Raw genomic sequence first — 224,673 nt, 5'->3', positions numbered from 1 at the left:
GGTCATCCGGCAACAGGCGATAGACCCCGACCACCTGTTCCCGCAGGGTGCCCGTACGGGCCCGGTCGATAAGCAACAGGTGATCATAGAACGGATCGAACCGGTCGCGCTCCAGCTGGGCCTGGTGATCCACCATCTCTCCGTCGCTGCCGAGCTCCTCGACGAAGACCTTGTAGCGCAGGTACTGCGCTGCTTCGAGCTCCTCCGCCGTCTCGGCCAACCGTGTTTCGAAATCTGGTGTGGGAGCAGTCATATCCGTGTCTCGACCCGGGCCTGGGCGTGGCAGTTGCGGGCAGATGGGGCCGGATGGCCGGGGCTGTCCGTCATGGTCCGTGGGTTTTAGGAGAGCGGTTGCACAGGTGCAAGCCCATGCGGGTCCGGCGGAAAGGTTTCTTTACTCGTCAAAGTTGTGTTAACGTTTCATAAACCAATTCCAGCTTTCAGTTGTTGAAGACTGGAATGAGATCAATCCGGTTTCCATCGATAACGACCTTGCCGGCGTCGGGAAAGTTGACTGTGATCCGACCTGCAATGTTAGACTGGACCTGCCCGACGCCCCACTCCGGTTGGGTCGGATGCCTTACCAGCATCCCGGGCTCTAGCAGGTCATTCATGTTACTCATGGAATCTCCGGACGAAACACAGGTTAAAGGGCCAATGATCTTGCAGAATAGCCATTTACTAGCCTCGCTGATAGGATCACGCATCTGCCACGACCTCATATCACCGGTCGGCGCAATACAGAACGGCATAGAGCTTCTTTCCCTCGAAGGCGCGGTGCGCGGCCCGGAAATGCTGCTCATATCGGATTCGGTCAGCGCCGCCTCGGCCAAGATCCGTTTCCTCCGCATCGCCTTCGGCCTCGCGGGACACGGGCAAAAAATAGGCCCGCAGGAGGTTTCAACGATTCTGGACGATCTTAGCCGCTCCGGGCGTGTCACCTATGACTGGACCCCGCAGGGCAGCTTCGATCGCTCGGACATTCAGGAGGTCTTCCTGGCGCTGCTATGCCTGGAGAGCGCCATGCCGGCCGGCGGCACGATTTCCGTGACCCGCCCCGACGACACCAATACCGGCTGGGAGGTTTCGGGGCCCGCCCGCGTTGAACGGCCGGATCCCTCGCTCTGGGAAACGCTCAAGACCGGCGAAGGCGCCGACCTCGTGATGCCCGCGCATGTGCAGTTCGCGTTGCTGCCCTCGCTGGTCAAGGAGCGCTTCGGCGCCCTGTCCGTCAGGCAGGACGAAAGAGGCCTGACCGTCACCTTCTGACGCCCAGGCCCTTCCGTTAAATGTTTGCCAATGGCCTCAGGCACGCACCGTGCCGTCGCCCACCACGAGGTACTTGAAGCTGGTCAGCTGCTCGGCACCGACGGGGCCACGCGCGTGCATCTTTCCCGTGGCGATACCGATCTCAGCGCCCATGCCGAATTCGCCGCCATCGGCGAACTGCGTCGAGGCGTTTCGCATCAGGATCGCACTGTCGAGCCTCTGGAAGAACCGGTTCGCGGCCCCGTCATCCTCGGTCACGATGCAATCGGTATGGTTCGACCCGTAAGTCCGGATATGGGCGATCGCCTCGTCGATATCCTGGACCACCCGCGCCGCGATGATCATGTCGAGGTACTCGTGCCCCCAGTCATCGGCACTCGCCGCGACCACGCCCTTCAGCTCCTGCAGCGTCTCGTCACCACGCACTTCCACCCCTGCCGCCATGAGGGCCTCCAGGATCGTACGGCCGATGGTCTCGACAACATCCCGATGGATCAACAGGCATTCGGCCGCGCCGCAGATACCCGTGCGCCGCGTCTTCGCGTTCAGCACCACGTTCAGCGCCTTCTGCGGGTCCGCTGCCTTGTCCAGGTAGATATGCACGATGCCTTCAAGATGCGCAAAAACCGGCACCCGCGCCTCGCGCTGCACCAGCCCCACGAGGCCCTTGCCGCCGCGTGGCACGATCACGTCGATAAACTCGGTCATCTTCAGCATTTCGCTCACAGCCGCGCGGTCACGCGTCGGTACAAGCTGAATTGCCGTTTCCGGCAGCCCCGCAGCCCTCAGGCCTTCAATCAGGCAGGCATGGATCGCGCCGGAAGAGTGGAAGCTCTCCGAGCCGCCTCTCAGGATCACCGCGTTGCCCGCCTTCAGGCAGAGCGCGCCGGCATCGGCCGTAACGTTGGGCCGGCTCTCGTAGATCACGCCAACAACGCCAAGGGGCGTCCGGACCCGCTGAATATGGAGGCCGGACGGGCGATCCCATTCAGCCATCACTGCCCCCACGGGATCGTCCTGTGCGGCCACGGCCCGCAGCCCCTCTGCAATCCCCCGGATCCGGTCCGCATCAAGCTTCAGCCGATCCATCATTGCCGGCGTCAGACCCTTTTCGGCACCGAACTCTAGATCCTTCGCATTGGCGGCAATGATTGCATCCGACCGCGCGATAACCTGATCCGCTGCAACCTCGAGCGCCTTGCGCTTCGTCTCGGCTGGAGCAAAGGCAAGCTCCGCGGCGGCATCGCGGGCCGACCGGCCCAGGTCCTGCATCATCGCGTGAATGTCGTCGACGTCTTTCATGGCGTCTCTCCTTCTCTTGCCGTCCAGTGTCTCAGTCGACCCGGATCGTCAGTGCCATGTCATCCCGATGCACCAGCGCGGCACGACCGGGATAGCCCAGTAGATCCTCGATTTCCTGGCTGCGGTGCCCGGCCAACGCCTGGGCTTCTTCCATGGTATAGCGCGTCAGGCCCTGGCCCAGCACCTCGCCGTCCGGGCCGACGATCTCGACCGGATCGCCGCGGCCAAACCGCCCCGAAACCCGCGTCACGCCTGCCGGAAGCAGCGACCGCCCGTGTTCGAGCGCCGTTACGGCCCCGGCATCCACCATGATCCGCCCGCGCGGCTTCATGGCCACGATCCATCCCTTGCGCGCAGCCTGCGGATCCCCCTCGGCCGTAAACCAGGTTGCCGCAGCTCCTTCTTTGAGCTTTTTCAGAGGGTTGGTGCGCGACCCTAATGTGATCGCCATGGCGCAACCAGCTGCTGTCGAGGTCTTTGCGGCCATCAGCTTGGTCTTCATTCCACCCTTTGACAGGCCGGATCCGGCATCCCCGGCCATCCCCTCGATCTCGGGCGTGATCCTTTCGATCACGTCGAAACGGCGAGCCCCGGGATCCTGATGCGGATTCGCGGTATAGAGGCCATCAACATCCGAAAGCAGCACGAGCCGGTCCGCGCCCACCGTCACCGCGATCTGAGCGGCAAGACGGTCATTGTCGCCATAGCGGATCTCGTCGGTGGCAATCGTGTCGTTTTCGTTCACGATCGGCACGGTTCCAAGGCTCAGCAGCGTCTCGAGCGTGTTGCGCGAATTCAGGTAGCGGCGGCGGTTTTCGCTGTCTTCCAGCGTCACCAGCACCTGGGCCACGGTAATCCCGTGCCGACCAAGAGCCCGGTCATAGGCTGCCGCCAGGCCAATCTGCCCAACGGCCGCCGCTGCCTGCGCCTGTTCGAGAGCCAACGCCCCGAGGCCCAGCCCCAGCACCCCCCGCCCCAACGCGATGGAGCCCGAGGAAACCAGTACCACCTCGGTGCCACCAGCCCGCAGGTCCGCCACATCATCGGCAAGGCTCTGAAGCCAGTCCTCACGCAGATGCCCCTGATCGACAAGAAGGGCCGACCCGATCTTTACAACAACGCGTTTTGCGCCAGTCAGGGACGCCACGTCTCTTCCTCCTGCTCGTCCTCGCCCTTGCGACGCAGACGGTCATCATCAATGCGTGTACGCAGGGCCCGCAGCACATCGGTCAACCCTTCACCAGAGGCGCCGGACATGAACATGACCGGGCCGCCCGTGACCTCTTCGAGGAATTCGCGTTGCATCTCGCGCAGCTCCTCGTCGAGGGCGTCGACCTTGTTCAGAACGGTGATCCGCGGTTTATCGGCCAGGCCCTCGCCATAGGCCTCGAGTTCGCCGATGATCGTCTCGTAATCTTCGGCCACGTCATCCGCGGTACCATCCACCAGATGCAGCAGAACCGCGCATCGCTCGATATGGCCCAGGAACATGTCACCCAGGCCTCTGCCCTCGCTGGCGCCCTCGATCAGGCCCGGAATGTCCGCCACGACGAATTCCACCCCATCAACGCCCACCACTCCCAGGTTGGGATGCAGGGTTGTAAAAGGATAATCCGCCACCTTGGGGCGCGCGTTCGACGTCGCCGAGAGGAAGGTCGACTTGCCGGCATTGGGCAGGCCGAGCAGGCCCACGTCGGCAATCAGCTTCAGCCGCAGCCAGACCGTACGCTCCACGGCCTCCTGCCCCGGGTTTGCCCGGCGCGGCGCCTGATTGGTAGAGGTCTTGAAGTGTGCGTTGCCGAAGCCGCCGTTGCCGCCCTTGGCGAGCAGCACGCGCTGCCCCACCTCAGTCAGGTCGGCAATCACCGTCTCTTCGTCTTCCTCGAGGATCTCGGTGCCCACCGGCACGCGCAGGATGATGTCGTCGCCATCGGCGCCCGTGCGCAGGTTACCCATGCCGCCCTGGCCGTTTCGGGCAAAGAAATGCTGTTGGTAGCGGAAGTCGATCAGGGTGTTCAGCCCTTCGACCGCCTCGGCGATCACGTCGCCACCGCGTCCGCCGTTGCCACCATTGGGCCCGCCGAACTCGATAAATTTCTCGCGCCGAAACGACACGCAGCCGTTGCCGCCGGCGCCCGAGCGAATATAGACCTTTGCGAGATCGAGGAATTTCATGTTCTTACCCCTGCCGCAAAGGTGCTTAGCCTAAGCCACCCGGCGGCTCAATCGAGTTTTCGGATATATGTCCAGGTGGCCACTGTCGCGCCACGGGCCACGGAATAGGTCTCGGCATCACCCACGTATTCGAAACCGTTCTTGGTCAGAACTCGCGCAGATGCCGGGTTGTCCTGGAAGACGCTGGCAAAGATCGAACGATCCTCCAGCGGGTTAGCCGTCACGAGCGCCGTTACCGCCGCCGACGCGACATTGGCGTTCCACCAGGCCGGTGCCACCCAATAGCCGATCTCGGACTGCTCGTCGTCGATGCGCTTCAGGCTGATGATGCCCTTCAGCTCGGCCCCGCCATAGCGGCTCGCATCCATCGCCCAGATCACTTCGCGTCCATCCGGGACACCTGCCCGCGTGATGAAGGCTTCGGTGGTGCCTGGCGGCAGTGGATGCGGGATCGAGCTGGTCATCTTCGCCACCCGCTCATCCGCGGCGTAAAGGCCGATCAGGCCGGCGTCAGATTGGCGCAGCGGCCGCAGATCGAGCTCCTCCGCTTCGATCACGGGCTGTGCGAATTTCAGATGGTCGTTCATAGGCGGTCCTCCGATGAGACCTTGATATAGGGATCCCAATCGCCTTCCAAAACGGCAAGAGGGACCGGCGGTGCGCCGATCCCCCTTTCTTGTCATCTTGTGATGAAGGTCGGCTTACTCAGCTGCCTCTGCCACTGGCATGACCGAAATGAAGGTACGCCCCTTCAGCCCCTTGCGGAACTCGACGTTGCCTTCGACGGTCGCGAAGATGGTGTGGTCCTTGCCCATGCCAACGCCTTCACCGGGGTACCACTTGGTACCGCGCTGACGTGCGATGATGTTGCCCGGGATCACGACTTCGCCGCCGTATTTCTTGATGCCGAGGCGGCGACCCGCAGAGTCGCGACCGTTGCGGGAGGAACCGCCAGCTTTTTTGTGTGCCATCTCGGTGGTCTCCTATACCTGGATTAAGCGGAGAGCGACTTGGCCTGCTCGACCCAGCCCTCTTTCTCGATCTTGCCCTTCAGAGCCAGCTCTTCGTCGTACTTGGCGACGTCGGCTTCGGTCCAGGCGGCGATCTGCGCGTAGCTGGTGATACCGGCTGCGAGCAGTTTCTTTTCCATTGCCGGACCGACGCCCGACAGCTTCTTCAGATCGTCCGAACCGTAGGCTGCCGGAGCAGCTTCGGCTTTCGAAGCAGTCGCCTTCGGCGCTGCTGCAGCGGCGGGCACGGAACCCGAACCGATGGCAGCCTTGACGCCGGTTGCATCTGCACCGGAGGCCAGGATCTCGGTCACTTTGATCAGCGTCAGCTTCTGACGGTGACCCTTCGTGCGCTTCGACGAATGCTTACGACGACGCTTGACGAAGTTGATGACCTTGTCGCCCTTGATCTGGTCGACGACCTCTGCCTGAACGGCGGCACCAGCCACGAAAGGCGCGCCCACTACGACGTCATCGCCGCCCAGCATCAGGATATCGTTGAATTGCACTTTCTCGCCAGCATCAGCTGCCAGCTTCTCGACGCGCAGCAGGTCGCCGGATTGGACCTTGTACTGCTTACCGCCGGTTTTCAGAACCGCGAACATCTCGTTCATCCTTGTCTTGACGCGTCCTTCGGCCCCCTTGCGGGTGTTGTGACCTGTCCGGAGCCCTCTCCGGTGCGGTCGCCTGGAACAGCGCGCCCCTTTCACGGGGCGTAATTGAAACGCCCGGCAAAGCGGTAGCCTGCCGGGATGGGCGGCTTATCCAGTGTCAGGCATTGCTTGTCAAGCCCCGCCTGCCCGCTTTACGCGAAACTTGCGGCGCATCACGGGCCGGCCAGCGCTCAGATCTCCTCTCCCATCAGGAAGGTCGAGATCGAGGTGCCGAGGGTACGGTAGATGTCGTCATAGACCACCGCGAAAGCCGCGAAAAGAGCCGCGTTCAGCTTCTGTCCGGGTTCGCTCTCCGACAGGTCCACATAGTCGCGCAGCGTCTCGCGATCGAGGTCGCCATAGGCATGGATCAGAAAGGGCATCAGCCAGTCGCGGGTCTCGTCGCGCAGGGCGTCTTCCTGCTGCCATACCTCCTCGACGATCTCGTCATCACGCATCTGGTAGGCTCCGCCCTGCACCAGCCCCAGGAAGAAATGATAATCCGTCGTCAGCGAAGCTCCGACATTCATCTCGATCAGGTCGTTGGCGGCGACATATTCCTCGACCAGAGAGAACAGCTCCGGATCCTGCGCCTCCACCTCGGCCGCATCACGTGCCGCGTCCGCCACCTTGTCTTCGTTCAGGTAGTCCGTCCGTGCCTCGAGTTCCGCCTCGATCAGGGCCTGTCCGCGCGGCTGGTCGAAAAAGCCGATGAGAACGTCGAGTTGCGGCGACGGCACCTCGGCCATCTCGCTCACGAAGGCGTCGTGCATCACGCCATCCATCCTCCGGGAATCGTAGAGCCGGTCGACGATGCTCCGATATCCCCCAGGCGGCGGCCCCGGGAAATAGTCCCGTCCCAGCTGCGCCCCCATCTGGTGTCCTTCTTCGCCAAGAACCCGCATCATGTCGGGCATCTTCATCAGCTCGTAGAGCCGTTCCGCCCGCACCGCCCCGGGCCCAGGGGCATCGCCCTCGGCCAGCGCGCCCCCCGCAGGCAACAGCCAGAGGGCCGCCAGCAGCCCGGCCAGCGGCGCGCGCACATGCGGCCCAGGCAGGATGGCGGCCCTCTTCACCACTTACAGGTCCGTCGAGGGCTGAATGCCCTTCAGACGGCCGGCCACCACCTCGAAGCGGTTGGCCATGATCTCGAACTGCACGGCGTTCATCAGCTCATAGACCCGTTGCATCGCAGGGTCTTCCAGCGCCTCGGCATATTGCTCCAGCTCATCGTTGCTGAAATCCCGATAGGTATAGGCGGCACTGGCGAGCGAAGAGGCCTGGTTGGCTTCCTTCATTTCCTGCGCCTGGCGTTCCAGCGACTCGCGCAGGGTCTGGTCGTCCACCCGAAACTCGATGATTCCCGCGTCGCGCGCGGCCATCAGGAAGCGGTACTGGATGTTTACCATCGCGTTGTCCGAGGTATCCGAGACATCCACGGCCCGGTTCAGCCGGTCCAGGATCTCGATCCGCTCGTTGTCGCCGTCGCTCAGGATCTGGTCGAGGGCCTGCTGCGGCTTGTCGCCACGCTCGTCCCGGGTTTGCAGGTGAGAGGCATTCTCTGCCGCCACCAGACGCGCTCCAAGGTCGGAGCCGTAGAAGTCATTGGCAGCCTTCAGGTCCGACTCGTCGATCGTCTTCTCCAGCATGTCCGCGCCCATGTCCTGCATGGTCTGCACATCAAAGACGTCGCGCGTCAGAATCGACCACGAGGTATCAAAGTCGCTGTCGTCGAGGCCCAGCATCTGCGGGCCGCTCTCGGCAGAGAACTTGATGCTTTCCAGAGCCACGTCGAATCCAGTGACCTTCAGGAAGGTCTCGACGTCCTCGCGGCTGGCAGCCTTGGCCGGCAACGCCAGCGCCAGCATCATCATCAGCGCGGTCAGCGCCGAGAGGCCCATTGCCATGAGCGCCCGCGTCGAGGGTGCAGGCATTGCCTCCGCCCGTGCCACTGCCGCATTTCGTTTCGTCATATTGCGCTCCCGTAGGTTTTTCTGTGAGCTCGCCGGCACCCGCTCGGGGCCTTGCTGCGTGGGGCTTCTGCTCGATGTTTCCGCCCCGCCAAACCGGCCTGAGACAGAATCTAGGCCTTTTCCCGGCATTCGCAATGCAAACCCCTCTTGCGCCTCATGACAATCATGTTTAAACGCCCCCCCACGACCCCCGCGGAGAGGTGCCGGAGTGGTCGAACGGGGCGGTCTCGAAAACCGTTGATCCTTCACGGGATCCCAGGGTTCGAATCCCTGTCTCTCCGCCACTTTCCCCTTTGGGACAGGCCCTTGGCCGCCTCGGGGAAAGATGACGACACTCCACGTTTCAGTGAAATATGGCCAATCAGGCCCACGGCCCGCTGGGCTCTTGGCAAGGCTCCGCCGACGCGCCGTCAGCGCGCCTGCGCCATGGACTCCGCATGTTTCAGGGCCAGGATCATCGAGGCGGGATCCGCGATTCCCTGTCCCGCTATATCAAAGGCCGTCCCGTGGTCCGGCGAGGTCCGCACGAAGGGCAGCCCAAGCGTGATGTTCACCCCCTGCTCCAGCCCGAGGTACTTCACCGGAATCAGTCCCTGGTCGTGGTACTGTGCCACCACGACATCGAACTGTCCCTTTCGTGCCTGCATGAAAACGGTATCGCCCGGCCAGGGCCCGCTCGCGTCGATTCCCTCGGCCCGTGCGGCCTCGATCGCCGGCCGGATGATCTCGATCTCCTCCCGGCCAAAGAGCCCGCCTTCACCCGCATGCGGGTTCAGCCCGGCCACCGCCACCCGCGGCCGCGCCATGCCAAAGGCCCGGCACCCTTCGTGGGCAAGGCGCATCGCGCGCATCTGAGCGTCGAAATCCGCAAGGCGGATCGCATCCTGAAGCGCCACGTGGATGGTCACCAGAACGGTCCGTATCACGTCATTGGCAAGCATCATGGCGACATCCACACCGCCGGCGTAATGGGCCAGCATCTCGGTATGCCCCGGAAACGGCACCCCGGCAGCAGAGAGAGCTTCCTTGTGTATGGGCGCCGTCACGAGTCCCGCGGCCTCGCCGCTCATCGACAGCTCGATCCCCCGCCGGATCGCGGCAAAGGCCGCGGCGCCGGCGGTTTCCGACATCGCCCCATAGGGTTCCGGCTCCGCAGCGGCCGGTCCCGTCTCCAGAAGCCGCACATGCCGCCCGGACAGCGCCGGTTCGGACAGCTCCGTCACGATCTGAAGAACATGATCCGGCGCCACGAGAGCGAGCGCCCTCTCGGCCACGGGCTTCTGGCCCAGCAGCACAGCGGCGGGCGCACCTTCGGCAATCACGGATTTGACGGCGATCTCGGGGCCGATCCCGGCGGGATCTCCCACAGTCACGGCAAAGGGGGTCACGGCAAACGGGGCAAGTGCATCGGTCAGACTCATGCCCGCACAATACGCCGCCCCGCCCGAGCGAAAAGCCCTATTCGTCGGCCTCGGTCCCGTCCTCCGCCCCAGCACCGCGGAACCCGGTTGCCACCACGAATTTCTCGCTGGAATCGGACCGGCTCGACGGCGGCTTGACGTTGGCAACCTTGGTGAACTTCTGCTTCAGCAGCTTCTGCAACTCGCCCTCGGCACCGCCGGCCAGCACCTTCGCCACGAAGGTCCCGCCTTCGTCCAGCACGTCAAAGGCCAGGTAGGCCGCCGCCTCGCAGAGCGCGATGATCCGCAGGTGATCGGTCTGCTTGTGCCCCGAGGAGGCCGCCGCCATGTCGCTCATCACGACATCCGCGCGTCCGCCCAGCCATTCCTTGACCTGCAGATCTGCGTCGTCGCTCATGAAATCGAGCTGATAGACTTCGGCGCCCGGGATCGGGTCCACCTCCTGCAGGTCGATCCCGATGATGCTGCCCACGGCCTTGCCGCTCTTCTCGCCAAGTGCATTGATCCGGGGCACCGCCACCTGGATCCAGCCGCCCGGCGCACAGCCCAGGTCCACCACCCGCGCCCCCGGCACCAGGAAGCGGAACTTGTCGTCCAGCTCCATGATCTTGAAGGCCGCACGTCCGCGATAGCCCTCCGCCTTGGCGCGGGCCACGTAGGGATCGTTCAGCTGACGTTGCAGCCATCGCGTCGACGACAGCCGCCGCCCGCGCGCCGTCTTCACCTTCACGGTCAGATCCCGCTGCCCCCGTCCGGAGGTGTTCTTGCCGGTAGGTTTCTTCGCCACGGCGCGCCTCTTCATCTTTCCAAAAATACGTCCGGGGGAGTCTCCCGCGAGGGAGACGGGGGCAGAGCCCCCTGCCACCCCGGAAAATACCAGACCCGCCTGCTACAGCAAAAGCCCCAGCTCAGAAAGGCCCATCTTCCAGAACGCCATCCGCCGACATCTGTGCATATAGCAGCCCCTCGCGCAGGCCCCGGTCCGCCACGCTCAGCCGATCCGTGGGCCAGCAGCGCAGCAACGCCTGCAAGATGGCCGATCCACTCATGATGAGCGCCTGGCGGTCCTGGCCGATCCGCGGGTCCTTGCGGCGCCCCTCCGGACCAAGGTCCAGGTAGCCACGGATCACCCGGTCGATCTGGTCGCTGGTCATCCTCAGCCCGTCCACCTTGGTCCGGTCATAGCGCTTCAGCCCGAGGTGACTGGCGGCGACGGTGGTCACGGTGCCCGAGGTGCCGACGATCTGGAAACCTTCCCGCGCCTGCTCGTCCTTGTAGGGCGCAAAATCCGCCAGCGCCTCCTCGAAGAACCAGGACATAAGCGCGAAGCGTGCGCTGTCGTCCTCGACGTCGCGAAACTGGTCGCGCAGCGTCGCCACGCCCAGCGGCACGGAAATCCAGTCCACCACCTTGGCGGCCGGGAACGGGCTTTCCGGGGGGTGGAATCCGGCATGCAACCGCATGATCGCCTTAGGCCGGTCGCGATGCGGCACGCTCGTCAGGTCGATCCAGACAAGCTCCGTCGAGCCACCGCCGATATCCACCACCAGCAGCTGGTCCGTCCGTGTGCTGACCAGGGGCGCACAGGATATCACCGCAAGCCGGGCTTCTTCCTCCGGCTCGATGATCTCCAGCTTCAGGCCGGTTTCGCGCCGCACCTGCTGGATGAACCCCCTGGCATTGGTCGCCCGCCTGCAGGCCTCGGTGGCCACCAGGCGCATATGCGTCACCTTGTGACGGCGCAGCTTCTGCTGACAGATCCGCATGGCCTGGATCGTGCGCGCCATGGAAGAGCGCGAAAGACGACCGGACCGTTCCAGCCCGCTGCCGAGCTGGACGGATTTGGAGAATGAATCCACCACATGGAACTGGCTGCCCTTGGGTTGGGCAATCAGCATGCGGCAACTGTTGGTTCCCAGGTCCAGCGCAGCATAAAGCTCCGACGGATCGGGAGGTATCGGCGCGGGGCTTTCAACCGGTTTCGGGAATGCGCCCGCACCTTCGGGACGCCTGGGCGCCATGGTCGCGCCCTCCTTATCGTGTTGTCTCCAAACGTAGTCTCTCACCCGCCGCCGCGCAAGAACCTTGATCCGACATACATCTTGTTTTCCGCATGCCTGGCGCCGACCCGGCGGAATCGCCCGCGATCCCCCCGGCAAATCCTGCTGTCGGTCCGTCTGCGCCTGCGGTATCCCCGGTGGCACAACCGGAAACAACCCGAGGAGCTCCCCAATGCCCGATGTCACAATCGTCTTCTGGCGCGACATTCCCGCCCAGGTCATCGTCGGCAAGGGCCGCCGTGCCACCAAGGCCATCCTGCCCGAGCGTTTCGAACAGGCCATCGACCGCGCGGCGATGAAGGTCGGCGCCTCCGACACCGACGCCTACCTGGCCGAATGGCGCAAGGCCGCCCCCTATAACGTCGAAGGTGACGCACAAGAGGTCGCAGACAGCGAAATTGCCCGTCTCGATGCGGAATATGATCAGGAGAAGATCAAGGCCCTGATCGCCAACGACGGCTGGGCCTGACGGATACCTTCAGCCCGGGCGCATGCCCCTCAGGATACGGAGACGACACCGAATGGCCCTCATCCCCTTTCGTCGCAAGTCCGGCACCGCCGGTACCACCGTCCCCGCTCTTGATGGCATTCTCTCGGGCTACTCCATCGAGGTGATGCCCCGCACCGCTGCCAAGGTAGAGGACTTTCGAGCCCTCCTGCCCCGCGGCACCCGCGTCTACATCGCCCATATCGACGGCACGACGATCGACGAGATGGTCGGCACTGCCGCCCGGATCGCCGGCGAGGGATTCGAGGTCATGCCGCATTTCCCGGCTCGCCTCATCCCGGACGCTGGCACCCTCGAGGACTGGATCGCCCGCTACCAGGGCGAGGCCGGCGTTTCGCAGGCGCTGCTGCTCGGGGGCGGCATTGCCCAGCCGCGCGGTGACTTCCACTGCTCGATGCAACTCATGGAAACCGGCCTCTTCGACCGTGCCGGTTTCACCCGCCTGCACGTCGCCGGCCACCCCGAGGGCAACCGGGACATCGATCCCGACGGCTCGGAAGCCATAGTGATGGAGGCGCTTCGCTGGAAACAGGCCTTTTCCGAGCGCAGCGATGCGCAGATGGCCATGGCAACCCAGTTCGCCTTCGATGCAGCCCCCGTCATCGCCTGGGCCGATCGGCTCCGGGCCGAGGGGATCACCCTGCCCGTCCACCTCGGCATCGCCGGCCCCGCCAAGCTGCAGACGCTGATCAAGTTCGCCGTGGCCTGCGGCGTCGGCCCCTCCCTCAAGGTGCTGCAGAAGCGCGCCCTCGACGTCACCAAGCTGATGCTGCCCTACGAGCCCACCGAGGTTCTGGCGGCGCTTGCGGCTCACAAGGTCGAGCATCCCGACTGCCTGATCGAGCAGATCCATCTCTTCCCTCTGGGCGGCATCAAGACCGCCGCGACCTATGCCATCGAACATGGAGGCCCGGCCACCGCCCCGATGCACGCGCAGGCCTGAGCGCAGGCGCAAACAGCTCCCCTTCGAAAACCACCGGCCCGGATTTTTCGGGCCGATTTCCGCCCCTTCGGCCTGTGCCGCTCCGGGGGCCTGTCGTTGCGACCCGCTTGCACCGACGCGATACCGACGTCATACCGACGTGATACCGACGCAGTTTTTGAAGGATCTTCCATGACCCGCACCGTTCTTGAATCGAAATCCAAGACCGTGACCATCGGCTTCGACGAGCCCTTCTGCGTGATCGGCGAACGCATCAATCCGACCGGTCGCAAGAAGCTCGCCGCAGAGCTCGAGGCCGGCGATTTCTCGACCGTCGAGAAGGATGCTCTCGAGCAGGTGGCCTGCGGCGCGGCTGTCCTCGACGTCAACGCAGGGGTTGTCTACAACTCCAACCCCAACCCCAACGAGACCGAGCCGCCACTGATGCGCTCCGTTATCGAGCTTGTTCAAGGGCTTGTGGACGTTCCGCTCTGCATCGACAGCTCGGTGCCCGCCGCGCTGGAAGCAGGCCTGGCCATCGCCGAGGGCCGCCCTCTGGTCAACTCGGTGACCGGCGAGGAGGAGCGCCTCGAGCTCGTCCTGCCCCTGATCAAGAAGTACAACGTCCCCGTCGTGGCGATTTCCAACGATGATACCGGCATTTCCGAGGATCCCGAGGTGCGTTTCGCCGTCGCCAAGAAGATCGTCGAACGCGCCGCAGACTATGGTATTCCGGCCCATGACATCGTCGTGGACCCTCTTGTGATGCCCGTCGGCGCCATGGCAACCGCTGGCCGCCAGGTGTTTGAACTGGTTGCGAAACTTCGCAACGAACTGGGTGTGAACACCACCTGTGGCGCCTCCAACATCTCCTTCGGCCTGCCGAATCGTCATGGCGTGAACGCGGCCTTCCTGCCCATGGCGATTGCCGCCGGCATGACCTCGGCGATCATGAACCCCGTCCGCCAGGTCGAGATGGAAGCCGTGAAGGCCGCGAACCTGTTGATGAACAATGATCCGAACGGTTCCGACTGGATTCGCTTCTCGCGCGTTCTCGACGCCGTCAAGGAAGGGGCCTCCTTCCCCGAGGCCGCCAAGGCGTCTGCCGCAGGCGGTAGCGGTCGTGGCGGGCGCCGTCGTCGCCGCGGCTAAGTCAGACACGTCTTCGCCCCCCAAAACAACATGCCGTCCCCTTGGGGCGGCATGTCTCTTTATGTCCGGCCCTCTGTCAATGCCGGTGACCTGCCTCGGCATTTCGACACCAGCCTGGTGAATTCTCACCCTATCTCTCTGACTTATAACGCTTTCATTCGAAACTCAGGTGCCACGCGCGCCGCGCCATCGTTGCTATTTAACGCACATGCCCTTTCGGTTGCCCCGCGCCTCTCCCCCCTCTCCGAGACGGTTCATTCAAAAACCACCTAAAGCCTCGGTCAGCGTAACTTCGTCTTAACGGGCCACGCCCTATCACCTCCCTGACGCAATGGAACGATGGGAGTCTGGCATGAACATGCTGCGCCCGCATGCCTTCGGCAGGTGGTTATGACTGAGCCGCTGATCCTACAACCTAAGCTGGATCTGCCGGCGGCGGCCCCCTTGGCCGAAGAACTGAAATCGCGCCTGGGCGGTCCCGTCGTAATCGACGCCGGCCAGGTGACACATATCGGTGCCCTCTGTCTTCAGGTGCTGCTCTCCGCCGCCAAGTCACTAAAGGCCGCCGGCCACGGCATGAGCATCACGAATGCAAGCGACAAGGTTGTCGAGCAGCTGGCCCAGATGGGCTTTTCCCCCGAAACCGTGGCGGAGGGCCAGGTATGAGTATGACTGTGCTGGCGGTTGATGACAGCCGCACCATGCGCGACATGATCCGCATGGCCCTGATGCCTGCCGGTTTCACGGTACACGTCGCTGAAGACGGCATTCATGGCATCGAGGTTCTCGAGAACATCTCTCCTGATGCCATCATCACCGACATCAACATGCCGCGCATGGACGGGTTCGGATTTATCGATGCCGTCCGCGAGCAGGAAGAACACCGCGCAACGCCGATCCTCGTGCTGACCACGGAAAGCGCGCCCGAGCTCAAGACCCGGGCCCGGAATGCCGGAGCAACCGGTTGGATCGTCAAGCCCTTTGACCCCGCAAAACTGGTCAAGGCGCTGCAGATGGTCGCAGGCTAGGAGACTCGATAGATGTCCGATCAGAACGACCCGATGGCGGAAATCCGCGCCTCGTTCTTCATAGAATGCGAGGAATTGCTCGAGGCATTGCAGGATGGCCTGCAGGAACTCGATGAAGGAGCGGACGACCCCGAGACGATCAACGTCGTCTTTCGCGCCGTCCACTCCATCAAGGGGGGCGCCGGCGCCTTCGGACTCGAAGCGCTCGTAAGATTTGCGCACCGCTACGAAACCGTTCTGGATGAAGTTCGCGGCGGGCGCATGTCTCCGGACAGCGAGTCGATGAAGCTCTTCTTCCTGGCGGCCGACCATCTGTCGGATCTGGTCCGCGCATGTCGTGATGATGCTCCCCTGCCCGAGCAAACCAGCGAAGACCTCCTGTCCCGCCTGGACGAGCTGCTGGGCGAAGAAGGTGGAGCTGAGGAGGTCGAGGAGGCCGATTTCCAACCGCTCGGCGTCGCCTTCTCGCTTGACCTGCCTGATGTCCAGCCCGTAGCCAATGTCGTTCAGGTGCGCTTCAAGCCAGAGCAGGAACTTTTTGCGACCGGCAACGAACCGTTGATGCTGTTGCGCAACCTTTGCAATCTCGGCAAGGCAAAGGTTACCTGCAAATTCGACGAGCTACCGGCTCTCGATGATCTGGCCCCCGAGACGCCATACATTGAGTGGATTGTCGAGCTCGAAACAGAGGCCGCCGAAGCAGAAATCCGCGATGTATTCGAGTTCGTCGATGGCCTTTGCGAGCTCGAAATATCAGGCCCTGCCGGTGTGCCCGCCCCCGAACTCCCCCCGCTCGCCCCAGCGGCCGAACTCGTGGACGAGACGCCGGCTCCCGTTGCAAAATTGGTGGCAGATCCGGCTCCCGCAGCAATAGAAACCGCGCCTGCGTCAAAGGCTGCAGAGGACGGCGGAAAAGACGGTGATCCGGACAACAAGAAATCCGGGAACACCGCTGCGAAATCCGTTGTTCGCGTCGATCTCGAAAGAATTGAGCGGCTTGTGAACCTGGTCGGCGAACTCGTGATCAATCAGGCCATGTTGTCTCAGAGTCTGGACGAGGCAGGGCTCTCGCCGCACTCTGATGCAATGAACGGGCTTGAAGAGTTCCAGCGCCTGACACGTGACATCCAAGATAGCGTCATGATGATCCGCGCTCAGCCAGTGAAGTCGCTGTTCCAGCGCATGTCGCGCATCGTACGGGAATCCTCTGCAGCCGTAGAAAAAGAAGTCCGTCTCGTCACTGAGGGAGAAGGCACTGAGGTCGACAAGACGGTCATTGAACGTCTCGCAGACCCGCTGACTCACATGATCCGGAACGCCGTCGACCACGGTCTCGAAAATGCCGCCAAACGGGCAGAACTTGGAAAATCGCGAGCTGGAACAGTCAAGCTGACAGCAGCCCACAGGTCCGGACGCGTGATCATCGAGGTCTCTGATGATGGGGCTGGTATCAACCGTCCCCGCGTTCTTGAAAAGGCTGTGTCGAAGGGCCTAGTCCCGCCCGACGTTCAGATGTCGGATGGAGAAATCGACAACTTGCTCTTCCTCCCTGGCTTCTCGACCGCCGAGAAGGTCTCAAACCTCTCAGGCCGCGGTGTCGGCATGGATGTTGTCAAAACCTCCATCCAATCGCTTGGAGGGCGGATTTCGATCGCCTCCGATCCCGGAAAGGGGACGACCTTCTCAATCAGCCTTCCACTGACACTTGCAGTCCTTGATGGGATGGTCGTGAACGTAGCAGGCGAGACGCTTGTCCTGCCTCTGAATGTCGTCGTGGAGACTCTGTCGCTTGGACCCGATGACGTGCAGATGCTCCGCCCGGGATCTTTTGTGGTTCGCGTGCGCGGTGGCTTCGTCCCGCTATATGACCTGGGCGTCATGTTGGGATACCGTGCTCAGCGAAAAACAGACGAAGGCTCGATCGTCCTCTTGATTTCGCTCGAGGACGGCAGCCGTGCAGCTCTCGTAATCGACGGCATCCAGGACCAGCGCCAGGTGGTCATCAAGGGGCTGGACGACAGCTTCTACCGCGCCCCCGGCATCGCGGCGGCAACAATTCTCGGAGACGGGCAAATTGCCCTTATTCTGGATCCAGCCGACATTATCGCCGGCACTGGCAGCCCGCGATCAGCGGACATCATGCTTTCGGAAAGGAAGATCGCAAATGAGTGATCAGGTACAGACAAACGACCTGGAACTGCTCACGTTCCGTGTAGCAGACCAAGAATATTCGCTCGATATCATGTCCGTCCGGGAAATTCGCGGCTGGACACGCACAACGCCGATGCCTCATGCCCCGGACTTCATGCGTGGGGTAATCAACCTCCGGGGCACCGTCCTGCCTGTCATGGATCTCGCTCGCCGGCTAAACCTGCCGTCACAGGAAACAAATGATCGCAACGTGATCATAGTCGTGAAACTCCACGGCACGCTTACCGGCCTGCTCGTCGACGCCGTTTCTGACATCGTGGCCATAACCAATGATGACCTCCAACCCCCGCCGGACCTCTCGTCCGATCCGCACATGTCCGTGGTCCGAGCTCTGACGGTTATCGACGATCGGATGATCCGTGTCCTTGATCTTGGTGCTGTCGTACCAACTTCCAGCGACGAGGCTGCATGAACTCCTCCATCCCAGATACGGCGGCAATGGCCATGGACAACAAGTCCTTCGCGGCCATTGCAACGCTGGCAAAGGAAGAGGCCGGCCTTGTCTTGCCAGAAGGCAAGATGACCATGGTCCAGTCCAGACTACGCAAGCGATTGCTTGCTAGCGGTCAGCCGACCTACGAAAGCTATTGCCGCTTCGTCTGTTCGCCAGAAGGTGCGGAAGAGCGCAGATACATGATTTCCGCTCTTACCACGAACGTGTCCCACTTTTTCCGGGAATCTCACCATTTCGACATGTTGCGAACGAAAGTTCTGCCTGTCCTTCTCCAGAAGGCAAGGAACGGTCAACGCGTCAGGATCTGGTCCGCAGGCTGCTCCAGTGGTCAGGAGCCCTACTCTATATCGATGTGTCTCCAAGCGGCGGCACCGGAACTCGCAAGTCGGGATATTCTTATTCTCGGAACAGATATCGATCCGGCGATATTGGAGAAGGCCGAAACAGCCATCTACAATGATCAGCAAATCGCAGGCATTCCGGATGAGATGCGTAAATCCTATCTGGAAAGCGATCCCAGGACAGGGCAACACCACGTCAAGGACGAGATCAGGAGGCTGGTTCGGTTCCGTGAGCTGAACTTGCTGCGTGAGTGGCCGATGAAAGGCCAGTTCGACGTGATTTTCTGTCGAAATGTCGTCATCTATTTCGATGCGGAAACTCAAGCATCCCTTTGGCCCAGATTTCGCCAAAGGATCATCGAAGGCGGTTGGATTTTCCTCGGCCATTCTGAACGGATTTCCGACTCTTCTCTCAGCCTCTTCGAACCAAATGGCATGACGGCCTACAAGGCCGCAGGCAAATACGCATCCTCAATCGGGAAGGAATGATCGGATGGCCCTTAGAGACCAGATTAGAATCATGGTTGTGGATGATATGTCCACCAGTCGGGGTCTAATCACCCAGGCGCTGGATGCATTCGGCATCAGGAACGTTGCAACGTCATCCGATGGCCCAACGGCCTTGAAAGCTCTGGAAGCCGCGCCTGTTCATCTTGTGATTTCTGACTACAACATGCCAGGAATGGATGGTTTGCAACTGCTTCACCATCTGCGAAGCGGAGCGCGAACCAAGGGCGTCGGCTTCATCCTCATCACAGGCAAGGCCGACAAGGCGATCATTGATCAAGGGCGCACCCTCGGAATGAATAACTTCCTTAAGAAGCCATTCGAGCCGAACGACCTGCGTGCCTGTATCGAAGCAGTGGTCGGCCGCCTCTGAAATGACAGAGCCTCGGCAACATATGCCAGACGAAACCTCACCGTCTTCATCGACGGTCAGTGCTTCAGACATGGCCATGGTGCTGGCGGGCCAAGTCGCCGGGTTGCGCGGCTTGACGGCTGCGCTCGAGGATGCCTTGTCTTCCAGCCTTTGCTCGTGCAACCCGCTCACCGAAGAAGCTTTCGTCGCCTTTCAAAGGATTGATTTTATGCGACAGTCCCTCAAGGACATCGAAGCTCTTCTGACAAAGTTCGGCCCCAACCTGACGTGGGAGGAAGAGCATGTGGTAACTCAACAGGCATTTTCAACCGTCGTTGACATGGGAGGCAGCATCGACCCGATGTTCAGGGAGACCGAGAAAGACCAGGACGCCACCGACGACTCTGCCGGCGACGCTGACCTTTGGTGAGGTGATGTGGCTTGATCCTGCAAGATAGTGGCTAGTTCTTCTACGACTAGATATCCAATATCTTGCATGGCATGGCAGAAGATCTCTGGGGATGGTGCGCACTCCGGTGTCCGGGTTGCCCCCCATTCGTTCGTTCGCCATCGATCACATTTATGCAAACTGCCCACTGCCGAGGGTAGTGTTTGTACTTTAGCCTTCAGCTTTCTGCCCTCCGGCATAGGCAACAGCTGCTACTCGACAAGAGCGGCCCACTCGGGCTACATCCGGAGGTAGCAGAATGACAGTATTCGTGTTCACCTTGCCCCACCATGCATTTTGGTGCGAAGGCCTTTGCTCTGCTCGGCCAAAAGCGGAGACGCCAGGATGATGCGCCGCGAGTATCTCGAGCAATTGACCAATGCCCAGACCATCGAGGAGCTCTGGACAATCCACTGCGCGAAGATGGAAAGCTATGGCTTCGACCGCCTGCTGTACGGCTTTACCAGGTATCGCACGGCAACCTCTCTTGGCGATCCAGAGGATTTTGTCATTCTCACGAACCATTCCGAAGCCTATCGAGAGGCTTTCCTTGGCAAAGGGCTTTATTTCCATGCGCCAATGGTCCGATGGGCTCTTGAGAACGAAGGAGCCTGTTCGTGGCGCATCCTCGCAGAGATGAGTGCCAATGGCGCCATGACCGCGAGTGAACGACGGGTCCTCGAGTTCAACCGTTCAATGGGAGTGACGGCTGGCTACTCGATTTCCTTCAAGTCGATTTCGCCGAGGACCAAGGGCGCCATCGCCCTGACCGCGCGGCGCGACATGACTCAGGAGGAAGCGGACAACATCTGGGCCAAGAACGGCCGTGATATCGTGATCATGAACAATGTCGCCCACCTGAAGATCCTGACCTTGCCATACTCGGGCCCAACCCGTGAGCTGACAAGACGGCAGCGGGAGGCCCTGCAATGGGTCGGCGACGGCAAGACGACCCAGGATATAGCCTTGCTGATGGGGCTGACGACGGCCACCGTCGAAAAGCACCTGCGACTCGCACGAGAAACACTGAACGTCGAAACGACAGCGCAGGCCGTGCTCAAGGCGGCCTTTCTCAACCAGATGTTCATTTTCGACGCATGACGGGTTGGCGAAAGTCGGCCCAAGGTGCTGTATTTTCCTGCCGGCAGGTATGGAATGCCCCCATTTTTCCCATTCACGCTTTACGTTTCAGGCCCAGGTAAGGATTCCCTTACTTTCGACTGAACGATAAAAAAACGACCCTGAGGTCGTTCCGTGAGTGGTGGCATTTAGGCCATGGGACACGCGGCTCGCCCCCCTGAAATTGCAGGGTTCTGCGGGACCGCCCGGGAAACCGGACGCCGGCTGAAGGATATATTGATCAGCCCTTCATCCGGCACAGAACGAAGGGCGGTTCCATCCCCAACCAGTCGCCCGTTTCGTCGAGGCGGTGCCGGCCTCCCGACCGGCACCGCCTTTTCAATACCTTACACGGCGATCCTGAACCCTTACCTGAATCCTTTCCCAACCGGGCGCCATGCCAGAAGGGTCAACGCGACCGTCCCGGAAGCCGCGCACCAGAAAGGCATTACCAGGGCCTGCTGACGGCCCAACACGGGCTCCGACAAGCGCACCACCCACCCGGAGAGCGCAAGCCCCAGGGGCATCATGCCCCAGGTGAAAAGACGGTAGAGCGAGTTGACACGGCCGAGGACTTCATCGGGGATCATGCGCTGACGGAACGCCACCGAAACGGAATCCCAGATCAACCCGAAAAAGCCGAATGCCGCCAGGATCACGGCGAGGCTCCACGGCCCGGGCATGAGCGGGACAAGGCAGAAGGTCACCGCGCTCAGCAACAGCATCCATTGTGCGGTTCGACCGCGTCCGAAGCGTGCTGCCACGGGCCCACCTGCAAAGCCCCCAAGGATACCTCCGATGGCCCCCACCGCCAGGATCAGGCCGTAAGTTCCTGCTCCGGCTTCCAAATTCTCCTGAACATGCAGGATGAGGGCCATCGTCAGCATCTGGTGAAACATGTTGAACAGACCGGTCAACAGGGCCAGGCCACGCAGCATCGGAGCGTGGATCAGGAAATCGTAGCCCTCGCGCAACTCTGAGCGCCAGTCACGCCTTTCCCGTAGCGGAGACCGCCGCCGCACCTCGAGCCCCGCCACTATGACTGCCGCCAAGGCATAGACCAGAACATTCAGGGCAAAGGGCAATGGCAATGCCATTGCGACCAGGAACGCCCCGACCGCCGGCCCAAGCAATGCATTCATCGTCAGCTCGGCACTCCAGAGCAGCCCGTTGGCGCGCTCCAGGTTATCAGGGGGTACAATCGACGGCAGGATCGTCTGTGCGGCATTGTCGCGAAAAACCTCCGCGGCCCCGATCAGAACGGCGCAGCCGGCCAGAAGTGCGAAGAGCAGCGGCTGCGCCACACCGGCTTCCGTCGCCTGCGGCAAGGGCTGTGCCAGCCAGAGCGCCAGTGCCGCCATTGCGAATGCCACGGCCCTTACGACATCCATCGACAGGATCAGGCGCTTGCGGTTCAGCCTGTCGGCCGCCAGACCGGCCGGCACCGCAAAGAGGAACCAAGGCAGACGCAGCGCAACAGGTATCAGCGCGATCAGCAGCGCGTCGCGGGTCAGCAGGCTCGCCGCCCAGGCCCAGGCGACCACCGCGATACCGTCGCCCAGGTTTGTCGCCGCACTGGCGGCAACAAATCGGGTCAGAACGCCCATACCCTTCAACTTGCGCACGAAATTCCCCTGCGTTGTGGCCTGGCAAACCGACTGCGCCAGCCCCGGCAAGGAAGGTCAAGAGAAGTTCTCGCGTCACCCTGTACCACCCGGCCCCGGTGGCACGAAAAAGGGCCGGGAGAGAACTCCCGGCCCCGACCTGCACCAGAAATGCAGTTGAAAGATCAGCCCTGAGCGGCCTTGGCGACTTCTGCGGCGAAGTCTTCTTCTTTCTTCTCGATGCCATCGCCCACTTCCAGGCGGACGTAGCCGACAACCTCGACACCGGCTTCCTTGGCAGCAGCCTCGACCGTCAGGTCGGGGTTGATGACGAAGGCCTGGCCCAGAAGCGTGACTTCGGACAGGAACTTCTTCATCCGGCCCTTGATCATGTTCTCGATGATGTTCTCGGGCTTGCCGGATTCACGGGCTTGCTCGGTCAGAACGTTGCGCTCACGCTCCACCAGCGCCGGGTCCAGGTCGGCTTCGCCGAGCGAGGCCGGGTTGGAGGCCGCGATGTGCATGGCAACCTGACGGCCGAACTCTTCGTTCTCGCCTTTCAGGGCGACCAGAACGCCGATGTTGCCCATGCCGGGCGCGGCAGCGTTGTGCACGTAGGAGACGACCTGGTCGCCTTCCAGCTTGGCCATGCGACGCAGGGTCATGTGCTCGCCGATGGTGGCCACCTTGTCGGTGATCAGCGCGTCGACGGTCTTGCCGCCCACTTCGGCTGCCTTCAGCGCGTCGAGGCCGTCCACGGTCAGCGCGGCACCGACGATGCTCGACACCATGTCCTGGAAGTCCTTGTTCTTCGCCACGAAGTCGGTTTCCGAGTTCACCTCGATGGCGACACCCTTGCCACCTTCGACAGCAACGGCCACCAGGCCTTCGGCTGCGGTGCGGTCCGCCTTTTTGGCGGCTTTCGCGAGGCCCTTGGTGCGCAGCCAGTCAACGGCCGCTTCCATGTCGCCATCGGTTTCGGTCAGAGCCTTCTTGGCATCCATCATGCCTGCGCCGGTCATTTCGCGCAGTTCTTTCACCTGTGCAGCAGTGATCGCCATGGTGGGATCTCCTTACATCTGGAATTGGGTCCGGCCGCGCATATCACGCGGCCGGTGACGTTTGTGTAACGAAAGACTTACGCTTCGGCGTCTTCTGCGACGGCTTCTTCTTCGATGCCGTCGACCAGTTCGCCAACGTCAACGCCGGCTGCGCCCAGCTGGGCGGTCATGCCGTCGATGGCTGCGCGCGATGCCAGGTCGCAATAGAGCGAGATGGCGCGGGCTGCGTCGTCGTTGCCGGGGATGATGTAATCCACGCCTTCGGGCGAGCAGTTGGTGTCAACCACGGCCACGACCGGGATACCCAGCTTCTTGGCTTCGAGGATCGCCAGCGCTTCTTTCTTGACGTCGATGACGAAGAGCAGGTCAGGCACGCCGCCCATTTCGCGGATGCCGCCGAGCGAGGCTTGCAGTTTGCCCTGCTCACGTTCCATTTGCAGACGCTCTTTCTTGGTCAGGCCTTCGGCGCCGCCTTCCAGGCGTTCGTCGATTTCCTTCAGGCGGTTGATCGACTGGGAAACGGTTTTCCAGTTGGTCAGCGTGCCGCCCAGCCAGCGGTGGTTCATGTAGTACTGGGCGCATTTCTCGGCAGCGTCAGCGACGGGCTGAGACGCCTGGCGCTTGGTGCCCACGAACAGCACGCGGCCGCCCTTGGCGACGGTTTCGCGGATCACGTTCAGGGCAGCGTCCAGCATAGGAACGGTCTGCGTCAGGTCGAGAATGTGGATGCCATTACGCGCGCCATAGATGAACTCGCCCATGCGGGGGTTCCAGCGTTGCGTTTGGTGGCCGAAGTGGACGCCAGCTTCCAGCAGCTGACGCATGGTGAACTCGGGAAGAGCCATGGTCTTTATACCTTTCCGGTTTGCGCCTTGGCGGGGGTGTGAACCTGATCGGTCAACCGGTGGACGTATGGGGATGTCTCCCCCATAGGCCCGACCCCGCCTGCGGGATTAAGTGGCGCTCCTTTACACAGCCAATGCGGGCTTGGCAACCCCCGATTGCCGCCGGCGGCACGGGCATGGCCCCCGCCATGGGACACGAGCGGCCTCAGACCGGAGAGATAAAGGCAATTTCGAAGAACCAGATCAGGCCGATGGCCGCGATCATTGCCGAGGCCGGCACTGCGATCCGGCTCCTGTACCATGGCTTGTGGCGGAACCAATAGCCCACCAGCCCGAAGGCGATCGCCAGGACGGCAAGCTGGCCGAGTTCCACCCCGATGTTGAAGCCGGCAAGCGCCGCGACCATGCGGTCGGGCGGCACGCCGTAGCTCTCGATCACCGCGCCAAAGCCGAGCCCGTGCAAGAGACCGAAGCCGAAGATGACCATGAACCGGAACATGTTCATCTGCGGCACAAGGATGTTCTCGGCCGCGACAAAGACGATGGACAGCGCGATCAGTGGCTCGATGACCGATGCGGGCAGATCGATCACCCCGAAGGTGCTCATGGCCAGCGACATCGAATGCGCCAGGGTAAAGGCCGCAACCTGCCAGGCCAGCACCGAGAGCCGCGCAGACAGGAAGAAGATGCCGAGGATGAACAGCACATGGTCCGGCCCATAGGGGATGATGTGCTCCACGCCGATGGGGATGAAGTCGCCCACCACCTGCAGCGGTGTCGCCTCGGGTGGCGGGCTCCGCACGGGGATCAGCGCGGTCTCGTCGCCGCCTCGCAGAACCGCGGAATAGGCCTTGTCCGCCGCCGGCCCCATCCCCGCCGCAACCGCCACCGATGTGTTCCGGCTCAGGCTCGGGGACAATTGGTAGCCTGCCGGCGTTTCCTTCACGGGCGGCCTGACTTCCAGCAACATCAGCGTGCCCAGGCCCTTGGACCAGGAAATCTGAAACCCTTCGGTCCGCTCGGGAAACTTGCCATGGATCAGCGCCCGTGCAGGCCTCGGGTCGTTCGGGCTTTGGACCTCGGAAATGGCGATCTGGTCCAACCTCAGCGGAACCTCCTTGCCCGAGGCCGTCCGCAGAGGCATGAGCGTCGCGATGTAGCTCCAACGCTCGCGGAAAAGGTCCTCGACATGGTCGGAGGGCATGCCGCGCAGATCCTCGTAGGCCGGCATGTCACGCGCCGCTCCGCCTCCCGTGTCGGCCCCGGCGGCCGCACCCTGCGCGCGCCCGCCCGGCCCGCCCGCCAGCATGGCTTCGGCATCGAAACGCATGATCAGGGTCACCGACTGCGGTGAAATGATCATGTCCACCATCGTGGGGTGTATTTCATGGGCGGCGGCGCGTTCCGGCAATCCACCGGCCACGGTCAAAACCCCAAGACACAGCGCCGCCCCCAGAATGGAATTCACAATACGTTCCCGGCGCCCCTGCCTGCGCCGACGCTCGTGCCTTTTCCGTCCCGGGCTACGCAGGCGGTCCCTCGCCTTCGATCCCCCACTCGCTTCCATACTAACAACCTTGTTTTTATAGGTCTTGCCAGCAGGCAGACCATTAACATTCGCGGTCCGGAATGGTTCTTTTATGTGTTATTGTATTTGAATTATCAATGCACTTTTCCACTTTGAGTTGCGCTGCCTTTTGGTGTGACGCTACGGCTTCACCCCGCTATTCCCATTCCTCCGCCAGGCAGGCCCAATTCCTGCCCGGCCCATACCGCCCATTGCGGCGGAAGAGGAAATGCTGTTGCACGTCCAGAATGCATCCCGCGTGGCGGTGCCGCATCGCAGGACCCTCATGCATGCGCGCGGCCACCTCATTCCGCTTGCGCTTTTTCACGCACCCAGAGACAAGACTTCATGACGAAAAGTTCCGACATCATCTGTATCGGCGCGGTCCTGTGGGACATCATCGGACGCTCCGCCAGCCACATGCGGCAGGGCTCCGACGTGCCCGGCCGTATCACCCGCCTGCCCGGCGGCGTTGCCATGAACATTGCCATGACCCTAGCCCGGTTCGGCATGCGCCCCACGCTTCTCACCGCCGTGGGCCGTGACCCGGAGGGCGACGAACTGGTCGGCGCCTGTGCCGATCTCGGCATGTGCACCGATCACATCTATCGCTCCGAGGATCTGCCCACCGATCGCTACATGGCTATCGAAGGCGCAAACGGCCTGATCGCCGCGATCGCCGATGCCCATTCTCTCGAGGCCGCCGGCGCCAAGATCCTGCGCCCGCTGACCGGCGGTGCCCTGGGCAGTGCCGAGACCCCCTATGCCGGGCCCGTGGCCCTCGACGGCAACCTGACCCTGCACCTGCTGGAGGAGATCGCCGCCTCGCCCGCCTTTGCGCGGGCCGACCTGCGCGTGGCGCCGGCCTCTCCGGGCAAGGCCGAGCGCCTGCGCCCCTTCCTGACCCATCAGCGCGCCCTGCTCTACGTCAACCTCGAAGAGGCCGGCCTGCTCTGCCAGCGCGACTTTGCCTCCTCCGCAGATGCCGCCGCCGGCCTGCTCGACCGCGGCGCGCGCCGCGTTCTGGTCACCGACGGCAGCCGCGCCGCCTCCGAGGGCAGCGAGGCCTCCGACATTCTCACCCTGACGCCGCCGGAAGTGCTCGTGACCCGGGTCACCGGTGCCGGCGATACCTTCATGGCCGCCCACATCGTGGCCGAGGCCGCAGGCGCGCCCCGCGACGAGGCGCTGCAGCGCGCCCTCACTGCCGCCGCCCGGTATGTCTCCGGAGAGACCCCTCTCTAGGACAGATCTTCACACGCCACGTCAGGAACACAGGACAAGCCCATGGAATTGATCACGAAATCCTCCGAACTTCGTCGTGCCCAGGCAGACGGCATGCCCGTCGTCGCGCTCGAGAGCACGATCATCACCCATGGCATGCCCTATCCACAGAACATCGAGACCGCGCGGCGGGTCGAACAGGACATCCGCAACGAGGGTGCCGTGCCCGCCACCATCGCGGTGATCGACGGCACCCTGCATGCGGGGCTCGAACCTGACCAGCTCGAGGCGCTGGCTCAGCGCAGCGACGTGGCCAAGCTCTCGCGGGCGGATATCGCCGCCTGCATCGCCTCGGGCGGCACCGGTGCCACCACCGTGGCCGCCACGATGATCGCCGCCCGGCTGGCCGGCATCTCGGTCTTTGCCACCGGCGGCATCGGCGGTGTCCACCGCGGCGCAGAACAGACCTTCGACATCTCCGCCGACCTGCCGGAACTGGCGCAGACAGCGGTCACCGTCGTCGCCGCCGGCCCCAAGGCGCTGCTCGACATTCCCAAGACGCTGGAGGTGCTGGAAACCCACGGCGTGCCGGTCATCGCCTTCGGCCAGGACGAGCTGCCGGCCTTCTGGTCGCGCAGTTCCGGCCTTGCCGCGCCACTGCGCATGGACACGCCCGAGGCCATCGCCAATGCCCACCGCATGCGCGGCCTCATGGGCCTGCCCGGTGGCCAGCTGGTGGCCAATCCCGTGCCCGCCGAAGACGAGATCCCCCGCGAGAAGATCGAGCCGATCATCACCCGCGCCCTGGCCGAGGCCGAGGCGCAGGGCATCACCGCCAAGGGCGTCACCCCCTTCCTGCTGCAGCGCATCTTCGAGCTGACAGAGGGCCGCTCGCTGGCGACGAATATCGCGCTGGTGCGCAACAATGCCGTGCTGGCCGCGCGCATTGCCCGTCACCTCACCTGACATCACCGGGAAAAGCACGTCAAATCCGCCCTATCCGGACCGCGGGCCATTGCTGCAGGGGGGCCGAGCACATAGGTTCTCCTCTCGACATTCCTGATCCGGACCAATGATGGACGCCCCCAGCAAGCCCCCCTCGCCTCCCAAACCCGCCGAACCGGCAGCTCCCCCGGGGCGCCGCGGCCTCTTCGCCCGGGCACGTTCATCCTTCCTGACAGGGATCGTGGTGATCCTGCCGGTGGGTCTCACCATCTGGCTGCTCTGGACCCTCGCGGGCTGGGTCGACGGCTTCGTCATGCCGCTGGTGCCCGACCGCTTCCATCCCGATCATTACATCGGCGTGAACCTGCGCGGCGCCGGCATCATCATCTTCCTGGTCTTCACGGTGATGGTCGGCTGGATCGCCAAGGGGCTGATCGGCCGCTCGATCATCCGCTCCGGCGAGAGGCTGGTCGACCAGATGCCGATCGTCCGCTCGATTTATTCCGGCGCCAAGCAGATCGCGACCACGGTCTTTGCCGAATCCGAGCGCAAGTTCGAACATGCCTGCCTGGTGCAATATCCGCGCCGCGGGATCTGGGCCATCGGCTTCGTCTCCACCGCCGCCAAGGGCGAGATCGCCGAGCGCCCCGAGACCGGGGGCAACCTGCTCTCGGTCTTCGTGCCGACCACGCCGAACCCCACCTCGGGCTTCCTGCTTTATATCCCCGAGGAAGACGTCGTGCTGCTCGACATGTCGGTCGAGGATGCCGCAAAGCTGGTGATCTCGGCGGGCCTCGTCTACCCGAACCCGAAGGATCCGTCCAAGCCGATCCCCGCCAGCGATCTCTGAGGTCGCCCCCGGGATGCGCCCCGGGACGGCCCTCCGCTCACATGAACATGCCCGCCAGATCCAGCGTACCGTTGTTGTTCAGCGCGCCGCGGTGATCGCGCAGGAACCGGTTCGCGGCCTCATAGCCCGCCTCGCGCAGCATCTTCATCACGAAGACATTCGGGAACATCTTGGTGGTCGAGGACAGCTCGACCATCAGCGCGTTGTCCGAGATCATGTGGATCAGGATGTCCTTCTTCTCGCCGGTCGTCACCCGCCCCTCGGCGATCAGGCGCTTGACGAACTCCACCGCCCGCAACTCCCTCAGCAGAGAGGAATTGAAGCTGATCTCGTTGATCCGGCTCTGGATCTCGTTCGGCAGCATCGGGATCTCGTCGCGCTCCAGCGGATTGATGTTCACGATCACCACGTCGTCGGGCAGGTCGGGGCGGAACAGCGGAAAGAGCGCCGGATTGCCACTGAAGCCGCCATCCCAGAAGGCCTCCTCGCGCCCCGATTGCGGATCAAAGAACTCCACTGCCCGAAACAGCGTCGGCAGGCAGGCCGAGGCCAGGAGCGCATCCGTCGTCACCTCGTCGCGGCCAAAGATGCGGATCTTTCCGTCGCGCACCTTGGTCGCACAGACGAAAAGCTCCGGCCCTGCCTGGTCGCAGACCGCCTCGAAATCGAACTTCTCCACGATCGGCTGCATCGGGTTACGGTAGAAGGGCCCGAGCGCATAGGGCGTCGAGACGACCGAGAGCATGTCGGCCACGCTGCCGGCCATGGAATAGTCGAGCGCCTGGCCGATATCGCCGGCGCCCGGCATCGGCAGCCCGGAAAAGAACCAGGCCCAGATGGAGTTGTCCTTCATCGCGCCCATCTGCTGCCAGAACCAGGCCAGCTCGGCCTTGGCGCCCTCGCGCCCGCCCTTGGCCCAGCCGGCCTTGAGTGCCGCACCGTTCATTGCCCCGGCCGAGGTGCCCGAGATCGCCGCGATCTCCAGGTCCTCGTCCTCAAGCAACCGGTCCAGAACACCCCAGGTATAGGCGCCATGGGCGCCGCCGCCCTGAAGGGCCAGGTTGATCCGCTTGGTCTCTGGCATGGGCGCCTCCGGGCTGCGTCTCTCTCGGTCTACTGGTCACGATACTGCTTAGAAAAGGGTTAACACCCCGGATGCGGACAGCGCGGCGCCTCTCCGCCCTGCCCGCTTCTTCGCGCGCCTACTGAGAGGTCCAGCCGCCATCGACGCTGATCGTCGTGCCGGTGATCTGCTTGGCCGCCGGGCTGCACAGGAACACCGCCGTGCCGCCGATTTCCTCGACCGTGGCAAAGGCTTTGCTCGGCTGCTTGGCCAGGATCACCTTCTCGATCACCTCGTCCTCGGACATGTCGTATTCCTTGGCGGTGTCGGGGATCTGCGCCTCGACCAGCGGCGTCAGCACATAACCGGGGCAGATCGCGTTGCAGGTGATATCCTCTTTCGCGGTCTCGAGCGCCACGGTCTTGGTCATGCCGACCACACCGTGCTTGGCGCTGATATAGGCGCTCTTGTACGGGCTGGCCCGCAGGCCATGGGCGCTGGCGATGTTCACGATCCGGCCCCAGCCCTTTTCGCGCATGCCCGGCAGGGCCGCCGCGATGGTGTGAAAGTTGCTGCTCATGTTGATGGCGATGATCTGGTCCCATTTCGCCACCGGGAACTCGTCGATGGCCGCCACGTACTGGATGCCCGCGTTGTTCACCAGGATGTCGCAGCCGCCGGCCTTCTCGACCAGGGCACGGCAGTCCTCGCCCTTGGACATGTCGGCCTGGATATAGCGCGCGGTGACGCCGAATTCCTTCGCGATCCCCTCCGCGATGGCGTGATCTTCCGCCGTGTCGCTGAAGGAATTGATGACGACATCGGCCCCCTCCGCCGCCAGCGCCTTCGCCACGCCCAGCCCGATGCCCGAGGTGGATCCCGTCACGATCGCCGTCTTGCCGCTCAAACTCATGATTCTCTCCCTTTTCGTCTCCGGATGGGGTCCGGACCCGCAAGAGAGGATAATGCTGCAGATGCGAATTGCGAGTACGAAAGACTACCTATCGGCACGTATCTTCCTCGCGGCGGCACCCTCGCAGGCGCCTTGCGCCATTGGGCTCACGGCCGTTCACGCTTCGGTCATCGGCCTGGCGGGGGCGTTGCGATCCCGGATGACACGCGCAAAAAAAACGCCGGCACGAAGCCGGCGTTAAGTCATTGAGGCAGGTTTCATACAGGCAAGAAACCTATCGAGCAGTACGCTCTTTATAAGCAATCCGGCGCCGTCATGGAAGCTAAAAGTTTGAAAAGACGTGAATCCAAGGTTACGGTCCCTGCCAACAAAACAAGGGCAGTTCAGGGAAAGACGCATCATGCGATCTCATTCACCCCGTGCAGGCGGGTTTTCGACGCGTATTTTCGCCGGACTTTTTGCAGGGGCGATTCTCGGCTCTGCGGCCCTGGCAGATCCTTCGCATGGCATAGCTATGTATGGCGATCCCGCCCTGCCACCGGATTTTGTGTCCCTGCCCTATGCCAACCCGGATGCCCCCCAGGGCGGCACCCTCGTCACCGGCAACACCGGCACCTTCGACAGCCTCAATCCCTTCATCACCAAGGGCACCCCGCCGTGGCAGCTGCGCTTTCTCACCCACGAGAGCCTGATGTACCGCAACTGGGACGAACCCTTCTCCCTCTACGGCCTCCTGGCCGAATCGGTCGACACCGGCCCGGACCGTGACTGGGTCGAATTCACCCTGCGCCCCGAGGCGAAATTCTCCGACGGAAACCCGGTGACGCCCGCGGATGTCATCTGGTCCTTCCGCACCCTCGGCACCGAGGGCAACGTGCGCTACCACGGCTTCTGGAGCCAGGTGGAGAGCATCGAACAGACCGGCCCGCTTTCCGTCAAGCTGACCTTCAAGGGCGACAACCGCGAGCTGCCGCTGATTGCCGGCCTGCAGCCGATCCTGGAAAAGGCCCAGTGGGAGGGCAAGGATTTCACCGAGAGTGGCCTGGACGAGGCGCCCATCGGTTCGGCCCCCTATGTCGTCGACAGTTTCGTCGCCGGCCGCAACGTGGTGCTGAAGAAGAACCCCGACTACTGGGGCCGCGATCTGCCGATCCGCCAGGGCACCGCCAACGCCGATACCATCCGGATCGAGTTCTTCGGCGATCAGAACGTGCTCTTCGAGGCCTTCAAGGCCGGCCAGATCTCCTTCATCCGGGAATTCAACGCCGAGAAATGGGCCCGCGACTACGACTTTCCCGCCGTGGAGCGCGGCGACATCGTGAAGACCGAGATCCCGACACAGAAGCCCTCCGGCATGACCGGCTTCGTCATGAACACCCGCCGCGCGCCCTTCGACGACATCCGCGTGCGCGACGCGCTGATGCATGCCTTCAACTTCGAATACATCAACGATGCCGTCACCGGCGGCCGGCAACAGCGCATCACCTCCTATTTCTCCGGCTCCGAGCTGGGCATGAAGCCCGGCCCCGCGACCGGCCGCGTCAAGGCGCTGCTGGAGCCCTTCGCCGACACGCTGCCAGAGGGCGCCCTCGAGGGCTATACCCTACCCCAAGGCGACGGCTCGGCCCGCAACCGCGCCAATATCCGCACCGCCGCAAAACTGCTGAACGAGGCCGGCTGGACCGTGGGCAGCGACGGCGTACTGCGCAACGCCGAGGGACAGCCCTTCACCTTCGAGATCCTGCTGCGCCAGGGCGACCGGCAGAACCAGTCGATCATCGACCTCTACGTCAAGGCGCTCGAACGCCTGGGCATCCAGCCTCGGCTCAGCCTGGTCGACAGCGCGCAATACCAGATGCGGGTGCTCGATTACGACTTCGACATGACCGATTTCCGCCGCGACCTCTCGCTCTCCCCCGGCAACGAACAGCGCCTCTACTGGGGCTCGGCCGTGGCCGAGGTTCCGGGATCGCGCAACCTGATGGGTGTCGAGAGCCCGGCCGCCGACGCCATGATCGACGCCATGCTCTCCAGCCGCAGCTCCGAGGATTTCACCGCGGCCACCCGTGCCCTCGACCGGGTGCTGACGGCCGGGCGCTACGTCATCCCGATCTTCTCCTTCGACGTCGGACGCATCGCCCATGTGAAGGATTTCACATTCTCGGGAGAGGTCCCGATCTACGGCGACAACGCGGGCTTCCTGCCCGAGGTCTGGTATTTCACCGATGCCGGAGCCGCCTCCGGCGCGGACGCCGGGACCGACAGCCAGTAGCCGGCGGAACAGCGGCGGCCCGCCAGGCGTTGTTCCTCCAAAGCCCCGGGGCCCACTGCCCGGAGCAAAAGGAAAGGACATCCCATGCAATGGCTCGCCATCTCCCGCCGCTGGAGCGCCTATATCCCCGCCATCCTCGACCGCTGGCCCGAGGCCGACGAGGCCGAGCTGACCGGTCTCGACGGCACCCAGACCTCGCTCGCCGCCTATTTGGCAGAGCAGACAGGGCGCGAGATCACCGAGGTGAACGACGAGATCGAGGACTGGCGCGCCGGGGCGACCCCGGCCGACATCCGCATGGACGAGAGCGAGGACATGCGCAACATCACAGCCTCGGGCCGCTATATACAGGAGGGCGAGGACGTCTATGACGACGACGCGCTCTATGGTGACGAGGACAAGACCGAGACTCCGGTCGGCCGGTCCGGCTGAGGAGCAAGCCGCCTCCGGCAGGAGTATTTCGGGAAAGATAAAGCTTCGAACGCACCTGCGGCAGCACCGCAACCGCAGGCTTGCAACAAGGCCCGCCCCGTCATCTGGCCGGAAATATCCCCGCCGGAGGCGTTGAAACGCCCGATGGCGGCGCCCCGCCGGGGCCTGTTTCAAAGACTTGCGAGAGACGGCCTTGCAAGCGGCCTCACGTCAGCGAGGTCACCCAGAGGATGGTCGCATCCTCCTCGCTGACCGAAATCACGTTATGCCCCATCGAGGCATCGTAATAGGCGCTGTCGCCACGGCGCATCTCCACCGGTTCGTAGAACTCGGTGAATAGCCGGATCACCCCGGTCAGCACATAGAGGAATTCCTCGCCGTCGTGGCGCACCCAGCCATCGAATTCCTCCATGTCGCGGGCCCGGATCCGGGCGCGATAGGGCAGCATCTGCTTCTTCACCAGGGCATTCGCCAGCAGCTCGTGCTCGTAGGTCGCGGTGGCATAGGCATTGCCCTCGCCGGATTTCGTCAGCGCCATGCGGCCCATGACCTGCGTTGCCTTGGGCGGGGTGAAGAGCTGCGGCACAGAGATGCCAAGGCCGGTGGCCAGCTTCTTCAGCGCCTCGTAGGTGGGCGACATCTGCCCGTTCTCGATCTTCGACAGCGTCGAACGTGCCAGCCCCGCCTGCGCCGCGGCCTGTTCCAGCGTCCAGTCGCGCGCCTTGCGCAGCTCCCGCACCCGTTCGCCCAGGTCGAGCGGCTCGCCGGAGATCTCTTCTCCGGTCTCACGGGCAATGCGGATCAGTTTGCGGGGATCACTTTCTTTCATGGCCAAGCCTATAGGCCCCGGGCCTTTTCCTTGCAAGGGATCCGGGCAGGGCATCGGTTTGCAAAGCCGGCACCAGCAGTTTGCAACGGGCCCGGGCCGCATGTCCTCACCCGGACGCGCCGCGCCTGCCCATCGAAATCCTTGCCAGAAGCCCCCGTGCCGCCTAGCACTTTCCCATGCAGTCCGTCTTCGACCAGGGCCCCGCCCCCGCCTGTCCCGCTCCCTTCAACATGGCCGCCCATGTGCTGGCCCATGCTCCGCGACAGCCCGACAAGGTGGCGCTGGCGATCCTCGGCCTGTCGCGCGCCGAACGCTGGAGCTATGCCCGGCTCGAGGCGGCCGTGCGCGGCACCGCCACCGGCCTGCTGCAGATGGGGCTGACACCGGGACAGATCGTTCTGATGCGCCTCGGCAATACCGTCGAATTTCCCATCGCCTACCTCGGCGCCATCGCGGCGGGCCTCGTGCCGGTGCCCAGCTCTGCCCAGCTGACCGCGCCCGAGGTCCAGAAGATCCTCGATCAGCTCGCCCCCGCCGTCATCCTGCGCGGCGCCGGCGTGCCCTGCCCGGAAACCGCCATCCCGGTCGTAGACGAGACGGCACTCGCCGCCATGCGCGACCTGCCCCCCGCCGCCTATCACATGGGCGCCCCGGAGCGGCTGGGCTACATCGTCTATACCTCCGGCACCTCGGGCCGGCCCCGTGCCGTGGGCCATGCCCACCGCGCCATCTGGGCCCGGCAGATGATGACCACCGGCTGGTACGGGCTGACCGGGGCCGACCGGCTGATGCATGCGGGCGCCTTCAACTGGACCTTCACGCTCGGGACCGGGCTGATGGATCCCTGGGCCGCCGGTGCCACCGCGCTGATCCCCGCCGAGGGCGTGCCCCCCGCCAGCCTGCCGCTTCTTATGAAACGTCACGAGGCCACGCTCTTTGCCGCAGCCCCCGGCGTCTACCGGAAGATCCTGCAGGACCGCGAGAGCCTCGACCTGCCGCGCCTGCGCCACGGGCTGGCGGCCGGAGAGAAGCTCTCCCGCACCATCCGCACCGACTGGTACCGGCTGACCGGCCTCGAGATCCACGAGGCCTTCGGCATGTCCGAATGCTCCACCTTCATCTCGGCCAGCCCCGATGCCCCCGCCGGCCCCGGCACTTTGGGCCGCCCGCAGAAGGGCCGCCGCGTGGCGATCCTCGGCCCCGACGGCACGCCGGTGCCCCTCGGCGATCCGGGCGTGATCGCCGTGCACTGCTCCGACCCGGGGCTGATGCTCGGCTATCTCGGCGGGCCCGAGGCCGAGGCCGAGACCCGCGCGCGCTTTTCCGGCGACTGGTTCCTGACCGGCGATCAGGGGGCTATGGCGCCCGGCGGACAGATCACCTATCTTGGCCGCGGCGACGACATGATGAATGCCGGCGGCTACCGCGTGTCCCCGATCGAGGTCGAGGGCGCGCTGGCCGATATCCCCGGGATCACCGAGATCGGCGTCACCGATTGCGAGATCAAGGACGACACCCGCCTGATCATCGCCTTCTACACCGGGCCGGCCCCCCTGGACGAGGCCGCCCTGGCCACCACCGCCGCCGAGAGGCTGGCACGATACAAACAGCCGCGCGCTTTCCTCCACGTCCCGGAGCTCCCCCGGAACGCCAACGGCAAGCTGCAGCGCCGCGCCCTGCGCGACATCTGGGAGGCCCGCAATGGCCGTCAAGCTTGATATCCTCTCCGACCCGATCTGCCCCTGGTGCTACATCGGCAAGACCCTTCTCGACCGCGCGCTTGCCGAACGGCCGGCGCATCCGTTCACCATCGAATGGCACCCGTTCCAGCTGAACCCCGAGATGCCCCCCGAGGGCATGGACCGGCGGGCCTATCTCTCCGCGCGCTTCGGCGGCGAGACCGGCTTCGAACAGGCCGAGCAGCAGCTGGCCGAACATGCCGCAGCCGCCGGGGCCGAGATGAACCTCACCGCCCTCACCCGCATTCCCAACACGCTCGACGCCCACCGCCTGATCCACTGGGCCGGTCTCGAGGGCGCCCAGGGCGCCGTGGTGGACGGGCTCTTCCGCGCCAATTTCGTCGAAGGCCGCGACATCGGTCAGCATGACGTGCTCGCCGATATCGCCGATGGCGCCGGCATGGATGCCTCGATCGTGCTGCGCCTGCTCGACAGCCCCTCCGACGTTCAGGCGATCCGCGACCGCGAAGCGCACTCCCGCGAGATGCGGGTTTCCTCGGTGCCCACATTCATCGTCGGCCAGCGCCACGCCGTGCCGGGCGCCCAGCCGGTGGAGCTCTGGCTGAAGGTGATCGACGAGATCACCGGCCAGCTCGCCGCAGAGGAGCAGCCCGCCGGCTCCGCGCCCTGAGGGCACGCCCGGGTCAGGCGGGTCCGCCTTCGTCCGCGCGCCCTTCGGGAGAGCGCAACTGGCGCCACTGAGGCGCCAGGCTGTTCATTTCCGCACAACCGGTTCCGCGGCCCACCGCGGTACCGGCCGCTTCCGCCGCTGCTGAAAACATGCTAGCGGCACGTTTATATCCATTCAGAGGTTTTCATGGACCGCAAGATTCACCCGGCGGAGATCGTCGCGATTCTCGCCATGCTGATGGCGACGGTGGCTTTCGCCATCGACTCGCTGCTGCCCGCGATGTCCGCCATCGCGGCCGAACTCAGCCCCGACAATTTCAGGAACGTCCAGCTCATCCTCTCGGGCATGATGGTCGGCATGGGCCTCGGCACCCTCGTCGTGGGCCCGCTCTCCGATGCCATCGGGCGCAAGCCCGTCGTCGTGGGCTGTGCCGCCGTCTACATCATCGGCGCCCTCGTCGCCTGGCAGGCCCCCAGCCTGGAGATGCTCGTCGCCGGCCGGTTCATCCAGGGCCTCGGCGCCGCAGGCCCGCGGGTGCTGACCCTCTCCATCGTGCGCGACCTCTATTCCGGTCGTCAGATGGCGCGGCTGGTCTCCTTCGTCATGATGGTCTTCACCATCTTCCCGGCCATGGCGCCGATCATCGGCCAATGGATCATCGTGATCGGCGGCTGGCGCTCGATCTTCCTGGCCTTCGTGGTCTTTGCCGTGGTGGCCGCCGGCCTGCTGCTGATCCGCATCCCCGAACCGCTGCCAAGGGAACGCCGTCAGCCCTTCCGCGTCTCGCGCATGCGTCACGCCCTGGGCGAGATGTGGGCCAACCCGATGGTGCGCATGACCACCCTGGTGCAGATGCTGATCGTGTCGTCGATGTTCACCACCATCAGCCTGATCGAACCGGCCTTCCACCAGGTCTTCGGCCTGGGCGACAGCTTCCCCTACTGGTTCGCCGGCATCGGCCTCTTCTGCTCCACCGCCTCCATGCTCAACGCCGCGACGGTGGTGAAATACGGCATGCGCAAGATCATCACCGTGGCGCTCACCGTGTCGGTGATCATCTCGGCCGCCATGCTGGTGGTGCATTTCGCGGGGGTCAGCGGCCTGCCCTATTTCGTCGCCTACCTGATCTGGCAGACCACGATCTACTATCAGATGGGCCTCACCATGGGGAACCTGAACGCCCTCGCGATGGAGCCCCTGGGCCACGTGGCCGGCCTTGCGGCCTCGGTCATCGGTGCGGTCACCACCGTCACCGGCGCCGTGGTCTCGGCCATCGTCACCCGCTTCTACGACGGCTCGATCCTGCCCCAGCTGACGGCCTCCTTCATCTTCTGCGGCCTCGCGCTCATCCTGATGATGCGGGTCCGCAAGCTCGAGCGTCACAGCGACACCGGCCCGACCGACCAGGAGGAGGTGGCCGCCTGAGGCCCCACCCCGACCGCACAACCGAAAGGGCGCCCCGATCTTCGGCGGCGCCCTTTTTCGTTGCGTCCCGGCCCCCAAAGCGCCCAGCCTTTCCTCACATCCCCGCGATCTTTCACGAATTGAACGGTATACATCTGCATACATCTCTTTCCGTCAATCCTCGGTTAGGCTATGCAGGCGCAGTACTCGATTCCAGTCAGGCCGAAGGAGCCAATCCATGACGAAGATCAAGGTAGCCAACCCCGTCGTCGAACTCGATGGTGATGAGATGACCCGCATCATGTGGGATTTCATCAAGAAGAAGCTGATCGAGCCCTATCTGGACATCGACCTGCTCTATTACGATCTGGGCATCGAGGAGCGCGACCGCACCGACGACCAGATCACCATCGACGCCGCCAACAAGATCAAGGAAGTGGGCGTGGGCGTGAAATGCGCGACCATCACCCCCGACGAGGCGCGGGTCGAGGAATTCGGCCTCAAGAAGATGTGGAAATCGCCCAACGGCACCATCCGCAACATCCTCGGCGGCGTGGTCTTCCGCCAGCCGATCATCTGCCGCAACGTGCCGCGCCTGGTTCCTGGCTGGACCTCGCCCATCGTCGTCGGCCGCCATGCCTTCGGCGATCAGTACAAGGCCACCGACTTCCACTTCCCCGGCTCCGGCACCCTGACGATGAAGTTCGTCGGCGACGATGGCACCGTGATCGAGAAGGAGGTCTACCAGGCCCCCTCCGCCGGCGTCTACCAGGCGATGTACAACCTCGATGACAGCATCATCGACTTCGCCCGCGCCTCGCTCAACTATGGCCTCAACCTCGGCTGGCCGGTCTACCTCTCGACCAAGAACACCATCCTCAAAGCCTATGACGGCCGCTTCAAGGACCTCTTCCAGAAGGTCTACGAGGAAGAGTTCGAAGAGGAATTCAAGAAGAAGAAGATCTGGTACGAGCACCGTCTGATCGACGACATGGTCGCCTGCTGCATGAAGTGGAACGGCAAGTTCGTCTGGGCCTGCAAGAACTACGATGGCGACGTGCAATCCGACACCGTGGCCCAGGGCTTCGGCTCGCTCGGCCTGATGACCTCGCAGTTGATGACGCCGGATGGCAAGATCGTCGAGGCCGAGGCCGCCCACGGCACCGTGACGCGCCACTACCGTCAGCACCAGGAGGGCAAGTCCACCTCCACCAACTCGATCGCCTCGATCTATGCCTGGACCGGTGGCCTGAAGCACCGCGCCAAGCTCGACGAGAACACCGCGCTGATGGCCTTTGCCACCACGCTGGAAAAGACCGTCGTGGAAACCGTGGAAAGCGGCTTCATGACCAAGGACCTCGCCCTGCTGGTCGGCCCCGATCAGGGCTGGCTCACCACCATGGGCTTCCTGGAGAAAGTCGACGAGAACCTGAACAAGGCCCTCGTGGGCTGACACGCCCCACCCGGACCGACCGGACTTTCTGACCGCAACGGCCCCGCACTTCGTGCCGGGGCCGTCTTGCCATCTGCGGCCCGCTTGCCTCCCGCAACACAGGTCTTGCCGTTCCGCAACCTATGACTTCTTGCAGGCTGCCATACGGGCCAGAGACCGGCACAGTGATCCCTGCCGGTTCCCAGGCGCCTGTCCTCCGCTGTCCCGACAGCTTTTCTGGCGTCCTTCTGCTGCCGGCCCGTCCGTTCAGGTCCCGCTGGCCGGACGGCACGGCGGAGGCCTTCCCCCGGCCGCCGCACCCCATCCGACCCACCGCATTCCAGGTGGGTCTCCAACGACCGACCCTTCCCGGGATTGGGGACTTTTCAGTTGCCCGGCGGGGGTCGTTGACTTGGGCAGCGCCGGCGTGGCGCTGCCTTTTTTGCCTCTTTTGTTACCGCCCCGCCACCCCCTGTGGAACCGATGGCATACCCTGCCTTCGGCAATCTTTTTTGCCACTTTATTTCAACCACTTAGATGGCGCCTCCCTGTCCATCTATAGCTTTTCATAGGTTGTCGCGGGGCATGGCTTCCGACCAATTTGCAGGCGTCTCAATCCCGCCGCCACAGTCACAGTCACAGTCACGGCGGCACAACCAACAAGGGTAGACCCATGCAATATCTCCTCAAGGCAACCTCTCTCGCCGCCCTCGTGGCCCTCGCCGCCTGCTCCAGCAGCGATGGCGACAGCGAAGAGACCTACATCACGCCCAGCTCGATCGACGCCACCACCGCGCTGGCCGACTACGAGACCCTCCAGGCCGCCATCGACAACGGCGACATCGACCCGATCACCGTCCAGCCCACAGGCAGCGTCGAGATGGCCGGCTATGTCGGGCTCAGCGATGTCGGCGAGAACGAGGACATGACCGCCCTGGGCGCGCTCGCCATGACCGCCGACTTCGACACCGACACCGTCTCCGGCACCGCGTCCGACTTCGGCCTCTTCGACGAGGACACCGAAGCCCTGCAGGCCTCGCTGGCCGGCACGCTCGACGTCGCGGGCACCATCTCGGGCTCTGGCATGACCGCCGACGTCACCGGCACCCTGACCGAGAGCGACGGCTTCGAGAACACCGTCGACCTCGACCTGGCGGGCACCTTCTACGACAACAGCGGCCAGCTCGTTGTCGAGGGCGATGTCACCGGCACCGTCAACGGCGAGGCAGAGGCCGGCGCCTTCTACGCCACCGAGTAATCAGCAAGCGGGCCGGCCGGGGGGTATTTCAGCCCCGGCCGGTTCTCCTGCGGACCGGTCTGTTCCCGGTTCGCCCGCCTTCCATCGTCCGTCCAGGGTGCCGAAATTTCCGCGGCGGGCGGGCGATGGCAGGTCTGGCCACGCCGGCCAGCTTTGCCCGCAGCCTGCTCCTGCGGCACGATCCCGCCCTGCGACCGGCCGTTTCCCGCCCAGCGACCTCCCGTCGCGGCATGTCCCTGCTCAGCAGCGCTTTCCCTGTTTTCCCCGCTGGACCATCGGCCCCGAAGGGGCTAGGCCCTCGGGAAAACCACGGCGCAGGCACGAATCTGCGCTGGCAAGAGAGCAGGAGCACAGAAGCCCCCGTGCCGTCACAGACCGCAAGCGACAGTCGCAGCCGACCTGTCACATCCGTTCAGCCGTTCCAGATCCGGGGGCGCTTCCTGACGGCTGTTGCCCTGCGCGTGGATCAGCTCCCCGACCCCGCCTTCTACGCCGCGCTTGATCAGCAGCTTGCGCAGACGCCGCAGTTCTTTGCCGGCGCGCCGCTGGTGCTCGATCTCGAGCGCGCACCGCAATTCACCGACGGCTCGCTCTTTGCCGGGCTGATCGAGGAGCTGCGCCGCCGCAACCTCGGCATCTTCGCCGTGCAGAACGCCGCGCCCGCCCAGCTGGCCCTTGCTGCCGCTTCCGGCCTGATCGAGGTCTCCGGCGGCCGCGACACGCCGCTGCGCGAACAGCCGCGCCCCAAGGCCAGCGAGCCCGCCCCCGCGCCCCGCACCGAGGTGCGCAGCGCCCCGCCAGAGCGCCGCGCGGCGCCCGCCGCGCTGCAGCCGGAGGCCCCGGCGCCCAAGAACCTGCTGATCACCCGCCCGATCCGCTCGGGCCAGACGGTGGTGGCCGAACACGGCGATCTCACCATCATCGGCCCCGTCAGCTCGGGCGCCGAGCTGATCGCATCGGGCAACATCCACATCTACGGCTCCATGCGCGGCCGGGCCATGGCCGGGGCCCATGGCGACACCTCCGCCCGCATCTTCTGCCAGAGCCTGCACGCAGAGCTCCTGGCCATCGCCGGCCTTTACCGCACCAGCGACAACATGGGCGACGCCGCCCTCGGCACCCAGGTGCAGGTCTTCCTTCGCGACGAGCAGCTGCAGATCGAGCCGCTCGCCTGAACCCTTCCAGAGAGGAGTGCTCCCGTGAGCAAAATCATCGTTGTAACTTCCGGCAAGGGCGGCGTGGGCAAGACCACCTCGGCTGCTGCCATCAGCGCCGGGCTGGCACAGCGTGGCTTCAAGACCGTGGTCATCGACTTCGACGTGGGTCTTCGCAACCTCGATATGATCATGGGTTGCGAACGCCGCGTGGTCTTCGACTTCATCAACGTCATCCAGGGTGACGCCAAGCTGAAGCAGGCGCTGATCAAGGACAAGCGGCTCGACACTCTCTACGTGCTGCCCACCTCCCAGACCCGCGACAAGGACGCCCTGACCCAGGAGGGCGTCGAGAAGGTGCTGAACGAGCTCCGCGAGGAATTCGACTACATCATCTGCGACAGCCCCGCCGGCATCGAACGTGGCGCGCAGATGGCGATGTACTTTGCCGACGAGGCCGTCGTGGTGGCCAACCCCGAGGTCTCCTCGGTGCGCGACAGCGACCGCGTTCTGGGCCTGCTGTCGTCGAAGACCAGGCGCTCCGAGACCAACGATGCCGAGCCGGTCAAGGCGCAGGTCCTGCTGACCCGCTTCGACCAGGGCCGCATCGACAAGGGCGAGATGATGAACGTCGAGGACGTGATGGAGATCCTCGCCGTACCGCTTCTCGGCATCATCCCCGAGAGCCCCGCGGTGCTGCGCGCCTCCAACGTCGGCACGCCCGTCGTCCTCGACGAGCCCTCGGCCGCCGGCAAGGCCTATGCCGCCGCCGTCTCGCGCCTGCTGGGCGAGGACATCGCCATGAAGATCGAGGAAGACCAGAAGCCGGGTCTCTTCTCGCGGCTCTTCGGACGGACCGCCTGACATGTTCGGACTGCTTCGCCCCCGCAAGGCCCGCACGGCCGATACCGCAAAGGAGCGCCTGCAGATCCTGCTGGCGCATGAACGCAGCTCCGGACAGGGCTCGGGCATCGACATGGCCGCCCTGCAAAAGGAGATCATCGAGGTGATCCGCCGCCATGTGGCCGTCGAGGGCGATGCCGTCGACATCCGCATGGAGAGCGAGGACGACCGCTCCGCGCTCGAGATCAACATCGAACTGCCGCAGGACGCCAAGAAGGACGCCAAGACGCGCGCCTGAGCGGATCCCGGATCACTTTCAGGGGCGTCCCGGCTTGCACCGGGGCGCCCTTTTTCCTGTGCCGCGCGTGCTCGACCGCACGTGAGAGGGGGCTCTGCCCCCGTCTCCTTCGGAGACTCCCCCGCCGTATTGGAGGAAAGATGAAGAACACGGCCTGCCCCCCCTCTCGCGCTCCTGCCGCCCTGCTGATGCAGCGAAGCCGCAGTGCCAGTGGTCCCGGGCGATCTCCGGATCATCGTTAACCGGTTCTTAATTCCGCATTGGAACCCTCTGATGGCCCCTTCCCGCGCCCGAATGGCGTTCCGGAGGGGCCTTCAAAGGTCATCCCATGCCCCGCACGCCGCCGAAATCCGCCTCTTCCCGCCCCATCAAGGCCCGCGACCTGATCGAGAAGGGCCGTGCCCTGCTGCAGCCCGGCCGCGGCACCCCCGCTGGGCGCCGGCCGCCCGGCCTGGAAGAGGCCGGCCTGCAGGACCTGCTTGCCCGTTCGGCGCCGCCCGATGCCTATGAGCAGGCCATCGAGCCCGCCGGCACCGCGGCCGGCCAGTCTCGCGCCCGCGGCCGCCTCTCGGCCGGGGAGGCCGCCGGCACCGGGCTGCTGCGCAATGCCGACGGGTCCTATCGGCCACATTACTGGGGCCACCGCGAGCGCCTGCGCCAGCGCTTCCTGACCGGCGGGCACGAGGCGATGCCGGAATACGAGCTGCTGGAGCTGCTGCTCTTCAACGCCATCCCCCGGATCGACGTCAAGCCGCTGGCCAAGCGCTTGCTGGAAACCTTCGGTGACCTGAACCGCGTGGTGGCCGCGCCCGAGGCACGGATCCTCGAGGTCGAGGGGGCCGACAAGTGGGTCTACCTGCAGCTGCGCATGGTCGAGGCCTTTGGCCAGCGCATGGCGCGGGCCCGCGTCATCAACCGCGAGGTGCTCTCCTCCTGGGATGACCTCGTCTCCTATTGCCACACCGCCATGGCGCACCGCGAGACCGAACAGTTCCGCCTGCTCTTTCTCGACACCAGGTACCAGCTGATCGCCGACGAGGCCCAGGGCAACGGCACGATCAACCACGTGCCAGTCTATCCGCGCGAGGTCATTCGCCGGGCGCTCGATCTCTCGGCGGCGGCGATCGTGCTTGTGCACAATCATCCCACCGGCGACCCGACCCCAAGCGAGGCCGACATCGACATGACCCTGCGCATTGCCGATGCCTGCGCCGCGGTCGAGATCAACCTGCTCGATCACATCATCATCGGTCAGGAGCGCGAGACCTCCTTCCGCGCCGAAGGATGGCTGCCGGGCGCCTGAGCCTCTCCCTGAATCCCCTGCTTCACTTCCGGTTTTCGGGGGCTTTCCGCGGCCGTTTCCGGCCCAGGCCCGGCCATTTTCGCACCGACGCAATACCGACGCGATACCGACGTAATACCGACGTTGGAATCCGCCGAATTCAACGGGTTAAAGATATGCATTTTTTGGAATTCAAAGGCCGGTTTTCGTGCGTCCGGGGCGCCCGACGATAAAGGGCCGGCGCCAGGCGCCGGCCCTCCCCGGGGAGACATCCGGGATTTGCGGGCCACCCTTCGCGCTTGGCAGCCCTGTCCGGGGTTCCAACGGCCACTTCCCCTCCCGGAGGGCCGCACCGGACATCCGGCGTTCTGGCCGGTTGCATATACAACATGTGACCCTGCCGCATCGTTCCCGAAAAAATCTCAGATCGGCGGGAACCGGCGCAGGAGTTTGGCAACCAACTGACACCGCTTGATTTTTTCCAGGACACGCCCCCTATGATTTCGCCGCGGCGCAGCGTATAATGGAAGCAATGCTGACCTAAATAGGTTGATCCGCAATGCCCTCTCCACTGACAATTCCCAACGAACTCCGCCAGTCGCACACCCCGCTGGAAGACCTGCAGGGCTTCTCCATCGCGCTGCTCACCGCCTCGGTCGGGCTGGTCTTTCTCTCCTCGCTCGGCTTCATCACCGGGCAGACGGCGGGGCTGGCGCTGATCATCTCCTATGTCACCGGCTGGTCCTTCGGGCCCGTGTTCTTCATCGTCAACCTGCCCTTCTATGCCCTGGCATGGAAGCGCCTTGGCTCGGAATTCACAATCAAGTCAATTATTTGCGTGGCCATCCTCTCGGTTCTGGTCGACTGGTTGCCGCAGGGCATGCAGTTCGCCTACCTCAATCCGATCCTCGGTACCGCAATCTTCGGGGTGCTGACGGGCTATGGGTTGCTGGGGGTCTTCCGGCACAAGGGCAGCCTCGGCGGGCTTGGGGTCATCGCGCTCATGGTGCAGGACCGCACCGGGTTCCGGGCCGGATACGTGCAGCTGATCATCGATGCCGTGCTCTTCGCGGTGGCCTATTTCCTCTTCGACACCCGCGTCGTGGCCTATTCGCTCTTCGGCGCCCTGATCCTCAACGGGGTCATCGCTTTCAACCATCGCCGCGACCGTTACATCGCCGACTGACGGCGCCTCTGGACAGGATCGCGCAGCCCGCCTACCAGTGATGGCAAAAGCTGGGGCCCTTGATGACCGACACGACCGAAAAACCACTGGAAACGCAGAAAAACCACACCCTGCTCGAGGACGCCCAAGGGCTGATTTTCGGGGCAACCATGGCCGCCTTCGGGGTCAGCCTGCTCACCGCCATGGGCCTCGTGACGGGCCAGACGGCCGGCCTGGCGGTGCTGATCTCCTATGTCACCGGGTGGAGTTTCGGCTGGGTCTTCTTCGTGATCAACCTGCCCTTCTACTGGTTCGGCTACCGCCGCCTCGGCCTGCGCTTCACGATCAAGACCTTCCTGTCGGTCAGCCTCCTGTCGCTGCTGTCCAAGCTGCTGCCGGGCCAGTACCAGATCGTCGAATTCACCCCCTGGGTCGGTGCCGTGCTCGTCGGCATGATCACCGGCGCGGGTCTGCTGGCGCTCTTCCGCCACGGCAGCTCGCTGGGCGGGATCGGCATCCTCGGCCTCTACCTGCAGGAAAAGACCGGTTTCCGCGCCGGTTACCTGCAGCTCGCCGTCGATCTCTGCGTCTTCGTCGGTGCGCTTTTCGTCATGCCGTTTCAAATGGTTATCTGGTCCCTGCTCGGCGCCGTCGTGCTCAACCTCGTGATCGCCATCAACCACCGCCGCGACTGGTACGTCGTCGCCTGAGGAGCTGTCGCCCATGCCCGCCTACCTGTCGCTGATCATCGCCGTGATCGCCGAAACGATCGGCACCACGGCCCTGCAGGCCAGCCATCAGTTCACGCGCCCGCTGCCCTCGGTCGTCACGGTCCTGGGCTATGCGCTGGCCTTCTACTTCCTGTCGCTGACCCTGCGCTCCATGCCGGTGGGCGTGGTCTACGCCCTCTGGAGCGGCCTGGGCATCGTCTTCATCTCGATCATCGGCTTCGTCGTCTTCGGCCAGCGCCTCGATCTGCCCGCCGTCCTCGGGATGCTGATGATCGGCGGCGGCATCGCGGTGATCCAGGTCTTCTCCAACACGGCGCCGCATTAGGCCGGCACGCATGAAAAAAGGGGCGCGACCGCCCCTTTTCATCTTTCCCGAAATACGGCCGCCGGAGGCATGGCCTGCCCCGGCAGGCCATCCAATCGCGGAATTATCCCAGAGACTTAACCCAGCATCGACAGGCGCTTGATCAGGCTCGAGGTATCCCAGCGGCCACCGCCCAGCTTCTGCACGTCCTTGTAGAACTGGTCGACCAGCGCCGTCACCGGCAGGCTCGCCCCGATCTCGTCACCGGTGGACAGGCAGATGTTCAGGTCCTTGCGCATCCAGTCGACGGCAAATCCGTGATCGAATTCATCTGCCAGCATCGTCTGATAGCGGTTCGACATCTGCCAGCTGCCGGCGGCGCCGGCGCTGATCACCTCGATCACCTTCTCGCCATCTAGGCCCGCCTTCTGACAGAAATGCAGCGCCTCGCTCAGCCCCTGAACCAGCCCGGCAATGGCGATCTGGTTGCACATCTTGGTCATCTGGCCCGCGCCGCTCTCGCCGATACGGCGACAGATCTTGGCATAGGCATCAATCACCGGCCGGGCGGCGTCGAAATCCGCCTCGTCACCACCGCACATCACCGAGAGCACACCGTTTTCCGCGCCAGCCTGGCCGCCGGAGATCGGCGCATCAACATAGCCCAGCCCCGCCGCCTTTGCACCCTGGTAGAGCTCGGCCGTCACACGCGCCGACACGGTAGTGTGATCCACCAGGATCGCCCCCGCCTTCATCCCGGCAAAGGCCCCGTCACCCCCGGTGCAGACCTGCCGCAGATCATCGTCATTTCCCACGCAGGTCATTACGAAATCGGCATCTTTTGCTGCCTCTGCGGGGGTCTTACCCAGGGCGCCACCATGCTCGGCCACCCAGGCCTCTGCCTTGCTGGTCGTGCGGTTGTAGACGGTCACGTCGTGGCCCTTCGCGGCCAGATGCCCGGCCATCGGATAGCCCATCACGCCCAATCCCAGAAACGCGACTTTCGCCATGGCTCAATCCCCTGTATTGCTGCAGTCCCGTGAAGTAGTGTCCGGCCCGGTACCGGAACGCAAGGGCAAGGGAAAAGAATGAGAAGTGTTTTCCGCTGGCTCCTCCGCATTGCCGGAGGCATGGTCATTCTTGCGGTCATCGTCATCGCCGGGATCTATTATCTCGGGGCCCGGTCTTTGCCGGATTACGACAAGACCCTGGACGTTCAGGGCATCTCGGACAAGGTCGAGATCGTGCGCGACAACGCCAATGTCCCGCACATCTTTGCCAGCGGTGCCGGCGATCAGGACGTGTTCTTCGGCCTGGGCTATGCCCATGCCCAGGACAGGCTCTGGCAGATGATCACCCTGCGGCGCACCGCCCAGGGGCGCCTCAGCGAGATCTTCGGCCCCCGCACGCTTCAGATCGACCGGCTGATGCGCCGCTACGACCTCTATTCCGCCGCCCGTGCCTCGGTCGAGGATCAGGATCCGCGCACCCGCGCCATCCTTCAGGCCTATGCCCACGGCGTGAACGCCCGCCTCGACGAGATCAACAGCGACGCGCTCGGCCGCGGCGCTCCAGAGATGTTCCTCTTCGACGTGCCGGTCGCGCCCTGGACGCCCGCCGATTCCATCGCCATAGGCAAGTTGCTGGCTGTACAGATGTCGGGCAGTCTGGCCAACGAGGTCGAGCGCGCCCGCGTCTCCCTCGCCCTGCCCGACCCCACGATGATCAAGGACATCCTGCCCGATGCGCCCGGTCAGCCCATCATCGCACTGCCGGAATATTCCGCCATGATGCCCGACGGCAGCATGCGCCAGATGGCCGCTGCGGGCGGACTGAACCTGCCCACCGATCCGCTTTCGCCCTTCCCCCAGCTCGACCTGGCCGGCGCCTCCAACGCCTTTGCCGCCGCGCCGTCGCGCTCGGCCACCGGGGGCACGCTGCTGGCCAACGACCCGCACCTGGGCTTCACGGCACCCACCATCTGGTACCTCGCGCGGCTCGAGCTGAAGCAGGGCGGCGTCATCGGGGCCACGATTCCAGGCATGCCGCTGGTGCTCTCCGGCCGGTCCCATTTCCTCGGCTGGGGCGTGACCTCCGCCTATGTCGACGACCTCGACGTGCACATGGAAGAGGTGAACCCCGACAACCCCGAGCAATACCGCACCCCCGACGGCTGGGCGACCTTCGAGACCAAGCGTTCGATCATCGACGTCAAGGATGCGGCCCCGGTCACCCTGACCCTGCGCTGGACGGAGAACGGCCCCGTCCTGCCGGGCAGCCACTATTCCCTCGGCTCCGTCACCCCGGCGGGCCATGTCGCCTCCATCAGCTGGACGGCCCTTTCGCCCGACGACACCACCCTGACCGCCGGCATCAACCTGATGTACGCCCGGAACATCGACGAGGCCATCGACGGCGCTGCGCCGCTGGTCGCCCCGGCGCTGAACCTGATGCTGGCGGATGCCGACACGATCGCCTTCAAGACCATCGGCGCCATCCCCGATCGCGATCCCCGCAACGAGAGCCAGGGCCGCATGCCCTCTCTGGGCTGGAAGTCGATCAACCGCTGGAAGGGCATCCAGCCCTATGCCGACAACCCCGAGGTCATCAACCCGCCCGAGGGGATCCTCGGCAATACCAACAACAAGACCGTCGACCACCCCTTCCCCGATCACGTCACCTTCGACTGGGGCGACACCCAGCGGATCCACCGCCTTCAGCGCCTGATGCAATCGCGCCAGGTGCACACCCGCGACAGCTTCATCGAGGCCCAACTCGACACCGTTTCCTTCACCGCGCGCTCTCTGCTGCCGCTGATCGGCCGCGATCTCTGGTTCACCGGTGATCCCGCGCCAAAGGGCACGCCGGAACGGCTGCGTCAGGATGCGCTGAACCTGCTGGCGTCCTGGAACGGCGAGATGAACGAACACATGCCCGAGCCGCTGATCTATGCCGCCTGGGTCCGCGCCCTGCAGGACAAGCTGATCCGCGACGAGCTCGGCCCGCTTGCCGATGATTTCACCCATCTTGACCCGGTCTTCATCGAACGGGTCTACCGCAACATCGACGGCGCCTCCCGCTGGTGCGACGTCATCCAGTCCACCGCCAAGGAAAGCTGTGACGACATCGCCAGGCAGAGCCTCGATGCCGCCCTGATCTGGATCACCGAGCGCTATGGCTCGAATCTGGAGAGCCTGCGCTGGGGCGACGCGCACCAGGCGGCTCAGGATCACCCGGTGCTGGGCGACATCCCGGTGTTGCGCTACTTCGTGAACATCCGTCAGAGCACCTCCGGCGGCGACAACACGCTGATGCGCGGCCAGACCAAGGGAACCGGTCCCGACCCCTTCCTCAACGTCCATGGCGCGGGCTATCGCGGGGTCTACGATTTCGCCGATCCCGACAGTTCCGTCTTCATCATCTCGACGGGCCAGTCGGGCCATCCGCTCTCCCGCCACTACGACGACCTGGCCCAGCTCTGGCGACGCGGCGAGTACATTCCCATGTCCCTCGACGAGGGGCTGGCGCGCGCCGCGGCCGTGGGGGTGACCGTGCTCGAGCCCGAAGGCCAGGGCACCGCGACCGCCAGCCGCTGACGGCCGGACCGCCCCCCCCCGGACCGCCCCCGGACATGCCCCAGCCAGCGGGGCTCTTTCGCGGGCTCGGATCCGTGGCCGAAACGCGCAGCCTTCCGGGCTCTCCGGGGGCCGCAGGGCTTTTGAATTGACCCCCTGCGCCCTCTCTGCCATGCAGGGCTTTCAGAGACAGCAGGAACCCTGGGTATGAAGGTCATCATCTGCGGCGCCGGTCAGGTCGGGTGGCAAATCGCACGTCATCTTTCGGGCGAAAACAACGATGTCACCGTTGTAGACAACAACCCCGACCTGGTGCGCCGCGCCACCGATACGCTCGATGTCCAGGGCATCGCTGGCTTTGCCTCCTATCCCGACATCCTCGACCGCGCCGGCGCCCGCGACGCCGACATGATCATCGCCGCGACCTTCTCCGACGAGGTCAACATGGTGATCTGCCAGGTCGCGCATTCCGTCTTTTCCGTGCCGCGAAAGATTGCCCGCCTGCGCGCGCGCTCTTATCTCGACGCGATCTACGCCGATCTCTACCGCCGCGACCACATGCCGATCGACGTGGTGATCTCGCCCGAGCTCGAAGTGGCAGAGGCCGCGCTGCAACGCCTTGCCGCGCCCGCCGCCTTCGATGTCGAACAATTCCTCGGCGGCCAGGCCCAGCTTCTCGGCATCATCATCGACGAGGACTGCCCGGTGGTGAACACCCCGCTGCGGCAGCTCACCGATCTCTTTTCCACGCTGCGCGCCATCGTCGTGGGCCTGCGCCGCGATGGCAACCTTTTCGCTCCGGAACCGGGGGATCAGATCTTTGCCGGCGACGAATGCTATGTCTGCGTTCATTCCGATGACGTCACCCGCTGCCTCGAGGTCTTCGGCAAGACCAACCGGCGGCAGGAACGCGTGGTCATCGTGGGTGGCGGCAACGTCGGGCTGACCGTCGCCAAGACACTGGAAGAAAAGCGGAAACTCCGCGCCAAGGTCATCGAGAAGAACCGCGGCATCGCCGAACGCGCTGCCGATGCGCTGGAACGCACCATCGTCCTGAACGGCGATGGCCTCGACAGTGCCCTTCTGGCCGAGGCCGGCATCGGTCGCGCCGACGCCATTCTCTGCGTCACCGACGACGACAAGACCAACATGCTCACCGCCGTGCGCGCCAAGGCGCTCGGCTGCCCCATGGCCATCGCTCTGGTCAACGATCCCACGCTGGTGCCGCTGATGGGCCCGCTGGGCGTCGACGCCTACATCAATCCGCGCGCCACGACGGTCTCCTCGATCCTGCGCCATATCCGCCACGGGCGCGTGCGCGGCGTCTATTCCATCGGCGATGCCGAGGCCGAGGTGATCGAGGCCGAGGTGCTCTCGACCTCGCCCATGACCGGCAAGCCGATCCGGGACATCCAGTTTCCCGAGGGCGTCCTCGTCGGAGCCGTGATGAAGAACGGCGAAGTCGTGAAACCCGGCGCCGACCTGGTGATCGACGAGGGCGATACCATCGTCCTGTTTGCCCTGGCCGCCGACGTCCCCGAGGTGGAGCGCCTGTTGCAGGTCTCCATCGACTACTTCTAGGGCCCGCCGCAGCGCATGCGCAAGCCGCCCGTACATACACGGCTCGAGGGACAATCCCTCTTCCTGCTGATCTCGGTCAGCATCTCCTTGTCCATGCTCCTGCCCGCCGGCGTCGCGCTGGCCCAGGAGAACTTCTTCGTGGCCCGCAATTTCTTCTACATGGCGCTGCTCGGCTCTGCGGCCGCCGGGCTGATCACCCTGGCCCGCGGCAGCCGCCCCGTGCTCTCCACCGGGCGCGCGGATCTCTTCGCGCTTCTGTCGCTCTTCAGCTCCTACGTCTTCCTGCCCTTCTTCATGGCCATTCCCTTCTGGGAGAGCCTGCCCGACACCCGCTTCCTGAACGCCTACGCCGAAATGGTCTCGAGCTTCACCACCACGGGCATGGCCTTCTACGACGATCCCCGCCGGCTCTCGGCACCGCTTCACCTCTGGCGTGCCCAGGTGGGATGGATGGGCGGCTTCATGATCTGGGTGGCCGCAGCGGCGATCATGGCGCCGCTCTCGCTCGGTGGCTTCGAGGTAACCGCCGCCGGCCGCGAACTGCATCAGACCCCCATCGACCGTTTCCAGCGTGCCAGCGTCATCCGCCGCGTGATCCGCGGCGCAACCCAGCTCGGTCCGATCTACGTCGGGCTGACGGCAGTGCTCTGGCTGGCGCTGCTGCTGGCGGGCGACCTGCCGCTGGTGGCACTCACCCATGCCATGTCGACGCTCTCCACCTCGGGCATCTCGCCGATCGGCGGCACCCAGAACGCCGCTTCCGGCATCCCCGGAGAGATCGCCATCGCGCTCTTCATGCTCTTCGCCCTCTCCCGGGTCACCTTCTCCTCCGATACCGTCACCTCGCGCATCGCGATCCACAAGGATCCGGAATTCCGCATGGGCATCGCCCTGGTGATCGTGGTGCCTCTCCTGCTCTTCCTGCGCCACTGGATCGCCGCCTTCGACGTGCAGGCCGGAGAGGATTTCGGCATGGCGCTCGGTGCGCTCTGGGGCTCGGTCTTCACCGTGCTGTCCTTCCTGACCACCACCGGCTGGGAAGGCTCGCACTGGGACACCGCACAGAACTGGTCGGGTCTTTCGACGCCCGGCATGATCCTGATGGGCCTGGCGATGATCGGCGGCGGCGTCGCCACCACGGCCGGCGGCGTCAAGCTCCTGCGGGTCTATGCCCTCTACCTCAACGGACGCCAGGAACTCGACCGCCTCGTACACCCCTCCTCCGTCTCGGGCTCCGGCGTGGCCGGCCGTCGCATCCGGCGCCAGGGCGCCTTCCACGCCTGGGTGTTCTTCATGCTCTTCGCGATGTGCCTGGCGGCGTCGATGGCGATGCTGGCACTTTTCGGGATCGCCTTCGAGGATTCCACCGTGCTCTCGGTGGCGGCACTCTCGAACACCGGCCCCCTGACCCAATACGGCGGTTCCCAGCCGATCGCCCTGGCCCAGCTTGCACCGGGCGCCAAGCTTGTGCTCTGTGCCGTGATGATCCTGGGCCGCCTTGAACTGCTTGCAATCATTGCATTGTTCAACCCGGATCTGTGGCGGGATTGACGCAAGCGCGTTTACCGGTCAACAATCCCTGTCGGGGGGGTGGTAACTTTTCCTGCCGCGTTTCATAATTGTCCCAAATCATCCGAAAAAGCCGCGAATGGCGATAAAAAATCAAAAAAGGCAAAACGAGAATGGCTTCCGATAGACAGAACCTGCAGGACGCATTTCTGAACCACGTCCGCAAGACCAAGGTTCCGGTCACGATCTTCCTGATCAACGGTGTGAAACTGCAGGGTGTGATCACCTGGTTCGACAACTTCTGTGTGCTGCTGCGCCGTGACGGTCAAGCCCAGCTTGTCTACAAACACGCGATCTCGACGATCATGCCGTCGCAGCCGATCTCCCTTTATGAAGGCGAAGACAACAATTGATAGGCCATGAGGCAGCGTCCACGCGCGCCTTCGTGATCCATCCCGACATGCCGCGCGAGCAAGCGCGGCACGCCCCGGACTACGCGCTGGCAGAGGCCGTGAGCCTCGCCCATGCGCTTCCGGGGCTCGACGTCGTCGGATCCAAGGTGGTGCGCCTGGTCAACCCGACCCCAAAGACCCTCTTCGGCTCCGGCAAGGTGCAAGAGCTGAAGGAGATGTTCGCCGAGGCAGAGACAGAGCTCGTCCTGATCGACGGGCCGGTCAGCCCGAAACAGCAACGCAATCTGGAAAAGGCCTGGAACGTCAAGATCCTCGACCGGACCGGCCTGATCCTCGAGATCTTCTCGGATCGCGCCCGGACCCGTGAGGGTGTGCTTCAGGTGGAAATGGCCGCATTGGCCTATCAGCGCACCCGGCTCGTCCGGGCCTGGACCCACCTGGAACGCCAGCGGGGCGGCCTCGGTTTCGTCGGCGGCCCCGGCGAAACCCAGATCGAGGCCGACCGCCGGGCCATCGACGAACAGCTGGGCAGCCTGCGCCGGCAGCTGGCCCGCGTCGTGAAGACCCGCGAGCTGCACCGCGCCGCCCGCGCCAAGGTGCCCTTCCCGATCGTCGCGCTGGTGGGATACACCAACGCCGGCAAGTCGACGCTCTTCAACCGGGTCACCGGGGCCGACGTGCTGGCCAAGGACATGCTCTTCGCCACGCTCGATCCCACCATGCGCCGCGTCAAGCTCGAGACCGGGGCCGAGGTCATCCTCTCAGACACCGTGGGCTTCATCTCCGACTTGCCGACGCAACTGGTCGCGGCCTTCCGCGCGACGCTGGAAGAAGTGCTCGAGGCCGACCTGGTGCTGCATGTGCGCGACATCTCGCACCCAGAGAGCGCCGAGCAGAAGGCCGATGTCGAGGATATCCTCGCCGATCTGGGCCTCGACGAGAGCGTTCCCGTCCTCGAGGTCTGGAACAAGATCGACCTGCTGCCGGAGGACGAGAGCGAACAGTTGATGACCCGCGCTGCCCGTGACCCCGAGATCCTGCCGATCTCGGCGATCACAGGCGCCGGGCTGACAGCGATGCTGGCAGAGGTCACACGCACCCTCGATGCGGAACGCAAGACCGAGACGATCACGCTCGACTTCTCCGACGGCAAGGTGCGCGCCTGGGCCTACAAGGAAGGCATCGTGCAGGGCGAGCGCCAGACCGAGGACGGGCTGGAACTCGACGTGCTCTGGACTGCCCGCCAGTCCGCATCCTTCCGCGCCATGACGAACCGCGCGGCCCCCGAGGCCGACGTCTCCGGAGAGGATGACGACACAGGCGGCAACGGCGAAGGCTGGAGCCCCATCTGATCGTTTCCCTGTTTCAAATATCCTCCGCGAAGCGATGACGCGCAGCGTCATGCCGGCACTTGGTCCGGCTTCGCCGCACCAACCCTTCGGGGAGGATATTTGGGAACAGGGAAACGGAGATAGCGCCTATGTTCCGGCGCTCTCGGCCTTTTTCTCCCAGTGTCCGGATTCTTCCGACCAGTAGACCGACGGACACCCCGCAGCGGTCAGCGCCTTCCACTGCGTCCTGGCATGGGCCACCGCCGGCTCGTCATGGCCGTCGAAGAGGATACAGGCGCGCTTCAGCTCCCCCACCTCGGCCGGCTCCAGGGCCGCGCCATCGATGCTCATCAGGCAGTCGGGCCTGTTCGCCGCCTGGCCCAGGGTCAGCAGGATCGGCTGCAGATCCGCATGGGGGTTCTTGTCCTGGCCATGGGGCAGGAAATCCTCCTCGCGTCCAAGCCAGAGTTTCTGGTCGAGCCAGTCGAGGCGGTCGGCATCACTGCCCCGCACCGCCACCCGCCAGCCGGCTTTCAGCGCCCGTGGCAGAAGGTTCTGCAGCGCGCCGTCCACCGTGGACCGGGTCAGGTGATAAAAGTAGACCTCGCCCATCGGGCTGCCCTTCTCAGCTCTCGAACCCGTCGGCAACAAGCCGGTTCAGCGCCATGACGCCCCAGCCGGTGGCGCCCGCCGGCGCCAGGGCCGTGCCGCCCTTGATGCTGGCCACGCCCGCGATGTCGAGGTGGATCCAGGGCGTTTCGTCCTTGACGAAGCGCTTGAGGTACTGTGCCGCGGTGATCGAGCCTGCAGGGCGTCCGCCCACGTTCTTCATGTCCGCCACCCGGCTCTTCAGCAGGTCGTCATAGGCCTGCCCCAGCGGCATCCGCCAGGCGCCCTCGCCCTCGGCGCCCGCCGCCTTCAGGAAGGCATTGCACAGCGGGTCGCTGTTGGAAAAGACGCCGGCATTCTCGTGCCCGAGCGCCACGATGCAGGCCCCGGTCAGAGTCGCAAGGTCGATCATCGCCTTGGGCTGGAACCTTTCCTGCGCGTACCACATGACATCGCAGAGCACGAGGCGCCCCTCGGCATCGGTATTGATCACCTCGACCGTATCGCCCTTCATGCTGCGCACAACGTCGCCGGGGCGCGTGGCGTTGCCCGAGGGCATGTTCTCGACCAGGCCGACGAGGCCCACGACATTCGCCTTTGCCTTGCGCAGGGCCAGCGTCTTCATGGTGCCGGCCACGGTGCCTGCGCCGCCCATGTCCATGGTCATGTCTTCCATGCCCCCCGCGGGCTTCAGGCTGATGCCCCCGGTGTCAAAGACCACGCCCTTGCCGATCAGCGCCAGCGGCGGCTCGTCCTTCTCGCCGCCGGTCCACTGCATCACCACCACCTTGGAGGGGCTGTCGGACCCCTGGCCCACCGCCAGCAGCGCGCCCATGCCCAGCTCGTCCAGACGGTCCTCCTCGAGCACCTCGACGCTCAGCCCGAGGGGCTCGAGCGCCAGCAGCTCCTCGGCGAAACTGGTGGTCGTCAGCACGTTGGCCGGCGCATTCACCAGGTCCCGCGCAAAGAAGATCCCCTCGGCCACCGCCTCGATAGCCTCCAGCCCCTCGAAGGGCTTGGCTGTCATGACTGTCACCGCGCCCTTCGGCCGCGCCTTCTCTGTCTTCTGCGCGTCATATTCATAGGCCCGCAGCATCAGCCCGAGGGCCAGTTCGCCCGGGGCGTTCAGGCTCGCCGCCAGCAGCAGCATGCCCTCTTCCCCCAGCAGCTTTGCCAGCTTGCCCCCGGTCTTTCGCAGCAGCGCGGCTTCCGCCCGGCGCGGCAGCAGGACGATGTCCAGCGCCTCTGCCGCAAGGCCCTGTGGCCAGGCCAGGGTGATCACCTCGCCCGCCTTGCGGGCGGCAAAGCTCTCCGCCTCTACCAGGCGTGCCACCGCACCGCGGGTCAGCTTGTTCACGCGCCGCGCGACCACCGACAGGCCCCCCTCGGGATCGAGCACAAGCGCCACGCGCCCCGGCTGCGAGGCGATCGCCTCGAGGTCCGTTTCGGCGAATTTCAGGCTGAGAGGGTTCGTCACGGGCTTTCTCCTGCTCTTTTCCGGGGGGGCATCTGCGGGCCTCTGCCCGGCCATTTCGCCAGAGGCTATCGCGGCGGGCGGCCTTTGACCAGAATGCAGTTTTCCCGGCCGGAGAAAGCCGCTAGACTTGGCGTCAAGGACCTGCCGGGGTGCAGGAATAACCCTGTGCACTCGGAGGCTCACCTTGGCGCGATTCGACAGATACCTGCTGTCGCAACTCATGATGCTGTTCGGCTTCTTCGCCCTGGTGCTGGTTGCAATCTACTGGATCAACAGTGCCGTCCGGCTCTTCGATCAGCTGATCGCGGACGGGCAGACCGCTGCCGTCTTCCTGGAATACACCGCGCTGACCCTGCCGAACGTGATCCGCATCGTCCTGCCGATCGCGGCCTTCGCGGCCTCGGTCTATGTCACCAACCGCCTGTCCTCGGACAGCGAGCTGGTGGTGATGCAGGCCACCGGGTTTTCGCCCTGGCGGCTGGCGCGGCCGGTGTTCTTCTTCGGAATCATCGTGGCGCTGATCATGGGCGTTCTCACGAACTACCTCGTGCCGCGCAGCCAGGAGCAGATACTTGTCCGCAACCGGCAGGTGGCCCAGAACGTCACCGCCCGCATGCTGACCGAGGGCAGCTTCCTGCATCCGGTCGACGGCATCACCTTCTACATCCGCGACATTGCCGAGGACGGCACGCTCGTCGACGTCTTCCTGTCCGATCGCCGTGACCCGGAGCAGCCCCAGACCTTCACCGCCGACCGCGCCTATATCATCAACACCGCCGACCCCGACGAGGTGCCGGCGCCGAAGCTGGTGATGATCGACGGGCTGGCGCAGAACCTGCGGCTGCCCTCGAACCGCCTCTTCACCACCCATTTCGAGGATTTCTCCTATGACATCGGCGCGCTGATCGACCGTGGCACCTTCTCCACCGCCTCGATCCGCAACCTGCCCACGCTGATGCTCCTCCTCGATCCCCAGCATGCCGCCGAACTGACATACCAGGACGTCGGCCGGGCCATTCAGGAGGGTCATGGCCGGATCACCCAGGCCCTGCTCTGCATCGCCGCCGCGATGATCGGGTTCTCGGCCCTGCAGGTCGGCAGCTTCAGCCGCTTCGGCGTCTGGCGACAGATCATCTTCGCCATCCTGCTCCTGGTCATGGTCAAGTTCATCGAGGGGCTGGTGACCGATCCGGTCCGCAAGACCCCCGAGCTCTGGCCCATCCTCTACCTGCCGGCCGCCTCGGGCATGCTGGCCTCGGGCCTGCTGCTGTGGTGGGCGGGCCGGCCCCGGCGGGTGCGCAACAGGCCCCTGCCCGCGCCGGAGGCCTCCACATGAGGCTCGACCGCTACTTCGCCATGCGCTTCCTGCGCAGCGTCCTCGGCATGACCGGCGTGTTCTTCCTGCTCACCACCTCGATCGACATGGTCGAGCACATGCGCAAGCTCGCCTCCGACGATGTCAGCCTCGGCCAGATCCTCGGCCTGGTGGTGCTCAATGCGCCCAAGGGGCTCTACGAATTCCTGCCGCTGATCATCATCCTGGCCACGATCAGCATGTTTCTTGCGCTTTCGCGGTCCTCCGAACTGGTGGTCACCCGTGCCGCGGGGCGCTCTGCGCTGCGCACCCTCATGGCACCCCTTGCGGTTGCGCTCGTCATCGGCATTCTTTCCGTCATCATGATGAACCCCATCGTCGCGGCCACGTCGAAACGCTACAGCGAGCTCTACGAGAACTATCGTAGCGGCGGGGCCGACACGCTGTCGGTCTCCTCCGAGGGGCTCTGGCTGCGCCAGGGCGGCGCCGACGGCCAGACGGTGATCCGCGCGGCCAGCGCCAATGCCGAGGCGACCGAGCTCTTCGACGTCACCATGATCACCTATGGCCCCGGTGGCGGCGGACCGACCCAGCGGATCGAGGCCGCCGATGCCCGCCTCGACGATGGCGCCTGGCTGATGCACGACGTCAAGGTCTGGCCCCTCGACAAGGGCATCAACCCGGAGGCCGGCGCCCAGGAATTCGACAGCTACCGCCTGTCCTCGACCCTGACCGAGGAGCGCATCCGCAATTCCTTCGGCGATCCTTCCGCGATTCCCATCTGGGAACTGCCCGCCTACGTGCGCGACCTCGAAGAGGCCGGCTTCTCGGCCCGCCGTCACGAGGTCTGGTACCAGATGGAGCTGGCCCGGCCGCTCTTCCTGGCCGCCATGGTGCTGATCGGCGCTGCCTTCACCATGCGCCCGGCACGCTTCGGCAAGACCGGCATCTCGGTGCTGGCGTCGATCCTGCTGGGCTTCACGCTTTACTACATCCGGAATTTCGCGCAGGTGCTGGGCGAGAATGGCCAGATCCCGATCATGCTCGCCGCATGGGCCCCGCCCGTGGCGACCGTGCTCCTGGCCGTCGGGATCCTGCTTCAGATGGAGGACGGCTGATGACCGCCCCGCGCCCCGCCCCCCTGGCTTCTTCGGCCCGCGCCCGGCTCCCGGCGACGGTCAGCGCCGCCGCGCTGGCGCTGGCGCTGATGGCGCCCGCTGGCGGCGTACAGGCCCAGACCGCCGCAACAACAGCACAGGCCACCACGACCCAGAACGGCACGACCGCGCTGCCCGACACCGCCGGCACCGGCCCCGCCACGCTGATCGCCGACAAGGTCTACATGGACGGCGACCAACGCCTGGTGGCCGATGGCCATGTCGAGGTGCTGCAGGGCGGCGTCCGCCTGACGGCCAGCCGCGTGGTCTTCGACAATGCCAACGACAAGCTCGAGATCAAGGGCCCGATCACCCTGACCCTCGCCGAGGCCAACGAAGAGCAGACCCTCAACCCCACCACCATCGTCGCCGATGCTGCCGATCTCGATCCCGACCTGCGCAACGGCATCATCCGCGGCGCGCGGCTGATGCTCGGCGACCAGGTCCAGATGGCCTCGGAACAGCTCGCCCGCATCGATGGCCGCTACACGCAACTCTACAAGAGTACCGTATCCTCCTGTCACGTCTGCAACGGCCGTCCGCCGCTCTGGCAGATCCGTGCCAAGAAGGTCATTCACGACGAGGTCGGCCAGCAGATCTACCTGCAGGGTGCCTGGATGGACATCTGGGGCGTGCCGGTGCTCTACCTGCCGCGCCTGCGCCTGCCCGATCCGTCGGTACAACGGGCCACCGGCTTCCTCTTTCCCTCGATCAAGCGCAACTCGCAGCTCGGCACCGGGGTCAAGGTGCCCTATTTCATCGCCATGGGCGATCACAAGGACCTGACCCTCACCCCCTATCTCTCGGCCGACACCAAGACCCTTGAATACCGCTACCGCCAGGCCTTCTCGATGGGCGCCCTGGCGATCACCGGCGCCGGGTCCAGCGACGATCTCGATTCCGCCGATTTCCGTGGCTACCTGAATGCCGCGGGCAAGTTCTACCTGCCCCGCGACTTCGTGCTCGATTTCCACATCGAGGCTGTCTCCGACGACAGCTATCTCTCCGACTACGGCTATTCCGACGAGGACAGGATCGAGAGCATCCTGCGGGTCGGCCGGGCGCGCCGCGACCAGTGGATCGGCGGCCAGCTGACCCATTACCACTCGCTGCGCTCGGACGAGGACGATGCCACCATCCCCTCGATCATCGGCGACGCCAGCATCGAGCAGCGCCTCTTTCCGGGCTATCTCGGCGGCGAACTGCGCCTGAACGCGGGCGTGCATGGGCACTTCCGCTATTCCGAGGTCGATACCGACGACAACAGTGACGGCACCGCCGATGGCCGTGACGTGGCACGTGTCAGCGTCTCGGCCAACTGGCTGCGCGACTGGACGCTGCCCTACGGCATCCGCGCCGCGGTGGTCAGCGGCGTCGCCGTCGATGCCTTCCGCACCTGGCAGGATGCCGATCTGCCGTCGCGACAGGCGGGCGTGACACCCTCCACCGGTCTGACCCTGCGCTGGCCCTGGCAGAAGGTCAGCGCGAACGGCACCTTCCAGGTCATCGAACCGCTGGCACAGGTTGCCTGGACCGGCGGCCATAACCTCGATGTCGCCAACGACGAGAGTACCCTGGTCGATTTCGACGAGGGCAACCTGCTCTCCATGACCTATTTCACCGCCCCCGACCGGCGCGAGCGCGGCTGGCGCGGCGCCTACGGCGTTGCCTACAACCGCTATGGCGCCAAGGGCTGGGCCAGCCATTTCGTCGTGGGCCAGGTGGTGCAGGAGAGCGCGGACGAGAACTTCAGCCAGTCCTCGGGCCTGTCCAGCGCCACCTCCGACCTGCTCGTCGCCTCGCAGATCCAGGCGCCGGGCGGCTGGTCCATCACCGCGCGCGGCCTCTTCGACAGCGATCTCGGCGTCACCAAGGCCGAGGCCCGCGGCGCCTGGGTAAACGACCGGGCGCTCTTCTCCGCCTCCTACGTCTGGCTAGATGCCGACGAGGTCGAGGACCGTCCCGACGTGATCTCCGAGTGGAAACTCTCCGGCAGCTACGAAGTGACCGATCACTGGACCACCTCCGCCTCGGTCCGCTACGACATCGTCGCCGACCGCGCCGCCAAGGCCGGCCTCGGCGTCACCTATTCCAACGAATGCGTCGACGTCACCCTTTCGGCCTCGCGCACCTATACCTCCTCCTCGGTTGTGACCCCCTCCACAGATTTCAGCTTGACGGTGGGCTTGCGGGGCTTCTCCGCGCAGACCAGTGGCGGAACGCCCTCCACCTGCAGGAACTGATTGAGGCGGGAGGCCAAAAGGTTATAGAAAGGCCGGGCAAGCGGCAGCGACCGGGCCCCGCAAGGCCCGGCAAAGACAGGACCAGACGTGACCGGCCCGCCCCTCGGGCAGCCCCGGCACGGGCAAGTAAGGACAGCCGCTGCGCGAACAGGCAGAGCGCAGACCGGCAGAGCGAAGACAGGCAGACAAGAACCATGACAGCGATCAAACGCACGCATATCCGCCCGAGCGCAGTCCAGCGCAGCAGCCGGCGCCCCGGCGCCCTGCTCCGTCGCAGCGCCGCGGCCCTCTTCACCGCTGTCCTGCTCGCGGGCGCCACGCTGCAGCCCGCCATGGTCTCTGCCCAGAGCTTCGGCCCGGCGATCCGCGTCAACGACCAGGTCATCACCCAGTACGAGCTGGACCAGCGCACGCTGCTGCTGCAAATGCTCAACGCCCCCGAGGATCCTGCCAAGCTCGCCCGCGAACAGCTCATCGACGAGCGCCTCAAGAGCTCTGCCGCCAAGCGCTTCGGCGTTACCGCCACGCCCGAGCAGATTGATGCTGGCGTGGCCGAATTCGCCTCCCGCGGCGACCTTAGCCCGGAGGAATTCATCGCGGCGCTCGGCCAGGCCGGCGTCTCCGAGGAGAGCTTCCGCGAATTCATCGCCAACGGCGTGATCTGGCGCACCCTGGTACGGGGCATGTTCGGCTCCAAGGTCGAGGTCTCCGAGGATGACGTCGACCGGGCCATCGCCCAGCAGTCGCGCCCGGGCGGCATCTCGGTGCTGCTCTCCGAGATCTTCATTCCGAACCAGCAGAACCCGGCCGCGGCCGAGGCGCTCGCGATGCAGATCTCGCAGATCGACACGATCGATGCCTTCTCGGCTGCGGCACGGCAATATTCCGCCGCCGGCACCGCCTCCAACGGCGGCCAGCTGGAATGGATGGACCTGTCGAACCTGCCGCCGCAGCTGCAGCCGGTGATCGCCGGCCTGTCCCCGGGCCAGGTCACCGAACCGCTGCAGGTCAGCGGCGCCTATGCGCTCTTCCAGATGCGCGGCGTCCGCGAGACCGGCGTGCCCAAGGCCAGCTATTCCGACATCGACTACGCCATCTACTACATCGACGGCGGTCACTCCCCCGAGGCCATGGCAACCGCCAAGCACATCGAGGACTACACCGACACCTGCAACGACCTCTACGGCGTCGCCAAGGGCCAGCCGGAACAGGTGCTCGAACGCAAGAGCCTGCCGCCTTCGCAGATCCCGCAGGACATCGCGCTTGAGCTGGCCAAGCTCAACCCGAACCAGTTCTCGACCGCGCTCACCCGCAACAACGGGCAAACGCTGGCCCTGCTGATGCTCTGCAGCCGCACCCCCGCGATGCCCTCCGGCCAGGAGGTCGACCGCGCCCAGGTCGTGAACCAGCTGCAGACCAACCGCCTCGCTTCCTTTGCCGAGGGCTACCTGGCGCAGCTGCGCTCCGAAGCGCGGATCGTAGAGTAAATGGCCGCCATCGACGGCCTCCCGCCCCTGCGAGAGGTCATCAACTCGCACGGGCTCACGGCGCGCAAGTCGCTGGGCCAGAACTTCCTGCTCGATCTCAACCTGACGGCCAAGATCGCCCGGCAGGCCGGTGACCTCAGCGCCTGCGACGTGCTCGAGATCGGCCCCGGGCCCGGCGGCCTCACCCGCGGGCTGCTGGCCGAGGGCGCGCGCCACGTGCTCGCCATCGAAAAGGACCACCGTTGCCTGCCCGCGCTCTCCGAGATCGCCGCCCATTATCCGGGCCGCCTCGAGGTGATCGAGGGCGACGCGCTCGAGATCGACCCGCTGGCGCATCTGACGCCGCCGATCCGCATTGCCGCCAACCTGCCCTACAACGTCGGCACCGAGCTCCTCGTGCGCTGGCTGACCCCGCCGGAATGGCCGCCCTTCTGGCAGAGCCTGACGCTGATGTTCCAGCGCGAGGTGGCCGAGCGCATCGTCGCCACCCCGGGCTCCAAGGCCTATGGCCGCCTGGCGCTCCTCGCCTCCTGGCGGGCCGAGGCTCGTATCGCGATTTCCCTTCCGCCAGAGGCCTTTACACCTCCGCCAAAGGTTTCCTCCGCGGTGGTCCACCTGACCGCCCTGCCGGAACCGCGCTATCCGGCCGATCCGAAAATCCTGGAAAACGTCGTGGCCCGCGCCTTCAACCAGCGTCGCAAGATGCTGCGTGCGGCGCTCAAGGGCCTGGTGCCGGATCTCGAGGATCGCCTGCTGGCCTCGGGCATTCAGCCCACCGACCGGGCCGAGACCGTGGGCCTGGAGCAGTTCTGCGCCCTCGCGCGCAACGTTGCGGCGTCCTGACCTGCCAGCGCCCTAACCTGCCAGCGCCCGCGGCAACGCCTCCAGCGCCGCAAGCACCTGCGCCAGAAGGCCCTCGCGGGGCGCCGCGCCATCCAGCCTCAGCACCGGCTGGGCCTGCTCGTCCAGCCAGGCCTCGTGGGCCGTGCGGCTCCGGCCCAGAAAGAAGGGCTGATCGTACTGCGAGGCCCAGTGCATGAATTCGCGGTGGATGTTGTGCATGTCGCCGCTCGGCGCGATCCGGTCGCCATAGCGCGCCGCCTCGCGGGTCTCCAGCCGCGCCTGCCGCACCGGCCAGTCTGCCGTCAGAAACACGATCAGGTCCGCCTCCTCGACCAGCGCGTCACCCCAGCCCATCAGCGACCCGGCCAGCACCCAGCCCTGCGCGAACGCCGCGTCCTGCGCCGCACGGATCATGCGCCGCCTCTCGGGAATGGCCCGCTTGCAGGTAAAGGGGGGATCGGTGGGCTGCCAATAGAAGGCGTCGGTATCGAGCCGGGCAATGCCCAGCTGCGCCGACAACGCCTGTCCCAGGGTCGTCACCCCGGTCCCGGCTGCGCCGGTAATGTGGATACGTGGCTGTCCCATGTCCCGGTATCTCGGTCTGTCCCGATACTCGTATGTCAAACATATCAATAGACGTGGCATTTGCCAACGTGACACGGGGACGCGCCCGAATCCCGGCGATATCCCTCCATTTTCGCCCTCCCCGGCAGGCGCGCTCCGTTCCCCCCTCTGCCGGCCCGGCGGCGCCGGAAAGCGCCCCCCCTCATTACAGGGCGCACTGCGGCCCGGGAGCAAGCGCGCAACAAAAAAGGCGGCCCCACGGACCGCCCTTTTCAATCGTTTCAGCCTGCTGCCGGTTACTCGGCGGCGGTCTGCGAGGCATCGCTGCCGCCGGCCTCGGGCTTGGGCTCACCCTCTGCGGGGGCTGCGGCCTTCTTGCGCGGCGCCCGCTTGCGCGGCGCGGGCTTGTCCTTGTTTTCCGGGGTCTCCACCAGCATCGATTCGCCGTCTTCCTCCGAGGAAGTGTCGATCACGTCGTCGCTGGATTGTGCGGGCTTCCTGCGGCGGGGCTTGGCGGCCTCGCCGTCGCCGCTGGCCTCGGGACCACCCTCGCCGGCGTCGGCCGGTTTCTTGCGCGCGCGACTGCTGCGCTTGGGCTTGTCCTCGGTCTGGGCCTGGGCGCTGTCGCCGGGGGCCTCTGCGGGGCTTTCCGCGGGCGCATCCTGGCCGTTGTCGGCCTTGTGCTGGCCGCCATTGCCGCCATTCCCGTTGCCGTTGCCGTTGCCGTTGCCGTTCTGGCCGCCCTGCTGGGCATTCTGGCCACCGTTGCCGTTGCCATTGCCGCCGTCACGGTCCTGGCGCTGCTGAGAGCGCTCGCGGTCCCGATCCCGGTCGGCCTGACGCTGGCGGTTTTCCTGTTCCTGCTGTTCGCGGCGGTTGTCCTGCTCGCGCTGTGCTTCTCCCAGCATCCGCAGATAGTGTTCCGCGTGCTGCTGAAAGTTCTCCGTGGCAACACGGTCGCCGGCAAGCTGGGCATCACGGGCAAGCTGATTGTACTTGTCGATGATCTGCTGCGGCGTGCCCCGTACCTTGCCCTCCGGTCCCGACGAATCGAAGACGCGGTTGACGATATTGCCGACGGACCGGCTGCGGGACTTGTTCCGCGAACGTGATTTCGAAGATCTCATAAGGTCAGCTGTCCAGCCTTGTTATCGTAAGCTGCCGCTCCGCCCCTCTGCGGTGCCTCATTGCACCGTAAGCGGGATCAGCGGCGTCTGTCTGGCTTGGTATCCGGGGGGAGCGCTTGACATAGAGCATCCGCGTCCCGGATAGCTCCGACTAAACATGCCGGAGCGTGAATGACAAGGGGGAAGTGACAGTTTTAAGCAGATTGCACCGAATAATCGATCTTCACGCCCGTCTGGCACTGACCACCCTGTCCCTGCCATCAAGATCGGGATGCACGATGACCTCTTCAAGGCCCGCCCCCCGGAAAATATCGGCCACGGCGGGGCCCTGCCGGTATCCGATCTCGACGATCAGCCGCCCGCCGGGGCGCAGGAACCGCTCCGCCCCCGCCGCGATCGTGCCATAGGGCGACAATCCGTCGCCCCCCGGCGTCAGCGCCATGCGCGGCTCGTGCAGCACCTCCGGGGACAGGGCCACCATCTCGTCCTCGGTGATATAGGGCGGGTTCGACACGATCAGGTCAAAGGTGCCCTCCACCGCGGCGTACCAGTCCGAGTGCAGGAAAGCCGCCCGCTCCGCCACGCCCAGGCGCGCGGCATTCTCCTGCGCAACCCTCAGCGCGGCCGCGGAGAGATCCGCTGCAACGCCCGTCGCCTCGGGCACGTCCGCCAGCAAGGTCAGCAGGATACAGCCCGATCCCGCCCCCAGGTCCAGCACCCGTTCGAAAGGCTTCGACAGTGCTTCGATCACAAGGCTCTCGGTTTCGGGCCGCGGGTCGAGCACATCCGCCGTCACCCGGAAGGACCGCCCGTAAAAGAGCCGCTCGCCGGTGATATGCGACAGCGGTTCGCGCGCCGCCCGCCGCGCCGCCAGCGCCCGGAAACCGGCCTCCTGTTCCGCGTCGAGCGACGATGGCATCTCCACCACCAGTCGCGCCACCTCGATCCCCAGCAGATGTGCCAGCAGCCGCCGGGCATCGCGCAGCGGACCGTCCACCCCTGCCTCCCGCAGCGTCACCGCCGCCTGCCGCAGCACCTCGGCGGTGGCGGTCATCCCTCTGCCTCGGAGAGCAGCTGCGCCTGGTGATCCGCGATCAGCGCGTCGATCACCTCGTCCAGGTCGCCCTGCATCACCTGGTCCAGCTTGTAGAGCGTCAGGTTGATGCGGTGATCGGTCATCCGGCCTTGCGGGAAATTGTACGTCCGGATCCGCTCGCTGCGATCGCCGCTGCCCACCTGGCTCTTGCGATCCGCGGCACGGGCGTCATCAGCCTTCTGCCGCTCCATGTCGAACAGCCGGTTGCGCAGCACCTGCATGGCGATGGCGCGGTTCTGGTGCTGCGATTTCTCCGAGCTCGTCACCACGATCCCGGTCGGCAGGTGGGTGATCCGCACCGCCGAATCCGTCGTGTTCACGTGCTGGCCACCGGCCCCCGAGGCCCGCATGGTATCGATACGCAAGTCATTGGGATCGATGCGGATATCCACTTCTTCCGCCTCCGGCAGCACCGCCACCGTCGCGGCCGAGGTATGGATCCGCCCGCCGCTTTCCGTGGTAGGCACCCGTTGCACCCGGTGCACGCCGCTCTCGAACTTCAGCCGCGCAAAGACGCCCTCGCCCTTCACCGCGGCCGTCACCTCCTTGATCCCGCCAAGCTCGGTCAGCTGCTGCTCGACAATCTCGAACTTCCAGCCCCGCCCCTCGGCATAGCGCTGGTACATCCGCAGCAGGTCACCTGCGAACAGCGCCGCCTCGTCTCCGCCGGTGCCGGGGCGGATCTCGATCATCGCCGGGCGCCCGTCGGCGGCATCGCGCGGCAGCAGCGCCAGCTGCACCTCGTGCTCCATCTCCGGCAGGCGCGCGCGCAGCCCCGGCAGCTCTTCCTCGGCCAGCGCCTTCATCTCGGGATCGGCGAGCATCTCTTCCGCCTCCCGCAGCTCGCCCTGCAGCGCCTGGTAGGCGCGCACGGCCTCCACCACCGGCTTCAGCTCGGCATATTCGCGGGCCAGAGCGGCGAAATCGCCGCCGCCCTCCGCCATCTTGGCTTCCAGAAATTCGTATCGCCCCGTGATGCGGGCCAGCTTGTCTTCGGAGATCATGGGGCGATGCTGTCCCCCATCCCGGGCATCTGGTCAAGAGGGCGCGCATGTCACGCCCCCCTCCGGCCCGCGTCTCAGCCGATGCGCGCCTGTGTCTCGAAGTGATACATGTCGTCAAAGGTGCAGAATTCCACCGGGCCCAGCTCGATCTGCTGCAGCGCCGGCGCATGGCGGGCAAAGACCTCGCGGAACCGCGCCACCGACTGCGCCGCAACCTCCCGCGGCTGCCAGCGGGCGCGATAGGCCAGCGTGATGTGGAACTGATAGCTGTCGTGATCGGCGCGGTGCAGCCCCGTCATCTCCGCCAGCCGGTCGCGCAGCCCCCAGACCGCGTCAAAGCTCTCGCGGTCGCGCGGCTCCACGTTCACCACGTAGCCGCCGCGCAGCCCCTCGGCCCGGATCCCCATGCGCGCGGGCCCCGTCAGCCCCTCGAGGCCCTGCCCGAACTGCGCGTTGAAGGCCTCCAGAGGCGTGCCCTCGGGCGCGCCCTCGGGCCAGCCGTCCTCGCCCAGCGGGTCCCCCGACACGCCGGAGAATACCGTCATGTGAAAACTGTCAGCCGGCAGAAAGGTGTAATATTGCGCCGAAGGCAGCGCCTTCAGCTCGACCTGCATCTCCCTCAGTGCCGCATGGGCATCCGAGGTGCGGTCGATATGGCAGAGGAAGGTATTGCCCGGGAAAGGCTGCACCGCGCCTTCGGGCGTGAACTTGCCGCCCTCGCCGGGCGCAGAAATCCCGCGCGGCAGCGGCGTGTCAAAGCTCTCTTCCATCAGCAGCCGCATCCAGTAGTCGGCGGGCGCTTCGGTGGGTTCGGGGTGAAAACGGCGGGGGCACATCGGCTTGGTCCTTGTGGCAAGCGCCCCGCCGTATCGGACGACCGTATCGGACGAACCGCTTCGGACGACCGTATCGGACGGGGCGCAGGGATGGTGGCCCGGGCTTCGCGCGGCCCGGGCAGTGTCATGGAGGGCGCCTCAGCGCTCCAGGATCACGTTGTCGACAAAGGCTTCCTTCACCGCGTCGCCAAAGGGCTGTGCCGTGGCCGGCACGCTGAAGGCGCGCTGGCTGTTGGGCAGCAGCGCCGCGCTGTCGTCGGAATTGGCGTTCATCGGCGCGGTGCCGAAGGTCTTGTTGAACATCGTCTGGGTCTCCGGCGAGGTCAGCCAGTTGACGAACACGGCCGCAGCCGCCGGATGCGGGGCGTTCAGCGGGATCGCCACGCCGTTGCCGCCACCCTGCATGCCCATCTCGGGGATGTAGAGCTTGATGTCGTCGCGCACCTCGTTGCTCTTCTGCAGGCTGGCCAGGTGATCTTCCCAGGCCGGCGCCATCCACAGCTCGCCATCGCTGATGCGGATGATGTTGTCGGCGTTCGAGGCCGTGATCACATAGTCCTGAGCGTCCTCGTTGAAGAGGTCGAACCCGGGCTTCAGCGCCTCCAGCTTGGCGTCGGTCACTTCACCGTCGTTGAAATCCACGTCGGCTTCATTGCGCAGCATCGCCTGGTAGAAGGCCGGGCCCGAGCCGCCGTTCTCGTAGTTGAAGCCGAACTTGCCGGGGTTGGCCTTCCAGAAGGCGGCAAACTCCTCGGGGGTCTGCGGCAGGTCGTCACCGCTGATCTTGGCCGGATCATAGGCGACGCCGGTCTGGTTGCCCCAGTAGGGCAGCACGTAGCCGTTGAAATCGACGCCGCCGATGTCGGTCTTGCGGCCGTCGTCCTCGGGCAGGATGTCGCCCAGTGCGGCAAAGGTGGCCGGCTGGTCGAGGGTCTGGAACTCGCCCCAGCCCCAGGAGAAGGCATCGATGTCACCGATCTCGCGGTTGCGTTCGGCCAGCATCTTGTCGGAATTGCCGGCGGCCGTCCCCTCGGGGATCGTCACGTCGATTCCGTATTTCTTTTCAAATGCTTCCACAGCATTTCTAAAGTCGTCCTGATAGTACCAGACATACCAGGTCATCTGGCCTTCCTGCTTGGCCTGGGCGACGATCTCGTCCCAGCTCATGCCGCTCAGGTCACTTGCGGTGGCTCCGGTCTGGGCGCTCGCGGCACCGGCGGTCACGGCGATGGCCGCAACGGTGGAAAGGATGGTCTTCAGCATGGAAATCTCCATCAGCTTTGCAATGTAATGAACTGTATTCACGTCGGTTTCTTGCTTTTGCCACCTACCCCTTGCCGGAAGAGAGCGTGGGGTTGGCGGATTTCATCAGCCGTTCCAGGATCAGCATCAGGATCACGTTCGGAACGACCAGGATCAGCGACAGCACCGCGGCATTGGGCCGGACGTAATCCTGCCCCAGCGCCGAGAAGAGCAGCGTCGGGATGGTCACCACGTCGGGGCTGCCGACAATGAAGGCGATGGCGAATTCCTCGATCGACTGGATGAAGACGATCAGCAGCGTGGCGCTTATCCCCGGCTTCAGCGCCGGCAGATAGGCCGCCTGGAAACGCGCCCAGGGGCTGGCGCCCAGGTCCCGCGCGGCCTCGATATGGTCATCGCGCACCTGCTCGAAACTCACCGTCAGGATGCGGATCGCATAGGGCAGCGCCAGCACCGCATGGGCAAAGACGATCCCCGTCACCCGCCAGCTTGCCAGCCCGAGCTGGAAGAGCAGAGAGGTAAAGAAGAGCGCCACCACGAAACCCGGCACCACCAGCGGCAGCAGGCAGAGGATCTTGGCCACCTCCCGCCCCGCGAACTCGATCCGGCCAAGCGCATAGGCCGTGGGCATCGCCAGGCAGAGCGACAGGATCGCCGCCATCGGCGCCAGCCCGTAGGAGGTCAGCAGAGCGCGCTTCAGCGAGGAATGCTGCCACATGTCGGTCCAGCGCGCGAAGGACATCTCCGGCGGCAGCAGGCTGTCCGCGGTCCAGGGCTGCGACGGGTCCACCAGCGACCAGAGGACCGCCATCCCGAAGGGCAGCACCAGCCACAGGATGCACACCCCCAGCAGCAGCACCATCAGCGCGGTGTTCAGGCGTTTCATCGTCATTTCAGCCGCCCCCGCAGGATCCAGCGGCTGCCGAGCGCCAACAGGGCCGCCCCACCGAGCGCCGCCACCATCTGCGCCACCCCGATCACCGCGGCCGAGTTCCAGTCGCCCCGGTCCTTGAAGAACAGCATCAGCTGGCTCAGCGACTGCTTGTTGGTTGGCCCCGCGATCACCTGGAAGGAATAATCCGACAGCGCCCCGATGAAGATGATGATCAGCGCCGCCTGCATCGCGCTCACCGAGAGCGGCGCGATCACCCGCCGGAACCGCGCCCAGCTGCCCGCGCCCAGGTCGCGCGCCGCGTCGAGGATGTCATCGCCGATCCCCTGCACCGCGCCCGTCAGCAGCAGCAGCGCAAAGGGCATCTGCTTCCACACCTGCAGGATCACCACCGCGATCCCGTGGCTGTCGTTCTGCAGCCGCCGCGGCCCGTCCCAGAGGCCAAGCCATTGCATCACCTGGTTCAGCAGCCCGTGGTAGGCGATCAGGTTCACGAAGAGAAAGGCCGCCACCAGCCCGTGCACCAGCAGCGGCGCCTTCAGGATCGCCCCCACCGTCATCGAGCCGCGAAACGGCTTTCTCAGCCACATGGCCAGCGGATAGGCCAGTGCCACGGAGATCACCGCGCTCACCAGCCCGATCGTCAGCGAATAGCGCAGGCTGCGCGCAAAGGCCTTGCGCCCCAGCATGTCGGACCAGAATTCCAGGTCAAAATGGCTCTCGCCGCGCAGGTTGTAGAACCCCATGCTCTGCGCCACGGCCATGAAGACCACCGTGCCGATCAGCCCCAGGATCAGCCCAAGCCCCGGCGTCAGCAGCGCCAGAAGCACCAGACGGTCGCGCCAGCTTCGCCGCACGGCGCTCATGCCCGCCCCTCCAGCAGGATCAGGTCCTCCGGCGCCACCGCCAGATCGAGCCTGTCGCCCACCCGCGCCGCGCTGCGCCCGGGCTGCAACCGATAGGTGATGCCCGCCGTCTCGGCCAGCAGGTCGGTAAAGGCCCCCTGGAAGGCGCGATGCCGCACCACGCCACTGAACCGGTTCAGCATCCCCTCGGCCGCGCCGCCCATGCGCACCGTCTCGGGCCGCCAGCAGAGGCTCACCTCGCGCCCGACAGGCGCCGTCCCCGCGCCGGCCAGCAGCGTGCCCAGCCCGGTTTCCACCCGCCACAGCCCCGCACCGGCGGGTTCCACCACCCGCCCCGTCAGGATGTTCGCGTCCCCGATGAAATCCGCCACGAAGGGCGTGCGGGGCCGGTCATAGAGCTCCTCGGGGCTCGCCGCCTGCTCCACCTGTCCCGCGTTCATGACAAAGATCCGGTCCGACATGGCCAGCGCCTCGCTCTGGTCATGGGTCACGTAGATCGCCGTCAGCCCGTGGTCCTGCTGGATTCGCCGGATCTCGATCCGCACCTGGTCGCGCAGCCGGGCATCCAGGTTCGAAAGCGGCTCGTCGAACAGGATCACCCCCGGCCGCATCACCAGCGCCCGGCCCAGCGACACCCGTTGCTGCTGCCCGCCCGAGAGCTGGTTCGGCAGCTTGTCCATCTGCGCGCCCAGGTCCAGCGTCTCGGCCGCCTGCGCCACCCGCGCCTCGCGCTCCGCCGCCGGCAGGCCCTTCTGGCGCAACCCGAATTCCAGGTTGCCGCGCACGCTCAGGTGCGGAAACAGCGCATAGGACTGAAAGCAGAGCGCCGTGTCGCGCTTCTCCGGCGGCACCCGGGTGATATCGGCCCCGCCGAGCAGGATCCGCCCGCCGCTGGGCACCAGGAAGCCCGAGATCATCTTCAGCAGGGTCGTCTTGCCACAGCCCGAGGGCCCCAGCAGGGTGATGAACTCGCCCTGCTTCACCTCGAAACTGACCTCCTTCACGGCGGTGAAATCGCCAAAGCGCATGGACAGGGTCTCTGCCGTCAATCCGTTCATGGGGCACCTCTTCCGCCGGGCCTCCTGCCCGAGTCGCGCCTTTATTACCCACCTTGAGTGAAATTCTTGTGACAGGGTGGAAAGGTCCGAGACGCGCCCCCTGCCGCGGGCTATGCTCCGCGCAACCACGACGACGGGAGAATGCAGGCCACATGACCTTTCCTCAGGCGGCAGACAGCGACGGCCTCTTTGCCATCGGGGCCAGCGGTGCCCGACTGCTCGATGCGGTGCGGCGCATCGGGCCGGTGGCCCGCTCCGGCCTGCCCGGGCCCACCTATCTCTCGCAGCAGAGCGTGCACCGCCTGGCCGAGGACCTGCTGGCGCGGGGGCTGCTTCAGGCCGAGGCGCCCCGCATCGCCGGCCGCGGCAAGCCCAGCCCGCGCCTCGCGCTCTGCCCGTCTGGCGCCTACGGCCTCGGCCTGGCCCTCGACACCGACGCGGTGCGCATCGCGGTGACCAACCTGACCGGAGAAATCCTCTCCCATGCCACCCTCGCCGCCCCGCCCAATGATCCCGATGCGGTCTGCGCCGAAGCCCGCCGCGCCTTTGCCGGTCAGATAGCCGCGCTCGATCTGCCCCGCGCCCGCATTGCCGGGCTCGGCATTTCCGTCCAGGGCTTTCGCCAGGCGCGTGGCACCGCCTTCATCACGCCCGAGCCGCTCGACCGCTGGACCAATCTCGACATCGGCCGGCTCTTCTCAGGGCTGATCACGGCCGAACGGCATCGTGCGCTGCCCGCCATGGCCGAGAACAACGCCAACCTTGGCGCCGTGGCCGAGCTCTGGGCCGGTGCCGGGCGCGAGCACGACAGCTTTGCCTACCTGTCATTCAACCTGGGCTTCGGCGGCGGCGTGGTGATCGACGGCACGCCCTGGCGCGGGCATCACCTGAACGCGGCCGAGGTCTCCTCGATCTACGCCGAGGCGGAATTTCCGCGCCGTCCCACGCTCGGGTTGCTGCTCGCGATGCTTCAGGAGGACGGGCTGGACATCGCCAGCGTCGGCGCGCTTCGCGCCCGCTACGACCCCGCCTGGCCCACGCTCGACCGCTGGCTGGCCTGCGTCACACCGGCGCTGAACCAGATGGTGCGTGCCCTCACCGGCATCATCGACCCATCGGCCATCGTCTTCGGCGGCGAAGCCCCTCTCGACCTGCGCCAGCGCCTGGTCGCCGCGGTCGATCCCCGCGCGCCCGACCGCATCGGCCGCCCGATCCCGGCGCCGGCGATCCTGGCCAGCGCCATCGAGACGGATCCCTCCGTGCTGGGTGCCGCCCTTCTGCCGATCCGGATGCGCCTCTTCGCCTGAGACCGCCAGCGAAAAGGTGGGGGCTCTGCCCGCGTCTCCCTTCGGGAGCCTCCGGGGGTATTTCCGACAAGAAAATGAGAGCACCTGGCACTCCCATTTTCTTGTCTCGACTATCCCCGCCGGAGGCTTCGCGACGCGCCTGCGCGCCGCGAAATCCCGCAAAACGGCACCGACGCAATACCGACGCGATACCGACGTAATACCGACGTTGGAATCCGGCCTTTTCAGCGGCTTAAAAATATTCCACTTTCGGAATACCGACGTGCATTTCGGGGTGGTTCCGCGGCCCTATTTCCGACGGTTCCAGCACCAGAGGCAGATCAGCTCCATCGCCACATGGGCGCCGGCGATCGCCGTTGCCCCGGTGGTGTCGAAGGGCGGAGAAACCTCAACGATATCACCCCCTTGCATGTTGATCCCCGCAAGGCCCCGCAGGATCGCCGCGGCCTGGGCGCTCGACAGGCCGCCCCAGACCGGGGTGCCGGTGCCGGGCGCAAAGGCAGGGTCCAGGCAATCGATGTCGAAGGTCAGGTAGACCGGCCTGTCACCGACAATCTCGCGCACCTTCTCGGCGGTCTTTTTTGCCCCGATTTCATGCACTTCCGGGGCGTCTATGATGTTCATTCCCCAGCTGTCGTCATTGACCGTGCGGATGCCGATCTGCACGCTGGTGGCCGGGTCGATCAAGCCCAGCTTGATGGCCTTGTAGAACATCGTGCCGTGGTCGATCCGGGACATGTCGTCGTCCTGCCAGGTGTCGGAATGGGCATCGAAATGCACCAGCGACATCGGCCCGAACTTCTCTGCGTAAGCCTTTAGAATCGGGAAAGAAATATAATGATCGCCTCCCAAGGCGATGCTGCCTGCGCCCTGGTCCAGGATGCCCCGGACATGGGCCGTGAGCGTGTCCGGAAACTCGCTGACCTTGGCGTAGTCGAAGGCCAGGTCGCCATAGTCCGCGATGGCGAATTCACCCAGCGGATCGAACCCCCAGCCATAGGGCGGATCATAGGGTTGCAGGGTCGAGGCCTCGCGGATTGCCCGCGGCCCCAGCCGCGTGCCCGTGCGGTTGGTCACCGCCTGGTCAAACGGCACGCCCGTCACCGCAAGGTCATAGCCCGAGAGGTCCTTGGTGTACTTGCGCCGCAGGAAGCTGGGCGCCCCACCAAAGGCATTCTCGAAACTCAGGCCGCGCGAGCTATCCCGCGTAAACGCCTGATCTACCTGCGTCTTTGCATCTTCAAGCGCCATCCGTCACGCCTCCTCGGAAAGTCTGCTGTCATCACCGAGCGGCAGCGCCGTCTCGATCAGCCGGGCAAAGAAGCTGGCGCCGATGGGCGCGATGCGATCGTTGAAATCATAGGTCGTCTGGTGCACCGCGGCGGTATCGCCCTGGCCCAGGAACAGGAAGGCCCCTGGCCGCGCATTCAGCATGAAGGAGAAATCCTCCGCCCCCATCTCGCGGCCCTGATCCCAGAGCACCATCTTGTCGCCAACCAGGTCCCGGGCGATGTCGGCGGCAAAGGCCGCCTTCTCGGCGTTGTTGACAGTCGCAGGGTACCAGCGCTCGTAAATCAGTTTGGCTTCAACACCATAGGCCGCTGCCTGCCCCTTGACGATCTCGTTCAGGCGACGCTCGACCATGTCCTGCACCCGGGGATCATAGGTGCGAACCGTGCCGTTGATATAGGCGGTCTCCGGGATGACGTTCTCTGCGCTGCCGGTATGGATCTGGGTGATCGAGACCACCAGGTCCTCCAGCGGGTTGTGATTGCGCGACAGGATCGTCTGGATCGCGCCCACGATGCCCAGCACGGCCGGGATCGGATCGCGGGTCTCGTGCGGGTTGGCTGCATGCCCGCCCACGCCCTTGATGTGGATATGGATCGTGTCCACCGCCGCCATGAGCGGGCCCGGCGTCGTCATGAAGGCGCCCTCGGTCAGCCCCGGCGCATTGTGCAGCGCGTAGACCTCGGCGATGTCGAAACGGTCCATGATGCCGGCCTCGACCATCCGCCCGCCGCCGCCACCGTCCTCTTCGGCCGGCTGGAAGATCAGCGCGACGCGGCCTGCGAAATTCCGTGTCTCTGCAAGGTACTTGGCCGCCCCGAGCAACATGGAGGTATGGCCATCGTGACCGCAGGCATGCATCTTTCCGGCCACCTTGGAGGCGTATTCCGCACCGGTTTCCTCGTCCATGGGCAGCGCGTCCATATCGGCCCGCAGACCGATGGTGGGGCCTTCGGCCTTGCCGTTGATGATCGCCACGATGCCGGTTTTCGCGATCCCCTCGTGCACGGCATCGACGCCGAATTCACGCAGTCGCTCGGCCACGAAGGCTGCGGTTTCATGACAGTCGAACCCCAGCTCCGGGTTCATGTGGATGTGTTTTCGCCAGCCCTCCATTTCGGGGGCAAGACCGGCGATTCGATTGATGACGGGCATCTGGGCGCTCCGGTAAATTGTCCGGGAGAGACTGGCCTTTCCGCATTCCGGGTGCAAGCGCCGGCGAACCCCGGCGACGCGAGGTCTTGGCATGGTCACTGCGCCGCCACTGCGCTAGTCTGCCGGCGAAGCAGACCCGAGGCCCCCATGTCCGACATTCCCCACGATCACAACCTGCCGCAGATCGACCGCCTGCGCGCCATCATGCGCCGCCTGCGGGATCCCGAAACCGGCTGCCCCTGGGACATAGAACAGGATTTCGCCTCGATCGCTCCCTACACGATCGAGGAAGCCTACGAGGTCGCCGATGCAATCGAGCGCGGCGAGATGGAAGAGCTGAAGAGCGAGTTGGGTGACCTTCTGCTGCAGGTGGTCTTTCACGCTCAAATGGCTGACGAAGCAGGACATTTCAGCTTTGAAGACGTTGCAAAGGCCGTCTCGGACAAGATGGTGTTCCGGCACCCCCACATCTTCGGCGACGAGAGCCGAGACAAGAGCGCGGCACAACAGACCGTCGACTGGGAACGCATCAAGGCCGCGGAACGAGCTGCCAAGCAGGAGACACGCGTGCTTGATGGCGTGGCCATGGGGCTGCCGGCCCTGATGCGCGCAGTCAAGCTGCAGAAGCGTGCGGCGCGTGTGGGCTTTGATTGGCCCGAGATCGGCATGGTCCTCGACAAGATCACGGAGGAAGCGGCCGAGCTGGTCGAGGCCCGGGATCAGATGACACAGGCCGAGGTCGAGGACGAGTTTGGCGACCTGCTCTTTGTCATGGCCAACCTGGCGCGGCACATGGGTGTTGATCCGGAGGTCGCATTGCGCGGTACAAATGCCAAATTCACGCGCCGTTTCAACGCTATAGAAGATGCGCTGGGCGCACGGGGCAAGGCCCCGCAGGACAGTTCACTCGAGGAGATGGATGCCCTCTGGGACGCCGCAAAGGCCTCCGAGCGGGCCGCGGAGTAGCCTGCCGGATTGACCGGCAGCTCGCCGCAAGGTTTAACCGCGGCAAATCGGTTCTGTGACAGGAGGAGTTTCATGTCTGCCCCCCGTTTTGCCCTCGCGACCGCCGCAGCGGCACTTTTCGCCGCGCCGGCCCTGGCCGAGGATGTAAACCTCTATTCCTATCGTCAGCCCGAGTTGCTGGAACCTCTGGTGGATGCCTTCACCGAAAAGACCGGTATCAACGTAAACGTGGCCTTTCTCGACCAGGGCATGGTCGAACGCCTCAAGGCCGAGGGCATGCGTACTCCGGCCGACCTCGTGCTGACGGTCGATATCGCGCGCCTGGCGGCCATCGTGGATGCCGGTGTCACGCAGCCGATCCACGATGCCTACCTCGAAGAGAAGATCCCGGCCGCCTTCCGCGATCCCGAAGGTCACTGGTGGGGCCTGACCTCCCGCGCCCGTATCGTCTATGCCAGCAAGGATCGCGTCGCCGAAGGTGAGGTGACCACCTACGAGGATCTTGCCAATCCGAAATGGGAGGGACGCATCTGCACCCGTTCCGGCATGCATGCCTACAACATCGCGCTCACGGCCGCCTACCTCTATCACCATGGCGAGGATGCCACGAAGGAATGGCTCTCTGCGCTCAAGGGCAACCTGGCGCGCAAGCCACAGGGTAACGACCGGGCACAGGTACGCGCGATTTGGGCCGGTGAATGCGACATTGCCATCGGCAACACCTATTACCTGGGCGAGATGCTGGCCGACCCGGAGCAGCGCGAATGGGCCGAGAGCGTCCGGCCCGTCTTCCCGAACTTCGAAGACGGCGGCGCGCATGTGAACATCTCTGGCATCGCGATGACCAAGGCCGCTCCGAACAAGGAGAACGCGCTGAAATTCATGGAATTTCTCGTTTCGCCCGAGGCACAGCAGATCTATGCTGAGGCGAACTATGAATATCCGATCGTGCCGGGTGTCGAGCCGGCGGAACTGGTCGCGAGCTGGGGGGAATTCACCCCCGATGACGTCAACCTGATCGACCTGGCCCGCCTGCGTCCCGATGCATTGCGCCTTATGGAAGAGGTCGATTTCGACGGCTGACATGCGCTGATTGCAGGGACAACAGGCATCAAAATGCCCTGTCCCTCCAAGGCCATGGCCGTTTCCCGCTCAGCCTGAAGGCACTGCAGGCGGTTTTCCCGCCTGCCACCGCAGCCTACCATGGACATCGCATTGGGCGCGCGCCAAGGTCGCGGCAAAATTTTTCCAAAAGGACAAGATATGGCGCCGCGCAAAATCATCATCGACACGGACCCCGGACAGGACGATGCCGTGGCCATCATGCTGGCCCTGGGCAGCCCCGATGAAATCGAGGTTCTTGGGGTCGTCGCCGTGGCCGGCAACGTGCCACTCGCTCTGACACAGAAGAACGTGCGCATGACCCTCGAGCTGGCCGGACGCACCGATATTCCCGCCTTCGCCGGCTGCGACAAACCGATGAAGCGCCCCCTGAAGACCGCCGAACATGTTCACGGCGCCACCGGCCTCGACGGCCCGGTGCTGCCCGATCCCGAGATGCCGCTGCGGGAACAGCACGGAGTCGACTTCATCATCGAGACCCTGCGCCGCGAACCGGCCGGCACTGTCACGCTCTGCACCCTCGGCCCGCTCACCGACATCGGCACCGTCTTCACCAAGGCCCCCGACGTCGTCGAGAAGGTCCAGGAAGTCGTGATCATGGGCGGCGCCTACTTCGAGGTGGGCAACATCACGCCCGCCGCGGAATTCAATATCTGGGTCGATCCGGAAGCCGCCGAGATCGTGTTCAAATCCGGCGTTCCGCTGACTGTCATGTCGCTGGATGTAACGCACAAGGTGCTCGTCACAGCACCGCGCGTCGCAGCGTTCCGCGACCTGGGAACCCGCGTGGGCATCGCAACCGCCGAGATGCTGGAATTCTTTGAACGTTTCGACGTCGAGAAATACGGCTCCGAAGGCGGGCCACTTCATGACCCGACCGTCACCGCCTACCTGATCAAGCCCGAGCTCTTCGAGGGCCGTCACATCAACGTCGAGATCGAGACCGCCTCGGAACTGACGATGGGCATGACCGTCGCCGACTGGTGGCGTGTGACCGACCGCGCGCCGAACGCAATGTTCATGGGCTCCGTCGATGCAGACGGGTTCTTTGCCCTGCTGGTGGAACGTCTGGGCCGGCTATGACCACTGCCCTGCATCTCGCAAAGGCCGATGACCTGGAGCGCCTGTTGCCGATGGTCACGGCCTGCCACGAGGAGCTCGAGCGCGGATCGACCGATGCCGAAACCTTGCAACTGGCGCTCTCTCCCCTGTTGGAGGGGGCGCCGCACGGTGCGATCTACCTGCTGGGCATGTCCCGCGCGCCTATCGGCTATGCCAGCCTTTCCTTCGGCTGGTCGCTCATGGCGGGTGGTCTTGTCGGCATGATCGACGAAATATGGGTGCGACCCGGGGTGCGGCGTCGCGGCATCGGCACGGAGGTCCTCGGCTCGCTGCCCCGCGCCCTGTCGCAGGCCGGACTGAGCCAGCTGACGATCGAGGTGCCGGCCGACGACGAAAAGACCCGCCGCCTCTACCACCTGGCCGGGTTCCGCGCTCACGGCGGCCGCATGCTGATGTCGCGTCGCTTCTGACCCTCTGGCAATCGGCAGGCAGGGCGACTACCTTCTGGAGCATGGCTCTCGATATCCCCTTCGACAACAGTTTCGCATCCCTTCCACAGGGCTTCTTTGCACGCATGGCACCACGCCAGGCCTCGGCCCCCCGCCTGCTTGCCTTCAATCGTGCACTGGCCGGGGATCTCGGGATCACCGGCACCGAAGACGAGATGACGCTGGCCCAGGCCTTTTCCGGAAACACCCTGCCCGCGGGTGCCGATCCGCTGGCACAGGCCTATGCTGGCCATCAGTTCGGCGGCTTTTCCCCCCAGCTCGGCGACGGTCGCGCACTGCTGATCGGAGAGGTCGTCGACAACAACGGGATCCGACGCGACATCCAGCTCAAGGGATCTGGTCGGACGCCCTTTTCCCGCGGCGGCGATGGCCTTGCAGCCATCGGGCCGGTCCTGCGCGAATACCTCCTTTCCGAGGCCATGCACGCATTCCAGGTGCCCACGACGCGGTCGCTGGCGGCCGTTGCAACGGGCGATGACGTCTATCGCGAAACGCCGCTTCCGGGCGCCGTGCTGACCCGTGTGGCTTCTTCCCACTTGCGCGTGGGCACCTTCGAGTTCTTTGCCGGGCGTCGTGACGAAACCCGCCTGCGGCAATTGCTTGACTATGCCACCGACCGACACTACCCGCGGGCCTCCTCGCCGCTCGACTTCCTCCAACAGGTGATCGCGCGCCAGGCCGATCTCGTCGCGCATTGGCTGTCCCTCGGGTTCATCCACGGCGTGATGAATACCGACAACACTACCATTTCAGGCGAGACCATCGACTATGGCCCCTGCGCCTTCATGGACGCCTACCATCCGCAGACGGTCTATTCCTCCATCGACCGGCAGGGCCGCTATGCCTACGACAATCAACGCCACGTGTTGCCCTGGAACATGGCCCAGCTGGCCTCGGCCGTCCTGCTCCTCGAGAAGGATCCCGAAGCCCACCTGGATGTCTACACTCAGGCCGTGCATGCCATGCCGGGGCTGATAGACGCTGCATGGCTGCGCCACTTCGGCGCCAAGCTGGGCATGGCCGCCCCGACCGAGGCCGATCGGCCGCTGATCGACGAGTTGCTGACCCTGATGACGAACCAGGGTGCGGATTTCACGAATACCTTCCGGGCCCTTTCCACGGGCCATCCAGAGGACGCTACGGCACAGTTCACCGATCCGGCCCCCGTGCGCGACTGGGTGGTGCGCTGGAAGGCGCGCATCGCGCACGAGGATGCACCGGAGGCGCTGATGCAGGACACAAATCCAGCCGTCATTCCGCGCAACCACCAGGTGGAAAGAGCGCTGGCCGCTGCGGCAAATGACGATCTGTACCCCTTCGAGGAGCTGCACCGCGTCCTGGCGACCCCCTTCACACTGGCCGAGGCCGACAAGGCCTATGCCGCCCCTCCGCGCCCTGAGGAAGAAATCACCGCAACCTTCTGCGGAACCTGAGCCTGTTCATTTCTCGCCCTGCTTCAGCCGCTTGAAGCGACTCGGGGTCAGTTTGACGAACTCCGCTATCACCCCGGCACGTCCGCCCGCCCCATAGCGGTTCGCATAGGCAAGCCCGACCGAGGCGCCGGGAAACGCACCCAACCGATCGACGATGTTGTCCGGCATCGTGTCGAACAGGCGGGACTCTTGCATCTTCATGCCAAAAACCTGGTCAATTGCGAAGTCGAAGAGCACCCAAAGGGTGCAGCATTGCGATCGCCCTGGAACATCATGAAGACCAACACAAGGTCGATCATGCCAAAACCGATGGCAGAACCGGCAGGCATCACTCTGGCCCGCCACCAATATCGGTTGTAGACGTCGAAGGCCTCGCCCAGAAACAGGGTGCCCCATATAAAGGCCACGATTGCAGCCAGAAAACCCGGCGGAACCCTGATTTGAATCCAGCGTGCCAGCAAGATCGGAGCCATCGAAAGGACGAGCCTGGCCCGCGCGACATAGGCCAGCAGCGCCCAGCGCATGAGGATCAGGGTTTCCACGATGGAGAACAGCAGCGACAGCCAGATCAGACGTGTCACGATCGTTTGTTCTTTCAGCATGTTGGATTTTCCCAAATTTGAGTGTCACATCGAACCATGAATTCACCGTCGATCCGCATCACCACCTACAACCTGCAAAAATGCGTTGGCATTGACCTGCGCCGCAATCCACGCCGCATCCTCGAGGTGCTCGAGGACACGGAAGCCCAGATTTGCGTTCTGCAAGAGGCGGACAAGCGCATGCCACCGCGCCCAGCGGCCCTTCCCCATGACATGATCAAAGCCGAGAAATGGAAGGTCCTGCCCTTCGGTGCGCCCGGCGGATCGCTCGGATGGCACGGCAATGCGATGCTGGTGCGCGAGGGGATCGAACTCGTGGACACCGACGCCATCGACCTGCCTGGGCTGGAGCCCCGGGGCGCCATCATCGCCGACTTGGATACACCGATCGGGCCACTGCGCGTGATCGGCGTTCATCTCGGGCTGATCGCCCGCTCGCGGCGTCAGCAATGTGCCACGCTGCGTCGCACGATGGAGCGTATGTCGCCCCGCCCCACGGTGGTCGCCGGCGACTTCAACGAATGGGGCAGCGGCGCCGATCTCGACGCGGAACTGACGCACGTGCGCTTTCTGCCCTCTCCGCCGTCCTATCCCTCCGTGCGGCCGGTCGCGCCCCTGGACCGGTTCGGCATCAGCCCGGAGCTGCGCGCCGGCCCCGTGCAGCAACACATGCAGCAACCGGCCCGCATTGCCTCCGACCACATGCCGCTCAAGGTGGACATCTTCCGCGAGGAATGACCGTCACGAACCGCCGGGGAACCGCACGCCGTGGTCCTCGGCAGCCACGCGTGGTAACTCAGGGTCATTCTTCACACGCCGGGCGATTTCATGAGTCTCTTCCAGATTACCTCCCTGCTGATCGTCCTTGCCGCGACCTTCGGCACCATCAACTATTTCTTCCTCAAGCTGCCGTCCTCGATCGGCATCCTTCTGGTAGCGCTCTTTACCTCCGTCACCATGTTGCTGATCGACATGGCCTTTCCCGCCCTTAACCTGGCAGACGAGGTTGGTGGTTTCATCGCCAGCATCGATTTCTCCGACGCCCTGCTCGAGGGGATGCTCGGACTGATGCTCTTTGCGGGCGCCCTGCATGTCAGTCTCTCGGACCTGCGCGCGCAATGGCGCGTCGTCTTGCTCATGGCCACCATAGGCGTTGCGATTTCGACCTTCGTCGTTGGCTTCGGTTTCAGTTATGCCACCGGTATCCCGGTCATAGTCGCCCTCGTCTTCGGCGCCCTGATCTCGCCGACCGACCCGGTGGCCGTCATGGGCGTCCTGAAAGAGACCCACCTTTCCAGGTCCCTCGAAACCCGCATCGCCGGCGAGAGCCTTTTCAATGACGGTGTCGGTTATGTCTTCTTCCTGATCATCGCCGGCATCGCCTTTCCCGAAATGTCCGGAGAAGCAGATCAGAACAGCGGCTTTCTCGGCGCTGCGATGCTCTTCGTCCGAGAGGCCGGCGGCGGGGCTGCTCTTGGCCTGATCCTGGGTTACCTGGTCTTTCGCGTCATGCGCCGGATCGACGATGCCTCGCTCGAGGTCCTGATCACCCTCGCCCTGGCCTTCGGTGGCTATGAACTCGCCGATACTCTAGGCGTTTCCGCGCCGATAATGGCGGTTTGCGCAGGCCTGCTCATCGGCGACATCGGTGCCCGCCACGGCATGACCGAAAACACCCGCACCTATGTCGAACATTTCTGGCACCTCATCGACGAGATCCTGAACGCAATCCTCTTCCTTCTGATCGGCTTCGAGGTCTTCGCCGTGAACTTCAACCAGAGCATCTTTGCGGCTGCCGGGATCGCCATCGTGCTCTCTCTCCTGGCGCGCCTGATCTCTGTCGCTGTGCCCTTTGCCATGCTGCGACAGGTGCGTGACTTCGGCAATGGCACGATCCCGATCATGACTTGGGGCGGCCTCAAGGGTGGCATCTCCGTCGCCCTGGCTCTCAGCCTGCCCGAGAGCGAGTACAAGAACGTGATCCTCGCCGCGACCTATTGTGTCGTCGTCTTCTCGATCCTCGTCCAGGGGCTGACAGTCGGCTGGCTCGCCAAGAAGATCAACCCGCAGCCGGAGCTGATGTGACATGCGCTGGATCGTGCTTCTGCGCGCGGTGAATGTCGGCGGCACGGGCAAGCTTCCGATGGCGGATCTGAGACAGATGCTGAGCATGGCAGGCGCCGGCAACGTCGCGACCTATATCCAGAGTGGCAACATTCTCCTGGATCTCAATGCGACATCCGCCCCGGAAGTAGAGACCTGGTTCGCGGATCAGATCGAAGACAGCTTCGGCTTCCGGCCTGGCGTCATCGCCCTTATGCCGCACCGCCTTGCGCAAACCGTCCGCGCTCAGCCCTTCGGCAACGCTGATCCCAGGCATGTGCACATAGCGTTTCTCTCGGAAGAGGTCCCTGAGGACGCCCCTTCACGGCTGACAGCCTTGTGCACCCAGGGCGAGGTCGTCTGCAGGGGAGATTACTGCCTCTACCTGCACACGCCGCAGGGTATCGGGCGCTCCAAGCTTGCCGGCCGGATCGAACCTGCACTCGGTCATCCCGCAACACTGCGCAACCTGAATTCAGCCACCCGGATCCTCGCCCTCGCCTGATCCGGGTTGCACCTCGGCCTGCACCGTACCAAAACGGGCTGTTGACGATGCAAAGGTCCCCCGAGTGAATTCCAGGTCCGATATCTTCAGAGCCGTGTTTTGGATGAGCGGTGCCATCACCGCCTTCCTGGCAATGGCCCTTGCCGGCCGCGCACTCAGTGCCCAGCTCGATACCTTCGAGATCATGGGATACCGCAGTCTCATCGGGGTCTGCATCATGCTCTGCGTCGTCACCCTGCGCGGCAAGTGGAACGAAATCAGCCTTGATCGGTTCGGCCTTCACATGGTCCGCAACCTGGCGCATTTCACCGGGCAGAACCTCTGGTTCTTCGCCATTACGCTGATCCCCCTGGCCCAGGTCTTCGCTCTGGAATTCACCTCGCCGCTCTGGGTGCTCATCCTCTCGCCGCTCGTGTTGGGCGAACGGCTCACCTCCATGCGAGTTCTCTCGGCGGTGATGGGCTTTGCCGGCATCCTCATGGTCACGCGGCCCGGCGCGGAAACCTTGAACGCAGGTGTCATCGCGGCCGGCATCGCGGCCGTCTTCTTCGCGATCACCACCGTCACTACCAAGCGGCTGACCCGCGACATCACGCCCCTTGGCATCGTCTTCTGGATGACCGCGACGCAGACTGTCTTTGGCGCCGTCTGCGCGGGGTGGGATTTCGACATATCCCTGCCCAGCGCCCAGTCGCTGCCCCTGATGATACTGATCGGCTGCGCCGGCCTCTTCGCGCATTTCTGCGTCACCACGGCGCTATCCTTCGCGCCCGCGACGGTGGTTGTGCCGATCGACTTCACCCGCCTGCCCCTCGCCGCGATCATCGGCGCGCTCTTCCTGAGCGAGCCACTGAACATCTGGGTCTTGCTCGGCGCCGCGGTGATCTTTGCCGGAAACTACCTGAATATCTGGGCGGAAACACGGCCCGGGAACGCCCGCGATTCGCTCGAGACACCACTCTGACACCCCCTCCCGACGGGAACTCTGTGCCGCGAAATCGGCAAGTCTTGCGACCTGCCCGCAACAGTGACGCAGCGGAAATTGCGGTTTACGTAGCCTTATCGCGACGTAAAGCAAAATGGTGGATTGATCAAAGAGGCCGCCTCCCCCTTAGATTGTTTCCTCATATATTGTCACATCTGTAGGGAGGAGATGGACATGAAGGTTATAACAGGCCTCGTGCTCGCAACATGTGGTGCGTCGGCTGCCTATGCAGGCGGTATCGAGCGCACCACCCAATCCGCGATGATCCTCTATGCCGAGGGAGATCGCCTTGAACTCAGCTACGGTTCGGTCATGCCCAGCGTCACCGGGACGGACTTGCTGGGCAACAGCATTCCGAATGTAGCCGGCGACTTTTCCCTGCCGTCCTTCGCGTTGAAGATGGACCTCAGTGATCAGATCGCCGTGGCGCTGATCTACGACAAGCCCTGGGGCGCGGACATCACCTATGCCGGATCCCCGGCATCGACGATGCTCGGTGGAACCATGGCCAAGGCCGAGACGGACACGCTGACTGCCCTGGCCAAGTACCAGTTCAACGAGAACGTCAGCGCCTTTGCAGGTGTCCGCTTCCAGCGCGCCAGCGGCGAGGTTACCCTGGCCGGGCTCGGTTATGGTGCCATCAGCGGTTACAACGTGGTCCTGGGAGAAGCCTCGGGAACCGGCTACGTCATTGGCGCCGCCTACGAGATCCCGGATATCGCCATGCGCGTCGCGCTGACCTACAACTCCGCGATTACCCACGATTTCCCGACGACCGAGAACATCGCGGCAGGCGAATCCACCACCACCAGCAAGACGCCCCCGTCCTGGAACCTGGAGTTCCAGACCGGGATCGCGCCCGACACGCTGCTGATGGGCTCGATCCGCTACGTCAAGCACTCCGAGTTCCAGATCGATCCGGTCGCCTTCACCGCGGCCACCGGCTCCGGGCTCGTGGATCTCGAGGACACCACGACCTACACTCTGGGTGTCGGACGCCGCTTCAATGACAAGCTCTCCGGCTCCATTTCCGTCAGCTACGAGGCCGAGACCGATCCGTTGGTCTCGCCCCTCGCGCCCAGCAACGGCAAGACCGGCATCGCCCTCGGGCTCAGCTACAAGGTCAACGAGCAATTCGAGGTGGCCGGCGGCGTCAGCCAGGTCTGGCTGGGGGATGCAACCCCAGAGACCGCAGACACCGCGCGGGCGACCTTCGATGGCAACACCGCAACGGCGGTCGGACTGAAGTTCACATACCTGTTCTGATCCTCGGGCATGCCCCTGCCGGGCCCGTCGCGGTTATCCGCGGCGGGCCTTCGCTTTTCCGCGGAGGCACCCGATGCGTTAACGTTTTGAATTTGACCCTTCCCGGCACCTCGCCTACCCATGTCCTGATCTGCAATTTCGCCCCGAGGGAAACAGGATGCTCTACAATACCGCGCAGGAATGGCGCGACGCGCCCGAGAAACGCATTCTGCTCTTCGGCATGTCGGGGCTGGGCAAGACCCACGTCTCGAACCTGCTGCGCGATTCCGGTGACTGGTTCCATTTCTCGATCGACTACCGCATCGGCACCCGACACATGGGCGAGCATATTGCCGACAATGCCAAGGCCCACGCCATGAAGGTGCCCTTCCTGCGTGAACTGCTGATGACGGATTCGATCTACATCGGCTCCAACATCACCTTCAACAACCTCAAGCCGCTCTCGACCTACCTGGGCAAGCCCGGCGACCCCGAAAAGGGCGGCCTGCCATTCGAAGAATACATGATCCGTCAGGAGCAGCACCGCCGGGCCGAGATCAACTCGCTTCTGGACACCGAACGTTTCGCGCGCCGGGCCAAGTCTCTCTACGGTTACCCGAACTTCGTCTGCGACAGCGGCGGTTCGATCTGCGAAGTCGTCGATCCCCTGGACCCCGAGGATCCGCTGCTGGAGGCGCTCGACCAGACCGCGCTGATGATCTGGCTCAAGGGCGACGCGCAACATACCGAAGAATTGATACGTCGTTTTGACCGCGCGCCGAAACCGATGTATTACGAACCGGCCTTCCTGCGGCAGGCTTGGGAGGAGTATCTGGCGATGACAGGCGACATGCCCGAAACCGTCGATCCCGATGCCTTCGTGCGCTGGACCTATTCCCGCGCCCTGGCCCACCGTCAGCCGCGGTACGAGGCAATGGCAAGGCGCGGCGTGACCGTGCTCGCGGATGAAATCGCCGCTGTCAGCTCTGCCGAAGAATTCGAAGACCTCATCGCCGCGGCCCTTGCCCGGCGGGAAACAGACCCCACTTAAGCATCCCAGCTTTCAGGACATTCCATGCCTATCAAGATCCCCTCAGACCTGCCTGCCTATGACGTTCTCAGCCGCGAAGGCGTCATGGTCATGTCCGAGGATCAGGCCGCCCGTCAGGATATCCGCCCGCTGCGCATCGGCCTGCTGAACCTGATGCCCAAGAAGATCCAGACCGAGAACCAGTTTGCCCGGCTGATCGGTGCCACGCCACTGCAGATCGAGCTCTCGCTCATCCGCATGACCGAGCATCAGACCAAGAACACCGCCGCCGAACACATGGAGAGCTTCTATCGCCCCTTCGACGAGGTTGCCGCCTCCGGCGAGAAATTCGACGGCTTCATCATCACCGGTGCCCCCATCGAACACCTCGATTTCGAGGACGTGACCTATTGGGACGAGATCTGCCAGGTCTTCGAATGGACCCAGACCAACGTGTTCTCCACCTTCGGCGTCTGCTGGGGCGGCATGGCGATGATCCATTATTTCCACGGTGTTCCGAAGCACCTGCTGCCGGCCAAGTACTTCGGGTGCTACCCGCAGGTGAACCTGGCTCCGGCCTCGCCCTACCTGCGCGGCTTCTCCGATACCTGCACCGTGCCCGTCAGCCGCTGGACCGAGATCCGCCAGGACGACGTGATGATGGCCGCCGGCCTGCACACCCTGCTCGGCAACGAGGACACCGGGCCCTGCCTGATCGAGGACCCGAACCACCGCGCGCTCTATGTCTTCAACCACTTCGAATACGACAGTGACACGCTGAAGCAGGAATACGACCGCGATGTCGCCTCGGGCAAACCGATCGACGTGCCGATCAACTACTTCCCCGACGACGACCCCACCCAGCGGCCCCTGAACCGCTGGCGCAGCCACGCGCACCTGCTCTACGGCAACTGGATCAATTCGATCTACCAGGATACGCCCTACGACATCCGGCAGATAGGTACGCCACAGGCCGAGCTTGCCGCCGGCTGATCCGGCTTTTCCGCCGCGCAACAGCCCGTCCCGTCGGCCTGCCCTCTGGATTGCCCGCGCCAGATGACTTAAGTCATTTGGAACGCGGCAATTTGCGGCACCTTCCGCGGCGCCGACGCACGGCCTGGCCGGGAGCACTTCCCGGAAACAAGGGGAAACGGTATGGATCTGCCCTTCGATGGCGCCATCAGCGCCTATTACCGGAAAGAGGCGCCCGAAGAGGTACGCCAGGCGATCCAGTCCGCCGACAGCCACGACATCCTTGCCGAGGGCTATCCCTATACCGAGAAGATATCTGCCAAGGACTACGTGGAAGAGCTCCTCGAGCTTCAGATCGAGCTGGCCAAGATGCAATCCTGGGTGCGGGATTCCGGTGCGCGGGTGATCTGCATCTTCGAGGGCCGCGACGCCGCCGGCAAGGGCGGCACGATCAAGCGGTTCCGTGAGCACCTCAATCCCCGCGGTGGCCGCCTCGTGGCGCTTGGCACACCGAACGAGCGCGAACGGGGCGAATGGTATTTCCAGCGCTATATCGAGCAGCTTCCGACACGGGGCGAGATCGTCTTCTTCGACCGCTCCTGGTACAACCGCGCCGTGGTCGAACATGTCTTCGGCTTCTGCACCCCGGAGGAGCGCGAGAAATTCTTCGTCCAGGTCCCTGCCTTCGAGAAGGCGCTGGTCGACGAGGGCATCTACTTCTTCAAGTTCTGGCTCAACGTCGGGCGGGCCGAACAGCTGCGCCGTTTCCTCGATCGCGAGCAGAACCCGCTCAAGCAATGGAAGCTCAGCGCCATCGACGTCGAGGGCCTGAAGAAGTGGGATGACTACTCGAACGCCATCCAGGAAATGTTCGCCCGCACCCACAGCACCTTTGCGCCCTGGACGGTGATCCAGTCCGACGACAAGCGCCGCGCCCGTCTTGCGGCGATCCGTCGCGTGCTCAGCGTGATGGACTACGACCTGAAATCGGCCAGGGCCATCGGGCAGAGCGACGGCAAGATCTGCGGCGGTCCTGACATCTGGCATGCATAAGAAACGCGGATATCATCACGGCAACCTGCGCCAGGCGCTGGTCGAGGCCGCTCTCGAGCTGATCGAGGAAAAGGGCCCCACCGGCTTCACCCTCTCCGAGGCGGCCAAGCGCGCGGGCGTGACCCCCGCCGCCGTCTATCGCCACTTCGAGGGCCGAGAGGACCTGATCGCAGAGGCAGCGCGCCAGGGCTACGAGATCTTTGCCGACGTCATCGAATACGCCTACCAGAAGGGGCAGCCCTCGGCCCTGGCCGCCTTCGAGGCCACGGGCCGCGCCTATCTCGCCTTTGCACGGAAGTATCCCGGCCATTACATCGCCATGTTCGAGAGCGGGATCTCGGTGAACCGTACACCGGAACTCGCCGCCGTGGCCCAGAAGGCCTGGCAGGGCCTGGAAAAGGCGGCCGAGGATCTTTCCCGCCACATCCCGCCCGAAAAACGCCCGCCCGCCTCCATGTTCACTGCCCATATCTGGGCGCTCAGCCATGGCGTGGTGGAACTCTTCGCGCGGAATTCCCCTGGCACCAAGAGCCCATACCCCCCCGAGGATCTTCTCGAAAGCGGCATTGGTGTCTACCTGCGCGGCCTCGGCCTGATCGAAGCCGACAATTAGAGACGTTAAGCGGCAGGAAAGGTAGTTCTGTCACTCATGCTCCGGATCCATGTGCTTCCGGGGGCTCCCTTGTCCATTTTCAGGCCATTCCTTTCCGACGGAGTAGACGTGACCGGCGCGTCCCTTGGGCCACGCTTCGAAAGGCACCGCCGATTTGCCGCCGGGGTCGTGACCTGGGTGTGCATCCTCTCGGTGCTTGCGGTCGCGGGCGCCTCCCTGCTGATCGGGAACGGCACCTTCTGGCCCGTCACCGTCGCCAGTGTGATCTTGGCTTGTATAGCCGTCGGCGCCGGGCGTCTGCCCGGCCCCCAGAGCCGTGTGGTGATCTCCCTGGCCCTGATCGGGCAGTGCATCCTGTTGAATGCCGCGATGATCGGCCATCCGATGCAGCCCGACAGCCACATGCTCTATTTCACCGCGCTGACGGCCATCGCGATGCTCAGTTCCCGTCCCGCGCTCATTGCCTCTGTCGGGCTGATCGTGGCACACCATCTCCTCGCGACCCTGTTGCTGCCACAAATCGCCTTCCTCACTTCCGGCATCTCCTTCAATCTCTTCCGCAGCAGCTTCCACGCCGTTGCGGTGCTCCTTGCGGTCGTGAACCTTTACATGATCGTCCAGATCCGCCTGGTTCAGACGATCTACTCCGAACGCCGCGCCCAGAAGCTCGAGGACACCATGGCCGAGGTGCAGGAGGCCCTGAAGGAGGCGCAGCGTCAAAAGGAGGACGCGGAAAAGGCAAGGAAGCGCGCCGAGGAGGCCACCGCCGAGGCCCTCCAGGCCGGCCGCGAAGTCGAGGAGGCCCTGCGCCGCTCCGAGGAAAACGCCGCCGCTGCCCGCAATGCCGAGGAAGAGACCGCGCGCACCCGTCTCAGGCACGAGCAGGAGGTGGAGGAGGTCATCGCCCACCTGCAGGAGAAGCTCGCCAGCGTCGCCCGCGGTGACCTGACCACCCGCATCGACCGCCCTCTGCCCCCCGCCTTCTCCGACCTTTCGCAGAGCTTCAACGTCGGCATCGCACGACTGGAAGAGGCGATCACAGCCGTGCAGGCCGAGGTCGACTCGATCCAGACTCAGTCGCAGGAGATCAATTCCGCCGCAGAGAGCCTCGGCCATCGCACCGAGCAGCAGGTGCACACCCTGACCGAGGCCGCGGCCACCCTCCAGCAGCTGACCACCCTGATCAAGGACGTGGCCGCCGACACCGGCGCCGCCCGGACCGCGACAGAGGAAACCCAGGAAGAGGCCGCCTCCGGCAACGAGGTCATGGAACGCACCGTGTCTGCCATGGACCAGATCGAGGGCTCCTCCTCCGAGATTCGCAAGATCATCACCGTGATCGACGACATCGCCTTCCAGACCAACCTTCTCGCCCTCAATGCAGGTGTCGAGGCCGCGCGGGCCGGCGAGGCCGGGCGTGGCTTCGCCGTCGTCGCCAACGAGGTGCGCGCCCTGGCACAGCGCTCCTCCGAGGCCGCCAAGGAGATCGACGCCCTGATTAACAGCGGCGCGGATCACGTCAATCGCGGAGTCGAGCTGGTCAAGACCACCGGCGCCGCCCTGGCCAGCATCCGCAACGCCGTGGAACAGACCGCAGGGCGGATGCAGGCCGTCGCCGATGCCACCTCTGACCAGTCCAAGGGTCTGAGCGAAGTGAATGCCGCTATTTCCGAGCTGGAAGTCTTTGCCCAGCAGAACGCCGCCATGTTCGAAGAAACCCTCTCGGCCAACACCCTGCTCTTTGAAACCGCACGCGGCCTCTCGGAACGCGTCGGCCAGTTCTGCACCAACCAGAGTGTCGGCGGCCTGACCCGCCGGACCATTTCCAATCGTGGGGGCGCGCCCCGGGCCGACCTCAGGCGCGCCTGATCACGGGCACCGGTGACCAGTCGGGCATTCCCTGCCCAGAGGACGCCCCAAAGCAAAAAGGCCGCTCTGAAGAGAGCGGCCTTTCCGTATGTCGATGTTCCGAAAGCTCAGCGCTTGGAGAACTGGAAGCTGCGGCGAGCCTTGGCCTTACCGTATTTCTTCCGTTCCACGACGCGGCTGTCGCGGGTCAGGAAGCCGGCGGCCTTCAGGGCACCACGCAGCGACGGATCGTACAGCTGCAGGGCTTTGGAGATGCCGTGCTTGACCGCGCCGGCCTGACCGGAGAGGCCACCGCCCTTGACGGTTGCCATTACGTCGAACTCGCCTTCAACGCCAGCGACGGTGAAGGGCTGCGCCAGGATCATTTGCAGCACGGGGCGTGCAAAGTACTCGTTCATCGGCTTGCCGTTCACGACGACCTTGCCCGAACCCGGCTTGATCCAGACGCGTGCGACGGCGTCCTTCCGCTTGCCGGTTGCATAGGCGCGGCCCAGCTCGTCACGAACGGGCTCGCGGGGGGTGTCGAGCTCGACAGCCACGGTGCCCTCTGCAGAGACGGCGTCTTTCAGATCTTCCAGGGAATTCACTTGATCAGCCATCTAATCAGCTCCGGGTGTTCTTGGAGTTCATGGATTTGACGTCCAGCACTTCCGGTGCCTGCGCCTCATGCGGGTGCTCGGCGCCAGCGTAAACGCGCAGGTTGGTCATCTGCTGGCGGCTCAGGCGGTTGCCCGGCAGCATGCGCTTGACGGCCAGGGTCACGACGCGTTCGGGGTGCTGACCTTCCAGGATCTGGCCCGCGGTGCGGTCCTTGATCCCACCCGGGAAACCGGTGTGCCAGTAGTATTTCTTGTCACCACGCTTCTTGCCGGTCAGTTGGACCTTGTCAGCATTGATGACGATGACGTTGTCGCCCATATCCATGTGAGGAGTGAAGGACGGCTTGTGCTTGCCACGCAGGCGCATGGCGACGATCGAAGCGAGACGGCCCAGCACCACGCCCTCGGCGTCGATGATGATCCATTTCTTCTCGATGTCTGCGGGAGTCGCAGAGAAGGTTTTCATGTCGGGTGCCCTTTGGAAATTGGCAGCCTGCCGGCCGTTTCCGACCGACAGGCGAATTGATGGGCGGGTTATACAGGGCCGCCGCGCCCAGTCAAGCACACCAACGCCATATTAAATGAGCGTTTTCAATGGTTTGAAAAATAGGTATCAATATACCCCATTATTTCGCGGCATTTTTCACGGCGGGCGGCAGGGAATAGGTCATCGAGGCCCGCGCAACCGGGGCGGAATCGCCTTCAGAGTGAATCAGCACGTCGCCCACGGCCAGCACACGGCCCAGCTTCAGCAGCCGGCATTCGGCGATCAGGTCCGTCCCGGCGGCCGGCCGGCGCATGAAATCCAGAGAGCAATTCGTCGTCACCGCAAGCGCCTTCGGCCCGATCATCGCCAGCACCGCGAGGTAGACCGCCACGTCGGCCAACGCGAACATCGCCGGCCCCGAGACAGTCCCCCCGGGGCGCAGGTGCCGTTCGTCCACCGCCAGCCGGACCGTGATACCCATGTCGCGCACCGCCTCGATGCGATAGTCGTTCTGCACCTGCGGAAATTCGTCCTCCAGGAAACGCGCAAGCGCCTCCGCATCCATAGCGATCGCCATGGTCCCTCCCTCACCTTTTCTCCTCAGCCCCATCTTTCGGCAAAGCGCGCCGTCAATCAAGCCGCGGATCGGCGCACCTCCGCCCTCTCGGCCCCGTTTTTCGGCGCGATAGGCTTTGCGTTCGGGCCTGTGATCCCCTACATCGCGCGCATGACAGACAAGCTTCATATCATCGGCGGCGGCATGGCCGGATCCGAGGCCGCGTGGCAGGCCGCCCAGGCCGGCTGCCCCGTGGTCATTCACGAGATGCGCCCCCAGGTGGAAACCTTCGCGCATCGCACCGGCAACCTGGCAGAGATGGTCTGCTCCAACTCCTTCCGCTCGGACGACAGCGAACAGAACGCCGTCGGCCTGCTGCACTGGGAGATGCGGGCGGCCAACGGGCTGATCATGCAGACGGCCGACCGGCATCGCCTGCCCGCCGGCGGCGCCCTGGCCGTCGATCGTGATCCCTTCTCCGAGGCCGTCACCAAGACGCTCCGCGCCCATCCCCTTATCGAAGTCGCCGAGGGCGAGATCACCGAGCTGCCCACCGAGGGCCAGTGGATCATCGCCACCGGGCCGCTCACCTCGCAGGGTCTGGGCAAGGCCATTCAGGCCGAGACCGGCGCCGAGGCACTGGCCTTCTTCGACGCAATCGCCCCCATCGTCTATGCCGAGAGCATCAACATGGACGTGGCCTGGATGCAGTCGCGCTATGACAAGGGCGAGACCGAGGAAGAGCAGCGCGCCTATCTCAATTGCCCAATGACGAAGGAGCAGTACGAGGCCTTCATCGACGCGCTTCTGGCCGCCGACAAGACCGAGTTCCACGAGGGCGAGACTGCTGGCTACTTCGACGGCTGCCTGCCGATCGAGGTCATGGCCGAACGCGGCCGCGAGACCCTGCGACACGGCCCGATGAAGCCGGTCGGCCTGACCAACGCGCACAAGCCGGACGAGAAGGCCTGGGCCGTTGTCCAGCTGCGCCGCGACAATGCCCTTGGCACGCTCTACAACATCGTCGGTTTCCAGACCAAGATGAAGTACGGCGCCCAGACAGAGGTGTTCCGGATGATCCCCGGGCTCGAGGATGCCAGCTTTGCCCGTCTCGGCGGCATCCACCGCAACACATTCATCAATTCGCCGACGCTGCTCGATGATCGGATGCGGCTGAAGAGCCGGCCCAACATCCGCTTCGCCGGGCAGATCACCGGGGTCGAGGGCTACGTCGAAAGTGCCGCCATGGGTCTGCTCGCGGGTCGCATGGCCGCAGCCGAGCTCCTTGGCCGCGAGCTTCCGCCGCCGCCGCCGGAAACCGCAATGGGGGCGCTTGTCACCCACATCACCGGTGGTGCCGAGGCCAAGACCTTCCAGCCGATGAACGTCAACTTCGGGCTCTTTCCGCCCGTCGAGGGGCTCAAGGGCGGGCGCCGCGGCCGCAAGGACCGCTACAAGGCCTATACCGACCGTGCCAAGGGCCTCTGGCAAGAGTGGCTCGACACGCAGGGGTGAGTCGTCACATGAAGATCGGCACGCAAACCACTGACAAAAGACAATGTTCGTGACCCGCTTCGCCCCGTCGCCCACCGGCCCGCTGCACCTGGGCCATGCCTATGCGGCGCTGGTGGCGGCGGGGCGCGCGGCCGATCGCTGTGGCACCTTCCTGCTCCGGATCGAGGATATCGACCGCTCCCGGGCCCGCCCGGAATGGGAACAGGCGATCTACGACGAGCTGCACTGGCTGGGCCTCGACTGGCCCGAGCCGGTCATGCGGCAATCGAATCGCATGCCGGCCTACCGCGTCGCCCTGCAACGGCTCTGGGACGCGGGCCTGCTCTATCCCTGCAGCTGCAACCGCCGCGACATTGCCGCCGCCCTCTCGGCCCCGCAGGAGGGTGCAGAGTTGCCCCATGGCCCCGACGGGCTGATCTACCCGGGCACCTGCCGCCCCGATCACCCGCCCGAAGGGCCCCTGCCGCAGGACGCCGTGCTCCGGCTCGACATGCGCCGCGCCGTGGGGGCGCGCAGCTTCACCTTCACCGAGACCGGCGAGGGCCCCGGCGGCGAAACCGGCAGGATCACCGTGACCGCAAGGCACCTGATCGAGGAGGTCGGCGACGTGGTGCTGGCCCGACGCGGCATGGGCACCTCCTACCACCTCTCGGTTGTGGTCGACGATGCCGCCCAAGGGATCACCGAGGTCACCCGCGGCCAGGATCTCTTTGAAACCACGGCCATCCACCTGGTGCTCCAGCACCTTCTCGGCCTGCCGACGCCCGCCTATCACCACCACCGCCTGATCCGCGACGCCGCGGGCAAACGCCTGGCCAAGCGCGACGACGCCCGCGCCATCGCCCGCTACCGCGAGGATGGCGCCACGCCGGCGGACATCCGGAAAATGGTGGGGCTGTCCTAGCCTTCCATCGGCTTCATCAGTTCGACGGTCTCGCCCTCGCGGACGGCTCGATAGAAGCAGCTGCGCCGGTTGGTGTGGCAGGCCGGGCCGGTCTGATCGACCATCACCAGGATGCAATCGCTGTCGCAATCATAGCGGAAATCGACCAGCCGCTGCAGGTGGCCAGAGGTCTCGCCCTTGATCCAGAAGCTCTGCCGGGACCGGGACCAATAGGTCACCTTACCGGTTTCAAGCGTCTTCTCAATGGCTTCCCGGTTCATCCAGGCCATCATCAGCACTTCGCCGGTGTCATGTTGCTGGGCGATCGCGGGGATCAGGCCATTGGCATCATACTTGAGTGTTTCGGCATCAAAGCTCATCGGTAAACCCTTTGCATCCGGCAGTGCCCGGCCTATCTAGGGGAAGAGCGCCTGATTGAACAGACCCCGCCGCGGCCCACCGTGGGGCGGTCCTGCCCCCCCCGGCCGGCGCGGAAAGGACAGCCATGAGCGACAGCGACCTGATCAAGCTTTATTCCAACCGGATCCTCGCGCTCGCGGCCGATATCCCCCGTCAGGCCCGTCTCGAGGCCCCCGATGCCACCATCCGCAAACGCGCGCCGCTCTGCGGCTCGACCATCACCGTCGACGTGCGCGTCGAGGATGGCAAGATCGCCGACTATGGCCAGGAGGTGCGCGCCTGTGCCCTGGGCCAGGCCGCCGCCAGCATCGTCGGCGGCGCCGTCATCGGCCGGACCGAGACAGAGATCCGCGCCGCCCGTGACGCCCTGCGCGCAATGCTGAAAGAGGACGGGCCCACGCCGCCTGCCCCCTTCGACGGGCTCGAGGTGCTGCGCCCCGCGCGCGACTACAAGAACCGCCATGCCTCCATCATGCTCTCCCTCGATGCCCTGACCGAGGCGATGGAGCAGGCCGGCGAGAGCGACTGCGCCTGACCTTCGCCTGACACCTCACTGACGCCCGCCCGGCCTTCACGACTTAACCGGTTATTCTGATTTCGGTCCTATGCCTTGAGAGAAAGGCAGCTACCGGTCAGGCATGGAACACCCAGGCGAATTTCACGATCCCACCCCGGCAGGCGGTTCGCTCGACCGGCTGGCCGAAAGTGCGGCCGAAATCGGCTATGAAATGGTCGACGTCAACGCCTACCTGGAGGAGATGACGGCCCGGACGGAGGTGCTCCTCACCCAGCTGCGCGAGGTCAAGGAAGGCACCGGCAAGGTGCTGCAGATGAATGCCAGCGTCATGACCACCATCCAGGAAGCCTATCGCGAGCTGGAGCAGACCCAGGACCGTTTCCTCGAGGAGCTGGAGACCAGCCAGCGCGCCGGCAGCATCAGCGAAACGGTGCTCGGCTGGGTCAACACGCTCGACACCCGCACCCGCGATGTCGAGACCGTGCTCGAGGATGTTCAGGTCAGCAACAACCAGATCGCGGACATTGCCTCTCAGGTGAACATGCTCGCCATCAACGCCAAGATCGAGGCCGCGCGCGCCGGGGAATCGGGGCGCGGTTTCTCGGTGGTGGCGGATGCGATCAACGATCTCTCGCAACAGACCCGCGGCGCCGCCGAAACCGTCAGCGAGAACATCCAGCGCCTGGTCGACTGGATCACCCGCCTTCAGGGCGAGGCCACCACGATCAACACCTCCTCCCGTGAACTGACCATCCTTACCCGCCAGAGCCAGGAAATGGGCCTGAGCGTGCGAGAGGCCTTTGAGCGCACGATGGAGCGCATGAAGCTGGTGCGGGACGACGCGATCGATGCCGATGCATCCCTGCGCGACTATTCCCCCCAGATCGAGAGCACCTTTTCCATCGTGCACACCTCGGCCGAGGGCGTGCACGACGTACACGAGCGCATCCGCAATCTCGTCGACCTGTCAGAGGCCATGGTGCAGGACAGCGTCAGTGCCGGGGGCGATTCCGGCGATGCCGTCTTCATCGCCGATGTCCGCGCGCGTGCCGCCCGCATGTCCGCCCTGCTGGAAGAGGCCGTCAACCAGGACAGGATTTCGCTTCAGGATCTCTTCGATCAATCCTATCGCCCGGTGCCGCGCTCCGACCCCGAGCAGGTGATGACCCGGTTCACCGCCCTCACTGACAGGCTCTTCCCCGAGCTTCAAGAAGAGGCGCTGGAGCTCGACGAGCGGGTGATCTTCTGCGCCGCGGTGGATCGCAACGGCTATCTGCCCACGCACAACCGCAAGTTCTCGCATCCTCAGGGAGACGACCCGGTGTGGAACATGGCCAATTGCCGCAACCGCCGCATCTTCGACGACCGCGTCGGGCTCAAGGCCGGTCGCAACACCGATCCCTTCCTGCTGCAGGTCTATCGCCGCGACATGGGCGGCGGAGAGTTCGTCATGCTCAAGGATCTCTCGGCGCCGATCTTCGTCAAGGGCCGACACTGGGGCGGCCTGCGCCTGGCCTACCGCTTCTAGCGGCGTCCCTGCCCCTGGAAAAAGAAAGCCGCCACACTCCGGGACGGGAGGCGGCGGCAGTAGTGCATATTCGCCTGGGACAGGTGCGGAACCAGGGGATGAGGCAGACCTGGTGATCGGAACAGGCAATTCGGATCAACCGCGGGCGAATGCGGCCACACCGGGGCGATATGCAGGCAGAAAAGTAAGTCAGGACAGAGGGTTGAAGGCGAGTGCCTCAGGTCAGCGCCGGCAGGTAGAGCGAGCCCACGAGCAGGACGATCAGGGCTGCGGCCCCAAGCATGTCCTGCGCCAGGGTGGCACGAGAGCGGCGAACAACATTCAGCATTTCCGTCAGCATGGTCTCTATCCTCTGCTAGGCGACAAAAGTGTTGCCACTTTGTTCTCATACCGAACGCCATTCGTAAAGAACTTTTTAAGAACATACGCGAACAAAAGGGGTTTCGCCGCGAAACCTATGGGCGAGTAGAGGGTTTAACCCACTGTAATCAGGCGAATTGCCTGGTCCTGTCCCATGAGCCACAAAAGTGTGCGTGCAGCCTCTCCCCGCGGCGTTTCCAGCCCCGGATCCAGCGCCAGAAGCGCCCTTGCATCGCTCTGGGCCACTGCCATCAGGTTGGCCTGCGCCTCCAGATCGCCGATGCGGAATCGCGGCAAACCGCTCTGGGCCGTGCCGATCAGGTCGCCCGCCCCGCGCATCTGCAGATCCGCCTCGGCGATCCGGAACCCATCCTCCGTCTCGCGCAGCAGGGTCAGGCGTTTCAGCCCGCTTTCCGACAGCGGCGGTTGGTACATCAGCAGGCAGGTCGACTGGGCCGCGCCGCGCCCCACCCGGCCCCGCAGCTGGTGCAGCTGCGCCAGGCCAAAGATCTCGGCCCGTTCGATCACCATGATCGAGGCATTGGGCACGTTGACCCCCACCTCGATCACCGTCGTCGCCACGAGCACATCGGTTTCGCCGCGTTGAAAGGCCGCCATGGCGGCGTCCTTCTGCTCGGGCGGCATCTGCCCGTGCACCAGCCCGACCCGCCCCTCGCCCAGAACCGCCCGCAGGTGCCGGAATCGCTCCTCGGCGGCGGTCAGATCGACCGCCTCGCTCTCCTCGACCAGCGGACAGACCCAATAGGCCTGCCGCCCCTCGCGCGTGGCACGGTCCAGGTGCGCGATCACCTCCTCGATCCGGTCGGTCGCCGCCAGCGAGGTCTGTACCGGCTTTCGCCCCGGGGGTTTCTCGTCCAGTACGGATACGTCCATATCGCCATATTGCGCCAGCGAGAGCGACCGCGGGATCGGCGTCGCCGTCATCACCAGCACATCCACCCCGGCGCCCTTCCGCGACAGCTCGAGCCGCTGGCGCACGCCGAAACGGTGCTGCTCGTCGATGATGGCCAGCCGGAGATCGGCATAGATGACGTCTTCCTGGAAGACAGCATGGGTACCAACGAGTATATTGATCTTCCCGGAGAAAAGGTCGGCCAGCTTGGCGCGGCGCTCCGCCCCCTTGTCGCGACCTGTCAACACTTCGAGCCGCACACCACAGGCCTCGGCCAGGGGCGCCAGCCCCTCCATGTGCTGACGGGCCAGGATCTCGGTCGGGGCCATCATCACGCCCTGCCCGCCGGCCTCGACCGCGATCAGCAGCGCGAGAAAGGCCACCAGTGTCTTGCCCGCGCCCACGTCGCCCTGCACCAGGCGCGACATCCGTTCCGGCGCAGCCATGTCGGCGGCCACCTCTGCCACCGCGCGCGTCTGGGCGCCCGTCGGCTCGAAGGGCAGAGCCGCCAGCACCTTCGCCCTCAGATGCCCGTCGCCACGTGTCACCCGGCCACGCGCCTTGCGCTCGCGGCTGCGCGCCAGGGCGAGGGTCAGCTGATGGGCGAGAAATTCGTCATAGGCCAGACGCTCGCGCGCCGGATCGCCGGGGCGCGCCGCGCCGGGCGTGTCGGGCGCATGCACCTGTTCGAGCGCCGCGTGCCAGTCGGGCCAGGCATGCCGGCTCTTCAACGCCGGGTCGATCCACTCGGACAGGAGCGGCGCCTTTGCCACCGCCGAGTGCGCAGCCCGGGCCATGACCTTCTGAGTGACGCCGGCGGTCAGCGGATAGACCGGCTCGAACTCGGGGATCTCGTCGGCCTGATCAAGCGGCAAGATGTGATCCGGGTGCGGCATCTGCGGCCCCCCGTCGTAGATCTCGACCTTGCCGGAGACCAGCCGCCGCTCCCCCTCGGGCAGCACCTTCTCGAGATAACCCGCCCGTCCGTGAAAGAAGATCAGATCGAAGGTCATCTCTGCATCGGCGACCTGCACGCGATATGCCCCTCGACCGCGCGGCGGGATATGGCGCAGCACCTCGACCTCGACGGTGGCCACCGCCGGCAGCGGCAGGCCGCGCAACGTGTCGCGCCGGCGCCGGTCTATGGCGCCATGAGGCAGCGTGAACAGCAGATCGCGCGGCACCTCGACGCGCAGTTGCGCCATGGCCTTGGCCGTTTTCGGCCCGATGCCGTCGAGCGTGTCGAGCCCGGCAAAGAGCGGAAAGAGGGCTTCGGGCCGGCCCGTGCTCATGCGTCACCGATCCGGGCGAGCCATTCGTCTTCGTCGATCGTCTCGATGCCCAGCTCGGCGGCCTTCTTGGCCTTGGAGCCGGCACCGGGGCCGGCGACGAGCAGGTCGGTCTTGGCCGAAACCGAGCCCGAAACCTTGGCCCCGAGCGCCTCGGCGCGCGCCTTGGCCTCGGAGCGGGTCATCTTTTCCAGCGTGCCTGTGAAGACGACCGTCTTGCCGGCCACCGGGCTGTCGCTCTGCTGCGGCGCCTCGACATCCTGGATGTCGAGCTCTGCGGCAAGCCGGTCGATCGAGGCGCGCTCGGCCTCCTGGGCAAAGGCCGCGACCAGCGAGGCCGCCACCTTGGCCCCGATGCCGTCGATGCCGATCAGCTCGTCCCAGGCGGATTTTTCCGCACGTGTCAGGGCCGGTTCCTCGGTCCAAACGGCATCGCGCGCGGCCTTGAGGCTGGCGCGGCGGCCCTCCTCGCGGGCCCTTGTGCGCTCTTCGGTCTCGGCGGCCTCGGCCCGCAGGTAGCGAGCCTGTGGCGCGCGGGCTGCGTCGAGGCAGGTGGTGAGCCGGGCCCAGCTGCCGAAATGGCGGGCCAGATCCATCGCCACCACCTCACCCACATGGCGGATGCCGAGGGCGAAGAGCGCGCGGTTCAGCTCGATCCGACGGCGGGTGTCGATGGCGGCAAAGAGGTTCTCGGCAGATTTCTCGCCCCAGCCCTTTATCTGTGCCAGCGGCTTTTCCGCCAGATGGCGGATCGCCTGAGCGACATGAGCCGGGTCACTGTCATCCACCGGCACGCCGGAGGTGCGCAGCATCTCTGCCAGGCTCTCCAGCAGCTCGGCACGGCGTTCGGGATCATGTTCCGTCTGGGCGATCATCGTTTCCGGTTCCCGCACGAGACGTGCGCCGGCAGCATCGCGGGCCTGAAGGGTGAAGATGTCGGCAGGCTCCGCCAGCCAGCACATGTCATAGAGGAACTCGACCTGTTTCGCCCCCAGCCCCTCGATGTCGAAGGCCGCACGGGAAACGAAATGACGAAGCTTTTCAACCGCCTGCGCCGGGCAAATCAGGCCTCCGGCACAGCGGCGGACGGAATCGCCCTCTTCCCGGATCGCCTCGGAGCCGCACTCCGGGCAGCGCTGCGGGAAGGCATATGGCGCCGCATCCTCGGGGCGCTTGGTCAGGTCGACATCGGCGATCTTGGGGATTACGTCTCCGGCGCGGTAAACCTGCACCCAGTCGCCCACGCGGATGTCGCGGCCGCCGCGAATCTCCTCGCCCTTGCTGTCGCGACCAGCGATGTAATCCTCGTTGTGCAGCGTCGCGTTGGAGACGACGACGCCGCCCACGGTGACGGGCGCCAGCCGCGCGACGGGGCTGAGCGCGCCGGTGCGGCCGACCTGGATGTCGATCGCCTCGAGCCGGGTCCAGGCCAGCTCGGCCGGGAACTTGTGCGCGATGGCCCAGCGGGGCGTGGTGGAGCGGAAGCCGAGGCGCGCCTGCAGCGCGAGGTCGTTGACCTTGTAGACGACGCCGTCGATGTCATAGCCGAGGGTGGCGCGCTGTTGCTCGATCTCGCGGTAATGGGCCAGCATATCGTCGGGCCCGTCGCAGAGGCGGGTCAGCGGGTTGGTCTGAAAGCCCAGGGTTTTCAAGCGCTTGATCGCGTTCATCTGGGTGTCGGCGAGGGGTTCGGAGAGCACGCCCCAAGCATAGGCGAAAAAGCGCAGCGGGCGGGCGCGGGTGATCTCGGCGTCGAGCTGACGCAGGGAGCCGGCGGCGGCATTGCGCGGATTGGCAAAGGTCTTGGCGCCCTGCTCGGCCTGGCGGAGATTCAACGCCTCGAAATCCTCGTGGCTCATGTAGACCTCGCCGCGAACTTCTAGCCGGTCCGGCGCGCCCTCAAGCTGCTCGGGAATATCTGCGATGGTCAGGGCGTTGGCGGTAACATTCTCGCCGGTCTCGCCATCGCCGCGGGTGGCAGCGCGGACGAGCTTGCCGTCCTCGTAGAGCAGCGAAAGCGAGAGGCCGTCGATCTTGGGCTCGGCGGTATAGGCAAGCGCATCGGCGGGCGTGAGATTGAGGTAGCGGCGGATGCGCAGGTCGAACTCGGAGATGTCCGAATCCTCGAAGGCATTGCCCAGCGACATCATCCGCTGGGCATGTTTCACCTTGCCGAAGCCCTCGGCAGGTTCCGCACCGACCTGGTCGCTGGGGCTGTCGGCGCGCTTGAGATCCGGGAAGGCGGCCTCTATCGCGGCGTTGCGCCGCTTGAGGTGATCATAGTCCGCGTCCGAGATCTCGGGCGCATCATCGCGGTGATAGGCCCGGTTCGCGGCCCCGAGGAGATCAGCCAGACGGGCCAGTTCCGCCTCTGCCTGCTCACCGGTCAGTTCCCCGGGCGCGATATCCTGTGCTGCCGCCTGATCCGGGTGCTGCTGTTGTGCCATTTGAAACGCCCTTCGAAATCACTTTCCCCGGCCGCGACGGCGGCCTTTGGGGGCAAGTGATAGGGGGCGTGATCTGCGAGGTCCAGTGCGTGCGTGGTGACCCCGGCGGGAAGGACCTCATCCGGAGCAACTCGCCCCGGCCATGCCGGCCTCAGCCGGTAGCGCCGAGGGCCATCTGCTTCTCGTCGATCCGGCCGCCTTCGGGATCCCGCAGCACGTAGCCACGTCCCCAGACCGTCTCGATGTAATTATCACCTTCGGTGGCGGTGGAGAGCTTCTTGCGAAGCTTGCAGATGAAGACATCGATGATCTTCAGCTCGGGCTCGTCCATGCCGCCGTAGAGATGGTTGAGGAACATCTCCTTGGTAAGCGTGGTACCCTTGCGCAGGCTGAGCAGCTCGAGCATCTGGTATTCCTTGCCGGTCAGATGCACCGGCTTGCCATCGGCTTCGACCGTCTTGGCGTCGAGGTTCACCTCGATCCGGCCGGTGCGGATGACCGACTGCGAATGCCCCTTGGAGCGGCGGATGATGGCGTGAATGCGCGCGACAAGCTCTTCGCGGTGGAAGGGCTTGGTAAGGTAATCATCGGCCCCGAATCCGAAACCCTTGAGCTTGTTCTCGGTGTCGTCGGCCCCGGAGAGGATCAGGATCGGCGTCTCGATACGGGCCAGGCGCAGCTGCCGCAGCACCTCGTGGCCATTCATGTCCGGCAGGCCCAGGTCCAGCAGGATCAGGTCGTAGTCGTAGAGCTTGGCAAGGTCGATGCCCTCTTCGCCAAGATCCGTCGTGTAGACGTTCAGGTTGGCATGGGTCAGCATCAACTCGATGCTCTTCGACGTTGTCGGATCGTCTTCTACCAAAAGCACGCGCATGCCGAGTAATCTCCGTTAATCCCGTTGACGCTGGTTAACGTGACGCCATTTGGTTAATCTAACGTTACCGAGTAATTCCAGATTTTGAAACACCCTATGGTTGTCTGAATTTCTGGAGCGCCGTTGCCTTGAGAGCCTCCTCGCCGTGATTGGCCACGGCACTGACCCATTCAAGGAACTCTTCCGGCGAAATGTTGTATCGTTCTTGTACCTCTTCCTGAGATATAAGACCATGCACAACACCCCGCACAACTGCGGCTTTGCGCGACGCCACCCACCGACGTGTATCCGCAGGCGGCAAATCCGCCCGCGTCATGACCCGTCCATCCGGCAGCGTAACTGCCCTCGGACCCTGCACTTTCTTCAGATACATCGCTCTGACCCTTGTTCAATCCTCCCTATTTTTCCGCCTGCAATTTAACGCGGAGTGAAACAGCGGGTTGAGAGTGCATCGCATTTTCCTATATTCTCTTGGTCTTACGCTCCCAAGGGGAGCAGATCAGGAGCAATCATGGGACTCGACGCCGTCACCGAACTGAATTCTCTGGGTTTTCCGAAGCCTCCTTCGGAGACCCGGGTCGTCGTCGCCATGTCCGGCGGCGTCGACAGCTCGGTCGTGGCCGCCAAGCTGGCCTCGGAGGGATACGACGTCATCGGTGTCACTCTGCAGCTCTACGACCACGGAGCGGCGCTCGCGAAAAAGGGCGCCTGCTGTGCCGGGATCGACATCCACGACGCACGCCGGGTCGCCGAGGAAATGGGATTTCCGCATTATGTTCTTGATTACGAGAACATTTTCCAGGACGCCGTGATCGACGAATTTGCCGACAGTTACCTGGCCGGCGCCACGCCCGTGCCCTGCATCCGCTGCAACGAGCGGGTCAAGTTCAAGGACCTGCTGGAAACCGCCAAGGACCTGGATGCCGACTGCATGGCCACCGGCCATTACATCCAGCGCATGATGGGAGACCACGGCCCGGAGCTGCATTCGGCAGCCGATGCGAATCGCGATCAGAGTTACTTCCTGTTTTCCACGACCCCGGAACAGCTCGAATTTTTGCGATTTCCTCTCGGGCACCTTGCCTCCAAAGCCGAAACCCGGGCGCTAGCGGCAGAATATGGCCTTGCCGTGGCCGACAAACCTGACAGCCAGGACATCTGTTTCGTACCGAACGGTAACTATGCCAGCGTGATCGAGAAGCTGCGCCCCGGCGCCGCCGAACCGGGCGAGATTGTCGACGTGGACGGTCGCGTACTGGGCACCCACGAGGGCGTCATCCATTATACCATTGGCCAGCGCCGCGGCCTTGGCATCGGCGGGCTTGCCGACCCGCTCTACGTCGTCAAGCTCGACGTGGATGCGAAACAGGTGGTCGTCGGCCCGAAGGAAATGCTGGCAACACGGATGATTCCCATCCGCGAGGTGAACTGGATCGGCGACGGCAAGTTCACTGATCGGGACGAATACGAGATCTCGGTCAAGGTCCGCTCGACCCGCCCGCCGCGCGAGGCGATCCTGCGCCCGATCTCGGATACCGAGGCGGTTGTCGAGCTCCTGACGCCGGAAGAAGGCGTGTCGCCGGGCCAGGCCTGCGTGTTCTACGAAACCGAAGGCTCGCGCATCCTGGGCGGTGGCTGGATCTGGCGGGGCGCATAAGCGCCCTGCCCATCAGGCTTTTTCCTGCATACCCTCCAGTATGGCCCGCGCAGCCCTGAGCCCCGGCGCCTCGCCGCCCCGGCCCAGGCGCTCCATCGTCAGCTGCATGGCCTCCTGCTGTGCCTCAGGCGCCTGAAGCGCCTGCATCACCGCGGGAGCGATCAGCTCGGCCCGGCAGTTCTCGGCGATGAACTCCGGGATCGCGCGTGTCTCGGAGACGAGATTTACCAAGGTTACCGTATCGGTCAGCAGCATCCGCCGGATGATCAGCTTGGTCAGCCATTGCATGTCGTAGGCGATGACCATGGGCGTCGAAGAGGCCGCCAGCTCGAGAGAGACCGTGCCCGAGGCTGCGAGCGCCACGTCGGCGGCCCGGAAAGCCGCGCGTTTCTCGGCGGCAAAGGTCGCCGGATCGACACCGTTCGGATCGAGGATCAGCGGCTTGACCGGCCAGCTCTCGACGGCCTCGCGCACCATGGGGGCCACGTGCCCGGCCGCCGGAAGAACCAGACGCGTCTGTGGTGCCTGGGCGCAGATCAGCGCCGCCGTCCGACCGAAGGTTTCGGCCAGACGACCGACCTCTCCGCGACGCGATCCTGGCAGGATCATCATCAGCGGGTCGGAGCCCATGCCGTGGCTATAGCGGAAAGCCAGCGCCTCGGCCTCGCTCGCGACGGGCTCGGTGACCACGGGGTGGCCGACGAAATCGCACTCGGTGCCCGCCCGCTGCAGGTATGGCGGCTCGAAGGGCAGCAATGCCAACACCTGGTCGATGACACCCGCCATCTTGTCCGCCCGCTTGGGCCGCCAGGCCCAGACCGTCGGCGCAACATAGTGCACGGTGCGGATGTCGCTCTTTTCCTTGACGATCTTTGCGACCCGCAGGCAGAAATCCGGGCTGTCGATAGTCAGCAGGAGGTCGGGCGGATCCGCCAAGACCGCCTCTGCGCATTCGCTGATGCGGCGTTTCAGGTGGAAGTACTTGGGCAGGATCTCGGCCAGGCCCATGACCGAGAGCTCCTCCATCGGGAACTGACTGACCAGACCCTCGGCCTGCATTCTCGGCCCGCCGACACCAGCGAAGGAAACCGCCTCGCCCGCAAGCTGCTTCAGCCCGGCCATGACGGCAGCGCCGAGGGAATCGCCCGATGCCTCGCCGGCAATCACGTAGATCCGCATCACATCTCCACCGCATGAAGTGTCAGCCCGAGAGCTTCGGCGCGGGCGATCAGCCCTGCGCGGTCCAGCAGCAGCGTGCCGCCGGCCGCTATCGCGAGGCCTTCGAGGCCGGCCTCGGAGGCCGCCTGAAGCGTCTCGAGACCGATTGTGGGCATGTCGACCCGCAGGTCCTGCCCTTGCTTGGGCAGCTTGCAGAACACGCCCGGGGCACGGCGCAGCCTGCCGGGCGTCTGCGCAACGAAGCGCAGCAGCGCATCGGTGCCCTGCACCGTCTCGATCCCGAGGCAGAGCCCACCCGCCACGACGCAGCCCTGGCCGACATCCACCGGCGCTAGGGCGGCAAGGATTTCGCGCGCACGGGCCAGATCGGCCTGCCCCTGCTTTGACAGACCGGCCCCTGCCAGGACACCGGGCTCTGCCGTCAGCGAAGGCAGAACCTGATGCGCGCCGACGACGGCAAGGCCCTGATCCTCGAAGAGCGAGATGACGAGACGCAGCAGCCCGTCGTCGCGGCCGGAGCCGAGCCCCTTCATGATCTTTGGTGCCAGCGCCAGCATCGTCATGTCGAGCTGCTTCATGTCGAGGTGCGGACGTTCGATGCCGCCTGCCATGACCACGCGGGTCACGCCCGCGGCATGCAGCCCCTTGAAAAAGGCGCCGAGCTTTTCGAAGCGATAGCGGGTGAGGCGCGCCTCCGGCAGGGCGCATTGGGTGCCCTCGAAGGCCACGCAGTAGGCATCGGGCACCGCATCGGCCAGCAGCACCGGCAGGTCACCGCGCCCGGCGATGATCGCCAGGCGTCCGGTTGTGGCGGGTTGCGCGGTGACCGGCGCCGCCGGCCCGCGGCGTTTCAGCCAGGCCATCCGCGCGGCCTATTGCTTGCCGGGCGTGAGGAAGGAGCGATCACTGCCGGCGGTCACGAAGTTCACGATCTCGCGGACATAGTCGCTCTCGGTTTCCTCGCCGAGGCGGCGGGCGCGGTCCTGGAAGGCCCCCTCGCCCTGTGCCAGCATCTGAAAGGCAGCGCGCAGCGCTGTGATGTCTGAGCGCGGCACACCCCGGCGCTTCAGCCCCACCAGGTTCAGCCCGTCGAGTACCCCGCGCGGCGCCTGCACAAGGCCATGGGGGATCACGTCGTGGGTCACCATGGTGACCGCCCCGATGATCGCGCCGCGGCCGACCCGCACCCATTGGTGCACGCCGGAGAGGCCGCCGATGATCACCTCGTCCTCGATCACGCAATGGCCCGCGAGCGCAGCGTTGTTCACGATGATGACGTTGTTGCCGACCCGGCAATCATGCGCCACGTGACAGCCGGCCATGAAGAGCCCGTCGTCGCCCACCGAGGTCAGCCCGCCACCGCCGGCGGTGCCGGTGCTCATGGTGACATGCTCGCGGATGCGATTGCGCTTGCCGATGGTCAGCCGAGTCTTCTCGCCCTTGAATTTCAGGTCCTGGGGAATGCCGCCCAGCACCGCGAAAGGATGCACCAGCGTCTCGTCCCCGATCTCGGTCTGGCCCTGGACCACGACATGGCTCATCAGCTCCACCCCGGCGCCGATCACGGCCTCCGGGCCGATGTGGCAGAAGGGACCGATGCGGGCACCGTCACCAACACTGGCTCCGTCCTCGACGAGCGCCTGCGGGTGGACAAAGGCTTCGTGGCTGATCGCCATAACCGCTTACTCCCCCGCCGCGGACATGTCGATCATGGCCATCAGGTCGGCTTCGCAGGCCAGCTTGCCATCCACGGTGGCAGTGCCCTTCAGCTTCCAGACCTTGCCACCCGGCTTGCCCCGCACGGTTTCGATCTTCATCTTCAGCACGTCGCCCGGCACCACCATGCGGCGGAACTTGCAGTTGTCGATGCCCATGAAATAGACCAGCAGCCCCTTGTCCTCGAAGCCCTGATCGACACCCACCATCACGGCGGCGGTCTGGGCCATGGCCTCGACGATGGTCACGCCTGGCATGATCGGCTTGTCCGGGAAATGGCCGGTGAAATGCGGCTCGTTCACGGTGACGTTCTTGATGCCCAGGGCCGACTTGTGGCCGTCGATCTCTACGACCTTGTCGATCAGAAGAAAGGGATACCGATGCGGGATAATGCGCCGGATTCGTGCGATATCTGCGCTTTCAAGCGTCTCGCTCATTCTGATCTGTCCTTGTTCAGAGTAGTGTCATTCCGGATCTCTCCGGCCCGGAAAAACAGATCCGGGTTTCCAAAGTCCCTAGCAAGTCCACCGCCATGCGGCAAGCGGCTGTGGCACCGGGCCGCGGGCTTTCGCGTGCCTGCCATGGGCCCGAGTGCGGCTACTGGCCCTCGGATCCGTCGGTGCTGGCCCCGTCGGTTGCCGCGCCGTCTGCGGTCGCAGGGGCGGCTTCGTCATCCGCGCCGCTCTCGTCTGCCTGCGCCGCTCCGGCGCCGGCTACTGCGTCGGACGCTCCGTCCGGATCAGTGCCCGTCCCGTCGGGTTGCCCACCGTCATCGACACTGTCGAGCAGCGCCGCATCGATACGGGCCACGGCCTCGTCCGTGATGTCGACCACGTCACGGGCCACGAAGACAGAGCGGCGCTCGAGGATCACCGCCGCGCCCGCCTCGCGCATGATCTGATCAAGCACCGGCTCCGCCGAGATCAGGAACTTGCGGCGCACGTCGTCACTGTCCTGGCCCAGGTCCTTCGCGCGCTCCTCGCGCTCCTTGCGGATGCGGGTGACCTTCTCGTCGAAGGCATCCGCCAGGGCCTTGAAATCATCGGGATTCATCTGCCGGCGCTTCTCGGTCAGCTGGCGCTCTTCCTCGGCAAGCTCGGCCTCGAGCCGGCGGTTCTCGGCCGCGATCTCGGAGGCCTGAGCCTCGATCTGGGCCGCGAGTTTCTCGCCATACTTGCTCTCGGAGAACATCCGCTCGCTGTCCACCGTCAGGATCGGAGAGCGTGGCAGGGTCTGGGCCCCGAACTGGTTCGGTGGCGCGCTCTGGGCCTGCGCCGCGATGGGCGCCCCGGAGAAGGTCAGGCTCAGCAGCAGCGCCGCCAGGCCCGATGTCGCAATTGAGGCCGGGCGCCGGAGAAACTCCGGCGCCCGCTCTAGATCAGAATTCCGTACGGATCGTGAGATCGAAAGTTTGCTCGATGTCATATTCTTCTTTCTGGATCGCCTTGGACCAGTTGAAACGCAGCGGTCCGATCGGGGTATTCCAGAACAGGGACAGGCCCACCACCTGACGCAGCGAGGCGTCGGAGTAGATGATGTTGTCTGCCGAAGTGTCCACGCCCCAGGCCGAACCGAGGTCATAGAAGACGCCGCCGGAGATCCCGTATTCCTCGGGCAGCCCCAGCGGGAATTCGAGGTCGAACTGCGCGGTGGCAAAGGCCGTACCGCCGATGGCATCGTCGTAGCTGCCGGAGAGGTACTGACGCGGGCCGATACCGTTGGGCTGGAAGCCGCGGATATAGGTGCCGCCGATCAGGTAGCGGTCGGTCACCAGGGTCTGGTAATCGCCGTAACCGGCAATCGAACCGGCCCAAAGGGTACCGCGCAGGGTAACCTCCTCGTTGAACAGCTTGGTCTGAGCCGTCGCCCGCGCGGTGGTACGCACGAACTTGGCGTCGCCGCCGAGGCCGGCGAAATCCTGACCGAATTCAAGCAGGTAGCCGGTGTTCGGGTCGAGTCCGGTGATCCGGGTGTCGTAGCTGTACTTGTAGCCTACCGAGCTTGCGATCACGTCCGGGCGCTCGGTTTCGGAGATGATCAGCGGACCGGCATCGGAATCGTCCGGCAGAGACATGTCGCTGCTCTTGAGCTGGTAGCTCAGCGTCAGCGCCGAGGTCTCGCCAGCCGGGAACTTGAAGCCGGTGCCGAAGGTGGTCTGCTTGGTGTAGTATTCGGCGTAGCTGCTCTCGGTCTCGCGGTAGTTTGCGTTGAGGCTGAACTGCAGGTCGCGGCCGAGGAAACTCGGCTCGACGAAGTTCAGGCCATAGACCTGGTCATCGCTGGCACCGGAAGCCGTCACGCCGAGGGTCTGACCGCGGCCCAGGAAGTTGTTTTCCTGGAAGGAGATCGCCAGACCAAAGCCTTCGGTGGTCGAGTAAGTGCCCCCAAGCGACAGGGAGCCGGTGGGCTTCTCGGTGACGTCGACGTCGATGATCACCTGGTCGGGACTGGTCCCCTCGCGGGCCTTGACCTGCGCGTCCTCGAAGAAGCCCAGGGCCCGGATGCGCTCGGCGCTCTCGCGGATTTCACGCGGGTTGAAGGGGTCGCCTTCGACCACCTTGAACTGCTGACGGATCACGCGGTCGAGAGTGGTGGTGTTGCCCTCGATGTCGATACGCTCGACGAAGACGCGCGGCCCACGCTCGAGCTTGAAATCGACATTCAGGGTCTGGTCACGGTCGTTGCGCGTGATCTCGGGCGTAACCCGCAGGAAGTCGAGCCCCTGCTTGACGGCGAGGCGCTCCATGCGCTCGACGGAATTGTCGACCAGCGTCGGCGAATAGACCTCGCCCGGCTTGATCCTGAGCGCGGCCTGATAGGGTGCCGGGTCGACCCCCTCATAGGCGCTGGTGGTGGTGATGTTGCCGAAGCGGAACTGGTCGCCTTCCTGGATGTTGAAGGTCACCACGTAGCCGTTGCGGTTGGGCGCAAGCTCGGCGTTCACCCCGGTGATACGGAAATCGACATAGCCGCGGGACTTGTAGAAGTCGTCGAGCACCTGCTGGTCGAAGTCGAGGCGGTCGGCAACGAAGGTGTCACGCTTGAAGATCGCGCGCAGAAGGCCGGCCTGCTTGCTCTGCAGGACCTGGCGCAGGCGACGGTCGGAGAAATGCGAGTTGCCGACGAAGGAGATGCGCTCGATCTCGGTGTTGCCGCCCTCGAAGATCTCGAAGACCAGGTCGACACGGTTGTCGGAGCGGCGGATGATGCGCGGCGTGACCTTTGCGGCCAGACGCCCTTCCTGGGTGTAAACCTCGGAAATCGTTGCGGCATCTTCCTGGGCCAGCGAGGGGGAATAGACCTGGCGTTCCTTCGACTGAACCACGCCCGAGAGGTTCTCGTCCTTGACGCGGCGGTTGCCTTCGAAGCTGATCCGGTTGATCGTCGGGAATTCCACCACGTCGATCGACAGGGTCGATCCCTGCGGGGTCATGGTGACGGTCTCGAAAAGGCCGGAGTTGACGATGCGCTGGTAGGCCTCGTTCAGCTGGGCCTCGGTGACCGCTTCGCCCCGCGCGATTCCCGCGTAGGAAACGATGGTGCCGGTGGGGATGCGTTCGTTACCGTCGACCACCACGTTGCTGAAGGTATAAGTCTGCGCCTGAGCCTGCCCGGGCACGACCATGCAAACGGTTGCGATCAAAGCGAAAAATGCGGCGATAACCGGCAAGATCAGACGCCGGGTGCGCGGCATCGCGGCAGCTCCGGTCACGAAGTTTTCAGACATTATCCAAGCCCACTCAACTGCCTCTTTTGTGTGTGAGTACCTTGCGAGCGTCCGCATGTCAAAATGTCAGGACACGCAATCCGTAGTGGTTGGCAGATCTGCAACGCCCAGATGTGGCAGAGCCGCAGAATGCAGCAGGAAAGGCGAGTTGCACGACGGCGCGCAGGCCCCGCCGCCCTGCCCCGCGGACCGCGAAAGCCCATGCCCGAACCCGTGCCGGAGCCCGTAAACAAGCCCGTTCGAATTCCACTGTCGGAATATATATAACCCGCTGGAAAGGCCCGTTTCCAACGTCGGTATTACGTCGGTATCGCGTCGGTATTGCGACGGTGCGAAAATCGCTTCGCGATGCCTCCGGCGGGGATACTTTGGGCCAGATGACGGAGCGCGCCGTGGCTCTTTCATCTGGCCGTAAATATCCCCGCCGGAGGCAGCCTGCTCCCGCAAGGGAGCGGGCTATCTCACGGACAGAAGACGTCGTTGGTGAGGGCGAAGATCATGACCGAGCCGACGATCAGCAGGCCGAGGGTCATCAGGATGCGCAGGGCCCGGTCCGAGGGTGGGCGGCCCGTGACCGCTTCCCAAGCATGGAAGACCAGGTGGCCGCCGTCGAGGACCGGCACCGGGAAGAGGTTGAGAAGCCCCACCCCGGTGGAGAGCGCGGCAACGAACCAGATGAAGGTCACCGCCCCCTGGCTGGCCATGGCGCCGGAGGTCTTTGCGATGCCGATGGGGCCGGTCATGTTGCACGAGGAGATCGCACCGGTGACGATGTGCCAGAGGCCGGAGAGGGAGGAGCTGATCACGGTACCCGTCTGGGTGATGCCGCCCCAGAGGCTCTGGAAGAGGCCGGCGCGGTCGGTGGCGGGTTCGAAGGCCATGCCTCCGGCGATGCCGATGCGCCATTCGGTGCGAAAGCCCCCGTCGGGCGCGGGTTCGTCCACCCGGCGCGGCGTCAGGGCGAATTCGATCTCCTGATCCTCGCCTGGCCGCCAGACGGTGAGCAGCAGCGGCGCGCCATTGCCGCCCTCGACCGCCACGCGGAGCTGATCGAAGGTGAAGATCGGGCTGCCGTCGACCGAGGTGATCACGTCGCCCTGCTCCATCCCGATGTCGTAGGCGGCGGAATTGGGCGCCAGCTGTGCCACCAGCGGCGGATAGGGATAGGGCCCGTTCACGTCGAGCGTGGAGCCGTCGCGCTCGACCCGGTAACTGACCTGAGGCTGGCGCGGCAGGGTCTCGTTGAAGAGCGCCATGCCGGCGGCATCGCCATTTTCGGGCAGCACCGCCCCGCCGATCGACACGATGGTGTCACCGTGCTGAAGCCCGCTCTCGCCGTAGATGGCAGCGGGCAGCGGGCGCATCTCGCCAACGGCGATGGGTTCGACGATATCTCCCCGCACGAAGAGCAGGCCGGCAAAGAGCAGGATCGAGAGAATGAAGTTGAAGACCGGCCCCGCCGCCACGGTGCAGGCGCGGGCCCAGAGCGGCGCGCCCTGCATCGTGGCGCGGCGTTCCTCGGCCGTGAGATTGCGGATGCCCTCTTCGTCCGGCACGGCCGAGGCCGCATCCCCGTCGCCGAGGAATTTCACGTAGCCGCCGAGAGGCAGCGCGGCCAGCTGCCACTGGGTGCCGTGCTTGTCGACGCGCGACCAGAGCACCGGGCCGAAGCCAAGCGAGAAGACCTCGGCCTTGATGCCCGACCAGCGGCCGACGATGTAATGGCCGTATTCATGGATGGCGACGATCACGGAGAGAGCGACCACGAAGGCCAGCAGCGTGAAAAGGGTGCTGCCAAACTCGGGCAAGAAATTCATCGGGTCATACCTGCTTTCACCTTTCGGCCGGTCGGGGCCGGTCGGGATCGTCGTTTGCGCCCGCATGGGCGGGTCGGATGCTGTCCAGGCACGGGCCATGGCGGCGGGGCCCGGCGCGGGGCCCGGCGAAGGGTCAGGCGCGGGTCAGGGCCGGCACCAGCGCCCCCGCCAGATCGCGGGCCATGCGATCGACAGCCTGAACGTTATCCAGCGTACACTCCTGCCCGGTCAATGCGTTTTCCCCCTCCATCCGGTCAAGAACACGCGAGACCAGCCGCGCCATGTCCATGAAGCCGATGGTGCGGTCGAGGAAGGCATCGAGGGCCACTTCCTTGGCGGCGTTCATCGCGGCACCGGAGAGGCCGCCCGTCTCCATCACGCGGCGGGCGATCTCGAGCGCGGGATAGCGGCCCGCATCCGGGGCGCGGAAGGTGAGCGCGCCGATCTGCGCCAGGTCGAGCCGCTCGACGGGCAGCGGCGCCCGCTCGGGCCAGTTCAGCGCATAGCCGATGGCATGGCGCATGTCGGGCGCGCCAAGATGGGCAAGCATGCCGCCGTCGACATGGCCGACGATGGCGTGGATCATGCTCTCGGGGTGGACCAGCACCTCGATCTGCTCTGGGCGGAGGTGGAAATACTCCTTGGCTTCAATGACTTCCAGCGCCTTGTTGAACATGGACGCGGAATCGATGGTAATGCGCTGGCCCATGTTCCAGTTGGGGTGCGTGGAGGCCTGTTCCGGCGTGGCGGTGACCAGCTGATCGAGCGGCCAGTCGCGGAAGGCCCCGCCCGAGGCCGTCAGGATCACCCGTTCGACCGAGCCGAGATCCTCGCCTGCGAGCGCTTGGAAGACAGCGGAATGTTCGCTGTCCACCGGCAGCATGGTGGCATTGCAGCGCGCGGCCTCGGCCATCATCAGCGGGCCGGCGCAGACCAGGCTCTCCTTGTTCGCCAGCGCCAGGGTGGCGCCGCGCTGCAGGGCCCGCAGGCCCGGGGCGAGGCCCGCGGCGCCGACGATGGCCGACATCACCCAGTCGGCCGGGCGCTCGGCGGCCTCGATCAGCGCGGCATGGCCGGCGGCACATTCGATGCCGGTGCCCGAGAGCGCCTCCTTCAGGTCGGCGAGGCGGTCGCCATAGGCGGTGACCGCCAGGCGCGCGTTCAGCCGGATGGCATCGCGGGCGAGCTGGTCGATGTTGGCACCGCCGGTCAGTGCCTCGACGGCATAGGATTCGGGGTGACGGGCGATCAGGTCGATGGTGCTTTGCCCGATCGAACCCGTGGCCCCGAGGATCGTGATCCTGCGCATGTTATTGCCTTGGGATAATGTAGAAAAGTCCGGTCCAGGGGCCGGTGAGAAGCAGCATGAGCGAGGCGCCCAGCATGCCGTCGAACCGGTCCATCAGGCCGCCGTGGCCCGGGATCAGGTTCGAGCTGTCCTTGATGCCGACGCGGCGCTTGATCGCGCTCTCGGCGATATCGCCCATCTGCGAGGCCATGGAAATGGCGATGGAGACGCCGACGATGGACCAGCTCTCGCCCTGCCAGAGGACGAAGATGATGCCGACGACGGCGGCGCCCACCCAGCCGGCGATGGTGCCGGACCAGGTTTTCTTGGGGCTGACCTTGGGCCAGAATTTCGGCCCGCCGATCATCCGGCCGGCAAAATAGCCCGCAACGTCGGTGACGACGACCACGGCGATCAGCCAGCCGAGCCAGAGCGCGCCCTGGTCCATGCGCAGGCGCACCATGCCATAGCTGGCGAGCAGGATGGCGGCGCAGTAGAGCAGGAACATCGAGCGGCGCTGCGGGATCAGCGAGAGGCCGATCATCGAGGGGATCAGCAGCAGCGGCAGGGCAAAGCCCCCCGGCAGGAAGATCGCGGCGACGAGGCAGAGCGTGGCGACGCCGCCCATCTCGAGCGCGCGGGTCTTGTTGTAGGGGGCGATCATGGAGCAGAGCTCCCAGACCATGCCGCCGGCAATCAGCGCGATACCGGCCGCGAACCACATGCCGCCCGCCCAGATCAGCAGCAGACCGACCACCACCATGACCACCCCGGAGATCACCCGGGGCATGAGATCGGACCAGTTCGGCTGCGCCATGACGTTCCTTTTCGAGGTGGCCCGGCGCAGGAAAGGCGGCCGGGGGCCGTTCAGGCCTTGGCGCCGCCGAACCGGCGGTCGCGCTGTCCATAGCTGTCGACCACGCCGGCGAAGACGTCGCGCGTGAAGTCGGGCCAGAGCGTATCGATGAATTCGTATTCTGCATAGGCCGATTGCCAGAGCAGGAAGTTGGAGATCCGCGCCTCGCCGCTGGTGCGGATCACCAGGTCGGGATCGGGCAGAACGCAGGTATCAAGGTATTTCGGCAGGGTTTCAACGTCGATCGCGGCGGGATCGAGACGGCCTGCGGCGACATCCTCGGCCAGGCGCTTGGTGGCGCGCGCCACTTCGTCGCGGCCGCCGTAGTTCAGCGCGATGGTCAGATTGGTGCCGGTGCACCCGGCGGTCATTTCCTCGAGCTCGTCCATCAGCGCCTGCAGCTTTGCATCGAGGCCGGGACGGTCGCCGATGAAACGCACGCAGACGTTCTTGTCGCGCAGCGCCCGCGCCTCCTTGCGGATGTAGGAGCGGAACAGGCTCATCAGGCCGGTGACCTCGATCTGGGTGCGCTTCCAGTTCTCGGTCGAGAAGCCGAAGATCGTGAGGTAGTCGACACCCAAGTCCGGACAGGCCTCGACGATCTCGCGCACACGCTTGGCGCCGGCGTGATGCCCGAAGAGGCGCGGGCGCCCGCGCATCTTGGCCCAGCGGCCGTTGCCATCCATGATGATGGCGACGTGACGCGGCCCGCCCGACGATGGGCCGGCCACGCCCCCTGTCGCAGGATCTGCGGCTCCGGTCATGGATTTGTCCTCGGGGGCCAGAGACTGATCCTGCGCCATGGTGTTCCCTCGCGTCGCGCCAGCCGTGATCAGACCTGCATGATCTCGGCTTGTTTCGTTTCGAGAGCCTTATCGACCTTGGAGATGTAGGAATCGGTAAGATCCTGCACTTCCTGCTCCCAGAACTTCTGATCGTCCTCGGACAGTCCGTCCGCCTTTGCCTTCTTGATCTGGTCCATGCCGTCGCGGCGCAGGTTGCGCACGGCAACGCGGGCGTGCTCGGCATATTGCGCGGCCACCTTGGTCAGCTCGCGGCGGCGTTCCTCGTTCAGCTCGGGGATCGGCAGCATGATGATGGTGCCGTTCAGCTGAGGGTTGATGCCAAGGCCGCTCTCGCGGATGGCCTTTTCGACCTTGCCGACCATCGCCTTGTCCCAGACGTTGATGGTGACCATGCGCGGCTCGGGTACGTTGACGGTGCCGACCTGGTTGATCGGCGTGGGCTGGCCATAGGCCTCCACCATCACCGGCTCCAGCATCGAAGACGACGCGCGCCCCGTGCGCAAGGAGGCGAATTCCGTCTTCAGGCTGGCCATGGCGCCATCCATGCGGCGTGCCAGATCATCGGTATCCAGCTCGAAATCTTCAGCCATCTGCTCAATCCCTTCGGGTATCGGTATGCCGTGCACCTATAGCGCTACCGGCATGAGGTTGTATAGAGCGCCGCGCCGCATTTGCGGGCATCTGAGGCCTGCAAACCGCAGGTTTCGCGCCCCGCGGGCGGCGACATACTGCATGAATGGTGGCGGGCGCAACAGGGACCGCCACCGGACCCCGGGCCCCGCCCGCGGCCTGCTGTCCGGCCCGCTTCGATCAGGTCGGCTCCGGCTCGATCCGGGCTCGATCCGGGCTCGATCCGGGCTCGATCCGGGGCCGATCAGGGCTCGATCCGGGCCAGCGCGACGCCGGCCCTGACGCTCCCGGAGCCCAGGCGTGCCGTGTCAGTCGTGGACCATCGTGTAGGTGCCCTTGCCGGAGAGGATCTCCATGAAGCCATTGGGCTGATCCAGCGGGAAGACGATGATCGGCTTGTGGTTGTCGCGGGCCAGGGCAATGGCCGAGGCATCCATGACCTTGAGGTTCTTCTGCAGGACCTCGTCGTAGGAGACCTTGTCGTAGCGCTTGGCGTCGGGGTTCGTCTTGGGGTCCTTGTCATAGACACCGTCGACACCGTTCTTGCCCATCAGGATGGCCTCGCAGGCCATTTCGTTGGCGCGCAGCGTGGCCGCGGTATCGGTGGTGAAATAGGGGTTGCCGGTGCCACCGGCAAAGATGCAGACGCGCTTCTTCTCGAGGTGGCGTACCGCACGGCGGCGGATGTAGGGCTCTGCCACCTCGTTCATGGTGATGGCCGAGATCACCCGGGTGAAGACGCCGAGGCCTTCAAGAGAGCTCTGCATGGCGAGCGCGTTCATCACCGTGGCCAGCATGCCCATGTAGTCTGCGGTGGTGCGTTCCATGCCCTGCGCCGAACCGGCCAGACCGCGGAAGATGTTGCCCCCGCCGATGACCATGCAGATCTCGACCCCGGTGTCGGCCACGGCCTTCACTTCGCGCGCAATGCGCTCGACGGTCGGCGGATGCAGGCCGAATCCCTGCGGGCCCATGAGGGCCTCGCCTGAAATCTTCAACAATACCCGGTTGTAGATAAGCTCCTGAGAGGATTCGGGCATGTTGCACTCCTAATGATCTAACGAATATGATTGGCGGCAAAATGTCCGAAAAGGGCCGCAGGTTCAATCCGTGAAACGGCCCGGACCGGCGGGAAAAGGCGATGTGCAGATGAAGTGGGCAGATGGCCTTTCGGCGGAACGACCGGTGCTGATCGCGGGGCCGACGGCCTCGGGGAAATCGGCGCTGGCCATGGAGATCGCGGCCCGCGACGGCGGCGTGATCGTCAATGCGGACGCCCTGCAAGTCTATGAAAACTGGCGCATCGTCAGCGCCCGCCCCTCGGTCGCGGACGAGGCCGCCCTGCCCCACAGGCTGTTCGGCCACGTCGGGCGCACAACGGCCTACAGCGTCGGTGACTGGCTGCGCGAGGTGGAAGAGATATTGGCGAAAGGCCGCGCACGGCCGATCATCGTCGGCGGCACGGGGCTTTATTTTCGGGCGCTGACCGAGGGCCTGGCAGAGATTCCGGCGGTGCCGCCGGAGGTGCGCGCCGCCGGCGACCGGCTGCGGGCGGCGGGCGAGCTGCCGGCGATGGTGGCCGCGCTCGACCCGGAAAGCGCCGCGCGCATCGACCTGCAGAACCCGGCGCGGGTACAGCGGGCCTGGGAGGTGCTGCAGGCCACCGGGCGCGGCATCGCCGCCTGGCAGGACGACACGCCGCCGCCACTGCTGCCGCTGGACGCGGTCGAGGCGCTGGTGATCGAGGCCCCGAAGGAGTGGCTGACGCCGCGGATCGAGCGGCGCTTCGACATGATGCTGGCGGAGGGGGCGCTGGAGGAAGCCGCCGCGAACCTGCCCGGCTGGGATCCGGCGCTGCCCTCGTCGCGGGCCATCGGAGCGCCGGAGCTGATCGCGCACCTGCAGGGTACGCTCGGCCTGGAGGAGGCGCGGGAGGCCGCGATCGTGGCGACACGGCAGTACGCAAAGCGCCAGCGCACCTGGTTTCGTGCCCGAATGACGGGCTGGAGGCAGCTTTCCGCCGCCTAGAGCCCCGAACCGGCCGGCTCATTCCGGTGTTTGACTTTACATATCCGGACAATCCCGTTCTATTTTTATGCAAAAGCTGCCTGCAATTTTGACATTTGCGGACAGATCGCCTTTCAACCCCTGATTGAAAGGCCTCAACCGGACGCGGCCGGCCTGAACCACGGGCCGACGGGCAACCGTTGAGAGCAACCGTTACTTGAGGGGGGCGCATGACGGACCAGGAAATCTCGCGCGTGCGCAGCATGACGCTGGCACAGCTTGCGCCGAACGAAGGCTGGCGGATCAGCCTGCCCCACACCCGCCCCCGGCACCTGGTGCTGGTGCTGACGCGCGGCCAGGGGCTGGCCGTGGTGGCGGGCCGACGCCGCGGGCTGAGCGCGCAGTCGGTGGTCTTTGTGCCGGCGGGCACGCAGATGATGCTGGAGCTGACGCGGCAGAGCTATGGCCAGGCGGTGCTGATCCCCGCGGATGTGCGGGTGAGCCTGCCGGCGACGCCGGTGCACATGCGGCTGCAGGGGGCGGCCGAGGGAACCGAGCTGATGGGTCTGATCGAGACGATCCAGCGCGAACAGGCAGTGCGGCGGCCGTTCCACGACGAGGCCATGGAGGCCAGCGCCGGGCTGCTCTCGGTCTGGCTGAGGCGGCAGCTGGCGGAGGGGCCGGCCGCCCTGCCCGCCGAAAAGAGCCAGGAGCGGCTGGCGCGGGCCTATTGCGAGCTGATGGAACAGGAATTCCGCTCGGGGCTGAGCATGGCCGACTTCGCCGCCCGGCTGGAGGTCAGCCCGACGCATCTGACGCGCGTCCTGCGCCAGACTTCGGGACAGACCGCGGCGGACCTGCTGACCGGGCGCTGCCTGCACGAGGCGCGGGTGCAGCTGCAGGACGGCAGCGCGCCGATCGGCGCCATCTCGGACGCGCTCGGCTTCTCCAGCGCCGCATATTTCACCAGGTTCATCCAGAAACACACCGGTCACACCCCCTCGGCGTTGCGCCGGCATATTTAGGCCTTGGTTCGCGGCGAAAGCCGGGTTCACTGAAGGCTCCTCCCCCGGACCATACGCGCGAAGGTTGCACAACCGCCCCGAAAGGACCACGCTGACAGGACGCCGCCCCTCGGGCGACGTTTTTGACTTGTCACGGGCGCAATGTCGCTTTTGAAATAGATGCATGTCGTTTTTCGACCATGAAATGACGACGCCGCGAATTGACGCCTTTCCGCCTTCCGTGCGGAGATGTCTGCGAAGCGACACTGCCGCGGCCATGCCGGCCGGGGCGCAAGATTGACGGGGGACACCGCAAGGCGCGCGCCGGACAGACCCGGAGCAACCGGACAGGGCGCCGCTTCCCCGACGGGAACCATGTCACAGGGAGAAGAGCATGACGAAAGACACCACAGCGCAGGGCCGGGTTCATCCCGCGGCGCGGATGTATGCGCAGGAGTTCCAGGCCGGCAAGCTGAGCCGCCGCGAATTCCTGACCCGCGCCTCGGCGCTGGGGGTGGCGACCGGTGCGGCCTATGCCCTGGGCGGGCTGGAGCGCCCGGCCATGGCCCAGGAGACCCCCAAGGCCGGTGGCACGCTGCGCATGCAGATGGAGACCAAGGCGCTGAAGGATCCGCGCAACTACGACTGGTCGCAGATGTCGAACTTCAGCCGCGGCTGGCTGGAATACCTGGTGGAATATCAGCGGGATGGGACCTTCAAGCCGATGCTGCTGGAGAGCTGGGACGTCAATGACGACGCCACCGAGTACATGCTGCACGTGCGCCCCGGCGTGACCTGGACCAACGGCGATCCCTTTACCGCCGAGGACGTCGCCTTCAACATTGCACGCTGGTGCGAGAGCAATGTCGAGGGCAACTCGATGGCCTCGCGCCTGGGCACGCTGATCGACGCGGATACCGGCGTGGCCCGCGAAGGCGCGATTACCGTGGTGGACGATCACACCGTCAAGCTGAGCTGTGCCGCGCCCGACATCACCGTGGTCACCAGCTTTGCCGATTATCCGGCGGCCATCGTGCACCAGAGCTATGACGGCGGCGATCCGTCGGTGAACCCGGTGGGCACCGGCCCCTACCTGCCCGAGACCAACGAGGTGGGCGTGAAACAGGTGCTGGTGAAGAACACCGAGCATGAATGGTGGGGCGAAGGCGCCTATCTGGACCGGATCGAGTTCATCGACTTCGGCACCGACATGGCGAGCTGGGTTGCCGCGGCCGATGCCGACGAGATCGACATGACCTATCAATCCACGGGCGAGTTCATCGAGGTGCTGACCGCGATGGACTGGAAGGAATCCGAGGCCGTGACGGCGGCGACGCTGACCGTGCGCTTCAACCAGACCAACGCGCCGTATGACAATCCCGACGTGCGCCGCGCCCTGGTGATGGCGGTGGACAACAACGTGATCCTTGAGCTGGGCTATGCCGGTTATGGCACGGTGGCCGAAAACCACCACGTCTGCCCGATCCACCCGGAGTACGCCGAGATCCCCGGCATTCCGACCGATCCGGAGATGGCCAGGCAGCTGCTGACCGAGGCCGGCCATGCCGATACCGAGTTCGAGCTGATCTCGATCGACGACCAGTGGCAGAGCGAGACCTGCGACGCGGTGGCGGCCCAGGTGCGCGACGCGGGCATCAACATCAAGCGCTCGATCCTGCCCGGCTCGACCTTCTGGAACGACTGGCTGGCCTATCCCTGGTCGGCGACGGAATGGAACATGCGGCCGCTGGGCGTGCAGGTACTGGCCCTGGCCTACAAGTCCGGCGCGGCCTGGAACGAGAGCGCCATGGCGAACCCTGAGTTCGACGCCCTGCTCGACGAGGCGCTGGCCATCGCCGATGCCGACAAGCGCCGCGAGGTCATGGCCAAGCTGGAGCAGATCATGCTCGACGAAGCGGTGATGGTGCAGCCCTACTGGCGCTCGATCTTCCGTCACATGAAGCCCGAGGTGATGGGGGCCGAGATGCACCCGACCTTCGAGCTGCATCACTACAAGTGGTGGATCGACAGCTGATCCGGTGACCCCGGAGGCGGACGGGGGGCGGATTGGCGCCCTGCCCGCCTCTTCCGCCCGAGGCCGCACAGGCAGGCGCCCGCGCCCGCCGGAGCCACCGACAGCCACTGACCGGGACACCCCATGCTGATACTGCTCCTGAGACGGACGGGGATGATGATCCTGACGGCGCTCTGCCTGAGTTTCATCGTCTTCTACCTGACCAACCTGCCGCCGAACCTGGAAAAGATCGCCAAGTTCGAGGGAAATGCCCGCATGTCCGACGAGGAGGTTGCGCGCTGGCTGGCCAACAACGGCTTTGAGCGGCCGCTCATCGCGCGCTATGGCGAATGGCTTGGCGTGGTGCCCGGCTGGACCTTCGAGCGCGACGGCGTGGTGACGGGGCGCTGTGTCCTGGCGGCCAGGCAGGAGGCCGCGGCGGCAGGCGCCGACCTGCCGCCCGAGGCGGAGATCCCCGCCTATTGCGGCATCCTCGAGGGCTACTGGGGCGAGAGCCGAGTGTTCCGCGAGCCGGTGAGCGAGATCATCAAGGTGCGCCTGACACTGACGGGCAAGCTGATGTTCTGGGTGATCCTGCTGATGGTGCCCTCGGCGCTGATCATCGGGGTGCTGGCGGGGATGCGCGAGGGCAGCAAGCTCGACCGGATCCTGTCGACCTTTTCCATCGCCACGACGGCGACGCCCGAATATGTCTCGGGCGTGATCCTGATCGCGGTCTTTGCCAGCTCGGCGGTGGGGCTGAAATGGTTCAAGGGCACGGCGACGGGCGCCATGGAGAACGCGACCTTCGAGAACTTCTTCCTGCCGGTGCTGACGATCTCTCTCTACGGTATGGGATACGTGGCGCGGATGACGCGGGCCTCGATGGCCGAGGTGATGACGGCGCAATACATCCGTACCGCGCGGCTGAAGGGCGTGAGCTTTCACAACGTGGTGCTGAAACACGCCCTGCGAAATGCGCTGATCGCCCCCTTCACGGTGATCATGCTGCAGTTTCCCTGGCTGCTGAACGGGGTGGTGATCGTCGAGACCCTGTTCAACTACAAGGGCCTGGGCTGGGCGCTGGTGCAGGCGGCGGGCAACAACGACGTTGACCTGCTGCTGGGCATTTCCATCGTCTCGGTCTTCGTGGTGCTGGTGACACAGCTGATCTCCGACATCGGCTATGTCTACCTGAACCCGCGCATTCGCATTTCCTGAGGAGGGCAGAATATGGAACCGCTCTCGGCACTCTCCTGGGGAGGCATCATCTGGCACGTGGCGATCCGGTTCACCCCGGTCTGGATCGCCCTGATCGCGACATTTGCCGTTTCAATCACCTACAAGCGCCGGCTGGGCCTCTACGGCAAGCTGTTCGACAACACGATCGGCATGATCGGCTTTGGCCTGGTGATGTTCTGGATCTACACGGCGCTCTTTGCCGGGCTCTTCGACATGATCATGACGCAGGACCCGCTGACGGCGCTGACCGGCATGAAGAACAAGGCGCCGGGCACGCCGCTGCGCGCGCCCGAGCCGGGCGATTACGAATGGTACCTGCTGGGCGGCGACACGCTGGCGCGCGACGTCTTCAGCCGCATGGTGGCGGGTGCCTGGGTGGTGATCCGCATCGCGCCGCTGGCGACGCTCTTTGCCTTCATGGTGGGGATCACCCTGGGCCTGCCGGCGGGCTATTTCGGCGGCAAGCTCGATGCGGTGCTGAGCTTTCTGGCCAACCTGATCCTGGCCTTCCCGGTGATCCTGCTCTTCTACCTTCTGGTGACGCCGGAGATGGTGCAGACGGGCATCCCGAGCTTCATGGCGGCGGTGCTCTTCCTGCTGCCGATCCTGTTCGTCGCGGTGCTGATCAACGCCCGCTATCACACCCAGGGGGCACGGCGGAACGTGATGTTGATCGTGCTGCTGGTGGTGGCGGGGTGGCTCTATCTGTCGCTGATCTCGGATCCCGGCACGGTGCTGCGCTTCCTGCCGGCGCCGCTCGATCTCTTCGACGTGCCGGGCGGGATCCTGGTGGTCTTCGTCAGCGTGGTCTTCGTCAATGCGCCCACGGTCTTTCGCATCGTGCGGGGGCTGACGCTGGACATCAAGACGCGTGACTACGTGGCCGCCGCCCAGACCCGTGGCGAGGGCCCCTGGTACATAATGCTCTGGGAGATCCTGCCCAATGCCCGCGGGCCGCTGATCGTCGATTTCTGCCTGCGCATCGGATACACGACCATCCTTCTGGGAACGCTTGGCTTTTTCGGGCTGGGCCTGCCGCCTGAGAGCCCGGACTGGGGGACGACGATCAACCAGGGACGCAAGCTGCTGTCGATCTATCCCCATGCGGCCATCGTGCCGGCGGTGGCGCTGCTGAGCCTTGTGCTGGGGCTGAACCTGCTGGCCGACGGGCTGCGCGAGGAGAGCCTGAAGGACTGACGAACCGACCGGCGGGACCGGGGGCCAGCCCCCGGTCCCCCCCCCGGGATATTTGGAACAGGAAAATGGGGAAGGCGATGACAGAGACCGAGGCGACACCGGCCGGGCCCATCCTGGAGATCGAGAACCTGTCGATTTCCTTTTTCACGCGGCTGCGGGAGATCCCGGCGGTGATGGATTTTTCGGTGAAGGTGATGCCGGGCGAGGCGGTGGGCCTTGTCGGGGAGAGCGGCTGCGGCAAGAGCACCGTGGCGCTGGGCGTGATGCAGGACCTGGGCGTGAACGGGCGGATCACGGGCGGCAGCGTGCGCTTTCGCGGGCGCGAGTTGAGCGAGATGAGCCCGGCCGAGCTGCGGCACCTGCGCGGCAACGAGATCGCCATGATCTACCAGGAGCCGATGGCCAGCCTGAACCCGGCCATGCGGATCGGCAAGCAGCTGATGGAAGTGCCGATGATCCACGAGGGAATCGGCGAGAAGGAGGCCCATCAGAGGGCGCTGCAGGTGGTGACCGACGTCAAGCTGCCGGACCCGGAGCGCATCCTGCGGAGCTTTCCGCACCAGCTGTCGGGCGGGCAGCAGCAGCGCATCGTGATCGCCATGGCGCTGATGTCGAAGCCGGCGCTTTTGATCCTGGACGAGCCCACCACGGCGCTGGACGTGACGGTGGAGGCCGCCATCGTCGAGCTGGTGAAGGACCTCGGGCGGAAATACGGCACCTCGATGCTCTTCATCAGCCACAACCTCGGGCTGGTGCTGGAGACCTGCGACCGGATCTGCGTGATGTATTCCGGCGAGGCGGTGGAGCATGGCTCGATCGAGGACGTGTTCGACCAGATGCGGCACCCCTATACCCAGGCGCTGTTCCGCTCGATCCCGCTGCCCGGCGCCGACAAGACCACCCGGCCGCTGAAGGCGATCCCCGGCAACTTCCCCCTGCCCCATGAGCGCCCGCCGGGCTGCAACTTTGGCCCGCGCTGCGACTATTTCGTGGCGGGCCGCTGTGATGCCGCGGACATTCCCATGACGCGGGTCGCGGGCGATGACCGCCATGCCACGCGCTGCCTGCGTTTCGGGGAGATCGACTGGAACGCGCCGATGCCGGTGGAGGCCGAGCGCGAGAAGCCCCCCGTGGGCCGTACGGTCCTGAAGATGGAAAACCTGAAGAAATACTACGAGGTCGCGGCCTCGGCCCTGCTTAACGGCGGCGAGAAGAAGGTGGTGAAGGCCAACGAGACCCTGAGCTTCGAGGCGCACGAGAGCGAGACGCTCGCCATCGTGGGCGAGAGCGGTTGTGGCAAGTCGACATTCGCCAAGGTGCTGATGGGGCTGGAAACCGCGACCGAGGGCCGGATCTTCCTGGACGGCCGCGAGATCCAGGACCTGCCCATCGAGAAGCGCGACGCGCGCACCGTGGCCGATGTACAGATGGTGTTCCAGAACCCCTTCGACACGCTGAACCCGTCGATGACCGTGGGCCGGCAGATCACGCGGGCGCTGGAGGTCTTCAAGGTGGGAGCCAACGAGGCGGAGCGGCGCGCGCGGATGCTGACGCTGCTCGACCTGGTGAAGCTGCCGCGGGAGTTTGCCGAGCGGATGCCGCGGCAGCTCTCCGGCGGGCAGAAGCAGCGGGTGGGCATCGCCCGGGCCTTTGCCGGCGGCGCGCGCATCGTGGTGGCGGACGAGCCGGTGAGCGCGCTCGACGTCAGCGTGCAGGCGGCGGTGACAGACCTGCTGATGGAGATCCAGCGCGAGGAAAAGACCACCCTGCTGTTCATCAGCCACGACCTGTCGATCGTGCGCTATCTGAGCGACAGGGTGATGGTGATGTACCTGGGCCACGTGGTGGAACTGGGCACCACGGACCAGGTCTTTGCGCCGCCCTATCACCCCTATACCGAGGCGCTGCTGAGCGCGGTGCCGATTGCTGATACATCCGTCGAGAAGACCCGCGTGGTGCTGGAGGGCGACATCCCCTCGGCCGTCAACCCGCCGCCCGGCTGCCCGTTCCAGACCCGCTGTCGCTGGAAATCCCGGGTGCCCGGCGACCTCTGCGAGCGCGAGGTGCCGCCGATCCGCGACCTGGGCGGCGACCACCAGGTGAAGTGCCACCTGGGCGCCGAGGCCCTGGCCGAGATGGTGCCGGTGATCCGGGTCACGGCGCAATAGCAGGCAAGGTCGCCCGCCCGCGAAACGCCGGCAGGAGCCGGCCACGGCGCGCGAGAGCGGCCCGGCGGCAGCCGGTCAGAACCAGCTCTTCCTGCCCACCTCGTACTGGTCGTAGAAATCCGCGTCGCTCTTGACCAGGTAGATGATGCCCTCGACGAAGGCGACGATGCCGATGATGAAGGTGGGAATGAAGAGCAGGATCCAGCCCAGCAGGGTGCAGGCCAGCATCACCAGGCCCGCATTGGTGCGGCCGAGGTAGAACTTGTGAATGCCGAAGGTGCCCAGGAAAATGGCGAGCAGCCCGGCGACAAGCTTGGATTTCTCGCCCACCTGGCCCTGCGGCGAGGCGATCTGGAAGATCGAGATGGCCCGGCCGCCGTCGGTTTCGAAATCAACATAGGAGCCGGCACGGATCCTGTCGGCGCCGCTCTGGACGGTCAGGGCGGAAAAGGAATATCGGTTGCCGTCATCGCCGCTGATGACGCCTTCACCGGTTTCGGCATCAAAGCCGAGCACACTGCCACGCATGAATATGTTTCCTCGCTCGTAATTCGTTAACCATGCAAGAACGCCTTGCAAAATCAATGCGCGTGATTGCAGATCCCGGTGGCCTTTCGCCACGTCAGCGGGCAGTTGCCGGTACATGGTGGCCCTGTCACGCAATGATTGCCGAGGGACGGGGATTGGCGCAGTGTCGAGGCGACACTGAAGGAGACCTGCCGTGCTGACCCTGTTCCACGCGCCGCTGTCGCGCTCCACGCGCATGGTCCAGCTGCTTCGCGAAATGGGGATCGAGGACCGGGTCACGGTGCAGCGATGCGATATTCCGCGCCGGGATGGCAGTGGCGGCCGCGATGCCGCGAACCCGCACCCCGAGGGCAAGGTGCCGGTGCTGCTGCACGACGGCGCCCTGGTGACGGAGAGCAATGCGATCATGCTCTACCTCACGGATCTTTTCCCCGAGGCGGGCATGGGCCCCGTCGTGGGAGATCCGGCGCGCGGCAGCTACCTGACCTGGCTGGCCTGGTATGGCAACGTGCTCGAGCCGGTGGTGGCGCTGAGCGTCGCGGGCATCGAGGATCCCTCGCTGAGGCGGAGCTTTCGTGGCATGGAAGAGGCACTGGACAGGCTGGAACAGGCGCTGGCAACTGGCGACTACCTGATGGGAGACAGGTTCACCGCGGTGGATATCCTGGTGTCTTCGGCCTTTACCTGGGCCCCCGACAGCCGCCCCGCCAGCCCGGCAATCAGCGCCTGGATCGACCGCTGCATCGGGCGGCCGGCGATGGCATCCGTCACGCAGGAAGACATGCAGGCCATGGGATACGCGTGAAAATTCCACGCGACTTTCGCCCCTCAAGACGTTGATGAAAATGGAAAAGGCGCGCCCGGAACGGGCACGCCTCGGATCTCTCGGGGTGGTTCCGGCCGAGCGTCTGGCTGGGCTCAGCCGTTGCCGTAGATGACCTTGACGTAGTTGCGGGTCTCTTCATAGGGCGGCACGCCGCCATAGCGCTGCACCGCTTCCGGGCCGGCGTTATAGGCCGCCAGCGCCAGTTCCCAGGACCCGAAGGCGGCATATTGCATGGCGAGATAGCGTGCGCCGCCATCGAGGTTCTCGTAGGGATCCTTGGGGTCGACGCGCAGCAGCCGCGCGGTCTCGGGCATGAGCTGGGCCAGACCGATCGCCCCCTTGTGCGAGAGCGCGTTGCTGTTCCAGCCGCTCTCCTGCTGCACCAGGCGCAGGAACAGCCCCTGTGGGATGCCGTTGCGCAGCGCGGCAGAGCGGGCCATGTCGAGATAAGGGCCGTTGTACTTGCCATTGTAGACGCTGTCCCACTTGGTGGGGGTCTGGATGGCGCGCGGGGTCAGCCGGACCGAGGCGGCATATTGCTTGGAGGCGCGGTTATCCAGAACGCTCGTCTGTTGCCGGAATTGCGCCAGCCGAGATTTCGATGCCAGTACATCGGCCGAAGCCGTTACCGGTGCGGCAAGCGCCACGCAGCCCGCACCAATCAGAAGACGCAGTTTTGCCTGCATTCCCATTCGTCCGTCCCTGTTTTCACTGTCTGCTGTCCCGTATCGCCACGATCCTAAGCACGGGTGGCGGAAAATTGCACCCCCCAAGGGGCCCCGCAGGCAGGACATCGCCCATTTTTGATTGCCAGGGAACCCAAGGAGAGGCTTTAAACTGGGCAGTGACGGCGCCACGGCGTGGGGTCTTCCCCTTTGTGGCCCGCTCTGGTGTAAGGGCCGGACGCGCCGCGCCGGATTCGGGCCAAGCGCCCCGAACTCCCGGGTGCGGCAGAAAGATACGGATTAGAGCGCCCCGGGACAGGGGCTGAATTTTTAGGGGAGATGCGACATGGCCGGATCCGTCAACAAGGTCATTCTGATCGGCAACCTGGGCCGTGACCCGGAAGTGCGGTCGTTCCAGAATGGCGGAAAGGTGTGCAACCTGCGCATCGCCACCTCGGAAACCTGGAAGGATCGCAACAGCGGCGAACGCAAGGAGCGCACGGAATGGCATTCCGTGGCGATCTTCAGCGAGCCCCTAGTGCGCGTGGCCGAGCAATACCTGCGCAAGGGCTCCAAGGTCTACATCGAGGGCCAGCTGGAAACCCGCAAGTGGCAGGACCAGTCGGGCCAGGACCGCTATTCGACCGAGGTCGTGCTGCGGCCGTTCCGGTCCGAGCTGACCATGCTCGACGGTCGCGGTGAAGGCGGCGGCCAGGGCGGTGGCGGCGGCTATGGTGGCGGCAGCTTCGGCGGTGGCGGTGGCGGCGGCTATGACGACCGCGGTGGCTATGACGACCGTGGCGGCAGCTATGGCGGCGGTGGCAGCAGCAGCGGTGGCGGTGCCCCGAGCCGCGACATCGACGACGAGATCCCGTTCTAAACCACGAGATCGATCAGGGTCAGGATCACCCAGACGGGCCCTGCCAGCACGAGAAACACCAGAAGGGCCGCCTGCCATGTCGGGCGGCTCTTTTGCGTTTCGACGCCGGCCACCAGGCGGCGGGATCTGCGGGCTGTGCGTTTCATCGCGGCCATTAACCTGATTTGAGGTTTTGATTGTCTTAACGGTGGCATGACAGAGAGCTTTCCGCCGCCCAGGGACGGCCGGATGCACCGGCACCCCCATTACCTGCGCGCCCTGCGCCATATCGGCGCCGAGGCGGAACGGCTGCCCTGCGGCATAGCGGTGCACCGGCGGATCGGCCCCCTGGCGGTAACCTGGCTGCCGGCGCCACTGCATCTGCCCGACCTTGCCGCCCTGCCCGGGCTGACCCTGATCGGCGCCCCCCATGCGGCGATGGACATGGAACTGTCAGGCAGCGGGGCGATCCCGGTGATGACCCCGCAGTCGCGCGCCGTGCTGGACCTGACGCCGCCGGAGCCCGCCCGCCGGGCGGCCCTGCACCAGAAATGGCGCAACCGTCTGAACAGGGCGGAACAGGCGGGACTGACGGTGCGCCATGGCCCCCTGCCCGCCGATCCCGGCCACTGGCTGTTGCTGCGCGAGGCGGAGCAGCGCCGCCTGCGCGGTTATCGCGCCCTGCCCCCGGCCTTTGCCCTGGCCTGGCCCGAGACGCGGCTGTTCGTCGCCACGCAGGATGATGGGCCACCGCTGGCCGCGATGCTGTTCATGCTGCATGCCCCCGGCGCCAGCTATCATATCGGCTGGAGCGGCGAGACCGGCCGCCGGCTGAACGCCCATACGCTGCTGCTGTGGCGGGCCACGGGCTGGCTGGCCGCGCGCGGCATCGCGCGGCTCGACCTCGGCTGCGTCGAAACCCGCGAGGCGCCGGGGCTTGCGCGGTTCAAGCTTGGCGCCGGCGCACACGTGGAAACCGGCGGTCATAGCTGGCTTCATAGCCGTTGGACGGCCCCCCTGGGCCGTGTGATCGCCTGAAAGGCTCTTTTGTCTGGCTTTTCCCGTCCAGCCGGTATAGGCGCGGGCGCAAGCTATCAAGGGAAGTCCTATGGACCTGCGCAATATCGCCATCATCGCTCACGTGGACCACGGCAAGACCACGCTTGTTGACGAGCTGCTGAAACAATCCGGTGCCTTCCGCGCCAACCAGGCCGTTGCCGAGCGCGCCATGGATTCCAACGACCTGGAACGCGAGCGCGGGATCACCATTCTCGCCAAGGCGACCAGCGTCGAATGGAAGGGCACGCGGATCAACATCGTCGACACCCCCGGCCACGCCGACTTTGGCGGCGAGGTCGAACGCATCCTGTCGATGGTCGACGGCGTTGTCCTGCTGGTGGACGCGGCCGAAGGCCCGATGCCGCAAACCAAGTTCGTGACCTCCAAGGCCCTGGCCCTGGGCCTGCGTCCGATCGTGGTGCTGAACAAGGTCGACAAGCCCGACGCCGAGCCCGACCGGGCGCTGGACGAATGCTTCGACCTCTTCGCCTCGCTGGGCGCGGATGACGATCAGCTCGACTTCCCGCACATGTACGCCTCGGGCCGCAACGGCTGGTGTGACGCCGAGCTCGACGGCCCGCGCAAGGACCTCTCGGCGCTGTTCAACCTGATCGTGAACCACGTGCCGAAGCCCAAGCAGGTCACCAAGATCGACGACGATTTCCGGATGCTGGCCGTGACCCTCGGTGCCGACCCCTTCGTGGGCCGCATCCTGACCGGCCGCGTCGAAAGCGGCCGTCTCAAGGTGGGTGCAACCGTGCAATCCCTGAGCCGCATCGGCCAGAAGATCGAGCAGTTCCGCGTCACCAAGATCCAGGCGTTCCGCGGCCTTGGCCAGCAGGACATCGAGGAAGCCCAGGCGGGTGACATCGTGTCGATCGCCGGCATGACCAAGACCACGGTGGCCGACACCATCTGTGCCCTCGCCGTGACCGAGCCGCTCGACGCACAGCCGATCGATCCGCCGACCATCACCGTGACCTTCGGCATCAACGACAGCCCCCTGGCTGGTCGTGAAGGCAAGAAGGTCCAGTCGCGCGTCATCCGCGAGCGCCTGATGAAAGAGGCCGAATCCAACGTCGCCATCAAGATCCAGGACACCCCCGGCGGCGAGGCCTTCGAGGTTTCCGGCCGTGGCGAACTGCAGATGGGCGTCCTGATCGAGAACATGCGCCGCGAGGGCTTCGAACTGTCGATCTCGCGTCCGCAGGTGATCCTGAAGGAAGGCGAGAACGGCGAGAAGCTGGAGCCGATCGAGGAAGTCACCATCGACGTGGATGACGAATACTCCGGCGCGGTCATCGAGAAGATCACCGGGGCCCGCAAGGGTGACCTGACCGAGATGAAACAGGCCGGTGCAGGCAAGACCCGCATCATCGCGCATGTCCCGTCGCGCGGCCTGATCGGGTATCACGGTGAATTCCTGACCGATACCCGCGGCACCGGCGTTCTGAACCGCGTGTTCCACAGCTGGGCCCCCTACAAGGGTCCGATCCCCGGCCGTCGTGCAGGCGTGCTGATCTCGATGGATGACGGCACCGCGGTGGCCTATGCCCTGTGGAAGCTGGAAGACCGTGGCCGGTTCTTCATCGGGGCGCAGGCGCCGGTGTACCAGGGCATGATCATCGGCGAGCATTCGCGCGAGAACGACCTGGAAGTAAACCCGCTGAAGGGCAAGCAGCTGACCAACGTGCGGGCCTCGGGCACCGATGACGCGGTCCGCCTGACCACGCCGATCACTCTGTCGCTGGAAGAGGCCATTGCCTATATCAACGACGACGAGCTGGTCGAAGTGACGCCGAACTCGGTCCGTCTGCGCAAGCGCTTCCTCGACCCGCACGAGCGCAAGCGGAACGCCCGCAGCGCATGAGGAAATGGCGCCCCGAGGGGCGCCATGCCTCCGGCGGGGATATTTCCGGCCAGATGAAGAGAGCCGCGGCGCACCGGAACGGGCGCCGCGGCTCTTTCATGTTCGGGGGGGTGCGCTCGGGGCAGTTCCTTTGGCGGTCAGTCGACCAGCAGGAAGGGATCGGGGAGCGGCAAGCCGTCCTCGACCAGCTGGAGCTGGCTGTCGCTGACGGCCAGAACCCCCCAGCATCCGCCGCCGCCGGTCCAGGTCTCGCACCATTGATCCCCCTCGATCCGCCAGGTGCCGCGGTTCGCTTCGCTGCCATAGACGCCCACGAAGGTGCCGTGATCCGTGCCGGGGCTGTAGCGCTGGACGATCAGGCGGCCGTCGTGCTTCTGATGAGTCTGCCAGGCATGGCCCGGGATGGTGGCCGCGATCTGGGCGCCGGTCAGCGGCAGAACCGGCGGCGCGGGCGCGGTGCAGGCCGTGAGTGCGACGAGAGCAGCGAGCATCGCGACAGGCCTCATGACGGGCATCGCGACGGGCCTCACGACGGGCATGAGAAAAGGGGACAAGGACGGGAACATAAAAAACCTCTTGCCGGAAACCATCCGGCAAGAGGAGCATGTCTTTGCTGCCCGGGCAAGAGACGCCCGAACGCCATAGCGCAACCGCGACCTATTCGTCGCCTTCGACGATCATCAGGTCCCGCTCGGAGGCGCCGCGGGCATGGCTGAGGGCCTCCTGGTATTCCGGACCGCGATAGCAGGCTTCGGCCTGTTCCAGGCTGGGGAAGACCGCGAGCACGTTGCGGGCGCGTTCATTGCCTTCGAGCCAGACGTAGCGGCCGCCGCGGGCCAGGAAGCGGCCCTCGTACTTGGCGATGGCGGGGCCGGCAAGCTTGGCGTAGCGGCCATAGGCCTCCTCGTCGGTCACGGCGACGTGGGCGATCCAGTATCCCTTGGGCATTCTGCTTATCCTTCGATGAACGTTTTGGCGGCCGCGATGGCGGCCTCGGCACCGGCAAAATCCTTGCCGCCGCCCTGGGCCATGTCGGGGCGGCCACCGCCGCCTTTGCCGCCCACGGCCGGAACGGCCGCGCGCAGCACGTCGACGGCCGAAACCTTGCCGGTCAGGTCGTCGGTGACACCGGCAGCCACGGCCACCTTGCCCTCATCCTCGGCGATCAGCAGGATGACGCCGGAACCGAGCTTCTGCTTGTGGGCATCGATCAGCGCACGCAGGTCCTTGCCGGAAACGCCTTGCAGCGCCTGGCCCAGGAAGGGCAGGCCATTGACGGCTTCCACCGCGGGCCCTGCCCCGTCACCGCCGCCCATGGCGATCTCGCGCTTGAGCTGGGCGACCTCGTTCTCCAGGCGCTTGCGATCCTCCATCAGGCTCTTCACCCGGTCCACGGCCTCGCTGCCATGGGCCTTGAGCAGGCTCTCGATCTCGCTGAGACGCATGTCGCGGCTGCGCAGTTCCGACAGCGCCGCCTGACCGGTGAGCGCCTCGATACGGCGGACGCCGGAGGAGGATGCACTCTCGGAGGTCAGGGCAAAGGCACCGATGTCGCCGGTGCGCGACACATGGGTACCGCCACAGAGTTCAAGCGACCAGGTCTTGCCGTCCTGGCCCTTGCCGGTGTCGGCGCGGCCCATGGAGACCACGCGGACCTCGTCGCCGTATTTCTCGCCGAAGAGCGCCTGGGCGCCGAGGGCGCGGGCGTCGTCGGGGGTCATGATGCGGGTCTCGACCGGCGTGTTCTGACGGATGAAGGCGTTGACCTCGCGTTCGACGCGGGCAAGCTCTTCGGGCGTCATCGCATGGGAATGCGAGAAGTCGAAGCGCAGGCGGTCGGGCGCGTTGAGCGAGCCGCGCTGAGCCACGTGATCGCCGAGCGCCTCGCGCAGGGCCTCGTGCAGCAGGTGCGTGGCCGAGTGGTTGGCGCGGATCATCGAGCGACGCTCATGGTCAACCTCGAGGATCGCCGCCTCGCCCGGCTTGACCGTGCCTTCGGTGACTTCGCCCATGTGCAGGAAGACGCCCGCCACCTTCTTGGTATCGGTTACGGTCACCTTGCCGCTCTCGGTGCGGATCTCGCCGGTGTCCCCCACCTGGCCGCCGCTCTCGCCGTAGAAGGGCGTCTGGTTCAGCACCAGGGTGACGCTCTCGCCCTTGCCGGCCTCGGTGGCGGTGGCGCCATCCTTGACCACGGCAAGGATCTGGCCCTCGGCGGTCTCGGTGTCATAGCCGAGGAACTCGGTGGTGCCGTGCTTGTCGGCCAGGTCGTACCAGATCGTGGCATCGGCGGCCTCGCCCGAACCGGACCAGGCGGCGCGGGCCTTGGCCTTCTGCTCGGCCATGGCGGCATCGAAGCCGTCGGTGTCGACCGCGCGGCCCTTCTCGCGCAGCGCGTCCTGCGTGAGGTCGAGGGGGAAGCCGTAGGTGTCGTAGAGCTTGAAGGCCGCTTCGCCCGGCAGGGCGGCGTCTTCGGGCAGGTTGACCAGCTCGTCGTCAAGCAGCTTCAGGCCACGGTCGAGGGTCTGACGGAAACGGGTTTCCTCCAGCTTGAGGGTTTCCTCGATCAGCGGCTGCGCCTGGCGCAGCTCGGGATAGGCCTCGCCCATCTGGCGCACCAGTTCCGGCACCAGGCGGTACATCAGCGGATCCTGCGCGCCCAGCAGGTGGGCGTGGCGCATGGCGCGGCGCATGATCCGGCGCAGCACGTAGCCGCGACCGTCGTTCGAAGGCATGACGCCATCGGCGATCAGGAAGGAGGTCGAGCGCAGGTGGTCGGCGATCACCCGGTGATGGGTGCGGCCGGGGCCGTCGGGATCGGAGCTGGTGGCATGAGCCGAGGCCTCGATCAGCGCACGCATCAGGTCGGTGGCATAGTTGTCGTTGGTGCCCTGCAGCAGCGCCGCGACCCGTTCGATGCCCATGCCGGTGTCGATCGACTGCATGTCGAGCGCCCGCATCGAGCCGTCCTCGAACTGTTCGTTCTGCATGAAGACGACGTTCCAGATCTCGATGAACCGATCCCCGTCTTCCTCGGGCGATCCCGGAGGGCCGCCCCAGAACTTCTCGCCGTGATCGAAGAAGATCTCGGTGCAGGGGCCGCAGGGGCCGGTCGGGCCCATCTGCCAGAAGTTGTCGGAGGTGGGGATGCGGATGATCCGGTCGTCGGAGAAGCCGGCGACCTTCTTCCAGATCTCGGCGGCCTCGTCATCGGTGTGATAGACCGTGACCAGCAGCTTGTCCTTGGGGATCTCGAGCTCTTTCGTGATCAGTTCCCAGGCGAAGGGGATCGCCTCGGACTTGAAGTAGTCGCCGAAGGAGAAGTTGCCCAGCATCTCGAAGAAGGTGTGGTGCCGGTTGGTATAGCCCACGTTGTCGAGGTCGTTGTGCTTGCCGCCCGCGCGGACGCATTTCTGCGCCGAGGTCGCCCGGGTGTAATCGCGGTGTTCGACACCGGTGAAAAGGTTCTTGAACTGGACCATGCCGGAGTTCGCGAACATCAGGGTCGGGTCGTTGCGCGGAACCAGGGGGCTCGACGGCACAACTTCGTGACCCTGGCGTCGGAAATACTCCAGGAAGGTGGTGCGGATATCGTTCAGCGTCTGCATCGTGGCGGCCTTTTTTCGTTGCCGAAGCGTCCCCGTGATTTAGCGGGGGCCGCGGGGAGTGTCTACCACCCGCGGGGCCCTTGGAAGAGAATAGCTGAAACCGGGGCCGCGGCCGGGGCGGCGGGGGCTCTGCCCCCATCGGCCGGGGGCCGATTCCCCCGGGATATTTCCGGCCAGATGACGGGCGCCACCGCCATGGCCCCTCTGGCAAACGAGAAGAGGCGGCCCGAAGACCGCCCCTGCCCTGATCGTCTCGCCGGGACCGAGGGGACACCGGCGGGAGATACCGTGACGGAGCGCTCAGCTCTCCATGACGTCGCCGTCATCTTCGCTGTATTCGGCGCCGAAATCCAGCCCGTGTGCAGCGCGGATCTTGTCCTCGATCTCGAAGGAGATGTCGGGGTTTTCCTTCAGGAAGGTCTTGGCGTTCTCGCGTCCCTGCCCGATGCGCTCATCGCCGTAGGAATACCACGAGCCGGATTTCTCGACCACGCCGGCCTTGACGCCCATGTCGATCAGCTCGCCGGTCTTGGAGATGCCTTCGCCGTACATGATGTCGAATTCGACCTGCTTGAAGGGCGGTGCGACCTTGTTCTTGACGACCTTGACGCGGGTCGAGTTGCCGACGACCTCGTCGCGGTCCTTGATCGCGCCGATGCGGCGGATGTCGAGGCGCACGGAACTGTAGAATTTCAGCGCGTTGCCGCCGGTGGTGGTTTCGGGCGAGCCGAACATCACGCCGATCTTCATGCGGATCTGGTTGATGAAGATCACCGTGCACTTGGTGCGGCTGATCGAACCGGTCAGCTTGCGCATGGCCTGGGACATCAGGCGGGCATGCACGCCCACCGAGCTGTCGCCCATGTCGCCCTCGAGCTCGGATTTCGGCGTGAGCGCCGCGACCGAGTCGACGATGACCATGGAAACCGCGCCGGACCGCACCAGCGTATCGGTGATTTCGAGCGCCTGTTCACCGGTGTCGGGCTGCGAGATCAGCAGCTCGTCCAGGTCCACGCCCAGCTTGCGCGCATAGCCCGGGTCCAGCGCATGTTCGGCGTCGACGAAGGCGCAGACGCCGCCCTTTTTCTGTTCCTCGGCCACGCAGTGCAGCGTGAGCGTGGTCTTGCCCGAGCTCTCGGGGCCGTAGATCTCGACGATGCGGCCCTTGGGCAGGCCGCCGATGCCGAGGGCGATGTCGAGGCCCAGGGAGCCGGTCGAGGTCGCCTCGATTTCCTGGATGGCGTCCTTGCCCCCCAGCTTCATGATCGAGCCCTTGCCGAACTGACGTTCGATCTGCGCCAGGGCGCTGTCGAGGGCCTTCTGCTTGTTGGGGTCTTTTTTGCTGTCCATGGAAAGAAGATCTGCCGTTGCCATTCTATGCATCCTTATTTCACACCATGAAGGGTGCGGCAATCACTGCCGATGTTCGCCTCTTGTTCCCACATGTATGAGACCAAAAGGAGAACATTTCAACTCATTTCTTCGTAAAGCGACTTTGACCCCGTTCGGTTAAAGAGTAGTTTACAAGAGATTAACCCTCGGGATCCGCAGCATGGGAGGCTGAATGCTGGTCTTTGCCAAGGCGCGCCTGGTCTTCCTGTCGGTGCCCAAGACGGGCTCCACCGCCTATGAAACAGCGCTCGCGCCCCTTGCCTCCATGGTGGTTTCCGACCCGCCGGAGCTGAAACATGCGCCGGTTTTCCGCTACAACCGCTTCTTCCGCCCGATGCTCGAGAAATTCGTCTCGGAAGATCTGGAGGTGATCGCGGTGATGCGCGAGCCGGTGTCCTGGCTCGGGAGCTGGTACCGTTTCCGCCGCCGCCCCTTCCTGAGCGGCAAGCCCAACAGCACCGAGGGGATCAGTTTCGACACCTTCGTCGAGGCCTATTGCAAGGGCCAGCCGCCGGGATTCGCCAATGTCGGCAGCCAGTCGAAATTCCTCGAGCCTGCCGGCAACGGCACGGCAGTGACGCGGCTTTTCCGCTACGAGACGCCACAGCTACTGACTGCGTTCCTCGAGGAACGGCTGGAGACAACGCTCACCACGGCGCGCGAGAACGTCTCGCCGGAGATGCCGCTCGAGCTGTCGCCGGAAACCGAGGGCAAGCTGCGGCGCAGGCACGCGGCGGATTTCGAGCTCTACGCCGCGATCCCCTGACCGCACGGTCCCCGTTCACTCGCCGGCAAGCTGCCGGCGCACGGTTTCGGTCAGTTCGGCCAGCGAGAAGGGCTTGGGCAGGAAGACCGAATTCGGGATGTGGGTGCTCTTCTCGCCGAAGCTGTCCTCGGCATAGCCGGAAACGAAGACCACCTTGGTACCGGGCCGTTTCTCCAGCGCCTTGCGGACCCAGGTCGGGCCATCCATGCCCGGCATGATCACGTCGGTCACGAAGATGTCGATCGGGCTGCGGGCGCTGTCGAGGGTCTCCAGCGCCTGTTCGGCGCTCTCGGCCTCTAGCACCGTGTAGCCGCGCAGGCGCAGCGCCCGCGAGGCAAAGGCCCGCACCGGGGCCTCGTCCTCGACCAGCAGCACGACACCGTCGCCCCGGCTCTCGGTGGTGACCTGTTCCGGCGGCGTGATCGCCATGGGCGCCGCCAGGCTCTCGGCCTGGGCCGGGAAGAGCAGGTAGAAGTTCGTCCCCTCGCCCGGCGTGCTGTCGACGAAGATGAAGCCGCCCGACTGCTTGATGATGCCATAGGCGGTGGACAGGCCGAGCCCGGTGCCCTCGCCCACCCGCTTGGTGGTGAAGAAGGGCTCGAAGACCTTGGGCAGCTTGTCCTGGGGAATACCCATGCCGGTGTCGCTGACCGTGACCTGCACATAGTCGCCCGGGGCGACGGTGGCGCGGTCGCGGTGCATCTCCTCGGCCAGATGCAGCATCTCGGTGACGATGCGGATCTCTCCGCCTTCGGGCATGGCGTCGCGGGCATTCACGACCAGGTTCATCAGCACCTGTTCCAGCTGCCGCTTGTCGGCGCGGATCTGCGGCAGGACCAGATCGTGGCTGAGCGTCAGCTTGACCTTTTCCCCCACCAGCCGGTTCAGCAGATGGGTCAGATCCGACAGCGTGGTGCGCAGATCGAGCGTTTCCGGCCGCAGCGTCTGCTTGCGCGAGAAGGCCAGCAGCTGTCCCACCAGAGAGGCCGCCCGATTGGCGTTCTGGTTGATCTGGATGAGGTCACCGTAATCCGGATCGCCCTGGTCGTGGCGCAGCAGCAGCAGGTCGCAATGGCCCGAGATCGCGGTCAGCAGGTTGTTGAAATCATGGGCCACACCGCCGGCAAGCTGGCCGATGGCCTGCATCTTCTGGCTCTGCACGAACTGTGCCTCGAGGGTCTTAAGCTCGGTGGCATCGCTCAGCACGGCCATCAGCCCGACGCGCCCCTCGATCGACACAGCCTTGATCGCCACCTGCACGAAGACCTCGCGCTCGGACCGCGAAAGGCGCAGGAACTCGGAATGGGTCTTGGCCTCGGCGCCGTCGGCCGCGGCCTCGGCCAGCCACTCGGTCACAGACCGGCCCAGCCCCTCCATCAGGTCCGACAGCGGGATGCCGGGGGCCTCGGAGATGTCCATCAGGTGACGCGCCGGGGCATTGGCCAGCTCGATCGTGCCATCGACCGCCAGCCGCAGGATCGGCACCGGCAGCTCGTCGACCATCTCCCAGATCGCGCCGTCGCCCAGGCGCTGGATGCGGCGCGGGGCCGGCGCCGGGGTCTCGACCGGCGCGATTGCCGGCAGCAACAGGTATTCCCGCCGCTCGGGGCTGTGCAGCACCTCGACGGCGTGGCGCGGGATCGGGCCATCCGGGCCGCGCAGGCTGACCAGGTCGCAGGGGCCCATGGGCTGTTGCGGCACCTCGGTCAGCAGATCCTGGAGCCGTTGCGGCCGCCCACCCACCAGGTCGCGCGCGACCTTGTTCATGTAGAGGATCGACTGCCCCCGCCCCACCGAAATCACCGGCAACCGGGTTTCCAGCGCGTCGCCGCTCTCGCCGCGACCGAATTCCTCGAGCCGCCACAGGAAGTGCCCGCCGTCCAGCGACTGCACGCTCAACCGGGCATGGCCCGACTGGGTCACAACGTCCTCGCGCGCAGAGCCCTCGGCCCGCGTGCGCTCCAGCAGCCGACGCACCAGCGGTGCCGCATTGCCGATGCGAGAGGCCAGGGCCGCCTGCGCGGTGCCATGCTCCTCCGCCCCGAGCAGCGAGGTGGCGGCCCCGTTGCGGAAACTCAGCCGGCCGTCGGAATCCGACACCAGCGACGGCGTCGGATCCCCCTCCAGCAAGGCGTTCAGAAAGGTGCTCTCGCGGTATTCGAGCAGCGGCGCCCGCAGAGGTATCATGCGCACCACCATCAGCACCGCACCGAGGATCAGGCCCGAGAGCACCAGCGCCAGCGACAGGGTACGGTTCGGCACCATCACCGCGGTGGCCAGAAAGACAAGGCTGAGGACCAGCAGAAGATGCGCTCGCGCACCAAGACGCTGCCGGAGCAGCTCCAGCATGTCAGACCGCCCCGTGTCGACGTTTACCAAGCGAGCCCTCCCAAGCCTGCCATGTGTTCCCCAACGTTTTGCCGGGGAAACCGTTAACCGGAGATTAACATTGTACTTTCAATTCGCCATGCTTTTGTAACTGGCGGGCCACCGCCCACCGCCCACCGGCGCGGCGCTTGCCGCCGCTCGGCAGGTCACGACCGGCAGATCACGACCGGGAGAAACAGGCCAGAAAGAAGCCGTCGCCGCCGTCCACCGGGGTCAGCCGGCGACTGAGCACCTGTTGCCACTCAGGGTGACGTTCGAGGAAGGCCGCGGCCTGTCCGCCGTTTTCCTCGTCGAGAAGCGAACAGGTGGCATAGGCGAGCGTGCCGCCGGGAGCGACCAGGGGCACGACCTTGTCGAGGATCTCGGCCTGCACGGCGCGCAGGCGGTCGAGGTCCTCCTCGGTCAGGCGCCACTTGCCCTCGGGCGCGCGCCGCCAGGCGCCGGAGCCGGAACAGGGCACGTCGCAGATCACCAGGTCGAACGGAGCATTTTCGCCGACCCCGGCATCGTCGAGCAGCGTCACCGACAGCCCGGCGCGCCGGGCCCTGACCGGCAGGTCCTTCATCCGGTCCGGCGCGGCATCATGGGCAAAGAGCGCCAGGTCGGCCCGCGCGCCAAGCGCCAGCGTCTTGCCGCCCCCGCCGGCGCAATAATCCAGCACCCGCTGCCCGTCGGCGATCGGCACCGCCTCGCAGATCGCCTGGCTGGAGGCATCCTGCATCTCGAAACGGCCGGCCTCGTAGGCCGCCGTGCCCGACAGGCGCCTTGCGCCCTCGGCCACCTCCAGCGCGCTTGCGGCCAGCGGCCCGGGCAGCGCCAGGATGCCGTCGCGGGCCAGTTCCTCGGTCAGGGCCTCGGGCGTGGTCAGCGCTGTGTTGACGCGAATGTGCACCGGCGCGCGCAGGCGGAGCGCTTCGGCCACCGTGGGGGCATCCTCGCCCAGCGAGGCCACCATGCGCGGCCAGATCCAGTCCGGCAGGTCAAAGCGTTCGGGCTCGTCGCTGGGCGGCGCACCGGAGGCCAGCTCCACCGCCGTCAGCGGGCTCGGGGCATGGCCATCGCCGGTAAACATCGTCTCCGGATCGATGCCCTGGGCGCGCAGCATCCCGATCATCAGCCCCCGTCCGGACATGCCGCCGCCCCGGGCGGCAAAGCTGCGCAGGTTGCGCATCGTGTCGAAGACGTGGTCGCGCACGGCGGCACGGTCCTTGGATCCTGCAAAGCGCGACCGGCGGGCCCAGCCCGTCAGGGCCTTTTCCGCCGGCTTGCCCGCAAGGATGTCGTCCAGCAGTCCGGCTGCCGCGGCAATACGTGCTTGTGGTGTCATGTCAGGTATCGCCGAAGAGCTTGCCGGGATTCAGGATGTTCTTCGGATCCAGCGCCGCCTTGACGGCGCGCATCACCTGCAGGGCGGCACCCGCCTCGACGGCCAGCGCCTCCATCTTGCCCTGCCCCACGCCATGTTCGCCGGTGCAGGTTCCGCCCGCCGCCTGGGCGCGCTCGGTGATGCCATGCAGGAAGTCCTTCACCTTCGGCGCCTCTTCGGCGTCGTCGGGATCGTTCATCAGGATGACGTGGAAATTGCCGTCTCCCACGTGGCCGAGGATCGTGCCGACAAGGCCCTTGGCCTCGAGGTCGGCACCTGCCGCGGCAATGTTCTCTGCCAGCGCCGAAATCGGCACGCAGGCATCGCTGACCAGCCCCTTGCAGCCCGGCCGCAGCGCCAGAGCCGCCCAGTAGGCATCGTGGCGCGCCGCCCAGAGCTTGTGGCGCTTGTCGTGATTGGCGGAATATTCCACCTCGATGGCGCCCTCTTCCTCAGCAATGTCCGAGAAGAGCTGGGCCGCGTCGCGCGCCGAGGTATCGGTGCCCGCGCATTCGAAGAAGAGCGTCGGCACTTCCGGCAGTTCGAGTTTGGAATAGGCGTTGACGGCGCGGATCTGGGTGGGATCAAGCAGCTCGACGCGGCCGATGTCGAGACCGATCTGCACCAGGGTGATCACCGTCTTGCAGGCGCTGGCCAGGTCGTGGAAGGTCGCGACCCCGGCCAGCACCTCTTCCGGCAGGCCGCGCAGGCGCAGGGTGACTTCCGTGATGATGCCCAGGGTGCCCTCGCTGCCGATCATCAGGCGGGTCAGGTCATAACCGGCGGCGGATTTCACCGCCCGCGAGCCGGTGCGCACCACCGTGCCATCGGCCAGAACGACCTCCAGCGCGAGGACGTTTTCCGCCATCGTGCCATAGCGCACCGCGTTGGTGCCGCTGGCGCGGGTGGCGCACATGCCACCGATGCTGGCATCCGCACCGGGATCGATGGGAAAATGCAGCCCCGTGGCGCGCAGGTCGGTGTTCAGGCGCTTGCGGGTGATGCCCGGCTGGACCACCACGAGCAGGTCCTCCTCCCGGGTTTCAAGCACCTTGTCCATGCGGCTCATGTCGATGGAGACGCCGCCGAACGGCGCGTTCAGCTGCCCTTCGAGAGAGGAGCCGGCACCGAAGGGGATCAACGGCACGCCATGTTCATGACAGCTGCGCGCAATGAAGGAGACGTCGTCGGTGCTCTCGGGAAAGGCCACCATGTCGGGGGGCTGGGTGCCCCGGCCCGTCGCGGTGTTGGCGTGCTGTTCGCAAAGCGCCCGAGAGGTTTGCAGCCGGTCGCCCAGGCGCTGTTTCAACGCCTCCCTGACCGCCAGCAGGGCTGCCTCCTCGGGTTTCATCATCGCGTTCATGCCGCCTCCTTTCAGATCGGAATCCATGATCCGGACGCACCGCACACCGGCGCGTCGCGGATGGAGGCCGGCGGGTTCATGTCCGAGACGGGATCCACACCTACTCCTCTCGCCCATGACAGGCAAGTGACAGGCCGATGCATGGCTGCCTTGCGAAGTTGGCGCTTGAAAACGCCTGCCAAGACGGCACCGGCACGGCACGCGCCTGCACCCTCGTGAAAAAATATCCACTGGCGTCCACAGGCAACACACAGGGCGCTCTCGCCCCTCCCGGGCATCCAGGGAACACACGCCTGGGTAGTTTACCCACCAGGCCACCAACCCCCTGACTTGAAAGGGAAAACTCGGTTAATCATCACAACCCATTGAAAACGTTAACTATACGGAGATCGAAATTTATGCGTATCCGTATGACACCCTCCTTGTTTCCGGGCGGTGAAAATATTTCGGCGCAACGGGCCGCTTTCGGGCTTTGCGGCGGTTCTCCCCTGATTCACGGCTTTTGCTCCCCAGAGTTATCCACAGGCCCCGCGGGGACATTTTGCCACGGGGCGCCGCCGGTCGAAGAGCCCCGCACACCGGCCGCCGGCCATGCGCGGATTTCCCGCATCAGGCCCCTTGAAAGCCATTCGCCACACTCGACTTGAGGCCGCAAATCTCCTAGGAATTCCACAGGATAGAGCCGGCGCTCCGTCCACCTCTCCGCGGCGCCCCCAGGCCCCGCCCAAGCCCCTCCGAAAGGACACCGGACATGCTGATCTGCTGCGGCGAAGCCCTCGTGGACATGATCCCCACGCCCACCGTTTCCGGCGGGCCCGACGGCTATGTGCCGCACAACGGCGGCGCCGTCTTCAACACCGCCGTGGCGCTTGGTCGGCTGGGAACCGCCACCGCGATGATCAGCGGGATTTCCACCGATCTCTTCGGTGACCGCCTCGCCCTCGGCCTGCGCGAGGCCGGTGTCTCGACCGACCTGCTGATCCGCGCCGACCGCCCCACCACCATGGCCTTCGTCCAGCTGACCGACGGCAAGGCGAGCTATACCTTCTACGACGAGAACTCGGCCGGTCGCATGATCGACCCCGCCGATCTGCCCGCCCTGCCGGAGGACGCGAGCGCGCTCTATTTCGGTGGCATCAGCCTGGTGGTCGAGCCCGGCGCCGAGACCTATGCCGCGCTCTGCGACCGACACGCCGCCAGCCACGTCATCATGGTCGATCCGAACATCCGCGCCGGCTTCATCCGCGACGAGGCGGCCTATCGCGCGCGCCTCGGCCGGATGCTGGCGCAGGCCGATATCATCAAGATCTCCGACGAGGACCTGGAATGGCTCTCGCCCGAGCGCACCAGCATCGACGCCAAGGCCGCGGGCCTCTGCGATGCCGGGGCCGCCGTGGTCATCCTGACCCGCGGGGCCGAGGGCGCCTCGGCCTATTTCGGCGACGGCGAGAGCCTGCATGTGCCTGCCGTCCCGGCCCAGGTCGTGGATACGGTCGGCGCCGGCGATACCTTCAATGCCGGCGTGCTCTGCAGCCTGTCCGAACAGGGCCTTCTGACCAAGGCAGCCCTGCGCGGGATTGCCCCCGATGCCCTCTCGGAGGCCCTGACCTTCGGCACAAGGGTCGCCTCGGTGACCGTTGCCCGCGCCGGCGCCAACCCGCCCTGGCGAAGCGAGCTTCTGGGCTGACACCCCGCTGACCGCACAGGAAAAAGGGGCGCCCCAACCGGCGCCCCTTTCCCCTTCCCGTTCCCTGCGCGGCGCCCCGATCACCCCAGGTAGGCCCTGAGCGTCGCCTCGACGCCCTCGTCCCAGATCATGCGCAGCCAGGTGCCGAAGGCCCCGGCAAAGGCCGGATCCTGCCCGGTCGCGCCATAGACATCGCGCATCGCCAGCCAGGCGCGCGGATCGTCCCGCGCCGCCGCCGACGCCGCCTGCAGCCGCTCCCAGCCCGGGTCGTTCGGCGCCACCGCGGTGCCGTCCTCCAGGTGCCCCGCGCAGTACCGGCACCAGAGCGCCGAGAGCAGAGCCAGCCCGGTCACCGATCCCCCCGCCGCAAGCCCGTCGCGCACCGAGGGCACGATGAACTTCGGTTGCCGGTTAGAGCCGTCAAGGCAAAGCCGCCGCGTGGTGTCCTCGACCGCCGGGTTGGAAAACCGCGCGTCGATCAGTTCCAGGTAGGCCTCGGGCGTGAATTCCGGCACGGCGTGCACATGCGGCAGGATCTCCTCCTCCTCGACCTTGCGGAAGAAGGCATGCACCAGCGGATGCGCCATGGCTTCATGGGCCAGCTCGCAGCCGAGCAGCGCGCCGGGATAGGCGATCACCGCATGCCCGCCGTTCAGGATGCGGATCTTCATCCGTTCATAGACGTGCACGTCGTCGGTAAAGGTCACCCCCACCTTCTCGAGGCGCGGCCGGCCCAGCGGAAACCTGTCCTCCAGCACCCATTGGCGAAACGGCTCGCAGGTCACCGGCACCGGATCGTCGATGCCGAAGCGCGCGGCCAGCGCCCGTTCCCGCGCGCCGGTGGCCGGCGTGATCCGGTCGACCATAGCATTGGGAAAGGCCACCTGCCCCTCGATCCAGTCGGCCAGGTCCAGGTCCACCAGCTGGGCAAAGCCCACCACCGCGTCCCGCGTCACATCGCCGTTGCCCGGCAGGTTGTCGCAGGACATCACCGTGAACGGCGGCTCACCTGCCGCCCGCCGCGCCTTCAACGCCGCGACGATAGCGCCAAAGACGGTCGCGGGCCTGTCCGCCTGCGCCGCATCCGCCACGATGTCGGGATGCGCCGGGTCGAAGGTTCCGGTATCGGCCGAAACGTAATAGCCCCCCTCCGTCACCGTCAGCGACACGATCCGCGTCGCCCGATCGGCCATCTTGGCGATCAGCGGCGCGTTGTCCGGGCGGACCGGCACGAAATCGATCATCGCGCCGGTGATCCGCGCCCGGGTCCCCTCCGGGTCCAGCTCGATCACCGTCGAGAGGTAGTCCTGCGCCGCCAGCATCTCGCGCATCTCCCCGTCCGGTGCCCGCACGCCGGCGCCCGTGATCGCCCAGTCGTGGTCCACCCCGAGGGCAAAGAGATCGTCGAGATAGACCGCCTGATGCGCCCGGTGAAAATTGCCCAGCCCCACGTGCACGATGCCATGCGACAGCGCCGCGCGATCATAGGCGGGCCGCGCCACATCCGGGTTCACCTGGCCGAGAGTCTCTGCCGCCAACTTCATGACGCTGCCTCCTTATCCAAATTTTACAATGCCCTGCGGGCCGTTCTTCAGGCGATGCGCAAACCTTCTGCGTCAAAGCGATGGATCTTTTCCGGCTCCGGGCTGAGGAAGATCCGGTCACCGTGCTTCAGCGATACCTCGCCGCTGGCCCGCACCGTCACCGTCTCGGCCAGCCCCGTCTGATGGACATGGAAGAAGGTGTCCGAGCCCAGGTGTTCGCCCACGCCCACGGTGCCGCTCCAGGTGCCGCCCTCGGTCGACACGTTCAGGTGCTCCGGACGCACGCCGATGCAGGGGCAGTCGAACTTCGCCGCCTCCGGCCCTTCGATGAAATTCATCTTCGGGCTGCCGATGAACCCCGCGACGAAGCGGTTGCGCGGGGTATGGTACAGCTCCAGCGGGCTGCCCACCTGCTCGATCCGCCCCGCCTGCAGCACCACGATCTTGTCGGCCATGGTCATGGCCTCGACCTGGTCGTGGGTCACGTAGATCATCGTGGTCGCCAGCGTGTTGTGCAGCTCGGAAATCTCCAACCGCATGTTCACCCGCAGCGCCGCGTCGAGGTTCGACAGCGGCTCGTCGAAGAGGAAGGCCGCCGGTTCGCGCACGATGGCCCGCCCGATCGCCACCCGCTGCCGCTGCCCGCCAGAGAGCTGCCCCGGCCGCCGGTCCAGGTAATCGGTCAGGTTCAGCACCTTGGCGGCATTGGCCACGCGCTTCTCCTGCTCCTCCTTCGGCATCTTCGCCATCTTCAGCGGAAAGGCGATGTTCTTCTTCACCGACATGTGCGGATAGAGCGCATAGCTCTGGAAGACCATCGCCAGCCGCCGTTTCGCCGGCGGCAGGTCGGTGGCATCCTCGCGGTCGATGCGGATCTGCCCGGTGGTCACATCCTCCAGCCCCGCGATCAGCCGCAGCAGCGTGGACTTGCCGCAGCCGGAGGGGCCGACGAAAACCACGAATTCACCGTCGTCGATGGTCAGATCCAGCGGCGGGATCACCTCCACGTCGCCGAAACTCTTGGTCACCTGGTCAAGCGTGATACGTCCCATGATAGTCTTCCTTACTTCACCGCGCCGAAGGTCAGGCCGCGCACGAGTTGTTTCTGGCTGAACCAGCCCATGATGAGGATCGGGGCGATGGCCATGGTGCTGGCCGCGCTCAGTTTCGCGTAGAACAGCCCTTCGGGGCTGGAATAGCTGGCGATGAAGGCCGTCAGCGGCGCCGCCTTGGCCGCCGTCAGGTTCAGCGTCCAGAAGGCCTCGTTCCAGGCCAGGATGATGTTCAGCAGCACGGTCGAGGCCATGCCCGGCACCGCCATCGGCAGCAGAACATGCACCACCTCCTCCTTCAGCCCCGCACCGTCCATGCGCGCCGCCTCCAGGATCTCGCCGGGGATCTCCTTGAAGTAGGTGTAGAGCATCCAGATGATGATCGGCAGGTTGATCAGCGTCAGCACGATCACCAGCCCGGTGCGGGTATCGAGCAATCCGAGATTGCGGAAGATCAGGTAGATCGGCACCAGAACCCCCACCGCTGGCAGCATCTTGGTCGAGAGCATCCACATCAGCACGTCGCGGGTGCGCTTGCCCGGCACGAAGGCCATGGACCAGGCCGCCGGCACCGCGATGATCAGCCCGCAGATGGTCGAGCCCACCGAGATCACCACCGAGTTCATGAAATGCCGGAAGTAGTTCGAGCGCTCCTGCACCGTCACGTAATTCTCCAGCGTCCAGTCGAAGCGGAACCAGATCGGCGGGTCGGCAATCGCCTGGGCCTCGGTCTTGAAGCTGGTCAGGATGGTCCAGAGGATCGGAAAGAAGATCGCCAGACCCACCATCCAGGCCAGCGCCGTCATCAGCGCCTTGCGCTGCACGCTCACCTTACGCGCCATGGCCACGCCCTCCCTGCTTCATCTTTCCCGAAATACGGCGGGGTGAATGCGCCGCAGGCGCAGAGGGGCAGCGCCCCTTTTCCCGCCGGACTGCGTTGAAACACGTCATCAAATCCCCCTCACGCATCCAGGTTCTTGCCGATCATCCGCATCAGGAAGATCGCCACGATATTGGCCAGGATGATCGCCACCACGCCGCCTGCGCTGCCCATGCCCACGTCGAACTGCAGCAGCGACTGCGCATAGACGAGGTAGGTCAGGTTGGTGCTCGCCGTGCCGGGGCCGCCATTGGTGGTCACCAGGATCTCGGCAAAGATCGACAACAGGAAGATCGTCTGGATCAGGATCACCACCGTCACCGAGCGCGCCAGGTGCGGAACGATGATGTGGACAAAGCGCGAAAAGGCCCCCGCCCCGTCCATTTCCGCCGCTTCCAGCTGCTCGCGGTCGAGGCTCTGCATCGCCGTCAGCAGGATCAGCGTGGCAAAGGGCAGCCACTGCCAGCTGACGATCCCGATGATCGACAGCAGCGGCGCCTGGCTCAGGAAATCGAAGGGCTGCAGCCCGAGCGCCTTGGCGAGATAGGCAAAGAGCCCGTTCACCGGGTTCATGAACATGTTCTTCCAGACCAGCGCGCTGACCGTCGGCATCACGAAGAAGGGCGCGATCACCAGGATCCGCACGATCCCCTGGCCCCACATCGGCTGATCGAGCAGCAGGCCCAGCAGAACGCCGCCCACCACGGTGATCAGCAGCACGCCGCCCACCAGCATCAGCGTGTTCACCAGCGCCGAGCTGAAGGCCGGATCGGTGAGGAAGTAATAGTAGTTTTCCCAGCCCACGAAGGGATGGTCGCCCGGCATCAGCAGGTTGTACCTGAGCACCGAGAAATAGAGGGTCATCGACAGCGGGACGATCATCCACGCCAGGAGAAGGACGACCGACGGCGAAATCATCAGCCTCGCCGCGCCGCGGGAATGCTGTGTGGCCATGGTTTTACCTGCCTTGTTGGGCCCGCGTTCAGGCCGGGCTCGCTTGGGATCTTCGAGGGGAGCATGACCGGGGGCGGTGAAGGACCCGCCCCCGGCCGTCGCGAAGTGCCGGAGCTCAGATCACTTCTGATAGCCCGCGCGCTTCATCTCGCGGTTGGTCAGCTGCTGGGCATTGGCCAGCGCCTGATCCGCCGTCACCTGCCCCGCCAGTGCGGCAGAGAACTGCTGCCCTACCGCGGTGCCGATGCCCTGGAACTCCGGGATCGCCACGAACTGGCCGCCGGAATAGGGCGTTTCCTGCACCGACTGGTGCTGGGTGTCCGCCGCATTCATCGAGTTCAGCGTCATCTCGGCAAAGGGCGCCGCGGCCTTGTACTCCTCGTTTTCATAGAGCGAGGTGCGGGTGCCCGGAGGCGCCGCGCGCCAGCCTTCCTTGCCGGCCACAAGCGCGGTGTAATCCTTGCTGGTCGCCCAGGCGACAAAGGCCTTGGCCGCGTCCGGCGCATCGGTCGAGGCCGGGATGCCGAGGTTCCAGGCCCAGAGCCAGTTGCCATGGTTGTCCATGTCGCCCTTGGTCGGGAACTGGGCAAAGCCCACCTTGTCGGCCACGGTGGACTCCTTCGGATCGGTCACGAAGCTCGCCGCGACGGTCGCGTCGATCCACATGCCGCACTTGCCCTGCTGGAACAGCGCCAGGTTCTCGTTGAAGCCGTTCGACGAGGCGCCCGGGGGGCCGTACTTGTCCATCATGTCCACGTAATCGGTGGCGGCGGCCGTCCATTCCGGGCTGTCGAACTGCGCCTGCCAGTCCATGTCGAACCAGCGCGCACCATAGGAGTTCGCCATGGCCGTCAGGAAGGCCATGTTCTCGCCCCAGCCCGCCTTGCCGCGCAGGCAGATGCCGTAGATCTCGTTGTCGCGGTCGGTGACCGCCGCGGCAGCCTTCATCACGTCATCCCAGGTGGGCTGATCGGGCATCTCGATGCCGGCCTGCTCCATCAGGTCGGTGCGATACATGATCATCGCGCTCTCGCCGTAGAACGGCGCGGCATAGAGCGACCCGTCGTAGGAGAGCGCCCCGGCCACGGCCGGCAGGATGTCCTCCGCATCCCACTCCTCCGGCAGGTCGTCCAGGCTCATCAGCCAGCCCTGCTTGGCCCAGATCGGCACCTCGTAGGTGCCGATGGTCATCACGTCGAACTGGCCGCCCTTGGTGGCCACGTCCTGGGTCACGCGCTGGCGCAGCACGTTTTCCTCGAGCGTGACCCACTCCAGGTCGATGTCCGGATGGGCATCGGTGAAATCCTGCGTCAGACCCTGCATCCGGATCATGTCGCCGTTGTTGACGGTGGCGATGGTGATGGTCTCCGCCCCTGCACTGCCCGCGCCAAACGTCATGGCGGTACAGGTCAATGCGGTACAGGCCATCAGGGCCGCCCCTGAGGTGACTTTCATGGTATTCCTCCCTTGGCATCTGAGCAACTGCTCAGGTGATGGGCTATTACCCACACAAAGCCATGTGACGAGTCAAGAAAATCTTCCGCCGCAGCGCAGAGCCGCCCGCGCGCCAGGCGCGGTCCGTCAGGGTGTCAGAGGTCGAGCAGCGCCTGGGCCGAGATCTCGTCGGTGATCAGCCCGGCCAGCAGCCCGCCCTTCAGCGCGCCGCGCAAAGCCTTGATTTTCTTTGCACCTCCAGCGATGCAAAGCGCCGCACCGGCGGTCTTTTCCACCCGCACGCCGACCATCAGCCGGTTGATCCGGTGGTCGAGGTAGCACCCCTCGGCGTCAAATACATGGCCGCAGATTTCTCCCACGGCACCGGCTCCCCGCAGGCTTTCCAGTTCCTCGGCGGTAATGAACCCGTCGACGAAGAGCGGTGCGTCGGGGCCCATCTGGCCGATCCCCACGATGACGCGACCGGCCTGTTCGGCCAGGGCGCGGCTGCTGCCGACATGGGGCAGCGAGCGATAGAGCGCCAGCTCCGCCGCGTCGCGCGCCATCACCGGCACCGACATCGGGTAGTGCAGCGCGCCGGTGCGATCGGCGAATCGCATCACCACCTCGTAGAAGCTCGCCGAGCCGTCCGGGCTGACATTGCCGATCAGCGAGACCAGCTTGTGATGGCTGCCCTCGACCGCCTGCATGTTCTCGACCACGGCGCGCAGCGTGCGCCCGGTGCCGAGGCCGATCACCTCCGGCGCCGGCCCTGCAAAGAGCCGCTCCAGCTCCACCGCGGCCACCGGCGCGATGGCCTTCAGTGCATCGCCCTCGCCGCCCAGGCTGGGCGCCACGCGCGCCAGTTTCAGGCCGAATTTCCGTTTCAGATCGCGTTCCAGCTCCAGGCAGGCGGCCAGCGGATGGTCGATGCGCACCCGGATCAGCCCGTCCTGCATCGCCCGTGCCACAAGGCGCTGGGCGCGCTGGCGCGATATGCCCATTTCCTCGGCAATCCGGTCCTGGCGCATGCCACCGACGTAATACATCCAGGCCGCCCGCGCCGCGTCGTCCTTCAGCGCGCGGTCGCTGTCATCGCCATTGCCTGCTGCCACCATACCTAACCGTCCGTTCGGAAAAGCCCGGGGGCAAGATGCGGCAATTCCCCGAAATGTGCAAAGTGCCTTTGCGGCGCCACCTGCATTTCGCCCGTCAGGTCGAGCCCCTTCAGGTGGCTGCCCCCGCGAAAATGCCAGACCTCCATGCCCGCGGCCAGCCCGGCGCGGATGCCCGGCAGGCTGTCCTCGATCACCAGGCAGCGCGCCGGCGCAACGCCCGCCTTTTCCGCCGCCCGCAGGAACAGATCCGGCGCCGGCTTGCCCCGCGCCACCTCGCTTGCGGTGGTAAAGCGCTCACCGAAAAATTCCGTCAATCCAACGATCTGCATGGAGGTCTTCATGCGCTCGGCGCTGCTCGACGTGGCAATGCAGCAGGGCACCTGCGATGCCTCCAGCACCGCCATGACGCCTGGCATGATCCGAAGCTCGCGGGCAAAGGCCGCCAACAGCCGTGCGCGATAGGCCGCCTCGAACCCCTCCGGCAGGTCGATCCCGAACTCGGCCCGGATCTGCGCCAGGACCACCGGATAGGACCGGCCGAGGAAATGCCGCGCAATATAGGGCAGGTCCACCGTGACGCCGTGATCGGCCAGTACCGCCACCAGCATCCGCGCGCTGATCACCTCGCTGTCCACCAGTACCCCGTCGAAATCAAAGATCACCAGATCGGCTTCGGTTTCCGCCGTCACGCGCGCTCCCCCCTTCCTTTTGCCCGCACCTCTGGCGGCTCGCGCATATCACCCCACAAGGCGAACTTAGCAATAGCCATACACGCGTCATATTCTTACGCTTACATAGGGAACATTTTTCTACCCGAAAGAAACTCAGGGGGACACATGGGTATCGTCGTCATTCTCTTCTGCCTCGGGCTGCTGATATTGCTGGCCTACCGGGGCATCTCGGTGCTGCTTCTGGCTCCGGTGCTGGCGGTGCTGGCCGCCGCGCTCTCCGGCCTGCCCGTGCTGGCCAGCTACACCCATATCTTCATGGGCAACACCGGCGGCTTCATCATCACCTATTTCCCGCTCTTCCTGCTGGGTGCGATCTTCGGCCGCCTGATGGAGGTCTCGGGCGCGGCCCAATCGATCGGGACCTGGAGCGTGGAAAAGCTCGGTGGCCAGCGCGCGATCCTGGCAATCATCCTGTCCTGCGCCGTGCTGACCTATGGCGGGGTGTCGCTCTTCGTGGTGGCCTTTGCCGTCTTCCCGGTGGCCGCCGCCGTCTTCGAGAAGGCCGCGCTGCCCGCCCGGCTGATCCCCGGCACCATCGCCCTCGGCGCCTTCACCTTCACCATGACGGCCCTGCCCGGCACCCCTTCGATCCAGAATGCCATCCCCATGCCCTTCTTCGGCACCACCGCCTTTGCGGCGCCGATCCTCGGCATCGTGGCCGCGATTGTCATGCTGGCGGTGGGCTATGCCTGGCTGCACTGGCGCGCGGGCAAGGCGGTGGCCGCCGGCGAGGGCTATGCCGACAGCCTGCCCCTCGGCAGCGCCGTCGCCCCTGTCGAGGAGGAAAAGCTCGAGCACATGCATGTGGCGCTTGCCGTCATGCCGATCGTGCTGGTCATCCTGGTCAACCTGCTGCTGTCGAAACTGGTCTTCCCGGCGATGGACCTTTCCTACCTGGCAGAGCCGCTCTGGGGCGAACAGGCGCCTGCCGACGTCATCGGCATCTGGTCGATCACCGTCTCCCTCACCCTCGCCTGCCTCTCGGTCTTCCTGATGAAACCCGCAAAGGCCGCGGGGCTGATCCCCGCCCTTTCCGAAGGCGCCGAGGCCTCGGTGCTGCCGATCTTCAACACCGCCTCGCTGGTGGGCTTCGGCGCCATCATCGCCGCCACCCCGGCCTTCGACGCGCTGCGAGAGGCGATCCTGGGCATCTCTCCGGGCAACCCGCTGATCTCGCTCGCCATCGCGGTGAACATCCTCGCGGGCATCACCGGTTCGGCCTCGGGCGGCATGTCGATCGCGCTGGAAACCCTGGGCGATCAGTACCTTGCCCTGGCGACCGCCGCCGGGATCTCTCCGGAAGTGCTGCACCGGGTCACTGCCGTGGCCACCGGCGGCCTCGACGCCCTGCCGCACAATGGCGCCGTCGTCACCCTGCTGGCGATCTGCAACATGACCCACGCCAAGAGCTATATCGACATCTTCATCGTCGCGCTCGTCGGCCCGATCATCGCGCTGATCGTGATCATCGCCCTGGCCTCGATCTTCTGATCAGCCCGATGCGCCAACGAAAAAGGCGGCCCCCGGGGCCGCCTTTTGCAATTCCGTCACCGCAGACCGATCAGCCGATCCGGTAATTCGGGCTCTCGCGGGTGATCTGCACGTCGTGCACGTGGCTTTCCGACAGGCCCGCGCCGGTGATCCGCACGAAGTTGCAATTCTTGCGCATCTCCTCGACGGTGCCACAGCCGGTATAGCCCATGGCCGCCCGCAGGCCGCCGACGAGCTGGTGGATCACCGCGCCCGCGGCACCCTTGTAGGGCACCTGTCCCTCGATCCCTTCCGGCACCAGCTTGTCGCTCGCGGCATCCTTCTGGAAGTAGCGGTCGGCCGAACCGCGCGCCATTGCGCCAAGGCTGCCCATGCCGCGATAGCTCTTGTAGGAACGACCCTGGTAGAGGATCACCTCGCCCGGGCTCTCGTCGGTGCCGGCGATCATGCTGCCGACCATGGCACAGCTGGCCCCGGCCGCGATGGCCTTGGCGAAATCGCCCGAGAACTTGATGCCGCCGTCGGCTATCACCGGCACGTCACCGGCAGCGCGGGAGCAATCCATGATCGCGGTCAGCTGCGGCACGCCGACGCCCGCGACCATCCGCGTGGTACAGATCGAGCCCGGCCCGATCCCCACCTTCACGGCATCCGCCCCGGCATCGATCAGCGCCCGGGTCGCCTCGCCCGTGGCCACGTTGCCGGCGATGATCTGCACGTCGTTCGACAGTTTCTTCACCTTGGTCACGGCGTCCAGCACCCCGGCACTGTGACCATGGGCCGTATCCACCACCAGGATGTCCACGCCCGCATCCACGAGCGCCTCGCTGCGCTCGAAGCCCGCGTCGCCCACGCCGGTGGCCGCGGCCACCCGCAGCCGGCCCAGGTCGTCCTTGCAGGCGGTGGGGTTCAGCACGGCCTTCTCGGTGTCCTTCAGCGTCAGCAGCCCGGTCAGCTTGCCCTTGCCGTCGGTCACCAGCAGCTTCTCGATCCGGCGCTCGCGCATCATCTCGATGGCCTGCTGACGGTCCGCCGGCTCGTGCAGAACGGCCAGGTTGTCGCTGGTCATCATCACCCGCACGGGCGTTTCGTCCTTCTGGGCAAAGCGCATGTCGCGGTTGGTCACGATGCCCACCACGCGGCCGCTCTCATCCACCACCGGAAAACCGGAGAAGCCGTATTGCGCCGTCAGCGCCTTTGCATCCGCCAGCGTCTGGTTCGGCGTCAGCGTCACCGGGTTGTAGACGATGCCGCTTTCAAAGCGCTTCACCCGCCGCACTTCCTGTGCCTGCTGTTCCACCGTCAGGTTCTTGTGGATCACGCCGATGCCCCCGGCCTGCGCCATGGTGATCGCCATGCGCGCCTCGGTCACCGTGTCCATTGCCGAGCTCAGCAGCGGAATGTTCAGGGAAATCCTCTTCGTGACCCAGGTCCGCGTATCTGCCGTCGAGGGCAGAACGGACGACGCTGCCGGTACAAGCAACACATCATCGAAGGTCAATGCCTCGCGAATCTCCATAGGGTCTCTCCATCTGGGTCAGTTCACTTGGCGCTTCCCTATTGCACGGATATCGAACGGGCGAAAGGCGAAAACGCGCACAGCGGCAATGCCCGCAATGCAGGGTTTATACGGGATGCACAACGGCTTCCCCCCCCGGTCTGGTGCCGCAGTCAATTGCCGGAGTCACACTTCGCTGCGTCACGGGCGCCCGTGAACCGCGCCATGTTCGCCACCATGAGGGCCGCACTTTCCGTGGTCAGGTTGCCGTCCTCCTGGGTGAGGTGATCGATAAGTCTCAGGTATTCGTCCCGACAGGAATACTGCGGCAACTTCGTCGTCGCCGAGAAGTTGACGCCCTCGACCAGGTCGTTGCTGTCGATGCTGCCGTGAAAGCCGCCGTAATCCTCGTCATCCTCGGCCATGACCCGCGTCAAAACCACGTCCTGGCAACCGTTCTCGCCATAGCGTTTCTCGAGCCACAACTCGAGGAAGCGCGGTACACCGCCCTCGGGATCCAGCTGCACGAACCGGCTTGCCTCAAACTCCAGCCCCTGGGGGTATTTCAATGCCCCGGCGAACTCGCCCGTCAGCCCCAGCTTCGCTTTCACCACGCTCAGGAACTTGCCCGTCTCCAGCCCCAGCTCCGCGGCAGCCGACAGATCGATGCCCAGCTCTACAGCGCAGGTCTTCGTGTCGATGACAAGGATGTTGCTGATATCCTCCACGATCTGCGCGCGGGCGGCCCCATCGAGTTCACCGGTCTCGATCGCCTGCATCAGCAGGTTCGCGGTCTCGTTCGCGCGAACCGGCACGATCGGCGCAAATGCCTCCGGCTTCAGGACGTCGGCAATGGTGACAATTGCAAAAAGGCGCGGATCATCCGGCACCTTCACCTCTTCGGGATCATCAAAGCCGCTCTTTTGACTGCTGCTGTCGACCATGAGGAAAAGGTCCTGCAGGCCCTGGGCCGCAATCGGCAACACCTCCGAGGCGGAAAAAGGCACCGTCCGGCCATCCTTCGTGGCGGTTCCCTCGCTATCGGTCAGCGCCACGGCCAGGTCCCCGCTCCAGCCGTCTGCCTTGAAGAAGTGTAGGCCATCCGAACGCACGAAGAGCATCAGCCCGTCCTCGGTCACCGTCAGGCACCACTGCTTGTTGCGTCGGTCATTCTGGCAGGTCTTGGTCACCAGCAGGATCTTTCCTGCCGGCAAATAGGTCGACACATCCCAGGCCCATCCGCGCTTGGTCGGCACCGCGAGCCGCGCCGAGCCGCTCTTCGAAATCCGCTTGCCGAAAACCGGATATTTCTTCCCGCCGATGACCACGGGATCATATAGCACCGGCGCTCCGGATGACGGGTCCCGCACCTGCGCCCGGCTCGCACCTGCCCAGGCCGCCGAAAGTGCCAGCGCCAGGATCAGCACCCAACTGCAAGCCGTTTTCACCTGCCGATCCCTCATGGCATTCTCCGTCTCGACGAAACTCCACCTATGCGCTCACCTGAACGAATGCGAACAATCATGACAAGAGTTTTGCCGCTGGATAGGGACATTTAGGTCATTTCCACAAGGAGACAGACCCCGTCCCGCCAAAAGATACCGGGGCCGGGCAACTTTCGCTGCCCGGCCCCGCTCTACCCGTTTTCTTGTTTCAGCCTCTTGCGGGCCGGTCAGTCGTTTACGGCAACCACGTGCAGATCGAGCTCGTCGATCTTTGCCATCACCCGGTCAAACCGGAACTGCGGCGGCACCAGCGGGAAGGTATGGGCGTCGTAGGGATCGCCGATGGTGCGGAAGAACGGCTCGAAGACCGCCGGCACCAGCCAGCCGAAGAAGCGCGTGTAGGGCGCATCGAGGCGATAGGAATGCACCGTGTTCGGCGGGATCTGAATGTAGTCGCCGGGGTAGATCTTGATCTCCTCGCCGTTCACCCACATCGTCATCAGCCCGTCCAGGCAGAAGAAGTTCTCGGTGTGGTGCTGGTGATAGTGCCACGGGATCGCGGGGCCGGCAGGGCCTTCGGTCATCACCGAGAAGAAGGTGCCGTCGCTGTTCTCGCCCGTTTGCAGGAACTCGAACATCTGGTCGGCGGCCACCAGGCGCTCGCCCTGGGCTTCCTGCACCACATAGGGCTGCTTGGTGGTGGGGATACCGTCGGTGGTCACCAGGGTGTACTCGGCATCCTGCGGCATCTCGCGAAGGAACTTGACGTCGGCCTTGCCCTCGGCGGCATGGAGCACATCCTTCGACAGGCTCAGGTCGGGGTTTTCCGGGTTCACCGGCCGCGAGAAGGGCTCGCCCACCGACTGGTAGAAATCACCCAGCTTGTCGCCCAGGCTCCAGGTCAGGAAGCGCGTGCGCCAGGATTTCATGCGGTAGCCGTGCTCGGTGCCCGCCGGCACGAAGGCATAGTCGCCCGGCGTCATCAGGTAGGTCTTGCCATCCAGGAACAGCTCCAGGCGGCCGTTCATGACATAGAGCACCTCGTCGGTCTCGGCATGAACATGGATCGGCAGGCCGGAATCCATGCTGCCGGTGATCGTGGCGGCCACGAATTCGCCGTCGGTTTCGTTCGGACCGGCCAGCAGCGTCGCCACCTGGCCACCGAACAGATAGTATTCGCCCATGCCGTCGCGCAGGGCATAGAGCTCGTGCTTGCCCGGGAGCTTGTCCGTGGCAACCTTCACGCCCGGCAGCTGGCCCAGCGGCGTATCCGCCAGGACGTAATCACCCGACATCGCCAGAGCCGCGCCGCCCAGGGCTGCGCCGCCGAGGAATTTTCTGCGGGAAACTGTCATCTTCTCACCTTTTCTAGTGGCGCCGGTCCCTCATCGAGGGGGAGCTCCGGCGTCGTTTTTTAGGGTGCCCCGAGGCATTCGCCCCCGGCACAAAGATGACAGCTAGACCTTTCTTTCGATCACCTCCAATATGGCTTTCTTTCACCTCAATCAGTTTTTCTGATCAAGGAATCGCCTCATGGATCTCCGTCAGCTCCGCTATTTCGTCACCCTCGCCGAAACGCTGCATTTCGCCCGTGCAGCGGAAAAGCTGCATATCGTCCAGCCGGCCTTGTCTATGCAGATCAAGGCCCTGGAGACCGATCTTGATGTAACGCTCGTCGATCGCTCCGGCCGCCGCATCCGGCTGACCCGCGCCGGAGAGGTCTTTCTCGCCGAGGCCCGCCGCACGCTGCACCAGGCCGACCGCGCCCGCGACATGGCCCGCGAGGCTGCCGCCGGCGGCAGCGGCCGCCTGCGCATCGGCTTCACCGCCGGGGCGGTCGCCTCGCATATCCTGGCCCGCGTCTCGGGCCACCTGCGCGCCACGCTGCCGGGCCTCGTGCTGGAACCCGCCGAGGCCCACCCGCTGCAGCTGCTGGAATGGCTGATGCGCGACGAGGCCGACATCGGCCTTGGCACCGTGCGCTGGCTCGACCTGCCCGCGGGCCTCACCGCGCGCTCCCTGGGCGGCCACCCGCCCCGCCTCGTCCTGCCCTCCGACCACCCGCTGGCAGGGCGCGACAGCGTCACCACCGCCGCGCTGCGCGACGCCGCCTTCATCGGCTATGCCGGCCCCGGCGACATGGACGGCCTCGGCCTGACCGAGCGCGTCCTGGGCTACAGCCCCGCCATGGCCTGCCAGGCCTCGACGCCCCACACCGCCATCGGCCTCGCTGCCGCCGGCTTCGGCCTCGCCGTGGTCCCCTCCAGCCTGGCTCAGCCCACCCCCGGCGCCACCTTCCTGCCCATCGCCGATTTCACCGAACAGATCGACGTCTCCCTCGTCCACCGTCCCCGCGCCCATGCCGATCCCGTCACCGCCGCCCTCACCGAGATCGCCGCCCTCTACCCGCCCGGCTGACCCCCTCTCCCGCAGGACGGCCGGCGCCGTCATCTGGCCGGAAATATCCCGGGGGAGCGCCGCAGGCGCGGGGGCAGAGCCCCATCTTCGCGCGCCCTCCACACACCCGCACATGCCCCCCTTTAGCTTCCGCCCCCTTTTGCCTAAGGTGCCGACGAAACGAGCGAGGCAGACATGAGCGAACAGGCAGCCCCCCAGGATCCTCTGGTCATCTTCACCCCTTCGGGCAAGCGCGGCCGTTTCCCGGCCGGCACCCCGGTGCTCCAGGCTGCCCGCTCCCTCGGCGTCGACCTCGACTCGGTCTGCGGCGGCCGCGGCATCTGCTCGAAATGCCAGATCACCCCCTCCTACGGCGACTTCTCCAAGCATGGCGTCACCGTGCACGAGGATGCGCTTTCCGAGTGGAACAAGGTCGAACAGCGCTACCAGGACAAGCGGGGCCTGAAACCCGGCCGCCGCCTCGGCTGCCAGGCGCAGATCCTGCGCGACGTGGTCATCGACGTGCCGCCCGAGAGCCAGGTGCACAAGCAGGTGATCCGCAAGCGCGCCGACACCCGCGCGATCATCATGAACCCGGCCACCCGCCTCTGCTTCGTCGAGGTCGAGGAGCCCGACATGCACGAGCCCTCCGGCGATTTCGAACGCCTCGCCGCCGCGCTCTCCGCGCAATGGCAGATCGAGGGCGTCAAGGCCGACCTCTCGCTGATCTCGACGCTCCAGCCCGCCCTGCGCAAGGGCGGCTGGCAGGTCACCTGCGCCGTCTACCAGGATCACACCGGCGCCGCGCCGCGGGTGCTGCAGGTCTGGCCCGGCCTGCACGAAAGCGGCCTCTACGGCCTCGCCATCGACCTCGGCTCCACCACCATCGCCGCGCATCTGACGGATCTCGAGACCGGCGAGGTCAAGGCGTCGTCGGGCCTGATGAACCCGCAGATCCGCTTCGGCGAGGATCTGATGTCGCGGGTCTCCTACGTGATGATGAACCCCGGTGGCGACGCGGAAATGACCCGCGCCGTGCGCGAGGCCCTCTCCGAGCTCGCCTCCTCCCTGGCCAGGGAGGCCGACATCGACCCGGCGCTGATCTTCGAGGCCGTCGTGGTCTGCAACCCGGTGATGCACCACCTCTTCCTCGGCATCGATCCGGTCGAGCTGGGCCAGGCGCCCTTCGCGCTGGCGACCTCCTCCTCGCTCTCCCTGCCCGCGTCAGAGCTCGACCTCACCGGCATCAACCCGCGCGCCCGCGCCTATATCCTGCCCTGCATTGCCGGGCACGTCGGCGCCGATGCGGCGGCCGTGGCCCTCTCCGAGGCGCCCGAGAAATCCGAGGACCTGGTGCTGATCATCGACGTCGGCACCAATGCCGAGATCCTGCTCGGCAATACCACGCGCGTGCTCGCCTGCTCCTCGCCCACCGGCCCCGCCTTCGAGGGGGCCCAGATCTCCTCCGGCCAGCGTGCCGCCCCCGGCGCCATCGAGAGGGTCGAGATCGACCCGGCCACGAAGGAGCCCCGCTTCAAGGTGATCGGCTGCGATCTCTGGTCCACCGATCCCGCCTTCGAGGAGGCCGTCGGCGCCGGCGGCATCACCGGCATCTGCGGCTCGGGCATCATCGAGGCCGTGGCCGAGATGCGCATGGCCGGCGTGCTCGACGCCTCCGGCCTCATCGGCTCGGCCGAGCAGACCGGCACCCCCCGCTGCATCCCCGAGGGGCGCACCCATTCCTACGTGCTCCACGACGGCACGGCCGAGGGCGGCCCGCTGATCTCGGTCACCCAGGGCGACATCCGCGCCATACAGCTTGCGAAATCCGCGCTCTACGCAGGCGCCCGGCTGCTGATGGACGAAATGGGCGTCGACCGTGTCGATCGCATCGTGCTGGCCGGCGCCTTCGGCGCCCATATCTCGACGAAACACGCCATGGTGCTGGGCATGATCCCGGATGCGCCGCTCGACCGCGTCGGCTCTGCCGGCAATGCCGCCGGTACCGGCGCCCGCATCGCGCTCTGCAACCGCGAGGCCCGGCACACGATCGAGGAAAACGTGCGCAAGATCACCAAGATCGAGACCGCCATCGCCCCCGCCTTCCAGGAGCATTTCGTCTCGGCCAATGCCCTGCCCCATGCCACCGATCCCTTCCCGGAACTGGCCAAGGTGGTGCAGCTGCCCGATGTCTCCTTCAACACCGGCGGCGGTGACGGCTCAGGCGGCGGCCGCCGTCGCCGGCGTCGCGGCTAGGCCCCTCACGGCACACGGACGGAACGCGCCCGCATCCGTATTTGGAGAAAGATGAAAACAGGCCCCCGCGCGGACTGCAGGGGCCTGCGATTTCATCTTTCCGGAAATACTCATGCCCGGCCTGCCGCCGCCACCTGCCCTTCATCTTTCCTCAAATACGGCATTCCCGGCCCCCGCAGCCCGCGCAGCGGCCGGGCGCCAGGGCCCCCGCATCCCCTTCGCCTCTGTCGAAAAATGCCGCCGCAACGCAGGTTACGGGCGCCGCCGCCGCTTTCCATCTTGACGCGCCGCCCCCCTTGGCTTAGCTCATCCCTCGCGCGGCGGGTATGATGTAATGGTAGCCTGTCAGCTTCCCAAGCTGAACGCGCGGGTTCGATTCCCGCTACCCGCTCCACGTCTTCTGCACCGGACCGGCCGGCGCCCATGGCGCGGCAGATCTGATGGTCCATTGCCCCTGCACGCTGTTCCCGAACACCCGTGTTCCGCACATGAGGCCGCCCATCCGTCCCGCAGTTGCCGATTTCCTCCGTTCCCTGCCCCTGGCCCTGGCGCTCTGCGGGCTCGGGCTGATCGGTGGTCTCGCGGGCCACTATGCCCATGTGCCGCTGCCCTACATGCTGGGCTCGCTCTTCACCGTGGCGCTGGTCACCGGGGTCTTTCCGCGGCTGCTGCCGCCGAACTACCGCTTCAACGAGCCCCTGCGCGGCGTCTTCATCGCCATCATCGGCGCCACCATCGGCGCCAAGATCACCTGGGACGTGCTCGTCACCATGCCCAGCTACGCGCTGTCGATCGCCGCGCTCACCCTCTTCGTGCCGCTGGCGCAGGGGATCAACTTCCTGATCTTCCATCATCTCGGGCGCTATGACCGGCCCACGGCCTTCTACTCAGGCGCCCCCGGCGGGCTGATCGAATCGATCATCTTCGGAGAGGCCGCCGGCGCCGATGTCCGCGTGCTCGCGGTGCAGCAGTTCCTGCGCATCATCATGGTGGTCACCCTGCTGCCCATCGGCCTGTCGCTCTGGTACGGGCACCCGGTGGGCTCCTCCGCCGGGGTCTCGCTCAACGATCATGCCGTCGGGCTGGAGCATGTTCCGCTGGTGGTGGCCGTGGCGCTGGTGGGGCTGGTGGTCTTTCGCCGGCTGAAACTGCCGGCCGGGCAGCTCATCGGCCCGATGATCGCCGCCGGTATCGTCACCCTCTCGGGCCTCGCGGTGATCGAGGCGCCCACGTGGCTCGTGTCCGGCTGCCAGGTGGTGATCGGCACCTCGCTCGGCACCCGTTTCGCCGGCATGGACGCACGCCGCATGGTCCGCGCCCTCTGGCTCGCCGTGCTCTCGGTGGTGTCGATGATCGGCCTCGGGGCCTTCATGGCGGCGGCGATCCACACCGTCACCGGCCAGCCCTTCGACGTGCTGCTGATCTCCTTCTCGCCCGGCGGCGTGACGGAAATGGCGCTCGTCGCGCTCTCGCTCAACGCCAACCCGGCGGTGGTCACCCTGCACCACCTCTATCGCATCGTGCTGACGGTGGTTGTGCTGACCTATGCCGGCCGGCGGCACATGTTCGACAAGGCGCCACACGGCCGCGCCGGCCAGTGATCGGGCCAGTGATCGGGCCAGCGGCCAGGCCAGTGAGAAGGCCAGCCCCCAAGCTGAACCGGCCCATGGACGGGCGAAAGCCGCGGTTCAGCCCGCGGCCTTCTCCTCGAGCTCGAGCCATTCTTCCTCCGCCTCGGCCAGCAGCTTCTGCCGCTCGGCCAGCGCCTCGGTGCCCTTGCGGAACTTCACCGGCTCCTTCTGGTACATGTCCGGCTGCGCCAGGAATTGTTCCAGCTTGGCAATTTCCGCCTCCAGCCGCTCGATCACGCCGGGCAGCTCTTCCAGCCGGTGCTTCTCGGTGAACGACAGCGCCGGCTTCGCAGCAGGTTTCTCCGCCGCCGGGGCCTTGGCCGCAGGCTTCTCGGCCTTCCCCTTGCCCTTCGCGGCCTTCGGCTCCAGGCCCAGCCGCTCGGCCCGCTGCGCCTGGTAATCGCTCCAGCCGCCGGCATAGACCTCGGCGCGGCCATTGCCCTCCATGGCGATCGTCGTGCTGGCCACCCGGTCGAGGAAATCGCGGTCGTGGCTCACCAGCAGCACCGTGCCGTCGTAATCGTCCAGCAGCTCCTGCAGCAGGTCCAGCGTCTCGACATCGAGATCGTTGGTCGGTTCGTCGAGCACCAGCAGGTTCGATTCCTTCGCCATCAGCTTGGCCAGCAGCAGCCGCGCCTTCTCGCCGCCCGAGAGCGACTTGACCTGCGCCCGTGCCTGAGCCTCGTCGAAGAGGAAATCCTTCAGATAGCCCACCACGTGTTTCGGCGTGCCGCGCACCATCACCTGGTCGGCATTGCCCGAGACCCGCATGTCCTTGTCGCCTGTCAGGCTCTCCCAGAGGGTCATCTCCGGGTCGAGCGCCGCGCGGCTCTGGTCAAAGATCGCCGGCAGCAGGTTGGTGCCCAGCTTGACCGTGCCCGCGTCCGGGGCCTCCTCGCCCATCAGCATCTTCAGCAGCGTCGTCTTGCCCACGCCGTTGGGGCCGACAAAGGCCACACGGTCGCCGCGGTTCACCTTCAGGTCGAAACCGCGGACGATCTGCTTGCCGTCATAGGCCTTCTCCAGGCCCTCGGCCTCGATCACCTTCTTGCCGCTGGTCGGCCCGCTGTCGAATGCCATGGCCGCGGTGCCCTGCCGGCGGATCTGGCTGCCGCGTTCCTCGCGCAGGCCCTGCAGGGCGCGCACGCGGCCCTGGTTTCGCTTGCGCCGGGCGGAGATGCCCTCCACGGCCCAGCGGGCCTCGGCCTTGATCTTGCGGTCCAGCTTGTGGCGCGCGATGTCCTCTTCTTCCCAGGTCTTGTCGCGCCAGGCCTCGAAATTCTCGAATCCCTTCTCCTGCCGGCGCACCTGGCCGCGGTCGATCCAGAGCGTCGCGCGGGTCAGCGCCCGCAGGAAGGCCCGGTCGTGCGAGATCAGCACAAAGGCCGCGCGGGTCTGGCCCAGCTCGGCTTCCAGCCAGGCGATCGCCTCGATGTCCAGGTGGTTGGTCGGCTCGTCGAGCAGCATCAGCTCGGGCGCCTCGGCCATCAGCTTGGCCAGCGCCGCACGCCGCCGCTCCCCGCCAGAGGCCGTCTCGACGGGGCGCGCGGGATCGAACTTCAGCCCCTCGCCCGCGATCTCGACCTTGTATTGCTCCGAGACATCCAGCCGCGACATGGCGAAATCGCCCAGCGTCGCGAACCCGCTCATGTCGGGCTCCTGTTCCATGTAGCCGACGGCGGTGCCGGGGGCCATCACCACGTCGCCGCGGTCGGCCTCGACCATGCCGGCCATCACCTTCATCAGGGTGGACTTGCCCGACCCGTTGCGCCCCACGAGCGCCACGCGGTCGCCCTGCTGGACGGTCAGGGAGAGGTCATCGAAAACGGGATCGCCACCGAAGGTCAGGGAGATGCCGGAGAGCTGAAGAAGGGGTGCCTGTGCCATGCCGCGCAGCTAATCAGCCGCCGGGGTGGCGTCAAGCGGCATGTGAGGGGCTGGGCCGCACCTCTCAAGTGAACAATATTCGCAGCAGCTCTATTTGTTCCGATAGGTTGCACTACTGGTGCGCACCCGCACATGTCCGAGACCATTCACTTTGAGCGCCTGCTTCAAGACATATTCAGGTGTCCGGTTGGTAGGTCCAATCGTTACTTTCTGAACCGCCTCCTTGGGAATTTCTAGAGGGATAAACGGTAAGAGTGACTTGCCGCTAGTCCGTATCTTCACGCCCTGCAACGTTTTCAGAGAACCAAAGACGAAGAGCCGCCATTCCTTCTCTTCTCGAAACGCACCATTCTTTACCGAGAACAGTGCACGAGCGGCATCAGCATATACCCTATGCTTCTCCCCTTTAGGCCCGTAATCTATAGTCAACACGGCGCTAGAGCCGCGCTCCTTGTATTTCCGAGCGTCACTCAAGAAAGCGGCACCAAGTAATTTGCTAGTCTCGTTGACCTGCTCGGCATCTTCCGGGCCATAAGCTACCTTCCTGAGGCACAACTCGTTTTCTTCATGGCTATTGACAAGCCCTTCCAATGCGTCCCTGTCAAAGGTAATTGAAAAACCGGCACCGTCGTCTGCGTATCCCCGCCACTGGCTCAATAGATCCCGTTCTTCCGAGAAGCAGACACCGAGCGCATCCTTCTCGTGAAGCGCAATCTCAAGGCAAGTCCTGGCTCCCCGCCTCAGCACGCCTCCGTCCTCGGAGCAAGAAATCCGCTGCAACCACTCTTCACGCATCCAAGTTCCTTCTGCGGAATCGTTTGACTGGGTTAGCGAACTGAGCCACAGGGCGCCTTTTTCCATAAACGACAAGAAGACTTCTTGGCTGCAATAGTGCGTGATACTTCCCACTGCTCCGGTCAATTAGAACGGCCTCCATTTTGAAAAGAGTTTTCAGGGTCGCCCAAACTCGACGCCAAGTCACTCCCCCCAAACGAAAACGGGGGCCCGAAGGCCCCCGCTCTCTTCTCTCTTTCAGACCTGACGATCACCGACCGCCACGCCTGTCCTGACGATCACAGATCGTCGGGCAGCGCATAGGCGATGATGTAATCGCCGCGGTCGGGCGACTGGCGGGCACCGCCGGCCGAGATCACCACGTACTGCTTGCCGGTCTCGGGCGAGACATAGCTCATCGGCGTGCCCTGCGAGCCCACGGGCATGCGGGCCTTCCAGACCTCTTCGCCGGTGGCGCTGTCGAAGGCGCGCAGCCAGTAGTCCTGCGTCGCGGCAAAGAACACCAGGCCGCCCTGGGTGGTCAGCGAACCGCCGATGGTGGGCATGCCCACGGGCATCGGCAGGCCCATCTTCATGCCGAACAGCACCGTGTCCTGAACCGTGCCGAGCGGCACTTCCCAGTTCACCGAACGGGTCTTCATGTCGATGGAGGTCAGCGTGCCGAAGGGCGGCTCCTGGCAGGGAATGCCCAGCGGCGACAGGAAGCGGTCCTTGATCACCGAATAGGGCGTGCCCTTCAGCGGCACGGCGCCCATGACGGTGTTGACCGCCTCGGAGCCGTTGGAGGCCTTGGCGTCGCGGTCCTGCGGCATCATGTGCACGTAGAGACCCAGGCGCATGTCGTTGACATAGAGCGTGTCGGCGGTCGGGTCATAGGACAGGCCACCCCAGTTCATGCCCCCGAGCGAGCCCGGGAAGGACAGCGAGTAATCGGTGTCCGGCGCGGTATAGAGCCCCTCGTAGCGGTAGCCCTTGAAGATGATGCGGCACATCATCTGGTCAAAGGGCGTGGCGCCCCACATGTCGGCCTCGGTCAGCTCCGGGGCACCGATCTGCGGCATGCCCACCGAACGCGGCTGCGTCGGCGCATACTTCTCGTCGGGGATCGTGGCGGGTTTCACCGGCTGTTCGATCACCTCGGTCAGCGGCTGCCCGGTGGCCCGGTCCAGCACGTAGATCTGGCCGGCCTTGGTGCCGACGACCAGCGCGGGCACCTTGCTGCCGTCATCGACGGTAAAGTCGATCAGCGTCGGCTGCATCGGCACGTCGAAGTCCCACAGGTCGTGGTGCACGGTCTGATAGACCCACTTCTCGGCGCCGGTGGTGGCGTCGAGCGCCAGGATCGAGGCGCCGTACTTCTCGTCTTCCGGGGTGCGTTCCACGCCCCAGAGGTCGATGGCCGCGTTGCCGATCGGCAGGAAGACGGTGTTCGACGAGGCGTCATAGGTCATCGGCGCCCAGGAGTTCGGGGTCGAGCGGGTATAGGCCGTCTCGTCGCCGGGGGTCTGGTCGTCCGGGTTGCCCGGGTCGAAGGCCCATTTCATGTCGCCGGTCACCACGTCGAAGCCGCGCATCACGCCGCCCGGCATGTCCAGCGCCACGTTGTCGGCCACGCGGCCGCCCACGACGATGGTCGTGCCAGCCACCAGCGGCGGCGAGGTCAGCGAGTAGAGCGGCGATTGCGCGTCGCCCAGGCCCTGCTTCAGGTCCACCGTGCCGCCATCGCCGAACTCGGGGCAAAGCTCACCGGTGTCGGCATCCAGCGCCACCAGGACGGCGTCGATGGTGTTCATGATGATGCGGCGTTCACAGACGGCACCGGGCTCCACGGCCGCCGGGGTGACGGGGGTCGAACCGTCCACGTCCGGCTGCACCACGGGCTGGCTGGCGTCGAAGTAGCCCAGGCCACGGCAGCGCACCCAGATGCGCGTGTCGGTCTTGAACTCGTGGCGCCATTTCTCTTCGCCGGTGTCGGCGTTCAGCGCGATCACGGTGTTCGACGCGGTGCAGGCATAGAGCGTGTCGCCGATCTGCAGGGGCGTGTTCTGGTCTTCCAGGCCGCCGCCGGTGCTTTCCGGGATCTCGCCGGTCTGGAAGGTCCAGGCCACCTGAAGCTCGTCCACGTTGTCGCGGTTGATCTGGTCCAGCGCGGCAAAGCGGGTCTCGTCCGGCGTGCCGCCGTAGGTCGCCCAGTTCTGCATCGCGGTGTCTTCGGTCACCGGGGTGGTGCCCGTCGCGGCCACGTTGTTGTGGATGCCATGCGGCTGGAACATGCCATAGCCAAAGAAGGCCACGGCGATCAGCGCCACCGCGGACACGCCCAGCGACACGCCCGTCATCGACCGGCGGCCGGCGCTCTTCAGCAGCAGCGGGTGGATCAGCCAGAGCACCAGGAAGGCGCAGAGGAAGGTGAAGATCCGGGCATGCAGCGCCCAGAAGTCGAGGCCCGCTTCCCAGAAGGCCCAGATCACGGTCGCCGCAAAGGCGAGCGTGTAGATCACGGTGGCCACCGGCCGGCCGCGGATCACTTCCACGCCCGTGGCCAGCACGGCCAGGCCCATCAGCAGGTAGTACCAGCTACCGCCGCGGGCAATCAGCATCACGCCGCCCACCAGCAGGCCAAGGCCCGCCAGCGCGAACAGCGCCCCGATGACGATCAGCAGCACGCGGGCCGCCGTCGACACGGGTTTCACGGTTTCAGTCATTTTCTCGTTTTCCTTTCGGAGCGGAATTGCGGCGCCTTCCCGTCGGGAACGGCACCTCCGGTAGTCAGAGACTTGCGTGATCGCAAACCTGCGCCGGCAAAGCGCAGTCCTCCCTTCCCGGTCTCCTCACCCGGCCCTCGTCTTTCCGGCATCGGCCCGGCCCTCGCCTGCGGGTAGATCCCGCCCTGGCTCCGGCCTGCTCTCCGAATGCCCCCTGCCCCTTGTATCAACGTGGCAGGCGGCGTTCGGTATGCCGTCGAATACGACTCTCCATGCCCCGTTCAATCGCCTCAACCGAGAAAATTGACAAGGCCTATTACCGGCTTTTTCACGCAAAAACAGTTCGCCTCATCCCGACATTCCAGCAGAAACCGAACAACCGGGCAACACCTCAACCAAAGGGTGATTTACAAATGGCTGCATTGCCTTGGCCGGCCGAATTCTACCCTCGGGTAGAATTCATGCCGCCCAATGCACCACGCAACTTGATTGACTTGTCATCAGAGCGCCATTTCCGCCTGCCGCTCACTCCGATCGCCGGGCCACAGTCAACTGCGGCATACCGTCCGAGGTGCGCCGCAGGCATGCGCCGTCGGCGCCAATGGTGCCACGCACCCGGCTGCGCCAGTTCGAGAAGCTGTCAAAGGGCACCACATCGACCGGGCTGTCGAACTGGATATCCACCCTGCGGTTGTGCGCCGGCCCCGACAGGCCGACGACCACCCCGGTATAGGCCTGGCCAAGATAGCGCCCCTGCACCCGGTCACCCGGGCTCAGTGTCAGCGCCTCGGGCGCATTGCGGCGGCTCAGCCGGGCATGCAGGGTGTTCCAGTCGCGCGCGCCATGTTGCTGCGCCACCAGTTCCAGCGCCTGGGCGTGGCCGACCGCCGTGCCCGCCCGCGCCAGCGCCTGGCGCAGCGCCCTTGCCTGCGCCTTGGCACGCTCCACCGTCAGCCCGTTCATGCCACCTCCTCCTGCCGCATCGGCTGCGCCCCTCGCGGCGCCGTGCCCCGCTCCATGGGCTCTGCCGCCATCATCGGCGGCGTCGCCGACACCGCGAGGGATCCGCCCCTCGGGCTCGGGCAAGGGATCCGATGCAGGCACGACGTCTGGTTCAGGCAGGGGCCTCGATTCAGGCTGCGGGCCCGTTTCAGGCTGGTGGATCGTTCCGTTTCAGGGGCGCGTCCGTCAGACATCGCTCACTCCTCCAAAGAGGCATTCCGGTATTGGAGGGGGCCTGCGTTGCCCACCTTCGAAATGCATCGGGGGTGAGATGTCGTATCGCTCCGGGCTTCACCGTGACATTCGTCTGCAGGCGGCAGGTGCCCGGCACCTTGCCCCTCGATAGGCACCCGGGCCGTGAAAGGCAAGTTCCGCCTTCGCGCGGAGGCGGCGAAATCGCCGATTCCCGGGGCCCTTTCGGCGGGCCTCAGGGGCCAATTTGGCACCGACGCAATACCGACGCGATACCGACGTAATACCGACGTTGGAATCCGGCCTTTTCAACGGCTTGAAGATATTCAATTTTCGGAATATCGAAGCGGTTCCGCGGCGGTTTCGGGCCCCGGCGACCGCCCCGTTCAGACCCGCGCCGAGGCGGCCCGCAACAGCCGCTTGCGACCGGGCGGAATCGCCTTGATTTCAACGCCCGTGAACACATGCAGCGTGTTCATCTGCGGGTCCACCACGGCATGATCGCTCACCCATCCGCCCATCAACAGGTAGGTTCTCAACAGCGGCGGCATGCCCAGCAGCGCGCGCTTCGCGTCCGGTTTCCGGCGCAGCTTCTGGGCAAAGCGAAAGACCTTCGGCGCCTTGACCCGCGGCAGCCAACGCATTGGCGCCAAATGCTTTTCCTTGAGCATCGCAAAGGCATCCAGGTAGGCCGCCGCATCCGTTCCCTTGAACGAGGAGCAGCCAAACAGCATCTCGACCGCGTTGGAATCGACGTAATCGGTCATCGCCCCCCAGGCCACCCGCAGGATATCCGCATCATGCACATCCGGGTGCAGGCAAAAGCGCCCCATCTCCACCATCGGCCCCTCGAAGGCCTCCAGGCTCGACAATTCGTAATATTGCGCGGAATAGCTGCGCCCGATCTCGCGCCCGGCGCTCAGGGGCAGGATACGGAAACAGCAGACGAGCCTGCCATCCCTTTGATCTTCCACAAGGATATGGGTGCACAGCGCATCGAAATCATCCGCGTCCAGCGCCCCCGGTCCGCTCTCGCCCAGAAAGGCCAGCGCCCTGAGAGCCTGGGCCGCGCGGATGTCCTCGGCGCAATCGGCGGTCCGGGCGACATAGCGCCCCTTCTTCGGAAACTGCATCCCACGTCCTCCGACTGCGATCCCGTCCCTTGGACCGGATACCACGTCAGATACGACCTGCACATGACATCCCCCAGGGCGCCGCCGCAATTCTAGCACGTGCCGTGCCCGCGCCTAGCCCCGCCATGACCTGCAGTTAATTCCGGGGCGCATCATCTTGCGCCCCGTTTTTCCTGTCAGACGGATGCCTTGCGATCCGTCACGGTCACTCGGCGCCCAGGATGCTGGCTGCGTCGAAGTTGCCGAGGCTGCCCAGCAGCTGGCGGATCAGCGTCTTGTCGGCGGTCGAGCTGTCGGTCACGCGACGGTTCAGTTCGATGACCTTGCCGTCCTCGAGACCATAGCGCTCGATGTTGCTGACCGTACCGCCGGGGGTAAAGGACACCGCCATCACCTCGCGGCTGACGGTCTCGGGCGCCATGAAGGCATAGCTCTTAACCCGCTGACGCACATAGTAATATGCGCTGTCGTCCAGCACGCCCGACGTGGTCGGCGTGCCGATCTTCTCGGTCACGCTCTCGCGCGTATCCTTGCCGACGGAAATCTCTGCCATCGCCTGCGCGTCGGGCATGTAGCCGTGATTGCGGTATTGTGCGGTGCACCCGGCCACGCCCCCCGTCAGCCCAATGGCCATGACGAGAGTTGCCAGCTGCCCTACCCGATTCCGGTTACGCCTCATTCGAGCCCCTCTTGTATTCGTCTGCCCAGGCTTCTACCTCGCTTATAGAAGGAATGCAGCCTGTTCAAGAAAGGAAGCCATGACCGGCACCTCTCCCCATGCCCTCAGGGTCTCTGCCCTGCCAAAGAATGCACCGACAGCCTTTGCCCTGCGCCCCGATGCGCAGGAAATGGCCGATCTTGCTGGGCAATTTGGCCTGCTGGGTCTGCGCAAGCTCAGCTTCGCCGGCGAGATCCGCACCGATGGCAAGGCCGACTGGCTGCTGACCGGGCGCCTCGGCGCGACCGTCGTGCAGCCCTGTTCGGTCACCCTGGCCCCTGTCACCACGCGGATCGAAGAGGACGTGCTGCGTCGCTTCACACCGCATCTGCCCGAAGAGGCCGTCGACGAGGAAGAGGTCGAGATGCCCGAGGATGAATCTCTCGAGCAGCTCGGCCCGACCATTGACCCCGGCGCGGTGATGCAGGAAGCCCTGGCGCTCGCCCTGCCCCTTTACCCGCGCGCGGAAGGCGTGGCCCTGGACGAGCAGAACTTTACCGAACCGGGCCGCGAGGCGATGACCGACGAAGATGCCAAGCCTTTCGCCGGCCTCGCGAATCTGATTTCGCTGAAAGGCGGCAAGGCTGATCCGAACGCGAGCGGGAACGAGGAGTGACCCGCAGGTCCGAAAACACGCAAAGAATCGCTTGCATCAGGGCTCTTTCGCAGTATTTTCGCGCCTCCATACGAATTTAAGGTTGAATGCGGTGGCCGGGTCCGACTATGAGCCACGCATCCACGTGTAACCGGGCCATCGTGCCCCCGAATGAATAAGGTTGTGACATGGCTGTCCAACAGAACAAAGTCTCCAAGTCGCGCCGCAACAACCGCCGCGCTCATGACTCCCTGGTCGCTGCGAACCCGAACGAATGCTCGAACTGCGGCGAACTGAAGCGTCCGCACCACGTCTGCCCGTCCTGCGGCCACTACGCAGACCGTGAAGTCGTTGCGATCGCAGACGAAATCGATCTCGACGAAGACGCGGCATAAGTAGTCGATCCCGGGGGGCCGGTCGTCCTAGATGACTGTGACTAACACGTCAGAAGCAGGGACCGAGACAACCCGGGCAAGCGGGCGAATCGTGCTATCCATCGACGCCATGGGCGGCGATCGCGGGCCGGCGACGGTTGTCGCCGGCATGGCACGTTCCGCGCGCAAGAACGCCGACATCGACTTTATCCTGCACGGCCCCAAGGACGAGCTGGAACGCCTGGTGGCGCGCCGCAAGCACCTTGAGGGCCGTGTGGTGATTCATGATGCCTCTGGCGTCGTGACGATGCATGACAAGCCGAGCCAGGTGGTGCGCAAGGGCAAGGACACCTCGATGTGGTCCGCGCTCGAATCCGTCCGCCAGGGCGAGGCGACCTGTTGTGTGTCCTGCGGCAACACGGGTGCCCTGATGGCGATGTCGATGATCCGGCTGCGCAAGCTGCCCGGCGTCAATCGGCCGGCCATCGCGGTGCTCTGGCCTTCTGCAAACCCGCAGGGCTTCAACGTGATGCTCGATGTCGGAGCCGACATCCGTGCCGACGAACAGGACCTGCTGCAATATGCCCTGATGGGAGCGTCCTATGCTCGCAACGGCCTGCATCTCGACCTGCCCCGTGTGGGCCTGCTCAATGTGGGCACGGAAGAGCACAAGGGCCGAACCGAGCTGAAAGCTGCCAACGAGTTGATTGCCACGGCCGCGGAAACCGCGAACTTCGAGTACGTGGGCTTTGTCGAAGGCGGTGACATTCCCGGAAATCGCTGTGACGTGATCGTCACAGATGGGTTTACCGGAAACGTCGCGCTGAAGACCGGCGAGGGCACGGCGAATCTGATCGGCAGCCTGCTGAAAGAGGCCTTCCAGTTCAGCCCCCTGTCGCGGATCGCGGCGGTACTGGCGCTGACCTCGATGCGCCGCCTCAAGAAACGTATCGACCCGCGCCGGGTCAATGGCGGGGTTTTCCTCGGCCTGAACGGCACCGTCGTGAAGTCCCACGGATCCAGTGATGCCACCGGCGTCTCTGCAGCCATAAAGCTGGCGTATCAGCTTGCTGTTTCGGGCTTCCAGGAACGGATCGCGGCACGGGTTGCATCTGCCGTTGCGCTGGCACAGGATGCCGCGGAACGGGAGACGGGAACCGAATGACACTTCGCGCAGTACCTACGGGCATCGGGCATTACCTGCCTGAACGAGTAGTTCCGAACACAGAATTCGAAAAGACGCTGGATACATCGGACGAGTGGATTCGCACCCGCTCCGGGATCGAGCGTCGGCACTTTGCCGCCGAGGGGGAAACCACCTCGCAAATGGCCGTGAACGCGGCCCGCAGGGCGCTGGACATGGCGGGCCTCGTGCCTGACGACATCGACGCGATCGTCGTGGCCACATCCACACCCGATCTCACTTTTCCTTCCGTTGGCACCATGGTGCAGAACGGCCTAGGGATGACCCGCGGTTTTGCTTATGATGTACAGGCCGTCTGTGCCGGCTTCATCTTTGCCCTGGCAAACGCCAACGGGCTGATCCTCTCGGGTCAGGCAGAACGCGTGCTTGTGATCGGCGCCGAGACCTTCTCGCGGATCATGGACTGGACCGACCGTTCGACCTGCGTACTCTTCGGCGATGGTGCAGGCGCATTGGTCCTCGAAGCGAAAACCGGCACCGGCACGCCCAGCGACCGTGGCATCCTGGCCTGCGACCTGAACTCCGATGGCCGCTATCGCGAGATGCTCTATGTCGACGGCGGCGTGTCGAGCACAGGCGAATCCGGCAAGCTTCGGATGCAGGGCAACCCCCTCTTCCGGCAAGCGGTCGGCAAATTGGCCGAAACCGCCGAAGCAGCGCTTGAAAAGGCCGGGCTGACCGGTGCGGATGTCGACTGGATTGTGCCGCACCAAGCCAACATCCGGATCATCCAGGGCACGGCCAAGAAGATGGGTGTGTCGATGGACAAGGTGATCGTGACCGTTCAGGATCACGGCAATACGTCGGCAGCCTCGATTCCCCTCGCCCTCTCGGTTGGCGTGGAAGAGGGCAAAATTCGCCCCGGACAGCTTCTGGTTGCCGAAGCAATTGGCGGCGGCCTGGCTTGGGGCTCTGTTGTCCTGCGCTGGTAGGCCACAATCCTTCCCTGGGCCAAGTCCGGCAATCCATTGATATTGACTCGGAAAAATCCGGGTGCCTATTCTGCCAGCACATAAAGGGGACGGACTATGAGTGAAAAAACACTGACACGGATGGACCTGAGCGAAGCCGTTTTCCGCGAGGTCGGACTCTCGCGTAACGACTCGGCCCAGCTCGTCGAATCCGTGCTATCGCACATGTCGGATGCACTGGTGCGCGGCGAGCAGGTAAAGATCTCTTCCTTCGGCACCTTCTCGGTACGCGAGAAAGCTGCCCGGGTGGGACGCAACCCGAAGACCGGTGAAGAAGTGCCGATCAACCCGCGTCGCGTTCTGACCTTCCGCCCCTCGCACCTGATGAAAGACCGCGTCGCCGACGGCAACAAGGCCTGAGGCGAGACGGCATGGCGAAGAGTGCAGAGGCGTTCCGGACCATCAGCGAGGTGGCTGACTGGTTGCAAACGCCTGCCCACGTGCTGAGGTTCTGGGAAAGCAAGTTCACCCAGGTGAAGCCGGTGAAACGTGCCGGCGGGCGGCGCTATTATCGTCCGGCAGACATGGAGCTGCTCGGTGGTATCAAGCGTCTGCTGCACGACGAAGGTATGACAATCAAGGGCGTGCAGAAGCTGCTGCGCGACAAGGGTATCGCCCATGTGGCAGCCATGTCCCCCGCGCTCGAGGACTTTGCCGTTCCGGTCGAGGCAGAGGTCGTGGAGATGCCACGCCAAGCCGAAGAGCCCGTTGCGTCCCCTGCCCGTGCACCCGCACCACCAGCAGCCGTCGAAGCCCGGACAGCGCCGGAAGAGGCCGCTCCCTCAGCTCTCGACATCGAGAGCGAAGCGGAAACGGCACCCGTGGCATCTGACGCTCCCGCGTCAGACATGGCGGCGGAGGCGACGCCTGCGCCTTCAACGGGCCATGTACCTGCGGATCAGCCCGACAGCGCCTTCCCCGCTCCGGCTGGCATCCTGACCACACTTCTGCGCCGCCGTTCGCCCCTCGCGCCCGAGGTTGCGGCGCGGGCCGTGGCGCTTGCACGGCAGCTTTCCGGCGCCACTCTCTGAGCGCGAAAACTTTTCCGCGACAGCCCCCGAAAAAGCGCTTGCCCTCATGCTCAGATCGGATATTACACGCAAACCGTCGGGCTATAGCGCAGCCTGGTAGCGCGTCCGTCTGGGGGACGGAAGGTCGCAGGTTCGAGTCCTGCTAGCCCGACCAAAATCCTCCAATACCCTTGAAAAAGCGGGCTTTATGCCCGCTTTTTTCATGTCCGCGGGTCTGCCGTCGAGGCCTTGGATCTTCCCTTCAAGCCCGCGACGGCCTAGTCTCGGCCTTCAAAAGACAAAGGATCGGAAATGAGCGGTATCCTTGCCAGCCAGCACCTGAAGCAGATGATCGTACGCGGGGAAATCGCCGCCGAGACGGATGTCACAGAGGCACAGATCCAACCGGCGAGCCTCGACCTTCGCCTCGGAACGCTTGCCTATCGTGTCCGTGCCTCCTTCCTGGCCGGCAGCGGCCGTACCGTGCAGGAGCGCCTCAAGGAATTCGAGATGCATCGCGTCGACCTGAGCCATGGTGCGGTTCTGGAGAAGGGCTGCGTCTATGTCGTGCCGCTTATGGAATCACTATCGCTGCCGGCTGGCGTGGCGGCCATGGCCAACGCCAAGAGCTCTACCGGCCGCCTCGATCTGCTGACCCGGTTGATCACCGACGAAGGCACGGAATTCGACCGAATCCCGGCAGGTTACACCGGCCCCCTCTATGCCGAGATCTGCCCGCGCAGTTTTTCCGTCCTGGTGCGGCCCGGCATGCGCCTGAACCAGATCCGGTTTCGCGATGGCCAGGCGGCCCTGTCCGACGACGATCTGCGCGCCCTTCACGCCGAGACACCGCTGGTCGATGGCCTTGCAGTCATTGAGCAGGGCCTCGGCTTTTCCGTAGATCTCAGCCCAGGCCCAGGCGATCTTGTCGGCTATCGCGCCAAACCGCATACCGGCGTGATCGACCTCGACCTGTTGAACCACTACGACCCGCGGGAATTCTGGGAGCCGGTACACACCGACCAACGCCAGATCATTCTGGACCCTGACGCCTTCTACATCCTGGTCAGCCGCGAGTCGGTCACCATTCCGCCGGATTTCGCAGCCGAGATGGCGCCATACCTTGCGATGGTGGGCGAATTCCGGGTGCATTACGCGGGCTTCTTCGACCCCGGCTTCGGCTATGCCGGCGCAGGCGGAAGCGGCTCTCGCGGTGTGCTCGAAGTACGCTGCCACGAGGCGCCCTTCGTTCTGGAGCATGGGCAGGTTGTCGGTCGCCTCGTCTTTGAACGGATGGCCGCACGCCCCGACATGCTATACGGGACCGGTATCGCCTCGAACTACCAAGGCCAGGGCCTGAAATTGTCGAAGCATTTCCGCGCTGTATAAGGTCACTTGAAATTCCGGCCTCGCACCAATCGACCAAAGCGCCACTGATCAACCGCCCGATCGCCCTCCTGACCGGCGCCATCGCCGTGGTCGGGGCAAATTCGATGGTCCTGGCGCCGATCACCGCCGCTGTGGCGCGCGAGCTTGGCGGAGAACCGGCCTCGATCATGCAGGCCGCCGCAGCATACGGGCTGACAACGGCACTTTCCGCGATGTTCCTCGCCCCCCGCTCCGACATGATCGGGCCGGACCGCGCCCTGAACCAATCGATCCTGATCCTCCTGTGCTCCCTCGTCGTCTCGACCTTTTCCCCCGACAAGTGGGTGCTGATCCTGGCGCAGGCCATTGGCGGTCTGGGCGCAGGCATGGCCATTCCGGCGATCTATTCCCTCGCGCCCCAGGTCGGTCCCGAGGGCCAGGAGAAGCGCTCGATGGGCCTCGTGCTGAGCGGTTGGACACTGGCCCTCGTTGCTGGCGTTGCGGGCTCCGGTTTCCTGGCCGAATGGGCAGGCTGGCGCGCGGTCTATGGCACCTTGTCGGTGCTCATGGCGTTGTTATGGCTGGCGATTCGCGGACAGGACATGCATGTGACACGGCTCGCGACCACGGCCACGTCTCCACTGACCGCCCTGCGTGTTCCGGGCATCGGGCGGGGCCTGTTCTCGGTCGGCATGCTGATGCTGGGGTTCTACGGCACCTACGCCTTTGTTGGCGCGCATGTCGCGGATTCGCTCCATCGCGGGGCGGATATCGCGGGAGTTCTCACGCTCTGCTACGGGATCGGCTTCGGCATCTCGACGTTTCTTGATCCCTACCTTGACCGGATGGCCAACAACCGGGCGGGCATGACTGCGTTCGCGGGCTTGTTGCTGGTCTATGTCGCGATGGCGCTGCTGGGCCGGAACCTGATGATGCTGGCCATCGTGGCGGTCGCCTGGGGCATGGCGCAACACCTCGCCCTGAATACCGTGGTCAGCCGCCTCTCGTCGCTGGAACCGCGCCAGAGGGGCGCGATCCTGGGGTTGAACTCGGCTGTCACCTATTTCTGCGTGCTGGGCGGCGCGCTGTTCCTGGAGCATGCCTATTCCGCCGGGGGGCTGCCGCTCAGCAACCTGATCTCGGCCGGGTGCAGCTTGCTCGGTCTGCTGGAATGCGTGGCACCTCAGAGGCTTAGGCGGGCCTAACGCATCCGCCCCATCCGCTGGATCTGGCGCAGCATGCGCTGTGTCTGGCGCATCTTGCGGCGCGCCTCGCGAGAGCCGGCGGGGGCCTTCTGCCGGATCTCTTCCTTGCCGGAGCGTCCATCGGACATCCGGGTGGGATCGTAGCTGGCACGGAACAGGCCGCCGCGGGTCAGGCGGCGGAAGAAACTCATGATCATGCGGTCGGCGTTCATCGGGCGCTCCTGACTGGCTGAAAGCCAATATAGGAATTTTCAACGGAAATTTCAGCCCCGCCGCACAAGAACCGAGAAGATCAGGAGGGATCTTCCTCGTCTTCGAACATCTCGGCCTGATCCTCGTCGAGGTCGCGCTCCTCGTCGTCGTCGCGGCCCGGGGGCGGGCGACTGTCGAGCAGACCGGCCGCGCGCAGGTCCTTGAGACCGGGCAAATCGCGGGGCGTTTCCAGCCCAAAATTGTCGAGAAAAGAAGGGGTTACAACGAAGGTCACGGGGCGGCCCGGGGTCATCCGGCGACGCCCGAAGCGGATCCATTCCATCTCGAGCAGCTGGTCGATGGTGCCGCGCGACACCGAGACACCGCGGATCTCCTCGATCTCGGCGCGGGTCACGGGCTGATGATAGGCGATGATGGCCAGGGTCTCGATCGCGGCGCGAGAGAGCTTGCGCACCTCAACCGTCTCTTTTTGCATGAGAAAACCAAGATCAGGCGCGGTACGGATGGCCCAGGCCTCGGCCACCTTGACCACCTGCACACCGCGGCCCTCGTAGCGCTTGCGCAGCGTCTCGACGGCCGCGGCACCGTCGCAGCCATGCGGCATTCGGGCGTTCAAATCGGCAATGGAAACAGGCTCTTGCGAGGCAAAGAGAATGGCCTCGACCATGCGCTCCTGCTCGCCCATGGGCGGGGCCTCGAAGAGGCTGTCCTGGGCGGCATCGGCGATCTCTTCGCCACGGGCCTCATCCCCCGTTTCAGGACCGGTTTCAGGATCGCTTTCGGGGCCCGATTCCGGCGGAATCGGCGAATCTGCAAGTGCCTGATTTTCCCCGATTTCAACGTCGGTATTACGTCGGTATTGCGTCGGTATCGCGTCGGTGCCGTTTTCGGCCCCAGCACCCTCTCCGGAGGCGGTGTCGGAGGTCATTTCGGGGCCCTCTTGCGGGGTCTCGTCAGCCATCTCTGGGGGTCTCCCTGCGGCGCAGCTGTATTGGTTCGAAGGTACCGCCCTGGCGGATCTCGACCTTGCCTTCCTTCGCCAGCTCGAGCGAGGCAGCGAAGGTGGCGGCGGTAACCGAGCGGCGGCGCATCGGATCCGAGGTCCAGCCGGGGGGCATGTAGGCGGAAAGCTCGGTCCAGGAACCGGCAAAGATTACCATGCCGCGCATGTGCTCGAGCGCCTGCTCCATGGTGAAGACATTGTAGCGATCCATCACGAAGGGGCGGAACTCGTCCTTTGTGCGGATCCGCGCATAGGCCTGCATCAGGTCGAGCAGGTTGGCGGTGTATTTCACCGTGCGCACCCGTTCGACGCTTTCGGGCAGGCCACGCACGAAGAAGTCGCGGCCGCGCTGGTCGCGGGCCATCAGCCGGGCGGCCACGTCGCGCATGGCCTGAAGGCGTTCGAGCTGGAACGCCAGGTGTGCGGCCAGTTCCTCGCCCGAGGGTCCCTCCTCTGTGGGATCGGGCGGCAGCAGCAGGCGTGATTTCAGGAACGCCAGCCAGGCCGCCATGACGAGGTAATCCGCCGCAAGCTCGATCCGCAGCGCCTTGGCCTTCTCGACGAAGGAGAGGTACTGCTCGGCGAGCTTGAGGATGGAAATCTTGCGCAGGTCGACCTTTTGCGTGCGCGAGAGCGTCAGCAGCAGGTCGAGCGGGCCTTCATAGCCTTCGACATCGACGATCAGGGCCTCTGCCGCCAGCCGCTCGGCCACCGACATCTGGTCTTCCTGAAAAAGGTCGTCTTCAGCCATACAGCGGTCCGTCCAGCAGAGCGGACAGCTTGGCCTCCATGGCGTCAATGTCAAGCTTGGGCGGGGTTGCGGGACGCATGGCAAGCGCCCTCTCCGCCCGTTTCTGACCGGCATCGCCGAGCCTGCCGGCGGCCTCGGCCACGATGCGGCGCTCCTCGAGCGTGGCATTGCAGAGCAGCACCACGTCGCAGCCGGCGGCGAGGGATTGCTCGGAAATCTCGGTAAGGCTGCCCGAGAGCGCCTTCATCGAGATGTCGTCGGTCATGATCAGGCCCTCGAAGCCGATGTCCTGCCGGATCACGCGCATTGCCTCCGGCGAGAGCGTGGCGGGCAGATCGGGGTCGATCGCATCGAAGACGATATGCGCGGTCATGCCCATGGGCGCCTCGCGAAGGGTGTGGAAGGGCACGAAATCCACGGCGTCGAGCTCGGCCCGGCTGGTGGTGACGCGGGGCAGCTCCTTGTGGCTGTCGGCACGGGCGCGGCCATGGCCGGGGATGTGCTTTACCACCGGCAGAACGCCACCGTCGATCAGACCGGAACAGACGGAGGCGCCCATGCGCGAGACCTCTACCGGGTGGTCGCCATAGCAGCGGTTGCGCAGGAAGGGGTGCGTCTCGGCCTCGGCCACGTCGACCAGCGGCGCACAGTTCACGTCGATGCCGACCGAGCGCATCTCGTGCGCGATCAGCGCATAGCGGATGCGCATGGCCATGGCTGGATCGCTGGCGCGGGCAACGAAATCGAGCGGCGCATCCCATTGCCTGAAGTGCGGCGGCACCAGGCGCTGAACCCGGCCGCCCTCCTGATCGAGCAGGATCGGCGCCTCGCGGCCCACGGCCTCTCGCAGGTCGTAGCAGAGCGCGCGGGTCTGCTCGGGCGTCTCGATGTTGCGGGCAAAGAGAATGAAGCCGAAGGGATCGGCCTGACGGAAGAAGGTCTTTTCCTCCGCCGTCAGGACAGGGCCGGTCGGGTCCAGGATCGTAGCGCCAAAGGGCATGGTCTTTCCCCTATCCGAGGGATCTTACTTGCTGACGACGGGAATGCAGTCGGCCCGTTCGGCCACCAGGGCGGCACAGAACTGACGGGCATCGGCATCATCGTCAAAGCCCATCACGCGCAGGCGGTAGAAGGTGCGCCCGCCGGTCTCGGCCTTCTGGATGACGCGGGATTTGCCGTCCATGTAGATGTCGAACTGACGCGCGAGGCGATCCCATTCGCTGATGGCGACATCCTCGCTTGCAAAGGCGCCGAGCTGGGCCAGGCGGGTGCCCGCGGGCACGGCCGAGGCCTCGACCGGCGCGGCGGGGGCCGGCGCGGAGGCGGCAGCCGCGGCGGCGGCGGCCACTTCGACGGGCTGGGCCACGGCAGCGGCGCGGGTCACCAGGCCCGAGGGGCGCAGGCGCGGCCGCATGGACACATGGATGCCGTCCTCGAGCTGGGGACGCGGGGCGCTCTGCTGGGCGATCTCGTCCTCGGCCAGGGCCAGTTCGGCCACGGCATCGAGATCGTCGCCACTGGAGGATTCCGCCTGGGCGGTGAGGGCCGCGATCCGGTCGGCCTGCTGCTGGCGGCGCGCCTCGGCGGCCTGGGCGGCGGCCATCTGATCGGGGGTCAGCGCATCCGCGCCGAGATCGCCGGGGGTCGGCGCCAGGGTGACGCGGGTGGGCGGCTCCTCGGCCTGCTTGTCGGCGGCGACATGGTTGACGGCCAGGCCCTGGAAGTCGGCGGTGGTGCCGCCGGCATCGGCGGGGGCCCGCCGGGTATCGCCCTGCATGGCGCGCACGACCGGCACGCCGGAGACGTCGCGCATGACCATCTTGTAGCCCCAGATGCCGATCCCCGCGACAAGCGCAAGAGAGACCAGACCTCCGACGAGGTTGATGAGCCTGGTGTAGGATACGTCCGATGCGGGCGCAAAGTGCCCGTCAGCTGGAAATTCTGCCATTTGCCTCTGCCCGCCGGTGCTTAGATGCCCGGTCTAGTCGTGTGCCTGCTCTCACACCGGCGGGGAGCTTTTAACGCATTTCTTCCGCCGGATTGACCCCCAAGATACCAAGACCTGCGGAAATGACAACGGCCACGGCACGCGCGAGGGCCAATTTCGCCTGCGATGCCTCAGGGTTGCCCTCCTGGACGAAGCGCAGCTGGGTCTCCTCGTTGCCGCGATTGTAGAGCGCGTGCAGGTCGGAGGCCAGCTCGTAGAGGTAGAAGGCGATGCGGTGCGGCTCGTTGGTGCGGGCGGCAATCTCGACCAGGCGCGGCCATTCGGCGATCTTCTTGGCCACGGCGAGCTCGCTCTCGTGGGTCATGCCCGAGAGATCGGCCGCGGCGAGCACGGCATCGTCATGGGCAATGCCGGCCTCGCCCGCGCGGCGCAGGGCCGAGCAGACGCGGGCATGGGCATATTGCACGTAGAACACCGGGTTCTCGCGCGATTGCTCCAGCACCTTGTCGAAGTCGAAATCGAGCGGCGCGTCGTTCTTGCGGGTCAGCATGACGAAGCGGGTGACATCGGGGCCCACCTGCTCGACCACGTCGCGCAGCATGATGAAGGTCCCTGCCCGCTTGGACATCTTGAAGGGCTCGCCGTTCTTGTAGAGCTTGACCAGCTGGCAGAGCTTGATGTCGAGGGAAACGCGGTTGCTGGACAGCGCCGAGACGGCGGCCTTCATCCGCTTGACGTAGCCGCCGTGGTCGGCGCCGAAGACGTCGATCAGCTGATCGAAGCCGCGTTCGACCTTGTCGTAGTGATAGGCGATGTCCGGGGCGAAATAGGTCCAGGAGCCGTCCGATTTCATGATCGGGCGGTCGACGTCGTCGCCGTGTGCGGTGGACCTGAAGAGGGTCTGTTCGCGGGGCTCCCAGTCTTCGGGCAGCTTGCCCTTGGGCGGTTCGAGCGTGCCGCGGTAGATCAGGCCCTGCGAGCGCAGCTGCTCGATCGCCTGTTCGATGCGGCCGGTGCCATAGAGCGACTTCTCGGAGAAGAAGACATCCATCGAGACGTTCAGGAGCGCCAGATCCTCGCGGATCAGCTCCATCATGGCGGCGGTGGCGAACTCGCGCACCTCGGCAAGCCAGACGTCCTCGGGCTGGTCGACATAGGCGTCGCCCACCTTGTCCTTCAGCGCCTCGCCCACGGGCACGAGGTAATCGCCCGGGTAGGTGCCGTCGGCAAATTCGACCGCGTGGCCGAAGGCCTCGAGGTAGCGCAGGTAGACCGAGCGCGCGAGCACGTCGACCTGGGCGCCGCCATCGTTGATGTAGTATTCGCGGGTGACGTCATAGCCCGCGTAATCGAGCAGCGAGGCCAGGGCATCACCGAAGACCGCGCCGCGGGTATGGCCCACGTGCAGCGGCCCCGTGGGGTTGGCGGAGACGTATTCGACGTTGACGCGCTTGCCCTGCCCCATGGCCGAACGGCCGTAGGTGGCATCGGTCAGCGCGGCGGTGACGATGCCGGCCCAGAGCGATTGCGACAGGCGCAGGTTCAGGAAGCCGGGGCCGGCGACCTCGGCCGTCTCGATCCGGGGATCGGCGGCCAGCAGGGCGGCGAGCGTTTCGGCGATGTCGCGGGGTTTCAGACCGGCCGGCTTGGCCAGGACCATGGCGGCATTGGTGGCCATGTCCCCGTGGGCCGGATCGCGCGGCGGCTCGACGGCGACGTTGTCGAAGGAGAGGCCTTCGGGCAGGTCACCGGAGGTCTGCATCGCGGCGAGGCTGTCCAGAACAAGGCTGCGGATATCGGTAAAGAGGTTCATGACGGTTCCCTGACGGTTCAGCGGCGGGTTTATCATCCGATCAGAGGAGGTCAATGCCGTGCTGAAACGGGACAGGGAAATGGCGCCTGCGGCGCCAGCCTCCGGCGGGACGTATTTGGGGAAAGATGAAGGGGGGCGGCCCGCTTCGGGTGGCGCCCCCCTTCTCAGGCGTTTTCTCAGTCGTGGGTGCCGAAGCGGCGCAGCAGGCCGGCGACGATCGCCATGACGACGATGACGGCACCATATCCGATGGCCACGTTCATCAGACCTGCGACAGGCACGAAGAGGCCCGCCACCACCACCGGCACCCCGAAGGCGCAGTAGGAGAAGGTGAAGATCGAGGCGAAAAGCTCGCCGCGCTCGTCCGGGTGAGCCAGCGGGATCAGGGTGCGGATGGCGGAATAGTTGCAGGTGCCGAAGCCGGTGCCCGCAATCATCAGCGCCAGCAGGTAGAGCGGCAGCGACTGGGTGACCACACCGGCCACCGTCAGCGCCGTGCCGAGGGCGAGCGCCGAGGTGCCGTAGAGCATGACTGCGCGGGTCGTGAAGCGCTGACCGACGAAGCAGGAGAGCGCGCCCATGCCCGACAGCAGCGTGATCACCACCCCCTGGAGCACGAAATCGGTGACGCCGAAGAGATGCGCCATGATCGCCGCGCCCAACGAGAGGTAGAGACCGCCGGTGGCCCAGCCGGCGAAGATCGCCGGCGAGCAGCGCCAGAAGGCCGACCGGGCGTCTGCCGGCAGGCCCAGGCGCGGCTTGAGCGCCTGCATCAGCCCCTCGTGCCGGGGGGCGGTTTCGGGCAGCGCCCAGGCGGAGGCGGCGAAGAAGATGTTGAGCAGGACGATGCCGCCGAAGACCTCTGCCTCGGGGGCCGTGCCGAAATCCATTGCCGTGCCGGCGAGCAGCGCGCCGAGGGCCAGCCCCACCAGCGGCAGCACCGCGTTCCAGACCGCGGCCGAGCCGGGGCGCTCGCGCGGTTCGAGATCGACCGCCGTGGCCGAGAGCGTGGGCATCAGGAAGCCCGTGGCCACGCCCTGGATCACCCGGGCGACAAGCAGGCCACCGACACTGTCGGCATGCCAGAAATGCCAGGCGGCGTAGCCCAGCAGCAGGAAACCGAAGCAGAGCACCGGGCGGCGCCCGACGTGGTCGGACACCGAGCCGACAGTGAGCAGCGTGCAGAGCAGCGCGACGGCGTAGACCGCGAAGATGCCGGTCATCATCGCCGCCGAGAAGCCCATTTCCACCTGCAGCTGGGGGTAGAAGGGAGAGGGTGCGGAAGCCGAGGCCATCATCACCGTGATCGAGGTGAGCACGAGCGCATAGCCGAAGCGCCCCCTGCCGCCACCGGCCGTGCGCTCCTGGGAACTGAATGTCTGGGTCTGGGTCATGATGTGCCTTGGCATATGGGTGGCAGGCCATGCGGAAGCCATTGGGGCGCCGGAAACCTCGGACCCGGAGAAGCACGGGCCGGCCCGGTGCGCACCACGCGACACGGGCGGCGACCTGGCGGTGACTTGGTCGGACCGGGGCGAAAGCGATCGGCGCAAGGCCGGGACGCCCCGGAGAGCCCATGGAGGCAGGCGGCGCCGCGCAGGATGGTGCGTGGCAGACTGGTTCGAAATGTTTCGAACGAAAAACTACTACCGCTGCCGTCATGGTTCAACTATATTCGAACCATGACGGCCTCGGCAAAAACGCACAACACCGAATTGCATCACCCCGCCCGCGAAGAGCTGCAACTGACGCAGGTGCTCTTTGCGTTGAGCGATCCGGGGCGGCTGGACATCGTACGGCAGGTTGCCGCGGGGCCGCTGGAGATGGCGCAATGCCGGCTGCAGGATCCGGCGATGCCGAAATCCACCAAGAGCCACATGATGAAGGTGCTGCGGGAATCGGGGCTTGTCCGCAACGACCCGATGGGTCGCGGGCGCTGCCTGACCCTGCGGCGCGCGGACCTGGAGGCACGGTTCCCGGGCCTGCTGGAGGCGGTGCTGGGCGCCGCCCCCGACGCGGATGGGGAGACGACGCCCGACCAGGGGCCCGACCAGGGGCCGGATCAGGAGGCCGACACGGCCTAGGCCTCAATCGGCCTGGTGATCCTCGACCCGCTGGGCATAGCGGATATGGCCGGGGCCGGAGGCGCGCAGGCCCGGCTCGGGGTCATGGCCCATCAGCCGCGCATGTTCGACGATGGCGAAGCGGTCGGTCATCCCGGAGATGTAATCGCAGACGATCCGGGCCAGGGCGATCTCGTCCTCGCCGATATCCTCGACATCCTTGCGCCACTGCTTAGGCAACAGCTCGGGCTGCTCCATGAAGAGCGGGAAGAGTTCCTCGACGATGGAGGTGACCTTCTTGCGCATCTCAACCACTTCGGGCGCGCGGTACATGCGGTGGAAGAGGAAGTCGCGGATCACCTTGAGATCCGTCCAGACCGCGGGCGAGAATTGCACCATCATGCGGCCTGCGGCGCGGATGTCGGTGACATTCCGCGGGGCCAGCGCGGTGAGATTGGCGCGGGAGACGTCGATCACGTCCTCGACCAGCACGCCGAAGAAACGGCGCAGGGCCTCGTGCCGGCGGCGGTAGTAGTTGAGGCCCGGGTAAAGTTCGTCGACCTTTGCAAAGCAGCGATCGAGGATCGGCAGCTGCGCCAGCTCGTCGGTGGAGAAGAGCTCTGCCCGGAGGCCGTCGTGCAGGTCGTGGTTGTTGTAGGCGATGTCATCGGCGAGCGCCGCCACCTGAGCCTCGGCCGAGGCATGGGTGGAGAGCTCGAGATCGTGGCGGGCGTTGTATTCGGCCAGGGCATAGGGGATCTCTCCCGTGACCGGGCCGTTGTGCTTGGCAATGCCCTCGAGCGTTTCCCAGGTGAGGTTCAGCCCGTCGAACTCGGCATAGGTGCGCTCGAGGTTCGTCACGATGCGGATGGCCTGGGCATTGTGGTCGAAGCCGCCGTAGGGCGCCATGAGCGCATGCAGCGCATCCTCGCCGGTGTGGCCGAAGGGCGGATGGCCGAGGTCATGGGCGAGCGCCACCGCCTCGGTCAGCTCCTGGTTCAGGCCCAGGGCGCCGGCGACGGTACGGGCCACCTGCCCCACCTCGATGGAATGGGTCAGCCGGGTGCGGAAGTAATCGCCCTCGTGCTCGATGAAGACCTGGGTCTTGTGCTTGAGCCGGCGGAAGGCGGAGGAGTGGATGATCCGGTCGCGGTCCCGCTGGAAGCAGGAGCGGAAATGGCTTTCGTGCTCGGGATAGAGCCTGCCCCGCGATTGGGCGGGGTCGGAGGCATAGATGGCGCGCATGCGGTTGGTCCCTTCGGCTTCTTGTCGCCTGTTGGCATTGTCCTTATATTGGTCTGCGAAGACATGCAAAATGTCAGGAGAATTTCCCCATGAGTCTGACGATGAACCTGCCTCCGAAAGTGACCGAACGCGCCTTTGCCCGCCTTGCCGAGATCGGCGCGGATGGTCAGGCCCTGCGCGTCGCCGTGGAAGGCGGCGGCTGCTCGGGCTTTCAGTACGAGATCAAGCTGGACGAGGTGGCCGACGACGACCTGATCCTGGAAGGTCAGGGCCAGAAGGTGGTGGTGGACAGCGTCTCGCTGCCCTTCCTTGCCGGGGCCACGATCGATTTCACCGAGGAGCTGATCGGTGCGCGCTTCGTGATCGAGAACCCCAACGCCACCTCGAGCTGTGGCTGCGGCACCTCCTTCTCTATGTAAGGCACCGTGAACGCAGGAATTTCAGGGCCGCGCCGGCATTGGCGCGGCCCTTTTCGTTGCGCCAAAACTGTCGCCATTCTGGAAACGAATGCTGCATGCAGATAATCATTATATCGGATACATGCACAATAAAGCATAGATTAGCGCGATTGTTTCCCCCCTGGATGGGCGCAGAAAGCGCGGGCCAAGGCCGTGGAAATGTTCTAGAAGCAGGGCCGGAAACATCACTACGGGGGCCGCGATGAAGATCGCCACGTTCAACATCAACGGGATCAAGGCGCGCGTGAAGGCGCTGGAAGACTGGCTGGACGAGGCACAGCCCGACGTGGCCGTTCTCCAGGAGATCAAGTCGGTCGACGAGAATTTCCCGCGCGAGCTCTTCGAGGACAAGGGATACCAGGTGGAGACCCATGGCCAGAAGAGCTTCAACGGGGTGGCGATCCTGTCGAAACTGCCGCTTGAGGACGTGACCCGCGGGCTGCCCGGCGACGAGACCGACGAACAGGCGCGCTGGATCGAAGCGACGGTGGTGGGCGAGAAGAATGCGCTCCGGATCTGCGGGCTCTACCTGCCCAATGGCAACCCGGTGGAGCTGGACGAGGCCGGACGGCCCGTCGAGGGCGGCAAATACGCCTACAAGCTGGGCTGGATGGAGCGGATGAAGGCCCGCGCCGAAGAGCTGCTGGCGGCCGAGGAGCCGGCGGTGATGCTGGGGGATTACAACATCATCCCGCAGGCCGAAGACGCGGCCCACCCCGAGAAATGGCGCGAGGATGCGCTGTTTCGCCCGGAGAGCCGCGCCGCCTATCGCCGGATCCTGAACCTGGGCTTTACCGAGATCTTCCGCGCCCGCCATGCCGCGCCGGGCCATTACACCTTCTGGGATTACCAGGCCGGGGCCTGGCAGAAGAACGACGGCATCCGGATCGACCACATGCTGATGACCCCGCAATGCGCCGACCTGGTGACGGACTGCGGCATCGACGCCGGCATCCGCGGCCGCGAAAAGCCCAGCGACCACGTGCCGCTCTGGGCCGAAATCGCGCTCTGACACGCGAAACGCAGTTGAAGCATTACATGAAGATAGCCCCGCAAGGGGCTATTTTTGCTTCCGATTTCCCTCGAACGGAGCCAGCGGCTGCGCCGGGCAGATGACGTCGGTCAGGCGCCCCCCGCCGGTCACGTCATGGGCATAGAGCCAGTCGAACTGATGCAGCATCTTGCCCGGTGCGAGCCTGTCGCCCGCACGCAGAACGCTATGCGCGGCAAAGCGCAGCGGCGGGAAGCGCAGGTGATATTTCCAGGCGTTGCGGTTCGCGGCCTCGATCGCGCGGGTGGCGCGCGGCTTGCGCCGGGCCTCGTAGAGAGCCAGCCCCTCGGGGATGGTCGCGGCCTCTTCCAGGGCTGCGGCCAGCACCCAGGCATCCTCGAGCGCCATGTTCGCGCCCTGCGCCATGAAGGGCAGCGTGGGATGGGCGGCATCGCCCAGCAGGGCGCAATGCCCCTGCTGCCAGCGCGGGGCCACCGGATGCCGGAACAGCCCCCAGAGGTTCACCGTCTCGGCACGCGAGAGCAGCTCCTGCACATCGGGGCAGAAGCCGGCAAAGACGCGGCGCAGGTTCTCGGGATCATCCTCGTGCGACCAGCTGTCGGGCGCCCAGTCGCGACGCTCCTCGACGGCAACGACATTCTGAAGCCGCCCACCGCGCAGCGGATAGGTGACCAGGTGCCGCCCCGGACCCATGAAGACGCGCGCCTCCGGCTCAGGTGCCGAGGCGCCCTCGGGCACGGGCACGACGCAGCGCCAGGCCACCTGCCCGGTGAACCGCGCGGGCACCTCGCCCATCAGGGCGGCGCGCATGCGCGAATGCAGCCCGTCGGCGCCCACCACGAGATCCGGCCGCGTACGGGCCTGGTTGCAGATCTGCACCTCGGGGGTATCGCTGACCTCGACGCTCTCGACCCGCTGCAGCAGTCGGATGCGGACACCGGCCTGCCGCGCGCCCTCGGCCAGGGCGTTGATCAGGTCCGCCCGGTGGACGAAGTAGTATTCCTGGGGCGCCGGCAGCCGCGACAGATCCATCCGAAGCGCGGTGCGCCCCTGCAGGTCGAGCAGGTGCACGGCCCCTGCCCGCTGCCCTATGTGTTCGGCGGCAAAGCCCAGGCCCCGCAGCACGGCCACGCCATTGGGGCTGATCTGCAGGCCCGCGCCGACCTCGCGGATCGCCTCGGCCTGTTCCAGCACGGTGACATGGGCGCCGCGCAGCGCCAGGGCGCGCGCCACGGCAAGGCCGCCGATACCGGCACCGATCACGGTGATCTTGAGGTTCTCCAGGGCCACGCCGGTCACTCCTGCCGTAGTCTTCGCAAGACCGGACCGCGGGGGGCTGAGCGGCAAACCGCCGGCGACCCGCCTCCGACGCAGGGATATGGCCCGGAGCGACAGGGATTTGCAAGCGACAACGCCGGGGCAAATGCCCCGGCGTTACCAAATTTTGGGTCTTTTATCAGTCACATGCGAGTGACAATGACGCCCCCGGCGATCAATCGTCACATCCGCGTGTGCCCGTTCGGGCCGTCATGGCGTCGTCACAGAGCCATCACCCGGCCCTCAATCGTCGCGGTGGACGCGCTCCCGGCGCTCATGGCGCTCCTGGGCCTCGAGGCACATGGTCGCCGTGGGGCGGGCATCGAGACGCTTCAGGCTGATCGGTTCACCAGTAACTTCGCAATAACCGTACTCGCCCTCGTCGATCCGGCGCAGCGCACTGTCGATCTTGGACACCAGCTTGCGCTGACGGTCGCGGGTACGCAACTCCAGGGCACGGTCGGTCTCTTCGCTGGCACGGTCTGCGACGTCGGGAATATTGCGGGTGTTCTCCTGCAACCCTTCGACGGTGTCGCGACTGTCGGCGAGGATATCCTCTTTCCAGGCCAGCAATTTGCGACGGAAGTATTCGAGCTGACGCTCGTTCATGAACGGTTCGTCCTCTGCAGGACGGTAGTCGTCTTCAAGGAAAGATTCTGCTTTCATCAGCGGCTCCCAAACTAGTCCTCAGCCCGTCCCGCGGGATCGCAAATCGGGCAGCAGGGTCCCCTGGGGCGGGGATTAAAGGTTTCACCCATGGTTGTCACTACACAATTCTCGTTAACCTTCGTGCATTGCGTGGAAATGCAGAAAACTTTATCGTTATGCGGGATTAAAGCGATAAGGGCCGGGAAACAGATGCATTTTGAAGGCACGGAAAGTTATGTTGCGACAGAAGACCTTACGGTTGCCGTTAACGCCGCCGTAACACTTGAGAGGCCGCTTCTCGTCAAGGGCGAGCCGGGCACCGGCAAGACCGAGCTGGCCCGTCAGGTTGCCCAATCTTTGGGCCTTCGAATGATCGAATGGAACATCAAGTCCACAACCAAGGCGCAACAGGGACTGTACGAATACGATGCAGTCAGCCGGCTCCGCGACAGCCAGCTCGGCGAGGAACGGGTGCATGACGTTGCGAATTACATCCGCCGCGGCAAGCTCTGGCAGGCCTTCGACGCGGACGAGAAGGTGGTGCTTCTGATCGACGAGATCGACAAGGCCGACATCGAGTTTCCGAACGACCTGCTGCAGGAACTCGACCGCATGGAATTCCACGTCTACGAGACCGGCGAGACCATCGCGGCAAAACACCGGCCGATCGTCATCATCACCTCGAACAACGAGAAGGAGCTGCCTGACGCCTTTCTGCGGCGCTGCTTCTTCCACTACATCCGCTTTCCGGACATGGAGACGATGCGCAAGATCGTCGAGGTGCATCACCCCGGCATCAAGCCGCAGCTGCTGACCACGGCGCTGACGCAGTTCTTCGAGCTGCGCGAGACCACGGGCCTGAAGAAGAAGCCCTCGACCAGCGAGGTTCTGGACTGGCTGAAGCTGCTGCTGGCCGAGGACCTGAGCCCGGAAGACCTGAAGCGGGACGGCGCCAATGCCCTGCCCAAGCTGCACGGCGCGCTGCTGAAGAACGAACAGGACGTGCACCTGTTCGAACGGCTGGCCTTCATGGCGCGCGGCCAGCGCTGAGCGGCCGGTTTCCGCGGAACGGTGCGAAAATGGGCGGGGACCTGCCGGCCCCCGTCACCCTGCCGACACACAAGGCGAGGGATTGCGCATGCCCCCTGCCCGGATCATGGTGACGGGTGTAGCCTGAGCGAAACGCCCCCGGCCCCGTCGCCGGCGTGCCCCTGTCGGCCGCACCTATCCGAAGGATTCCGCCTGTATGGCCGTGATGCCTGTTAGCCTTGCCGTTTTCCCCCGATCCCCCGGACCTGCCATCGTCGAAAGGATCCTGCCGCAATGAGCCGCGTGCGTTTCCGGCCGCGGCACCTGTGCCTGGCCGTCCTGCCCCTGCTGATGCTGAGTGCCTGCGCGGTGCCCGAGGCCCCGGCCCCTGCCCCCGAACCGCATCATGCGCCCAAGGTCTCGGTGCTGCCGCCGGTCAAGCTGTTCGGGCCGGCGCATATGCCGGCGGTGACCATTTCCAATGCCGACCTGGCGCGGGACTTCATGGACCTGACCTTCCGCCTGGAGAGCGGCAAGGTGCTGACGAAGTTCACCCGGTTCGAGGCGCCCATCCGCGTGAGCGTGGCGCCGGGCGCCCCGCGCGGCATGGAGCGTGACCTGGATGCACTGCTGCTGCGGCTGCGGACAGAGGGGCATGTTGACATCGCCCGTGCCCCCGATGGCGTAAAGGGCAACCTGATCGTGCAGCCGGTGAGCGGCGACGACATTCGTGGCGAGCTGGCCCAGGCGGCCTGTTTCGTGATCCCGGGCGTGACCTCGCTCGATGAATATCCGGCCGCGCGCCGGCACGGACGCACCCACTGGGCGAACCTGAGCGTCCGCGACCAGGTGGCGATCTTCGTGCCCAACGACGCCGCCCCGCAGGAGCTGCGCGACTGCCTGCACGAGGAGCTGGCCCAGGCGATCGGGCCGCTGAACGACCTCTATCGCGCGGCCTATTCCGTCTTCAACGACGACAACGTGCAGACCATCCTGACCCGCTATGACATGATGATGGAGCGCATCACCTATGCGCCCGAATTGCACAGCGGGATGACCCAGCAGGAGGTGGCCGACGCCCTGCCCGCCATCGTGGCGCGGGTGAACCCGGGCGGAGAGAGCCTGCCGGCCACGCCGGTCGCCGAGACGCCGACGGCCTGGGTGGATGCGATCATGAAGGCGCTGGGGGGCAGCAATTCGCCCGCCGCCCGGCTGCGGGCCGGCCGCGAGGCCCTGGCCATCGCGCAGCGTGCCGGCTGGAACGACCACCGTACCGCCTTTGCCTATTACGTCATGGGCCGCCTGACCCAGGGCGAAGACCCCGAGGCGGGCCTGGCCTACATGCAGAATGCCCATGCGATCTATTCCGCCGACCCGACGCTTGCCCCCCATGCGGCGATGACGGCGGTGCAGCTGGCGAGCCACGCCATCATGAACGACGATCCCGAGGCGGCGATTGCCCTGCTGAAGGGCCGCGACGCGGTGGCGATCACCCATCAGAACGCGGCCCTGCTCGCCAAGATCCTGATGCTGCGCGCCGAGGCGCTGGACATGCAGGGCAAGCACGAGGCCGCCCGGGCCACCCGGCTGGACAGCCTCGGCTGGGCAAGATACGGCTATGGTCCGGATTGGGCCGTGGCCGCGCAACTGCAGCGCGTCGCCGACCTCAATCCGAGGCGTTTGGGGGAGTAGCGCATGTACGTACTGGCAGGTTTGATCCTGGGAGCGGCCCTTGGGGCCTATCGCGCCCGGGCACGTGGCGGCAATTCCAAGGACATTTGGCAATATGCGGCGGTTCATGCCATCATGCTGGGGTTGCTGGGCCTGTTCCTGACGATCTTCCTGAACCGGATGTTCGTCTGAGCCCGATACCGGACCGACAGGGCCCGGCGACCGGCCCCCAGAGCGAACGGAGGACCGATGTTCATACCCTTCTTCCAGAGCCTGCGCGATCACGCGGTGCCGGTCAGCCTGCGGGAATACCTGACCTTTCTCGAGGCGCTGAAGGCCGACCTGGTCACCTATGACCCCGAGGGGTTCTATTACCTGGCGCGCGCCGCAATGGTGAAGGACGAACGCAACATCGACCGCTTCGACCGCGCCTTTGCCGCGGCGTTTTCCGGGCTGGAGGCGATCACCCTCGAGCAGATGATCGAACGGGTGGAGATCCCCGCCGACTGGCTGCGGTCGATGGCCGAGAAGCACCTGAGCGAAGAGGAAAAGGCCGAGATCGAGGCGCTTGGCGGGTTCGAGAAGCTGATGGAGACGCTGAAGAAGCGCCTCGAGGAACAGAAGGGCCGCCACCAGGGCGGCAACAAGTGGGTGGGCACCGGCGGCACCTCGCCCTTTGGCGCCGATGGCTACAACCCCGAGGGCGTGCGCATCGGCCAGGAGAAGAGCCGGCATCAGCGCGCGGTCAAGGTCTGGGACAAGCGCGAGTTCCGCAATTTCGACGACCAGGTCGAACTGGGCACGCGCAACATCAAGGTGGCGCTGAAACGGCTCCGGAAATGGGCCCGCGACGGCGCCCACGAGGAGCTGGACCTTGACGGCACGATCCGTTCCACGGCCGAGCACGGATACCTCGACGTGAAGACCCGTCCCGAACGCCGCAACGCGGTGAAGGTGCTGCTGTTCCTGGACGTGGGCGGCAGCATGGATCCGCATATCCGGGTGGTCGAGGAGCTGTTCAGCGCCGCGCGCAGCGAGTTCAAGCACCTGGAGCATTTCTACTTCCACAACTGCCTCTACGAGGGAGTGTGGAAGGACAACCGCCGCCGCTGGAACGAGCAGACGCCGACCTGGGAGGTGCTGCGCACCTACGGGCCGGACTACAAGTGCATCTTTGTCGGTGACGCCAGCATGTCGCCCTATGAGATCGCCTATCCCGGCGGCGCCAACGAGCACTGGAACGCCGAGGCCGGCCAGGTCTGGCTGCAGCGTGCGCGCGATCAATGGCCCGACCACCTGTGGATCAACCCGGTGCCGGAGAAGTACTGGGGCTATACCCATTCCATCGGCATGATCGGCGAGATCTTCGAGGGGCGGATGGTGCCGATGACCCTGGCCGGGCTGGAAGAGGGCATGCGCGAACTGACGCGCTGAGACCCCCTTCCCTATGTCCCCGGGCGCTATGCCCGCGCGGTGACGATGCCGTCGAGCGCGGCCCAGGTGCCCGGGCCGACGATGCCGTCGACGGTCAGCCCGCGCTCGCGCTGGAACGCCATGACGATGCGCTTGGTGGCGGGGCCGAAATCGCCGTCGACGGTAATGCCGAAACCCGCGCGGCGCAGCATGATCTGCAGCTCGCTGACCGCCTCTCCGCGCGACCCGGTGCGCAGGACCATGGTGTCGAAGGCAACCTCGGGGGCCTTGCCACCGAACTCGGCATAGGCCTGGGCCATTTTGATGTCGTACTTGTTCACCGCATAGGACGGCCCGTTGTACTGCCGGGCGAAGGCGGCCCAGTCGCAGCTCTGGATCTCGTCGATCAGCCCGTTACGGCGGATGAAGCGGGCCATGACGCGCACCTGCCCGGCAATCCCGGCCTTGGCATCGGCGACCAGCGCATGGACATCCGGATAGCCGATGTCCTCGGCGTTGGCGCCCATCACCTGCCCCAGCCCCCAGGAGCAGGACTTCAGCGCCGCGGCCTCGTGGATCTTGCAGGCCCGCGCCAGCAGGTTGTAGCGCGCCTGCTGCCCGCGCGGGTTGCCGACGATGCCGTAACGCGGCGCGGCAAGGCCGGCCCGAACGGCGGTATTGCGCAGATCTGCCGGCAGATAGCGATAGAAATAATGCCCCTCCCAGCGGATCAGGGGCATGTCCTGCCCGTCGACCGTTGCAAAGGCGCGGCCCGCGCTCTCGGTCCGGGCGACAGCCAGCAGGCCCGCGGTTTCCACCCCGAGTTCCGAGGCGATCAGGGCGATTTCGGCAATGACGTCTTCACTGAACATGATTTCCTCCTACAACCTTAAATAAATGCCAGCACTATCGGACTCGCCCAAAGATTCTGTCAAATACTGATTTACCCGACGGCATGCACAACCGGCAGGCGCACGCGCGGTCGGCCATGGAACATCCCGGCCCGCGCCACGTTGAACCCGACGGGCCGGGCGCATCCCCGGCACACCCCATCCAAAGGAGGTTCGACATGATCAGGAAGACAGGTTCGGCAAAATGGAGCGGCGGGCTGAAGGACGGCAAGGGCCATGTCTCGACCCAGTCCGGCGCGCTGAAGGACCAGCCCTACGGGTTCAACACCCGCTTCGAGGACGGCGCCGGCACCAACCCCGAGGAGCTGATCGGCGCGGCCCATGCGGGGTGCTTCTCCATGGCGCTGTCGAACATCCTGGACGAGAGCGACCTTGTGCCAGACGAGATTGCCACCGAGGCGACGGTGATGATGGAGAGCGGCCAGGAAGGCTTTGCCATCACCCGCATCCACCTCGACGTGACGGCCACCATCCCCGGCGCCTCTGCCAAGGTCTTCCAGGAGGCCGCCCAGAAGGCCAAGGCCAACTGCCCGGTCTCGAAGCTGCTGGCCGGCGCGGAGATCACCATGGACGCCCGCCTGGCCTGACCGCCCCCCCTGACCGCCCCCCCCTGCAGACGGCGCGCACAATTCGCGCCGTCTCTGCGCGCGGGTGATCAGCCGGAGGAGCTTGCACGGCGCCCGCCTGCGTCACATATCTTGGGCATGCTCAAGCTCATGCCCATCCTGCTTGCCCTGGCCTACGGGCTGATCGCCTGGCGCTTCTCTGCCTGGCGGCTGAAGGCCGAGCTCGACGGCAAGTCCACCGAGCTGGCCGATCCGCGCCTGCATGCGCTGACCACGCGCATGGCACAGGCGCTCGACCTGCCCCGGATCCGCGTGCACATCTACGAGGTGCCGATGGTGAACGGGCTTGCCGCGCCGGACGGGCGCATCTTCCTCACCCGCGGCTTCCACAATGCCTATGCCCGTGGCGAGGTGAGCGCCGAGGAGATGGCCAGCGTCATCGCCCATGAGCTGGGCCATGTGGCGCTCGGCCATTCGCGCCGGCGGATGATAGATTTCTCCGGACAGAACGCGCTCAAGGTCGGCCTGTCGCTGATGCTGGCGCGGGTGATCCCCTGGATCGGTCCGCTGATCGCCGGCGGGCTGATGTCGCTGCTGGCCGCGCGGCTGTCGCGCGGCGACGAATACGAGGCCGATGCCTATGCCGCCGCCCTGTTGACGAAATCCGGCATCGGCACCGCCCCGCAGATCAGCCTGTTCCGCAAGCTCGAGGGGCTCTCGGGCGGCGGGCTGCGCCCCGGTGGCGGGCCCTCTGCCTGGCTGATGAGCCATCCCAAGACCGAAGACCGTATCGCGGCCATCGAGGCCCTTGACCGCAAGTGGCAGGGCCAGGCCATGCGCCGCGACTGAAAGGACTCCCCATGAAATATTCCGTGCTCGACCTGGCCCCGGTGCCCGAAGGCCACAGCGTCAGCGAGGCGATCGCCAATTCCGTGGCGCTCGCCCAGGCCGCCGAGACCGCCGGCTATCACCGTCACTGGCTGGCCGAACATCACAACATGCCCGGCATCGCCTCGTCGGCGACCGCGGTGATGATCGGCCATATCGCCGGCCACACCGAAAGGATCCGCGTGGGCTCGGGCGGCATCATGCTGCCGAACCACTCGCCCCTGGTCATTGCCGAGCAGTTCGGCACCCTGGCCGAGATCTACCCTGGCCGGATCGACCTCGGCCTCGGCCGCGCGCCGGGCACAGACCAGGAGACCGCCCGTGCCCTGCGCCGCCACATGGGCCAGCAGGATACCTTCCCGCGTGACGTGGGCGAACTCCTTGCCTATCTCGGCGATCCGACGGAGGGCCAGCGCCTGCACGCCGTCCCCGGCGAAGGCACCCATGTGCCGATCTGGATCCTCGGCTCCTCCCTCTACGGCGCCCAACTGGCAGCACAGGCCGGCCTGCCCTATGCCTTTGCCTCGCATTTCGCGCCGCAGATGCTCGACCAGGCGGCCGAGGTCTATCGCCGCTACTTCCAGCCGTCGGATTTCCTCGAAAAGCCCTACTTCATGATGGGCATGAGCGCCTATGGCGCCGATACCGACGAGGAAGGCGCCTATCTCAAGACCTCCTCGCAGCTGCAATTCGCACGCCTGCGTACAGGCAACCCTGGCAAGCTGCCCGCGCCGGTCGACAGGATCGAGGACCACGTGCCCGAACACATCCTGCGCGGTGTCAACGAGGCCGGCAGCATCAGCGCCACCGGCAGCCCAGAGAGCGTTCGCCGTCAGCTTGCCGACCTGATCGAGCGGTTCCAGCCCGACGAGGTTATCATCGCCGGCCAGATCTTCGACCCGGCAAAGCGTATCCGCTCCTACCAGATCGCCGCAGAGGAACTGAAGAAACTGGGCGCCACCCCGTCCTGAGGGCGGATCAGCCCCGTTTCCCTGTTCGAAATATCCCCGCCGGAGGCAGCGCCCGCAAGGGCGCTCCTTCCCTTCAAGGGCGTGCAGCTCAAAGACGGCGGCGATGCGATGCAAATCGCCCGCTCAGGCCATCTCGGCTTCCAGCGCCTTGCCCAGCCGCGGCAGCCGCGCCTTGCGCATCAGGCTGCGGATCGTCCAGTCCTCGCCCGACATCGCCCGCGCCTGTCCCAGCACCCGGGCACCAAGGTCCACCATCGGCACCGGCCCGGCCGCGACGAACCCCACCAGAAGCGCATCCGGATCCGCCCGGCTCAGGCCCTCTTCAGCCAGGATATGGCGCGGAAAATCCTCGGCATTCATCGTGACGATCGCATCGGCATGGCTGGCCACGGCCAGCGCCAGCACGTGCAGATCGCCGGCATCCGGCAGCCAGAGCCGCCGTTCCAGCGTCTCGGGATAGCGCACCTCGGCCGCGGGAAAGGCCGCGCGGGTCAGCGCCACCTCGCCGCGCGCCTGCGCCTCGCCCTCGGGGCCGATCTTGCGGCCTGCGCGCGCCCATTCCTCCAGGATCCGCGCCGACCAGACAGGGGTATAGAACCCCGCCTGTGCCGCGCCCAGGAGCATCTCGCGCATCACCGTCGGGTAGAGCACGCAGGCATCGAGAACCGCCTTCATCGTCCTGCCCTCAGACCCGGAAGAACAGCGCCTTGAGATAGCCGCTCTCGGCCAGCTGCGGCTGCATCGGGTGGTCGGGGCCGGCATAGCCGGTATGGATCAGGGAATAGCTGCGCCCGGTGCCATAGAGCCCCCGGCCGATGCCGCGGATCGAGGCCTGGCGGAACTTGCCCAGGTCGGCGGCGTGGGAACAGGAGCAGAGCCCGAGGTAACCGCCCGGCCTGACCAGCGGCGCGGCCAGACGCGCGATGCGCTCATAGGCGCGCAGCCCCGCTTCCAGCGCCTGCTTCGAGGGGGCGAATGCAGGCGGGTCGCAGATGACCACGTCAAAGATCTCGCCCTCTTCGGCCAGCGCCTCCAGTGTGGCGAAGGCATCGCCCTGGCGGGTGGCAAAGCGCTCTGCCATGCCCATCCGGGCCGCGCCCTCTGCCGCCAGCGCCAGCGCGGGGGCCGATCCGTCGACGGCCAGGGCACTCTGCGCGCCGCCGGCCAGCGCGGCCAGGCCGAAGCCCCCCACGTGAGAGAAGACATCGAGCACCCGGGCACCCTGGCAGAGCCGCGCGGCAAAGCCGTGGTTCGGCCGCTGGTCATAGAAGAGCCCGGTCTTCTGCCCGCCCATCAGGTCGGCCATGTAGGTGGCGCCGTTCATGATGACCGGCACCGGCGCGTCGGGCGCCGTGCCAAGCACCACGCCCGAGACATCGTCCAGGCCTTCGAGGCTCCGCGCGCGCCCGGAGGCGCTCTTGATCACCGTGGTGACACCGGTGACATCGGCCAGCGCTGCCACCAGCGGCTCCATCAGCGCATCGGCCCAGGCGGCGTTCGGCTGGACCACGGCGATATCGCCGAAACGGTCGATGATCACGCCGGGCATGCCGTCGGCCTCGGCGTGGATCAGCCGGTAGAAGGGCGCCTCGAAGAGCCGCGCGCGCATCTCCAGCGCGCTGCTGAAGCGCGCGGCGAACCAGGCCTGATCGACCGGGCCCGCATCGGGCGCGTCCAGCACCCGGGCGATGATCCGGCTCTCCGGCGTCACGGCCACGAGGGCGAGCGGCGCGCGGGCGTCATCCTCCAGCAGGGCGATCGTGCCGGGGGCAAGCGCCTTTGTCCGGCGGTCAGTCACCAGCTCGTTGGCATAGACCCAGGGGTGCCCGTGACGGATGCGACGCGCATCGGTCTTGGGCTTCAGGCGGATGGTCGGAAGGGGCGTATCTGCTGTCATGCCCCCTCCTAGCGCCTTCCCCTTGCGCAGGGAAGCTCCCGCATGCGGTGCCGCGGCCCTCACCGGGCAGGCCCACCTTGCGCAAAGGGGCAAAGGGGCTACATCTTTGACAGGCCCGCCGATCCCGCGGCAGGGCCCGGACAGGTCACGAGGAGGGTGCCGCCATGTCGCACCCGGCCGGTGCCGAACGGCCCTCTTGCAATCCGGCGGTTGAGTACCCTGCCCGAAAGGGGCAAGTTGCCCGCATTCGAGAGACACATTCGTTTCCTGCCCGCCCGACTGTCGTTAAGGGCTGGTATCCGCCCATGTTAGCGCTAAACTGCGGCGCGAGAAGAGATCAGCGACGAAGCCAGATTGGAGGTCTTCGACATGCCCCTGAACCAGACCATTGCAGATGTGACCGAGCGCATCATCGAGCGCTCGCATGACAAGCGCAGCCTCTACCTCGAGCGGATCGGCCGTGCGGCCGACGCGGGCCCTGTCCGCGCCCACCTGACCTGCGGCAACCAGGCCCATGCCTATGCCGGCGTGCCGACGGACCAGGACGCCCTGTCGAAGGGGCGCGCGGCCAATATCGGGATCGTCACCGCCTATAACGACATGCTCTCGGCCCACCAGCCCTTCGAACGTTTCCCGCAGATGATTCGCGATGCCGCCCGCGCCCAGGGCGCCACGGCGCAGGTTGCGGGCGGCGTGCCCGCCATGTGCGACGGCGTCACCCAGGGCCAGCCGGGCATGGAGCTGTCGCTATTTTCCCGCGACGTGATCGCCATGGCGGCGGGCATTGCGCTCTCGCACAATTGCTTCGACGCCTCGCTCTACCTGGGTGTCTGCGACAAGATCGTGCCGGGCCTCGTCATGGCCGCGGCGACCTTTGGCCATATCCCCGCGGTCTTCCTGCCGGCCGGCCCCATGCCCTCGGGTCTGCCCAACGACGAAAAGGCGCGGGTGCGCAACCTCTATGCCGCCGGCGAAGTGGGCCGCGACAAGCTGATGGAGGCCGAGATGGCCTCCTATCACTCGCCCGGCACCTGCACCTTCTACGGCACCGCGAATTCCAACCAGATGCTGATGGAATTCATGGGGCTGCACCTGCCCGGCGCCTCCTTCGTCAACCCCAACACCCCGCTGCGCGACGCGCTGACCATCGCGGGCACCGAACGCGCGCTGGAAATCACCGCCCTCGGCAACGATTACCGCCCGGCGGGCGAGATCCTTGACGAGAAGGCCTTCGTGAACGGCATCGTGGGCCTGATGGCCACAGGCGGCTCGACCAACCTGGTGCTGCACATGCCCGCCATGGCGCGGGCGGCGGGCATCATCCTGGAGCCCGACGATTTCGACATGATTTCCAGCGTCGTGCCCCTGCTGGCCAAGGTCTATCCCAACGGCCTGGCCGACGTGAACCACTTCCACGCCGCCGGCGGCCTCGGCTACCTGATCGACCAGCTGCTGGCCGGGGGCCTGCTGCACGACGACACCAAGACCGTCGCCGGCGACGGGCTCGAGCTCTATACCCACGAGCCCAAGCTGAAGGACGGCCGCGTCGTCTACGAGGATGGTGCGCGTCAGAGCCTGAACGACAAGATCGTGCGCCCGGCCACCGACCCGTTCCAGAAGACCGGCGGGCTGAAATCCCTGACGGGGACGCTCGGCAAGGCGATCATGAAGGTCTCGGCCGTGGCCCCGGAACGCCACGTGATCGAGGCGCCCGTGCGCATCTTCCACGACCAGAACGACGTGAAGGAAGCCTTCAAGCGCGGCGAATTCACCGAGGACACCATCGTGGTGGTCCGATTCCAGGGCCCCAAGGCCAACGGCATGCCCGAATTGCACTCGCTGACGCCGACGCTCTCGGTGCTGCAGGACCGCGGACTGAAGGTGGCGCTGCTGACCGATGGGCGGATGTCCGGAGCCTCGGGCAAGGTGCCCGCCGCCATCCACCTGGCGCCCGAGGCCGCCGCCGGCGGGCCGATCGCCCTGCTGCGCGACGGCGACATCGTGAAGCTCGACGCCGTCAACGGCACCATCACCGCGCCGGACCTTTCGGGCCGCGAGCCGGTGAAACCCGACCTGTCGGCCAACAGCCACGGCATTGGCCGAGAGCTCTTCGAGACCTTCCGGCAGAACGCCTCGCCCGCCTCCATGGGCGCCTCGAACGTCGTCTGAGACCAGAAACGGAGCATTTGAATGACCCCCGAAAACGCCACGATCGAAGCCCGCCGCATCTGCGGCCTGGCCCCGGTGATCCCCGTTCTGGTCGTGCATGACGCCGCCATCGCGCGGCCGCTGGCCGAGGCGCTGGTGGCCGGCGGCCTGCCCGCGCTGGAGGTGACGCTGCGCACCGAGGCGGCGCTGGAGGTGATCCGCGAAATGGCCCAGGTCGAGGGCGGCGTGGTGGGCGCAGGATCGATCCTGACGCCGGCCCATGTCGCCCAGGTGGTGGCCGCCGGCGCCAAGTTCGGCGTCTCGCCCGGCTCGACCGACAAGGTGTTGACGGCGGCCGAACAGGCCGACCTGCCGATGCTGCCCGGCGCCGCGACCTCCTCCGAGGTCATGACGCTGCTCGAACGCGGCTACTCGGTGCAGAAGTTCTTTCCCGCCGAGATCAACGGCGGTGCCGCGGCGATCAAGGCCATCGGCGCACCGATCCCGCAGGTCAGCTTCTGCCCCACCGGCGGCGTCAGCATGAAGAACGCAGACGATTACCTGTCTCTGAAGAACATCCTCTGCGTCGGTGGCAGCTGGGTCGCCCCGCAATCGCTGATCGACGCCAAGGACTGGAAGGCGATCGAGGAACTGGCCAAAGAGGCCGCGGCTCTGCCCCGCTGAGGGCTGCCCCCGAAAGCCCGGCTCGACCATGAAAAAAGGGCGCGGCAATCCCTTGTCGCGCCTATTTTTATGGGTTGATCTGGTGCGGGGTCAGTTGACCGGACGCTCGCGAGAGCGCCAGCCGCCGCGGCGGCCCATCGGCGCCATGCGCTGACCGCCCTGACGCAGCAGCGCCGTCATCGGATGATCCGGCGCCGCCTCGCCGTGGCGCTGCAACAGCACGTCGATGGCCGCCTTCTGATCCTGGTCGTCGGCAAGGCTGAGGGCCCAGTCCATCAGGATCGAACGGCATTCCGCATCGCCGATCCCCTCGATCCGGTAGCTCTCGCGGATCAGCCCCTTGGGGTCCGCCTTGTCACCTTGCATCTTCATTCTTCAGCCTCCCGGGCCAGTAAATCCGTGATCGCCTCGGCCGATGCCCTTGTCTGAGCCAGCACCTGGGCATGGAGGGTCTCGATATCCGGCGCTCCGCTGTCGCGCAACAGCAGGGCCCGCCCGCCCTCGCCGATGGCCTCGGGATCGAGGGTCTGCGGGCTGAGCAGTTTGCCCACCTGGCCGATGCTCCAGAGCAGCCGGTAGGTGCGCCCAAGGGTATCGGCTTCGGCCTCGTGCATCCAGCCGCTTTCGCAGGCCAGCCTCAGCCCGTCGCGAATCCAGCCGTTCGGGTCCCCCGCGATCAGCCCGCCCGCCTGGGCCATCAGCTCGATCTCCTGGTTGCGGCCCGGGCCGGTCTTGACGTCCCAGTCGCTGGTCTGGGTCTTGGCGGCGTGCAGCCGTCCGATCATCTCCGAGACCTCGCGCAGCACCTCGCCCTTGGGCCGGCCGCGCGCCATCAGCCCATTGCGGAAGGCCGTGACATCGGCGGCCAGCGCCTCCGGCCCCGCGATCACCCGCGCCCTTGTCAGCGCCAGGTGTTCCCAGACCCAGGCCTGGCTCTCCTGATAGTCGCGGAAGCTCTGCCAGCTGGTGGCCACCGGCCCCTGGTTGCCAGAGGGCCGCAGGCGCATGTCGACCTCGTAGAGGCGGCCCTCGGCCGTGGGCGCCGAGAGCGCGGTGACCAGCGCCTGTGTCAGACGCGCGAAATAGGTGCGCGCCGGCAGCGGGCGGCGCCCCTCGGAGCTTTCCTGCCCATCGGCATCGTAGATCACGATCAGGTCCAGGTCGGAGCGCGCATTGAGCCGCCCGGCGCCGAGCGAGCCCATGCCCATGACAACCGCCCCACGCCCGGGACAGGGCCCGTGGCGGGTGGCAAACTCGGCGCGGACCACGGGCCAGAGACAGCGCAGAACCACCTCGGCAAGGTCGGCATATTCATGGCCGGCTTCCTCGGGGGGAATCAGGCCGCGCAAATGGTGCACGCCGATCCGGAAGTGCCATTCCTTGGCCCAGCGGCGGGCGGCATCGAGCTTGCGCTCGTAATCCTCTTCGCTTTGCAAAACCAACGTCAGCTCTTTGCAAAGCGCGGCGGTGCCGGGCCAGTCCGAGAAGAACCCGCCCCCGATGACGGCATCGAAAACCCCGGAATTGCGGCTGAGATACAGCGCCAGATCGGGCGCCGTGCCGCAGATGTCCCCAATCAGGTCAATCAGTTGCGGGTTCGCCTCGAAGAGGGAGAACAGCTGGACCCCGGCGGGTAGCCCGCGCAGGAACCCGTCAAAGGCGCTGACGGCCTCGGCCGGATGGGCGGCACGCGCCAGGCTCTGCAACAATTGCGGTCGCAGGCGGGCAAAGATCTGCTGCGCCCGGTCCGAGCTGAGGGCGGGATAGCCACGCCAGCGCTGCAGCACCTCGCGATCGACCGGAAGATCGGCCGGCATGTCTGCCGGTGCCGCCGCCCCTGCCGCGGCCTTGTCCCCGGTGCCGGCCTCGGGGGCAAAGAAGGCCTCGGTGACCGCGTGTACCTCCTCCAGCCGGTCGAGGATCTCGCGCCGCAGCCCGGCCTCGTCCCGCCCCATGAAGGCGGCCAGCCGCGCCACGCCCTCGCCCGTCTTGGGCAACAGGTGCGTCTGGGCGTCATTGATCATCTGCACCCGGTGCTCGACCTCGCGGTGAAAGCGGTAGTGGTCGGTCAGAACCTCTGCCGTCTCCACAGGGATCCAGCCGCGCTCGACGAGCTGGGCCAGCGCCGGCACCGTGCCGCGCAGCCGCAGCGAGGGATCGCGGCCCCCGGCGATCAGCTGATGGAACTGGGCAAAGAACTCGATCTCGCGGATGCCGCCGCGGCCCAGCTTCATGTCGTGCCCCTCGACCTGCAGAGGACCGAAATAGCCCTTGTTCTGCCGGATCGCCAGGCGCACCGCATGGGCATCCTCGATGGCCGCGAAATCCAGGTGCCGGCGCCAGACGAAGGGCCGCATCTCGTCGAGAAAGCGATCGCCCGCCGCGATATCGCCGGCGCAGGGCCGGGCCTTGATATAGGCGGCGCGCTCCCATGTGCGCCCGAGGCTCTCGTAGTAGCGTTCGGCCGCGTCCATGCCCATGCAGACCGGCGTGACAGAGGGATCCGGCCTGAGCCGCAGGTCGGTGCGAAAGACATAGCCCTCGGCGGTGATGTCATTCATCGTGGCCGCCATGGTGCGCGTCGCCCGCACCAGCGCCGGCCGCGCCTCGAGCAGGTCGTCGTGAGAATACCGGCCCTCGTCATAGAGCGCGATGATATCGATATCGGAGGAATAGTTCAGCTCTCCGGCGCCCATCTTGCCCATGGCCAGCATCACCAGCCCGGCGCCGGTCTCGAGGTCCTCCTCGGCCATGCCGGGCAACTTGCCGCGCCGGATCTCGCGCGAGAGCGCGGCACGCAGCGACAGCTGCACCGCAAGATCGGCGAAATCCGTCAACGCGCCCGTGACCTTTTCCAGCGGCCAGGCCCCGCAGAGATCGGCCAGCGCCACCAGCAGCGCCAGGCGATGCTTGCCGCGACGCAGCTCCGTGCCCACCTGCTCGGGCGCCACCTGCTGCAGCCGCGCGGCCTCGACGCCAAGGGCGGCCATGGGCGCCTGCAGCGCGTCCTGCAGCCAGTCTCCCTCCTTGGCGATCAGCCCGGCAAGATAGGGGCTGCAGCCCGCCGCCCCTTCGACAAGCGCGGCAAGATCGCCCCCGAGCGCAGGCACCATGGCGCGGGCCTCGGCGCCGCGCCCGGCATCATGCGGGCGTGGCAGGCGGGTGATGTCGAGATGGTCTGTCATTGTATTGTTCATGGCCGGACATTGTGGCGCGGGCGCGCTCTGGTCAATCCCCGCGGGCTCTGGCACCTTGCGCCCTGCGGAACATCCGGAGAGGCCCATGAGCAAGAGCATGAAACGCGTGGCCCGCGCCCTGGAAGAGGCCGGGATCGAGACCGAGATCCTCGAGCTTGGCGAGACCCGCACCGCACGGCAGGCCGCCGATGCCGTGGGCTGCGAGATCGACCAGATCGCCAAGTCGATCATCTTTCACGGTGAAGACAGCGGCGAGGCCATCCTGTTCCTGACCGCCGGCGGAAACCGGGTGGACACGGACAAGGCCAGTGCCGTCGCCGGAGAGCCCCTGGGCAAGGCCGATGCCGCACTGATCCGTGCCCAGACGGGTTTTGCCATCGGCGGCGTGTCGCCCGTGGGACACCTGAACCCGATCCGCGCCTTCCTCGATCCGCGGCTGCTCGACTTTGACCGTATCTGGGCAGCCGCCGGCACGCCGCGCCACGTCTTCGGCATGGACGCGCATGTCCTGCCGGGCATGACCGGTGCGCAACAGGCTGATTTTACTTCGTAAATCACCCCAATGTAAAAAACATTCACATCCCCTCTTGTGCGCGTCGCCGGAGTGGCCATCTGTTGTAATGTGAAAAGCATTCACATTGACCTTCAACGGTTGTCCAATTCGGAGAGAGACATATGACACCCGCCACCGCGCACTATGACACGACCGCCTCGCCTCCGCGTCCCAGGACGTGGTTCGGTCAGGCGGAAGACTGGCTGGACAGCAAGGGCAAGGGAGCCTGGATCGCCTTGATGGTGGTGGGTTTCGTCGTCTTCTGGCCCGTCGGCCTCGCAATCCTGTTCTACATGCTCTGGGGAAAACACATGTTCCGCAAATCCTGCCGCCGCGGCGGCCGCTACGGCAACCCGTCCATGCACCGCGCCGGCTTCAACGCCATGCGCTCCAGCGGCAACTCCGCCTTCGACGCCTACAAGGAAGAAACCCTGCGCCGCCTCGAAGAGGAACAGGACAGCTTCCAGGCCTTCCTGGAACGGCTCCGCGCCGCCAAGGACAAGGCCGAGTTCGACCAGTTCATGGACGACCGCGCCCGCAAGGCTGCGTCTGAACGCGCTGCCAGCCCCGAGGGCGAGGCACCCCGCTCCGACATGCGCGGCCCTTCCCCGGACAACCAGCCCGGCACCGGCTACTGAGCCCTCCGGCGGGCGCTGCAGGGCTTGCCCTGCGGCCCCCTCCCGCCGCAGACTGACGCTCAGCCCTGACTCATGGTCTCGGCCCCCTCGATGCGGGGCCGTTTTCTTCCCACCCCCTCCCCCTGCCGGGCCCGGCCCGCGCCGCCCAGTCCCCTTTCAGAAAACCAAGGCAAGACCCGATGTATTCCGCCCTGCCCGATCCCGTCTCCATGCCTCAGCTCTATGACAGCGTGCCGATCAAGCGCGGCATCGCCTGGGTGATCGACATCATCATCGTCACCATCGTGTCGCTGATCCTGATCCCGCTGACCGCCTTCATCGGCGCCTTCTTCTTTCCGGTGCTGTTCCTGGTGGCGGGCTTCTTCTACCGCCTGATGACCATCGCCTCCAAGAGCTCGACCTGGGGCATGCGCATCATGTCGATCGAGTTGCGCCGCATGGACGGCGACACGCTCGACGCCTCCGAGGCCTTCCTGCACACCCTGGGCTATTACGTCTCCTTTGCCATCGCACCGCTCCAGCTGATCTCGGTGATCATGATGGTGCTGACCCATCAGAAGCAGGGTTTGACGGACTCGATCCTGGGCACGACGGCCGTTAATCGGATCTTGCCTCAAACGTGATTGATCACGGGGCTTGGCGCGCCGGGGTTCGCTTGCTATCGTAGCTTCCGGCAGCGTCACTCCGTTGCCCATCGACGAGACACCGGGTTTCCATGCGCCATTCCCTTCCGCTTGCACCGCAGTTCTACGTGACAGCCCCCCAGCCGTGCCCCTACCTCGAGGGGAGGATGGAGCGTAAGCTGTTCACGTCGCTGCAGGGGGACGCCGCGGATCAGCTGAACAACTCGCTTTCCAAGCAGGGCTTCCGCCGGTCTCAGAACGTGCTCTACCGGCCCTCCTGCGCCGATTGCGCCGCCTGCCTTTCGGCCCGGATCGATGTCTCGGCCTTCAAGCCCTCGAAGAGCCAGCGCCGCACCACGAACCGCAACCGCGACCTCGACCGCCGCGCCAGCTCGCCCTGGGCCACCGAGGAGCAGTATACGCTTTTCCGGCGTTACCTCGACAGCCGTCATGCCGATGGCGGCATGGCCGACATGGATGTCTTCGAATTTGCCGCGATGATCGAGGAAACCCCGATCCGCACCCGCGTCGTGGAATATGTCGACCCCGATGGCGGCCTGCGCGCGGCCTCGCTGACCGACGTGCTCGATGACGGGGTGTCGATGGTCTATTCCTTCTACGATCCCGCACGCGAGCGCGACAGCCTCGGCACATACCTGATCCTCGACCATATCGAGATCGCGCGCCAGGCCGGCCTACCCTATGTCTACCTGGGATATTGGGTGCCCGGCTCGCCCAAGATGGGCTACAAGTGCAAGTTCTCGGGCCTCGAGCTCTATCACGGCGGACGCTGGGAACGGATGCGTGACCCGCATGATTACGATGCCACCACCCATCCGCTGAAGAGCGATCCGATTGCCGAGCAGGTGGCCAACATCACCCTGCCCGATACCCGCGCGCCCCGCCGCTGAGGGCCACCGAAAAGACCCGCCAACCTGGCCTGTCGCATCCTTCGGGCCCATCGCGACCGGAGATCCCATGCCCTCACGCATCCACGCCGTGGCCCTTCTGGTGCCCGACTACGACGCCGCCATCGACTTCTATGTCAACCGCGCCGGCTTTGCCCTGATCGAGGACACCCGCCTCTCCGAGACCAAGCGCTGGGTGCTGATCGCCCCGCCGGGCGGCGAAACCCGCCTGCTGCTGGCCCGGGCCGACGGCCCGGAGCAGATCGCGGCCACCGGCAACCAGACCGGCGGGCGCGTGGGCTTCTTCCTGGCCACCGACGATTTCGATCGCGACCATGCCAGGATGCTGGCCAATGGCGTGACCTTCGAGGAAGCGCCGCGCGAGGAACCCTATGCCAAGGTCGCGATCTGGCGCGATCCCTTCGGCAACCGCTGGGACCTGCTGCAGTTCACCGCCTGATCCACCGCGTCCGGGGCTTTTCCCCTCCCGCGCAGGGAACCCGCGGCTTTCCGCCGCCCGAAAGGCTCCGCGAGGCACCGATTGCGGCGGATCCCCGCCATTTCCCTGCCATTTCCCGCCGCACCGGACCCCGGGGCGCGGCCCGGCTGTTGTCCATCCATGCACCGCCAAGGGGGCCAGCCCCCAAGGCCCAGCCCGGGGATGCGCCCAGCCGCGCCACCTCAAGGAAAGGAAACGACATGTTCAAGAAAGCCATTCTCGCCGCCGTTGCCGGCAGCACGCTGATCGCCGGGGCCGCCGCCGCCCAGACCACCGTCATCACCACCGACAACAGCGCGGAACGCCATGAAAACGCCACCGGCGGCATGGTGGCCGGCGCCGCGACCGGCGCCATCGTGGGTGGCCCCGTGGGGGCCGTCGTGGGGGCTGCGGTCGGCGCCACCGCCGGCAACCACCTGACGCCCGACACCAAGACGATCACCTATGTCGAGAAGCACCCCGTGCAGGTCGTGCCGATGAACGGCCAGGCCGTGGCCGGCTATGTGGTGCCCGATACCGTGCAACTGACGCCGGTGCCCAACAGCCAGTATTCCTATGTCTACACGGAACAGCATCCGGTGCTGGTGGACCCGCAGACCCGCGAAGTCGTCACCGTGGTGCGCTGATCCCGCGCCCGACAGCGGGCCCGACAGCAGACATGAACGCGAACGGCCCGGCATTTTGCCGGGCCGTTTCTGCCTTTCGGGTCGCGAGCCGGGGTCGCGTCTCAGTTACCCATCAGCGCCGGCACGATGGTGACGATCTGCGGCACGAACCACAGCAGCGCCAGCCCCAGCACCTGGATGCCCACGAAGGGGATGATCCCGCGATAGATATGGCCCGTCGTCACGCTCGCCGAAGCCACGCCACGCAGGTAGAAGAGCGCGAAACCGAAGGGCGGCGTCAGGAAGCTGGTCTGCAGGTTCACCGCGATCATGATCGTCACCCACTTGGGATCGAAGGTGCCGCCATAGATGATCGGCCCCACGATCGGGATGACGATGTAGATGATCTCGAGGAAATCCAGCACGAAGCCCAGCACGAAGAGCACCAGCATCACGATCAGGAAGACGGTGAATTCGTTGTCGAAGCTGCGCAGGAAGTCCTGGATATAGGCCTCGCCCCCGAAGGAGATGATCACCAGGTTCAGCAGCTGCGAGCCCACCAGGATGGTGAAGACCATCGACGTCACCTTGGCCGTCTCGCGCACCACGGGCGTCAGAACCGCCGTGCGATAGAGCGTATAGCCGGAATAGGCCAGGCCGAAGCAGGCAAACATGAAGCAGGCCGCCGCCGCCAGATATGCGAGCCAGCTCTCGAGCGGCACGACCTCCTGGTTGATGCGCAGGTCGAAATTGGCCCCCAGCAGGATCATCGCCGCCACGGCAAAGGTGGTCCAGATGATGATCCACGGATCGCGTCCCTGCTCGCGCAGCTTGCGATAGGCCGCCAGCATGATCGCGCCGCCCGCCCCGAGCGCCGCTGCCGGCGTCGGATTGGTGATGCCGCCCAGGATCGAGCCAAGCACCGCCACGATCAGCACGAGCGGCGGGAAGACCACACGGATCAGCTCGATCTCGGCCAGGCGCAGGGCGGCATGCTTGCAGCCCCAGAGCGCCATGATCAGCGGGATCGCGAGGATCAGCAGGGTCACCCCGGCCGAGGTGGTGGGCGTGATGAAGAGCACATCGAGCAGCGCCGCCAGCACCAGCCCTGCCCCGCCGATCAGCAGCGGTGCCGCCGGGGCATAGGGCTTGGCCCCCCGCGCCGCGGCAAGCACCAGGCCGAGCGCGACCAGGATCACCGCCACGCCGGTGCCGATGGGGGCTGCAGCGGCCAGCTTGGCCTGGCGTGCCGCCTCCATTTCCTCGGCGCTCAGCCTGTGGCCGGTATCGACACCGCCGGCGGCCTCGATGGCCTGCTGCTGGGCCACGGCCAGGTCCCATTTCGCCTGTCCGTGCAACTCGATCATCGCGGCCTGGCAGGCCTCGCTCACGTTGGTGCGCAGCAGCGCCGTGTCACCGCCCTGGGAGAAGTTCGCCACGCTCAGGTCCTGCGACCCGACAAGCCCGAGGGTGTTGAACGCCAGCGCGCCTCCGATCAGCAGCGCCGGCACCACCGCGAACCAGATCAGCCCGTGATTGCGGGTGAACCCGGGAATGCCGCCGCCCGCCGCCGGGGTATGTACTGCCGGGGCCTTGGACGGATTGATCAGCGCATAAACGAAGGCATAGAGCGCATAGAGCACCGCCAGCAGGATCCCCGGCAGCATCGCCGCCTGGAAGAGCGTGCCCACCGAAACCACCGCCGGTTCGCCAAGGTAGGTCAGCGCATCCTGGCATCCGGCCATCTGTGCCCGGGTCTGCTGGGCCGCGGAATAAAGATCGCCCGCCAGGGTGCCCAGAAGCACGATCACGATCGAGGGCGGAATGATCTGCCCCAGCGTGCCTGAGGCCGCGATGACGCCAGTCGAGAGCTCCGGCGAATAACCGTTGCGCAGCATTGTGGGCAGCGAGAGCAGGCCCATGGTCACCACCGTCGCGCCCACGATCCCCGTCGAGGCGGCGAGGAAGGCCCCCACCACCACCACCGAGACGGCGAGGCCGCCGGGCAGCGGGCCGAAGATCCGCGCCATGGTCGTCAGCAGGTCGTTGGCGATCTTTGAACGCTCCAGCGTGATGCCCATCATCACGAACATCAGTACCGCCAGCAGCGTCTCGATCGACTGGCCGGCAAAGACCCGTTCGTTCATCCGGTTGACGAGGAAGCTGAGGTTGCGGTCCATCGCCGTTTCCCAGCCGCGTTCAAAGACGGGCTGCGCGATGGTGGGCAGGTCGGGATAGCGGAACAGCGATATGGAATGCTGTGCCACCCCCGAGGCGACCAGATCCTGATAGGCCTGGCTGGCAGTGTCCACCGACTGGTGCACCAGGATGCCGTTGGTATCCAGCATCGAGATGATGGCGAAGGCAAAGAGACCCGCACCGGGAATTGCGAAGGCCACGGGGAAGCCCGAGAGGATCCCCGCGAAAAGGCTGAGAAAGACGATGATCAGGCCGATCTCGACGCCGTCTAGTCCAAAAAGCATGATGTACCTGTCCCCTTAATGTGTGCCTTCGTAGGCTTCTTCCCCGGCGCCGAGAGTGTCTCGGTCGAGGTACTTGCCTTCGGAGTCCTCGCCTTCCACGAACTCGAGGTACGAGCGGTAGAAGAAGGCGATGGCCTGGATGAAGACCAGGGCGACGAAGCACAGGATGAGGATCTTGAAGAGAAAGTAGGCGTTGAAACCATCCGGGCTGAAGCCGATGGTCTCGACGTTCCATTTGACGATGCGCGACTTGCGCATCAGCATCTCCAGCTGGTCACTGGCCGAAACCTTGGGCGTGATCAGGTGGCGCCAGAGGAAGTACCAGGAGTACATCCAGGCGATGGTTGCGACGGGGATCATGAAGAAGAGCGATCCGAACATGTCGATCACCTTCTTGGTGCGGAACCGGACCGGGGCATAGATCAGGTCGACGCGCACGTGCCCGCCCTGCACGAAGGTGTAGCTGACGCAGAGCGCCACCACGACGGCGTTCCACAGCTTCAGCCCCTCGCTGAACCAGCCGACGGACTGGGTAAAGCCGACGCCGAAGGGCGAGATGGTGATTTCGCCCATGCGGAAGATCGCCTGCGCGAAGACCACCAGGATCTGCTGGCCCACCATGATCAGCCCGGCCCAGGCGGCTGTGCGCCCCACCACGTTGGCAAAGCCCTCCATGCCGCGCACGCAGCCCCACATGAAGGGGCGCCAGATCAAGCCGATGATCGTGAGGACAAGTACGATGTCGAAGACCGCAAAGAACAGCTCGACCGATCCGCCGTAGTAGATGAAGCGGATCAGGGATTCCTTGTCGGACCAGTCCAGCCACATCGACGGATGTGTCACCGCATAGGCGATGTGATAGAAACCCAACGCGATCTGGGTCACCAGCCAGGTGAGACCGTTCAGCATCGCTTCCCCCTTTTCGCAAAGGGCTGCACATCAATTGCGATGCACAGCCCGTTGTTATCGTTATGGTATTTCTTAGCCGTTCACGCGGTTCCGCTGGGCGGTATAGGCGCTGTCGGAAACCGACATCCAACCGGAGGCGGATTTCATCGAGGCCTCAGCGCTCTCGCGGATGGCGGCAAAGATCTCGTCGTCCATGAAGCCGTCGAGCACCTCTTTCGAGGCCGAGCCATAGGCATCCCAGACCTCGTCGGGGAATTCCTGCACCTGGATCCCGGTGGAGCGCAGGCGATCCAGCGCCGGGCCGTTGTTGGCGATGAAGAGCGAGTAGTTGTGCTGATGCGCCTCGCCGGCCGCCACTTCGATGATCTTCTGCTGTGCCGGGGTCATGTTGTTGAAGACCTCGAGGTTGCAGGCCACCGAGAGCGCCGCGCCCGGCTCGTGGAACCCGGCCGGATAGTAGTTCTTGCAGACTTCCTGCAGGCCCAGCTTTTCGTCCGACCAGGGGCCGATCCATTCGGTGGCGTCGAGTGCCCCGGTCGAGAGCGCCTGGTAGATCTCGCCGCCCGGGATCACCTGCACCGAGGCGCCCAGCTTGGCCAGTGCCTGGCCGCCCAGGCCCGGCATGCGGAACTTCAGGCCCTTGAAATCGTCGACCGAAATGATCGGCTCGCGGAACCAGCCGCCGCCCTGCGCGGCCGTCTGACCGGCAAGGAAGCTCTTCAGGCCAAAGATCTCGCCAAGCTCGTGGTGCTTCTCCATGCCGCCGTTGGCATAGTACCAGGTCATCATTTCCGGCGCCGTCATGCCAAAGGGCACGGTGGTGAAATAGGCCCAGGCCGGATGCTGGCCGACAAAGTAGTAATCGGCCCCGTGGTACATGTCGGCCTGCCCCGAGGTCACGGCGTCAAAGACCTCCAGTGCGCCCACCAGTTCACCTGCCGCCTTGGCTTCCACGACGATCGAGCCGTCGGACATGTCGTTGACGTTGTTGGCGAAACGCTCGACGGAATCCCACACGCCGGCGAGGCCGCGCGGCCAGGTGGTGACCATGGTCAGCTTGACCTGGCCCTGCGCATAGGCCGGTGCGGCCAGCGTGGTGGCCGCAGCGGCCGAACCGCCCAGGGCGGACGTTTTCAGAAAGGAACGACGATCCATCAATATCTCCTCCGGTAGTGAGTGCCGCGAGGTCTCCCGTCCCCGCAGCGGATCGTTTCAGTGCAGGCGACACTACCGGCCGGGTTGCAGGCGCGAAATACCAAAGACTACGTAAATCGCCGGCCATTTTTGCGAAAATTACTATGTGAACGGGATTTATTGATCGAAATAACAACGAATTCTGCGCCGCGGCGACTGAATCCTGCGCCATTACCGAACCCGAAACGTTGCGCCTCTGCACACTCTCACATCTGGGAATCGCACCGTATGCCACCTAGAATGGTGTCCCATGGGCATCCTCACGCGGCGTCTCAACCTCTCTTACGGGCAGAAGCTCTTCCTGCTGGCCACCCTGCCGCTGATCCTCGCGGTGGGCGCAATTTCCGTGCTGGTCGCCGATCAGTCGCGCGCCCTCTCGGAACGCGAGATCGCGGCGCTGGAGCGGCAGATGATCGAGGCAAAGAAGGCCGAGCTGCGCAACTATGTCACCCAGGCCCGCAACGGGTTCAACTATGTCTACGGCATGGCCGGCCCCGACGACGCCGAGGCCCAGCAGCATGTGAAACAGATCCTCTCGGCCATGACATACGGCGACGAAGGGTTCTTCTTCGTCTACGATTACGACGGCAACAACCTGGTCTCGCCACGCCAGACCTGGATGATCAACAACAACTACTGGGATCTCGAGGACGGCGACGGCCGCAAGGTGGTGCAGGACTTCATCGAGACCGCCCGCGACGGCACCGGCTTCGTCACCCATCTCTGGCCGAAGCCCTCGACTGGCGAAGAGGCCCTGATGGTCTCCTACATCTCTCCCCTGCATTCCTGGAAATGGGCCATGGGCACCGGCGTCTTCATCGATGACGTGCTGGCCTCCACCGCCGCCGCCCGCGCCGACGTGGAAATGCGGGTGCGCCGCACCTTCCTCTACATCTCCGGGATCACGGCCGCGGCGCTGGTGCTGGTCTTTGCCTCCGGCATGCTGATCAACATCCGCGAGCGCCGTCTGGCCGACGCCAAGCTCAAGGAGCTGACCCAGCGGGTCTTCGATGCCCAGGAGGAGGAGCGCGGCCGCGTCGCGCGCGAGCTGCACGACGGCATCAGCCAGCTGCTCGTCGGTGTCCGCTATGCCCTCGACAGCGCCCGCCGCCGCTATGCCGCCGGCGATCCGCGCGCCGCCGAGACCCTCGAACGCGGCACCGAGGGCCTGAGCGAGGCGATCCAGGAGGTGCGCCGCATCAGCCGCGACCTGCGCCCAGGGGTGCTCGACGATCTCGGCCTCGGGCCCGCTCTCAAGGCGCTGGTCGAGGATTTCGGCGCCAGAACCGGCATCGAAACCGAGTTCACCACGGTCGTCTTCCGCAACCGGCTGGACAACGACACCAAGATCTCGCTCTATCGCATTGCCCAGGAGGCGCTGACCAACGTCGAGCGCCACTCCGGTGCCAGCCACCTGGCGATGGACCTGCGCGGCCGGCCCACCGGCGCCACGCTGCGGATCACCGACAACGGCTGCGGCTTCGAGCCGGCACCGGGCACGGCGGGCAGCGGCACCGGCATCGGCCTGCGCAACATGCAGGAACGCGTCGAACAGCTCGAGGGCACGCTGCGCATCACCTCGGGCAAGGGCGGCACCACGATCGAGGTCACGGTGCCCCTGAAACATATCATCGACCCTTCCGCCACCGCGCCGAAGGGGACCACCGGAAAGGAACGTGCATGACTGAACGCTCTCCCGCCGCCATGTCGCCCGACGTCATCCCTCCTGCCGCCCCGGTGCGCGTCGCCATCGTCGACGATCACCCGATGGTGGCCGACGGGATCGAGGCGATCCTGGAGAGCTTCGACGACCTCTCGGTGGTGGGCACCTATCGCAACGGGCGCGAGATCATCGCCGCCGTGCCGGAGGTGCAGCCCGACGTGATCCTGCTCGATCTCAACATGCCAGAGATGGGCGGGCTGACCGCCTGCGAGATCCTTCTGGAGAACCACCCCGACCTGCGCATCCTGATCCTGTCGATGCACGACAGTCCCGAATACATCTCTACCGCCCTCGATCATGGCGCCATGGGCTATGTCCTCAAGGACGTGCCGACCGATGCGATCAAGTCCGCCATCGACGCGGTCATGGCCGGCGAGCGCTATCTCTGCACCGGCGCGCAGGGCAGCCTGGCGCCGCAGACCGGAGGTTCTCACCTGACCAACCGCGAACAGACGATCCTGCTGCAGCTGGCGCAGGGCAAGTCGAACAAGGAAGTGGCCATCGCCCTCGACATCTCCGTGCGCACGGTCGAGACGCACCGCAAGAACATCAAGAAAAAGCTCGGCATTTCTTCCACTGCCGGGCTGACCCGCTATGCCATGGAACATGGCGTGCTTCAGGGCACCGGGCGGACGTTCTGACGTCTTGCCAAGACCTTGCACGTTAAAGTTGATGCATTAACCCTGGCCTTGGAAAGCCTGCACCGGGAAACCCGGGCGAAAGGCCCATGGCCTAGGAAGGAGCCACCCCAAAGGAGGTTCTTCCGCCATGCCCAGTCGTTCCATGCCCTCGCTCGGCCTGCCCGCCCTGGCGGCCCTGTCCATGCTTGCCGCCGGCCCGGCACCGGCCACCGATGCCGCGGCGCCTTTCGTTCCGCATGCCGATCTCGCGCGGCTTGTCCGCGCCTCGGCCGATGCCGGCAGTGGCCATTCCACTGCCCAGCGGACGGGCCGTGCAGGGCCGCTCTGCCTCGGCTTCGGGCCGCAGACGCCGCGCGACATCAGCGAACATGCCGGCGCCAACCTGATCACCTTTCCCATGGCGCCGCCGCCCGAACAGATGAACCTGTGCAACATCCACACCCATACCAACGCCGAGCACAAGGGCCCCGGCTTCTCAATCCTGTCCCATGACCGCGACAAGGGTGGCTACAAGTGCAACGGCACCGACGAGCTGACCGAGGCGGAACTGACCGATCCCACCGGCGGCCACGGCGCCTATCACAACGTCAGCCCCGGCGACACGATCGAGGTGCACTGGGTCTATTCCTCATGTCAGGTCGAGCCGGGCAACGGCCTGGGCTCCTGCCTCTCCGATGCCTGCACCAACCCCACGCTTCGGGTGGAGAGCCAGGTCTTCCTGGTGGTGAACGATCCCGAGGCGCTGGATTTCGCGCTTTTCGACTACGGCGGCGGCTTCCTCGCCGGCCACCCCCAGCCGCATTCCCTGCCCGCGGGCACCGGCGATCCGGTGCAATTTCTCGGCTCGACCACCGGCACCTCCTACAATCAGACCGTCTGTTCGCCCTTCCAGGTCACCTGGTCGGTGCGGCCCAATTGTGCAAAGCTCAATATCGCCTCGCTGGATCGCTGGGCGCGGCAGGGCAATATCTTCGGCGAGGATCACTCGCACGGGGTGCGCGAACTGGTCACCGCCCCCGAGCTGCTTGCGCCCATGCACTGATCCGGAAACGCGCCGCATAACCCTGCGTGCCTCTGTCGTGCCCTTCGCAGGGGGCGGGATTCGCCATTTTGCGCCGTCGCGGCGCAGTTATGGCAAAGACACTGACTTATCCGCGCAATTTTCGAAAAGAAAATCCGCCCCCGGCGACATTTTTACGCCGGAATAGCGGTTGACCTTGTCCGGATCAGCCCATATCAACCCTGTGCAGAATGAAGGAGCCTCGGGGAATGCTGTCCGCAATGACCTCCCTAGTAATTATCGTAGGAGAAAGGCGCATGGGCCGGTAATCGCCGGAAACCCTATCAGGACCCCATGCGCCCCCGGAATGAACCCCGGGGGCTTTTTGTTTGCAAAGCGAAGTCGCCGACGCTCAGATCAAACCGCGCGGCATGAAACGGAGAAATCAGATGGCACGTCAGATGACAGGTGCGAAAATGGTGGTTCAGGCCCTCAAGGAACAGGGCGTGGACACGGTATTCGGCTATCCGGGCGGTGCCGTCCTGCCGATTTATGACGAGATCTTCCAGCAGAACGACATTCGTCACATCCTGGTCCGCCACGAACAGGGCGCAGTGCACGCCGCCGAGGGCTATGCCCGCTCCACCGGCAAGCCGGGCGTCGCCCTCGTCACCTCCGGCCCCGGTGCCACCAATGCGGTTACCGGGCTGACCGATGCGCTGCTCGACTCGATCCCGATCATCGTGCTCTCCGGCCAGGTGCCCACCTTCATGATCGGCACCGATGGCTTCCAGGAGGCCGATACCGTCGGCATCACCCGCCCCTGCACCAAGCACAACTGGCTGGTCAGCGACACCGAGGACCTCTCTGCCACCATTCACAAGGCCTTCCACGTCGCCACCACCGGCCGCCCCGGCCCGGTGCTCATCGACATCCCGAAGGACGTGCAATTTGCCACCGGCACCTATTCAGAGGCGCCGAAGAAGACCTCCTATCGCTACAACCCGCCGGTCAAGGGCGACATGGAGGCCATCACCGAGCTGGTCGCCGCGCTCGAAACCGCCAAGCGGCCGATCTTCTATACCGGTGGCGGCGTGATCAACTCCGGCCCCGCGGCAAGCCAGCTCCTGCGCGAGCTGGTCGAGGCCACCGGCGCGCCGATCACCTCGACACTGATGGGCCTCGGCGCCTATCCGGCCTCGGGCAAGAACTGGCTCGGCATGCTCGGCATGCACGGTCTCTACGAGGCCAACATGGCCATGCACGACTGCGACCTGATGATCTGCGTCGGCGCCCGCTTCGACGACCGGATCACCGGCCGCACCGATGCCTTCTCGCCCCATTCGGTCAAGGCGCATATCGACATCGATCCCTCCTCGGTGAACAAGGTCATTCATGTCGACATCCCGATCATCGGCGATGTCGCCCATGTGCTCGAGGACATGCTGCGCCTGTGGAAGGCACGCGGCCGCAAGATCAACCGCGAGGCGATGGAGAAATGGTGGCTGCAGATCGGCGAATGGCGTGACGTCAAATGCCTGACCTACAAGTCCGATTCCAAGATCATCAAGCCGCAGTACGCGCTCGAGCGCCTCGAGGCCCTGACCAAGGGGATGGATCGCTACATCACCACCGAGGTCGGCCAGCACCAGATGTGGGCGGCGCAGTTCCTGCACTTCGAGGATCCGAACCGATGGATGACCTCCGGCGGCCTCGGCACCATGGGCTATGGTTTCCCCGCCTCCATCGGCGTGCAGATGGCGCATCAGGATGCGCTGGTGATCAACGTCGCCGGCGAGGCCTCCTGGCTGATGAACATGCAGGAGATGGGCACCGCGGTGCAGTTCCGCCTGCCGGTGAAGCAGTTCATCCTGAACAACGAGCGCCTCGGCATGGTCCGCCAGTGGCAGCAGCTGCTGCACGGCGAACGCTACTCGCACTCCTGGTCCGAGGCCCTGCCCGATTTCGTCAAGCTCGCCGAGGCCTTCGGTGCCAAGGGCATCATCTGTTCCGATCCCGCCGACCTCGACGATGCGATCATGGAAATGATCAACCATGACGGCCCGGTGATCTTCGACTGCCTCGTCGAGAAGCACGAGAACTGCTTCCCGATGATCCCCTCGGGCGAGCCGCACAACAAGATGCTGCTTGGCGACGCCTCCACCAAGGACGCGATCAAGGCCGGGGGGGCCGTCCTGGTTTGACCGAGCGCGGGGCAAAGCACGGTTTCGCGAAACCCGGCGAAGAGGGCAACTTCCTGCTGCGCAAGCGGGTGGCCCTCGGCCTCGTCGTCGGGCTGACCCTGCTCGCCATCGTCAACTACCTGCGGCTCTCCATCGATGCCGCCTCCGACGACATGAGCGTGGTCGCCGCCTGGATCTCCCTCGCCGTGGCGGTGGTCTCGATCCTGTTCTGCTACTACGCGCTCTTTGGCAACTGGCGCCGGCGGCGCAGCGGAACCGTGGCCCAGCTCGCCATCGCGGTGCTGACCCTGGTGATCACCCCGCTGCAATTCGCGGTCATCTTCACGGTGATCAACGAACATGCCGTCTGCCTGCCCACCGACCCGCCGCCAACCGGCGGATCGACCGCCTATTTCGCCTATGTCACCTTCACCACGCTGGGGTATGGCGACATCGCTCCTCTGGGGATCTGTCGCGGCATCGCCGCCGCCACGGCCCTCACCGGATACATCACGCTCGGGGCCTTCATGGGTATCCTGATGCAGCAATCGGGAGATGCGGAAAAATGAACGCACTTCATCTGAAAAAAGGCTCGACCAAGCATTCGGCCTACAACCTCCGCCCGACCTTCTCCGACGAGGTCGAACAGCACACCCTCGCGGTCCTGGTGGACAACGAGGCGGGCGTCCTGGCGCGGGTGATCGGCCTGTTCTCCGGTCGCGGCTACAACATCGACAGCCTGACCGTGGCCGAGGTGGACCATACCGGCAAGCGTTCGCGGATCACCATCGTGACGCGCGGCACGCCCCATGTGATCGAGCAGATCAAGGCACAGCTGGGCCGCATCGTGCCCGTGCACACCGTCAACGACCTCACGGTCGAGGGCCCCAGCGTCGAGCGGGAACTGGCCCTGATCAAGGTTGCCGGCACTGGCGACAAGCGCGTCGAGGCCCTGCGCCTTGCCGACATCTTCCGGGCCAAGGTGGTCGATTCCACCCTCTCCAGCTTCGTCTTCGAGCTGACCGGCACCCCAGACAAGATCGACGCCTTCGCCGACCTCATGCGCCCGCTGGGCCTGGCCGACATTGCCCGCACGGGCGTTGCCGCCCTCTCCCGTGGCGAGGACTGATACCGGCATTAGCCAGATCACATTCCGGCATTAGAAAAAGTGAAAGGCCGCGCCCTCCCCGGCGCGGCCTTTGCCATTCCTTCTCCTCCGGGAACCGGCAGTCAGCCGGTTCCGCCGGCGCGACGCACCATGGGTTCGTCTTGGGCCACCCGCGGGAAAGGCACCACGACGCCCCCCTCAACCGGTGCAGAATGCCGGGCGCGGCTCTCGCGCGTATCACGTCTGTTGCGCGCCCGGGCGGCCTGCCCTGCTTCCTGCAGCCGCTCCGCCAGCGACGGCGAATGCCGTTCGGCCAGCAGGCGCGGATTGCTCGCAACACGCATGTTCCCTTCAAGTTTCAGGTCGAACTGAACCAGGTCACCCGAGGACAGCCTCTCGCGCTGTCCGGTGACATCAGAGAAGGCCCCTCCGGCCGGAAGATAGGCCAGGTCGCCCTGGTCTTCGCACCACACAACAGTGCTGCCGTCTTCTGCAGCACTCCAGAGCACAATACCGAACATCAGCTCCTCCCCTTTGCCTCGGTGTTGCCCACCCCGCAACGGGTGGTTCTCAATAATGTATTGTCACACGGCCCAATCCGCATCCACATGACTGAATTTGTGTCGAACGGCAGAAATTGTGACGCCAATTAGCAACAAGCGTGACGTCATTTGGCGCCAAACTCTGGATTTCCCCTGAAACTTGCGAGAGCCTCGAAAACGGCGAACAACTCAAAGGATACCTTCCCCGGATGCCCTCCCAGTCAGCCCGCCCGACGCTGGATCCGAATCCCACCGAGCTGCGCAATATCTTCGGCGCCAACCTGCGACGTCTCAGCCAGCGGTTCGCCTCGATCTCGAGCCTCTGCCGCGAGCTCGGCATCAATCGCACCCAGTACAACCGCTATCTTTCGGGCGAGAGCTTTCCGCGGCCCGACGTGCTGCACCGGATCTGCCAGTTCTTCGGCACCGACGCGCGAATCCTGCTCGAACCGGTGGAACAGATCATGCCCGCGGGGCAGGAGCTGCTCAACCACCCCGAGCTTGCGCCCTTCCTCGGGAAATATGCCACGAATTTCGACGAGAGTCTCTTTCCGCCCGGGTTCTACCGCTTTACCCGCCGCAGTTTCGTCGACAACAGCCGCGCGGTCATGGGCCTGGTGCATGTCTACCGGGCCGACGGCTATACCTTCCTGCGCGGATACGAGGCCCGCGAGGCGATGGAACAGCAGGGGCTCTCGGCCTCGCCCGCCTCGCGCGAATTCCGCGGCGTGGTCATG

The 224,673-nt window shown here is 65.5% G+C and carries 211 protein-coding genes and 3 tRNA genes (2 of these 214 only partly in view); 112 read left to right on the top strand and 102 right to left on the bottom strand.

Annotation, left to right across the window (positions count from 1 at the left end; all coding sequences use genetic code 11):
• Positions 1-253 carry the 5' end (the start) of an L-ornithine N(alpha)-acyltransferase gene (olsB, locus tag AC0WR5_RS09110; RefSeq protein ID WP_475868405.1) on the bottom strand. Its footprint begins 521 nt before the window's first position, so only the first 253 of its 774 coding nucleotides appear in the window; the start codon lies at positions 251-253; its stop codon lies off the left edge, out of view.
• A gap of 187 nt (positions 254-440) precedes the next feature.
• Positions 441-623: a DUF3553 domain-containing protein gene (locus AC0WR5_RS09105; RefSeq protein ID WP_475868403.1), complete on the bottom strand. Its 183-nt coding sequence runs from the start codon at positions 621-623 to the stop codon at positions 441-443.
• On the opposite strand from AC0WR5_RS09105, the gene AC0WR5_RS09100 reads away from it, so the two are divergent.
• Positions 613-1,269 (top strand): histidine phosphotransferase family protein, encoded by a 657-nt coding sequence (locus AC0WR5_RS09100; RefSeq protein WP_475868401.1) that lies wholly within the window; start codon positions 613-615, stop codon positions 1,267-1,269. The genes AC0WR5_RS09105 and AC0WR5_RS09100 overlap by 11 nt on opposite strands.
• Positions 1,270-1,305: 36 nt before the next feature.
• Here the strand turns inward: AC0WR5_RS09100 and AC0WR5_RS09095 are convergent, their stop codons facing one another.
• The 8 genes from AC0WR5_RS09095 to AC0WR5_RS09060 all read right to left on the bottom strand — a co-directional run bounded on the left by AC0WR5_RS09095 (position 1,306) and on the right by AC0WR5_RS09060 (position 8,382).
• A complete protein-coding gene (locus tag AC0WR5_RS09095; RefSeq protein ID WP_475868399.1) occupies positions 1,306-2,571 on the bottom strand; it encodes a glutamate-5-semialdehyde dehydrogenase in 1,266 nt (421 codons plus the stop codon).
• Between the two features lie 31 nt (positions 2,572-2,602).
• The gene (proB, locus tag AC0WR5_RS09090; protein ID WP_475868397.1) at positions 2,603-3,718 is read right to left on the bottom strand and encodes a glutamate 5-kinase; all 1,116 of its coding nucleotides are present in this window, start codon (positions 3,716-3,718) and stop codon (positions 2,603-2,605) included.
• Positions 3,706-4,746 (bottom strand): GTPase ObgE, encoded by a 1,041-nt coding sequence (gene obgE, locus AC0WR5_RS09085; protein WP_475868395.1) that lies wholly within the window; start codon positions 4,744-4,746, stop codon positions 3,706-3,708. The genes proB and obgE overlap by 13 nt, the downstream gene beginning before the upstream one ends.
• 47 nt (positions 4,747-4,793) lie before the next feature.
• On the bottom strand, positions 4,794-5,333 hold the full coding sequence (locus AC0WR5_RS09080; protein WP_475868393.1) for a GNAT family N-acetyltransferase: 540 nt from the start codon (positions 5,331-5,333) through the stop codon (positions 4,794-4,796).
• A 114-nt stretch (positions 5,334-5,447) separates the two neighbouring features.
• Complete coding sequence (rpmA, locus tag AC0WR5_RS09075; protein WP_475868391.1) at positions 5,448-5,717, bottom strand: 50S ribosomal protein L27; 270 nt, start codon at positions 5,715-5,717, stop codon at positions 5,448-5,450.
• Positions 5,718-5,740: 23 nt separating this feature from the next.
• Positions 5,741-6,361, bottom strand: coding sequence for a 50S ribosomal protein L21 (locus AC0WR5_RS09070; RefSeq protein ID WP_475868957.1), 621 nt, complete (start codon positions 6,359-6,361; stop codon positions 5,741-5,743).
• 239 nt (positions 6,362-6,600) lie between these two features.
• The gene (locus AC0WR5_RS09065; RefSeq protein WP_475868389.1) at positions 6,601-7,488 is read right to left on the bottom strand and encodes a hypothetical protein; all 888 of its coding nucleotides are present in this window, start codon (positions 7,486-7,488) and stop codon (positions 6,601-6,603) included.
• Positions 7,489-8,382, bottom strand: coding sequence for a DUF2059 domain-containing protein (locus AC0WR5_RS09060; RefSeq protein WP_475868386.1), 894 nt, complete (start codon positions 8,380-8,382; stop codon positions 7,489-7,491).
• 194 nt (positions 8,383-8,576) lie between these two features.
• On the opposite strand from AC0WR5_RS09060, the gene AC0WR5_RS09055 reads away from it, so the two are divergent.
• Positions 8,577-8,666 (top strand) — tRNA-Ser (locus AC0WR5_RS09055).
• A 126-nt stretch (positions 8,667-8,792) separates the two neighbouring features.
• Here AC0WR5_RS09055 and pdxA read toward each other — a convergent pair.
• The 3 genes from pdxA to AC0WR5_RS09040 form a co-directional block, all read right to left on the bottom strand.
• Positions 8,793-9,803, bottom strand: coding sequence for a 4-hydroxythreonine-4-phosphate dehydrogenase PdxA (gene pdxA, locus AC0WR5_RS09050; protein WP_475868384.1), 1,011 nt, complete (start codon positions 9,801-9,803; stop codon positions 8,793-8,795).
• Positions 9,804-9,840: 37 nt separating this feature from the next.
• Complete coding sequence (locus AC0WR5_RS09045; RefSeq protein ID WP_475868382.1) at positions 9,841-10,590, bottom strand: RlmE family RNA methyltransferase; 750 nt, start codon at positions 10,588-10,590, stop codon at positions 9,841-9,843.
• Positions 10,591-10,711: 121 nt separating this feature from the next.
• Positions 10,712-11,824: a Ppx/GppA phosphatase family protein gene (locus tag AC0WR5_RS09040; protein WP_475868380.1), complete on the bottom strand. Its 1,113-nt coding sequence runs from the start codon at positions 11,822-11,824 to the stop codon at positions 10,712-10,714.
• A 211-nt stretch (positions 11,825-12,035) separates the two neighbouring features.
• Between AC0WR5_RS09040 and AC0WR5_RS09035 the strand changes: the two genes are divergently transcribed.
• The 11 genes from AC0WR5_RS09035 to AC0WR5_RS08985 all read left to right on the top strand — a co-directional run bounded on the left by AC0WR5_RS09035 (position 12,036) and on the right by AC0WR5_RS08985 (position 20,887).
• Positions 12,036-12,332 (top strand): virulence factor, encoded by a 297-nt coding sequence (locus AC0WR5_RS09035; protein ID WP_475868378.1) that lies wholly within the window; start codon positions 12,036-12,038, stop codon positions 12,330-12,332.
• A gap of 52 nt (positions 12,333-12,384) precedes the next feature.
• Positions 12,385-13,314 (top strand): methylenetetrahydrofolate reductase, encoded by a 930-nt coding sequence (locus AC0WR5_RS09030; protein WP_475868376.1) that lies wholly within the window; start codon positions 12,385-12,387, stop codon positions 13,312-13,314.
• A 171-nt stretch (positions 13,315-13,485) separates the two neighbouring features.
• On the top strand, positions 13,486-14,445 hold the full coding sequence (locus AC0WR5_RS09025; protein ID WP_475868374.1) for a methyltetrahydrofolate cobalamin methyltransferase: 960 nt from the start codon (positions 13,486-13,488) through the stop codon (positions 14,443-14,445).
• Positions 14,446-14,784: 339 nt separating this feature from the next.
• Positions 14,785-15,111 carry an STAS domain-containing protein gene (locus AC0WR5_RS09020; protein WP_475868372.1) on the top strand — a complete coding sequence of 109 codons (327 nt, stop codon included), beginning with the start codon at positions 14,785-14,787 and terminating at the stop codon, positions 15,109-15,111.
• Positions 15,108-15,473, top strand: a complete 366-nt coding sequence (locus tag AC0WR5_RS09015) for a response regulator (protein ID WP_475868370.1) — start codon at positions 15,108-15,110, stop codon at positions 15,471-15,473. Before AC0WR5_RS09020 ends, AC0WR5_RS09015 begins: the two co-directional genes overlap by 4 nt.
• A gap of 12 nt (positions 15,474-15,485) precedes the next feature.
• Positions 15,486-17,645, top strand: a complete 2,160-nt coding sequence (locus tag AC0WR5_RS09010) for a chemotaxis protein CheA (RefSeq protein ID WP_475868368.1) — start codon at positions 15,486-15,488, stop codon at positions 17,643-17,645.
• Entirely contained in the window at positions 17,638-18,096 is a 459-nt protein-coding gene (locus tag AC0WR5_RS09005) for a chemotaxis protein CheW (RefSeq protein WP_475868366.1), read from the top strand. The genes AC0WR5_RS09010 and AC0WR5_RS09005 overlap by 8 nt, the downstream gene beginning before the upstream one ends.
• On the top strand, positions 18,093-18,968 hold the full coding sequence (locus AC0WR5_RS09000; protein ID WP_475868364.1) for a CheR family methyltransferase: 876 nt from the start codon (positions 18,093-18,095) through the stop codon (positions 18,966-18,968). Before AC0WR5_RS09005 ends, AC0WR5_RS09000 begins: the two co-directional genes overlap by 4 nt.
• Before the next feature lie 4 nt (positions 18,969-18,972).
• Positions 18,973-19,359, top strand: coding sequence for a response regulator (locus AC0WR5_RS08995; RefSeq protein ID WP_475868362.1), 387 nt, complete (start codon positions 18,973-18,975; stop codon positions 19,357-19,359).
• Between the two features lie 70 nt (positions 19,360-19,429).
• The gene (locus tag AC0WR5_RS08990; protein WP_475868360.1) at positions 19,430-19,768 is read left to right on the top strand and encodes a hypothetical protein; all 339 of its coding nucleotides are present in this window, start codon (positions 19,430-19,432) and stop codon (positions 19,766-19,768) included.
• 363 nt (positions 19,769-20,131) lie between these two features.
• The gene (locus tag AC0WR5_RS08985; RefSeq protein ID WP_475868358.1) at positions 20,132-20,887 is read left to right on the top strand and encodes a LuxR family transcriptional regulator; all 756 of its coding nucleotides are present in this window, start codon (positions 20,132-20,134) and stop codon (positions 20,885-20,887) included.
• A 386-nt stretch (positions 20,888-21,273) separates the two neighbouring features.
• Here the strand turns inward: AC0WR5_RS08985 and AC0WR5_RS08980 are convergent, their stop codons facing one another.
• From AC0WR5_RS08980 to AC0WR5_RS08965, 4 genes are all read right to left on the bottom strand, one after another.
• Complete coding sequence (locus AC0WR5_RS08980; protein WP_475868356.1) at positions 21,274-22,530, bottom strand: MFS transporter; 1,257 nt, start codon at positions 22,528-22,530, stop codon at positions 21,274-21,276.
• 164 nt (positions 22,531-22,694) lie between these two features.
• On the bottom strand, positions 22,695-23,570 hold the full coding sequence (tsf, locus tag AC0WR5_RS08975; RefSeq protein ID WP_475868354.1) for a translation elongation factor Ts: 876 nt from the start codon (positions 23,568-23,570) through the stop codon (positions 22,695-22,697).
• A 77-nt stretch (positions 23,571-23,647) separates the two neighbouring features.
• Positions 23,648-24,415 (bottom strand): 30S ribosomal protein S2, encoded by a 768-nt coding sequence (rpsB, locus tag AC0WR5_RS08970; protein ID WP_475868352.1) that lies wholly within the window; start codon positions 24,413-24,415, stop codon positions 23,648-23,650.
• A gap of 205 nt (positions 24,416-24,620) precedes the next feature.
• Entirely contained in the window at positions 24,621-25,883 is a 1,263-nt protein-coding gene (locus AC0WR5_RS08965; protein ID WP_475868350.1) for a HupE/UreJ family protein, read from the bottom strand.
• Between the two features lie 447 nt (positions 25,884-26,330).
• Between AC0WR5_RS08965 and AC0WR5_RS08960 the strand changes: the two genes are divergently transcribed.
• The 3 genes from AC0WR5_RS08960 (at position 26,331) to AC0WR5_RS08950 (ending at position 29,001) form a co-directional block, all read left to right on the top strand.
• Positions 26,331-27,227, top strand: coding sequence for a PfkB family carbohydrate kinase (locus AC0WR5_RS08960; protein ID WP_475868348.1), 897 nt, complete (start codon positions 26,331-26,333; stop codon positions 27,225-27,227).
• Positions 27,228-27,269: 42 nt separating this feature from the next.
• Entirely contained in the window at positions 27,270-28,172 is a 903-nt protein-coding gene (locus AC0WR5_RS08955; protein WP_475868346.1) for a pseudouridine-5'-phosphate glycosidase, read from the top strand.
• 109 nt (positions 28,173-28,281) lie between these two features.
• On the top strand, positions 28,282-29,001 hold the full coding sequence (locus tag AC0WR5_RS08950) for a DUF502 domain-containing protein (RefSeq protein ID WP_475868955.1): 720 nt from the start codon (positions 28,282-28,284) through the stop codon (positions 28,999-29,001).
• Positions 29,002-29,038: 37 nt separating this feature from the next.
• On the opposite strand, the gene AC0WR5_RS08945 is transcribed toward AC0WR5_RS08950, so the two are convergent.
• Both AC0WR5_RS08945 and AC0WR5_RS08940 read right to left on the bottom strand, forming a co-directional pair.
• Positions 29,039-30,085 carry a patatin-like phospholipase family protein gene (locus AC0WR5_RS08945; protein WP_475868344.1) on the bottom strand — a complete coding sequence of 349 codons (1,047 nt, stop codon included), beginning with the start codon at positions 30,083-30,085 and terminating at the stop codon, positions 29,039-29,041.
• A gap of 118 nt (positions 30,086-30,203) precedes the next feature.
• Complete coding sequence (locus tag AC0WR5_RS08940) at positions 30,204-30,977, bottom strand: 3-hydroxybutyrate dehydrogenase (RefSeq protein WP_475868342.1); 774 nt, start codon at positions 30,975-30,977, stop codon at positions 30,204-30,206.
• Between the two features lie 514 nt (positions 30,978-31,491).
• On the opposite strand from AC0WR5_RS08940, the gene AC0WR5_RS08935 reads away from it, so the two are divergent.
• Entirely contained in the window at positions 31,492-33,249 is a 1,758-nt protein-coding gene (locus AC0WR5_RS08935) for an extracellular solute-binding protein (RefSeq protein ID WP_475868340.1), read from the top strand.
• An 84-nt stretch (positions 33,250-33,333) separates the two neighbouring features.
• Complete coding sequence (locus AC0WR5_RS08930) at positions 33,334-33,681, top strand: hypothetical protein (RefSeq protein ID WP_475868338.1); 348 nt, start codon at positions 33,334-33,336, stop codon at positions 33,679-33,681.
• A gap of 205 nt (positions 33,682-33,886) precedes the next feature.
• Here the strand turns inward: AC0WR5_RS08930 and AC0WR5_RS08925 are convergent, their stop codons facing one another.
• Entirely contained in the window at positions 33,887-34,510 is a 624-nt protein-coding gene (locus AC0WR5_RS08925; protein ID WP_475868336.1) for a helix-turn-helix domain-containing protein, read from the bottom strand.
• A gap of 176 nt (positions 34,511-34,686) precedes the next feature.
• On the opposite strand from AC0WR5_RS08925, the gene AC0WR5_RS08920 reads away from it, so the two are divergent.
• The 12 genes from AC0WR5_RS08920 to AC0WR5_RS08865 all read left to right on the top strand — a co-directional run bounded on the left by AC0WR5_RS08920 (position 34,687) and on the right by AC0WR5_RS08865 (position 46,772).
• Complete coding sequence (locus tag AC0WR5_RS08920) at positions 34,687-36,228, top strand: class I adenylate-forming enzyme family protein (RefSeq protein ID WP_475868334.1); 1,542 nt, start codon at positions 34,687-34,689, stop codon at positions 36,226-36,228.
• The gene (locus AC0WR5_RS08915; protein WP_475868332.1) at positions 36,212-36,880 is read left to right on the top strand and encodes a DsbA family oxidoreductase; all 669 of its coding nucleotides are present in this window, start codon (positions 36,212-36,214) and stop codon (positions 36,878-36,880) included. The genes AC0WR5_RS08920 and AC0WR5_RS08915 overlap by 17 nt, the downstream gene beginning before the upstream one ends.
• A 186-nt stretch (positions 36,881-37,066) precedes the next feature.
• The gene (locus AC0WR5_RS08910) at positions 37,067-38,305 is read left to right on the top strand and encodes a multidrug effflux MFS transporter (protein WP_475868329.1); all 1,239 of its coding nucleotides are present in this window, start codon (positions 37,067-37,069) and stop codon (positions 38,303-38,305) included.
• 217 nt (positions 38,306-38,522) lie between these two features.
• Positions 38,523-39,737 (top strand): NADP-dependent isocitrate dehydrogenase, encoded by a 1,215-nt coding sequence (locus AC0WR5_RS08905; RefSeq protein ID WP_475868327.1) that lies wholly within the window; start codon positions 38,523-38,525, stop codon positions 39,735-39,737.
• 652 nt (positions 39,738-40,389) lie between these two features.
• The gene (locus tag AC0WR5_RS08900) at positions 40,390-40,974 is read left to right on the top strand and encodes a hypothetical protein (protein WP_475868325.1); all 585 of its coding nucleotides are present in this window, start codon (positions 40,390-40,392) and stop codon (positions 40,972-40,974) included.
• A 362-nt stretch (positions 40,975-41,336) separates the two neighbouring features.
• Positions 41,337-42,149 (top strand): septum site-determining protein MinC, encoded by an 813-nt coding sequence (gene minC, locus AC0WR5_RS08895; RefSeq protein ID WP_475868323.1) that lies wholly within the window; start codon positions 41,337-41,339, stop codon positions 42,147-42,149.
• Positions 42,150-42,173: 24 nt separating this feature from the next.
• On the top strand, positions 42,174-42,992 hold the full coding sequence (gene minD / locus AC0WR5_RS08890; RefSeq protein ID WP_475868321.1) for a septum site-determining protein MinD: 819 nt from the start codon (positions 42,174-42,176) through the stop codon (positions 42,990-42,992).
• A 1-nt stretch (position 42,993) separates the two neighbouring features.
• Complete coding sequence (gene minE, locus AC0WR5_RS08885) at positions 42,994-43,269, top strand: cell division topological specificity factor MinE (protein ID WP_475868319.1); 276 nt, start codon at positions 42,994-42,996, stop codon at positions 43,267-43,269.
• 328 nt (positions 43,270-43,597) lie between these two features.
• The gene (gene radC / locus AC0WR5_RS08880) at positions 43,598-44,572 is read left to right on the top strand and encodes a RadC family protein (protein WP_475868317.1); all 975 of its coding nucleotides are present in this window, start codon (positions 43,598-43,600) and stop codon (positions 44,570-44,572) included.
• Positions 44,573-45,110: 538 nt separating this feature from the next.
• Positions 45,111-45,737, top strand: a complete 627-nt coding sequence (locus AC0WR5_RS08875; protein WP_475868315.1) for a YitT family protein — start codon at positions 45,111-45,113, stop codon at positions 45,735-45,737.
• Between the two features lie 62 nt (positions 45,738-45,799).
• Positions 45,800-46,426: a YitT family protein gene (locus AC0WR5_RS08870; protein WP_475868313.1), complete on the top strand. Its 627-nt coding sequence runs from the start codon at positions 45,800-45,802 to the stop codon at positions 46,424-46,426.
• A gap of 13 nt (positions 46,427-46,439) precedes the next feature.
• Positions 46,440-46,772 (top strand): DMT family transporter, encoded by a 333-nt coding sequence (locus AC0WR5_RS08865; RefSeq protein ID WP_475868311.1) that lies wholly within the window; start codon positions 46,440-46,442, stop codon positions 46,770-46,772.
• 116 nt (positions 46,773-46,888) lie between these two features.
• On the opposite strand, the gene AC0WR5_RS08860 is transcribed toward AC0WR5_RS08865, so the two are convergent.
• On the bottom strand, positions 46,889-47,761 hold the full coding sequence (locus AC0WR5_RS08860) for an NAD(P)-dependent oxidoreductase (protein WP_475868309.1): 873 nt from the start codon (positions 47,759-47,761) through the stop codon (positions 46,889-46,891).
• A gap of 78 nt (positions 47,762-47,839) precedes the next feature.
• Here AC0WR5_RS08860 and AC0WR5_RS08855 point away from each other — a divergent pair, with 78 nt between their 5' ends.
• The 5 genes from AC0WR5_RS08855 to hflX all read left to right on the top strand — a co-directional run bounded on the left by AC0WR5_RS08855 (position 47,840) and on the right by hflX (position 55,181).
• Complete coding sequence (locus AC0WR5_RS08855; RefSeq protein WP_475868307.1) at positions 47,840-50,347, top strand: penicillin acylase family protein; 2,508 nt, start codon at positions 47,840-47,842, stop codon at positions 50,345-50,347.
• A gap of 186 nt (positions 50,348-50,533) precedes the next feature.
• Entirely contained in the window at positions 50,534-51,907 is a 1,374-nt protein-coding gene (trkA, locus tag AC0WR5_RS08850) for a Trk system potassium transporter TrkA (RefSeq protein WP_475868305.1), read from the top strand.
• A 15-nt stretch (positions 51,908-51,922) separates the two neighbouring features.
• Positions 51,923-53,458, top strand: a complete 1,536-nt coding sequence (locus tag AC0WR5_RS08845) for a TrkH family potassium uptake protein (protein ID WP_475868303.1) — start codon at positions 51,923-51,925, stop codon at positions 53,456-53,458.
• Between the two features lie 131 nt (positions 53,459-53,589).
• Positions 53,590-53,829 carry an RNA chaperone Hfq gene (hfq, locus tag AC0WR5_RS08840; RefSeq protein WP_193082548.1) on the top strand — a complete coding sequence of 80 codons (240 nt, stop codon included), beginning with the start codon at positions 53,590-53,592 and terminating at the stop codon, positions 53,827-53,829.
• Positions 53,829-55,181 carry a GTPase HflX gene (gene hflX / locus AC0WR5_RS08835; protein ID WP_475868953.1) on the top strand — a complete coding sequence of 451 codons (1,353 nt, stop codon included), beginning with the start codon at positions 53,829-53,831 and terminating at the stop codon, positions 55,179-55,181. Before hfq ends, hflX begins: the two co-directional genes overlap by 1 nt.
• A 126-nt stretch (positions 55,182-55,307) precedes the next feature.
• Here the strand turns inward: hflX and AC0WR5_RS08830 are convergent, their stop codons facing one another.
• Together AC0WR5_RS08830 and AC0WR5_RS08825 are read right to left on the bottom strand one after the other, a co-directional pair.
• Positions 55,308-55,772 carry a DNA polymerase III subunit chi gene (locus tag AC0WR5_RS08830; protein ID WP_475868301.1) on the bottom strand — a complete coding sequence of 155 codons (465 nt, stop codon included), beginning with the start codon at positions 55,770-55,772 and terminating at the stop codon, positions 55,308-55,310.
• Between the two features lie 13 nt (positions 55,773-55,785).
• Positions 55,786-57,246 carry a leucyl aminopeptidase gene (locus AC0WR5_RS08825; protein ID WP_475868300.1) on the bottom strand — a complete coding sequence of 487 codons (1,461 nt, stop codon included), beginning with the start codon at positions 57,244-57,246 and terminating at the stop codon, positions 55,786-55,788.
• A 184-nt stretch (positions 57,247-57,430) separates the two neighbouring features.
• Between AC0WR5_RS08825 and lptF the strand changes: the two genes are divergently transcribed.
• From lptF to rsmA, 5 genes are all read left to right on the top strand, one after another.
• A complete protein-coding gene (gene lptF, locus AC0WR5_RS08820) occupies positions 57,431-58,582 on the top strand; it encodes an LPS export ABC transporter permease LptF (protein WP_475868298.1) in 1,152 nt (383 codons plus the stop codon).
• Positions 58,579-59,679, top strand: a complete 1,101-nt coding sequence (gene lptG / locus AC0WR5_RS08815; RefSeq protein WP_475868297.1) for an LPS export ABC transporter permease LptG — start codon at positions 58,579-58,581, stop codon at positions 59,677-59,679. Before lptF ends, lptG begins: the two co-directional genes overlap by 4 nt.
• Entirely contained in the window at positions 59,679-61,961 is a 2,283-nt protein-coding gene (locus AC0WR5_RS08810; RefSeq protein ID WP_475868295.1) for an LPS-assembly protein LptD, read from the top strand. Before lptG ends, AC0WR5_RS08810 begins: the two co-directional genes overlap by 1 nt.
• A gap of 194 nt (positions 61,962-62,155) precedes the next feature.
• The gene (locus AC0WR5_RS08805) at positions 62,156-63,448 is read left to right on the top strand and encodes a peptidylprolyl isomerase (protein ID WP_475868293.1); all 1,293 of its coding nucleotides are present in this window, start codon (positions 62,156-62,158) and stop codon (positions 63,446-63,448) included.
• Entirely contained in the window at positions 63,449-64,291 is an 843-nt protein-coding gene (gene rsmA, locus AC0WR5_RS08800) for a 16S rRNA (adenine(1518)-N(6)/adenine(1519)-N(6))-dimethyltransferase RsmA (RefSeq protein WP_475868291.1), read from the top strand.
• Between the two features lie 12 nt (positions 64,292-64,303).
• Here rsmA and AC0WR5_RS08795 read toward each other — a convergent pair whose 3' ends face one another.
• The 9 genes from AC0WR5_RS08795 to AC0WR5_RS08755 form a co-directional block, all read right to left on the bottom strand.
• Positions 64,304-64,876 (bottom strand): P-loop NTPase family protein, encoded by a 573-nt coding sequence (locus AC0WR5_RS08795; protein ID WP_475868289.1) that lies wholly within the window; start codon positions 64,874-64,876, stop codon positions 64,304-64,306.
• Positions 64,877-65,151: 275 nt separating this feature from the next.
• Positions 65,152-65,982 (bottom strand): DUF4167 domain-containing protein, encoded by an 831-nt coding sequence (locus tag AC0WR5_RS08790; RefSeq protein WP_475868287.1) that lies wholly within the window; start codon positions 65,980-65,982, stop codon positions 65,152-65,154.
• A 223-nt stretch (positions 65,983-66,205) separates the two neighbouring features.
• Positions 66,206-67,036 carry a peptide chain release factor N(5)-glutamine methyltransferase gene (gene prmC, locus AC0WR5_RS08785; RefSeq protein WP_475868285.1) on the bottom strand — a complete coding sequence of 277 codons (831 nt, stop codon included), beginning with the start codon at positions 67,034-67,036 and terminating at the stop codon, positions 66,206-66,208.
• The gene (gene prfA, locus AC0WR5_RS08780; protein WP_475868283.1) at positions 67,033-68,082 is read right to left on the bottom strand and encodes a peptide chain release factor 1; all 1,050 of its coding nucleotides are present in this window, start codon (positions 68,080-68,082) and stop codon (positions 67,033-67,035) included. Before prfA ends, prmC begins: the two co-directional genes overlap by 4 nt.
• A gap of 74 nt (positions 68,083-68,156) precedes the next feature.
• On the bottom strand, positions 68,157-68,918 hold the full coding sequence (locus tag AC0WR5_RS08775; RefSeq protein ID WP_475868281.1) for a DUF1868 domain-containing protein: 762 nt from the start codon (positions 68,916-68,918) through the stop codon (positions 68,157-68,159).
• A gap of 138 nt (positions 68,919-69,056) precedes the next feature.
• Complete coding sequence (locus AC0WR5_RS08770; protein WP_475868280.1) at positions 69,057-70,223, bottom strand: extracellular solute-binding protein; 1,167 nt, start codon at positions 70,221-70,223, stop codon at positions 69,057-69,059.
• Between the two features lie 22 nt (positions 70,224-70,245).
• Complete coding sequence (locus tag AC0WR5_RS08765) at positions 70,246-71,073, bottom strand: ABC transporter permease (protein WP_475868278.1); 828 nt, start codon at positions 71,071-71,073, stop codon at positions 70,246-70,248.
• On the bottom strand, positions 71,070-71,939 hold the full coding sequence (locus tag AC0WR5_RS08760; protein ID WP_475868276.1) for an ABC transporter permease: 870 nt from the start codon (positions 71,937-71,939) through the stop codon (positions 71,070-71,072). Before AC0WR5_RS08760 ends, AC0WR5_RS08765 begins: the two co-directional genes overlap by 4 nt.
• Positions 71,936-72,997, bottom strand: coding sequence for an ABC transporter ATP-binding protein (locus AC0WR5_RS08755; protein WP_475868274.1), 1,062 nt, complete (start codon positions 72,995-72,997; stop codon positions 71,936-71,938). Before AC0WR5_RS08755 ends, AC0WR5_RS08760 begins: the two co-directional genes overlap by 4 nt.
• A 152-nt stretch (positions 72,998-73,149) precedes the next feature.
• On the opposite strand from AC0WR5_RS08755, the gene AC0WR5_RS08750 reads away from it, so the two are divergent.
• Entirely contained in the window at positions 73,150-74,304 is a 1,155-nt protein-coding gene (locus AC0WR5_RS08750; RefSeq protein WP_475868272.1) for an ROK family protein, read from the top strand.
• Positions 74,305-74,592: 288 nt separating this feature from the next.
• Here the strand turns inward: AC0WR5_RS08750 and speB are convergent, their stop codons facing one another.
• Positions 74,593-75,555 (bottom strand): agmatinase, encoded by a 963-nt coding sequence (gene speB / locus AC0WR5_RS08745; RefSeq protein WP_475868270.1) that lies wholly within the window; start codon positions 75,553-75,555, stop codon positions 74,593-74,595.
• A 3-nt stretch (positions 75,556-75,558) separates the two neighbouring features.
• Positions 75,559-76,749 carry a M20 aminoacylase family protein gene (locus AC0WR5_RS08740; protein ID WP_475868269.1) on the bottom strand — a complete coding sequence of 397 codons (1,191 nt, stop codon included), beginning with the start codon at positions 76,747-76,749 and terminating at the stop codon, positions 75,559-75,561.
• Positions 76,750-76,896: 147 nt separating this feature from the next.
• On the opposite strand from AC0WR5_RS08740, the gene mazG reads away from it, so the two are divergent.
• The 5 genes from mazG (at position 76,897) to AC0WR5_RS08715 (ending at position 81,841) form a co-directional block, all read left to right on the top strand.
• A complete protein-coding gene (mazG, locus tag AC0WR5_RS08735; protein WP_475868267.1) occupies positions 76,897-77,715 on the top strand; it encodes a nucleoside triphosphate pyrophosphohydrolase in 819 nt (272 codons plus the stop codon).
• 72 nt (positions 77,716-77,787) lie between these two features.
• Positions 77,788-78,798 (top strand): Fe(3+) ABC transporter substrate-binding protein, encoded by a 1,011-nt coding sequence (locus AC0WR5_RS08730; RefSeq protein ID WP_475868265.1) that lies wholly within the window; start codon positions 77,788-77,790, stop codon positions 78,796-78,798.
• Positions 78,799-78,978: 180 nt separating this feature from the next.
• The gene (locus AC0WR5_RS08725) at positions 78,979-79,920 is read left to right on the top strand and encodes a nucleoside hydrolase (RefSeq protein WP_475868263.1); all 942 of its coding nucleotides are present in this window, start codon (positions 78,979-78,981) and stop codon (positions 79,918-79,920) included.
• A complete protein-coding gene (locus AC0WR5_RS08720; protein ID WP_475868261.1) occupies positions 79,917-80,369 on the top strand; it encodes a GNAT family N-acetyltransferase in 453 nt (150 codons plus the stop codon). Before AC0WR5_RS08725 ends, AC0WR5_RS08720 begins: the two co-directional genes overlap by 4 nt.
• Positions 80,370-80,410: 41 nt before the next feature.
• Complete coding sequence (locus AC0WR5_RS08715; protein ID WP_475868259.1) at positions 80,411-81,841, top strand: protein adenylyltransferase SelO; 1,431 nt, start codon at positions 80,411-80,413, stop codon at positions 81,839-81,841.
• 6 nt (positions 81,842-81,847) lie between these two features.
• On the opposite strand, the gene AC0WR5_RS08710 is transcribed toward AC0WR5_RS08715, so the two are convergent.
• Complete coding sequence (locus tag AC0WR5_RS08710; protein ID WP_475868258.1) at positions 81,848-82,042, bottom strand: hypothetical protein; 195 nt, start codon at positions 82,040-82,042, stop codon at positions 81,848-81,850.
• Positions 82,039-82,443, bottom strand: coding sequence for a hypothetical protein (locus AC0WR5_RS08705; protein ID WP_475868256.1), 405 nt, complete (start codon positions 82,441-82,443; stop codon positions 82,039-82,041). The genes AC0WR5_RS08710 and AC0WR5_RS08705 overlap by 4 nt, the downstream gene beginning before the upstream one ends.
• Before the next feature lie 36 nt (positions 82,444-82,479).
• On the opposite strand from AC0WR5_RS08705, the gene AC0WR5_RS08700 reads away from it, so the two are divergent.
• From AC0WR5_RS08700 to AC0WR5_RS08655, 10 genes are all read left to right on the top strand, one after another.
• On the top strand, positions 82,480-83,181 hold the full coding sequence (locus AC0WR5_RS08700) for an endonuclease/exonuclease/phosphatase family protein (RefSeq protein ID WP_475868255.1): 702 nt from the start codon (positions 82,480-82,482) through the stop codon (positions 83,179-83,181).
• 90 nt (positions 83,182-83,271) lie between these two features.
• Positions 83,272-84,528 carry a cation:proton antiporter gene (locus tag AC0WR5_RS08695; protein WP_475868253.1) on the top strand — a complete coding sequence of 419 codons (1,257 nt, stop codon included), beginning with the start codon at positions 83,272-83,274 and terminating at the stop codon, positions 84,526-84,528.
• Position 84,529: 1 nt separating this feature from the next.
• On the top strand, positions 84,530-85,051 hold the full coding sequence (locus AC0WR5_RS08690; RefSeq protein WP_475868251.1) for a DUF1697 domain-containing protein: 522 nt from the start codon (positions 84,530-84,532) through the stop codon (positions 85,049-85,051).
• Between the two features lie 103 nt (positions 85,052-85,154).
• The gene (locus AC0WR5_RS08685; protein WP_475868249.1) at positions 85,155-86,015 is read left to right on the top strand and encodes a DMT family transporter; all 861 of its coding nucleotides are present in this window, start codon (positions 85,155-85,157) and stop codon (positions 86,013-86,015) included.
• A 195-nt stretch (positions 86,016-86,210) separates the two neighbouring features.
• On the top strand, positions 86,211-87,302 hold the full coding sequence (locus tag AC0WR5_RS08680; RefSeq protein ID WP_475868247.1) for an OmpP1/FadL family transporter: 1,092 nt from the start codon (positions 86,211-86,213) through the stop codon (positions 87,300-87,302).
• A 157-nt stretch (positions 87,303-87,459) separates the two neighbouring features.
• Positions 87,460-88,332: an ATPase gene (locus AC0WR5_RS08675; RefSeq protein WP_475868245.1), complete on the top strand. Its 873-nt coding sequence runs from the start codon at positions 87,460-87,462 to the stop codon at positions 88,330-88,332.
• A 24-nt stretch (positions 88,333-88,356) separates the two neighbouring features.
• Positions 88,357-89,304 (top strand): homoserine O-acetyltransferase MetA, encoded by a 948-nt coding sequence (metA, locus tag AC0WR5_RS08670; protein WP_475868244.1) that lies wholly within the window; start codon positions 88,357-88,359, stop codon positions 89,302-89,304.
• A gap of 162 nt (positions 89,305-89,466) precedes the next feature.
• On the top strand, positions 89,467-90,336 hold the full coding sequence (gene ppk2 / locus AC0WR5_RS08665; protein WP_475868242.1) for a polyphosphate kinase 2: 870 nt from the start codon (positions 89,467-89,469) through the stop codon (positions 90,334-90,336).
• The gene (locus AC0WR5_RS08660) at positions 90,329-90,949 is read left to right on the top strand and encodes a TetR/AcrR family transcriptional regulator (RefSeq protein WP_475868241.1); all 621 of its coding nucleotides are present in this window, start codon (positions 90,329-90,331) and stop codon (positions 90,947-90,949) included. Before ppk2 ends, AC0WR5_RS08660 begins: the two co-directional genes overlap by 8 nt.
• A gap of 108 nt (positions 90,950-91,057) precedes the next feature.
• On the top strand, positions 91,058-92,818 hold the full coding sequence (locus AC0WR5_RS08655) for a methyl-accepting chemotaxis protein (protein ID WP_475868240.1): 1,761 nt from the start codon (positions 91,058-91,060) through the stop codon (positions 92,816-92,818).
• Between the two features lie 107 nt (positions 92,819-92,925).
• Here AC0WR5_RS08655 and rpsI read toward each other — a convergent pair whose 3' ends face one another.
• The 3 genes from rpsI to AC0WR5_RS08640 all read right to left on the bottom strand — a co-directional run bounded on the left by rpsI (position 92,926) and on the right by AC0WR5_RS08640 (position 94,481).
• Positions 92,926-93,417 carry a 30S ribosomal protein S9 gene (gene rpsI / locus AC0WR5_RS08650; protein ID WP_475868238.1) on the bottom strand — a complete coding sequence of 164 codons (492 nt, stop codon included), beginning with the start codon at positions 93,415-93,417 and terminating at the stop codon, positions 92,926-92,928.
• 4 nt (positions 93,418-93,421) lie between these two features.
• The gene (rplM, locus tag AC0WR5_RS08645) at positions 93,422-93,883 is read right to left on the bottom strand and encodes a 50S ribosomal protein L13 (protein ID WP_475868236.1); all 462 of its coding nucleotides are present in this window, start codon (positions 93,881-93,883) and stop codon (positions 93,422-93,424) included.
• Positions 93,884-94,043: 160 nt separating this feature from the next.
• The gene (locus AC0WR5_RS08640; RefSeq protein WP_475868235.1) at positions 94,044-94,481 is read right to left on the bottom strand and encodes a PaaI family thioesterase; all 438 of its coding nucleotides are present in this window, start codon (positions 94,479-94,481) and stop codon (positions 94,044-94,046) included.
• Between the two features lie 150 nt (positions 94,482-94,631).
• Between AC0WR5_RS08640 and trmFO the strand changes: the two genes are divergently transcribed.
• Positions 94,632-95,975, top strand: a complete 1,344-nt coding sequence (trmFO, locus tag AC0WR5_RS08635; protein WP_475868234.1) for a methylenetetrahydrofolate--tRNA-(uracil(54)-C(5))-methyltransferase (FADH(2)-oxidizing) TrmFO — start codon at positions 94,632-94,634, stop codon at positions 95,973-95,975.
• 43 nt (positions 95,976-96,018) lie between these two features.
• Entirely contained in the window at positions 96,019-96,879 is an 861-nt protein-coding gene (gluQRS, locus tag AC0WR5_RS08630) for a tRNA glutamyl-Q(34) synthetase GluQRS (RefSeq protein WP_475868232.1), read from the top strand.
• Here the strand turns inward: gluQRS and hisI are convergent.
• A complete protein-coding gene (hisI, locus tag AC0WR5_RS08625; RefSeq protein ID WP_475868231.1) occupies positions 96,876-97,238 on the bottom strand; it encodes a phosphoribosyl-AMP cyclohydrolase in 363 nt (120 codons plus the stop codon). The genes gluQRS and hisI overlap by 4 nt on opposite strands.
• Positions 97,239-97,363: 125 nt before the next feature.
• Here hisI and AC0WR5_RS08620 point away from each other — a divergent pair, with 125 nt between their 5' ends.
• Both AC0WR5_RS08620 and AC0WR5_RS08615 read left to right on the top strand, forming a co-directional pair.
• Positions 97,364-97,813 (top strand): iron-sulfur cluster assembly scaffold protein, encoded by a 450-nt coding sequence (locus AC0WR5_RS08620; protein WP_475868229.1) that lies wholly within the window; start codon positions 97,364-97,366, stop codon positions 97,811-97,813.
• 103 nt (positions 97,814-97,916) lie between these two features.
• On the top strand, positions 97,917-99,323 hold the full coding sequence (locus AC0WR5_RS08615; RefSeq protein ID WP_475868228.1) for a methyl-accepting chemotaxis protein: 1,407 nt from the start codon (positions 97,917-97,919) through the stop codon (positions 99,321-99,323).
• A gap of 217 nt (positions 99,324-99,540) precedes the next feature.
• Here the strand turns inward: AC0WR5_RS08615 and AC0WR5_RS08610 are convergent, their stop codons facing one another.
• The 5 genes from AC0WR5_RS08610 to sciP form a co-directional block, all read right to left on the bottom strand.
• Positions 99,541-99,663, bottom strand: coding sequence for a hypothetical protein (locus tag AC0WR5_RS08610; RefSeq protein ID WP_475868226.1), 123 nt, complete (start codon positions 99,661-99,663; stop codon positions 99,541-99,543).
• A 134-nt stretch (positions 99,664-99,797) separates the two neighbouring features.
• A complete protein-coding gene (gene recG, locus AC0WR5_RS08605; RefSeq protein WP_475868224.1) occupies positions 99,798-101,888 on the bottom strand; it encodes an ATP-dependent DNA helicase RecG in 2,091 nt (696 codons plus the stop codon).
• On the bottom strand, positions 101,885-104,332 hold the full coding sequence (gene ligA, locus AC0WR5_RS08600; protein ID WP_475868222.1) for an NAD-dependent DNA ligase LigA: 2,448 nt from the start codon (positions 104,330-104,332) through the stop codon (positions 101,885-101,887). Before ligA ends, recG begins: the two co-directional genes overlap by 4 nt.
• Positions 104,333-104,483: 151 nt before the next feature.
• Positions 104,484-105,206 (bottom strand): response regulator transcription factor CtrA, encoded by a 723-nt coding sequence (gene ctrA / locus AC0WR5_RS08595; protein WP_475868221.1) that lies wholly within the window; start codon positions 105,204-105,206, stop codon positions 104,484-104,486.
• Positions 105,207-105,300: 94 nt separating this feature from the next.
• Entirely contained in the window at positions 105,301-105,579 is a 279-nt protein-coding gene (gene sciP, locus AC0WR5_RS08590) for a CtrA inhibitor SciP (protein WP_475868219.1), read from the bottom strand.
• A gap of 138 nt (positions 105,580-105,717) precedes the next feature.
• On the opposite strand from sciP, the gene mnmA reads away from it, so the two are divergent.
• A complete protein-coding gene (gene mnmA / locus AC0WR5_RS08585; RefSeq protein WP_475868218.1) occupies positions 105,718-106,863 on the top strand; it encodes a tRNA 2-thiouridine(34) synthase MnmA in 1,146 nt (381 codons plus the stop codon).
• 12 nt (positions 106,864-106,875) lie between these two features.
• Here the strand turns inward: mnmA and lpxB are convergent, their stop codons facing one another.
• The 12 genes from lpxB to pyrH all read right to left on the bottom strand — a co-directional run bounded on the left by lpxB (position 106,876) and on the right by pyrH (position 119,922).
• A complete protein-coding gene (lpxB, locus tag AC0WR5_RS08580; RefSeq protein WP_475868216.1) occupies positions 106,876-108,042 on the bottom strand; it encodes a lipid-A-disaccharide synthase in 1,167 nt (388 codons plus the stop codon).
• The gene (locus tag AC0WR5_RS08575; protein WP_475868214.1) at positions 108,042-108,905 is read right to left on the bottom strand and encodes an LpxI family protein; all 864 of its coding nucleotides are present in this window, start codon (positions 108,903-108,905) and stop codon (positions 108,042-108,044) included. The genes lpxB and AC0WR5_RS08575 overlap by 1 nt, the downstream gene beginning before the upstream one ends.
• A 9-nt stretch (positions 108,906-108,914) precedes the next feature.
• Complete coding sequence (gene lpxA / locus AC0WR5_RS08570) at positions 108,915-109,718, bottom strand: acyl-ACP--UDP-N-acetylglucosamine O-acyltransferase (RefSeq protein WP_475868212.1); 804 nt, start codon at positions 109,716-109,718, stop codon at positions 108,915-108,917.
• Positions 109,719-109,724: 6 nt separating this feature from the next.
• Entirely contained in the window at positions 109,725-110,195 is a 471-nt protein-coding gene (gene fabZ / locus AC0WR5_RS08565; RefSeq protein ID WP_475868210.1) for a 3-hydroxyacyl-ACP dehydratase FabZ, read from the bottom strand.
• Between the two features lie 160 nt (positions 110,196-110,355).
• A complete protein-coding gene (locus AC0WR5_RS08560) occupies positions 110,356-111,183 on the bottom strand; it encodes an OmpH/Skp family outer membrane protein (RefSeq protein WP_475868208.1) in 828 nt (275 codons plus the stop codon).
• Positions 111,137-113,485, bottom strand: coding sequence for an outer membrane protein assembly factor BamA (bamA, locus tag AC0WR5_RS08555; protein WP_475868206.1), 2,349 nt, complete (start codon positions 113,483-113,485; stop codon positions 111,137-111,139). The genes AC0WR5_RS08560 and bamA overlap by 47 nt, the downstream gene beginning before the upstream one ends.
• 461 nt (positions 113,486-113,946) lie before the next feature.
• Positions 113,947-115,302, bottom strand: coding sequence for an RIP metalloprotease RseP (rseP, locus tag AC0WR5_RS08550; protein WP_475868204.1), 1,356 nt, complete (start codon positions 115,300-115,302; stop codon positions 113,947-113,949).
• A gap of 133 nt (positions 115,303-115,435) precedes the next feature.
• Complete coding sequence (dxr, locus tag AC0WR5_RS08545) at positions 115,436-116,611, bottom strand: 1-deoxy-D-xylulose-5-phosphate reductoisomerase (RefSeq protein WP_475868202.1); 1,176 nt, start codon at positions 116,609-116,611, stop codon at positions 115,436-115,438.
• A gap of 1 nt (position 116,612) precedes the next feature.
• Entirely contained in the window at positions 116,613-117,407 is a 795-nt protein-coding gene (locus tag AC0WR5_RS08540) for a phosphatidate cytidylyltransferase (RefSeq protein ID WP_475868200.1), read from the bottom strand.
• Between the two features lie 50 nt (positions 117,408-117,457).
• Positions 117,458-118,210 (bottom strand): polyprenyl diphosphate synthase, encoded by a 753-nt coding sequence (uppS, locus tag AC0WR5_RS08535; RefSeq protein WP_475868198.1) that lies wholly within the window; start codon positions 118,208-118,210, stop codon positions 117,458-117,460.
• A 68-nt stretch (positions 118,211-118,278) separates the two neighbouring features.
• A complete protein-coding gene (frr, locus tag AC0WR5_RS08530; protein WP_475868196.1) occupies positions 118,279-118,842 on the bottom strand; it encodes a ribosome recycling factor in 564 nt (187 codons plus the stop codon).
• A gap of 348 nt (positions 118,843-119,190) precedes the next feature.
• Positions 119,191-119,922: a UMP kinase gene (gene pyrH / locus AC0WR5_RS08525; RefSeq protein ID WP_475868194.1), complete on the bottom strand. Its 732-nt coding sequence runs from the start codon at positions 119,920-119,922 to the stop codon at positions 119,191-119,193.
• 109 nt (positions 119,923-120,031) lie between these two features.
• Here pyrH and miaA point away from each other — a divergent pair, with 109 nt between their 5' ends.
• From miaA to AC0WR5_RS08495, 6 genes are all read left to right on the top strand, one after another.
• The gene (gene miaA / locus AC0WR5_RS08520; protein WP_475868192.1) at positions 120,032-120,910 is read left to right on the top strand and encodes a tRNA (adenosine(37)-N6)-dimethylallyltransferase MiaA; all 879 of its coding nucleotides are present in this window, start codon (positions 120,032-120,034) and stop codon (positions 120,908-120,910) included.
• Between the two features lie 209 nt (positions 120,911-121,119).
• Positions 121,120-121,914, top strand: a complete 795-nt coding sequence (locus AC0WR5_RS08515; RefSeq protein ID WP_475868190.1) for a helix-turn-helix transcriptional regulator — start codon at positions 121,120-121,122, stop codon at positions 121,912-121,914.
• A gap of 373 nt (positions 121,915-122,287) precedes the next feature.
• The gene (locus tag AC0WR5_RS08510; protein ID WP_475868188.1) at positions 122,288-123,928 is read left to right on the top strand and encodes an ABC transporter substrate-binding protein; all 1,641 of its coding nucleotides are present in this window, start codon (positions 122,288-122,290) and stop codon (positions 123,926-123,928) included.
• A 123-nt stretch (positions 123,929-124,051) separates the two neighbouring features.
• Positions 124,052-125,128, top strand: coding sequence for an ABC transporter permease (locus tag AC0WR5_RS08505; RefSeq protein WP_475868186.1), 1,077 nt, complete (start codon positions 124,052-124,054; stop codon positions 125,126-125,128).
• A 12-nt stretch (positions 125,129-125,140) separates the two neighbouring features.
• Complete coding sequence (locus AC0WR5_RS08500) at positions 125,141-126,346, top strand: ABC transporter permease (protein ID WP_475868184.1); 1,206 nt, start codon at positions 125,141-125,143, stop codon at positions 126,344-126,346.
• A 77-nt stretch (positions 126,347-126,423) separates the two neighbouring features.
• Positions 126,424-128,514: a dipeptide ABC transporter ATP-binding protein gene (locus AC0WR5_RS08495; protein WP_475868182.1), complete on the top strand. Its 2,091-nt coding sequence runs from the start codon at positions 126,424-126,426 to the stop codon at positions 128,512-128,514.
• 75 nt (positions 128,515-128,589) lie between these two features.
• Here the strand turns inward: AC0WR5_RS08495 and AC0WR5_RS08490 are convergent, their stop codons facing one another.
• Positions 128,590-129,042: a TM2 domain-containing protein gene (locus tag AC0WR5_RS08490; protein ID WP_475868180.1), complete on the bottom strand. Its 453-nt coding sequence runs from the start codon at positions 129,040-129,042 to the stop codon at positions 128,590-128,592.
• Between the two features lie 193 nt (positions 129,043-129,235).
• On the opposite strand from AC0WR5_RS08490, the gene AC0WR5_RS08485 reads away from it, so the two are divergent.
• A complete protein-coding gene (locus tag AC0WR5_RS08485) occupies positions 129,236-129,847 on the top strand; it encodes a glutathione S-transferase family protein (protein WP_475868178.1) in 612 nt (203 codons plus the stop codon).
• 113 nt (positions 129,848-129,960) lie between these two features.
• On the opposite strand, the gene AC0WR5_RS08480 is transcribed toward AC0WR5_RS08485, so the two are convergent.
• On the bottom strand, positions 129,961-130,554 hold the full coding sequence (locus AC0WR5_RS08480; RefSeq protein ID WP_475868176.1) for a lytic transglycosylase domain-containing protein: 594 nt from the start codon (positions 130,552-130,554) through the stop codon (positions 129,961-129,963).
• 325 nt (positions 130,555-130,879) lie between these two features.
• On the opposite strand from AC0WR5_RS08480, the gene ssb reads away from it, so the two are divergent.
• A complete protein-coding gene (gene ssb, locus AC0WR5_RS08475; RefSeq protein ID WP_475868174.1) occupies positions 130,880-131,413 on the top strand; it encodes a single-stranded DNA-binding protein in 534 nt (177 codons plus the stop codon).
• On the opposite strand, the gene AC0WR5_RS08470 is transcribed toward ssb, so the two are convergent.
• Positions 131,410-131,559 (bottom strand): hypothetical protein, encoded by a 150-nt coding sequence (locus AC0WR5_RS08470; RefSeq protein WP_475868172.1) that lies wholly within the window; start codon positions 131,557-131,559, stop codon positions 131,410-131,412. The two genes, ssb and AC0WR5_RS08470, sit on opposite strands and share 4 nt — an antisense overlap.
• 82 nt (positions 131,560-131,641) lie before the next feature.
• Between AC0WR5_RS08470 and AC0WR5_RS08465 the strand changes: the two genes are divergently transcribed.
• Positions 131,642-132,430 (top strand): GNAT family N-acetyltransferase, encoded by a 789-nt coding sequence (locus tag AC0WR5_RS08465; protein WP_475868171.1) that lies wholly within the window; start codon positions 131,642-131,644, stop codon positions 132,428-132,430.
• 70 nt (positions 132,431-132,500) lie between these two features.
• The gene (gene typA, locus AC0WR5_RS08460; RefSeq protein WP_475868169.1) at positions 132,501-134,321 is read left to right on the top strand and encodes a translational GTPase TypA; all 1,821 of its coding nucleotides are present in this window, start codon (positions 132,501-132,503) and stop codon (positions 134,319-134,321) included.
• 137 nt (positions 134,322-134,458) lie between these two features.
• Here the strand turns inward: typA and AC0WR5_RS08455 are convergent, their stop codons facing one another.
• The 4 genes from AC0WR5_RS08455 to recA all read right to left on the bottom strand — a co-directional run bounded on the left by AC0WR5_RS08455 (position 134,459) and on the right by recA (position 139,303).
• Positions 134,459-134,812, bottom strand: a complete 354-nt coding sequence (locus tag AC0WR5_RS08455; RefSeq protein WP_475868167.1) for a hypothetical protein — start codon at positions 134,810-134,812, stop codon at positions 134,459-134,461.
• Between the two features lie 166 nt (positions 134,813-134,978).
• On the bottom strand, positions 134,979-135,269 hold the full coding sequence (locus AC0WR5_RS08450; protein ID WP_475868165.1) for a DUF1330 domain-containing protein: 291 nt from the start codon (positions 135,267-135,269) through the stop codon (positions 134,979-134,981).
• Positions 135,270-135,274: 5 nt separating this feature from the next.
• Positions 135,275-137,929 (bottom strand): alanine--tRNA ligase, encoded by a 2,655-nt coding sequence (gene alaS / locus AC0WR5_RS08445; RefSeq protein ID WP_475868163.1) that lies wholly within the window; start codon positions 137,927-137,929, stop codon positions 135,275-135,277.
• A gap of 300 nt (positions 137,930-138,229) precedes the next feature.
• Positions 138,230-139,303, bottom strand: coding sequence for a recombinase RecA (gene recA, locus AC0WR5_RS08440; protein WP_475868161.1), 1,074 nt, complete (start codon positions 139,301-139,303; stop codon positions 138,230-138,232).
• Positions 139,304-139,493: 190 nt separating this feature from the next.
• Between recA and AC0WR5_RS08435 the strand changes: the two genes are divergently transcribed.
• The gene (locus AC0WR5_RS08435; protein WP_475868159.1) at positions 139,494-140,087 is read left to right on the top strand and encodes a gamma-glutamyl kinase; all 594 of its coding nucleotides are present in this window, start codon (positions 139,494-139,496) and stop codon (positions 140,085-140,087) included.
• Between the two features lie 15 nt (positions 140,088-140,102).
• Here the strand turns inward: AC0WR5_RS08435 and AC0WR5_RS08430 are convergent, their stop codons facing one another.
• The 3 genes from AC0WR5_RS08430 to AC0WR5_RS08420 all read right to left on the bottom strand — a co-directional run bounded on the left by AC0WR5_RS08430 (position 140,103) and on the right by AC0WR5_RS08420 (position 145,204).
• A complete protein-coding gene (locus AC0WR5_RS08430; protein WP_475868951.1) occupies positions 140,103-142,436 on the bottom strand; it encodes a hybrid sensor histidine kinase/response regulator in 2,334 nt (777 codons plus the stop codon).
• 199 nt (positions 142,437-142,635) lie between these two features.
• The gene (locus tag AC0WR5_RS08425) at positions 142,636-143,802 is read right to left on the bottom strand and encodes an RsmB/NOP family class I SAM-dependent RNA methyltransferase (protein ID WP_475868157.1); all 1,167 of its coding nucleotides are present in this window, start codon (positions 143,800-143,802) and stop codon (positions 142,636-142,638) included.
• Position 143,803: 1 nt separating this feature from the next.
• Positions 143,804-145,204 carry an FAD-binding oxidoreductase gene (locus AC0WR5_RS08420; protein WP_475868155.1) on the bottom strand — a complete coding sequence of 467 codons (1,401 nt, stop codon included), beginning with the start codon at positions 145,202-145,204 and terminating at the stop codon, positions 143,804-143,806.
• Positions 145,205-145,955: 751 nt separating this feature from the next.
• On the opposite strand from AC0WR5_RS08420, the gene AC0WR5_RS08415 reads away from it, so the two are divergent.
• Positions 145,956-146,891 carry a carbohydrate kinase family protein gene (locus tag AC0WR5_RS08415; protein ID WP_475868154.1) on the top strand — a complete coding sequence of 312 codons (936 nt, stop codon included), beginning with the start codon at positions 145,956-145,958 and terminating at the stop codon, positions 146,889-146,891.
• Positions 146,892-146,971: 80 nt separating this feature from the next.
• Here AC0WR5_RS08415 and AC0WR5_RS08410 read toward each other — a convergent pair whose 3' ends face one another.
• From AC0WR5_RS08410 to AC0WR5_RS08380, 7 genes are all read right to left on the bottom strand, one after another.
• Positions 146,972-148,435 (bottom strand): mannitol dehydrogenase family protein, encoded by a 1,464-nt coding sequence (locus AC0WR5_RS08410; RefSeq protein ID WP_475868152.1) that lies wholly within the window; start codon positions 148,433-148,435, stop codon positions 146,972-146,974.
• A gap of 47 nt (positions 148,436-148,482) precedes the next feature.
• On the bottom strand, positions 148,483-149,487 hold the full coding sequence (locus AC0WR5_RS08405; protein WP_475868150.1) for an ABC transporter ATP-binding protein: 1,005 nt from the start codon (positions 149,485-149,487) through the stop codon (positions 148,483-148,485).
• An 11-nt stretch (positions 149,488-149,498) separates the two neighbouring features.
• On the bottom strand, positions 149,499-150,329 hold the full coding sequence (locus tag AC0WR5_RS08400; protein ID WP_475868148.1) for a carbohydrate ABC transporter permease: 831 nt from the start codon (positions 150,327-150,329) through the stop codon (positions 149,499-149,501).
• Between the two features lie 119 nt (positions 150,330-150,448).
• On the bottom strand, positions 150,449-151,321 hold the full coding sequence (locus tag AC0WR5_RS08395) for a carbohydrate ABC transporter permease (RefSeq protein WP_475868146.1): 873 nt from the start codon (positions 151,319-151,321) through the stop codon (positions 150,449-150,451).
• Between the two features lie 120 nt (positions 151,322-151,441).
• A complete protein-coding gene (locus AC0WR5_RS08390) occupies positions 151,442-152,749 on the bottom strand; it encodes an ABC transporter substrate-binding protein (RefSeq protein WP_475868949.1) in 1,308 nt (435 codons plus the stop codon).
• A 161-nt stretch (positions 152,750-152,910) separates the two neighbouring features.
• Complete coding sequence (locus AC0WR5_RS08385; RefSeq protein WP_475868144.1) at positions 152,911-153,873, bottom strand: sugar-binding transcriptional regulator; 963 nt, start codon at positions 153,871-153,873, stop codon at positions 152,911-152,913.
• A 2-nt stretch (positions 153,874-153,875) separates the two neighbouring features.
• The gene (locus AC0WR5_RS08380) at positions 153,876-154,562 is read right to left on the bottom strand and encodes an HAD family hydrolase (RefSeq protein WP_475868142.1); all 687 of its coding nucleotides are present in this window, start codon (positions 154,560-154,562) and stop codon (positions 153,876-153,878) included.
• A 147-nt stretch (positions 154,563-154,709) separates the two neighbouring features.
• Here AC0WR5_RS08380 and AC0WR5_RS08375 point away from each other — a divergent pair, with 147 nt between their 5' ends.
• Complete coding sequence (locus tag AC0WR5_RS08375) at positions 154,710-156,095, top strand: GntP family permease (RefSeq protein WP_475868140.1); 1,386 nt, start codon at positions 154,710-154,712, stop codon at positions 156,093-156,095.
• Positions 156,096-156,165: 70 nt separating this feature from the next.
• Here the strand turns inward: AC0WR5_RS08375 and guaB are convergent, their stop codons facing one another.
• From guaB to AC0WR5_RS08360, 3 genes are all read right to left on the bottom strand, one after another.
• Positions 156,166-157,614, bottom strand: a complete 1,449-nt coding sequence (gene guaB / locus AC0WR5_RS08370; RefSeq protein WP_475868138.1) for an IMP dehydrogenase — start codon at positions 157,612-157,614, stop codon at positions 156,166-156,168.
• Positions 157,615-157,766: 152 nt separating this feature from the next.
• Positions 157,767-159,056, bottom strand: coding sequence for a hypothetical protein (locus AC0WR5_RS08365; RefSeq protein WP_475868136.1), 1,290 nt, complete (start codon positions 159,054-159,056; stop codon positions 157,767-157,769).
• A gap of 209 nt (positions 159,057-159,265) precedes the next feature.
• On the bottom strand, positions 159,266-160,393 hold the full coding sequence (locus AC0WR5_RS08360) for a quercetin 2,3-dioxygenase (protein WP_475868134.1): 1,128 nt from the start codon (positions 160,391-160,393) through the stop codon (positions 159,266-159,268).
• A gap of 178 nt (positions 160,394-160,571) precedes the next feature.
• Between AC0WR5_RS08360 and AC0WR5_RS08355 the strand changes: the two genes are divergently transcribed.
• The 4 genes from AC0WR5_RS08355 (at position 160,572) to AC0WR5_RS08340 (ending at position 165,292) form a co-directional block, all read left to right on the top strand.
• Positions 160,572-161,456, top strand: coding sequence for a LysR family transcriptional regulator (locus tag AC0WR5_RS08355; RefSeq protein WP_475868132.1), 885 nt, complete (start codon positions 160,572-160,574; stop codon positions 161,454-161,456).
• Positions 161,457-161,630: 174 nt separating this feature from the next.
• A complete protein-coding gene (locus AC0WR5_RS08350) occupies positions 161,631-163,691 on the top strand; it encodes an ASKHA domain-containing protein (protein WP_475868130.1) in 2,061 nt (686 codons plus the stop codon).
• A 320-nt stretch (positions 163,692-164,011) separates the two neighbouring features.
• Positions 164,012-164,085: transfer RNA gene (locus tag AC0WR5_RS08345), tRNA-Gly, on the top strand.
• 94 nt (positions 164,086-164,179) lie between these two features.
• The gene (locus AC0WR5_RS08340) at positions 164,180-165,292 is read left to right on the top strand and encodes an AbrB family transcriptional regulator (RefSeq protein WP_475868129.1); all 1,113 of its coding nucleotides are present in this window, start codon (positions 164,180-164,182) and stop codon (positions 165,290-165,292) included.
• Positions 165,293-165,379: 87 nt separating this feature from the next.
• On the opposite strand, the gene AC0WR5_RS08335 is transcribed toward AC0WR5_RS08340, so the two are convergent.
• From AC0WR5_RS08335 to AC0WR5_RS08310, 6 genes are all read right to left on the bottom strand, one after another.
• Positions 165,380-167,209: an ABC-F family ATP-binding cassette domain-containing protein gene (locus tag AC0WR5_RS08335; RefSeq protein WP_475868127.1), complete on the bottom strand. Its 1,830-nt coding sequence runs from the start codon at positions 167,207-167,209 to the stop codon at positions 165,380-165,382.
• A gap of 90 nt (positions 167,210-167,299) precedes the next feature.
• Complete coding sequence (locus AC0WR5_RS08330) at positions 167,300-168,130, bottom strand: DUF2971 domain-containing protein (protein WP_475868125.1); 831 nt, start codon at positions 168,128-168,130, stop codon at positions 167,300-167,302.
• A gap of 152 nt (positions 168,131-168,282) precedes the next feature.
• Complete coding sequence (locus AC0WR5_RS08325; RefSeq protein ID WP_475868123.1) at positions 168,283-170,709, bottom strand: membrane-bound PQQ-dependent dehydrogenase, glucose/quinate/shikimate family; 2,427 nt, start codon at positions 170,707-170,709, stop codon at positions 168,283-168,285.
• Between the two features lie 525 nt (positions 170,710-171,234).
• A complete protein-coding gene (locus AC0WR5_RS08320) occupies positions 171,235-171,672 on the bottom strand; it encodes a glyoxalase superfamily protein (RefSeq protein ID WP_475868121.1) in 438 nt (145 codons plus the stop codon).
• Between the two features lie 617 nt (positions 171,673-172,289).
• Positions 172,290-173,036 carry a GNAT family N-acetyltransferase gene (locus tag AC0WR5_RS08315; RefSeq protein ID WP_475868119.1) on the bottom strand — a complete coding sequence of 249 codons (747 nt, stop codon included), beginning with the start codon at positions 173,034-173,036 and terminating at the stop codon, positions 172,290-172,292.
• 205 nt (positions 173,037-173,241) lie between these two features.
• Positions 173,242-173,715, bottom strand: a complete 474-nt coding sequence (locus tag AC0WR5_RS08310; RefSeq protein ID WP_475868117.1) for an outer membrane protein assembly factor BamE — start codon at positions 173,713-173,715, stop codon at positions 173,242-173,244.
• A 79-nt stretch (positions 173,716-173,794) separates the two neighbouring features.
• Here AC0WR5_RS08310 and AC0WR5_RS08305 point away from each other — a divergent pair, with 79 nt between their 5' ends.
• The 9 genes from AC0WR5_RS08305 (at position 173,795) to AC0WR5_RS08265 (ending at position 180,481) form a co-directional block, all read left to right on the top strand.
• On the top strand, positions 173,795-174,370 hold the full coding sequence (locus tag AC0WR5_RS08305; protein ID WP_475868116.1) for a YceD family protein: 576 nt from the start codon (positions 173,795-173,797) through the stop codon (positions 174,368-174,370).
• A gap of 167 nt (positions 174,371-174,537) precedes the next feature.
• Positions 174,538-174,744 carry a 50S ribosomal protein L32 gene (rpmF, locus tag AC0WR5_RS08300; protein WP_475868114.1) on the top strand — a complete coding sequence of 69 codons (207 nt, stop codon included), beginning with the start codon at positions 174,538-174,540 and terminating at the stop codon, positions 174,742-174,744.
• Positions 174,745-174,775: 31 nt separating this feature from the next.
• A complete protein-coding gene (gene plsX, locus AC0WR5_RS08295) occupies positions 174,776-175,888 on the top strand; it encodes a phosphate acyltransferase PlsX (protein WP_475868112.1) in 1,113 nt (370 codons plus the stop codon).
• Complete coding sequence (locus AC0WR5_RS08290) at positions 175,885-176,859, top strand: beta-ketoacyl-ACP synthase III (RefSeq protein ID WP_475868110.1); 975 nt, start codon at positions 175,885-175,887, stop codon at positions 176,857-176,859. The genes plsX and AC0WR5_RS08290 overlap by 4 nt, the downstream gene beginning before the upstream one ends.
• Before the next feature lie 96 nt (positions 176,860-176,955).
• Entirely contained in the window at positions 176,956-177,258 is a 303-nt protein-coding gene (ihfA, locus tag AC0WR5_RS08285) for an integration host factor subunit alpha (RefSeq protein WP_475868108.1), read from the top strand.
• A gap of 11 nt (positions 177,259-177,269) precedes the next feature.
• The gene (locus tag AC0WR5_RS08280) at positions 177,270-177,929 is read left to right on the top strand and encodes a MerR family transcriptional regulator (protein WP_475868107.1); all 660 of its coding nucleotides are present in this window, start codon (positions 177,270-177,272) and stop codon (positions 177,927-177,929) included.
• Between the two features lie 77 nt (positions 177,930-178,006).
• A tRNA-Pro gene (locus AC0WR5_RS08275) sits at positions 178,007-178,083 on the top strand.
• 137 nt (positions 178,084-178,220) lie between these two features.
• Positions 178,221-179,297, top strand: coding sequence for a 2'-deoxycytidine 5'-triphosphate deaminase (locus AC0WR5_RS08270; RefSeq protein WP_475868106.1), 1,077 nt, complete (start codon positions 178,221-178,223; stop codon positions 179,295-179,297).
• Positions 179,298-179,383: 86 nt separating this feature from the next.
• Positions 179,384-180,481, top strand: a complete 1,098-nt coding sequence (locus tag AC0WR5_RS08265; RefSeq protein ID WP_475868104.1) for an MFS transporter — start codon at positions 179,384-179,386, stop codon at positions 180,479-180,481.
• Here AC0WR5_RS08265 and AC0WR5_RS08260 read toward each other — a convergent pair.
• The 7 genes from AC0WR5_RS08260 to AC0WR5_RS08230 all read right to left on the bottom strand — a co-directional run bounded on the left by AC0WR5_RS08260 (position 180,478) and on the right by AC0WR5_RS08230 (position 187,603).
• Entirely contained in the window at positions 180,478-180,693 is a 216-nt protein-coding gene (locus AC0WR5_RS08260; protein WP_475868102.1) for a hypothetical protein, read from the bottom strand. The two genes, AC0WR5_RS08265 and AC0WR5_RS08260, sit on opposite strands and share 4 nt — an antisense overlap.
• A gap of 80 nt (positions 180,694-180,773) precedes the next feature.
• Complete coding sequence (scpB, locus tag AC0WR5_RS08255) at positions 180,774-181,379, bottom strand: SMC-Scp complex subunit ScpB (protein ID WP_475868947.1); 606 nt, start codon at positions 181,377-181,379, stop codon at positions 180,774-180,776.
• Between the two features lie 268 nt (positions 181,380-181,647).
• The gene (locus AC0WR5_RS08250) at positions 181,648-182,448 is read right to left on the bottom strand and encodes a segregation and condensation protein A (RefSeq protein ID WP_475868101.1); all 801 of its coding nucleotides are present in this window, start codon (positions 182,446-182,448) and stop codon (positions 181,648-181,650) included.
• Entirely contained in the window at positions 182,441-183,448 is a 1,008-nt protein-coding gene (locus AC0WR5_RS08245; RefSeq protein WP_475868099.1) for a glycoside hydrolase family 3 N-terminal domain-containing protein, read from the bottom strand. Before AC0WR5_RS08245 ends, AC0WR5_RS08250 begins: the two co-directional genes overlap by 8 nt.
• 24 nt (positions 183,449-183,472) lie before the next feature.
• Positions 183,473-184,396 carry an SPOR domain-containing protein gene (locus AC0WR5_RS08240; RefSeq protein WP_475868097.1) on the bottom strand — a complete coding sequence of 308 codons (924 nt, stop codon included), beginning with the start codon at positions 184,394-184,396 and terminating at the stop codon, positions 183,473-183,475.
• A 70-nt stretch (positions 184,397-184,466) separates the two neighbouring features.
• Positions 184,467-186,209: an arginine--tRNA ligase gene (argS, locus tag AC0WR5_RS08235; RefSeq protein ID WP_475868095.1), complete on the bottom strand. Its 1,743-nt coding sequence runs from the start codon at positions 186,207-186,209 to the stop codon at positions 184,467-184,469.
• A gap of 176 nt (positions 186,210-186,385) precedes the next feature.
• Positions 186,386-187,603 (bottom strand): MFS transporter, encoded by a 1,218-nt coding sequence (locus AC0WR5_RS08230; protein ID WP_475868093.1) that lies wholly within the window; start codon positions 187,601-187,603, stop codon positions 186,386-186,388.
• A 288-nt stretch (positions 187,604-187,891) separates the two neighbouring features.
• On the opposite strand from AC0WR5_RS08230, the gene AC0WR5_RS08225 reads away from it, so the two are divergent.
• Positions 187,892-188,293, top strand: a complete 402-nt coding sequence (locus tag AC0WR5_RS08225; RefSeq protein ID WP_475868091.1) for an ArsR/SmtB family transcription factor — start codon at positions 187,892-187,894, stop codon at positions 188,291-188,293.
• A 3-nt stretch (positions 188,294-188,296) separates the two neighbouring features.
• Here the strand turns inward: AC0WR5_RS08225 and AC0WR5_RS08220 are convergent, their stop codons facing one another.
• On the bottom strand, positions 188,297-189,517 hold the full coding sequence (locus tag AC0WR5_RS08220; RefSeq protein ID WP_475868089.1) for a deoxyguanosinetriphosphate triphosphohydrolase: 1,221 nt from the start codon (positions 189,515-189,517) through the stop codon (positions 188,297-188,299).
• 101 nt (positions 189,518-189,618) lie between these two features.
• On the opposite strand from AC0WR5_RS08220, the gene AC0WR5_RS08215 reads away from it, so the two are divergent.
• Both AC0WR5_RS08215 and xth read left to right on the top strand, forming a co-directional pair.
• The gene (locus tag AC0WR5_RS08215; RefSeq protein WP_475868945.1) at positions 189,619-189,936 is read left to right on the top strand and encodes a HesB/IscA family protein; all 318 of its coding nucleotides are present in this window, start codon (positions 189,619-189,621) and stop codon (positions 189,934-189,936) included.
• A 241-nt stretch (positions 189,937-190,177) separates the two neighbouring features.
• Positions 190,178-190,987 (top strand): exodeoxyribonuclease III, encoded by an 810-nt coding sequence (xth, locus tag AC0WR5_RS08210; RefSeq protein ID WP_475868088.1) that lies wholly within the window; start codon positions 190,178-190,180, stop codon positions 190,985-190,987.
• Positions 190,988-191,035: 48 nt separating this feature from the next.
• Here xth and AC0WR5_RS08205 read toward each other — a convergent pair whose 3' ends face one another.
• Entirely contained in the window at positions 191,036-192,277 is a 1,242-nt protein-coding gene (locus AC0WR5_RS08205) for an FAD-dependent oxidoreductase (RefSeq protein WP_475868087.1), read from the bottom strand.
• Positions 192,278-192,547: 270 nt separating this feature from the next.
• The gene (gene dksA / locus AC0WR5_RS08200) at positions 192,548-192,970 is read right to left on the bottom strand and encodes an RNA polymerase-binding protein DksA (protein WP_475868085.1); all 423 of its coding nucleotides are present in this window, start codon (positions 192,968-192,970) and stop codon (positions 192,548-192,550) included.
• 192 nt (positions 192,971-193,162) lie between these two features.
• Between dksA and AC0WR5_RS08195 the strand changes: the two genes are divergently transcribed.
• From AC0WR5_RS08195 to AC0WR5_RS08180, 4 genes are all read left to right on the top strand, one after another.
• On the top strand, positions 193,163-194,002 hold the full coding sequence (locus AC0WR5_RS08195; RefSeq protein ID WP_475868083.1) for an AAA family ATPase: 840 nt from the start codon (positions 193,163-193,165) through the stop codon (positions 194,000-194,002).
• Between the two features lie 273 nt (positions 194,003-194,275).
• The gene (locus AC0WR5_RS08190; protein WP_475868082.1) at positions 194,276-195,673 is read left to right on the top strand and encodes a DUF2927 domain-containing protein; all 1,398 of its coding nucleotides are present in this window, start codon (positions 194,276-194,278) and stop codon (positions 195,671-195,673) included.
• Between the two features lie 3 nt (positions 195,674-195,676).
• Positions 195,677-195,844 (top strand): hypothetical protein, encoded by a 168-nt coding sequence (locus AC0WR5_RS08185; RefSeq protein WP_475868080.1) that lies wholly within the window; start codon positions 195,677-195,679, stop codon positions 195,842-195,844.
• Positions 195,845-195,901: 57 nt separating this feature from the next.
• A complete protein-coding gene (locus AC0WR5_RS08180; protein WP_475868079.1) occupies positions 195,902-197,086 on the top strand; it encodes a vWA domain-containing protein in 1,185 nt (394 codons plus the stop codon).
• 26 nt (positions 197,087-197,112) lie between these two features.
• On the opposite strand, the gene AC0WR5_RS08175 is transcribed toward AC0WR5_RS08180, so the two are convergent.
• Positions 197,113-197,937, bottom strand: coding sequence for an N-acetylmuramidase domain-containing protein (locus AC0WR5_RS08175; RefSeq protein WP_475868077.1), 825 nt, complete (start codon positions 197,935-197,937; stop codon positions 197,113-197,115).
• 197 nt (positions 197,938-198,134) lie between these two features.
• Here AC0WR5_RS08175 and AC0WR5_RS08170 point away from each other — a divergent pair, with 197 nt between their 5' ends.
• From AC0WR5_RS08170 to AC0WR5_RS08160, 3 genes are all read left to right on the top strand, one after another.
• Positions 198,135-198,563 carry an OsmC family protein gene (locus AC0WR5_RS08170; protein WP_475868075.1) on the top strand — a complete coding sequence of 143 codons (429 nt, stop codon included), beginning with the start codon at positions 198,135-198,137 and terminating at the stop codon, positions 198,561-198,563.
• 117 nt (positions 198,564-198,680) lie between these two features.
• A complete protein-coding gene (locus AC0WR5_RS08165) occupies positions 198,681-199,391 on the top strand; it encodes a M48 family metalloprotease (RefSeq protein ID WP_475868074.1) in 711 nt (236 codons plus the stop codon).
• Between the two features lie 11 nt (positions 199,392-199,402).
• Positions 199,403-200,401, top strand: coding sequence for an LLM class flavin-dependent oxidoreductase (locus AC0WR5_RS08160; protein ID WP_475868072.1), 999 nt, complete (start codon positions 199,403-199,405; stop codon positions 200,399-200,401).
• A 123-nt stretch (positions 200,402-200,524) separates the two neighbouring features.
• Here the strand turns inward: AC0WR5_RS08160 and AC0WR5_RS08155 are convergent, their stop codons facing one another.
• Positions 200,525-201,076: an RSP_2648 family PIN domain-containing protein gene (locus AC0WR5_RS08155; RefSeq protein WP_475868070.1), complete on the bottom strand. Its 552-nt coding sequence runs from the start codon at positions 201,074-201,076 to the stop codon at positions 200,525-200,527.
• A gap of 10 nt (positions 201,077-201,086) precedes the next feature.
• Entirely contained in the window at positions 201,087-202,298 is a 1,212-nt protein-coding gene (locus tag AC0WR5_RS08150) for an RSP_2647 family RNA methyltransferase (protein WP_475868069.1), read from the bottom strand.
• Positions 202,299-202,667: 369 nt separating this feature from the next.
• On the opposite strand from AC0WR5_RS08150, the gene edd reads away from it, so the two are divergent.
• Together edd and eda are read left to right on the top strand one after the other, a co-directional pair.
• A complete protein-coding gene (gene edd, locus AC0WR5_RS08145) occupies positions 202,668-204,467 on the top strand; it encodes a phosphogluconate dehydratase (RefSeq protein WP_475868067.1) in 1,800 nt (599 codons plus the stop codon).
• A 21-nt stretch (positions 204,468-204,488) separates the two neighbouring features.
• Entirely contained in the window at positions 204,489-205,130 is a 642-nt protein-coding gene (eda, locus tag AC0WR5_RS08140; RefSeq protein ID WP_475868065.1) for a bifunctional 4-hydroxy-2-oxoglutarate aldolase/2-dehydro-3-deoxy-phosphogluconate aldolase, read from the top strand.
• A 90-nt stretch (positions 205,131-205,220) separates the two neighbouring features.
• Here the strand turns inward: eda and AC0WR5_RS08135 are convergent, their stop codons facing one another.
• Together AC0WR5_RS08135 and AC0WR5_RS08130 are read right to left on the bottom strand one after the other, a co-directional pair.
• A complete protein-coding gene (locus tag AC0WR5_RS08135; protein WP_475868943.1) occupies positions 205,221-205,496 on the bottom strand; it encodes a hypothetical protein in 276 nt (91 codons plus the stop codon).
• A gap of 2 nt (positions 205,497-205,498) precedes the next feature.
• A complete protein-coding gene (locus AC0WR5_RS08130; protein WP_475868063.1) occupies positions 205,499-208,315 on the bottom strand; it encodes a bifunctional [glutamine synthetase] adenylyltransferase/[glutamine synthetase]-adenylyl-L-tyrosine phosphorylase in 2,817 nt (938 codons plus the stop codon).
• A gap of 97 nt (positions 208,316-208,412) precedes the next feature.
• Here AC0WR5_RS08130 and AC0WR5_RS08125 point away from each other — a divergent pair, with 97 nt between their 5' ends.
• The 6 genes from AC0WR5_RS08125 to AC0WR5_RS08100 all read left to right on the top strand — a co-directional run bounded on the left by AC0WR5_RS08125 (position 208,413) and on the right by AC0WR5_RS08100 (position 212,174).
• On the top strand, positions 208,413-208,880 hold the full coding sequence (locus AC0WR5_RS08125; RefSeq protein ID WP_475868061.1) for a YbaK/EbsC family protein: 468 nt from the start codon (positions 208,413-208,415) through the stop codon (positions 208,878-208,880).
• Positions 208,881-209,002: 122 nt separating this feature from the next.
• Positions 209,003-209,518 (top strand): DUF2852 domain-containing protein, encoded by a 516-nt coding sequence (locus AC0WR5_RS08120; protein WP_475868059.1) that lies wholly within the window; start codon positions 209,003-209,005, stop codon positions 209,516-209,518.
• Positions 209,519-209,697: 179 nt separating this feature from the next.
• Entirely contained in the window at positions 209,698-210,141 is a 444-nt protein-coding gene (locus AC0WR5_RS08115; protein ID WP_475868058.1) for an RDD family protein, read from the top strand.
• Between the two features lie 92 nt (positions 210,142-210,233).
• Positions 210,234-211,052: an arginyltransferase gene (locus AC0WR5_RS08110; protein WP_475868056.1), complete on the top strand. Its 819-nt coding sequence runs from the start codon at positions 210,234-210,236 to the stop codon at positions 211,050-211,052.
• 67 nt (positions 211,053-211,119) lie between these two features.
• The gene (locus AC0WR5_RS08105; protein WP_475868054.1) at positions 211,120-211,509 is read left to right on the top strand and encodes a VOC family protein; all 390 of its coding nucleotides are present in this window, start codon (positions 211,120-211,122) and stop codon (positions 211,507-211,509) included.
• 239 nt (positions 211,510-211,748) lie between these two features.
• The gene (locus AC0WR5_RS08100; RefSeq protein ID WP_475868052.1) at positions 211,749-212,174 is read left to right on the top strand and encodes a DUF1236 domain-containing protein; all 426 of its coding nucleotides are present in this window, start codon (positions 211,749-211,751) and stop codon (positions 212,172-212,174) included.
• Positions 212,175-212,275: 101 nt separating this feature from the next.
• On the opposite strand, the gene AC0WR5_RS08095 is transcribed toward AC0WR5_RS08100, so the two are convergent.
• The 3 genes from AC0WR5_RS08095 to AC0WR5_RS08085 all read right to left on the bottom strand — a co-directional run bounded on the left by AC0WR5_RS08095 (position 212,276) and on the right by AC0WR5_RS08085 (position 216,700).
• On the bottom strand, positions 212,276-214,636 hold the full coding sequence (locus AC0WR5_RS08095) for a TRAP transporter large permease (protein WP_475868051.1): 2,361 nt from the start codon (positions 214,634-214,636) through the stop codon (positions 212,276-212,278).
• Between the two features lie 15 nt (positions 214,637-214,651).
• Positions 214,652-215,545, bottom strand: a complete 894-nt coding sequence (locus tag AC0WR5_RS08090; protein ID WP_475868049.1) for a TRAP transporter small permease subunit — start codon at positions 215,543-215,545, stop codon at positions 214,652-214,654.
• A gap of 72 nt (positions 215,546-215,617) precedes the next feature.
• Positions 215,618-216,700, bottom strand: a complete 1,083-nt coding sequence (locus AC0WR5_RS08085) for a TRAP transporter substrate-binding protein (protein ID WP_475868047.1) — start codon at positions 216,698-216,700, stop codon at positions 215,618-215,620.
• 289 nt (positions 216,701-216,989) lie between these two features.
• Here AC0WR5_RS08085 and AC0WR5_RS08080 point away from each other — a divergent pair, with 289 nt between their 5' ends.
• The 6 genes from AC0WR5_RS08080 to ilvN all read left to right on the top strand — a co-directional run bounded on the left by AC0WR5_RS08080 (position 216,990) and on the right by ilvN (position 223,415).
• Positions 216,990-218,423 (top strand): cache domain-containing protein, encoded by a 1,434-nt coding sequence (locus tag AC0WR5_RS08080; protein ID WP_475868045.1) that lies wholly within the window; start codon positions 216,990-216,992, stop codon positions 218,421-218,423.
• A 20-nt stretch (positions 218,424-218,443) separates the two neighbouring features.
• Positions 218,444-219,103 carry a response regulator transcription factor gene (locus tag AC0WR5_RS08075; RefSeq protein ID WP_475868941.1) on the top strand — a complete coding sequence of 220 codons (660 nt, stop codon included), beginning with the start codon at positions 218,444-218,446 and terminating at the stop codon, positions 219,101-219,103.
• Between the two features lie 127 nt (positions 219,104-219,230).
• Positions 219,231-220,145, top strand: a complete 915-nt coding sequence (locus tag AC0WR5_RS08070) for a delta-class carbonic anhydrase (RefSeq protein WP_475868043.1) — start codon at positions 219,231-219,233, stop codon at positions 220,143-220,145.
• Positions 220,146-220,552: 407 nt separating this feature from the next.
• Positions 220,553-222,307, top strand: a complete 1,755-nt coding sequence (locus tag AC0WR5_RS08065; protein ID WP_475868042.1) for an acetolactate synthase 3 large subunit — start codon at positions 220,553-220,555, stop codon at positions 222,305-222,307.
• On the top strand, positions 222,304-222,855 hold the full coding sequence (locus AC0WR5_RS08060; protein ID WP_475868040.1) for an ion channel: 552 nt from the start codon (positions 222,304-222,306) through the stop codon (positions 222,853-222,855). Before AC0WR5_RS08065 ends, AC0WR5_RS08060 begins: the two co-directional genes overlap by 4 nt.
• Positions 222,852-223,415, top strand: coding sequence for an acetolactate synthase small subunit (ilvN, locus tag AC0WR5_RS08055; RefSeq protein WP_475868038.1), 564 nt, complete (start codon positions 222,852-222,854; stop codon positions 223,413-223,415). The genes AC0WR5_RS08060 and ilvN overlap by 4 nt, the downstream gene beginning before the upstream one ends.
• A gap of 101 nt (positions 223,416-223,516) precedes the next feature.
• Here the strand turns inward: ilvN and AC0WR5_RS08050 are convergent, their stop codons facing one another.
• Positions 223,517-223,915 (bottom strand): hypothetical protein, encoded by a 399-nt coding sequence (locus tag AC0WR5_RS08050; RefSeq protein WP_475868036.1) that lies wholly within the window; start codon positions 223,913-223,915, stop codon positions 223,517-223,519.
• A 230-nt stretch (positions 223,916-224,145) separates the two neighbouring features.
• On the opposite strand from AC0WR5_RS08050, the gene AC0WR5_RS08045 reads away from it, so the two are divergent.
• Positions 224,146-224,673 carry the 5' portion of a helix-turn-helix domain-containing protein gene (locus AC0WR5_RS08045; RefSeq protein ID WP_475868034.1) on the top strand. It continues 306 nt past the right edge of the window, so 528 of the gene's 834 nt are visible here — the first part of the coding sequence; its start codon is at positions 224,146-224,148; its stop codon lies off the right edge, out of view.

The sequence above is a fragment of the Pseudooceanicola sp. DL12 genome, assembly GCF_056270665.1.
The sequence above is the reverse complement of the archived record's forward strand: the minus strand, read 5'-3'. Positions and strand labels throughout refer to the sequence as shown.

Excerpts from the sequence above, each read along its gene's own strand:
- dxr (WP_475868202.1), bottom strand. The coding sequence starts at position 116,611 with ATGCGCAGGATCACGATCCTCGGGGCCACGGGTTCGATCGGGCAAAGC.
- AC0WR5_RS08420 (WP_475868155.1), bottom strand. The coding sequence starts at position 145,204 with ATGAACGCGATGATGAAACCCGAGGAGGCAGCCCTGCTGGCGGTCAGG.
- hisI (WP_475868231.1), bottom strand. The coding sequence starts at position 97,238 with ATGAGCTTTGATGCCGAAACACTCAAGTATGATGCCAATGGCCTGATC.
- AC0WR5_RS08160 (WP_475868072.1), top strand. The coding sequence starts at position 199,403 with ATGAAATATTCCGTGCTCGACCTGGCCCCGGTGCCCGAAGGCCACAGC.
- AC0WR5_RS09020 (WP_475868372.1), top strand. The coding sequence starts at position 14,785 with ATGGGAGTCTGGCATGAACATGCTGCGCCCGCATGCCTTCGGCAGGTG.
- AC0WR5_RS08675 (WP_475868245.1), top strand. The coding sequence starts at position 87,460 with ATGCTCTACAATACCGCGCAGGAATGGCGCGACGCGCCCGAGAAACGC.
- AC0WR5_RS08615 (WP_475868228.1), top strand. The coding sequence starts at position 97,917 with ATGGAACACCCAGGCGAATTTCACGATCCCACCCCGGCAGGCGGTTCG.
- lptG (WP_475868297.1), top strand. The coding sequence starts at position 58,579 with ATGAGGCTCGACCGCTACTTCGCCATGCGCTTCCTGCGCAGCGTCCTC.
- AC0WR5_RS08760 (WP_475868276.1), bottom strand. The coding sequence starts at position 71,939 with ATGAGCGCCGTGCGGCGAAGCTGGCGCGACCGTCTGGTGCTTCTGGCG.
- ligA (WP_475868222.1), bottom strand. The coding sequence starts at position 104,332 with ATGGCACAACAGCAGCACCCGGATCAGGCGGCAGCACAGGATATCGCG.
- AC0WR5_RS09015 (WP_475868370.1), top strand. The coding sequence starts at position 15,108 with ATGAGTATGACTGTGCTGGCGGTTGATGACAGCCGCACCATGCGCGAC.
- trmFO (WP_475868234.1), top strand. The coding sequence starts at position 94,632 with ATGACAGACAAGCTTCATATCATCGGCGGCGGCATGGCCGGATCCGAG.
- AC0WR5_RS08765 (WP_475868278.1), bottom strand. The coding sequence starts at position 71,073 with ATGACGATGAAACGCCTGAACACCGCGCTGATGGTGCTGCTGCTGGGG.
- AC0WR5_RS08795 (WP_475868289.1), bottom strand. The coding sequence starts at position 64,876 with ATGGGACAGCCACGTATCCACATTACCGGCGCAGCCGGGACCGGGGTG.
- fabZ (WP_475868210.1), bottom strand. The coding sequence starts at position 110,195 with ATGAGCGAGACGCTTGAAAGCGCAGATATCGCACGAATCCGGCGCATT.
- AC0WR5_RS08400 (WP_475868148.1), bottom strand. The coding sequence starts at position 150,329 with ATGGCGCGTAAGGTGAGCGTGCAGCGCAAGGCGCTGATGACGGCGCTG.
- AC0WR5_RS08805 (WP_475868293.1), top strand. The coding sequence starts at position 62,156 with ATGACAGCGATCAAACGCACGCATATCCGCCCGAGCGCAGTCCAGCGC.
- AC0WR5_RS09010 (WP_475868368.1), top strand. The coding sequence starts at position 15,486 with ATGTCCGATCAGAACGACCCGATGGCGGAAATCCGCGCCTCGTTCTTC.
- ssb (WP_475868174.1), top strand. The coding sequence starts at position 130,880 with ATGGCCGGATCCGTCAACAAGGTCATTCTGATCGGCAACCTGGGCCGT.
- AC0WR5_RS08195 (WP_475868083.1), top strand. The coding sequence starts at position 193,163 with ATGCATTTTGAAGGCACGGAAAGTTATGTTGCGACAGAAGACCTTACG.
- guaB (WP_475868138.1), bottom strand. The coding sequence starts at position 157,614 with ATGGAGATTCGCGAGGCATTGACCTTCGATGATGTGTTGCTTGTACCG.
- AC0WR5_RS08430 (WP_475868951.1), bottom strand. The coding sequence starts at position 142,436 with ATGCTGGAGCTGCTCCGGCAGCGTCTTGGTGCGCGAGCGCATCTTCTG.
- prmC (WP_475868285.1), bottom strand. The coding sequence starts at position 67,036 with ATGACCGCCACCGCCGAGGTGCTGCGGCAGGCGGCGGTGACGCTGCGG.
- AC0WR5_RS08290 (WP_475868110.1), top strand. The coding sequence starts at position 175,885 with ATGACACTTCGCGCAGTACCTACGGGCATCGGGCATTACCTGCCTGAA.
- AC0WR5_RS08945 (WP_475868344.1), bottom strand. The coding sequence starts at position 30,085 with ATGCCAGAGACCAAGCGGATCAACCTGGCCCTTCAGGGCGGCGGCGCC.
- AC0WR5_RS08130 (WP_475868063.1), bottom strand. The coding sequence starts at position 208,315 with ATGACAGACCATCTCGACATCACCCGCCTGCCACGCCCGCATGATGCC.
- AC0WR5_RS08640 (WP_475868235.1), bottom strand. The coding sequence starts at position 94,481 with ATGGCGATCGCTATGGATGCGGAGGCGCTTGCGCGTTTCCTGGAGGAC.
- AC0WR5_RS08135 (WP_475868943.1), bottom strand. The coding sequence starts at position 205,496 with ATGCAAGGTGACAAGGCGGACCCCAAGGGGCTGATCCGCGAGAGCTAC.
- AC0WR5_RS08855 (WP_475868307.1), top strand. The coding sequence starts at position 47,840 with ATGAGAAGTGTTTTCCGCTGGCTCCTCCGCATTGCCGGAGGCATGGTC.
- AC0WR5_RS08305 (WP_475868116.1), top strand. The coding sequence starts at position 173,795 with ATGACCGGCACCTCTCCCCATGCCCTCAGGGTCTCTGCCCTGCCAAAG.
- AC0WR5_RS08415 (WP_475868154.1), top strand. The coding sequence starts at position 145,956 with ATGCTGATCTGCTGCGGCGAAGCCCTCGTGGACATGATCCCCACGCCC.
- rpsB (WP_475868352.1), bottom strand. The coding sequence starts at position 24,415 with ATGGCTCTTCCCGAGTTCACCATGCGTCAGCTGCTGGAAGCTGGCGTC.
- AC0WR5_RS08860 (WP_475868309.1), bottom strand. The coding sequence starts at position 47,761 with ATGGCGAAAGTCGCGTTTCTGGGATTGGGCGTGATGGGCTATCCGATG.
- AC0WR5_RS08230 (WP_475868093.1), bottom strand. The coding sequence starts at position 187,603 with ATGACCCAGACCCAGACATTCAGTTCCCAGGAGCGCACGGCCGGTGGC.
- AC0WR5_RS08100 (WP_475868052.1), top strand. The coding sequence starts at position 211,749 with ATGTTCAAGAAAGCCATTCTCGCCGCCGTTGCCGGCAGCACGCTGATC.
- AC0WR5_RS08220 (WP_475868089.1), bottom strand. The coding sequence starts at position 189,517 with ATGCGCGCCATCTATGCCTCCGACCCCGCCCAATCGCGGGGCAGGCTC.
- AC0WR5_RS08085 (WP_475868047.1), bottom strand. The coding sequence starts at position 216,700 with ATGGATCGTCGTTCCTTTCTGAAAACGTCCGCCCTGGGCGGTTCGGCC.
- pyrH (WP_475868194.1), bottom strand. The coding sequence starts at position 119,922 with ATGCCCGAATCCTCTCAGGAGCTTATCTACAACCGGGTATTGTTGAAG.
- AC0WR5_RS08385 (WP_475868144.1), bottom strand. The coding sequence starts at position 153,873 with ATGGTGGCAGCAGGCAATGGCGATGACAGCGACCGCGCGCTGAAGGAC.
- AC0WR5_RS08715 (WP_475868259.1), top strand. The coding sequence starts at position 80,411 with ATGGCTCTCGATATCCCCTTCGACAACAGTTTCGCATCCCTTCCACAG.
- AC0WR5_RS08450 (WP_475868165.1), bottom strand. The coding sequence starts at position 135,269 with ATGCCCAAGGGATACTGGATCGCCCACGTCGCCGTGACCGACGAGGAG.
- AC0WR5_RS08910 (WP_475868329.1), top strand. The coding sequence starts at position 37,067 with ATGGACCGCAAGATTCACCCGGCGGAGATCGTCGCGATTCTCGCCATG.
- AC0WR5_RS08165 (WP_475868074.1), top strand. The coding sequence starts at position 198,681 with ATGCTCAAGCTCATGCCCATCCTGCTTGCCCTGGCCTACGGGCTGATC.
- alaS (WP_475868163.1), bottom strand. The coding sequence starts at position 137,929 with ATGCAGACGCTGAACGATATCCGCACCACCTTCCTGGAGTATTTCCGA.
- AC0WR5_RS08935 (WP_475868340.1), top strand. The coding sequence starts at position 31,492 with ATGTATGGCGATCCCGCCCTGCCACCGGATTTTGTGTCCCTGCCCTAT.
- AC0WR5_RS08720 (WP_475868261.1), top strand. The coding sequence starts at position 79,917 with ATGACCACTGCCCTGCATCTCGCAAAGGCCGATGACCTGGAGCGCCTG.
- AC0WR5_RS08725 (WP_475868263.1), top strand. The coding sequence starts at position 78,979 with ATGGCGCCGCGCAAAATCATCATCGACACGGACCCCGGACAGGACGAT.
- AC0WR5_RS08050 (WP_475868036.1), bottom strand. The coding sequence starts at position 223,915 with ATGTTCGGTATTGTGCTCTGGAGTGCTGCAGAAGACGGCAGCACTGTT.
- AC0WR5_RS08465 (WP_475868171.1), top strand. The coding sequence starts at position 131,642 with ATGCACCGGCACCCCCATTACCTGCGCGCCCTGCGCCATATCGGCGCC.
- AC0WR5_RS09025 (WP_475868374.1), top strand. The coding sequence starts at position 13,486 with ATGACCCGCACCGTTCTTGAATCGAAATCCAAGACCGTGACCATCGGC.
- AC0WR5_RS08070 (WP_475868043.1), top strand. The coding sequence starts at position 219,231 with ATGCCCAGTCGTTCCATGCCCTCGCTCGGCCTGCCCGCCCTGGCGGCC.
- AC0WR5_RS08510 (WP_475868188.1), top strand. The coding sequence starts at position 122,288 with ATGACGAAAGACACCACAGCGCAGGGCCGGGTTCATCCCGCGGCGCGG.
- rpsI (WP_475868238.1), bottom strand. The coding sequence starts at position 93,417 with ATGGCTGATCAAGTGAATTCCCTGGAAGATCTGAAAGACGCCGTCTCT.
- rseP (WP_475868204.1), bottom strand. The coding sequence starts at position 115,302 with ATGAATTTCTTGCCCGAGTTTGGCAGCACCCTTTTCACGCTGCTGGCC.
- AC0WR5_RS09100 (WP_475868401.1), top strand. The coding sequence starts at position 613 with ATGTTACTCATGGAATCTCCGGACGAAACACAGGTTAAAGGGCCAATG.
- AC0WR5_RS09080 (WP_475868393.1), bottom strand. The coding sequence starts at position 5,333 with ATGAACGACCATCTGAAATTCGCACAGCCCGTGATCGAAGCGGAGGAG.
- AC0WR5_RS09040 (WP_475868380.1), bottom strand. The coding sequence starts at position 11,824 with ATGGCGCCCAGGCGTCCCGAAGGTGCGGGCGCATTCCCGAAACCGGTT.
- scpB (WP_475868947.1), bottom strand. The coding sequence starts at position 181,379 with ATGGGCGAGCAGGAGCGCATGGTCGAGGCCATTCTCTTTGCCTCGCAA.
- ppk2 (WP_475868242.1), top strand. The coding sequence starts at position 89,467 with ATGGATCTGCCCTTCGATGGCGCCATCAGCGCCTATTACCGGAAAGAG.
- rplM (WP_475868236.1), bottom strand. The coding sequence starts at position 93,883 with ATGAAAACCTTCTCTGCGACTCCCGCAGACATCGAGAAGAAATGGATC.
- AC0WR5_RS08095 (WP_475868051.1), bottom strand. The coding sequence starts at position 214,636 with ATGCTTTTTGGACTAGACGGCGTCGAGATCGGCCTGATCATCGTCTTT.
- AC0WR5_RS08575 (WP_475868214.1), bottom strand. The coding sequence starts at position 108,905 with ATGGCCTGGCTGAAACGCCGCGGGCCGGCGGCGCCGGTCACCGCGCAA.
- mnmA (WP_475868218.1), top strand. The coding sequence starts at position 105,718 with ATGGGACTCGACGCCGTCACCGAACTGAATTCTCTGGGTTTTCCGAAG.
- AC0WR5_RS08495 (WP_475868182.1), top strand. The coding sequence starts at position 126,424 with ATGACAGAGACCGAGGCGACACCGGCCGGGCCCATCCTGGAGATCGAG.
- AC0WR5_RS08755 (WP_475868274.1), bottom strand. The coding sequence starts at position 72,997 with ATGAACGGATTGACGGCAGAGACCCTGTCCATGCGCTTTGGCGATTTC.
- AC0WR5_RS08915 (WP_475868332.1), top strand. The coding sequence starts at position 36,212 with ATGGCCGTCAAGCTTGATATCCTCTCCGACCCGATCTGCCCCTGGTGC.
- rpmA (WP_475868391.1), bottom strand. The coding sequence starts at position 5,717 with ATGGCACACAAAAAAGCTGGCGGTTCCTCCCGCAACGGTCGCGACTCT.
- AC0WR5_RS08925 (WP_475868336.1), bottom strand. The coding sequence starts at position 34,510 with ATGAAAGAAAGTGATCCCCGCAAACTGATCCGCATTGCCCGTGAGACC.
- obgE (WP_475868395.1), bottom strand. The coding sequence starts at position 4,746 with ATGAAATTCCTCGATCTCGCAAAGGTCTATATTCGCTCGGGCGCCGGC.
- AC0WR5_RS08955 (WP_475868346.1), top strand. The coding sequence starts at position 27,270 with ATGGAATTGATCACGAAATCCTCCGAACTTCGTCGTGCCCAGGCAGAC.
- AC0WR5_RS08435 (WP_475868159.1), top strand. The coding sequence starts at position 139,494 with ATGCTGGTCTTTGCCAAGGCGCGCCTGGTCTTCCTGTCGGTGCCCAAG.
- sciP (WP_475868219.1), bottom strand. The coding sequence starts at position 105,579 with ATGTATCTGAAGAAAGTGCAGGGTCCGAGGGCAGTTACGCTGCCGGAT.
- AC0WR5_RS08190 (WP_475868082.1), top strand. The coding sequence starts at position 194,276 with ATGAGCCGCGTGCGTTTCCGGCCGCGGCACCTGTGCCTGGCCGTCCTG.
- AC0WR5_RS08810 (WP_475868295.1), top strand. The coding sequence starts at position 59,679 with ATGACCGCCCCGCGCCCCGCCCCCCTGGCTTCTTCGGCCCGCGCCCGG.
- AC0WR5_RS08270 (WP_475868106.1), top strand. The coding sequence starts at position 178,221 with ATGAGCGGTATCCTTGCCAGCCAGCACCTGAAGCAGATGATCGTACGC.
- AC0WR5_RS08500 (WP_475868184.1), top strand. The coding sequence starts at position 125,141 with ATGGAACCGCTCTCGGCACTCTCCTGGGGAGGCATCATCTGGCACGTG.
- speB (WP_475868270.1), bottom strand. The coding sequence starts at position 75,555 with ATGGCGCTTGAAGATGCAAAGACGCAGGTAGATCAGGCGTTTACGCGG.
- AC0WR5_RS08540 (WP_475868200.1), bottom strand. The coding sequence starts at position 117,407 with ATGGCGCAGCCGAACTGGTCCGATCTCATGCCCCGGGTGATCTCCGGG.
- AC0WR5_RS08355 (WP_475868132.1), top strand. The coding sequence starts at position 160,572 with ATGGATCTCCGTCAGCTCCGCTATTTCGTCACCCTCGCCGAAACGCTG.
- AC0WR5_RS09000 (WP_475868364.1), top strand. The coding sequence starts at position 18,093 with ATGAACTCCTCCATCCCAGATACGGCGGCAATGGCCATGGACAACAAG.
- AC0WR5_RS08680 (WP_475868247.1), top strand. The coding sequence starts at position 86,211 with ATGAAGGTTATAACAGGCCTCGTGCTCGCAACATGTGGTGCGTCGGCT.
- recG (WP_475868224.1), bottom strand. The coding sequence starts at position 101,888 with ATGAGCACGGGCCGGCCCGAAGCCCTCTTTCCGCTCTTTGCCGGGCTC.
- ihfA (WP_475868108.1), top strand. The coding sequence starts at position 176,956 with ATGAGTGAAAAAACACTGACACGGATGGACCTGAGCGAAGCCGTTTTC.
- ctrA (WP_475868221.1), bottom strand. The coding sequence starts at position 105,206 with ATGCGCGTGCTTTTGGTAGAAGACGATCCGACAACGTCGAAGAGCATC.
- AC0WR5_RS08245 (WP_475868099.1), bottom strand. The coding sequence starts at position 183,448 with ATGCCCTTTGGCGCTACGATCCTGGACCCGACCGGCCCTGTCCTGACG.
- AC0WR5_RS08515 (WP_475868190.1), top strand. The coding sequence starts at position 121,120 with ATGACGGACCAGGAAATCTCGCGCGTGCGCAGCATGACGCTGGCACAG.
- AC0WR5_RS08750 (WP_475868272.1), top strand. The coding sequence starts at position 73,150 with ATGACCTTTCCTCAGGCGGCAGACAGCGACGGCCTCTTTGCCATCGGG.
- gluQRS (WP_475868232.1), top strand. The coding sequence starts at position 96,019 with ATGTTCGTGACCCGCTTCGCCCCGTCGCCCACCGGCCCGCTGCACCTG.
- AC0WR5_RS08775 (WP_475868281.1), bottom strand. The coding sequence starts at position 68,918 with ATGTGCCCCCGCCGTTTTCACCCCGAACCCACCGAAGCGCCCGCCGAC.
- AC0WR5_RS08845 (WP_475868303.1), top strand. The coding sequence starts at position 51,923 with ATGCGCAAGCCGCCCGTACATACACGGCTCGAGGGACAATCCCTCTTC.
- AC0WR5_RS08695 (WP_475868253.1), top strand. The coding sequence starts at position 83,272 with ATGAGTCTCTTCCAGATTACCTCCCTGCTGATCGTCCTTGCCGCGACC.
- AC0WR5_RS08320 (WP_475868121.1), bottom strand. The coding sequence starts at position 171,672 with ATGAACGGGCTGACGGTGGAGCGTGCCAAGGCGCAGGCAAGGGCGCTG.
- AC0WR5_RS08425 (WP_475868157.1), bottom strand. The coding sequence starts at position 143,802 with ATGACACCACAAGCACGTATTGCCGCGGCAGCCGGACTGCTGGACGAC.
- AC0WR5_RS08990 (WP_475868360.1), top strand. The coding sequence starts at position 19,430 with ATGGCCATGGTGCTGGCGGGCCAAGTCGCCGGGTTGCGCGGCTTGACG.
- AC0WR5_RS08710 (WP_475868258.1), bottom strand. The coding sequence starts at position 82,042 with ATGAAGATGCAAGAGTCCCGCCTGTTCGACACGATGCCGGACAACATC.
- AC0WR5_RS08065 (WP_475868042.1), top strand. The coding sequence starts at position 220,553 with ATGGCACGTCAGATGACAGGTGCGAAAATGGTGGTTCAGGCCCTCAAG.
- recA (WP_475868161.1), bottom strand. The coding sequence starts at position 139,303 with ATGGCAACGGCAGATCTTCTTTCCATGGACAGCAAAAAAGACCCCAAC.
- rsmA (WP_475868291.1), top strand. The coding sequence starts at position 63,449 with ATGGCCGCCATCGACGGCCTCCCGCCCCTGCGAGAGGTCATCAACTCG.
- AC0WR5_RS08390 (WP_475868949.1), bottom strand. The coding sequence starts at position 152,749 with ATGGCCTGTACCGCATTGACCTGTACCGCCATGACGTTTGGCGCGGGC.
- AC0WR5_RS08315 (WP_475868119.1), bottom strand. The coding sequence starts at position 173,036 with ATGCAGTTTCCGAAGAAGGGGCGCTATGTCGCCCGGACCGCCGATTGC.
- mazG (WP_475868267.1), top strand. The coding sequence starts at position 76,897 with ATGTCCGACATTCCCCACGATCACAACCTGCCGCAGATCGACCGCCTG.
- AC0WR5_RS08455 (WP_475868167.1), bottom strand. The coding sequence starts at position 134,812 with ATGCTCGCTGCTCTCGTCGCACTCACGGCCTGCACCGCGCCCGCGCCG.
- AC0WR5_RS09005 (WP_475868366.1), top strand. The coding sequence starts at position 17,638 with ATGAGTGATCAGGTACAGACAAACGACCTGGAACTGCTCACGTTCCGT.
- AC0WR5_RS08105 (WP_475868054.1), top strand. The coding sequence starts at position 211,120 with ATGCCCTCACGCATCCACGCCGTGGCCCTTCTGGTGCCCGACTACGAC.
- AC0WR5_RS08180 (WP_475868079.1), top strand. The coding sequence starts at position 195,902 with ATGTTCATACCCTTCTTCCAGAGCCTGCGCGATCACGCGGTGCCGGTC.
- AC0WR5_RS08870 (WP_475868313.1), top strand. The coding sequence starts at position 45,800 with ATGACCGACACGACCGAAAAACCACTGGAAACGCAGAAAAACCACACC.
- typA (WP_475868169.1), top strand. The coding sequence starts at position 132,501 with ATGGACCTGCGCAATATCGCCATCATCGCTCACGTGGACCACGGCAAG.
- AC0WR5_RS09030 (WP_475868376.1), top strand. The coding sequence starts at position 12,385 with ATGGCCCTCATCCCCTTTCGTCGCAAGTCCGGCACCGCCGGTACCACC.
- AC0WR5_RS08730 (WP_475868265.1), top strand. The coding sequence starts at position 77,788 with ATGTCTGCCCCCCGTTTTGCCCTCGCGACCGCCGCAGCGGCACTTTTC.
- AC0WR5_RS08790 (WP_475868287.1), bottom strand. The coding sequence starts at position 65,982 with ATGAGATCTTCGAAATCACGTTCGCGGAACAAGTCCCGCAGCCGGTCC.
- AC0WR5_RS08875 (WP_475868315.1), top strand. The coding sequence starts at position 45,111 with ATGCCCTCTCCACTGACAATTCCCAACGAACTCCGCCAGTCGCACACC.
- AC0WR5_RS08690 (WP_475868251.1), top strand. The coding sequence starts at position 84,530 with ATGCGCTGGATCGTGCTTCTGCGCGCGGTGAATGTCGGCGGCACGGGC.
- AC0WR5_RS08505 (WP_475868186.1), top strand. The coding sequence starts at position 124,052 with ATGCTGATACTGCTCCTGAGACGGACGGGGATGATGATCCTGACGGCG.
- AC0WR5_RS08080 (WP_475868045.1), top strand. The coding sequence starts at position 216,990 with ATGGGCATCCTCACGCGGCGTCTCAACCTCTCTTACGGGCAGAAGCTC.
- AC0WR5_RS08260 (WP_475868102.1), bottom strand. The coding sequence starts at position 180,693 with ATGAACGCCGACCGCATGATCATGAGTTTCTTCCGCCGCCTGACCCGC.
- AC0WR5_RS08950 (WP_475868955.1), top strand. The coding sequence starts at position 28,282 with ATGGACGCCCCCAGCAAGCCCCCCTCGCCTCCCAAACCCGCCGAACCG.
- eda (WP_475868065.1), top strand. The coding sequence starts at position 204,489 with ATGACCCCCGAAAACGCCACGATCGAAGCCCGCCGCATCTGCGGCCTG.
- AC0WR5_RS08365 (WP_475868136.1), bottom strand. The coding sequence starts at position 159,056 with ATGAGGGATCGGCAGGTGAAAACGGCTTGCAGTTGGGTGCTGATCCTG.
- AC0WR5_RS08120 (WP_475868059.1), top strand. The coding sequence starts at position 209,003 with ATGACACCCGCCACCGCGCACTATGACACGACCGCCTCGCCTCCGCGT.
- AC0WR5_RS08560 (WP_475868208.1), bottom strand. The coding sequence starts at position 111,183 with ATGACATCGAGCAAACTTTCGATCTCACGATCCGTACGGAATTCTGAT.
- AC0WR5_RS08360 (WP_475868134.1), bottom strand. The coding sequence starts at position 160,393 with ATGACAGTTTCCCGCAGAAAATTCCTCGGCGGCGCAGCCCTGGGCGGC.
- AC0WR5_RS08375 (WP_475868140.1), top strand. The coding sequence starts at position 154,710 with ATGGGTATCGTCGTCATTCTCTTCTGCCTCGGGCTGCTGATATTGCTG.
- edd (WP_475868067.1), top strand. The coding sequence starts at position 202,668 with ATGCCCCTGAACCAGACCATTGCAGATGTGACCGAGCGCATCATCGAG.
- xth (WP_475868088.1), top strand. The coding sequence starts at position 190,178 with ATGAAGATCGCCACGTTCAACATCAACGGGATCAAGGCGCGCGTGAAG.
- AC0WR5_RS08960 (WP_475868348.1), top strand. The coding sequence starts at position 26,331 with ATGACGAAAAGTTCCGACATCATCTGTATCGGCGCGGTCCTGTGGGAC.
- rpmF (WP_475868114.1), top strand. The coding sequence starts at position 174,538 with ATGGCTGTCCAACAGAACAAAGTCTCCAAGTCGCGCCGCAACAACCGC.
- miaA (WP_475868192.1), top strand. The coding sequence starts at position 120,032 with ATGAAGTGGGCAGATGGCCTTTCGGCGGAACGACCGGTGCTGATCGCG.
- AC0WR5_RS08470 (WP_475868172.1), bottom strand. The coding sequence starts at position 131,559 with ATGAAACGCACAGCCCGCAGATCCCGCCGCCTGGTGGCCGGCGTCGAA.
- AC0WR5_RS08865 (WP_475868311.1), top strand. The coding sequence starts at position 46,440 with ATGCCCGCCTACCTGTCGCTGATCATCGCCGTGATCGCCGAAACGATC.
- AC0WR5_RS08240 (WP_475868097.1), bottom strand. The coding sequence starts at position 184,396 with ATGGCAGAATTTCCAGCTGACGGGCACTTTGCGCCCGCATCGGACGTA.
- AC0WR5_RS08660 (WP_475868241.1), top strand. The coding sequence starts at position 90,329 with ATGCATAAGAAACGCGGATATCATCACGGCAACCTGCGCCAGGCGCTG.
- lpxB (WP_475868216.1), bottom strand. The coding sequence starts at position 108,042 with ATGCGGATCTACGTGATTGCCGGCGAGGCATCGGGCGATTCCCTCGGC.
- AC0WR5_RS09095 (WP_475868399.1), bottom strand. The coding sequence starts at position 2,571 with ATGAAAGACGTCGACGACATTCACGCGATGATGCAGGACCTGGGCCGG.
- AC0WR5_RS08405 (WP_475868150.1), bottom strand. The coding sequence starts at position 149,487 with ATGGGACGTATCACGCTTGACCAGGTGACCAAGAGTTTCGGCGACGTG.
- AC0WR5_RS08075 (WP_475868941.1), top strand. The coding sequence starts at position 218,444 with ATGTCGCCCGACGTCATCCCTCCTGCCGCCCCGGTGCGCGTCGCCATC.
- AC0WR5_RS08685 (WP_475868249.1), top strand. The coding sequence starts at position 85,155 with ATGAGCGGTGCCATCACCGCCTTCCTGGCAATGGCCCTTGCCGGCCGC.
- AC0WR5_RS08490 (WP_475868180.1), bottom strand. The coding sequence starts at position 129,042 with ATGCGTGGCAGTGTGCTCGGCTTTGATGCCGAAACCGGTGAAGGCGTC.
- pdxA (WP_475868384.1), bottom strand. The coding sequence starts at position 9,803 with ATGAGTCTGACCGATGCACTTGCCCCGTTTGCCGTGACCCCCTTTGCC.
- AC0WR5_RS08325 (WP_475868123.1), bottom strand. The coding sequence starts at position 170,709 with ATGACTGAAACCGTGAAACCCGTGTCGACGGCGGCCCGCGTGCTGCTG.
- AC0WR5_RS08700 (WP_475868255.1), top strand. The coding sequence starts at position 82,480 with ATGAATTCACCGTCGATCCGCATCACCACCTACAACCTGCAAAAATGC.
- plsX (WP_475868112.1), top strand. The coding sequence starts at position 174,776 with ATGACTGTGACTAACACGTCAGAAGCAGGGACCGAGACAACCCGGGCA.
- hfq (WP_193082548.1), top strand. The coding sequence starts at position 53,590 with ATGGCTTCCGATAGACAGAACCTGCAGGACGCATTTCTGAACCACGTC.
- bamA (WP_475868206.1), bottom strand. The coding sequence starts at position 113,485 with ATGTCTGAAAACTTCGTGACCGGAGCTGCCGCGATGCCGCGCACCCGG.
- AC0WR5_RS08705 (WP_475868256.1), bottom strand. The coding sequence starts at position 82,443 with ATGCTGAAAGAACAAACGATCGTGACACGTCTGATCTGGCTGTCGCTG.
- AC0WR5_RS09105 (WP_475868403.1), bottom strand. The coding sequence starts at position 623 with ATGAGTAACATGAATGACCTGCTAGAGCCCGGGATGCTGGTAAGGCAT.
- AC0WR5_RS08170 (WP_475868075.1), top strand. The coding sequence starts at position 198,135 with ATGATCAGGAAGACAGGTTCGGCAAAATGGAGCGGCGGGCTGAAGGAC.
- AC0WR5_RS08985 (WP_475868358.1), top strand. The coding sequence starts at position 20,132 with ATGATGCGCCGCGAGTATCTCGAGCAATTGACCAATGCCCAGACCATC.
- lpxA (WP_475868212.1), bottom strand. The coding sequence starts at position 109,718 with ATGGCGATCAGCCACGAAGCCTTTGTCCACCCGCAGGCGCTCGTCGAG.
- AC0WR5_RS08215 (WP_475868945.1), top strand. The coding sequence starts at position 189,619 with ATGAACCTGCCTCCGAAAGTGACCGAACGCGCCTTTGCCCGCCTTGCC.
- AC0WR5_RS08310 (WP_475868117.1), bottom strand. The coding sequence starts at position 173,715 with ATGAGGCGTAACCGGAATCGGGTAGGGCAGCTGGCAACTCTCGTCATG.
- AC0WR5_RS08185 (WP_475868080.1), top strand. The coding sequence starts at position 195,677 with ATGTACGTACTGGCAGGTTTGATCCTGGGAGCGGCCCTTGGGGCCTAT.
- AC0WR5_RS09035 (WP_475868378.1), top strand. The coding sequence starts at position 12,036 with ATGCCCGATGTCACAATCGTCTTCTGGCGCGACATTCCCGCCCAGGTC.
- AC0WR5_RS08155 (WP_475868070.1), bottom strand. The coding sequence starts at position 201,076 with ATGAAGGCGGTTCTCGATGCCTGCGTGCTCTACCCGACGGTGATGCGC.
- AC0WR5_RS08930 (WP_475868338.1), top strand. The coding sequence starts at position 33,334 with ATGCAATGGCTCGCCATCTCCCGCCGCTGGAGCGCCTATATCCCCGCC.
- AC0WR5_RS08125 (WP_475868061.1), top strand. The coding sequence starts at position 208,413 with ATGAGCAAGAGCATGAAACGCGTGGCCCGCGCCCTGGAAGAGGCCGGG.
- AC0WR5_RS08830 (WP_475868301.1), bottom strand. The coding sequence starts at position 55,772 with ATGGGCGAGGTCTACTTTTATCACCTGACCCGGTCCACGGTGGACGGC.
- AC0WR5_RS08110 (WP_475868056.1), top strand. The coding sequence starts at position 210,234 with ATGCGCCATTCCCTTCCGCTTGCACCGCAGTTCTACGTGACAGCCCCC.
- AC0WR5_RS08740 (WP_475868269.1), bottom strand. The coding sequence starts at position 76,749 with ATGCCCGTCATCAATCGAATCGCCGGTCTTGCCCCCGAAATGGAGGGC.
- AC0WR5_RS08905 (WP_475868327.1), top strand. The coding sequence starts at position 38,523 with ATGACGAAGATCAAGGTAGCCAACCCCGTCGTCGAACTCGATGGTGAT.
- AC0WR5_RS08610 (WP_475868226.1), bottom strand. The coding sequence starts at position 99,663 with ATGCTGACGGAAATGCTGAATGTTGTTCGCCGCTCTCGTGCCACCCTG.
- AC0WR5_RS08995 (WP_475868362.1), top strand. The coding sequence starts at position 18,973 with ATGGCCCTTAGAGACCAGATTAGAATCATGGTTGTGGATGATATGTCC.
- dksA (WP_475868085.1), bottom strand. The coding sequence starts at position 192,970 with ATGAAAGCAGAATCTTTCCTTGAAGACGACTACCGTCCTGCAGAGGAC.
- argS (WP_475868095.1), bottom strand. The coding sequence starts at position 186,209 with ATGAACCTCTTTACCGATATCCGCAGCCTTGTTCTGGACAGCCTCGCC.
- AC0WR5_RS08920 (WP_475868334.1), top strand. The coding sequence starts at position 34,687 with ATGCAGTCCGTCTTCGACCAGGGCCCCGCCCCCGCCTGTCCCGCTCCC.
- AC0WR5_RS08250 (WP_475868101.1), bottom strand. The coding sequence starts at position 182,448 with ATGGCTGAAGACGACCTTTTTCAGGAAGACCAGATGTCGGTGGCCGAG.
- ilvN (WP_475868038.1), top strand. The coding sequence starts at position 222,852 with ATGAACGCACTTCATCTGAAAAAAGGCTCGACCAAGCATTCGGCCTAC.
- AC0WR5_RS08410 (WP_475868152.1), bottom strand. The coding sequence starts at position 148,435 with ATGAAGTTGGCGGCAGAGACTCTCGGCCAGGTGAACCCGGATGTGGCG.
- tsf (WP_475868354.1), bottom strand. The coding sequence starts at position 23,570 with ATGGCGATCACTGCTGCACAGGTGAAAGAACTGCGCGAAATGACCGGC.
- AC0WR5_RS08150 (WP_475868069.1), bottom strand. The coding sequence starts at position 202,298 with ATGACAGCAGATACGCCCCTTCCGACCATCCGCCTGAAGCCCAAGACC.
- trkA (WP_475868305.1), top strand. The coding sequence starts at position 50,534 with ATGAAGGTCATCATCTGCGGCGCCGGTCAGGTCGGGTGGCAAATCGCA.
- prfA (WP_475868283.1), bottom strand. The coding sequence starts at position 68,082 with ATGATCTCCGAAGACAAGCTGGCCCGCATCACGGGGCGATACGAATTT.
- AC0WR5_RS08480 (WP_475868176.1), bottom strand. The coding sequence starts at position 130,554 with ATGCAGGCAAAACTGCGTCTTCTGATTGGTGCGGGCTGCGTGGCGCTT.
- AC0WR5_RS08900 (WP_475868325.1), top strand. The coding sequence starts at position 40,390 with ATGCAATATCTCCTCAAGGCAACCTCTCTCGCCGCCCTCGTGGCCCTC.
- AC0WR5_RS08335 (WP_475868127.1), bottom strand. The coding sequence starts at position 167,209 with ATGGCACAGGCACCCCTTCTTCAGCTCTCCGGCATCTCCCTGACCTTC.
- AC0WR5_RS08340 (WP_475868129.1), top strand. The coding sequence starts at position 164,180 with ATGAGGCCGCCCATCCGTCCCGCAGTTGCCGATTTCCTCCGTTCCCTG.
- uppS (WP_475868198.1), bottom strand. The coding sequence starts at position 118,210 with ATGACCGGAGCCGCAGATCCTGCGACAGGGGGCGTGGCCGGCCCATCG.
- AC0WR5_RS08350 (WP_475868130.1), top strand. The coding sequence starts at position 161,631 with ATGAGCGAACAGGCAGCCCCCCAGGATCCTCTGGTCATCTTCACCCCT.
- AC0WR5_RS09060 (WP_475868386.1), bottom strand. The coding sequence starts at position 8,382 with ATGACGAAACGAAATGCGGCAGTGGCACGGGCGGAGGCAATGCCTGCA.
- AC0WR5_RS08115 (WP_475868058.1), top strand. The coding sequence starts at position 209,698 with ATGTATTCCGCCCTGCCCGATCCCGTCTCCATGCCTCAGCTCTATGAC.
- AC0WR5_RS08395 (WP_475868146.1), bottom strand. The coding sequence starts at position 151,321 with ATGGCCACACAGCATTCCCGCGGCGCGGCGAGGCTGATGATTTCGCCG.
- AC0WR5_RS08175 (WP_475868077.1), bottom strand. The coding sequence starts at position 197,937 with ATGTTCAGTGAAGACGTCATTGCCGAAATCGCCCTGATCGCCTCGGAA.
- AC0WR5_RS09070 (WP_475868957.1), bottom strand. The coding sequence starts at position 6,361 with ATGTTCGCGGTTCTGAAAACCGGCGGTAAGCAGTACAAGGTCCAATCC.
- minE (WP_475868319.1), top strand. The coding sequence starts at position 42,994 with ATGTTCGGACTGCTTCGCCCCCGCAAGGCCCGCACGGCCGATACCGCA.
- AC0WR5_RS08090 (WP_475868049.1), bottom strand. The coding sequence starts at position 215,545 with ATGCTGAACGGTCTCACCTGGCTGGTGACCCAGATCGCGTTGGGTTTC.
- frr (WP_475868196.1), bottom strand. The coding sequence starts at position 118,842 with ATGGCTGAAGATTTCGAGCTGGATACCGATGATCTGGCACGCCGCATG.
- AC0WR5_RS08620 (WP_475868229.1), top strand. The coding sequence starts at position 97,364 with ATGAGCGACAGCGACCTGATCAAGCTTTATTCCAACCGGATCCTCGCG.
- AC0WR5_RS08225 (WP_475868091.1), top strand. The coding sequence starts at position 187,892 with ATGACGGCCTCGGCAAAAACGCACAACACCGAATTGCATCACCCCGCC.
- AC0WR5_RS08940 (WP_475868342.1), bottom strand. The coding sequence starts at position 30,977 with ATGAGTTTGAGCGGCAAGACGGCGATCGTGACGGGATCCACCTCGGGC.
- metA (WP_475868244.1), top strand. The coding sequence starts at position 88,357 with ATGCCTATCAAGATCCCCTCAGACCTGCCTGCCTATGACGTTCTCAGC.
- AC0WR5_RS08280 (WP_475868107.1), top strand. The coding sequence starts at position 177,270 with ATGGCGAAGAGTGCAGAGGCGTTCCGGACCATCAGCGAGGTGGCTGAC.
- radC (WP_475868317.1), top strand. The coding sequence starts at position 43,598 with ATGCCCCGCACGCCGCCGAAATCCGCCTCTTCCCGCCCCATCAAGGCC.